Source organism: Rossellomorea sp. YZS02, from assembly GCF_033963925.1.
In the GTDB taxonomy this organism is placed as follows: domain Bacteria; phylum Bacillota; class Bacilli; order Bacillales; family Bacillaceae_B; genus Rossellomorea.
Window position 1 is genome coordinate 1 of record NZ_JAXBLY010000004.1, and the last position, 230,686, is coordinate 230,686.

Below are 230,686 nucleotides of genomic sequence, written 5' to 3' on the forward strand. Positions count from 1 at the left end.
GGAAATCAACAGCGGTGTAACACGTAATCTCATTGTTCGTCTTTAGAGTGTATAGATTTTGTTTTGTCCCTGCCTCTTTTTTCTATATCATTGAACAAGTGCACGGTCAAATTCAAACACTGTCGATTGACCGGAAGAAGGTTCGAAGTAGGCAAGTACATATTGCTCCTGACCACTTTTGGATTGAATTGTTTCGAGCAAAGTATGTTTATACAGCTCTTTTTCATTCAGGTTCAAGCTCTCGAATCCTTCACCGGCAATGACAGGAGAAGCTAACAGGCTTTGGTAAATGGTTGATCGTTCGTCCTTTGTCAGCTCATGTGTCCACCATGGTTTTCTAGGCTTATATTTCTGATTCTCCAGATAGTCCAGTTTCATCAGACTCTCAATGACTGGAATATGAAAGCTCGTTTCAGTGGATATAAATTCATGCAATCGTCTGAATAAATCCTCTAATTGATGACCGATTCGTGACCACCCTTTGTTTTCCCAGAATGATCCGAATTGCTGGAAGAAATCAAATGGTGTTTCAAAACATTCCGTAACCAAATACTCAATGGTGCGATCCATCCGATGATCGTTCCAATATTTTTCCAATACATCTTCCACTTGCTTGATCCGTACGATATCGTCGAAAGACAATACGTTATTCCCAAGGATCTCATAGGGAGAATGATCCATATACGTATATTGATGATCATTGGCCCGAATTCTTAATCCAGTCCCACGTAACATCTTCAAGAACCCTAATTGTAGCTCTTCAGGTCTCAATTCAAATACATCATTGAAGGTTTTCCTGAAAGAATGATAATCCTCTTCGGGCAGACCTGCGATCAAATCGAGGTGCTGATCAATTTTTCCTCCATCCTTCACCATGGTGACGGTTCTCGTCAGTTTTTTATAATTTTGTTTCCGCATGACAAGGTCATTTGTTTCATCATTTGTAGATTGAATGCCAATTTCAAAACGGAACAGTCCTTGTGGTGCATGTTCGTTCAGGAATTCAATTACTTCCGGCCGCATAATATCTGCCGTGATTTCAAATTGAAAGACAGTACCCGGCAAGTGCTCATCAATGAGAAATTGAAACATCTCCATTGCGTAGCTTCGGCTAATATTAAAGGTACGATCCACAAACTTGATGGTTTTTGCACCATGCTTCATCAAATAGCGGATATCTTCTTTTACCTTCTCACGATCAAAGTAGCGTACGCCCACTTCAATAGATGATAGGCAGAACTGACATCGGAAAGGGCATCCTCTGCTTGTCTCGATATAGGTCACGCGTTTGCCAAGCTGAGGCAAATCTTCCTGAAAACGAAAAGGAGAAGGGACGTCCCGTAAATCGATTTTATTTTGTTGGGGCTTGATGACTGGTTTTCCTTCAGATAAATATGCCACTCCATGTACTTTGGACCAATCCCGGTCACCATTAAGCTGATCCAATAATTGTTTAAAGGATTCTTCCCCTTCACCTATGACGATAAAGTCAACGTCTACGAGGCGCTCAAGCCAATAAGGAACATCATATGTCACCTCTGGACCTCCGAGGATGATCGTAACCTCAGGCATGATTTTCCGGAGAATCTTAATAACCCTAATGGTTTCTTCTATATTCCAAATGTAGCAGCTGAAACCTATGATGTCAGGCTTTTTTGAAAATAAGTCGGTAGCAATATTTAGAGTTGGATCTTTGATGGTGTATTCAGAGAGCTCTATTTCATGTTCGGGCTCTGCGTAAGCCTTTAAACAGCGAATGGCTAAATTTGTGTGAATATATTTTGCATTTAAAGTACTTAAGACGACTTTCTTCATTAATAATCTCCTCTATTCTAAATCAATCCGGCGCTCAGCCATATGAATTTCTTTTACTATATGGTAGATGACCAAAGATGTTCGTACATCATACTGATTATCATTTTATCGAAGCTTGCGAAAAAGCTCAATGTTTGTCTAAAATGAATTTAAATTTCTTGTAACTATTAGAAGGAATTTTAGGAAATTGTGCGAATAATATTAAGTAAATAATAGTTTTTTGAAAATTGTGTTAGATGGAAGCTAGTCTGCCTGATTTAAGAGAATAGTTTAACAAGAAAAGGGACTGACCCGTGCATACAATTGGGTCAGCCCTTTCTACTGAAGTTTATCTTGTTTTTATTTCCCTTTTGGAAAGCAGTTTCTGCAATTTTGTTGATTTAAACTCTATGATAGGCTGAGTGATGCTGGTAAAGAATTTCGTTGAAAAGAGCATCGTTAGCACGAAAGATACCCCGAGTAACAAAAGCAAGCTTGTAGTAGGGTCAATCGTGTCCTTAAGTTGGCTTTCACGGAATAAACGTATGAGAAAACCATGGAGCAAGTAAACATAGAGAGTATTTTTCCCCCATTTAGTGAAAAATTGTCTCTTTGTAGGCACGAATGTAAAAAAGCTGAAAATCATCACGATGTTTAGTAAGTAAACAGCTGCCCTGACTGCCATACTGAAAGTGTTATTCCATGCGAAGTCCCCATAAGGTTTGGAACCGAGCAACCACTTATCTGAGAATTCAGGGACAAAATACATTCCCAAAAATACGAGTACAAATAATGAACCTGCCACTAAACGGGCTTTATTCGTTTTAAAATATTCGAAGTGCTCCTTTTCCATATAATATCCCATAAGGAAAAGCGGGAAGAAGACAAATGTTCTGGAAAGGCTCAAATAATTTGAAATGACATCTGCAAATCCCACGATTAGTCCAAGGGAGAAAGCCACTGTCAGGCCGATTCCCGGCTTAAACTTAAACCACTTGATGAAAGCATAAAGCAAAGCGTTCCAACAGAATAGACTTATAAGGAACCATAATGACCAGTGTGGATTGAGCGGATCAACCTCGAATGTTGATTCCTTATAAAGAAAGTGATAATACACTGTGTAGATTAATTGAAACACAATGTAAGGGAGTATCAGCTTTTTTGCAAGTTTTTGGATATACCCCTTTTTATAGAACCCTTTTGCGAAAAATCCTGCCACAAGAATGAAAGCCGGCATATGAAAGGTGTATATTGTTTTATACAAAGAAAGGATAAATGGGTCACTTTCAATATAGGACCGGATAATATGTCCAAATACCACTAAAAAGATCAAAATGAATTTGGCATTGTCGAAGTAATAGTCGCGCTGTTTCATATCTTCACCATCTTTTAGAATAGTTTAATCCTCATTCATTCTTACCCTAGGATACAATGAGCAAAACATGAATTTCATTGTTAATTATCACCAAAAGTATGGGAAGCTATGCGAATTCTATAAAGAGTTAAGCCAATGGTCGTCTTTTAAAATAGTAGGGGGATGAAGAAATGACTAATAGCAGTAAATTAAAGAAAGAGCAAAACGAGGAACAATGTCATCCCATCGATAGGGAAATTTGCCTAGCTTCACCCATGCCGATGCTTGTCATCAATCATGAGTTGAAAATCGTTTATGCCAACCCCGAGGCATGTGACACCCTGCAAATAAGTGATGAAAATGCAGTCGGAAAGCTGTTCAGCATATTTTTCTCCTCTGTACCAGCTCCTATCGTGACCCATTATAAAGAAGTGATGGAAACAGGGAAAACATTAGAGGATGAAACTCTGATGAACGTCAATGACAATAAAATTATTCATGTTGAGTTATTGCTTAAAAAATCGACCATTTCTCCCAATGCATATTTATACTTCAAGGATGTAACGGAACTGAAGGAGAAGGAGCGCAAAGATCATTTGAACGTGCATTTATTATCTAACATTTTTCAAAATGCATCAGAAGGGATCGTCTTATTCGATATTGATGGTAATATCAATGATGTAAACCATGCCTTTAGTTTACAAGTAGGACTCGATAAGGAAGAGATCACCTCCAGGAATATCAGCTCTTTCATTCCGGAGAATGCTCACTATAAGATCGATAAGATTAAAGAATTGATATCTCAGAACAAAAAAGCCCGCGGTGAAATTCCGATCAAGAAATCTCAAAGCATTTCAATCGTGGAATTCACGACAAGTCCATATGTTCATCACAAACTTCACATGGCCATCCTTAGAGATGTCACGGAGAAAAGGCAGATGGAAATTCAACTCAAGCGAAATGAAGAGTTGTTCAAGGGGCTGTTTGAGGAAGCAATTGATGCCATTGTATTATGGGATCAAGACGGCAGGGTTCTTAAAGCGAACTCATCTGCCCTGAAGATATTCGAGTGTACCCTATCCGAACTCCTTTCAAAAAAAATCAGGGACTTCGTGTATCCTCTAGAAAGCCAAAAATTCGATTTGGTCATGGAACAATTGAACAGAAGCGGAGCAGTGCGGGATGAGGTATTGTTCCTCATGCCAAACAACCAGCTGAAGCATCTGGAATTCACATCCAAACTTCACTCCGTTGATGGATATAATATGACGATATTTCGTAATGTCAGTGAACGGTATCAAATGGAGAAGGAATTACGAGAAAGCGAAGAACGGTTCCGGAAAATTTTCGAAGGGTCTTTGGACGGATTGCTGCTGACGAATCATAATTATGTTGTTGTAGATGCAAATCCTGAAGTGAGTAAAATCATCAACATGGAAAAAGATCAGCTCATCGGTAAGGATGTTCGGGAAATATTGAATATAGAGCCTGGTGAAGAATCGTATGATGAATATTTGCAGCAGTTGAAAGAGGACGGTCAAGCGACGTTTTTAAAGACGTTAACTTCATATAGGGAAAGAGTTCAATATGTAGAGCTATCATCTAAATATAATTTACTTTCCAACCTGAATTTAACTATCATCCGTGACATTACAGATCAGATTGAAATGCAGGAACAATTAAGAAAATCAGATACATTAAGTGTTGTGGGGGAACTTGCTGCAGGGATCGCCCACGAGATCAGGAACCCGATGACCGCACTTAAAGGGTTCATTCAACTGCTGGAAAACAGCGTGGGCAAAGATCATGAAATGTACTTTAATGTTATCACTTCTGAATTTCAGCGAATTGAGTCGATCATTACGGAATTTCTGGTACTGGCAAAGCCTCAGGCAATCCAATTCCAGGAAACGGATTTAATCAAAATCATGAAGGATACGGTTGAATTATTAAGTGCCCAGGCAGTCATGCATAATGTTCAGTATGAGGAAAATTATCAGGTGAACCTGCCGTCTATCGTAGCTGAACCCAATCAGTTAAAGCAGGTATTCATCAATGTGATTAAGAATGCCATTGAAGTAATGTCAGGTGGCGGGGTCATTTCAATCAGCATCAAGGAAACAGCAGAAGAAATGATTCATATCGAAATCAAGGACCAGGGAGGCGGGATCTCAAAAGATAAAATAAAAAAGCTTGGTGAACCCTTTTATACAACAAAGGAACGAGGGACTGGACTTGGCCTGATGGTAAGCTTTAAAATTATTAAAGAGCATAAAGGAAGCGTCCAGGTTGAGAGCATGGTTGGAGAAGGGACCATCTTCCATATTTATTTGCCAAAATCATAAAGGAGTCCTTTAAAATGTCGTTTCATTCAATCACTATTGCTAGTCCCATCGGGAACCTTAAGCTTTCTGCAGATCAAAATCAATTGCTTTCTGTGCAGTTCGTTGAAGAAGAAGTATCCAATGAAGCGGATCATCCCATTCTTCTAAAGGCGAAGGAACAGCTGCATGAATTTTTTAATGGGGAAAGGAGAGTATTTGATCTTCCTCTGAAAATAGAAGGAACAGACTTTCAATTGGAAGTATGGAATGCCCTTCAAGACATCCCATATGGTGAAACCTGTTCGTATCAAGATTTAGCAGAAACCGTTCGTAGACCTAAAGCCGTGCGGGCAGTTGGACAGGCGAATAAAGCAAACCGGTTCCCCATCATCATCCCCTGTCACCGAGTCATCGGGAAGAATAAGAAACTCACAGGCTATGCAGGTACGCAAATCGATAAAAAAGAAATCTTATTGTCACTGGAAAGTTAAGGAAAACAGATATAATCCCCTGGGATTATATCTGTTTTTTTTTATGCATCTTGCACCAGTTACCACAGACTTGATGAATCTTTCTGAAAAAACAGATTGATTCTTTCACCTGTTTAGATTATCATCTAATTAGATGATAATCTAATTATAAAAAGGGGTGGCAACTTTTGCAGCTTAGTAAACAGGTGGCTTTTCATAAAACAATGGGGGATCCGACCCGTATTAAGATTGTCTACTTACTGGCAGAAGAAAACCTGCACGTAGGGGCCATTGCGGGGAAACTTGGGCTTACGGCACCCACAATCTCCCATCATTTGACGAAGCTTAAAGAATGCAATCTTGTCTATTCAAGACGGGAGAAAAACACGATTTACTATTTTCTGAATAAAAAAGTACTAAATCATCACGGGGATGTTCTTCACAGATTTGCTCATGAAGAGAAAGGGGAAAGAACGTTGACAGAACAACTAATGAAAGAGAAACAGAAAGTGAAAAATAATTTCCTGGAGAAAAATGGACGGATCAAGACCATTCCTTCACAACAAAAGAAAAAACTATTCATACTCGAACATATGGTGGAGGGACTCAAAGTGGGTGAAAAGTATGAGGAAAAAGAATTGAATGAATATATTCAACAATTCCATGAAGACTTTGCCACATTAAGGAGAGAATTCATCATCCATCAGTTCATGTACCGTGAAAATGGCATATACGAGGTGAATCCGAGGGAAATGTGGGCTTCTACCAAGCTGATATAACCGGATAGATAGGGGAAAAGAGAAGGTGAAGTCCCTTCTCTTCTTTAAATTACTCCAATGGCACGTCCTATGCTTTCTTCAAAGTCAGGATACAACACTCCTTTTTCTGTGATGATACCAGCAATCAACTCATTCGAGGTCACGTCAAAGGCGGGATTATAAACTGGGACATTTTCTGGGGCGATGATGGAGCCTGCCATCGTCGTGATTTCTTCACGTGCTCTTTCTTCTATGGGGATATCCTCACCTGTCTTAGAGTCCAGATCAAACGTGGAGGAGGGAGCAGCCACATAAAAAGGAATACTGTAATGGCTACATAGAATGGCAAGCATCGATGTTCCGATTTTATTTGCAGTATCCCCATTTGCAGCTATACGGTCAGCGCCGACTATCACCGCTTCCACTCCTTTCTCCTTGATAGTATGAGCGGCCATGCTGTCGGTAATAAGGGTCACGTCAACACCTGACTGCTGAAGTTCCCAAGCAGTCAGACGAGCACCCTGAAGCACTGGCCGAGTTTCACAGGCGAACACTTGAAACCCGATCCCTTTCTCCCTTCCTAAGTGAAAAGGGGAGAGTGCAGTTCCATATTTACTTGTGGCAATGCTTCCGGCATTGCAAATGGTCATAACCTTACGCTTATCATCCAATACTGTCAGGGCAAACTCCCCGATCATCCTGCATACCTCCTCATCCTCTGTATGAATCTGGATAGCTGTATGAATCAAATCGGTCTTTGCTTCATTTACGGTTTGTACATGTTCCAGTACTTTATCCAGGCGGTTCAATGCCCAGAATAAATTGACAGCAGTCGGCCTTGAATCTGCAAGGTATTTTTTATCACGTGTGAAAAGGCTCATGAACTCTTTCAGATTTTCTGTGTCATATTGACTTGCGGCTAGAGCGAGCCCGTATGCCGCAGTGATCCCGATTGCCGGTGCCCCCCTTACTTTGAGTGAGACAATCGCTTCATAATATTCATGCAGATTTCTAAGTTTAAGATATTCAACTACATTTGGCAGCTTTTGTTGATTAAGGATCAGTAAATGATCTTCATGCCACTCGAGTGAGGTTGGTATGGTAAGTGTTTGTGTCATGAGTATCTCCTTTTCATTCAGAATGTGACCGTACAATCGTCAGAAGTTCCTCGATCGATTGAATATCCATACGGTTTATAATGAGTCTTTTTCCAATGTTCAAACAGGCCCGTTTTGCTTTTAGCCTACGTTCCTTACAACTGATGCTCTCCAGGTCATCCACATGTGCAAGACCGATCGTCCTTCTGATACATTCACATCCTGCAAAGCCGATGCTGTCCCGGAAACTTTTCTCCAATACATATTCAAGATACCCATCGACTTTCGTATAGGCATCTCCACTCTCTTTCCAATGTCCCGCGAACGTTGAAGAGAAAACGTGCCAAGTATTTTTGATAGTATCAAGAATGGTTTCTTTTTCTTCAGGATTTGAGACTACTTGGAAAATGAGGTTGGCAATAAATTGACCTATATCGAAACCAATTGGTCCATAAAATGCAAATTCCGGGTCGATCACTTTCGTTTGGCAGGTATCGACAAATATACTGCCCGTATGAAGATCCCCGTGCAGCAGTGCTTCGCCTTCAGTCAAGAAGCTCTTCTTTAATTTTGCCACCTCGAGTTTCACCTTGAAATCATCCCATAATTGTTGAACATCCTCGGTTAGTTCTTCCTCATAGTCATTAGTTTCGCTATTAAAGAAAGGATCCGTGAAAACAAGGTCTTCGGTAATTTTACATAGTTCAGGATTTGAAAATTCCTTCACATATTCCTTTTTCTTAAAGGGATGTAAGGCATAATCCGATGTGAAATACAATGTATTCCCGAGAAATGTCCCTATATCCTCTGATAGCTTAGGATATTTGCTTCCTTGGATTAGGCCTGTGCGAGCAATTGTGAGTTTGCTTAGATCCTCCATCACGGTAATGGCTAGTGCTGGATCAGAATAATATACTTCCGGTACGAGGTCTCCAACAAATGACCTCTGAAGATTTAGGGCACTCGCTTCAATCCTTGCCCTCTCGATAGTCAGGGGCCAGCTTTCACCAACAACTTTTGCATAAGGAAGAGCTTGTTTGATGATGATCCCTTTATCTGTACTCCGTTCAACTACATGAAAGACCAGATTCAGGTTTCCATCTCCGATTTCTTCACAAGTTAATTGAGAAGCATCATCAAAAATTTTTAGACGTTTGGCCAACGCTATGGCAGATAGTTCAGTAAGTGGTTGATACGTATTGAGTTTGGTGAGTGCCATTGTATTTCCTCCTATTGATGCACCTTTTGGGGTGTGATGGAGGCTTTTCCGGGGCAATAGAAAAGCCTCTTCCATGTTTGAAAGAGGCTTGAAGATTCATCTTCGTCGCCTCTTATCTCTCAGAAAGACTATCTTTCTGTTGGAATTAGCACCGTGCCTTACTGGATTGATCAATCCGGCGCATAGAGCGCCCCGTTTTTCAACGGTATGATGGTCGGTTGCTGGGCTTCATAGGGCCAAATCCCTCAGCCAGCTCTTGATAAGAGTTGCGTACACTATTTAATTAATTTTCAGAATGTTTCATTTGAATTGAATAGTACCATTGAAGTATTTTCCATGTCAATGATTTTTTGAAATTAATAGAAATCCGGTCTCCGATCCTGGAAGATGGGAATTTTCCTACGGACTTCTTCTACCTCTTGCAGATCGATTGCGGCTGAAACCAGTTGTTCTGTGTGAGTACCTTGAGCAAGGATTTTGCCCCAAGGGTCAATGATGAGGGAGCACCCTCCAAACTCATTGTCAGGATCATGACCAACACGGTTGCAGGCGATAACAAAGCATTGATTTTCGATCGCACGTGCCCTTAAGAGTGTTTGCCAGTGATCGATTCTTGCTCGCGGCCACTCAGCAACCACATAAACAACCTTGGCTCCCAATAGTACATGCTTTCTGAACCATTCTGGAAAACGGATGTCGTAACAAATGAGTCCAGCCATTTTTGTATCATCAAGAGTAAACATTCCGTCCTCATGTCCTGGAAGTAAATAAAGATGTTCATCCATCAGTTTAAACAGGTGAAGTTTTGAATACTGTTTGACCAACTGTCCGTTAGAATCAACGGCTAAAAGTGTATTTTTTACCCCTTCTTTCGTTTTGTTCGCAACAGATCCACCTATGATATGTATTGAATATTTTTTTGAAAGGGAAGTAAGGTAGGAAGAGGAATCCTTTGCTTCTTCATCTGCAATTTCATCCATCCTTGTAAGGTCATAGCCTGTTGTCCACAGCTCGGGAAGAACGACTGTATGACAGCCATCATCTTTTGCTTTTTTGACCCAATGTTCTACTTTTCCTTTGTTTTCTTCTGGACGCCCATATGCGATGTCCATTTGGGCGAGTCCGATCTTTTGAATCATTATCTTCACCTCATGTACTTTTTTGAATATATTCCTTTACATTCTTTATTCTTCGTTATATCATTTGTGACTAGAATTTGAAAGTAATTAATTTTCAAAAAATAAGTAGGTGAGTGTATGAAAAACTTTAAAAAGGCAGCACGTTTGGAGTTACTGCCTCAACAATTTTTCGCATCACTGGCAGGAACAGTGAATGCTGCGATGAAAGAGGGGCATGACGTCATTAACTTAGGCCAGGGAAACCCGGATCAGCCGACGCCCCGGCATATCGTGGAAAAATTGACAGAAGCTGCAGCTTCTCCGATCAACCATAAATATCCTCCATTTCGAGGGTTAACGTCCTTTAAAGAGGCTATTTCTTCATTCTACTTCCGTGAATACGGGGTTAAGGTCGATCCGGAAACAGAAGTAGCCGTCCTGTTTGGGGGAAAAGCAGGGCTAGTTGAAATCCCCCAATGCTTATTGAATCCAGGTGACGGGGTATTAGTACCCGATCCAGGTTATCCGGATTATGTATCAGGTGTGGCTTTGGCGGAAGCTGAGATGATCAAGATGCCCCTGAAGGAAGAACATGGATTTCTACCTGATTATCGCATTCATTCCAGCGAGGAATTAGAAAAGACCAAATTGATGTTCCTCAACTATCCCAATAATCCTACTGGAGCAACCGCAACTGCATCATTTTTCGAAGGGACAGTGGAATTTGCGGCACAGCATGATATTTGTGTGGTCCACGACTTTGCCTATGGCGCGATTGGATTCGATGGCAAAAAGCCCATAAGTTTTCTGCAAACAGAAGGTGCCAAGGACGTAGGGATAGAGATTTATACGTTATCCAAAACGTATAATATGGCCGGTTGGAGAGTCGGTTTTGCCGTTGGGAATAAGAGTGTCATTGAAGCGATCAATCTCCTGCAGGATCATTTATACGTCAGTCTGTTCGGGGCGATTCAAGAAGCAGCCACAACGGCTTTATTAAGTTCACAGAATTGCGTGGCCGAACTGGTTGCAACATACGAAGATAGAAGGAATCTATTAATCTCCGGACTTCAGGAAATAGGCTGGGAAGTAAAAGCACCACAAGGTTCCTTCTTTGCATGGCTGAAGGTGCCTGAAGGATTCACATCCGTGGAGTTTTCCACCTATTTACTTGAAACTATACACGTTGCTGTGGCACCGGGTGTAGGATTTGGAGAATTCGGGGAAGGGTACGTCCGAGTTGGACTATTAACCTCACACGATCGTATTAAAGAAGCGATTTCCCGTATAGAAAATTTAGAATTATTTCACAAAGGGGATTGACAGCAACCGGAAATGGTGCAATAATCCAACTGAATTATTTAATAATGAAATTCTTATCAAGAGCAGGCGGAGGGACCAGCCCTATGAAGCCCGGCAACCGACTTTTTTAAGCACGGTGCTAATTCTTGCAGCCAATGAGCTGACAGATAAGAAAGAGTGATGATTGAAAACCTCTTCTTATCGGGAAGGGGTTTTTTTGTTGTAAGGGAGATTAAGGGCAAGCGTGGAGAATATCTGTAAGGAGGAAGAAATACATTGAGTGAAGTGATTGCAACATATGAAATAAAAGGGAAATCAGGTTCGTTTGAAAAAAAAGCTGAAGGAATCGCTCTTGGATTAACAGTCGGTTCATGGACGGACTTACCACTTCTGGAACAAGAACAATTACGCAAGTACAAGGGGAGGGTAGTTTCCGTCAGTGAGTCCGAAAGGGAAGATGGTACAAGTGGTTTGGTGCAGATTGGTTATCCGGGTCATAATTTTTCAAATGATCTACCGGCTGTCCTAACTACCGTTTTCGGGAAGCTGTCTCTGGATGGTGAAGTGAAATTAGTAGATTTAGAGTTTTCCGATGATCTTAAAAAGACTTACCCTGGACCGCGGTTTGGTATTGATGGCATCAGGGAGTTAACGGGTGTAAAGGAAAGGCCATTACTGATGAGCATTTTTAAAGGCGTCATCGGCAGGGATCTCTCATACTTGGAAAACCAACTAAAAGCACAGGCATTGGGTGGCGTCGACGTTGTAAAAGATGATGAAATTCTCTTTGACAATCCTCTCACACCATTTACTGAAAGAATCAAGACTGGGAAAAGAGTGTTACAGGAAGTGTTTGAGGAATTTGGTAAGAGAACACTATATGCCGTGAATCTTACAGGGCGAACTTCTGAATTAAGGGGAAAAGCTAAAAAGGCGCGAGAACTTGGGGCGGATGCCCTTCTATTCAATGTCTATTCCTACGGCCTTGATGTTCTCCAGGAATTGAGGGAGGATCCGGACATCTCCCTGCCGATCATGGCTCACCCTGCATTTGCCGGAGCAGTGGCTGCCTCGCCATCGTATGGTGTCAGTTATTCCTTATGGCTGGGCAAATTTCTTCGAATGACCGGTGCTGATTTTTCACTGTTTCCTTCTCCTTATGGGAGTGTCGCATTGAAGAAGGACCTGGTTCTATCCATTAGCAAAGAATTGACCAGGGAAGATCCTTTCTTCAAGAGAGTATTGCCTGTCCCTTCTGCCGGAATTCATCCGGCCCTTGTGCCGCTCTTGGTGAAAGATTTTGGTCTTGACTGTGTCATTAATGCAGGAGGCGGAATACATGGGCATCCGGATGGGGCAATCGGTGGCGGACAGGCATTCCTGCAAGCGATGGATGCCGTAATGGGAGGTGTGACTCTGCGGGAGGCTGCGGAAACTCATAGTGAGCTTCATAAAGCGCTATCCCTGTGGGGAGAAGAGGTGAAAGTATAATGACGCGTCCGATCATCTTTTGTGATTTTGATGGAACGATCACAGAAACCGATAATATCATCTCGTTAATGAAAACCTTTGCCCCACCGGAATGGGAGGCGATTAAAGATGACATCTTAGATCAGACCCTATCCATAAAAGAAGGAGTGAGCAGGTTATTCTCACTCATACCTTCATCAAAGAAAGAGGATATGGTTCAGTACTTAAGAGATTCAGCTGTCATACGTGAAGGTTTTGAGGAATTTGTGGATTATACGGCAAAGCACGGAATTCCTTTGTACATCGTAAGCGGCGGCCTCGATTTCTTTGTTCATCCCTTGCTGGAAGCATACGGTCCTTTTCATGGAGTCTATTGTAATGAAGCGAGCTTCAATGATTCAACCATTTCCATCCTTTGGCCCCATCCCTGTGATGAACAATGTGGAAGTGGGGGATGCGGTTGTTGTAAACCATCGATTCTTAGAACTTTGTCTTTATCCGAAGGTTCGAAGGTCTTCGTCATCGGGGATTCAGTCACAGATCTTGAGATGGCAAAACTGGGAGACACAGTGATGGCAAGGGACTTTCTTGCAGAAAAATGCATGGAAAATGGAATTCCCTTCATACACTTCGAAACCTTTCATGACTGTAAGGAAGCCCTTGAGAAAGAAGGAGTGGTAAGATGAAACATTATCACGAACAATGGGAAGAACTTGCTGAAATAAAAAGAGAATTAGCAGACAGGGACTGGTTTATGGGGACAAGCGGGAACCTTGCCATGCGAGTCGGTTCTGCTCCTGCCACTTTCCTCGTGACGGCAAGCGGTAAGGATAAAAGGAAGCATACAAAAGAAGACTTTCTCCTTGTAAATGCACGCGGTGAGGCGATGGAAGATACTCAATTGCGACCTTCAGCCGAAACGCTTCTGCACAGTCATGTCTTCACAGGAAGCTCAGCAGGCTGCAGCCTGCATGTACATACAGTCGCGAATAACGTGATCAGTGAATTGTATGGGGAGGCTGGTGTGATCACCATTAGAAACCAGGAACTGATTAAGGCGTGGGATAAATGGGGGGAACATGATTCCCTGGAGATACCAATCATTCAAAATCATGCACATATTCCAACTCTGGGAGATGAATTTCAACCTCATGTTAAAGAAGATAAAGGGGCAGTGCTCATTCGAAACCACGGCATTACGGTATGGGGACGAACCGGTTTTGAAGCTAAAAAACTATTAGAAGCTTGTGAGTTTTTGTTTCAATATAAACTCACTCTTTTATCTTTCGGCAGCAATCAATCCATTATTAAAGGAGGAGTCACATCATGACGACAATTAAAATCCAGGGAGAAAACCAAGTCATTGAAAATCAAGAAGAGGTAGTAAAGTATTTAAGTGAACAGGGAGTCATTTATGAACATTGGAACATCGGTAAACTGGATGAAAGCCTCCATGACAAATATGTATTGACGGAAAGTGATAAAGAACAAATATTGTCTGCATTTAAAGATGAAATAGAAGACATTTCAGGAAGAAGGGGATATCAGGCATGGGATATCATCTCCCTGTCGGAAGAGACACCCAATCTTGAAGAACTATTAAAGAATTTCCAACAGGAACATCATCATACAGATGATGAAGTCCGCTTCATCGTTAATGGGCATGGAGTATTTGTCATTCAAGGAAGTGACGGGGGTTTCTTTGAAGTACATCTGAATCCGGGTGACTTGATTTCCGTTCCTGAAAATATCCGCCACTACTTCACCTTAAACGATGATAAGAAAGTAGTCGCAGTCCGGATTTTCGTAACCAGTGAAGGATGGGTGCCAATCTATTAATCAACTATCATGATGATGCTTGGACAAAAAGGATTTTAGACAAAGTTATTGAGACTGGGACAAAAGGGTTTTAGATAAAGAAATATCCGAACGAGTAATCTGATAAAAATCTAACTCGTTCGGATTTTTAATTTTTAAAATCCATGTATTTAGCTGGTTCTAGCTGTTGATTGGAGTGCAAGACGAAGACTCCTGCGGGAAAAGCGGAATAGGTGAGACCCCGCAGGAGCGCAAGCTGTGAGGAGGCTCGCCTTCCGCCCGAGGAAAGCGAAGTCTTGCACGGAATCGGGCAGCGGTGTAACACGTAATCTCATTGTTCGTCTTTAGAGTGTATAGATTTAGTTATGTCCCAGCCTCTTTTTATCTTTAGTTATTAAGTTGTTTTCCTAAAGATTTTTAGATTTGGACAGGCTTAACTTTTGGCGAATAATGTCAAATAAAGAAACATTACTAGTTATTTTGTCTTGTTTTGCGAATCTATTTACTTTTCTGATAATACTTGCGATAATTCTCAAGTAACGATTTTACTTTATAAAGACTAGGAGATAAAAAGGAGTTTAGTAGAAAATGGGTCGCCTATTAAAACAAAAATGGTTATTAATGAGAATCAGTCAAAAACGCTCAGAAATGATTTCCCTTGGAGGTAGCCTCGGACTTTGTGCGGAGGAGACAATCAAATGCAGCCAGCAATTGGACCAGCTTTTAAACGATTATGAAAAGTGCAAACATAATGTTGTGCCATTCACATCTCAGGAATCATCAAGTGAATTCGGTCAGTACATTAAAAGTTTATTAAAACGCACTGCATCGTGACCACTCATCAAGATCTCCCCATCATTCAAGGTTTACAAGAGAGAGAACCTTCGAACATTCCCACTTTCACATCTGGACAAACATTCTAATTTGTCGTAATTTCAAAAACAGAAGGGACGGTGCGCACGCACCGTCCCTTCTGTTTTATCCATGATCGGATTCTGGAATTTGACAAAGAAAGCATTTATTTGTATAATATTTTGAAACTGAGATATTTATTTTTAAAGGAATGAATGCCATGAACCAAACTCAGGATTCAAAACAATCATTGAAGCTTTTCATAGTCCTGTCAAGAGCTTTTAAAGCCTTGAATGAAGAGATAAATAAGAATATTCAAGAGAATGGATTAAATCCCACTGAATTTGCCGTCCTGGAGCTCCTCTATCATAAGGGAGATCAGCCCCTGCAGCAAATAGGCGGAAAGATCCTGTTAGCATCCGGCAGTATTACCTATGTAGTCGATAAGCTGGAACAAAAAGGCTACCTTAAGCGTGTCGCGTGTCCTAAGGATCGTCGTGTGACCTATGCTCAGATCACTGAAAAGGGCAGAGAGTTAATCGATGATATATTCCCTAATCATGAAGAGCGGATTCACGAATTGATGTCTGCTTTATCTCCTGATGAAAAAGAAGAAACAATACAAATGCTCAAAAAGTTGGGACTATCCATTAAAGATCTGTCCTATTAAGCTCCATTAACCAACCTGCCCTGTCTATTCTAGATGGGGCTTTTTTTTTGCAATAACAAATGATCAATTCTGTCCATTAACAGGAGAATCGGAATGTGAAGTCGAATAACTATATTCGGGATAAATTTAAGAGGAGGCACAATTTATGAAGTTTGAAGATTTTACATATGAAAGACCAAACCTGGAAGAGATTAAACCGGTTTTCGAGGAGGTTCTCCAGAAATTCAAAGCTGCTTCGGATGTCTCTGGACAAGTGGAAGCCATTAAGGAAATCAATGAAATCCGGCATAACATCGATACGATGCAGAACATTTGCTACATCAGACATTCCATTGATACAAATGATGCCTTTTACAAAGAGGAGCAGGAGTACATCGATGATATGATGCCTGAAGTTTCAGGTATGGTGACGGAATATTACCGGGAGCTCGTGAATTCTCCATTTCGTCAAGAATTGGAAGATAAGTGGGGAAAGCAGTTGTTTTCTCTTGCAGAAAGTGAAATCAAGACGTTTTCCCCTGAAATCATCACATTGCTTCAAAAGGAAAATAAGCTGTCTTCCCAATATACAAAATTAATGGCGTCTGCGAAGATTCCATTTGAAGGAGAAGAGCGCACATTGGCTCAGATGGGACCCTTCACACAATCGGTGAACAGAGGTACAAGGAAAGATGCGGCCATGGCCACCATCTCTTTCTTCGAAGAAAACCAGGAAGAGTTAGATCGTATATTCGATGAATTGGTCAAACTCCGCCATAAGATAGCGACTACATTAGGATACAAAAACTTTGTGGAACTGGGTTACTATCGTATGACGAGAACGGATTATACACCTGATATGGTGAAGGTGTTCCGTGATCAGGTGAAGGAGCACATCGTACCTCTTTCTACAGAGCTGAAAGAAAGACAAGGAAAGCGGATCGGTATCGACTCCATGAAATTTTATGATGAAGGATTTAAATTCACATCGGGAAATGCAGCTCCTAAAGGCGACCCTCAGTGGATAATTGAAAACGGTAAGAAAATGTACGAAGAGTTATCACCTGAGACAAAGGAATTCTTTGATTTCATGATTGAGGCGAACCTTATGGATCTGGAAGCGAAGAAAGGGAAAGCGGGAGGAGGATATTGCACGTATATCGCCAATTATGAATCACCATACATCTTCTCGAACTTTAATGGGACGTCCGGGGATATCGATGTGTTGACCCATGAAGCCGGTCATGCCTTCCAAGTGTACTCAAGCCGAGGATTTGATATACCGGAATACATCTGGCCAACGTATGAGGCTTGTGAGATACATTCCATGAGTATGGAATTCTTCACTTGGCCGTGGATGAAATATTTCTTTAAAGAGGATACGGATAAGTATCAATTTTCTCATCTGAGTGAAGCACTGCAATTTCTTCCATACGGTGTTGCTGTCGATGAATTCCAACATTTTGTGTATGAAAATCCAGAGGCCACTCCTGCTGAACGCAATGCAGCATGGAGGAGGATCGAGAAAGAGTATTTGCCCCATAAGGACTATGACCATGTTTCATATTTGGAAAGTGGAGGGTTCTGGCAGCGTCAATCCCATATATACAATTCACCTTTCTACTATATTGACTATACATTGGCTCAAATTTGTGCTTTTCAGTTCTGGAAGAAAATGAATCTTGATCGAGAAGGAGCATGGGATGATTATGTCGCCTTATGTAAGCTGGGTGGCAGCCGTTCTTTCACGGAATTAGTGGAAGCAGCTGATTTAGACTCCCCATTCCGGGAGGGAACAGTCCAAAAAGTGATTGAACCGATCAGGCAATGGTTAAATGGGATAGATGATACATCCCTGTAAATGATATTTGGCAGCCGTACTTGTTGCGGCTGCTTTTCTTATGTCCTCACATTCTATACCGGCTGATTTCTAAGAGAATTATCTACTTTTGCTTCTGTTTTTCCCTGCTTGTACATAAGGTGAATTAGAAGGTGTCAGAGGTGATGGGATGAAAAAAATTGCTGGATCGTTTCAGATAGCAGCGGTATATGTAGGAACAGTCATAGGAGCCGGATTTGCCACGGGAAGGGAAATTGTCGAGTTTTTTACCCGATTTGGATTTGTCGGGTTTATTGCCATTTTACTGAGCGGGTACTTATTCATTACGATGGGAACCAAGATCATGCTTAAATCCCATGATATTAAAGCGAAGTCTTTCGAAGAATTTAACGAATACTTATTTGGAAAATGGTTTGCGAGAATCATGAATATCGTAATGATGATCATGCTGATCGGCGTTTCAGCCGTCATGCTTTCAGGGGCAGGAGCCGTTTTCCAGGAGCAGCTCCTATTATCGAAGCAATTGGGCATTCTGTTGACCATCGCTTTGGGTTTTTTCACGATGATGGTGGGCATTAAAGGATTATTTGCTGTAAATACGTTTGTCGTTCCCCTTATGATTGTCTTTAATCTGTTTCTGATGGTGTATTCGGTTCGCCATGCAGCATTTTTAGACGCATTTCTGATGATTCCTCATGCTGAAGATGGCTGGAAATCGGTCGTGGCCCCTTTTTCTTATGTAGCCTTCAATCTCGCCATGGCACAGGCTGTTCTCGTTCCTGTTGCCGGAGAAGTGAAGGATCGGGAAATCATTAAATATGGGGGATATCTTGGGGGATTTTTTCTGACGCTTATTTTAATATCCAGTCATATCACTCTTGTCTTGATTCCGAACGTAACCGATTACCAGATTCCAATGGCGGTCGTGATGAAATCATTTGTATCCGGCTTTTACTTTGTTTATATCCTCATTATTTATGGTGAGATTTTCACATCCGTCATTGGAGGCGTATTTGGTCTTGAGAAGCAATTGAGTAATTATTGGAAGGGCCCTTCGTTGTTGACTTTCACAGGTATTTTCTTGATGATTTATTCATTGAGCTTTTTCGAATACAGTGAACTTTTATCCTATCTGTATCCTCTGTTTGGGTACATGAGTTTGTTATTTATCATTCTTCTATGGATGAAACCGAATAAATAATCATTAAAAAGAGTAAAAAATGTGCCCGCTGCCCATGTTAATAGAGAATAAATATTGAAAAGGGGTGGCAATCATGACACAGTCCAAGCATGAAAAAGAAAGACAGTGGAATGTAAGGAAAGAAGAGCAGCATCCGCACGGAAAAGTTTCTTCGTTCAAGGAACTTTCAGAAGGAAAAAAAGAAAAACAATAATATAAAAACGGATGCTTGACGGCATCCGTTTTTTATTGGCTTAGATCTATGAACCATGATCATGATGATATGCGTCCTCCGTCTTGTACTTCTCGGGAAAATATTTATTTCGGACTTCGTCTTTATCCCAATCACCTTGCCCGCATCCCTTGGCTAGTTCGTCAAGGTGTCTCACGATGTACTGAATATCAAGGTTCTGGAGGCTGTCATAATCAATCCCTTCCAAAATATAATCCTTAAAGGTCCATACCATTTTCTGCGTTTCTTCGCTATTATTTTCACCGATCATTCTCAAGGAGCGGAGGATTTCTGCAATGATGGAAACATCCTGTTTCCCATAATGCCTCAATTGATAAAAGCTTTTGTATAGATGATCGACAAAGGTGGGTTGTTCTAATATGATTCGTACCTGATTTTCATCATCTGTCAAGTAAGAGCTGGGAAGTTTGTGTTTAGCGAGCTTCGATAGAATGATTCCGATCTCTTCGATACAGTTTTTCGCTGTATTGGGATCATTGATGGCGGGGGAAATGGCTCTTAAGGCTATTTCCACAAGCTTCCGGATTCCGAGCTCAATATCTTCCATAGGTTCTTTATCAGGGCCAAGTACAAGGTAGCTAAGATAATCTTCCCCATCTATATCATCTGTCGTAGTCCAGATGGTCATAACGGGGGTTCCTTCAAGTAAGTATTCCCCAGGTGTCTTCACCATACGGACGATACTCTTGTCCTTTCCCGCTTTCTTGATCATTCCTTCTATATCGATTTGTTGTAGATATCCAGATGCTTCACTGTACATCGTAACGGGCTCGGTTTCACTAAAGAAAGATTCATTGAAAGTCGATGGCTCATCTTGGATGGCATTTCTTCTGTATAAGTAACTATTATCAATTTTATTATTTGTCTTGATGGTAATGTTATGGATCAAATTACTAACCTTCACCCAATTAGACACATGATGGACGAAATAAACAAAGACAAATAGACAAATAACCGCAACGATTCCGGCAAATGCAGATGAAATGTATAATTCTTGACCTGATTCATCTTTAAGAAGAACCAGCAGAGTGATGCAGTACACCACACCCGAAACAAAAATGGCAAGCACACGTTGAGTAGGTCGGTCGTTGATGAAATTCTGTAAAGTCCTTGGTGAATACTGGGAAAGAAACGTTGTAAGGACAACCATGATGGTTGAAAAGGTAATGGTCGTCATGGTCATGATGGATGAAGCAATAGTGCTGATGATTGTCATCGATAGGTTGAAATTTGAGAACAACACCTTAGGGAATATCGGGTAGTCATGCTGACTCAACCACCAATCAAAATAAAAGGTGAGGAGAGAAAGCAATAAAGATATCATGGAGAATAAGAATGGGACAAACCAGAAACTTTTTTGGGCTTTATTAAAAATATGTATATTTATATTCATCTCGAGGGATCCACCTTATGAACAGTATGCTATAAGAATATCCTCAAAGCCGATGCATTAAACCTTTTCGCTTCAGTACTCAAATAATAATAGTGGAGGAAAGTCCTCCACCGAACATAAGCAGAGCTTATTTTCTATCAGGCCTTTACAATTTTATAGTTCTTGTGGTTCACTACGGTCTTTTCCTCCAACTCGAGCTCCCGATAATTTTTCATATAAGTTAAATCGACAATTACTGAATTTTCATTCACTTTTTCAACGATTCCTTTTAATCCTTCTTTAAATTCAATCACATTCCCTATTTCTGCTTTTTTCATCAAATGTCGCTCCTTTTTGCCAAAATTCTACAAACAATTACTAATATTTTGACGGAAAGTTTTGGAAAGGTAAAGAGTTTTCTAACAATTTCATTTAAAAATTATGGCTTGTGATGATCTACCTTTTGAAATTACAATAGTCATAGTAAGGATGGAGGTTTGTGTATGAGTGAAAAGGACATTCTTGAGCAACTGCAATTATTGCGTACAAGAGAAATTGATGAAATAAAGGTGTTGAAAGAAGATTTCCTCGCCTTTCGAGCAATACTTGTGAAACAGGAGGATTTTAAACATTTTCGGGGAATAGCCCAGCAAGGTGGAAATATCCTCTTTCATTATTTAGATACACAGAGAAGTTAAAAGAGTGGGGAACCCCCACTTTTTCTGTTTCGAAAGTGCTCTGTTCTTTCCTGGATTACGACCAGTATATGAGGCAACACCTGTATTTAGTATTGAAGCTTGAACGATCAGTGGTAACCTTTACCTGCTGAAATTCTCCTTATACATTGTTATCTTATTGGTGAGCGCTTATTAGGAGGTAGAAGTATGATTAAGAAAAGCTTTATAATAGGAATTGCTGCACTTTCTTTCGTGACATTCTCTTCTCAAACATTTGCTGCAGGGGAAGTGCACACGGTAGAAAAGGGTGAATCCCTCTGGGAAATTGGTAAGGAGAAATCCGTATCCGTCATTCAACTAAAGAAAGAAAATGATCTTAAATCAAATGAAATATATCAGGGTCAATCAATCGTTATTCCTGCCAGTGATGTAACCGCAGAAGATCGGGAGTTACTTGCGAAACTTGTTCATGCAGAAGCAAAAGGTGAACCTTATGCAGGTAAGGTAGCAGTCGCAACGGTTGTATTAAACAGGGTGGATTCTTCAGAATTCCCTGACTCTATTAAAAACGTGATCTATCAGGTTTCTAATGGACATTATGCATTTTCACCAGTACAAAACGGACAAATAAACCAGGCACCTTCACAAGAATCCAGAGATGCAGTTGATGAAGCCCTGGCTTTCAGAGGGCAGGGGAAAGGCTCTTTATTCTTCTATAATCCTGTAACATCTACAAGTGACTGGATTACAAGCAGGGAAACATTGTTGACGATAGGGAAGCATCGATTCGCTAAATAATGTATAGATATAATTGATATGAAAAACGTAAGTACTTTTCCTTTTCTCTAAGTAGAATTAATAGTAAAATAGAGAAAAGAAGCAGAGGTGATGTTGATGAACGGTACAATAGCCACACGAATTGAGGTCGTACGCTCGAAGATGATTCAGTCCGGGATTCGTTTTGGGTTGAAAAGCCCCACAACCATTCAACTGAGTGAAGAGCTGGATGCCTTGATCAATATTCATCAACGCAATGATACTAAAAAGACAAGTCAAAGAAAGATCATTCAATAAATAGAAGGTTAACCTATGAAATCGACCTATCCTACTTCAAGGGGGGATTTCAGCAGGTTAACCTTTTTCAATTTTATTCATGAGGATTGGTGAGCTTTTGGGTAGGGTATCCTTCTTATATAGGAAATGAAAATCAAGGGAGAGATGAAATTGAAAGGAAATATTGTGTGCATAACAGGTGGAGCCAACGGGATAGGGAGAACCCTCGTTGAAGAATTTTCAAAGCAAGGTGCCATTGTAGAATTCATGGATATGGATGATGCGAAGGGGAAGGAACTTTCCAGAACGCTCAATGCAGAAGGATATAGCACGCGCTTTCATGAAGTGAATGTAGGAGTACCCCAACAAGTGAAAGAAGCCTTCACGATCATTAAGAAAGAACACGGTGTGGTCGATGTTTTGATTAATAATGCAGGTGTTTCAAGATTCATGCCATTTTGGGAGATGGAACCTGAAGATTGGAACGAGATTTTAGCAGCTAATTTAAGCAGCGTATATTATTGCAGCCGTGAAGCAGCCGAGTTAATGAAGGGGCGTGGAGGCTCTATCATTAATATGGCTTCCACAAGAGCTTCAATGTCTGAACCGGATACAGAGGCGTACTCAGCGACGAAAGGCGGGATTATCAGTCTTACTCATTCACTTGCCATCACCCTCGGCGAGGTGGGGATTCGGGTCAATTCCATTAGTCCTGGTTGGATTCAAACAGAAGATTATACTTCCTTGAGGGACATAGATCATGAACAGCATCCGTCAGGAAGGGTAGGTAAGCCCGAAGACATAGCGAGGGCATGCTTATTCCTTGCGAACACTGATAATGATTTCATTACAGGAGAGAATCTCGTTGTGGATGGTGGAATGACACGAAAGATGATTTATAAGCATTGAATGCATGAAGGAAGCAGGGCAATGGAAACTACCCCCTTCTTAACACGACAATATTGATAAGTCCGATGCACAGTACAAATATTAAGCTGATAACCATTTATTTTTTACACTCCCATCTTTTTTTCTAGAATATGGGAAGGATGTATGGTCTGTTCAAGGAATAGAATAAAGATTTGTAAAGATTGATATTATGGAGAAAAGACCCGATCACGCACCGAGTCAACCCTTCGGTAGTAGCATCATGATTTGTATAAATAAAAGTAAAACTCGCCGTAGTTATTTTGGCGAGTTTCTTTATTAGCGATTAAATACTTGTGATACGTTTCAACGTCGTCTATTAAATAAGATGTCTTGCCCTATACAGAAGAGGCAGCAAAAGTAAAATAAGCGGAGTTTTTCCGGTTACATTCAAAATGGAACTTGTTATTAGGATAAATAAGCGGAGTTTTTCCGCTTATGCACAGAAAAATCAGCAAGTATTGAATTTTTTGAGTGGTTAGGCGGAATCTCTCCTTTTATTTCGCTCATCTCTCCTTTTAATGAAGAAATTAGCGGAATCTTTCCGTCTATTTTATCAGCTCTTGGGATTGACTTGATTTTCCATCCTATAAATGCCCAGATGCAGTAATCAGCAGACTAATCAATAAAATAGGTAATTAAAACGGCATTCCATATGATAAAAGTTTAGCCCCCTCTTTTTAGAGTAGTCGGTTTTATAAAAGAAAAGGGATAATTTAACAAAGAGTTATGGTAAAATAAGAAAATGATATTGTTAGAAAATTAAATTAAATCTTCGTATGAAAACTAGGGGGAAAAAGAATGAGTAGCTTGGCCTTAATTAAGAAAGAAATGAATAAAGTATTAGTGGGTAAAGACAAAGAGATAGACCTTTTGATGATTGCATTACTTCAAGAAGGACATGTTCTGTTGGAAAGTGTGCCGGGTACTGGTAAAACATTACTGGCCAAGACATTCAGTCACTGCATTGATGGAGCTTTCAAAAGGATTCAATTCACACCTGACGTGTTACCAAGTGATGTAACGGGTATACAGTTTTTTAATCCGAAAACCCAAGAATTTGAGTTAAGGACGGGACCCGTCGTCACAAACGTCTTATTGGCGGATGAAATCAACAGGGCCACTCCGAGAACCCAGGCAAGTCTACTGGAGGTAATGGAAGAAAAGCAGATTACGATAGATGGGGAGACCGTTCCATTATCTCCTCCCTTCATCGTGGTTGCCACGCAGAATCCCATTGAATCCCAGCAAGGGACATTCCCGCTGCCTGCAGCACAGTTGGACAGGTTTTTATTGAAGATACCATTTACTTATCCTGACTTTGAAGAGGAAAGAGGGATTTTGAACCGATTTAAATCATCGGAACCTTTGAGTACAGTAAATAAAGTAATGGGTCTTGAAGAACTTCAATCGTTGTCACGCCGTGTCAAAGAAGTCCACGTATCTGAGGATATCGAAACGTATATACTTCAAATTACGAGGGGGACAAGGGAGCACGAATGGGTGGAGGTAGGTGCAAGTCCGCGAGCCAGCCTGGCACTTCTAAAGGCTTCCCAGGCTAAAGCCTTTCTTGATGGCAGGGATTTTGTGAAGCCTCAGGATATTGTAGCGGTTGCTCCATATGTTCTTCAGCATCGTATTCAATTAACAATAGAGTCATCCCTGACCAGGACGCCAGAGGAAGTCATCGAGCAGATCGTAGAGATGGCCATTACCCCTGTTGAAGCGGGGCAGGCTCGGTGAAGTGGAAACGGGAGATAGTTGAAGATCCTTACATATCCATGACGCTAGTACTACTCGTCATTGTCGGTGCAGTAAGTTTTTATGTTCAATCTTATGTTGGGTTAGGTATTTTTCTATTGATGATTCTCTATTTCAGGGTTCATCAATGGTATATGGTGAAAGTCGGGGAAGGTATCAGTATTGGAAGAACCATAAAGAGATTGAGGCTCCACGCTGATGAGGAGCAGAAGTGGGAATTTCAGATCCAGAACAGAGGAATATCCATTTGGGGGGCGACTTTAAAGGTCACGTTTAAAGATATCGTCATTCCTAAGGGATACCCGTACACGACCGGCGTTGGGGACAATATAGAAGTGTCCATTCCCTTTTCCATCCGCAAAAATGATGAAGGAATCATCTCCATACCGATTATTGGAAAGAGGAGAGGATTATGCAGAATCACCAAGATGCAGTTGGAAATCCCTCATTTATTCGGAAGTGGAAAAGTCCTATTGGATTTACTTGATAATGTTCCATCCACCATTATCGTATTTCCTGTAAATTCACCTGTTAAAATGGCAGAACAAAAGCTTACCTGGAAGCAGGGAGACGTCCCAATTCAACATTCATTATTTCATGATGTCTTTCACCAAATCGGAACGAGGGACTACGTTCAGGGAGACCGGTTCCAAGACGTTCACTGGAAGGCAACGGCCAGGACCGGAAGCCTTCAAACAAAGATCTACGCGCCAGCAACCCAAAAAGAGTGGATGATCGCCATCAATATTTCCGATCGTTATGCAATTACCAATCAGTTGGAAGAAATAATAGAGTATACGTCTTATATGATGCAGCTTGCAGTAGAACAAAACATCACGTTCTCACTTGTACTAAATGTAAGGTCGCAGGGTCTGACCCCTTATTATTACCTCCCGCCGGGAATAGGAAGGGTTCACAGGCAAAGAGGCATGGAGCTCCTATCTACTCTTTCAACAGATGAGTTTACCGTTCCATTCCATATAGTTCTTAAATCTCTTTACCTGCGTCAATTAGTGCCTTCCATCTTCATCGTAGCGGGTGTCATGGAGAAACGGGAAGAATCTCTATTAACAAATATAGAGAAACAAAATATACAAGTTTTCAAGTTAAAAGTAGAACAAAAACAAGGAGTCGTCACTTTATGGAATCGTTCGCTGAAAGTACCTTCCTGACCAAATCAAAACAGATGGTTTTGATTAAATTGGGACTGTTAGTGGGGATAGATGTATTATTTACCCTATTGTTCATTACGTTCCTCTTTCCGAAAGAAGTAATTATTAACAGCTACGTCCCGGCTCTGTTTACTGTATTTATTTCCATTATGATAACAGTCGCTTTGAGTAAGCTGAATCAACCGATGACTAAACAATTGATTGCGGCCCTATTCATCGCTCTGTGTACTGGTATTTACTTCTTCTCTGCTTCATGGTTGATCATGTTGTGTGCCCTGTTATTTCTCCATTGGAGAATCTCAACTTATATCAACAATCATGATCACGCCATTGAAGTGAGCAGCGGTTCAATCCTTATCTTTTTAAGCGTGGCAGCGTTTTCCCTGTTGACGGGTTCAATGAGAGATCTGGAAAATACGTATATCGTATACTCCTTACTCTTAATTCTATTTTCAATCATTATCACGTTCACCCCGATCCAAAGGATGCTCAGTGGTATGAAACACGGTCAAGGAAAAATGCTCTTCAAACCAGTTGTTTTCTGGTTCTTAGTGCTAGTGGCAGGTGCTGTACTGGCAATGTTCAGCTCGTTGGTAAGTAAGGGGATCTATTGGGGAGCCGAAAAAGTATTTTGGGTAATCTCTTTCCTGGTGAATCCGATTTATGATCAACTATTAAAATTAAGAGACTTAATCATGAACATGTTTTCAAGCGATGCTGAAAAGGGTACAGGGAATGAACTCGAAAAACAGAATATTGATGAGACTCAAACTTACGAACTCAGCCAGGGATTATCATTTTCCTGGGTGGACGAGGCTCTGCTGATTCTATTAGTCATATTTGTCATCATTTATCTGATCAAGAAACGAAAGGAGTCTCTTCACGTTTCAGAAAGTGAAAGGGATTCTTACAGCATGACGACTCAACACATCATCACTCCTTTTGAAGAAAGCAGTAAAGAACCAATTTATTATTCAAAAGCAAGGGATTCTATCCGGCTATCGATGGAGAAGCTTGAAGAGGAAGCTTTAAGGAGCGGGGCAGGAAGATACCCGAATGAGAATGTTCAATTATGGTTCGACAGAATCGGACTTAGTGGAACGGATCGCTTTTTCACTGTGTACGAACAAGTAAGGTACGGACAATTCGTGCCTGGTCAGGATGAAATCGATTTCTTCACCAGTCAAATAGATGGACATATTGCACATTTGAACGATAAGAATGATCAATAGCAGAAGAAGCTAGTGCAGAGAAGGCGATTCTCCCTGCATTAGCTTTTTTTAATTATTTTCACATGGGGTATGATAAATATGAGGAGGGCTGCCCATGTTATTTGAAATAATAAATGTGCACTTTAAAGATATTTTACATATTAGGGAGATGGACATATCTGAGGGCAAGACTACTTGTCTGGTAGGGGAAAGTGGTGCAGGAAAATCGACTCTTTTGAAATTATTAAATAAAATGAATATACCAGACAGGGGACAGGTCCTTTATAAGGGAGATCCCTTAAAGAGTTTGGACGCTGTGAAGCATAGGAGAGAAGCTGTTATGATTTCTCAAACACCTCTCCTATTTGGAGAAACAGTAGAAGAGAATCTGCAGAGTGGCCTTATTTTTTCAGAAAAACCTCCGGCAGGTCGGGAGGAGCTCCTGAAGATACTCAACATTGTCAAATTGGATATGCCTTTAGACGCTCATGCAGCGCAGCTGTCAGGTGGGGAGAGACAGCGATTGTCACTCGGGAGGGTGTTATTAATGAAACCTGTCGTCTATTTATTGGATGAACCCACTTCTGCTCTTGACGAAGAAACCGAAATCCAAGTGATGAAAAGCTTTATTGAATGTGCAAATGGGCATGGGGGAACCGTTATTATGGTTACCCACTCTACCAATGTGGCTGAAGAATATGGCGAAGAAATCATTACGATTGAGAAATAGACGAAGGAGAGAATGACAGTGGAAAAAGGAATCATTGACATAGAATTATGGAGATTCATCGCAGCTTATGTGTTTGTGCTTCTATTATTATTCATCGTAAAGTGGAGGGGGGTTTCGAGGGAAAAGCAAATCTTACTCGCTTCTTTCAGGATGACGATTCAACTCATTATTGCTGGATACATACTTACTTATATTTTTGATCATCCAAGCCCCCTGCTTACATTGAGTATCATATTGATTATGGAGGCATTTGCCATCAGGAATATTTTTAAGCAGGTTAAATATGAGATGCATTTCAAACTGAAAGGGATGGCTGCCTTCTCATTATTCATTGGGACTCTTGTTTGCCTATTCTACTTCAATATGGTCGTCATCCACTTTTCACCATGGTATGAACCAAGATACTTTATTCCAATCGCCGGAATGATTGTGGGGAATTCGATGACGGGTATTACGCTTGGAATCAATACGCTACTCGGGGGATTGAAAGATCAGAGGGAGAAAGTAGAGGGGGCGTTGATGCTTGGGGCAACACCGAAAGCTGCCTCCAAGATCTATGTGGATAATGCGTTTGACTCCGCCATCCTTCCCACTCTTAATAATATGATTGGAATGGGAATCATTTTTTTGCCTGGAATGATGACAGGTCAGATTCTCTCTGGGATAAGTCCCCTGGTTGCCATCGAATATCAAATAGCCATTCTATTAGGCATTATTGGAAGTGTAGCACTCACCGTGATTCTTTTTATCATATTGGGGTATAAGCAATTATTTACAAAGGACGCCCAATTGAATATATAAGCTCTGTAGGGTGGAGTTTTTCCGTTCTAATCTAGTTTCCACGGCATATGCTAGAGAAAGAATGATAGGAAGGGGAAGATCCCATATGAAATATGAAATAGAACAGGCACTAAGGGTCAAAAGTCTTGCCATTGATGTAATGGAAGAATTGATGAAAAATGAAAGTAAGCATAGTATCCAAGAATTAAAACAGTTGTCAGAATTATTCTCTCGCTGCATTTGTGATTTGGTGAATGTGTATACAAACACATCTGAAGATCACGAAATGACACTGAAGGGAACCATAATCAAGGCAAAAATCGGTTATAATCTCATGAAGGCCAAGCCAAAAACCCATGTGGTAGAAAAAGAATAGTATGTCAATGAAAAAACTGACTCATACTAAAGACTCCACCACTTAATTAAAATGGTGGTTTCTAAAAGGGTTGGTTTTTTTTCGATTACAGAAATACATCAATTTTTACATAAATAGGTTCATAACAGTGGCAAATTTATGAAATACTAAAAAAATCAAGCTTTACAATTGTGTATCTCTTCATTGCATGCTATTCTTTTTTATTGAACAGCTTTATAGGAATAATGGATTAATCGCTAGAAATAGTTGACGTTTTCTTCATAATCCATTACTTTTATGAAGCAACCAAAAACAAGATATATGAAGGAGTCGATTTACATGGCACAAAAAACATTTACAGTTACAGCTGAAACAGGAATTCATGCTCGTCCGGCAACTCTACTAGTTCAAACGGCAAGCAAATTCGACAGCGATGTACATCTAGAATACAAAGAAAAGAAAGTAAACTTAAAATCAATCATGGGTGTTATGTCTTTAGGTGTTGGTAAAGGTGCAGAAATCACAATCATTACTGAAGGTAGTGACGAAGAAGAGGCGTTAAACAGCCTTCAAGAAACATTGAACAAAGAAGGTTTAGCTGAGTAATGTCAAGTCTTTTAAAAGGAATTGCGGCTTCGAATGGCATTGCCATAGCGAAAGCGTACCGTTTAGTTGAACCTGACTTAAGCTTTGAAAAGAAAAGCGTAGACAATGCTGAAGAAGAAGTAACACGCTTCGGGGAAGCCATTGCCACGTCAAAATCAGAGCTTGAAGCGATCCGTGATAAAGCAAGAGTTGATCTAGGTGAAGATAAAGCCCAAATCTTTGAAGCACACCTTCTTGTCTTAAGCGATCCAGAATTATTGACACCCATTGAAGACAAAATCAAATCAGAAAATGTAAACGCTGAATTCGCACTTAAAGAAACAGCGGATATGTTCGTTTCCATGTTTGAATCCATGGACAATGAATACATGAAAGAACGTGCGGCTGATATTCGTGACGTGACAAAACGTGTTCTTTCACACTTGCTGGGTGTGCAAATTGCGAACCCAAGCATGGTGACAGAAGAGGTTATTGTGATTGCAGAGGATTTGACTCCTTCTGACACGGCGCAACTGAACCGTGAATTTGTAAAAGGATTCACAACTGATATCGGTGGAAGAACATCCCACTCCGCAATTATGGCCCGTTCAATGGAGATTCCAGCTGTAGTGGGGACAAAATCCATTACTTCCTCTGTTGAAAATGGTGACATGATCATCGTAGACGGATTAAATGGAGAAGTACATATTAATCCGACTCCTGAAGTCATCGAAGAGTATAAGAAAGAGCATGCCCGTTATGAAGAACAAAAGGCTGAATGGGCTAAGCTTGTAAACGAGCCAACGGTTTCCAAGGATGGAGAGCATGTTGAACTTGCTGCAAACATCGGGACACCTAAGGATCTTGAAGGGGTTAAAAATCACGGCGGAGAAGGTGTAGGTCTGTACCGTACAGAATTCCTATACATGGGTCGCGACGAATTACCTTCTGAAGACGAACAATTTGAGGCATATAAGGCCGTATTAGAAGGGATGGAAGGGAAACCTGTAGTGGTTCGTACTCTTGACATCGGTGGAGATAAGGAACTTCCTTATTTGAACCTACCTAAAGAAATGAACCCGTTCCTAGGGTATCGTGCAATCCGTCTTTGTTTAGATGAGCAGGATATTTTCCGTACTCAGCTTAGAGCGCTATTAAAGGCAAGTACGTATGGAAACCTGAAAATCATGTTCCCGATGATTTCAAACCTTCAAGAGTTTAGAGAAGCGAAAGCCGTACTTGAAGAAGAGAAAAAAGCTCTTCTTGAAAACGGGACGAACGTAGCTGATCATATTGAAGTGGGGATCATGGTAGAAATCCCATCAACTGCTGTCATGGCAGATGTCTTTGCCAAAGAAGTCGATTTTTTCTCGATTGGCACAAATGATCTGATTCAGTACACTATGGCTGCAGACCGCATGAACGAGCGCGTTTCATACTTATATCAACCGTACAACCCTGCCATTTTACGCCTTGTGAAAATGGTGATTGACGCGGCTCATAAAGAAGGAAAATGGGCTGGTATGTGCGGGGAAATGGCTGGAGATGAGATTGCTGTACCGATCCTTCTGGGATTAGGATTGGATGAGTTCTCAATGAGTGCCACTTCCATTTTGCGTGCCCGTTCTCAAATCAAACAGCTAAACACTGCTGATATGAAAGAACTCGCAGAACAAGCATTGCAATTAGACACCAATGATGCGGTAATTTCTTTAGTGAAAAAAGCGACATCAATAGAGTAAATAAAGGTTTAAATGGTTGAAATGAGGGTACTGTATTTTTGAAGAATAAGGATAAGGCACACCCTTTGGGCCTTTTATTCTCATTTCCCCCTTTCTTGTGGATTGAAGGAACATAATGTTCTTTCAATCCCTTTTTTATTTTAGGGGATATAATTCTTTTTAAAAGGGTTTCTCCATTCCATCAACACACCGTAATGGCAGGATTCCTCATCTTCAATATAATCTTTGATCGCCTTTAGTGGGGTACGGCCAGCCTGTAATAAAAAGGTTATCACCGGATCTTTATATTCACCGCGCGTCAACATCTTCATATACTCTTCAATCCGGAGTGTGTCGGCCACTTTATGATAAGTGGGAATGCGGGCTCCGCCAAGTAAGCGTTCCAAATGTAAATGCACCACAATTTCATACATGGCCTCCATCATTACTTTCCCCAGCTTAAATCCCCTGTAGTCCGGTGCGATACAAAGATCCACTACGTACAATGTGTTTCCATTGGGTTTATGGTTTCTGATATATCCATTATCCGTTATTTCCTCCCACGTGTGTGGGGGATCCGAAGGAGTGAAATCTACAATCAGACTTGTCATGCTGCCAACTACTTTCCCGTCTATTTCCACACATATGGCACCTAAGGGGAAATGGGATAAATGCTGTGTAAGCTGATCTTTATTCCAGCAAAGATCTGATGGGAAAGGAGGTGGGAAAGCTTTTTGTTGGATCAAGATCAATGCATCGAAATCATTTTCCCTATAATTCCTGATAACGGCTTTATGTATATGATTATCCTTGAAGACATACTGTTCCTTACTATACATGACAGCACCTCATTTCTCGGAATTCCCTTGTTTATTATACTTTATGAAAGCGCTTTTTTAAAGTGTTTTACTAAAATAACTTTTCTGCCTTCAAGGCATAAAAAAATCTCTGTAATTTTCTTAAAAAAAGTTTTAAAGGAAGGTTTACCATATTTAAAAGCGGGTATTCTATAACTAAGCATGAAATTGGAGATTAATTTCTCACTAACACCCCCTTTTCCTTTTTTTTGAACCAGCTCTTTTATAGAGGCTGGTTCTTTTTTTCTTTCATAATTGTCAATTGTATAGTACGAATGCCTGAGATGAATAATAAGCATATGCTGACCCTTAAGGGAATCAGCACTACAATAGAAGGGGTGGATGAACGATGGCAAAGAGAACAAAAAAGAATGATCCACAACAAAAAAATAAAAAAGGCTTCGACTCTTCAAAAATCAATTCAGAATTTGCACATGAAATAGGCAGTGCGGCAACAAATAAAATCCACAATGACAAAGCCAAAAAAGAAAAAGCATCCAAAAATAATGGTGAATATAAAGGGTAATACAAAGAAAGGGGCGGACCTTGAAAAGGTCCGTCCCTCTTATCTTTGGATAAAGGCCTGAAGCCGGTTGAGTCCTTCTGTCAGTTGTTCCATGGAACACGCGTAAGAAAGTCGGAAATATCCTTCACCGAGCTTTGAAAAGGCATCTCCGGGTACGACGGCGACTTTTTTCTCCTTTGCGAGGGCCAGGGAGAAATCCAAGGAACTTAAACGTAATTCATCGGGGATCTTCACGAAAAAGTAAAAGGCTCCTTGTGGTTGAACTACACCTTCAAACCCCATCTGGACTAACCGCTCATATACGTAATCCCTTCGCTTCCTATATTCATCCTTCATCTCCATCGCATCATTCTTCCCTTTGGTCAAAGCCTCATATGCTGCCTTTTGCGATATGGAAGAAGCACAGGACACATTGTATTGGTGAACCTTCAGAAGATGGCTGGAAATGGTTTCTGGAGCAAAGACAAGACCGATCCGCCACCCGGTCATACTATGTGACTTTGATAAACCGTTGATAACGATTGTTTGCTCTCTTAAATATTCTGCAATGGAATGATGAGCACCGTCATAGGTAAGTTCACTGTAGATTTCATCAGCCAACACAAAGATTTCCCGGTTTCTAAGTAAATCGGCGATCTCTTTCAATTCTTCCTTTGATAAGCTCACCCCCGTTGGATTGGAAGGGTAAGGAATGATGATGCATTTGGTTGATGGGGTCAAGCTCTTTTCAATAAGAGCAGCATCTAATTTAAATTCATTTTGAGTAATATCAACATGGACCGGATTTGCCCCGCAAAGTTTAATGATGGGTTCATATCCTGGATAAACAGGTCCAGGGATAAGACAGTCATCTCCTTCGCAAAGAATCGTACGAAGAATCACATCGATTCCCTGGGAGGCACCATTTGTGACTATGACTTCGGCTCTCGGGTCATAATGTATATTGTATTTTTCTTTGACGAATGAAGCAGCAGCTTCACGCAATTCAAGGAATCCTGCATTATGGGTGTACGAAGTAAAATTATCATCTATGGCTTTTTTTCCGGCATCTTTAATATGCTGGGGGGTGGGGAAATCAGGTTGACCGATGGTAAGGGAAATCATGTCGTCGATCCCCTCAACCATGTTGAAAAATCTTCGTATCCCTGAAATTTGAATGTCCCTGACCAAGGGATTAATATGCTGTTCCAATATGTACACCTACTTTAATAATTTGATTCATATTCTACCATTAATTTGAGTTTTTACGTAGTGCTTTTGTTTGAATGGAGGAGAAAAAGGGAAAGGATAAAATGAAAAAAAGTCAGTTAGGGAGAGCCATATGATTCGAACGAATATAATCAAGGAGAATGGGGACATTCAGTGTGATGTACCTTTATCCAGAATAAAAGAAAAAGATGTAAAATGGTACTGGGTGGACTTTTCAGAGCCTACCAGCAAAGATATCAGGTTGCTTAAATTATATTTCAGGTTTCACCCCCTTGCGATCGAGGATTGTTTGGATGACTTCAGTCAGCGCCCAAAGCTCGATTTTTATGAACAGTATATATTTGTCCTTATGCACGGAATCAATCCTAAAACCCATGATTCCCATGAGGTGAATATGTTTGTGAATTCAAGCTTCATTGTGACCTTCCATAAACAGCGAGTCGACGAATTAAATCATTTATGGGAAAGAGTGAAGGAGGAAGGGGAACAGCTTAGTCCGTTTAAGATCATGCATGGAATCGTTGACCGATTGGTGGACGAATATTTCCCGCTTATCTATAAGATTGAAGATCGCCTCAATACCATTGAGGACAACACGAACGAAGAAGCGGATAGTGATTTGATGGATGAATTATTTGATATTCGCCATGATATGTCCAAGCTAAGACGAACTCTTGTGCCAATGAGGGATCTATTGTATCGAATCAGCAACTCAGGAAGATTAAACTCGTTGAAAGAAGAGCAGCTATACTTCAATGACGTGTATGACCATTTAATAAAGCTCGTGGAAATGCTTGAATCCTATCGTGAATTTTCATCGGATATTCGTGATAATTATCTTTCAATCAATTCGGATAAAATGAACAATATCATGATGACCTTGACTGTCATAACGACGATTTTCATGCCTCTTACATTTATAGCCGGTTTATATGGAATGAATTTTGTCTATATGCCTGAACTGAATGAGCGAAGTGGATACTTCATCGTTCTTGGGGTCATGGGACTTATCGCTCTGATCATGTTCGGTTTCTTTATGAAAATAGGGTGGCTCAAGTTCAGCACGAAAAAGCGAAGAAAGCGGAGAAGACTTCTTCGATTAAAATAATCAGTTCATACAAGGGGGGTTCCAGAAGGAATTCCCCTTGTTCATGCTTTTAGTCCTCAATAAGCCATCCTTTTTCAATGCCGATGTCGACCCATTCACATATCTGGGAATAAATTCGAGGGGAAATGTCTTTGATCCATTGATTTCGGTTTAACACTTGATGAGCATAAATTTTATGTTCCAACCATGATTTTCCTTCTGTCGAGACGTTCAGGAGAAGAGGCTGAATGTGGTCAATGATTGATGCATATAGGGCTTCATTTGTCTTTCCTTCCTCAAATTCCTCCCAAAGAGACTTATATTTGTTTCTTGTCCCTTCAGGCAGGAGCCCAAAGATTCTCTCGGCAGCCCGTACTTCTCTTTCACGCTTATCCTCATAGCCGCTGACATCAAAGGCATAAGTATCGCCTGCATCAATTTCCACGATATCATGTAGAAGGAGCATCTGAATGGAAGTGAAAAGGTCTGTTTTCTCCCTTTTTTCATACACTTCAAATAAGGTCATAGCCATCACACATACATGCCAGGAATGCTCACCACTATTTTCTCTTCTACTCCCATCGCTTACGTATGTTCGACGCTCGATTATTTTTAATTTGTCCACTTCTTTAATGAAATTCAACATGTCAGTAAACATGGCATACCCTCCAAAAAATTGTATTCCTTTTTCATTATGAGGAGGGATAAGGGATACTGCAACTGATCTCTGAATGAGTTAAGATAATTTGGTTTAAAAATGTAGATTTTTTTGTGGAAAAACGTTATATTAGTTGAGGACAATAGAAGAAGAATTGGGAAACTGATGATTCCCGAGAGGTTCTAGCACAACCCTCTATAAAAAACTAAGGAAAACGACATCCTTAGGTGTCGTTATTTTTTTGTTAGTGGCAATTTTTTGCCGATATTATAGAGTTTTACAGAATCTCTTTCTTCTTTTCATGGCAAAAGAGCCTGTAGAAGAGAAAGGAGAACCATATATGAACACAGAGAAAGCGTTAGTGGTATTCAGCGGAGGTCAAGATAGTACAACGTGTTTATTTTGGGCAAAGAAAGCATTTAAAGAAGTAGAAGCAGTGACATTTAACTATGGTCAGAGACATGTTGCGGAACTGGACTGTGCACGCGAGATTGCAGAGGACCTGAATGTGCCTCATCATGTATTGGATATGAGTTTATTGAACCAACTTGCACCAAGTGCATTGACAAGGGCAGATGAAGAAATCACACAGGCAGAAGGGGAATTGCCTTCTACCTTTGTGCCGGGAAGAAACCTAATATTCTTGTCATTTGCAGGGATTCTGGCAAAGCAGATTGGTGCGAAACATATCGTGACAGGTGTTTGCGAAACCGATTTTAGCGGCTATCCGGACTGCAGGGACATGTTTGTTAAATCGTTGAATGTATCTCTCAATCTGTCCATGGATGATCAATTTGTCATTCATACACCCCTTATGTGGATCAATAAAGCAGAAACGTGGGAAATGGCAGATGATCTAGGGGCTTTTAAATATATCCAGGAAAATACCCTTACGTGTTACAACGGGTTGAAGGGCAGCGGTTGTGGCGAATGTCCAGCATGTGAACTTAGACAAAAGGGATTAGAAGAGTATGTAAACGATAAAAAAGGGGGAGAGGGTCTATGATCCAACAGATTTATCCGACTCCCGATCATCCTTATGAATTTGAATTAAATAAAGATATGCATTTTGCAGCAGCGCACTTTATTCCGCATGCTGATGCTGGAAGTTGTCAGGAAGTGCATGGTCATACCTACTTCGCCAATATTACAATTGGAGGGGATCAACTCGATGATTCTGGATTCCTTATTAATTTCCAGCACATCAAAAAACTGATCCATAAACGATTTGATCATACCATCATCAATCAGGATGAAAGATTTTCTCCCGAGAGAGGTACTGAATTTCCTACAACTGAAGTAGTGGCAAAGGTTATGTGGGAAATCATCCAGGATCATTTGGACACACTTCCTCACCGTCCCCGATGTGTTCAGGTGTTTTTAAGAGAGACTCCTACCAGCTATGTCATTTACAGACCAAAGGGGAGACAGGAATGAAGAAGATACCGGTTCTAGAAGTGTTCGGTCCTACCATTCAAGGTGAAGGGATGGTCATCGGGCAAAAAACAATGTTCGTCCGGACTGCCGGCTGTGATTATAGCTGTGCCTGGTGTGATTCAGCCTTTACATGGGATGGATCTGCGAAAGAAGACATAGAGCTAATGACAGCTGAAGATGTGTGGGATAGACTGAGAGTTATTGGAGAAAATCGATTTTCTCATGTAACGATCTCAGGAGGGAATCCAGCTCTGTTGGCTAATCTTAAAGCGCTGATCGACATATTGAAGAAAAATGGAATTGAAACAGCTCTTGAAACCCAAGGGAGCCGCTGGCAGGATTGGTTTTATGATATTAGCGATCTTACCCTTTCCCCAAAGCCGCCAAGCTCCGGCATGAATACCGACTACGAAAAGCTTGACCTAATCATTCATCGGTTACAAGATCATGGTTCGCAATTCAGCTTGAAAGTGGTTGTCTTCGATGAAAAGGATTTGGAATATGCAACAGGTATACACCATCGCTATCCTTCCGTCCCATTTTATATTCAAACAGGAAACCCTTCGGTAACGGAAGGAGACACAGATAAACTGGTGTCCGAACTGCTCATGGATTATGAAACACTCATAGAAAAAGTATGTAGTAGAGAAGAATTAAATAATGTACGGGTACTTCCGCAACTTCATACTCTAATATGGGGAAATAAGCGCGGAGTATAGGGGAAAAAGCGATTGATAGTATTGAAATCAATCGCTTTTTTTTGTGGACATGCTAGGAACTTCTCCCATCTTTTCCCTGATTCCTGCTCATTTGCCCTTCAATATAAGAAAGTTCATCCTGTTCATCCTTGCCTTCTTCGTTCTTTCCAAGAGCGATAAGGGGAAGAGTGTTCTGAGCAGGCATTATGTGGTCGCTTATATCATCGAAATCAGGGTGACTTTTGCTATTGATATCCCTTCGGTCAGTCATATCAGCACCTCCTTTTCTTAGTATGTATTGGCCCGTCAATTCTACTCAGATTTTATAATGCGTTGTCCTGTAAGAGGGTGTGGCGACATTTTTTATTAGTGTATGTAAAAAAAGTCGGCTATTGTTCGATATAAGAAGAGAGGGCAATAATTATGGAAGGGCGAAGACAATTGAACCAATCAAACGGAATACTTCTTGAAAGTGGAACGAATGAACTCGAAATTGTTGAATTCGAAGTTCAAAACAATAAATTTGGTATTAATGTGATTAAAGTGAAGGAGATTATACAGCCGACGACGGTCATACCGATTCCCCATTCCCACCCGCACGTCAAGGGACTCGTCCAATTGAGAGGCGAGGTACTGCCGGTTGTTGATATGGCCAGGGTACTCGGTGTTGAAGAAGAGGAAACGGAGAAGTCCAAGTACATTGTTGCTGAGTTCAATCAGCAGAAGGTTATCTTTCATGTACATAATGTCACCCAGATTCATCGTATTTCCTGGAATCAGATTGAAAAACCTTCTGAAATGTATTCAGGGGGGCATTCAGGAATTATTGGTGTAATCAAGCGGAATGACTCGATGATTCTACTATTGGATTTTGAGAGTATTATGCTTGAAATAAATCCTGAGACAGGAATACGGGTTGACCAGGTAAAGAAATTAGGACGGCGGGAGAGAAGAAATAAGAAGATTGTTGCTGCGGAGGACTCACCCTTACTTCGAAAACTTTTGAATGACACATTAATGGAAGCAGGGTATGACGACGTAGAGTTCTTTGAAAATGGGGCGGATGCCTATCAATATCTGGAGTCACTTGGTGAGGAGTCCGTTGACGTCACAGATTCTGTACAACTTGTACTGACTGATATTGAAATGCCGCAGATGGATGGTCATCATTTGACGAAGCGCATCAAAGAGAATCCCAAGCTCCATGCACTCCCTGTCATCATATTCTCATCCCTTATTACAAAGGATTTAAGACATAAAGGAGAAATGGTCGGGGCTGAGGATCAAATCAGCAAACCTGAGATCGCAGAGCTAATTCTAAAGATCGATCATTATATCCTATGATTGTTTAAAACAAAAGAAGGGTTCTGACAATAGTCAAAACCCTTTAGAAGATATATGCGTTACAGTACTAAAATCAATGGGTATTAAAAGAAGCTATCTCCCAATTTTTTAAATACAGGCTTTTGATACTGGTTTTTTCCACTCTTCCGTATCTGATCACTCTGATCGGACATTCCTGTATATTGTTCGAGGATTCTTTTAGCCTGTTGTAAACCCATTTTGCATTTCGGATTTCTCAAGCTTTCATCGAGTGAACCCAGGTGTGGAAGTTCTTTGAAGTCTTCCTTTGTTGGTGGGAGATGAAAGGTGTATTCTCCGCAATCAACTAAGACATCAGATTGTTGCTGACTATTCCTTGGATTTTTAGAGAAGTGAAGCCCAACTTTCTTCGCCTTACCTTCCAGGATCATTTTCATTAAGGCACGTTTTTTTAATGAATATAAGTATTTTGGGTTTCCTGCTGTTTTCGCATGACGGTTGACAGTGAAAATAGCTTGAGAGAGGGTACTGACGGATGTGGAAGAAGGGGTGGGATTACTAGTGTTTCTCAAGATATCTGCTCCTTTCTAATATTCTCATTTCTATTATACCCTCTTTTCCTGGGATTGGAAAGGGGACGGGGTATCATTTTCGGATAATGACATGCATAAATGACTGTATGGGTTTATGTGATAGATGCGGTGGACTTTATAGAGAAGACGTCATTAAGGCTCTACCTAAATAATGTAAAAGTTACATTTTCAGGTGAGCCTTGTTGTTATTTTCCGGGGTATATATTGATATTCTCCGTAAGATTATACGGTGAGGATTGATAATTGTTAACACCATAGGGTTGTGGATATCCTCCAGGATAAGGGTATCCTCCGTATGGCGGATAAGGCGGGTAGCATGCAGGACCGTAGCATGGTCTATTGAACAGTAAAGGGCTTATGGCCAAACCTGCTAATCCACCTGCTAAAAATGGTAATCCAAAGAATGGGAAGAAACGCTGATCTCCTCCTCTATATGGTGGATAGCCTCTATATGGGTAATATGATTGTCGATACATAAATGAAAAAACCTCCTCTCTCTATATTTAGTCTATGGTTCATGTTCAATCTGTGCGCCTGTCTTAAATTTATTGGGCATGAGGAATGGATAGGGTATGCGGCATGTACTAGGAATCAGAAAAAAGCATTTATACACGAATGCAGGAAAATAATGTATGGACCCGTGAGTGGAATCAGTATGCAGGTTGCAGATAAATATATGAGTACAAAAGGATGAAGAATCCATGGAATGGACAGACAGTAACGTCATTATCAGTCAAGGTCATGACAGTGTGTTGATGGAAACTATTTTAGAGCATATACACGATATGATATTTATTATGAAGGTGGAAGAAGGAAAAGAATTCAGATATGTATACGTCAATGAATCAGCAAGGAGGTATACGTCAATCCAGCAGGAAGACATGGGGCTTTTTTTGGAGGAAGTGATAGCTGGAGAATTGGCATTGGAATTAAAGAAGAGATATTTGCAACTGGTCAAAACCGGAGAATGTATAAGCTATCAGGATTCCTTTAATGTGAATGGTGAAAAGGTAGTGAATGAATCCATCCTGACACCAATCATGGATGAAAGAGGGCAAGTGGGTTATGTCGTTGCGATTACAAGAGATATAACCCCTTCAATTGAAGAAAAGATGAAATTAGAGAAAGCGAAGGAGCGATACCAGTCCATCATCGAACATAATCTCGATGCCATCTTTATATTGGACTCGCATGGAATCATTAAGGGTTCAAATGCAGCCTGCTGCTCACTTTCCGGATATTCAAAGGAAAAGTTAATGAACATGAATATCTATGAGTTATTCAGCCCTCAGAATAGTAAAGTCTTGGGGGAATCCCTTTTTCAAGCATTATCTGGGGTTCCGTCTTCTATCGATTATTGTCTTCTGGTGAGTGAAGAGGGAGAAGAAAAGATCACCAGGTTAAAAATGGTCCCTATTGTCATTCAAGAAAAGTGTGACGGATGCTATATCATCGCAAAGGATATGACCACTCATCATGAACAAAGTAAAATCATCCATTATATGGCCCTTCATGATCAGCTAACAGGTATATGGAATAGAAAGGCACTTGATGATCACATCCCCCTCATCATTCACAATATGGAAGAAAGAGGAGTTGAGCTTTCTTTATTATACCTCGATTTAGACCGATTTAAATTTGTGAACGATACGCTGGGGCTGAAGGAGGGAGACAGGTTTCTTAAAAAGATCACCGAGCGTCTCTGCACCTTGACGAATGAAGAGTGCTTGTTGTACAGGCAAGGAGGAGATGAATTTATCTTCCTATTGAAAAATAGTAGTTTTGAAGATACAAAGACAAAGGCAGAAGAGATACTGGCATTGTTCTTCAATCCTTTTACAATAGAGAATCAGGAATTCTATATATCGCCTTCTATCGGAATCAGCCGTTACCCTACTGATGGTTACGACTCCAATTCCCTGATTCAAAAAGCGGCACAGGCTCTATTTGAGGTGAAGGAAAAAGGACGTGCCCACTATCGTTTTTATCAAACCCATATGAAGTCAAGTTTTCCTAATTATATTATTATGGAGTCGCACTTGAGAAAAGCGATAGAGAAAGGTGAGTTATACGTTCATTATCAGCCACAGGTCAATTTATCGACAGGTACCACTGACAGTTTCGAAGCGTTGATTCGGTGGAATAATCGTAAGTTTGGATTCGTGTCACCATCACAGTTTATCCCATTGGCAGAAGAAACGGGTTTGATTCATCAAATAGGCGAATGGGTTTTAGAGCAGGTGTGTATACAATTGTTGAAATGGAGAAACAAGGGGTATAGTTCGGTGAGAGTGGCAATCAACATTTCTCCAAAGCAATTCCTGCAAGAACATTTAGTAGAAACGATTGATTTTTATTTGAAAACGTATACTATACCTGCTTCCTGCATAGAAATTGAAATTACGGAGGGAGCAATGCAAGATACGCAACAAACATTAAAAATGCTGAAGAACCTTAAAGATCTTGGAGTGTTTATTTCAGTGGACGACTTTGGTACGGGTTACTCTTCACTTCACTATTTGAAACGTTTTCCCATTGATATCTTGAAAATCGACCAATCCTTCGTAAAAGAGATCGGGATGAACCAGAAGGATTCTGCCATTACAACGACCATCATACACCTTGCACATAGTCTGGGACTTGAAGTCATTGCCGAGGGAGTCGAGCAGGAGGTTCAGGTCGACTTCTTGAAGGAAGCAAAGTGCCAGAAGGCCCAAGGTTATTTCTTTAGTAAGCCGATAGGCGCAAAGGAAATCGAAGAAAAACAATTTGTCCTTATGTAATGAAACAGAAGCGATTTTCATGAACATTAAACCATATATGAACAACAGAGGTTCTTACTGAATGTTTGACAGAGTAATTCCTATGACTTATTTTAAAAAGAGGAGAGTAAAAGATTCATATAATATCGGAGTATGAGCTCTTTATATGAATCAAGGTTCCGAATGCTCTGCAAAGGAGAGGGATTATGAAAAAGAGAAAACGTATGGAAATCCTCTTTCTCCCTACCGAAAGAGGAACGGTTAAAGTGTATGTATTCGGCTTTAAATCTCCTCGATCTTTAGGTCAGGTAGTTGTTTCATATAATGATGTTTCTGTTGAAGCAAAAGGATATAAAAGAAATAAGACGATCATCAAAGCCTTAGCCCAGCTACATGATCTCATCGTGAATAATCCGGACAGTTAGCTTTTTGGACTGATTTTTAGAAGATGCCATTTTCTTAAAAATCAGTCTTTTTTTATGTAATGATGGTTGTAACACCTTTTTATATGATAATATATGAGTGAGTATTCATTCATTAATAAGGGGGATTACATATGGGAGAAGAGCAAGTAGTCATTGTAACAGGCGGATCAAATGGTATGGGGAAATATATGGCAAAACACTTCGTGGAATCGGGTGCAAGTGTTGTCGTCACAGGGAGGAATGAAGAACGGCTTCAGTCAGTGAAAGAAGAGTTTTCATCTCTTAAAGGAAATATCGAGGTCTTTCAAATGGATGTGAGGGAGCAGGAACATGTGAAGGCCATGGTCGAGTTCACGTCAGAAAAATTCGGTAAAATCGACGTGCTTATTAACAATGCTGCAGGAAACTTTATTTGTCCTGTAGAAAAGCTAACTCCTAATGGATGGAAGTCCGTCATAGACATCGTTCTAAATGGAACTTTCCTATGTTCACATGCCGTCGGTAACTATTGGATCGAAAATGATCAAAAGGGATCGATCATCAACATGGTTGCCACATATGCTTGGAATGCCGGGGCAGGTGTCGCTCATTCGGCAGCTGCCAAAGCAGGTGTTCTATCATTGACGAGGACTCTTGCCGTTGAATGGGGACATAAATACGGTATACGTACAAATGCGATTGCACCGGGACCTATTGAACGAACGGGAGGAGCAGAAAAACTTTGGATTTCAGACGAAGCAGCCAAAAGAACCATCGACAGTGTCCCTTTAAAACGTTTGGGGACACCTGAAGAAATCGCTGGTCTTGCCTTTTTCCTCGCCTCGGAAAAAGCAGCCTATATTAACGGTGAATGCATTACCATGGATGGAGGCCAATGGCTGAACCCCTTTCCCTTTTAATCATCAAATGTAAGAGTATTATGAGTTCAACTTGATAAAGCCTTCCCTTCTCATGTCTAAGCGGCAGAGCAGGGAAGGCTTTTTAAATTTTACAGGTCCCCTTAATAGATGTGTTATAATTATGCAAAAACATGAGTGATGGTGGGGGAGTGCGAATGGATGCATTAGAGATATTAACCAATATAGAAAAAGTGATTCCGTACTTTCAACCGATCTTCAGTGCGGATGAACATAAAATCATCGGATACGAAGTGCTGGGGAGAATGGATACAGGGAATGGTTCCGTTGAAAGTCTCGGCCCATTCTTTGGGGATGAAGAGATACCTGATGAATATAAGATTGAAGTGGATGAGCGTGTCACCCGTATGGCCCTGGAGAAATTTCTGGAAGAGGATCAGGAAGGTTACATATTTCTTAACCGCGATGCAAGATTACTTATGCATGACCACGGTGAGTCCTTCCTTGAGTTGCTCCTCGATTATGAAAAGAAAGGATTGGACTTGAATCGGACTGTCATTGAACTTTCCGAAAAATCCTTTGTAGGAGACTTTGATCAATTGGTTCATCTCCTCCTCTATTACAAAACATATGGAATCAAGATCGCAATCGATAATATAGGAGGTAACAGTGGTCAACTGGATAGGCTCTCCCACTATTCACCGGATATTCTAAAAGTGGATCTGTATCAATTACGCAATGATGCGGGGAACAGAGTGTATAAAGATATTTTATATAGTTTATCCATGCTTGCACGAAAGATTGGTGCATCCCTTTTATTCGAGAACATCGAAATCAACTATCAGCTTCAGTTTGCTTGGCTGAATGGGGGAAGATATTATCAGGGCTTTTATCTAAAGCATCCGTCTGACTCTTTCCTAGAACCGGATCTCTTAAAGGAAAAGCTCAAAGAAAAATGTCAGGACTATATCCGATATGAAAAGAAGCATCTAGAAGCAGGTTATGAATTTGCGGAAGTCCTCCATAAAGAAATCAGTCAAACATTGATGATCTTAAAGAAACAAACTGAAGTGTTCGATGAGCTTTTATTTGATCTGGCCATGCATTTTACTGATAAATGCTTTCGTTTGTATATATGCGATGAAAACGGGTTCCAGGTAACGAGTAATGTGGTGAAGATCGATCAAAAATGGATGGTCGAACCAAGGTACAAAGGCAAGAATTGGAGCTGGCGTCCATACTTTCTGGAAAATATCATTCGAATGAGGATCAATAAAAAAGGATTATTGTCTGATATTTACAGTGACATCGATTCAGGCGAATCGATCCGCACATATTCCTACCCATTTGGAAATGATCATTATCTTTTTATGGATCTCTCATATGACTTTTTATTTGAAGAGGACGGTTTGCTTTTTTAACATGGTTTCCCGGTGACTCATCTTACGCTTGACCTCTGATCAAGCCGCCAGCGCTTTTCGATTGTCCAGCTGCGGCGGCTAGAGGCTCGAGGTCATAAGCTAAATGGACCAAGAAGGCAAAGAACGCCTTCGGGGCCCATTCATCTTTTGATTGTCGCCCCAGTGCAAGCCCCTTCTGCTTTTCTTGTATAGCTCTGACTTGTTAGGACAAATTATCCTTAACTACATTTTGTAAGGAGGGCTATAATGAGTGTATTTATGATTGTGCTTGCCTTGATTGTGTTGGCACTAGCCGGTTATTCTCTTGTATATACCTATAGGTTGGCCGGTCAGGAGAAGAGGTTGAAAGGTGATTTTGACACAGATATTCCCGACGTTGTAAAGGAACACCCGTACATTCGCAATCCGGTGTTTTTGTCTATTCTTATAGGGACCATCCTGATCGCCTTATTCATTATTTATTGGTCTATTCGCTACTTAGCATAATATACCTGGGATGTTGCATGAAATTCATGCAACATTCTTTTTTTGGTTAAATGTTCCACAAAAAGGGTGTTTAACCGTCATGATCAGGGGGAAATTTACAACCAAACCAAAAAATATGTCAGTCATTGTAACAATTTAACGAGTGAATGGTACCCAATCGACATTTTTCCGTTGCTACAATAATTTCATCCAATGATTAAGGGAGGGGAAGCACGTGAAAAAGAAAAAGGTATGGTTATTATTATTAATAGTAGGTCTCATTACAGCGGCTTCTGGACAAGTCAGTCAGACAGAGGCATCAGAGTTCACAAAGAATAATGCAGTGAATCTTGTAAGAGACGCCTTTCATACACAAGTGTCATTAGGTGAACAACCCCAGTCGAAAAAGCAGATCGAAACAAAGCTGTCAAAATACCTTACAGAGGGACTTACAACAAGCTTTATGGATGAAAATCTATATGAGATAGACGGTGGCTTTATTACATTCGGATCTGATTTTGCCTCGCATTATATACCATTTTTTCAGTATGATGAATCTACCAGAGCTGAATACATAGATGGAAAATGGTATGTCTATGAAGAAAGAAAGAATCAGGGAGAAGGTCCTTATTCAACCAATAGTGGAATTGAAGCTGTAGTATTAAGTGAAGAAGAAGGCGCATGGAAGGTTTCATCTATCACTTATGATTTACCTGAAGGTGTTCAATCCAGATAACAAAGTAAAAGTTGGCCATTAGCCCTGATGCTATTAATCTCAGGGCTAATGGCCAACTTTTTTGTGGTAACTCCAGTTAATCAATGTTCAAAGCAGCTGTCAGTGCTTCCAAATCAAAGCCTGTAATGACCTCAGGACCGATGGTTATCGTAGGGGTGGAGTAGGACTTCAATTGGGTAATAAGATACTTTCTAGCTTGTTCGTCTTTCTTTATGTTAAGTTCTTTATATTTCACGTTATGTTCATTCAGAAACATTTTAACCACTTCACATGGTGGGCATTCTGGTTGTGAATACAGAGTGACTTCCTTCATGATGAATGATCTCCTTTATGTCGTTTGTTTAAATAATCCACGATCCCCATTGCCGAAACATTCATATCAAGCTGCAATAATCGGAAAACAGGGTTGTCGGGATCGATTCCTTTTTGAACCAATTCATTGCTTGTCAGTTCGAATAACAGAGTAGTGATCGTTCTTATATTCTCCTCCATTGTAACATGTGCGGAGTACTTGCCCTCACTTTTTTTCATAAATAGATCCAGCCACTTTTCTACTTCAGATAGAGCAAAAGATACTTCTTCCGTCACACCATAATGACCGAAATACAATCGGTCGAGGTTAAGGCTTCTATACATTGAGATAGAATTTCTCATCTGTTCAGGATCGAATTGATTCGGAGAGGTAGAAGGGAAATAAAAACGCTTCGAACCAATGGTATATTGTATTCCACATGTGTCACCTGTAAACATTCCATTTGAAGCGGAATCATATATGCTGATGTGATGATTGGCGTGTCCCGGAGTATGATAAAACGTCAACGTACATCTCTCAGAAAGACTTAGCTGCTCTTCATTTGCCATTACAATGATTCGATCTTCAGGTATTGGAACAATCGGATGGAATAGTTCTTCAAATTTATCTCCATAAACCGCTTTAGCGCCTGTTATCAAACGAGTAGGATCGATTAAATGACGCTTTCCTTTTGGGTGGACGATAATCCTTGCATTTGGGCATTCTTTCAGAAAAAGACCTGCACCTCCGGCATGATCCAAATGGATGTGAGTCAAAATTATGTATTGAATATCTTCAGGATTAATGTTTAACTTAGAGAGACCTTTTTTTAGATGAGGTATGGAAGGACTGGCGGATGTTTCGATAACGGTCAATGCCTCTTCGTTCAAAATATAACTACCTGTGCGTTCCTTTAATGATAAGTCCATGAGATCAACTAATGATATTTGGGAATCTATACGGTAAATACTCATCGAATCAATCCTTTCCCTGGAAGAGAATACTTGCACCCTTTCATTATAAAGGAAATTTGATTGAAAAAGGACAAAACATTAGATTTAACAGGATAGAATCTGGTACAATGCAAAAGCTATGACCAAGAATTAGATCAGGAAAGGAGAGAGTGATTATGTCTCAGCTTCTTGGAATTATACAAAGATTAAAATCATTGCAAGAACAAGGTGAACAAGGGGAAACTCAACAACGATTCTTCGAATACAATGGAAAAAAAATCTGTGAGGTAAAGTATTTACCCAAGCAGGATACATTTGAAATCGAAGTCATGAATGAAAAAGGAAACAGCTTTCCTTTCGATAACATAGACATTACAGCTATAGAGATATTTGAACTTCTTCAAGAAGCACAACAGGATTAATGCATGCAAAAGGTAACCAATCGGTTATCTTTTTTAGTCTTTGAACCGATCCTTAAAGCATACATTTTTCTTCCAATATGTTAAAATGTAGAGTGTCTACATCTTTGGAAGATACGGGGCGGTACAATTCTTATTTTTATAAATGAGGGGTTATACATGATTTCATTGAGTAGCAAGGAGTTATTAGAAACGAATATTAAGGATTTCATTATTCCTTCTGAGAAGGTAGCTCATGTGCAGGTAGGAAATTCCCTGGAACATGCGTTGCTATTACTTACAAAAAGTGGTTACTCAGCCATCCCTGTCCTCGATCCAACGTTTCGTTTTCAGGGCTTGATCAGTTCAAGTTTAATCACTGATTCAATACTTGGCCTCGAACGCTTTGAATTTGAGAAACTTGAAGCAAAAAAGGTAGAAGAAGTCATGACTGCAGATTTTCCGATTGTCTCCTTACAATCAGACTTCAAGAAGGCTTTGGAATTATTGGTCGATCACCCATTTTTATGCGTGGTGTCAGACGATGGCTATTTCGAGGGCATCATGACAAGGAGAGTAGTGTTAAAGCAGCTTCAACGACAGCTGTTTAAAAGGGACTAAACCCTTTAAAGCAGTTAAATAAGTTCACTAACTAAGAGGGTGACATCGTTGTCATCCTCTTTGCTTTTCTTACTCAGAAGAATATGTTCTTTCCGAGTTGAAGAATGAGGATGAAAGTCAAAACATTTAAAAGGATGTGTAAATGTTTCAAAGAGAGCCTTGATGCCAGTCTGACTGCCAATTGAGCCCCCAGCAGAGCTCCTAATGCAAATGGGATGGCGACGTTCCATTCTACATGACCATTATGAAAATAAACAGTGAATGCTGCGAAACAGCTGACAAAGGTTTGAAAACGGGTAAGTGCAACGGATTTCAAATAAGACAGACCATGAAGTAAATGAGTGTACATAAGCATGGTTGCCTGGCCAGGTCCGAATAAACCATCATACGTACTGATGACGTACAAATATCCGTATGCCTTATGGTAATTCTTGATATGTTCCTTAGGCTTCAAACCCTTGAAAAGACTTAATAACAAGGCAGTGAGAAGGAAGAAGAATGCCATCCATTCAAGCATGGATGGGGGAATCTTATCTGACAGAAAAGCCCCCGAAAGTCCCCCTGCCAGAGCAATAGGTAGAATCGGCAAACATTCCTTCCACGTTACTTTCCGGTCCTTTACTAAATACACAAAGCTCGAAAATGAACTGATGATATTTGAAAATTTGGCGGTCGCAATGGCCGTATGAATAGGCAATCCGATAATAAGCATGACCGGCATGCCTATCAGCCCACCACTTCCAGCCAGAGTACCTATAAGTGCAACAACCAAGCCAGTGAAAAATAAAATCACTTCCACAGATACTTCACCTCTTTTCCATCTACTCACAGTGTATTCCATTCCGACTAATAATGAAATTTTATATAAGTTAAGATATAATATAAGAAAAACTTATGGAGGTGAAGGATATGGCATTCTCGGAATACCAACTGCTCCACGTACTTGCACAGGAAATGAATATGAGGAAAGCAGCGGAACGGTTATTCGTATCTCAACCTGCTCTCTCCCAAAGACTGCAGACGATCGAAAAAGAGTGGGGGACAAAACTATTTCTCCGTTCACAAAAAGGTCTGTCCATGACCCCAGCAGGAGAACTTGTTGTGAAACTGGCAGATGAAATGCTTCAGAAGGAAGAGAGTGTAAAGGAGCGCATACAAGCTCTTGAATTTGAGGTGCACGGAACATTGAAGATTGCCTGCGCATCGATTGTGGGTCAAAATTGGCTTCCCAAGGTACTTAAACGCTTTGTTGAGACCTATCCTCACGCAAAGATCTCTTTAATGACGGGATGGAGCAGTGAAATTCTTAAAGCGATCTATGAAGATGAAGTCCATATAGGGATCATTAGGGGGACTCCGGATTGGAAGGGGCCGAAGCACCATTTATTCCAAGACACGCTGTACTTGGTGGATAGAGAGATTCAAACCATCGATGAGGTGATGAAAACAGACCGGCCGTTTATTCAATTCAAGAGTGACTCCAATTATTATCAGGAAATACAGGACTGGTGGCATCGTCAATTCCAGACAACCCCTAAACGGACGATCGTGGTGGATCAAATTGAAACATGTAAGCAGATGACGTTAAACGGAATCGGCTATGCCATCCTGCCTGCCATCACGTTAGATGGTATGGAAGAGGATATTTATAAGATTCCGCTGATCGATGAGCATGATTCACTTATCCATCGTGATACCTGGTTACTCGGATACGAATCTGCCTTTCAATTACGACAAGTGGAAGCCTTTGTAGAAGTTGTAAACGAATTCATACATGAAAACTCATAGGATTTGCGTTTATGGGTTGTCTTCCACCCTTTAATCTGATAAAGTAATTCAAGAAATGAATTCTGAATTTATACATAATTACGGAGGGAATTCTTATGAACATGATGGATGCAAACGAAATTATTTCTTTTATTCAAAATAGTACAAAATCAACTCCTGTGAAGGTTTATGTGAAAGGGAATCTGGACAGTATCGATTTCGGCTCATCCCAGACTTTCCTTCAAGGAACTTCGGGTGTGGTTTTTGGAGAATGGAGCGAGCTTTCAACTATCCTTGAAGAAAATAAAGATAAAATCGAAGACTACGTAGTAGAAAATGATCGTCGCAATTCTGCGATTCCTCTTCTTGATCTAAAAGGGGTGAAAGCACGTATTGAACCAGGTGCCATCATTCGTGACCAGGTGGAAATCGGTGACAATGCAGTCATCATGATGGGTGCGATGATCAATATCGGTTCAGTTGTAGGAGAAGGAACAATGATCGATATGAATGTAGTACTTGGGGGACGTGCAACAGTCGGAAAGAATTGCCACATTGGAGCGGGCGCTGTGCTTGCCGGAGTCATCGAACCGCCATCTGCGAAACCGGTTGTCATTGAGGATGATGTCGTCATTGGTGCCAATGCAGTAGTACTTGAAGGAGTAACGGTCGGAAAAGGGGCTGTCGTTGCAGCAGGTGCGATTGTCGTTGATGACGTGGCTCCTTACACGGTTGTTGCGGGAACTCCGGCAAAGAAACTGAAAGACATTGATGACAAGACCAAATCAAAAACGGAAATTAAACAAGAATTGCGTCAACTGTAATTCAACCATATCAAGATCAAAGAGGGAACGGGCGGCTGGCGTCTGTTCTTTTCTTGTAATCCCCTTTCTTCACAATCTAATTCATTATAGGAGGATACCCATGTCAACCGTTGATTTTAAGTCGATAAGGAGAGATCTCCACAGAATTCCGGAACTTGGATTCAAGGAATACAAGACACAGAAATACTTATTGGATTACGTATCCGGCCTCCCTGCTGACAGATTAGAGGTCAAACCCTGGAAAACAGGTCTTTTCATTAAGGTTCATGGCACCAATCCTTCAAAGTTGATCGGCTACAGAGGAGACATTGATGGTCTTCCGATCAAGGAAGAAACAGGGTTGGATTTTCCTTCAACACATGAAGGGAGGATGCATGCGTGCGGACATGACTTTCACATGAGTATTGAATTGGGGGTTCTGACCCATTTTGTAGATCATCCGATAGAAGATGATCTCCTTTTCATCTTCCAACCGGCAGAAGAAGGACCTGGAGGTGCGGAACCGATGCTTCAAAGTGATATCATGAAGGAATGGATGCCCGATTGCATATTTGCCTTACATATTGCCCCGGAATATGAAGTGGGGACAATTGCCGTCAAGGAGGGACTGCTCTTTGCCAATACATCTGAATTATTTATTGACTTTAAAGGAAAAGGCGGGCATGCTGCTTATCCCCATCAAACGAAGGATATGATTGTCGTGGCCTCATCCTTTGTCACGCAAATGCAGTCAATCGTCTCCCGCAACGTCGATCCCTTGGACAGTGCAGTCATCACTGTAGGAAAGATGGAAAGTGGCACAGTTCAGAATGTCATTGCAGAAACCGCAAGACTCGAAGGAACGATCCGTACGCTTTCCAAACAATCTATGGCAAGCGTGAAAAAGCGTTTAGAATCGTTGATCGAAGGAATGAAAATCAGCTATGACTGTGACATTGATGTGAATTATGGAAGCATGTATCATCAAGTTTACAACAATCCAGGCTGGACAAAACACTTTATGTCTTTTTTAAAGGAAACGAACAGAAACCTTGTCATTTGTAAAGAGGCTATGACTGGTGAAGACTTTGGTTACATGCTTGAAGAAATACCCGGTTTTATGTTCTGGCTGGGTGTCGACTCCCCTTATGGACTTCACCATAGCAAATTAAATCCCAAAGAAGAAGCAATCGACTTTGCCATCACACTACTGACGGATTATATCAGTACAGTATAATCTCAATGTGAACCACGTTAAGGGTGGGAACATTCTAACCACACAATTTGTTCATATTAAAAACAATAAAAAATCCGAACGAATTCGATTTTCATAAATGAATCTCGAATGATCGTTCGGATTTTTTTGTAAACATTTGTCCTACCTAATTCAACATAGTCAGTCGATCGTAGCGGAAATCAACCGACACTCGATTCGATCATAATCAAAAAAAATCATAAAAAGAACTCTAAAAATACTATTTATGTAAAAAAGCCCTTGAGATTATGTGTGGATAGTGTAATATTACACTTGAGAGAACTGGTCGAAAAAGGAAAAAGAAGATAGAAAAAAAGAAACTTTTTCCTATTTCATTTCGTCTATGTTCAAGAGAGATAGAGAAAGGGAGAGGGGAATGCATGTGACTAGGTTGGCAAAAGCAATATTTGTCACGTTCTTAGGCGTCTTGATGTTTCTGTTAATACAGGACACAACACTAGCCGAAGGACAAATGAAAATTTCAGTGGAAGAAGGAATTGACGGAAAAGTAAAAGAAGGTCGAGGCTTTCCTATTACAGTGAAGGTTGAAAATACAGGTTCCGATTTCAAAGGCGATCTATTATTTGATTATGCACCATCTTATCAAACCGGAGGAGCAAGGGCATTGTCCATAGACGTCCCTGCCGATTCAGAACGTACATACACATTTTCCATTCCCGGCTTTAACGATGAGATCAGACACAATTCAAATCTTCAGACCATTCATCTGTTTGAGGGATCATGGGAAAACGGAAAAGAAGTGAAATTTAAAGGAGATAAACGTTTAACACCTAATTTCATTTATAGCAACAATACGACAATCGGACTATTAAGTGAAAACCCCGATCGATTAAAAGGTATCAAAGGTTCTACCATGGGAGGAAATACGGTTGAGACATTGACTCTTACCAAAGAGACTTTCCCTGAAGAAAAGAACGGATTACAAATGCTTGATTATATTGTCATTGACCAGTTCAATCTGACTGAACTCAAGGGGACCCAGCAGAGGATTCTTATGAGCTGGGTTAAAAATGGAGGAGTATTAATGGTTGGTGCCTCGCCTCATCAGGAAGATACATTGGGTCCATTATCGGATATGGTCCCTCTTACATTGAATGAGGAAGGAACGCTTTCTGATACCTCTTCCTTTAATGTGAAGAAAAGCATTAACCCTTCTTTCAGTTCTTTACCCATTTTAAAAGGTAAGGTGAACCCAGATGCTGAAGTGATCGTTGAGCAGAATGATATCCCTTTAGTCGCAATGAATGCCAAAGGGTTGGGGGAAGTATGGCAAACATCCTTTTCACTGGGGGATCCCGTCTTGAACGGATGGGAACATTATGATGAATGGTTTGCAAACATGTTGTCAAAAACCGAACCGTACTTCCTGCTTGGGCAGCAAAATGGCGATCAAAGCTTTTTGGAAAGAATTTATTATGAAGTAGCGGATAGCAATGAACTCTTTCCATCGACAAACTTTAAAGTCAGTACTTTAGTTATTATTCTAATCATTTATTTGATTGTCATTGTGCCGCTGTTATATTTTGCATTAAGAAAATTAGATAAACGTGAACAGGCATGGTGGATCATCCCTGCCATTTCCATCCTTGTCTCTACAGGAATCTTCGTTACAGGAGCCAAAGACAGAATCTCTAAGCCGCATCTGAACCAAATGAACATATTAAAAGTAGAAGATGATCAAAGCGTTCACGGCATTTCAGCATTTACAGCCCTTTCGAATTCCGGTGGAGACTATGATTTTGTATCTGATAAGAACCAACTGGAGCTGACACCGGCTAGGATAAGGAATAACCCGGGTGGAGGGAGCCAATACCAGTTTGCTGTAGAAGAACTAAGTAATGATAAAAGAAAGATCACGTTCAGGGATGTAGAGTACTGGTCGACAAGGACAGTTCTTGGTACAAGTGAAAAGAATAAACTGGGAAGCTTTGTTCCTGAATTAGTATTAAAGGATAAAACGGTTACAGGGACCATTCTGAATGATTTCCCATACGACTTTACAGATGTATATATTTGGTCAGGCTCCCGCATCTATCGGGTGGGTGAAGTGAAGGCTGGGGAAAGCCTTAAAATCGATAAGAAGCTTTCAACCGATTATTTGTCTTCACCGATCGGAAATCCTAATATGGCGGCACCTTTCCCGAATCAACAAAGCATAAAACAACAAAAAAAGGAACGATTGGAAAACTTCGCAGCACAGATGATCTCATCCGATAATGAAAGTAATTCGCCGGTCATATTTGGATATACCGAAGCCAGCATCTTTGAGATGAGCATCAAGGATAAAGAATCAAAATCCGATAATTTCTCGCTACTTTATCAACACTTTCCTTCACTTGGGAATTATAAAGGCGCATTTACGCTTCGCAGTGAGCAACTTGATCTTGATGTTAAACCGCTGAGTGGGCAAATCATCGAGCATTATTCTCCTAATGGCGCTGATGAAATAGGAATCGAGGATGGTACATATGAAATGACCATTCAGCTCCCTAAACAGATCGATCTTACCAAGGTCAATCTACATTCCTTGAATATGACGCTTCATACCGGAGGGGTCCTTCAATTCTCACTTGTCGACCCGCAAACGGAAGAGAAGATAAACCTGGAAGAGACATCAGCGAACTCAATTGAAGTAAAGGAAAAAATGAAAGATTATTTGAATGACAATGGAGAAATCGTTTTCGAATTCGAAAAACGCTCACAAGGGGATCCATTTGTTCGCCTTCCTTCCATTGTGCTGAAAGGGGAGGTTCAACCATGATTGAAATTCAAAATTTATCGAAACGTTATGGGTCATTCCTTGCTTTGGATAATCTGAATTTATCCATCGAAAAAGGAACAGTATTCGGATTTGTCGGTCAGAATGGAGCAGGGAAATCTACGACGTTTTCTATACTTGCGACACTTCTTGCCCCCACAGCTGGAACCGCTACGGTGAATGGATTCAATATCAGCCATGAGCCTAAATTGGTCCGGAGACAAATTGGATATATGCCCGACTTCTTCGGTGTGTATGATCAATTGAAAGCAGAGGAATATCTTGATTTCTACGGTGCCAGCTACAAAATCCCTGCTGCCCAAAGAAAAAAGCTCATTCCGCAGCTATTGGAACTGGTCAATCTCTCTCATAAAAAAGATTCCTATGTGGACCTTTTATCAAGGGGGATGAAGCAGCGACTCTGTCTGGCAAGATGCCTTATCCATGATCCGGAGGTCCTAATCCTTGATGAACCGGCTTCGGGTCTTGATCCGAGGGCGAGGGTCGAGATGAGGGAAATCCTTAAGGAATTGAAAAAGATGGGGAAAACCATCCTGATTTCCTCCCATATCCTTCCCGAGCTTGCTGAAATGTGTGATGAAATAGGAGTCATCGATAATGGGAAACTTGTTGCACATGGTTCTGTATCGGACATTCAATTTCAACTTCAGGCAGATAAGCTGATTGTGGTGAAAGTGAGGGGGCTTGTTGAAAGTGCGGCTACATTTTTTGAAGACGATCCTTTTGTTTCCAAGATCGAAGTGAACGAAGAAAGCAAGACCCTTCAGTTCCTTTATAAGGGAGAAGAAACAGGGCAGATTGAATTACTGAAGAAAGCCATCTTAAATGACATTCCCATTCTGAGCTTCAAAGAAACAGAAACAAACTTGGAGGATGTCTTTATGGAGATAACGAAAGGAGTGACCCTTTCATGAGATCATTATTCATCAATCCCATGTTAAATAAAGAATTCAAGCTCCGGTTCCGTTCATTTAAAGCGTTCATCGGGATGCTGTGCTACTTGATTGCCGTAGGTATTGTCGTCATCGGGTTCATCTATATGCAAACCCGGTTTTCAAATACGGGCTATTTTCGACCTGAAGAGAGCAGGGTGATGTTTATGATTCTCTCATTCTTGCAGCTTGCGCTCGTACTATTCATTACCCCCGGTCTGACTGGTGGTGTCATCAGCGGTGAAAGGGAGAAACAAACGTTGAGTATGTTGTTAACGACAGAACAAAGTTCCATGAGCATAATTTTGAGTAAGCTCGTTTCGTCCGTTTCCTATTTACTCTTACTAGTCATATCAAGCTTGCCGCTTTATAGTTTTGTTTTCTTATTCGGGGGCGTATCCCCTTCAGATTTATTCACCGTGTTTGGGTACAGCTTATTTCTCGTGTTCACCTTTGGTTCAATGGGAGTGTTTTATTCAACTGTAATCCGTAAAACCATTGTATCCATGGTGACAACCTATGCAACGGTACTGTTTCTCGTAGGGGGGACGTTGTTTCTCTTCATGCTTTCTATGACAATGGGGAACGGACCATACCAGAATCAGACCACTCCTGTCCCTTACCTTATTGCGATGTTCAACCCTGCCATTGTCATCATGGGGCATTTTGAACCGATGGCAATTGAAGAAATCTATACACGAAGTGGAATCAAGTTTCCGCTTTGGATCTCATTCCTGAGTATATATACAGTATTTGCTGTAATATCTCTGTCCCTGAGCATTTTGAAGCTAAGACCGAGTATGAAGGTGAAGAGCACTAAATAGAGGGTGAGAAAATGGACTCGAATCAATTTTTTCAATTACTTAAGCAAATAAGGAAAAAGCTTTTGATCAACGAATGTTGGAATTCTCTCCAGCTCCTGCTTGTCTATGCAGGAGCCTTTGCTCTATTCGTCATCACTCTCGCATCGATCATCGCCATTCCGTATTGGGATAGAATCCTTTGGAGCGGGATCACCCTTATATTTATCGCCGGTGGAATGGTGACTTTCAATAGAAGGCCGACCTTAAAGGATAGCGCCTTGTTCTATGACCGGTTCATTGAAGATAATCGTGTGACTGCAGCTTTTAGCAGTCTTCAAAGTGATCATCCTTTATCACCATTGGTCACCCGGGATGCCCTGGAGAGAATGCTAAGGGCTTTTCCAGAAATCAAGGGATATCGGAAAAAGATTATGCGGCCGAAATGGCTGATGACTACGCTATCACTCGTTCTTTTATCCTTTCTGATTTACACTCAACGCGATGCCACTTTTCAACAAGCAAACCAAATGGAGCGGGAAAGGGAGATCATCGCTCAGTCAGACAAACGTATAACGGAACAGGCGAAAAAGAAAGGAAATGCCGCTATTAAAGAAAGACTGCTAAAGGAAAACGAAGAGTTGAAGGATAAGAAGAAGGCGGCAGAGAGATACAAAGAAATCAACAAAGTCGTAAAGGAACTGGATCTTAAGAAGAAAAAGGTGGAGAAACAAAATGCCAAGCTGCTCGAAGTGAAACATGATCTGGATCGTTTAAACTTACCCACTATAAAAAAGGCCCTAGAAGATGCTGACGGTAAACTGATGAAATCATTGAATAAGCTGTCAGAACAACAGAAAGATGAACTGATGAAAGCATTGAAAGATCAAGGTATTGACTCACCTGAAGAATTAGCAGACCTGTTGAATGAAACCAGGGGATCAGAGGGGATGAGTCAACTGGCTAAACTTCAAGAAGAGATGCAAAAAGAAGCAGAGCTTTTACAGAAAGCCATCGGGGAAAGTGGTACGACGACAGATCCCGGAACAGTGGCTCAAAAGCCTTCTTCGCATCAAAAAGGATCATCGTCTTCCAGTCAACCAAACACCGCTTCGACTACAAATCAAAAGCCATCTACTGCAAATGGGGGGCAGGGAAGCGGAACACAAAATTCTACGGGACAAAGTGGAAATGGATCCGGTGCCGGTGGAGGCAATGGCAGCGGGAAAGGAGCTGCAGGCAATGGGAATGGTGCGGGAAGTGGTCAGGGTTCCAGGGAAATGCTCTCAGTACCTGAAAAGATTTCTGGAAAGAATTCTGTAGAACTTGATTCAGGAGAATTAGGGAAAGGTGAACGGGGAGATCAGTTCGAGACCGATGGTCCGGTCCAAAAAGGTTCCTTGCGATCTTATGAAGAAGTCTATCAAGAGTACTATTCTTCATATCGGAATGGTGCAAGTCGAGCGACCATTCCAAAAGATTTAGAACATATTATAGAGTCCTATTTTAGTGAAATAGATCCGGGAGAGTGAAATGGATGAATATTGAAGATAAGGAACATCAGTTCAGAGATGCCTCTGAAAAAATGGAGGAAGTAAAAAGAGAGGTCCAGCGGTACATTGTCGGACAGGAGGATATTCTTGAAGGGGTTCTATGGACCATCCTGGCAGGTGGGCATTCTCTTCTGGAAGGGTTACCGGGTGTAGGAAAAACGATGCTTGTCCGTTCCATTTCGAATGTGATGGATCTCAGTTTCTCCCGGATCCAATTCACGCCTGACTTGATGCCTACAGATATTACCGGCACCATGGTCATGAAGCAAGTCAGGGATGATGAACACCCATTCGTTTTTCATGAAGGTCCTTTGTTTCACCAACTTGTATTGGCCGATGAAATCAACCGTTCAACCCCAAAAACCCAAAGTGCCCTGCTGGAAGCGATGGCCGAGCATACGGTGACAGTGGTAGGTGAAACCATGACGCTTGGAAAGCCTTTCTTTGTATTGGCCACTCAAAATCCCATTGATCTTGAAGGAACCTACCCACTCCCTGAAGCCCAGGTTGACCGTTTCATGAGTAAGATCATCGTTTCCTATCCATCTAAAGAAGAATTGAAACAAATTATCAAACGTACCACTGGAACCGATGAGGTTCATCTCGATAAGAAGATAAGTCAGATGGAGCTTTTGAGGATTCAGGAACTGGTTAAAGAAATTATGGTGACAGAAGAGATGATTGATTTTGCCATAGACCTCATTGACGGAACACATCCAGATGGCGAGAAGACGACAGAAAGTATCAAGCAATATGTTGAATATGGGAGCGGACCCAGAGGGCTTCAAAATGTCATACTGATGGCAAAGGCAAGGGCTCTGACAGAAGGCAGGTACCATATATCCATGGGAGATATTAAAAAGGTCGCCCCTCTCGTTCTAAGGCACCGTATCATCCTGAACTTTGAAGGGGAAGCGATGAATGTGAAGACCGATGAACTCATTCATGAGTTAATAAATTGGGTTCTAAAGGGTGAGTCCCGGTGAGATCCTTTTGGAACAGCCAGTTACTGGCACAGTTGAAAAGGCACAGAATCAGAGGGAATCGAATGAGAATGGGACTTCAGAAGGGTTCACGCATAGCAAACTATCAAGGCAGTTCCCTTGAATTCTCAGATTATCAAATGTATGAGCTTGGTGACGATGTCAGGCAAATCGATTGGAATGTTTATGCCAGAACGAATAAGATCTTTATTAAAAGATATTTGGATGAGAGGGAAATAAAGGTCCATATCTATCTTGACTGCACCAATTCTATGGTAAAAGAAGGTAGAAAGTGGAAGAGAGCGAGAGAATTGGCAGGTGCCATTTCATTCCTTGCCCTGGCGAATGATGACCATCTCACGTTGAATTGTGTCGGAACCCCTTCACAGAAGACTTTCACGAAGAAGGGTCCACGTGATGCAAAAGCCATTCTGTTTGATATACAGGGACTATCATCAAACATTACGGAAGGTGAGAGTCTTTCATTCTTTAAGGAAATGGAAAAGGGTGTCCGTAAGAAAAATCCGGTTTCTTTCATCATTTCGGATGGTTTGGAACCCATATCACTGATCAGGGATACTCTTAAAAGGCTGTCTGTAAAAAATGAAATGATCTATTTTATACAGTTACTCGATGAAGAAGAAATGTCCCCGACGTATCTGGGCGATGTGAAATTAATAGATAGTGAAAACCATAAGGAAGTAAATGTATCATTAAATCGGAATATAGTGATGAACTATCAGGAACGATTGCGGGTACACAATGACCATATTGAATCATTATGTAAAAGGTGGGGCTTTGGTTACCTCCTGACAAATAGCATGACCCCATTGAATGAAGTATTCTTAAAGCATTTCAAAGAAAATGGATGGATTCGCTGAGGTGATGGTATGGGAATAGGAAATCCACTCTTTTTTCTCTTTTCATTTTTTATAGCTGCAGTCATATTAATGTACTTCTTCAGGAAGCAGTATCGGGATCATACCGTACCTTCCAACCTATTATGGGAAGAGGTGATGAAGGAATGGCAGGCATCACCTTGGTTCCATCGATTACAGAAGAATCTTCTCCTTTTATTACAGGTACTGATCCTCCTCTTATTGATGCTTGCTTTGGTTAATCCATATACAGAGGGGCAGATGGCCCAAAAAGGTCATGTTATCGTCTTATTGGATACCTCTGCTTCCATGAATGCATCAGTGAATGGTCAGACACATCTTGAATTAGCCAAAGAAGAGATACGCTCTTTGATCAAAGATACCAAAGGGGATATCACCATTCTCGGCGTCGGTAGCTCAGTCTCTACCATTACTTCAAGAGAGAAGAACGATCAAGTGGCGGTGGACCATTTGCAACAGATGTCATTGACGAATGATCATGAAGATATGAAGAAGGCGCTGAGCCTTGGACAAGCGCTCGGAAAAGGACCCAAATCCATTATCCATGTCTACTCTGACTCGGTAACAAAGCGGGATTTTACAAAGGAGAAGGTGACGACTCCTATTCAGGTACATAACCTCCTGCCGGAAGCAAAGAATGTTTCTCTCGCAAGCTTCGGGGTGGAGAGAGTGGGGACTTTCTATCAGGGAGTCGCTGTCATTGAAAATCAGAGCAGGAACAAACAAATCGGGAAGATCACCATTTTCGATGATGAAAAGATGATCGCCTCAAAGGACATTGAAATTGAAGCAGGTAAAGAAGCGGTTGTCTCTCTGCCTGAATTGCCTGAAAGTCCCGTTTACAAAGCGGAAATTGCCTTCAAGGATGATTTCAAAATGGATAATGTTCTTGAAAGTATTCAGGCTATTTCCAAACCGCCGATTTCTGTGGTTGGGGAGTTAAACCCTTTTCTATTAAAGGGATTCCAATCACTCGGAGTGGATGTGAAAACCGTTGAAGAGGACCGGGTGAAGCTTGGTGACGGGATCATTGTTACAACGAACGAGCAGTGGGAAAGATTATCGCTTAAAAATCCTGCCATGATCATTCCACAATCTTCTGAGAAATCGAATAGCCTTTCATCAGAAGTCAACGTAAGGGGCGAAGATCCTCTTTTAAAGCATGTGGATTTAGAAAAAGTCTTTGTTGAAAAGGCAAGTTCCATTGATAGAAAAGGATTGGATACACTTGCAGAAAGTGATTCCGTACCCCTCTTACAGAAGGGAGAAGAGGAAGGCACCAGACTCGTTGTCCTGAACATGCATTTGAATGACACAGATTTTCCCCTGCATGCCGGGTTTCCGCTCTTCCTTCACAATGTTTATCAGTTTCTTTCAGAGGATCAAGGATTCATCGGATATTTCCAGCCTGGAGAAGAAAGGACCATTTCTCTATCCGGTGGCGAGTGGGATATCTATACAGCTGATGATGAGTTTATACAAGAATCGGAACTGGATGAACGATTTAAAGCTCCTTTGATCCCCGGTCTTTACAAGGCAGTTCAAGGAGAAGCGATTAAATACTTCAGTGTCAGACTGGACGAAAGGGAAAAACGTCTGGGAAGTGAGTCCTTTACACAGAACCCTTCAGAAGGAAATGGGGGAAAAGAGGAGGATGCCATCCCTGAAACCTTTTCTTCATTGCTTCTGATGTTAGCCGTTTTGGTGTTATTTATAGAGTGGGAGGTTTATAGACGTGGGAGTCGAATTTAATGAAGTGCTCTGGTTATGGTTCCTGATTCCCCTGGGATTCGTCCTCTTTCTTTATGCTAAAGGGCAGCCTTTGAGAAAAGATGGGAAAATCATTCTTGTTTTAAGGGGGAGTGCCATGTTTCTGTTGATCTTGGCCCTTGCCGATCCTTCCCTTGTATTCCCTGATAAGGCAAAATCGGTCATCTTTTTAGCCGATCGTTCAGCTTCTGTCTCAACTAAAGAGGATCAGATCCTTGAGTTGATCAGTCAAGCCTCCAACGATATGAAAGAACAAGATCGATATGGGGTTGTATCGTTTGGTGAAAATGCTGAAATAGAACGTACAGTTTCCGATTCGAAACAAGAAATGGATTCGTTCCGGGGGGAAGTGAATGCGGGTGATACAAATCTTCAGGAAGGACTCGAATACTCATCGAATCTTCTTCCTGATGGTGGTAGAATTGTCGCCTTAACGGACGGTAAGGAAACTTTGGGATCAGGTGAAGACATCATTCCAATATTGAATGGTAAAAAGATTGAGGTAGACTGGATCCCTGTTTCATCGGATAGGTCAGAAGATGTGGCGGTACAGAGTGTTTCTGTACCACCCATTCAATATGAAGGAGAAGAAACAAATATTAAGGTCAACACGTATAGCACTAATCAAAAAGAGGTTGAGATGCGCGTCTCATTGAATGATAAAACCATCATCAAGAAAAACCTCAAAGTACAGGAAGGCGAAAATGAGTTTACCTTCAAGCATGCCGTCGGAAGTAGCGGCTTGTTGGTATATAAAGCAGAAGTGTTCTCAGAAGGGGATGAGAATCCCGAAAACAATACGCTGTTCCAACTGGCCCGCTCAGAAGGTCCGGCCAAAGTCATGCTGGTGGAAAATTCATCCGACGAAAGTGCATTGACCCCGATTCTGAATTCAAAAGGAGTTACCGTCGATGTATACAAGCCGGAACAATTGCCCGGCAAGCTGACATCTTACCTGCAATATCAAAGTATACTGTTTGATAACGTACCTGCAACAAGTATACCCCAGGAAAAAATGCTTCTCATGGAAAAAAGCGTGAAAGAGTTCGGGAGAGGTTTCATTATGTTTGGGGGAAGTGACAGCTTTGCGCTAGGTGGATATTTTAAAACCCCGATTGAACGATTACTTCCTGTAGATATGGATGTTAAAGGTAAGAAGGAATTACCGTCCCTGGGACTTGTCATCGTACTGGACCGATCAGGCAGTATGAACGGCCATAAGATAGCCCTTGCCAAGGAAGCAGCCGCGAGAACGGTCTCTCTTCTAAGAGACAAGGATACCCTGGGAGTCATTGCATTCGATGACCGGCCATGGGAAATTGTTAAAACGAAACCTCTTACTGACCGTAAAAAAGTAGAAGAACAGATTCGCTCCATATCTTCCGGAGGTGGAACCGAAATCTTCACCTCCTTGCAGCAAGCATACGAGAGTCTTGAAAACCTCCCATTAAAGAGAAAGCATATCGTTCTATTGACAGACGGACAATCAGCCACAACAGGGAGCTACCAGAATCTTGTGGAAGAGGGACATGATAAACAGATCACCTTATCCACTGTTGCCATCGGTGAAGGGGCAGACAGGGCACTGCTGGACGACTTATCGCAGTGGGGGAAGGGAAGGTTCTATGATGTCGTGGATGCCAGTGTGATCCCCAGCATATTGACCAGGGAGACAGTGATTACGACCAGAACCTATATTGAAGATCAGCCGTTCTATCCCCGGATTGCATCGGCAGAATGGTCTACATTGTTTCAAGATGGTGTTCCGGAAATGAATGCTTATATCGCCACCTCGTTAAAAGGGACAGCCCAAATGGAAATGGAGAGCGGGAAAGAGGATCCCGTCTTGGCTACTTGGAGATACGGACTTGGAAGGTCATTTGCCTTTACCTCTGACACGAGTGGGAAATGGACGGGGGATTTTGCACGATGGAAAGGGTGGCCGGTGTTCGTAAATGATCTTGTTGACAGATCATTTCCAGACATAAGTTCGAACCCCTTCACCATTGATGTGAAAGAAGGAAAAGGAAATACCCAATTAAATCTATCATCCTCTGAAGGAAATGTATCGCCCCTTGAGGTGACTGTTTTATCAGAAGATGGAAAAACGATTCCTGCCACAACGAGAATAAAAGCACCGGGTGATTATGAAGTCTTATTTGAAGAACGATTAGCCCCCGGTCTTTACAATATGAATATATCAAATAAAGGAGAGAGTTCCGAAAGCTCTTACCAGACAGGTTTTTCAGTCCCTTATTCCAAAGAGTACAGCTTCAGGGGAGGGCACCGGGCGCTTGATACAATCGTAGAGAAGACAGCCGGAAAGAAGTCTGTTTCACTGAAGGATGCTTTCAGGGATCTTCATACCCGAGCCTACAAAAAACAATCGATTCAGTCCGCACTGATCATTGCGGGTTTTCTGTTGTTTTTCAGTGAGATATACGTAAGAAGATTCGGGCTTGGTCTCTTGATGACGTTATACAAGAGGGTCAAATCCGCCAAGACTTCAGATACAAGGATAAAAGAAAAAGGAAATGTCGAACAGCTTGGCAAAAAAGTGGCAAGAAATCGCCAACACGACCAAAACCCTCGATGGCAGAAAACGGACAGCAGTCCATCACTACAAGCGACAAGTGTTACAAATGAACCTGTAAAGAAAGTGAAGAGGGAGAAGAAAAAGTCAGAACCTATAATATCACATGATGACGAACGTCTTGAGCGTCTTCTGGAAGCTAAAAAGAGAAGGGGAAAATAAAAAGAGAAGGCGCTGCCTTCTCTTTTTTAGCATTTAGTTTTCTTTCTTTTCAATGTAAACCTGATGAGGGTAAGGAATTTCGATCCCATTTTGGTCGAGTGCTTCTTTCAACGCTTTACGAAGCTTCCGTTCCACTCCCCATTGCTCCATGTTCTTCGTTTTACATAACACACGGAGAACAACATCGGAGGCACCAAGTGTCTGAACACCCAGAACATTGGGACCATCGACAATATTATCATCTTCCTGTGCGATCGTATCGCATACCTGTTGAAGCACGATCATTGCTTTATCGATGTCGTCATCATATGATATCCCGATATCGACAAGTGCTCTCATGTTTCCGCGAGAATGATTGCTGACACTTGTAATTTCTCTGTTCGGCACATAGTGAAGGGTCCCATCGAATCCACGAATATGAGTCGTACGTAAACCAACCTCTTCCACTATCCCTGAGAAGCTGCCGGTCGTCACATAATCACCTACATCAACCTGCTTTTCAAGAAGAATGAAGAAACCTGTGACCACGTCACTGACCAATCCTTGTGCTCCAAAACCTACGGCAAGTCCGACAATCCCGGCACCGGCAAGGATCGCAGTCACCTGGATACCAAATATTTGCAGGATTGTAACAAAGAAAACAAAGATCAGAATATAGCCGACAATATTTTTAGAAAGCCCCTGTAACGTCTGGGCACGGCCTTCAGACACATCATTTCTCTTTCTATATTTATCAAAAATCCTTTCGATCACTTTGTTTGCTGCACCTTTTACAATGATAAAAGCGATCCATATCGCTAAGATTTGCAGTGCACCTATTCCAATCGTCACTAATAGACCGCCCCAATTGAAATTGGACAGTCGATCACTTAATGCATTAAGACCAAGTATGTATCCCAAACCAAAACATCCTTTCCTATTAAATAATGACCACTCTAGTATACACAAAACTACATAGGGTATGTCAAAGGAGAGGTGGTTGAAAAAGCAAAAAGCATATTGAATTATTCCCTGATTGAAAAAGGTTTAACGTTCATGTTGGAAATACAGGAAGGTTAGCTTGAAGAAAAAAACGATACAAAAGATGAAGAGTGAGATCAGTCATAAGGCTGATCTTTTTAGATGGCTGCACCTTTAAGATAAATATGAATAATGGGACTACAGTGATAATTCATAAAGTGTGAAAAATTCTAAAAAAAGGGTGGATAAATATTTCGAAACCCGATATATTTAGTAGTACGTTGTTTTTTTATGGAACATGGAGGGGAGAGGAATTATGGATACATTCAAAAAATTGAAAGCCTTTTATTGGCCTTATAAAAAGCATTTTATCATTTCAATGATCTTTTTGATTTTTGTTACGGGCATCACAGTGGTATATCCGATGATACTGCAGATAACAATCGATGATGTCATTTTACAGGGGGAATATGGGTGGATCCCATATTTGGCATTCGGATTCATCGCCATTATGGTAGTGAAAGGAATTGCTACCTTTATTCAACAATACAATGGAGATCTATTCGGCATCACATCTGTCTATCGTCTGAGGAACGAATTGTATGAGAAGCTTCAGTATCTCCCATTCAGCTATTATGATAATGCCAAAACAGGTGACTTGATGTCACGGTTGACTGCGGATGTCGAAGCCTTTCGCTTTTTCTTATCCTTCGGTTTCTCTGAATTGCTCCGCTTTTTCATGCTGGTGACGGTCAGCTTCGGGGTGATGTACTATTATTCTCCATCCTTGACATTTGTCACATTGATTTCCTTGCCGTTCCTTGCCATTGCTGTATACAAATTCGATAAGGCAGTCCATCCTGCCTTCAGGGGAATAAGAAAGTCATTCGGTAAACTGAACACGAATGTACAGGAAAATATTTCAGGTATCAATACCGTGAAATCACTGTCCCGTGAAGATTTTCAAATCAGCAAATTCAACCGATCCAACGGTGATTATAAAGATAAATATCTGTTCACCTCGGATATCTGGGCGAAATACTTTCCTTTGATGGAGTTTTTGGGCAATGTGAGTGTGGTGACACTACTTGCATACGGAGGGTATCTGGTGATGAATGGCAATCTTCAACCAGGAGAGCTTGTCGCGTTTTACAGCCTGGTCTGGTATATCATCTGGCCAATCATGAATCTTGGATTCACGATCAACCTATTCTCTCAATCAAAGGCATCAGGAGAAAGGTTACTGGAAATTCTCGAAGTGGATGAAAAGATTAAAGATCATAATGATGTCATTCATGTCGATCGAATGAAAGGCGAAGTGGAGTTCAAACATGTATCACTTAATTACACTGTGCATGACGAAGCTGCCCTAGAGGACATTTCATTTAAAGTGGAACCCGGTAAGGTCATCGGGCTGATCGGGGGCACAGGGTCAGGGAAGACAAGTATCACTCAGCTGATTACGCGTTTCTATGAACCGGAAGAAGGGGAGATCCTCATTGATGGAAGAGATGTAAAAGATTACTCACTGAAGTCACTCCGTCAAAATATCGGATTTGTTCTGCAGGAATCATTTTTATTCTCTTCCACTATCAGAGCCAATATCTCTTACGGTCGACCTGAAGCATCCATGGAGGAGATCATCGAAGCGGCCAAACGGGCAGAAGCCCATGATTTCATATCCGAATTACCTGATGGCTATGATACCAGGCTGGGAGAAAGAGGATTGGGTCTTTCGGGAGGTCAGAAACAGCGGATCGCCATCGCACGTGCAATCTGTACCGACCCGTCGATCCTGATACTGGATGATGCTACGAGTGCCGTAGACATGGAAACAGAATTCAGGATTCAAAAAGCGCTGAAAGAGGTCATGTCTGATCGAACGACCTTTATCATCGCGCACCGTATTTCTTCTCTGAAGCATGCGGATGAAATCCTTGTCCTAGAAAACGGAAAAGTGGTAGAAAGAGGGGTTCATGAGTTCTTATTGAAAAATAACGGACCATACCAGCGAATCTACGACATTCAATATAAAGACCAGAAAAAAATACTACAAACTCAGGAAGGGTAGGTGAGGACCATTGAGTAATAAAAATAAGCAAAATAAAAGAATACTGAGCCGCTTCCACTACTCCACAGACCAGGTGATAGACAAACCGTTTAACTGGGAGCAGCTTTATCGGTTATTGACATACTTAAAACCTTATTCGAAGAAACTGCTGCCGTTGTCCATTATTACCGTACTGATTACAACGGCTGTCCGGTTGATCATCCCGATCCTGATCGGGGTATATACCCTCGATAAAGCAATCAGGCAGAAAGATGGGGACCTCCTATTCACACTTGTAGGGATCATTGCCGGGCTGTACGTCCTGAATTATGTGGCCAACGTCCTTAGGATCAAGTGGATGAACCAACTCGGTCAGGGAGTGATATATGACCTGAGGAAACATCTATTCAGCCATGTTCAGTGGCTTTCCCATCGTTTCTTTGATCAGCGTTCCGCAGGTTCGATCCTTGTGCGGATCATGAATGACATAAACTCCCTTCAAGAGCTATTCACAAATGGAGTCATCAATCTTCTGATGGACATCATTCTGCTCATCGGAATCATCGTGATCCTCTTTACATTAAGCCCTGAATTGACACTTGCAGTCATGGTGATCTTACCGATCATGTTTTTCATCTCGACGAGCCTCAGAAAAAACATCCGCAGATCCTGGCAGATGGTTCGTCTTAAGCAGTCGAAGCTGAATTCTCATCTTAATGAAAGCATCCAGGGAATCCGGGTGACTCAATCGTTTACTCAGGAAAAAGAAAACATGGCGTTTTTTGATGGAGTCAATACTGAAAACTTCGATAGCTGGAGAACAGCGACAAAGAAGAATGCCATGTTCAGACCTCTCGTGGAATTGACAAACGCCATTGGGACAGCAGTACTTATCTGGTTCGGAACCCATTTGATTCAAAATGGTTCACTGGAACTTGGTGAATTCGTCTCATTCGCATTCTATCTTGGGATGTTCTGGGAGCCGATTTCCAGACTAGGTCAAGTTTACAATCAACTCTTGATCGGGATGGCTTCATCAGAGCGCATATTCGAATTTCTGGATGAACAGCCAATTGTTAATGAGAAAGCTAACGCCTTGAATCTGACGGACATCAAAGGGAGAATTCAATTTGAAAATGTAGAATTCTCATATGATGATAAACGAAAAGCGCTTCGGAATATCAATCTTGAAATGAAAGCTGGCCAAACCGTCGCACTAGTCGGGCATACAGGTTCAGGCAAGACGACGATTGCGAACCTGATCAGCAGGTTTTATGACCCGACTAACGGAATTGTCAAAATTGATGGAGTGAACCTTCGGGATGCATCGGTTTCAAGTTTACGAAGTCAAATCAGCATCGTCCTGCAAGATACATTCATCTTCTCCGGGACGATCATGGAAAATATCCGTTTCGGACGCCCTGGTGCATCCGATGAAGAGGTCATAAAGGCAGCTGAAGCAATCGGTGCCAATGAATTCATCGAAAAGCTGTCCAGTGGATATGAAACCGAAGTCGAGGAAAGGGGAAATGTGTTATCTGTAGGTGAAAGACAATTATTGTCCTTTGCACGTGCCCTGTTGGCGAATCCGCGCATCATCATTCTGGATGAAGCAACCGCATCCATAGACACCGAAACAGAAGTCAAGATTCAAAATGCCCTGAAGAAATTATTGAACGGAAGAACCGCGATCATCATCGCTCACCGTCTGTCCACAATCCGGGAATCCGATAATATCTTTGTCCTTGAAAACGGAAAGATCAAAGAGTCCGGAAACCACGATGAATTAATGGATCAGCAAGGAGATTATTTTGAACTTGTGAAGTCACAGTTCAGGATGCTGGAAGCGATGTGAGTTATGGTTTGAGGGACCCTGCACTGGTGTGTGGGGTTTTTTTTGTTGGATATTAGTTTTAAATAGTGAAACTTTGTGAAAAACGTCACAAAATATTCATGTTCAATACTTCACATACTCTATCCCAGGTTTTATAATGAACAATAAGTGATAAACAGTAAGAAAGAGCTGTTTACGTTAAAAAGTAATCCGGTAGGGGGAGTATAGAATGGTTTTGGATAGTGTGATTTTAAGTAGGATGCTCACATCGACAACCCTTGCGTTTCATATCATTTTTGCAACGATTGGGGTAGGGGTTCCGATCATGATTTCGATAGCCGAGTTTATGGGGATCAAGCGGAATGATCCTCATTATCTTTTGCTTGCACGAAGATGGGCTAGGGGATTTACCATTACGGTTGCCGTCGGGGTCGTGACCGGAACTGCTATTGGCTTGCAGTTGTCCCTTTTGTGGCCATCGTTTATGCAGGTAGCCGGACAGGTGATTGCCCTGCCGTTGTTCATGGAAACTTTTGCGTTTTTCTTTGAGGCCATCTTTTTGGGGATTTACCTTTATACGTGGGATCGATTTAAGAATAAGTGGATCCATTGGCTACTGACGATTCCGGTAATGATTGGTTCTTCTGCTTCCGCTTTATTCATTACGACGGTGAATGCGTTTATGAATACGCCGCAGGGATTTGAATTGAAAGATGGAAAGGCGATCAATATTGACCCGATCGCAGCGATGTTAAATCCGGCGACACCAACAAAAGTGTTTCATGTTTTGACGACTGCCTACTTAACATCAGCACTCATATTAGCTGCTATTACAGCATTTGCGATACTTCGGAAAAAGGGTGGGGACTATCATAAGAAAGCCCTACGTCTGACTATGGTATCAGCGTTGATCTTTGCTTTTGGCTCAGCATTGGCAGGGGACTTGTCGGCCAAATTCCTGGCAGAGTACCAGCCGGAAAAGCTGGCAGCGGCAGAGTGGCATTTTGAGTCGGAAAAGAATGCGGATTTGATTGTTTTTGGAACGCTTGATGAAAACAACGAAGTGCATAATGAGATTCGATTACCTGGTTTTCTCAGCTTCCTTGCTGGAAGTTCGTTTGATACAGAGGTCATTGGATTGAATGAATTTCCTGAAGATGAACGGCCCCCACTATGGGTTCATTATTTATTTGATCTTATGGTTTCCATCGGATTCTACAGTATTTTCATTGCAGGAATATTTATTCTGTTTTGGAAGTGGAAGAAACGAAATGAATGGAATAAGCCGTTATTGTGGGGAATCGTTGCGAGTGGACCTTTGGCGATGCTTGCCATCGAATTCGGCTGGATATATGCAGAAGTTGGCCGACAGCCATGGATCCTCCGTGGATATATGAAGGTGGCAGAGGCTGCGACAAAAGCGGATGGAGTAGGATTAACGTTCGCACTATTCGTGGGTCTCTATATACTACTTGGCATTTTATGTGTAGTTGTATTAATAAAAATGTTTAAAAACAAGCCTGCAGAAGCCGAGTTGGAACAACGCTTTCCTAAGAAAGTGAGTTAGTTGTTGAGTCAGGCACTTGACTTTGTTTTGAGGGAGGAATGGGTATGAGTTTGGAAATCATGGGGATTACTGTCTTATGGATTTTTCTATATGGGTATCTAATCGTGGCTTCGATCGATTTCGGGGCCGGATTCTTCGCCTTTTACGGCAGGATGAAAGGGAAGGAGCACACGCTGAATGTGCTGATCAGTCGATACCTTTCTCCTGTCTGGGAAGTGACGAACGTCTTTTTTGTTTTCTTTTTTGTCGGTTTGGTCGGATTTTTTCCTGACACTGCCTACTATTATGGAACGGCTTTATTGTTGCCGGGAAGTATTGCCATCATATTACTTGCCATAAGAGGAAGCTTCTATGCTTTCGGGAACTATGGTTCAAAAGATAATATCGTTTATTTGTTTCTATATGGAGCAACAGGGTTGTTGATTCCTGCCTCCTTGTCAACGGCTTTGACAATTTCAGAAGGCGGATTTTTGGAAGAGCAGGGGGATAAGGTGGTATTCCTTGCCAAGGAACTTTTTACCAGCCCCTATTCATGGAGCGTGGTCGTTCTGTCGATTGTATCGGTATTATTCATTAGTGCGACATTTCTGACCTATTATGCCAATCGGGCTGGAGATTTGGATTCAAGGGAGGAACTGAGGAAGTTTTCACTATTCTGGAGCCCACCGACCATATTAGCCAGTTTACTTGTGTTCGTATCCTTGAGAGAACATAATCTTGAGCATTTCACCAGTGCCATTGATATATGGTGGATGTTCGGATTATCTCTGCTATGCTTCCTTGGAGCGTCACTTTTCATTTATAGAAGAAAACATTTCGGTCTGGCGTTCACCCTTGTCATGCTTCAATTCTTCTTTGCTTTCTTTGGTTATGGAGCGTCCCATTTACCTTATATCTTGAAACCTTTTATCACGATTGAAACGAGTGTCACGAATCCAACCATGGGGATGGCTCTTGTTATCGTCTTCATTGCGGGCTTGTTGTTATTGATCCCGTCCCTGTATCTTTTAATGAGGCTGTTCTTATTTGATGCCGATTATGTAAAAGGGAACAAGTAGTCGGAGAAACACAAAAAGGAAAGGGAGAAATTTCATTTTCTCCTTTTTTTTGTGCTAAAATATAGTGTATAGAGACTGCGGGGGGATAATAGGTGAAAAAAGAGTTTGTAGTAATAGGATTGGGCCGGTTCGGAGGCAGTATTGTACGTTCTTTGACAGATCAGGGAATGGAAGTCATGGCCATCGACCAGGATGAAGATAAAGTGAATGAGTTCTCTTCCATTGCTTCACATGCGGTAGTCGCTGATTCTACGGATGAATCCGTCTTGAAGAGCCTCGGGATCCGTAATTTTGATCATGTGATTGTCGCAATTGGCGACGATATTCAGTCGAGTATCCTGACGACATTAATGTTAAAGGAAATCGGAGTGAAGAATATTACGGTAAAAGCACAGAACGATTATCATGAAAAGGTACTCCGGAAGATCGGGGCCAATCAAGTCGTTCATCCGGAGAGGGATATGGGAAGAAGGATTGCTCATAATATCATTTCTAATAATGTACTGGATTATCTGGAATTGTCCGACGAACATTCAATTGTGGAGATTGTCGCAAACGAAAATCTTAGTGGAAACTCCCTGATCGATTTAGATATCCGTGCACAGTTCGGAATCAACATCGTAGCGATAAAAAGAGAAAAAGATATCATTGTTTCCCCACAGGCGGATGAACAGATCCGTGTAGGGGACATCCTCATCGTTATCGGGGCAGATACGGATATTAACCGATTCGAGAAGAAGGTTCTATAATATGAAAGAAGAGGCTGACCGCTTTGGTCAGCCTCTTCCTATTATCACACTTCCATGATGATCGGTAAGATCATTGGGCGGCGCTTTGTTTTTTCATATAAGAATGGAGCCAGAGTATCTGTGATTTCATTCTTGATTTCTGACCATTGAGAGGTTCTTCTTTCAAGAACTTTGTTTAGATGTTTAGAAATAAGCGTCTGTGCTTCATTGATAAGATCACCTGATTCACGCATGTACACGAAACCTCTTGAAATAAGGTCCGGACCTGAAGCAATCTTGAAATCCTTCATATCGATGCTCACAACAACGATGACCAATCCTTCTTCTGAAAGGATACGGCGGTCACGAAGAACGATATTACCGATATCACCAATTCCGCTTCCATCGATATAGACGTTTCCAGAAGGGATTTTTCCTGCTACCTGTGCGGAATCATTGCTTAATGCAAGTACTTCGCCGTTATCCATGATAAAGCAATTTTCCTCCTGTACGCCACAATCTACACCGAGTTGAGCATGCATCTTCTGCATACGGAACTCACCATGAATCGGCATGAAGAAGGTTGGATTCATCAGGCGGAGCATCAGCTTCATCTCTTGTTGTCCACCGTGACCGGATGTATGAATATCACTTAATGGTCCGTGGATGACTTCTGCACCGGCACGATATAAAAGATTGATTGTACGGTTTACACTGATTGTATTCCCCGGGATTGGTGAAGAAGAGAATACAACGGTGTCACCAGGCTGAATTTGGATCTGACGGTGTGTGCCGTTTGCGATCCTTGATAATGCAGCCATCGGTTCACCTTGGGATCCGGTACAAAGTATAGCCACTTCATTCGCTGGAAGGCGATTGATCTGGTTATGTTCAATGAAAGTATCTTTAGGTGCATTGATGTAACCCAATTCTTGTCCAATCGTAATGGCCGCTTCCATACTTCTTCCGAAAACAGCGACCTTGCGATTATGGAAGACTGCCGCTTCGACCACTTGTTGCAGACGGTGGATATTTGAAGCGAATGTTGCAAATATCACACGACCGTCCACTTTACGGAAAATATCATTGATGCTTTCTCCGACTTTGCGTTCTGACATAGTGAAGTTTGGAACCTCAGCATTTGTGCTGTCAGACAGAAGACAAAGGACGCCTTCTTTTCCGATTTCAGCCATTTTGGTTAAGTTCGCAGGTTCACCGACCGGTGTGAAATCAAATTTAAAGTCACCCGTATGAACGACATTTCCAGGTGGTGTTTTGACAACGATTCCGTAAGAGTCAGGAATGCTGTGTGTTGTTCTGAAGAAAGTGACGGACGTTTTGCGGAATTTCACGATATCATCTTCCTGGATGACATTCAATTTCGCATTTCGTAACAGGCCGTGTTCCTCAAGCTTGTTCTTGATCAGTCCCAATGCGAGCTTTCCGCCGTATATCGGAATGTTTAACTCGCGCAGCAGGTATGGGATACCACCGATATGGTCTTCATGTCCGTGTGTCACGAAAAGACCTTTGATCTTATCGGCATTTTTCACGAGATACGTGTAATCAGGTATAACGTAATCGATACCGAGCAGCTCGTCCTCAGGGAATTTGATCCCTGCATCAATCAAAATGATTTCGTCTTGGAATTGTACGCCGTATGTGTTTTTACCGATTTCACCTAAACCGCCAAGGGCAAATACAGCGGTTTGGTCATTCTTTACAAATTTCATTGTATTATTGCTCCAACTCGAAAGAATGGTGGTTTTGTTCATACTCTAAAAAAGCGCCCTCAAGCTTTTGTACGAATTCGATATTATACGGTTTGTCTTTCAAATTTAGGCGTACTTCCCGTTCTGAATCTGCTTCCATGTAAAGGGATTGAGTGCATTCGCGTACAGGCACTTCTGCTTTACTTTCTTGATAAAATACTTTAAAAATCATTTTTCTCTCTCCTTATCCGTTTTCAAAAAATCTAACTTTCTTCTATGATAAAAAAGTTATCAACTACATAACATAAGCGGCACCCTCAAGTACCTGATGAAGCAAGGCTCCTATATTCAGGGATGTGTACCGTGTCCATCAGGGATGGGTGCTGGAGCTACGACATTAGCGGGCATAATAAATTCCCGGCTAATCGGTATAAATACCTGTGCGGTCCTGAACATGTCGATGTTCAGGTATGGCTCATTTACGCCCTGTGGTAAAAAAACGATAATGATCAAGGAATCATTTCCTTAACACAAGGCGAACGATATGATCGAAGGGCGGCAAAAACAGGTTTTGCAACAATGTTCAGATACCAGCAATCATTGCCCACGACTCTTATATTTTAGCCTGTCATTCAGACAAGGACGAATCATATAGTTTATGTATGTATTAAATTATAAAGGATTCTCCAGTGTAAATAAAGTTTTGAATAATCCTTAACTGAATCGTGACAAGATAGAAGAGGGACTAATACCAATGGAGACGAAAAGCTCACTAGTGGCGTCAGTCCCTTATTCATTGTCCAATTGTATGACAGTATATCCGAAATACGTGCATTTTAGTAGTCTTTCTCCATAAAGTCGATCAGGGAAAAAAGATTATGCAATCGTTTTTTTTCTAAGCAATTCTTTCCACTGTTTTAAAAGCTTTTTTCTCAGCTTCTTTAACATGGTGGATCACTCCTTATTAATAGTTTACCGAGATTTTCCTATGAAGTAAAGGAACAATAATACGGACGTCTCTGTTGTGTTACTTATATTGTACGGAATTTATGGATTCTCTTACATGGTTAAGTTTGGTAAATGGTTTCGTTTGGGCCTCTTCATTGACATTTCTACCGTAAAGGATTACTTTAAACAACGGGTAAAATAGATTAGCAATCGAATATTTTTGAAAAGGAGAACGATCATGTCTAAAATAGTTTTCTTTGATATAGACGGTACGTTGCTAGATCACGATAAGAAACTCCCTCAGGCAACCAAAGAAGCCATTCGCTCATTGCAGGCAAACGGAACTTATGTTGCCATCGCTACTGGAAGAGCGCCATTTATGTATGAAAATCTGAGAGAGGAATTGGGAATTGAATCGTTTGTTTCATTCAATGGGCAGTACGTGGTATTTGAAAATGAAGTGATTTACACCAACCCTTTAAAAGTTGAAACATTGGAAGAGTTATTAGAGGATACGTACACGAAGGAACACCCGGTTGTCCATTTGAATCATAAAACAATGAAATCGAACCATAAGCATCATGAATATATTGAAAAAAGTATGAACAGCCTGAAGTTTCCCCACCCGGGTTTTGATCCGGATTTCTATAAAGGAAGAGACATCTATCAATCCCTGTTATTCTGTTCAAAAGAGGAAGAGGCTTTTTACCGGGAGAAGTATACAGATTTCACATTTATCCGCTGGCATCAATACTCCATGGATATTCTGCCAAAAGGGGGATCGAAGGCTGAAGGAATCAAAAAGATGATTGCTAAGCTTGGGTTCAACATGGAGGATGTTTATGCATTCGGGGACGGTTTGAACGATATTGAGATGATCCAGTCAGTTGGAACTGGTGTTGCAATGGGGAATGCCGTTAAGGAAGTACAAAACCATGCCGATCTGATCACTAAACATGTGGATGATGATGGAATATTTCACGGCTTGAAGGAACTTAAATTAATTTAAAAAATGTAAAAGCCTCCTGAATCAGGAGGCTTTTTTAGGTTTATCGTTCAATTGCAATGGCATCAGGGATCGGCTCGAACGGATTGTTCGGGTTAATATGGTCATAGAACATGATCCCGTTCAGATGGTCGATTTCATGCTGAAACACAATGGCTGGAAGTCCTTTCAGTCGAAGCTTCACTTCATTGCCGTCTACGTCCCAGCCTCTAACGGTCACCCGGGCATACCGTGGGACAAAACCAGGAACATTTCTGTCGACTGATAAACATCCTTCTCCTGAAGTTAAATAGGCTTTTTCTATGGAATGACTGATGATTTTTGGATTGAATAGGGCATAGCTGTATAACTTCCCTTGATTGTCTGTGACATTGACAGCGAGCATTCGTTTTGACACATTGATCTGAGGTGCAGCGAGACCTATCCCGGGTCTCAATCCATATTTGTTTGCTGTTTCAGGGTTTTGACTATTTATTACATATTCTAATAAGCTTCTCAATGTTTCCTGGTCTTCTTGGGATGGTGGAATAGGTACTTCCTTCGCAACCGTGGTCAATGTAGGATGACCTTCACGGATAATGTCATTCATGGTAATCATGCTTTTTCCTCCTCACGTAAAGTAGAGAATGAAATGAAAGGATTTAAGATACCGGACACGGATACCCGGATGTTTCCTTTTCTACTTTACGTATTAAGATAATCTATTATGTATGATAATAGTCTACCATTATCCTTATGAAAAGTTAATGAAGGAGATTTGAATTTAGCAGGAATACTCCATCACTAAAATACATATTCATTTTAATAGGAATAATAGTCCAATCGACATTTTTTTCCACAGTTGTAAATCCCTATTGTCAAAAGTTGTAGACATAGATATAGTAGAAGGTGGTAAATAGTTAAGGGGGATCAAGTTGTGTCGAAATTTCGTTTTGCTTTCATTTTAGGAGCCGCTATCTTCTTACTTATGGGATGTGTCGGTGGTTCTACACCTGAGGAAGATTTGTACAAGGTTCTTGAAGAAACCGTAGCTAAAGAAAGTCAATATGTCGACGTTCAAAAGCCTCTTCAAGAGTCAGAAAAAAAAGAAAAAGAGTTATATTCTAAAATCATGGATCTTGGAATGAAAGAATTTGACCAAATTGTTAAACTTTCTGATGAAGCTCTGGAAAACATCGATAGACGAAAAGAGTATATTGAAAAAGAACGCAAATCCATGAATCAAGCTAAGGATGAGTTTGCGCGAGCAGAAGAATATATGACTGAACTGGATTCGGAAGAGTTGAAAAAAGAAGCGAAGAAGCTCAACGAGACTATGAAGGAACGGTATCAGATTCATGATGAACTTACATCTTCATATTTAGAGGCCCTTTCTCTTGATAAAGAACTTTATAATATGTTCAAAAAGAAAGACCTTAAAATGGAAGAACTTGAAAAGCAGATTACATCCATCAATGAACAATATGAAAAAATCGTGGAATTCAATAAGGACTACAATACAAAAACAGATGAATTCAATAAACTAAAACAAGATTTTTACTCAAAGGCAGAACTTGATGTCAAAGAGCCTGAGTAAATGTACATACAAGATGAAGGAGGGCAAAGATCCCACCTTCATCTTTTTTTGTCATATAGGTTCGTTACTCTATAACAGATGCGTCCATATGAAAAGTTTATATATAACAGCACTGTTGATAACAATGATACAGTTTTGAAAATAATTGGTAGCGGTTGATTAAGTAATCGTTAAGAAACATTAATTTATGATACTTTGTCGTTGACTAAGTGATTTTTAATATTGTAAACTAGGAAAGGTATTTAAGAATTGTATTAGTCAAGATGAAGTTCCGACTGATACAGATAGACTCGAATGTAATTTCGGGTTTTCTTTCTTGGTATTTGTGGAAAACTACCATTAGTGTGTGTATCCGCAAGTACTGTGGTAGGTCATACTGAATTTGGGTAATCTAAACTATGTATGTAAAAAAACCAAAATAAATGTATAAAGAAAGGATAGGTGACTTCGATGGCTTCTAAATCAAAGAAGGCACAATTCGATGCAGTTAAGACGCTCGAACAAATTGAAGACAAGTTTGAAATGTTCCAAATTTTGAACGAAGAAGGCGAAGTAGTAAACGAAGATGCAATGCCGGAGATCTCTGATGAGGATCTTCAGGAATTAATGCGCCGTATGGTTTATACTCGTATTCTTGATCAACGTTCAATCTCACTGAATCGTCAAGGACGCTTAGGTTTCTATGCACCAACAGCTGGACAGGAGGCGTCTCAGATCGCTTCTCACTTCGCACTTGAGAAGGAAGACTGGATCCTTCCTGGATATCGTGACGTTCCACAAATCATCTGGCACGGTCTTCCATTGACTAAAGCATTCTTATTCTCACGCGGACATTTCCAAGGTAATCAGGCTCCTGAAGGGGTAAATGTATTATCACCACAAATCATTATCGGTGCTCAATACATCCAAACTGCCGGAGTGGCTCTTGGTCTTAAGAAACGTGGTAAGAAAGCTGTTGCCATTACGTATACAGGAGACGGTGGATCTTCACAAGGTGATTTCTATGAAGGAATCAACTTCGCAGGTTCTTATGCAGCTCCTGCCATTTTCGTTGTTCAAAATAACCAATTCGCCATTTCTACTCCTCGTGATAAGCAAACTGCAGGACGTACGATTGCTCAAAAAGCGGTTGCTGCAGGTATCCCTGGTATCTTAGTAGATGGTATGGATCCATTAGCGGTATATTCTGCAACGTTAGAAGCCCGTAACCGTGCAGTAAATGGTGAAGGTCCTTCACTGATTGAAACACTTTGCTATCGTTATGGCCCACATACAATGGCTGGTGATGATCCAACTCGTTACCGTACATCAGAAATGGATACAGATTGGGAAAAGAAAGATCCATTGGTACGTTTCCGTAAATTCCTTGAAGGTAAAGGACTATGGAGTGAAGAGAAGGAAAACGAAGTGATCGAAGAAGCAAAAGAAGATATCAAAAAAGCAATCAAGGAAGCAGATTCAGCTCCTAAACAAAAAGTGACTGACTTCATCAATAACATGTATGAAGAACTTCCTTATAATCTAAAAGAACAATTAGAAATCTACAAAGAGAAGGAGTCGAAATAAGCCATGGCGCAAATGACAATGATTCAAGCGATCACTGATGCACTGCGCACAGAACTACGCAACAACGAAGACGTTTTAGTTTTTGGTGAGGACGTAGGTCTTAACGGTGGTGTATTCCGTGCAACGGAAGGGCTTCAGAAAGAATTCGGTGAAGACCGTGTATTCGATACTCCACTAGCAGAATCAGGAATCGGTGGTTTAGCAATCGGTTTAGCATTAGAAGGGTACCGTCCAGTACCTGAAATCCAATTCTTCGGTTTCGTATATGAAGTAATGGATTCAGTAAGTGGACAAATGGCGCGTATGCGTTACCGTTCAGGTGGTACGTATACTTCACCAATCACAATCCGTTCCCCATTCGGTGGTGGAGTACATACTCCAGAACTTCATGCGGACAGCTTAGAAGGTTTGATGGCTCAACAACCTGGTCTAAAAGTTGTGATTCCATCAACTCCATATGACGCTAAAGGACTTTTAATTTCATCCATCCGTGATAATGACCCAGTCATTTTCTTAGAGCATATGAAATTATACCGTTCATTCCGTCAAGAAGTTCCTGAAGAGGAATATACCATTGAAATCGGTAAGGCAGATGTGAAGCGTGAAGGTACAGACCTTACGATCATCTCTTATGGAGCAATGGTACACGAATCACTGAAAGCTGCAGATGAGCTTGAAAAAGAAGGTCACTCAGTTGAAGTAATCGATTTGCGTACTGTAAGTCCACTTGATATTGACACGATCATGGCATCTGTTGAAAAAACAAACCGTGCCATCGTGGTTCAAGAAGCTCAAAAACAAGCAGGTATTGCAGCGAATGTCGTTGCTGAAATCAATGACCGTGCAATTCTTAGCCTAGAAGCTCCGGTTCTTCGTGTAGCGGCGCCAGATACAGTATTCTCTTTCTCTCAAGCAGAGCCAATCTGGTTACCGAACCACAAAGATGTTATCGAGACGGCGAAAAAAGTACTAAACTTCTAATTAATAGGGTGGAATAAGCCCTGCCAAGATATTCAAATGAAAACAGAAGGGCATTCCACCCTTCTCTTTTCCAATTATAGATATTAGAACTAGAGACAGATAGAACCATTACATTCATCTATAAATCATTATTCAATACAGGAGGTCGAGTCCATGTCATTCGAATTCAAATTACCAGACATTGGTGAAGGTATTCATGAAGGTGAAATCGTCAAATGGTTTGTAAAACCGGGCGATAAAGTGGAAGAAGACGATGTACTATGTGAAGTGCAAAATGATAAAGCTGTTGTCGAGATTCCTTCTCCGGTTGCAGGAACCGTTGAAGAACTTCTTGTTGACGAAGGTACAGTAGCCGTTGTAGGAGATACTCTTATCAAGTTCGATGCACCTGGTTATGAGGATCTGCAGTTCAAAGGCGGAGAAGAAGAAAAGAAAGAAGCCAAAGCTGAAGAGAAAACAGAAGGACAGGTTCAAGCTACTGCTGAACAAGGTCAGGATGTAAAGAAAGATGCATCCCCTGAAGCTGCAGAAGAGAAATCTGATGCAGAAGTAGACCCTAATAAACGTGTAATCGCGATGCCTTCAGTACGTAAGTATGCAAGGGAAAACGGGGTTGAAATCCGTCAAGTGTCAGGTTCAGGTAAAAATGGACGTGTCGTGAAGGAAGATATCGATGCATTCCTAAGCGGAGACAGCAAGCCTGCTGCTACTCAGGAAGAAGTGAAAACAGAAGAAAATACTCCAGCAGCAGAATCTACACCGTCTGCACCTAAAGCTCCTGAAGGTGAATATCCTGAAACTCGTGAGAAAATGAGCGGAATGCGTAAAGCGATTGCGAAAGCGATGGTGAATTCTAAGCATACAGCTCCTCACGTAACATTGATGGACGAAATCGATGTGACGAAACTTTGGGCTCACCGCAAGAAGTTCAAAGAAGTTGCGGCTGATAAAGGTATTAAATTAACGTTCTTACCTTACATCGTAAAAGCATTGACAAGTGCACTACGCGAATATCCGGCTCTTAATACGTCAATTGACGATTCAACAAGTGAAATCGTGCAGAAACATTATTACAACATCGGTATCGCAGCTGATACTGACAAAGGTCTATTAGTACCGGTTGTGAAAAATGCAGACCGTAAGTCCATGTTCTCTATTTCAAATGAAATCAATGAATTGGCTGGAAAAGCACGTGACGGTAAACTTTCAGGTGATGAAATGAAAGGTGCATCATGCACAATCACGAATATCGGTTCTGCCGGCGGACAATGGTTCACTCCGGTAATCAATCACCCAGAAGTTGCTATCCTTGGTGTTGGACGCATAGCAGAAAAACCTGTGGTTAAAAATGGTGAAATTGTAGCGGCACCTGTGTTAGCATTATCATTGAGCTTCGATCACCGCATGATCGACGGAGCTACTGCTCAACATGCACTTAACCACATCAAGCGTTTGTTGAACGATCCAGAATTATTATTAATGGAGGCGTAATACAATGGTAGTAGGAGATTTCCCAATCGAAACAGATACAATCGTAGTCGGTTCAGGTCCCGGAGGATATGTAGCTGCAATCCGTGCAGCACAACTGGGGCAAAAAGTGACAATCATCGAAAAAGAAAACATGGGTGGAGTTTGCTTAAACGTTGGGTGTATCCCATCTAAAGCTCTAATCACAGCAGGTCACCGTTTCCATCAGGCACAACATTCTGATGATATGGGTATCGTTGCTGAAAATGTAAAAGTGAATTTCGATAAAGTTCAAGAGTGGAAAGCTGGCGTTGTTAAGAAATTAACCGGTGGTGTTGAAGGACTTCTTAAAGGGAATAAAGCTGAAATCGTTCGCGGTGAAGCTTACCTTGTAGATGCCAATACACTACGTGTAATGGATGACAACTCAGCTCAAACATACAAGTTCAACAACTTGATCCTTGCAACTGGTTCACGCCCGATTGAAATCCCAAGCTTCAAATTCTCTAAACGTGTGCTTGATTCTACAGGTGCCCTTGCTTTAGAAGAGATTCCAAGCAAGCTTGTTGTAATCGGTGGAGGTTACATCGGAACCGAACTTGGTACTGCCTATGCGAATCTTGGATCAGAAGTAACGATCTTAGAAGGTGCTGACGATATCCTTAGCGGATTCGAAAAGCAAATGACTTCGGTCGTGAAAAAAGAGCTTAAGAAAAAAGGCGTTGAAGTTGTAACGAAAGCAATGGCTAAAGGCGTTGAAGAAAGTGACAACGGAGTCGTTGTTAAATATGAAGTGAAGGGCGAAGAGAAATCGGTTGAAGCTGATTACGTTTTAGTAACGGTTGGCCGTCGTCCAAACACAGATGAAATCGGTCTTGAAGAAGTAGGAATCGAGATGACAGACCGCGGAGTTATCAAAATTGATAAACAATGCCGCACGAACATCCCGAACATCTTCGCTATCGGTGATATCGTTGATGGACCACCACTTGCTCACAAAGCTTCTTACGAAGGTAAAATCGCTGCTGAGGTCATCTCAGGTGAACCGGCAGAAATCGATTACCTTGGTATCCCGGCTGTCTGCTTCACAGATCCCGAACTGGCAACAGTTGGTTATTCTGAAGCGGAAGCGAAAGAAGAAGGCATTGAAGTAACAGCTGCTAAATTCCCATTCGCTGCGAATGGCCGTGCTTTAGCTCTTAATGCAAGTGATGGCTTCATGAAGCTTGTAACTCGTAAAGAAGACGGTTTGATTATTGGAGCTCAAATTGTAGGTTCTGGAGCATCAGACATGATCGCAGAATTAGGACTTGCAATTGAATCCGGAATGACTGCCGAAGATGTTGCGATGACGATTCATGCTCATCCAACGTTAGGTGAGATTTCAATGGAAGCAGCAGAAGTTGCAATGGGGAGCCCGATCCATATAATAAAATAATCGTTCATATAAAAGATGGTCCCCAGGTTCGGGGACCATCTTTTTTTTGATATAGTAAAATGGGACCGGAGCTAACTGAGCTCCGGTCCCATTTTACTATATCAATTGTTTGTTACCAGGATTTAATCGCCCTGGTGACAGGCTGGATAATATTTTCCTTAGAAGTGTGACCTTCCACCTTACATATGATCTGATTGTTTTCCACCACTACAATGGCTGGTGAGGTAGGTGGTGTATCGGCGATTTCAGTTGTGGCTTCACTGTTTAGGCTGACAACCTTCAGCTTTTTAAAGTGATCAGGATACCGACTTTTAAGTTCAATGATAGCATCGTAATAGGGTATTTCTTGTGAGACATTTCTTTCATCTGTAAAAAAGATTACCTGTTTTTCGATAAACTGATCCTGAGCTAAAGCCACTTTATTCTTAGAGATATCATCACACGAAGACAGAAGCAACATGGTGGAAGTAAGTATCACAAAAGTTAATATATGTTTCATACATCATCCTCTTTTCTTAAACGATGCTATGAACGAGTAGTTTCCAATCTGTACAATAGTGTTCTTTTAGTGATCTTACGTCACATTTTATCATAGGGGTAATTTAAAAAGAGTCGAGTCATTAAAATGTTACAAAATTGAAAAGACATACATAATGAAAGTAACGTCAAAAGAATATACTATGTTAATACGATGAATAGCAGATAACAATAAGTGAATAAGCTTTTCCAAAGGTTTTTATTTCGCAAAGCGGGTAAATAGATAATCAAGGCTTATGTAAATAAACTTTCTAAAGGGTGTTATGGACATGAAATCGTATCTTGCTTTTTTAGTTCAGATGATTTTATGGAGTGTGTTTTCGATTGCTGAGTGGATCTCTGATAAAGACCACCTGGAGTATAAATGGATAATGTTTGTCCTCTTTTTTTACCTTGCCTTTATGGCTGCCAAAAAAATTGTGGAGTCCAGACGACTTACATTATTTATTACTTCCTTCAGTCTCAGTTGCTTTTTTGTTTTTAAAATCGCATTTGAAAATATAATGGAAATATTTTAATTCTTTCCCAGATTCTTTTTGAAATATGTTAAAATATTCAAAGTGACTGCGGAAAGGTGAGAGACATGAAAAAGATTCTAGCATCGGGATTAACCCTTCTACTATTAACAGCTTGCGGAAGTGAACAAGCCGGCACCAGCCAGGCAGATAAGAAGTCTGACCAGACTGAAGTGAAAAATGAGGATCAAAAGCCGGAGGAAAGCGCAAAGACCGAAGAGAAAGAAACGGATAAGGAAGAGAAGGTGGAACCTTCGGAAGAAGTGATTCAGACGCAGGACTATAAGATTAATGAGAATAATTGGAGCATCGAGCCAATCGGTGAGGCCAATCCTAAAGTAGTGCTTCTGACCATTGATGATGCACCAGATCAGCATGCCCTTCAAATGGCAAATGACCTGAAAGCATTGAATGCACCTGCCATCTTCTTCGTAAATGGTCATTTCCTAGATACACCTGAGGAAAAAGAAACATTAAAAAAGATCTATGATATGGGATTTATGATCGGGAATCACACGTATAGTCATAGCAGCTTAAAAGATCTTTCACCCGAAGATCAAAAAGAGGAAATACTATCTGTCAGTGATGTAGTGGAATCCATAACTGGAGAAAGGCCAAAGTTCTTCAGAGCGCCATTTGGACAAAACACTGATTTCAGTCGCCAGCTTGCGAAAGAAGAAAAAATGTCATTGATGAATTGGACTTACGGCTATGATTGGGAAAAGCAATACCAAAGCAAAGCAGCCATAGCGGATATCATGATAAACAGTCCCTATCTCAATAATGGTGCCAACCTCCTCATGCACGATCGGACTTGGACCAGCGAAGCTTTGAGGGATATTGTTAAAGGCCTTCGTGCAAAGGGGTATGAAACGCTGGATCCGAATCGGATCAAAACAATTGAATAATGGAACCGCATAAATGAGTCGCTTCATTTATGCGGTTTTTTTATTAAACTTTTTCATATTTTAGAAAGCACTTACATAAAATCTTATGACAAATAGTGTGATTGATTGGAAGAATGGAAAGTTAAATATGTTATACAATTTAGGCTTGATATTTTAAATGTGTTATATTATTATAGAGACAGATAAGATAAAGCGTTTACAAAACAACCTGAAGGAGAGGAAAAAGAATGGGAACAATTGTATGTCAATCATGCCTTAGCACAATTGAGCATTACGAAGATGAGAAGGTTTCTGTTTTATTCTCTAACTGCTGTGACTGCAACGACGATAAAGAATTAGATGATTAATAACTGCTAGGGGAGCGGGAATTAACAGTTTCTTAAAGGGGTTCTTATAAATAAGAAAGGATGAAGAAGGGGAGCCCTTCTTCATCCTTTTTTTATCGTATGGCGCGATGTTCCTTAATGACCCTTAAGTGACGCAAATCATAATCTTCAGGTCCCTGAACAGGGAGCCCTGCTTCTATGTTGGTCTTGATATAATGAATGTTTTCCTGAGTGATGATCTCACCTGGAATAAAAATTGGAATACCTGGGGGATAGACCATGATAAATTCAGCGATTGTCCTACCCACGGAATCATCAATAGGGATCACCTCAGTATCTGCATAAAACGCATCCCTAGGTGTAATGGACAGCACAGGGATATCAGGAAGCATCACTTTAATAGGATCCATGTCCCCTTGTTTCTTAAGGCTTGTAACAAGCTCCTTTAGAGCAGAAACCAATTGATTTCCTTCGTTTTCAGTATCACCAGGTGTGATGATACAAAGGATATTATAAAGGTCAGACATTTCCACTTCAATATTATGAGCCTCTCTTAACCACTTTTCTGCATCGAATCCGCTAATTCCGAGGTCCTTCACTGAAACAATCAGTTTCGTTGGATCATATGCATAGGTGGCTTTCGTTCCAAGAATCTCTTCCCCCACACAATATAATCCATCCACTTCATTGATTCTTTTCCTGATATTTTGTGAGAGTTCAATCGTTTTAGATATGAGCTCCCGTCCTTCAGTCGCCAGCCGTTTCCTCGCAACATCAAGAGAGGCCAACAGTAAGTAGGATGTGGAAGTCGTCGTGAGCATACTTAGTATGGTTTGAACACGTTTGGCAGAAACGAGTCCTTCCTTCATGTTAAGGACGGAGCTTTGCGTCATGGATCCCCCAAGCTTATGAACGCTTGTAGCCGCTAAATCAGCACCTGCCTGCATGGCTGATAGGGGAAGGTCTTCATGGAAATGAATATGAACACCATGTGCTTCATCAACCAGAACTGGAACCTGATATGAATGAGCAATTTCCACAATTTTTTTCAGGTCTGCAGAAATCCCGAAATAGGTTGGATTGATGACGAGTACACCTTTTGCATCAGGATTTTGTTCCAATGCCTTTGCGACAGAATCTGTTGTGATTCCGTGAGAGATTCCAAGGTCCTCATCAATATCGGGATGAATAAAGATTGGAGTCGCTCCTGAGAATACGATTGCAGACATAACAGATTTATGAACGTTCCTAGGAACAATGATTTTATCCCCGGGACCACACACACTCATGACCATCGTCATGATCGCGCCGCTGGTTCCTTGAACAGAGAAGAATGTATGGTCGGCACCGAATGCCTCTGCAGCGAGATCCTGTGCTCTTTTAATCATTCCTTTAGGCTGGTGCAAATCATCCAAAGGACCAATATTAATCAAATCAATGGACAATGCATTATCTCCGATGAATTCTCTAAATTCAGGATCCATCCCTGCACCTTTCTTATGACCGGGAATATGAAACTGGACGGGATTTTTTTTACTATGTTCAATTAAGCCGGTAAACAACGGCGTTTCATTCTGAGACAATTCATTCAACACCTCTTTATATTCTTCATAACACGCTACTTGCTAAAGATATCATTATATAAGATTCTGACCACAATTTCATGCCATTTCCTGCGATATTTCCAACAAACAAAAGAATTATAGCACTTAAGAAAATCTTTGCATAGTGACATACGCCCATCTGGGGGGATATTTTTTCGTAGCACAAAAAAAAGTAGATATACCGATGATTTTTGGCTCATTTCCGTCCAGTGGGAGAGCAGCCGCCAGAACAAGCGAGCTTGTTCTGGCGGCTGCTCTCCCACTGGACGACCTTTCAGCATAGCTGAAAGGCGGGTGAAACGTACGTTTCACCCGAATGAGCCAAAAATCAACACTGCTCACCAATTCAACCATTATCTCTCTTACATGTAAGACTGACCGTATCTCAAATTATTATACAAACAAATGAAAAGGATTTTCCCCATCTCATCGAGAATAAATGAATATATGGAGGGATTCATATGAATTGGAAAACAAGGGTTACAGAGTTATTACATATTCAGTATCCAATCATTCAGGGAGGACTTGCTCACTTGGCATATGCTGAGCTTGCTGCGGCAGTATCGAATGCAGGAGGACTTGGCCAGATCACTGCCATGTCTCTGGATAATCCGGAAGAGCTTCGAAGAGAAATAGTGAAAGTTAGGTCTTTAACAGATAAACCATTCGGGGTGAACTTTGCCATCGGTCAACATGGGCGTCCTTTCAGGGAGTTTGTTGACATCGCCATTCAAGAAAACGTTCCGGTCGTTTCCGTGACGGGAGGAAACCCGACGCCACTGTTTCAACAGCTTGAGGGGAAGAATATCGTTAAACTAGTGCTGGTCTCGTCAAAAAGACAGGCAGAGAAAGCTGAAGAACTTGGCGCTGATGCTGTGATGGTCGTCGGGCAGGAAGGGGGAGGGCACCTGGGTAAAGATGATATCGGTACATTCGTCTTGATTCCAAGAGTAGTGGATGCCGTCAGAATCCCCGTCATCGCCTCAGGTGGTGTAGGAGACGGTCGTGGTCTAATGGCCGCCCTCAGCTTCGGAGCGGAGGGAGTGGAAATGGGAACGAGATTTATCGCGACAGAAGAGTGTATCCATGCGTCAGAAGTGTACAAGCGCGCCTTGATTGAAGGAGAAGAGAGTGGTACAGTAGTCATTAAACGATCTTTAGGGGCCCCTGCCAGAGCCATATCCAACGTATGGACCGATAAGATCCTGAATGCGGAACAGTCGAATCCTGGATATGAAGGATTAAAATCATACATAAGCGGTGAGTCAAATAAGCGATATATATACGATGGTGAAGCAGACAAAGGGTTTGCATGGGCAGGACAAGTGATGGGGTTGATCCAGGACATCCCTTCAGTTAAAGATCTCATTGAAAGAATGATCACTCAAGGTGAGGACATTCGGAAGAAATGGAATTAATGCAAAAGGAGTTGTTTTACAAAATGGAATATCAATACCCATTTGATATAGACTGGTCAACAGAAGAGGTCATTGACGTGATCGCCTTTTTTGAAGCGATTGAAAAAGCCTATGAAAAAGGCGTTTCCCGAGAAGACCTGATGAAGCGATATAAACGATTCAAAGAAATTGTCCCCGGGAAAGCAGAAGAGAAGAGGATCTGCAATGAATTTGAAGAATCCAGCGGATATTCCTCTTATCGTGTAGTGAAGAAAATGAAAGAGGATCAGGGTGCAGATAAAATATCCATGAATTAAAAAGAACGACCGCCAGTTTTGGCGGTCGTTCTTTCTGCATTATTCCCTACAGTCATATGGTTTAGTTCATTTTATAAAGGGGTAAAAGTGTTTCAAAGGCACTTTCAACCTCTTGGATTAATTCATTCCCATTAAGCTTAATGGCGGTGTCCCGATCTAAATGAAGACCGCATAGAAGTTCAGCTTTTTTTACTTTTTGAACTCTTTCACTTAGAGCAATGAATTCATCTTGTGACAGTGAAGAAAAAGGTACAGCGTCGGGTTTTGTGTGATCTCCAGACCAAACAAAATGACCAGGAATCATGGATCTGATCTTATCTGCATTATCTTCTACTTTTTTACCGAATTCAACTTTACCTGGAGCTTCGTAGATCATCGCAAACCAAATAAATACATGGGTTTCCCATAATCCAATTTGGAAATGAGGATGTTTTTTATAACCGCGTTTGTTATTCGCAAATGCAACCCAGGTATCATCTGGAGGGTTTACAGAGCGTCTGGCATGTTTTGCAACATGATAAAACATCTCATCACCGGTCCAAGTGCTAAGAGTGGGGGCTAAATGTTCACCAAGATAGTCCAGTTTAGGCCTAATCTGTTCCTGGATGCCGGTCATCCGGGCGTCGAGCCCTTCAATCTTAAATACGTTGAAGTCTTCTTCTGTGAAACCGTTAAACGTCATGTTGTAGCCTCCTTATTTCCAACAATATCTTACCATAAAGAGACCCAGGCTTGTAGTCAATTGATTTATCTATGGGTGTCTGCACATTTTAGTTACAAGATGAGTTGGTATTTCATAACATGTAGTAAATATTATCAGAACAATCAGATAAATTTAATACTCGGAAGGGGTGTATGGCCATGAAACAAGTAATGAATACTTCAAAAAAACGCGATGTCCAGCAACAAAGAATGAATGTATTGCGACTTGAAATGGATTATGAATTAGCCGTATTATTCGAGGCAATCCAAACGAAGAATACAGAAACCCAGACCAAGTCCAAACAGAAACTTATGAGTATCAGGGAAGAGCTAATGAAAATGAAGGCTTTATAAAGCTTCGAACGATCAAAGGGTTAAAATATGCTGATAACAAAATCTACTGTTGAACGCGAGCTCATAGTGTTGGAGAGTTCGCTTTTTTATGGGGTAAAACCATCTTCCAGACGAAGTCTCTTCACTTGAATGAATGGGGACTAAGGGTTAAGATTATCTGAATAGACCATATTAGTAAATGCTATATTCATTTCGTTATGCACATTGGAGGCTAATAACACATGACAAATTGGACTGAATTAGATCAAAATGTTAGAACGTGGATCCATGAAGCCGGCGAGAGAATTCGTCAGTCATTCAAATCAGAGTTGAACATAAAAACAAAATCCAACCGGAATGATCTGGTTACGGATATGGATGAAGCCACAGAGCGCTACTTTACGGAAAACATTCGAAATACATATCCCGATCACCAAATCCTGGGCGAAGAAGGATATGGAGATGACTTTAAAGAGTTATCCGGTATCACCTGGATTATCGACCCGATCGACGGTACGATGAATTTTGTTCATCAGCAACGGAACTTTGCCATTTCCATAGGGATATACAATGGGAATGAAGGGAAGTTAGGTTACATATATGATGTGGTTCATGATGAATTATATTTTGTGAATAAAGGAAAAGGAGTCTTTATGAACGACGTAGAGCTCCCGCAGCTTGAGAGTGTCCCTGTAGAAGACGCGATCGTCGCTTTAAATGCCCTATGGGTGACAAAGAACAAGCGTATTGATCCGACCATTCTTGCTCCCCTGGTACAGGATGTTCGAGGGACAAGGTCGTATGGATCTGCCGCAATGGAGCTCGCTTATGTCGCTTCCGGGAGGCTTGATGCCTATTTAACAATGCGGCTTGCCCCTTGGGACTTCGCTGCCGGTAAAATCATGATTGAAGAGCTTGGCGGTGTCGTGACAGACCTAGAGGGGAATCCGTTAAACCCTTTGAACAAGAGCTCGGTATTCGTAGGTAAGCCTGGTCTGCATAAAACGATCCTGACCGAATATCTTCACAAAAATGATTAAAAAAATGAAGGGGGAGCAATCAGTGCTCCCCCTTCATTATTAATTGCAGTTTATAATCTACCTTCTTCTCTGTATTTCTTCTTCGTCTTAAAACCAAATCCCATTACAATGAATAAACAAATGAAACTTGCGACTGCAAGCATCATACTTTGTAAGCTGATTGAAATCGCAATCCCCATCAGTGAAACTGCAGCTAAAATTGAAAAAAGAACAAAAATCCATTTTATATTTGCCATTCTAGTACCCCCAAAAAAATTGATTGCCTTAGCCAATGTTCAGTATGCTATTCTTATTGAATTTTACCTATCAATTCAATAATGTGCAATGGTTAACAGAGACAAAGAGGAAGAACGCAAAAAATGTTTATGGAAACTTTTAGTGGGAATGAATGGGTAGTGTGAAATATTTATTAGGGCTTTTGTCAATGCTGTGATATAATGGTCTAGTTGAACTGAAAAATAGTATCTTTAATATTATAAAGAAATCCAATATTCAGGAGTGGAAATATGAAATTAAGAAATGACCTTAGAAATATTGCTATTATTGCTCACGTTGACCATGGGAAAACGACATTAGTAGATGAGCTTTTAAAGCAATCCGGAATCTTCCGCGAAAATGAAACAGTTTCAGAACGTGCGATGGATTCAAATGATCTAGAAAGAGAACGCGGTATTACAATTCTGGCGAAAAATACGGCGATTCAATATAAAGACTCACGTATCAACATTCTTGATACACCAGGACATGCTGACTTTGGTGGAGAAGTAGAGCGTATCATGAAAATGGTAGATGGTGTTCTATTAGTAGTAGACGCTTATGAAGGATGTATGCCTCAGACTCGCTTCGTTCTTAAGAAGGCACTTGAGCAAAATCTTACACCTATCGTAGTTGTAAACAAAATTGACAAACCATCAGCACGTCCGGAAGAAGTAATCGATGAAGTATTGGAATTATTCATTGAACTTGATGCGAATGATGAACAGCTTGAATTCCCGGTTGTCTATGCTTCTGCTATCAATGGTACAGCAAGTACAGATCCGGATCCAGAGAAACAGGACGAAAACATGCAGTGTTTATATGATAGCATCATTGAGCACATTCCGGCACCAGTTGACAACTCTGAAGATCCCCTTCAATTCCAAGTTGCACTGCTTGATTACAATGATTACGTTGGGCGTATCGGAATCGGTCGTGTGTTCAGAGGAACAATGAAGGTTGGTCAGCAAGTTGCGTTGATGAAGCTCGATGGCTCTGTTAAACAATTCCGTGTAACGAAAATCTTCGGTTTCTTCGGATTGAAACGAGAAGAGATCCAAGAAGCGAAAGCAGGGGATCTAATCGCCGTTTCCGGAATGGAAGATATCAATGTTGGTGAAACGGTTTGTCCGGTTGAACATCAGGACCAACTTCCTGTTCTGCGCATTGATGAGCCTACACTTCAAATGACATTCCTTGTAAACAACAGTCCGTTTGCAGGTAGAGAAGGTAAATTCGTGACATCAAGAAAGATTGAAGAGCGTTTACTGGCTCAGCTGCAAACAGATGTAAGCTTACGCGTTGAACCAACTGATTCACCTGATGCATGGACAGTATCCGGCCGTGGAGAGCTTCATCTTTCTATCCTGATCGAAAATATGCGTCGTGAAGGTTATGAATTACAGGTATCAAAACCACAGGTTATCATCAGAGAAATCGATGGCGTGAAAAGTGAACCGGTAGAGCGTGTTCAAATCGATATTCCTGAAGAATATATGGGGGGAGTAATTGAATCCCTTGGTCAACGTAAAGGTGAAATGCTGGATATGGTGAACAACGGAAATGGTCAAGTTCGTTTAATGTTCATGGTTCCTGCACGTGGATTAATCGGTTATTCAACTGAGTTTATGACCCTTACCCGTGGGTATGGTATCATCAACCACACATTCGACAGCTATCAGCCTCTACAAAAAGGGCGCGTTGGTGGACGTCGTCAAGGTGTTCTTGTATCGATGGAAACAGGAAAAGCGTCTCAATATGGAATCATGCAAGTCGAAGACCGCGGTATTATCTTTGTTGAATCAGGTACAGAAATCTACGGTGGGATGATTGTAGGGGAACATACGAGGGAGAATGATATTACCGTTAATATCACTAAGCTGAAACAGGCGACTAACGTACGTTCTGCTAATAAGGATCAAACCGTGACGATCAAAAAAGCAAGAATCATGACATTAGAGGAATCCCTCGAGTATCTAAATGATGATGAGTATTGTGAAGTAACACCTGAGTCAATCCGTCTTCGTAAAAAGATCCTTGATAAAAATGAGCGTGAAAGAGCAGAAAAGAAAAATAAGGTTACTCAATAAACTAAGTGAAGGGGGAGTAGGAAATGGATGTAACAGAGCGTTTGTCCTTTTTCGCATCCCTTTACCGTGTTGATCAAAACGCGGAAATGGGTATGTGGTTGCTTTATATAACCATAGTTGGGCTCTCAATCTTAGTTTATAAGCTCGGTTTTGCGAAAAAGCTGCCAGTGATGAAATCCATTTTGATTTATACTTTTCTTATTCTGGGATGTACAGTCCTTACGTTTCTTGGCATCTTTTTGCCTGTAGCGGAGGGATTAGTGGTGGCGGCCCTGATTTTAATCATATATAAGATCCGCTTGACCAACGAAAAGAAAAAAGGCACGTTTTAAGCACAAAAAATCTGCAGTCCAGATAAGAAGGGACTGCAGATTTTTTTATTTTGATTTCGCCCTGGCCAGGGGTATGTAGAATGACGGCAGGCTTAAAGCATATAATAAATGGCCGACTGCCCAAATAAAAATGGCCGTACTGTCAAATAAGCCGGGAACATCCTTTATCGCTAAATAGGATAAAGGAAAGTAAAGGAACACTGTAGGGAATGATAATACAAGGGAAAGAATCCATGAACCCTTTCTTGTAACATCCCATTTTTCCAGTATGTAAACAAATAATATACCGATCATACAGGATATGGCCAAGTGAAATATGAATTCAAGCCATTCTGGCAGATGTTTTGAAGTGAATATCGGGATGAAATCGACATTTAGCAATAGTACATAAACCTTAATCCCGGTTACTGCCTGCATTCCTTTAAGGAATAAACCCAATAAAGTACCGGAAATAAGTCCGATGACAAATCCTTTGTTGATTTGTTTAAAAGTCATCTTCTACTTTCGGGGAACGATAAAATTTAAAATTTCCAGTCGAGACACGTTCTTCCGTCTTCTCTTTGATCCGTTCGTGGCATTTATCACACATATAGGTGTGAATAGGTCTGTTCCGCAGCTTTTTTGCCTGTAAGGAATAATCATCAATATTTTCAATTACTTCACATAAAGCGCATTTTACTCTCATCACGTACACCTCTATTTATTCTTATCATAAGTCTAGTCTCATTAGTATATCATGTAGTATAGTCAAACGCTTTATTAAACTTTCCCGTATGCTTTTAAGTTTGGCATTTGATATAGTATAATCAGGATGACCACTTTTAGAAACGAAAACGTTCAGAATACGTCTCAGGGGGGATTTTATGGCTAATAGAGTCGAGCCGGGGTTGATTCCTGCATTGTTTGAAGAACTGCAATCGGAGCGGTTTGTCACAGTCTCTACGGTTGACTATGAAACGAATGGACCCAATGTCAGTGCGATCTCTTGGATTCTTGCCAAAGACGAACAGACGCTATTATTCGCTGTCGACCAACTTTCAAGAATCGTGAAGAACATAAAGGATAATCCGCTTGTGGTCGTCAATTTAATCGCTAATGAATCAACATATTCGATTGCCGGGAAAGCCGGCGTTTCTCTGGAAAGCCTTTCAGGAGTGCCTTTAAAGCTTGCCCTTATTCAACTTGCCATTCATGAAGTCAGGGATGTCATGTTTTATGGTTCGAAAATCTCCACCGAGCCTGCCTATGAGAAGACATATGATAAAACGGCCGCTGACCGGTTGGACCGCCAAGTAATAGAAGCCATGAAGAAAGCTTAGATATCTAGGCTTTTTCATGGCTTTTTCTATTTTTAGTTTCATGCTTTTTTAATCGATTTTATTGTATGTTTGATCTTCTTGTTTCTTTCTAAGTTCTTTTTCTTTCGCGTTATTCATTTTTTTCTTTGGTTCATTCGGGGCATTTTCAGGATCTGTTTGCTTTAATGATTTAGGGATTTCAGGCATCAATCTTCCAGATATATCGGATAACTCATTCATGATGCCCTGAACAGGCTCCCCTCTTTGAATGTCTTTACTGATTTCTTTCAGGCGGGCATAAAGGTCAGGGTCAGCAATGACCATGGCTTCAGCACCGTAAGGATCATTTTGGAGTGCTTCTGCGACAGAGTATTTGATTGAACCGACTTGTGAACGTTCAACATCGGAATCGATGTCAATTCCTACAAATGCATACTTGCCGATCACGACAGCCGTTGCATCCTTCACATCCGGTACGCTGGTCGTCAAGTCTACCAGGTGCTTGGAAATTTGTTGACCCGATTTTCGTTCAACCTTTTGAATATTACTGTCCTGAACTGTAATGGGTTTATTGTTTTTGCTGTTTGCATCATTTTTATACCCGACCTCATTTTTATTGGCGCAAGCTCCAAGGATGATGGTTACCATTAGAAGAGAGATGAGCTTAGACATGTGAATACCTCCCGATTTAGAATCAATATCTTTTCTTATTGTGTAATTTTCTTCTATCTTTATACGTTTATTCATATATTTTAAGAAACGGGCCGTCCTATTTGAGTAGCTGGGAATAACCGGAACATCATTGGCTACATACAATAGTAATAAGAAATCAGGAGCAGGAGGCATCGATTTGAATAAAATTTATGTATTAGATACCAATGTCTTATTACAAGATCCACAAGCCATCTTTTCTTTCCAGGATAATGAGGTGGTTATACCTGCAGTCGTTTTAGAAGAAGTGGACTCCAAAAAGCGTTATATGGATGAAATCGGAAGAAACGCAAGACATGTATCGAAGCTGATAGATAATTTACGGCAAGAAGGAAAGCTCCATGAAAAAATCCCTCTTTATACAGGAGGTTCATTAAGAATTGAACTGAATCACCGCTCCTTTCAGCAACTCCAGGATATATTTGTAGAGAAAACAAACGATAATCGGATTATAGCAGTAGCTAAAAACCTTTCACTGGAGGAAGAGGCAAAGAAGGATGGGAAATTGGTCATCCTCGTCAGTAAAGATACCCTTGTCCGGGTTAAAGCAGATGCTCTCGGGTTACAAGCGGAGGATTTCCTTAGTGACAGAGTCGTCGAAGTGAATGATATTTACACGGGGTTCGTTGAACTATACACGGAAAGAGAGTTCCTTGATAAATTTTATGATAAAGGGGAATTGACCCTTACTGATATAACGAAACAGCGATTTTATTCCCATCAGTTCCTCATCATGAAAGATGCTCTTGGAAGCTCGGCATCAGCTCTTGGAATGGTGGATTCAAGTGGACTAAAAGTGAAAAAGCTGGTATATGATCAAGAACATATGTGGGGAATCAAAGCGCGTAATGTACAGCAGACAATGGCAACCGAGTTATTATTGAGAGATGATATATCCCTGGTGACCATGATAGGGAAGGCAGGTACAGGTAAGACGCTTTTGGCGCTTGCAGCCGGTCTTCTGCAGACCGAGGATTTCAATAAATTCAATAAATTACTCGTTGCGCGGCCAATCGTTCCTGTAGGGAAAGATATCGGTTACCTTCCAGGAGAAAAGCAAGAAAAATTAAGACCTTGGATGCAGCCGATTTATGACAACCTCGAATACTTGTTCAATACAAAGAAACCAGGCGAGCTTGATGATATTCTTGCTGGTATGGGATCGATCGAGGTTGAAGCATTGACCTATATCCGAGGCAGAAGCATACCGGATCAATATATCATCATTGATGAAGCACAGAACTTGACGAAGCATGAGGTGAAAACGATTCTGACCCGCGTAGGGGAACGGAGTAAAATTGTTTTAATGGGCGATCCGGCTCAAATAGATCACCCTTACCTGGATGAATATAATAACGGATTGACGTATGTTGTAGAAAGGTTCAAAGATCAAAAGTTAGCCGGCCATGTGAAGTTGATGAAGGGTGAGAGATCGGGCTTAGCTCAACTTGCTGCGGATATATTGTAAATAATAGGGATCTGAAACACAATTATAAGGTATGAAAAAACCGGTTCGGGTGTTCCTGAACCGGTTTTTTCTCATTTGTCATTCCACGCGAAATGCCCTGACATCCGTGATGGGATTCTCTCTATTCGAACCATCCATATAAAAAATATGAACAGGACCGTTTTCCCTTAGTGGCTTACCGTCTTTTGAGAATCCGATCAATAACTGATCTGCCTGAATTAAATCCAGAGTATGATCCCCGTTTTCCGTTTCTATCACGATCGCAGCTGCCTCTGGATAGGGCTCCGCGTTCTTAAGGAATGGAGATAACGGAATGGCGAACGTTCCGTTAAGAATCTTCTCCTTCTCATATTTCTTCTCGGTCTTCAAAGTAGGCGGATAGGTTGCACCTTCTTGAATCTCCCTTGACCAATGCTTGGAAACTGCTTTTGTATATTCTTCTAATTCATCCACTTTTTCTGCTGTATCATCAAAATATGTAGTCAAATCCACTTTTCGATCATCGAATATCCAAACTCCCGAATCCAATGTAATCGGATATTTCACTTTCCCTTTTATCGGTATGATGCTTTCCACTTCAGATTCCTCCTCTCGCTGATAATAACAGTATATATGTTCTAACAAGGTTTGTCACATTAGATGAAAGCATTTTCAGCGTTTTCAATACACGGAAATAGGGAAACTATAAGTAGGACAAAAGGAGATGTTGGACAAATGATAAAAACTCAGGAATGGTTGGAAGAATTGGTAGAAAAAGCAAGACCCGCTGCATCTGAAGGGAAGGTAGCGGAGTACATACCGGCATTGAAGGATCAAAATCCCAATGACCTGGCAATCAGTATTTACACCTTGGATAATCATTCCTGTTATGCAGGAGATCATTTAAAGAAATTCACACTTCAAAGCATTTCCAAAGTCATTACCCTTGCACTTGTATTAATGGATTATGGAGAAGAATATGTATTTTCCAGAGTTGGGATGGAGCCAACGGGCGATCCGTTCAATTCCATAGCGAAACTGGAAACCCATAAGCCATCAAAACCACTTAATCCAATGATCAATGCTGGTGCACTCGCTGTGACAAACATGATTAAAGGTAACACCGAAATGGAAAAGTGGCAGCGACTTATTGAATTCATCAATCATATGACGGGTGAAACGGTCTCTTATAATGAAGACGTGGCCTACTCAGAATTGCAGACGGCCAACCTTAACAGATCGCTCTGTTACTTCATGAAGCAGCATGGTGTGATTACAGGGAATGTTGAAGATCTGCTCGTTCTCTATACAAAGCAATGTGCCGTCGAAATGAGCTGTGTTGACCTTGCAAAAATGGGTGCGGTTTTTGCAAATGATGGAATTGATCCGGAAAGCGGTCGTGAAGTGATTACCCGTGATGTGGCTAGAGTGTGTAAAACATTTATGGTGACATGCGGCATGTATAATACTTCCGGCGAGTTCGCCATTAAAGTAGGGATTCCTGCCAAAAGTGGAGTATCAGGCGGCATCATGGGATCGGTACCTGGTAAGTGCGGGATCGGAATTTTTGGACCTGCATTGGATGATGTCGGTAATAGCAGTGCAGGATTAAAACTGCTACAGATGCTCAGTGATGAATATTCATGGAGTATTTTTTAGCATCAGTTTAGGGAATAAGGAACCCTACTTGAAAATCACATCCTTATGGCATAGTGCCCATTGATTTCATTAAAATAATCGTTCGAAATTTTGTCATTGAATCCCGGGGAAAACACTTATTTTTCTTGCAATTTCTCGGGTTTAACGATAAAATTTTAAGACAGGAAGGTTATTTGTTCGGAATGGGGGGATCACTGTGGCGTCAGAAATGACAATTAATCATCGAGAAAAAGCCTATGAGCTATTAAAGGCAGACGCAGAAAAGATTTTACAATTAATTAAAGTTCAAATGGATAATTTAACGATGCCCCAATGCCCTCTCTATGAGGAAGTATTGGATACCCAGATGTTCGGATTATCCCGTGAAATAGAATTTGCCGTCCGGCTGGGACTAGTGGATGATCAAGATGGAAAAGAACTGATTGATTCTTTGGAAAGACAACTTTCTGCCCTTCATGAAGCATCTACAAAAAAGTAAAATAGTCATGACAACTCAAACAATACATAGAACTGTTGTTTGAGTTTTTTTGTTAAATACGGTCAATGTCACAGAAAGAAGAAAAAGATATAAGAAAAAAAGGATTGAAATGTCATGATTAAAAAAATAGCAAAGTCCTATGATTACTCATTAATCGCTGTCTATGTTTTTTTATGTTTATTTGGCCTTGTCATGATCTATAGTGCCAGTATGGTCATGGCCGTAGAACGTTTTGGCTGGGATAGCGATCATTTTTATAAGCGGCAGATGGTCAATATCATTATAGGTTTCATTGCCTTTACCGTAGCAGCATGGTTTCCGTACAAAGCCTTTCAGGTCGGTAAGATCATCAAGAGTCTGATGGTCATCATCATTGGATTGTTACTTGCCGTCCATGTTTTCGGGTATGAAGTGAACAATGCAAAGAGCTGGATCAACTTAGGCTTCATGCCTATTCAGCCATCGGAATTTGCCAAGCTTGCCGTTATTATTTATTTAGGTTCCGTATACTCAAAGAAACAGGCATACATAGATGATTTTAATAAAGGACTTGCACCGCCTCTATTGTTTTTGGGCTTTATTTGCTTTTTGGTATTTTTAGAACCTGACTTCGGAACGGCAGCAATCATATTCGCCATCGGAGCGATCGTCATTTCCTGTTCTGGAATAAGCTATAAGACATTTTTTAAGCTTGCCGGCCTCGGAATCGGTTTTTTGATCGTATTGTCTCCTGTCATTTATCTCGCAAGGGGCTTCATTTTCACTAAAGAAAGGCTAAGCAGGATCGAAGCCTATCTGTCCCCGTTCAAATATGCCCAGGGCGAGGGGTACCATCTGGTGAATTCATACCTTGCCATCGGATCCGGCGGAGTGAAAGGCCTTGGTTTAGGGCAGAGTGTCCAAAAGCTGGGTTATTTACCCGAACCCCAAACAGATTTTATCATGGCCATCATTGCCGAAGAGCTCGGGGTATTCGGGGTAAGCTTTGTCATCCTCGGACTTTCCTATATTGTGCTCCGGGGAATCTATACCGGTGTGAAGTGTCAGGACCCCTTTGGAACGATGCTTGCCATCGGGATCTCCTGTATGATAGGAATCCAGGCTTTCATCAATCTGGGAGGGGTTTCCGGATTGATCCCGATCACAGGGGTTCCACTTCCGTTCATCAGTTACGGTGGTTCTTCCCTATTGGTGCTATCTTTGTCGATGGGTGTCCTTGTGAATGTGTCGATGTTTGTAAAATATGAAGAAAAATATAAAATAAAGAAGGAAAATGACTATCCTTCGGAGAATATGGATAATAGCAAAAAAATATATGGTGTAAAAATGTAGGTCACTTTGATAGAGTATCTAACACTCTAAGTCTAGGGTCTGCCCCCTAAGATACTTTTTAAATATCTTTCGGGACAGCCCTTTTTTAATAGACTGCATTATTGGAAAATTCAATCATGAACAGCCAAAAGGAGAGAGAGTATTGAAGAAAATTAAAAAAGTACTGGTAGCAAATCGCGGAGAAATTGCCATCCGTGTGTTCAGGGCATGTACTGAACTTAATATTCGAACCGTGGCGATATACAGCAAGGAAGACTCTGGGGCATATCACCGTTACAAAGCTGATGAAGCATACTTAGTAGGCGAAGGGAAAAAGCCTATTGATGCTTATTTAGACATAGAAGGAATCATTCGAATTGCAAAAAATGCGGGTGTCGATGCCATCCATCCCGGATATGGCTTCCTGTCCGAGAATATACATTTTGCCAGACGTTGTGAAGAAGAAGGAATCAATTTCGTTGGCCCTCATTCTGAGCATCTAAATATGTTCGGTGACAAAGTTAAGGCCCGCCATCAGGCACAAATGGCTAATATACCTGTTATACCAGGTACAGATGGACCTGTAGAGACATTGGAGGAAGTCATATCATTTGGGAAGGAACACGGTTTCCCGATCATCATTAAGGCTTCCCTAGGCGGCGGTGGACGTGGGATGCGTATCGTCCGCAATCTGGAAAGCTTAAAGGAAGCATATGAGCGAGCCAAATCAGAAGCCAAAGCGGCGTTTGGAAATGATGAGATTTACGTTGAGAAATTTGTGGAAAATCCTAAACATATTGAAGTTCAGATCCTTGGTGATCAGGATGGTAATATCGTTCACTTATACGAGCGTGATTGTTCCATTCAAAGGCGCCATCAGAAGGTAGTGGAAATTGCACCTTCTGTATCTTTAAGTGATCAACTGAGAGAGGATATCTGCGAAGCGGCAGTCCGCCTGATGGACAATGTGAAATACGTGAATGCCGGTACCGTTGAGTTCCTTGTGGCTAATAATCAGTTCTACTTCATTGAAGTTAATCCCCGTGTACAAGTGGAACATACCATTACGGAAATGGTAACAGGAGTAGACATTGTTCAATCACAATTGATGATAGCAGAAGGTCACTCTCTGCATAGTGATAAACTTGGCATTCCCCTTCAGGATGATATCAGAACGAATGGATTTGCCATTCAGTCACGCGTTACAACGGAGGATCCTTTAAATAACTTTATGCCAGATACAGGAAAAATCATGGCTTACCGGTCAGGGGGAGGGTTCGGAGTCCGTCTTGATGCAGGTAATGGGTTCCAGGGAGCGGTAATTACGCCGTATTACGATTCCCTTCTTGTCAAGCTTTCGACATGGGCACTGACATTTGAACAGGCTGCATCCAAAATGGTCAGAAACCTTCAAGAATTTAGGATCCGGGGGATCAAGACGAATATCCCATTCCTCGAGAATGTTGTGAAACATGAAAATTTCATATCCGGTCAATATGACACATCATTTATCGACACGACTCCTGAACTGTTCATATTCCCTAAACGTAAGGACAGGGGAACGAAGATGCTGTCTTATATCGGGAATGTAACCGTAAATGGTTTCCCGGGGGTAGAGAAGAAGAAAAAGCCGGTTTTTTCAAAGCCGCGAATCCCGGCCCTGGACATTAATCAGGATGTTAAGCACGGCACAAAACAAATCCTTGACCAGCACGGTGCAGATGGTCTTGTGAAATGGGTCAAAGAGCAGAACAATGTATTACTGACGGATACAACGTTCCGGGATGCTCATCAATCATTACTTGCTACGCGGGTGAGGACTAACGACCTTAAACAGATCGCGGAGCCTACATCCCAACTGCTGCCTGATATGTTCTCTTATGAAATGTGGGGCGGAGCGACTTTCGATGTAGCCTATCGGTTCCTGAAGGAAGATCCATGGAATCGATTATTGACTCTAAGAGAGCGAATTCCAAATGTATTATTCCAGATGCTTCTGAGGGCCTCCAATGCCGTAGGGTATAAAAATTATCCTGATAATGTAATCCGGGAATTCGTTGAAAAATCAGCTTTCGCAGGTATTGACGTTTTCAGGATCTTTGACAGCTTAAACTGGGTTAAAGGGATGGAAGTGGCAATTGACGCCGTAAGGCAAAGCGGAAAAATCGCCGAGGCAGCCATTTGCTATACCGGTGATATCGATGATCCGACCCGTACAAAATATAGTATTGACTATTATAAAGATCTTGCAAAAGAATTAGAAGCAAGCGGTGCCCATATCCTTGCCATTAAAGATATGGCGGGACTCTTAAAGCCACAGTCAGCATACCGGTTGATTTCGGAATTAAAAGACACAATCAGCCTGCCAATTCACCTGCACACTCATGACACCAGTGGTAATGGGATCTACACATACGCAAGAGCAGTAGAAGCGGGTGTAGACATTGTTGATACGGCCCTCGGCACTATGTCTGGTTTAACCTCTCAGCCAAGTGCCAGTACGCTGTATTATGCATTAAAAGGAACCGAAAGAGAACCGGATGTGAACATTGATTCACTGGAAACCCTGTCTCACTACTGGGAAGACGTACGTAAGTATTATACTGACTTTGAAAGTGGCATGATGTCCCCTCATTCTGAGGTATACAAGCATGAAATGCCTGGCGGTCAATACAGCAATCTTCAACAGCAGGCTAAAGCCGTTGGACTCGGTAACCGTTGGGAAGAGGTAAAAGAAATGTACGCCAGGGTGAATCACATGTTTGGCGATATCGTCAAGGTGACACCTTCCTCTAAAGTCGTGGGGGACATGGCTTTATTCATGGTTCAGAATGATTTATCCGAAGCGGATGTAATCGAAAAAGGTGAGAAGATCGATTTCCCGGATTCTGTTGTGGAATTATTCGAAGGGTATTTGGGACAACCGCATGGCGGTTTCCCGGAAGATTTACAGAAGGTGATCCTGAAAGGACGAAATCCCCTCACCGTACGTCCGGGAGAGCTGTTGGATGATGTAGACTTCACTGCCTTGAAAGAGAAGCTCTTCGAGGATCTTGAACGCCCTGTAACCAGCTTTGACGCCCTGGGATATGCCTTATATCCTAAAGTGTTCATGGAATATGCAAACACTATGGACCAATTCGGGGATATTTCCGTTCTGGATACTCCGACATTCCTATTCGGAATGAGACTCGGTGAAGAAATAGAAGTGGAAATCGAAACGGGCAAAACCCTCATTGTGAAACTGGTTTCCATAGGTCAGGCACAGGCGGATGGTACGCGGATTGTTTACTTTGAATTGAATGGACAGGCGCGTGAAGTTGTCATCAAGGATGAAAGCATCAAGTCTACTGTGGCTGCAAAGATGAAGGCAGATATGAAAAATGAAAACCATATCGGAGCTTCCATGCCAGGGACCGTCATAAGGGTCATTGCAGAAAAAGGGGAAACGGTTGAAAAGGGAGATCATCTCATGATCACAGAAGCCATGAAAATGGAAACGACCGTTCAAGCGCCTTTCGCAGGAGTGGTTAAGGACATCTATGTTCAGAATGGTGATGCCATTAGTCCAGGAGATTTATTGATTGAAGTGAATAAAGCATAAAAAAAAAGGATTCCGGGGATGACCCCTGGAATCCTTTTTTTTTATGCTTTCCGCTTGCTCCTTGAAGCAAGTAGGTTGAAGTAACATAATAACCCAAACAGACAAGCGATTATCAAGGCGTGCATTAACGCAATCGCCAGATTCAATCTTGTGAACACTACGAGTGCGCCACTCATCACTTGCAGACAAACGAGGGTGAATGCTATGATCCAGCCCCAGTAAATCACTTTCTGATGCTTATGCTCTTTGATGGCAATATAGGTAATGTATGCAATCCACAAGAAAATAAAACCTGCTGCAGCCCTATGCCCCATCTGGATCCATTCATACATATTCGTTGGCAGACCGGGGGAAGAGTTGACACATAGTGGCCAGTCCTTACACACCAAACTCGATTCAGTATGTCGTACGAGAGCTCCCGTATAAACAACAAGATAACTATAAATCGTCACACCAACCGTATGGAATCTCATTCTTTTGTCGATAACCAATGAATTTGCATCGAACTTCTGATCGACTTCAAATATCAGAAGCGTCAATAATAATATGGAAGCAAAGGAAATAAGGGAAATACCGAAATGCAGAGCAAGGACGAAATCAGATTGTCCCCATAGTACAGCTGCAGCTCCGATCAAGCCTTGTAATACCAAGAAAAAGAATGATAGTGCCGCAAGGAATTTTGTTTCACGCTTATATCCAATCGCTTTCCAGGACCATATTGATAATGCGAGAACTAATAATCCCACACCGCCGGATACAACGCGATGTGCTAACTCTATAACAAGTTCAAATGTAATATCACTTGGAATTAACTGTCCGTTACAAAGGGGCCAAGATCGCCCGCAGCCCATGCCGGATTCTGTTTTCGTTACCAGGGCACCGCCTAATAGAACAAATAACATACCCAATGTAGTTAAAACGGCAAGCCACTTTAATCCTTTGTGAACACCTTTATGCAATCTATTCACCTTCTTAATTAATAGACTCTACACACTTTCTATAAATAAATATAGTAGAAAAATATATATGCCTCTACGATATTACATAAAAGGGTTGAAAAACTCAACCGATAAAATGTTACAGAATTATGAGCATTTATCTAGGGAGAATAGAGAATAGTAATAGTAGGGAAGGACTAATTTACGTAAAAACAAAATCTGTAAGCGCTTTGACATGATTTGTGGTATGATGGGATTAAAATGTTTGTAGAAATTTGAAGAAACCTGTGTGTGTTTCTTTCTTCACAATTTCTTCACATAATTGTCTAATTCTCCCCCAAAAAGGAAAAAATATATGGTTTAATATAATATTGATAGCATATATACTATTTCTTATCTGTGAATGAATTTACAGAGGAATATAGAAATAGTTAATCATTTCCTATATAGTATAGAGGTGGAAGCAAACCTCTTTGCTTTTTATAGAGAGGAGAGAGAAAATGTCTAATAGTCGAATCATGACAGACGTTGAGAAAGCAGATGTGACAGCTTCAACTGCTTGGAAAGATTTTTTGGCACTCATTAAAATTGGGATCGTTAATTCAAATTTAATTACAACCTTTACAGGTATGTGGTTAGCTTTTTATTTTACGAATACACACTTTCTGAATTCCCTGGATATCATGTTTCTTACGTTGATAGGTTCTTCCCTTATTATTGCGGGGTCCTGCTCCATCAATAATGTGTATGATCGGGATATCGATCACTTGATGGAACGAACGAAAGAAAGACCTACCGTAACAGGTAAGATCAATGGACCAAAAGCATTGACCCTTGGGTTATTCATGATTGCAGTCGGTCTCATCATGTTATTCATGACGACCATCACTGCAGGAGTCATTGGGCTGATCGGGGTATTTAGTTATGTTGTATTATATACAATGTGGTCAAAGAGAAAATATGTGAGTAACACGATTGTAGGAAGTATCTCAGGTGCGGTTCCGCCATTAATCGGTTGGGCTGCTGTTGATGCAAACCTCGATGTGATTGCTTGGGTATTATTCCTGATGATGTTCATCTGGCAGCCTCCCCATTTCTATGCTTTGGCGATGAAGAGAGTGGAGGAATACAGGGCAGCGAATATTCCTATGCTTCCAGTAGTGAAGGGGTTCGCCACTACGAAGCATCATATCGTAGCCTGGGTTGCGGCACTATTACCACTCCCGTTCTTCTTGATGGACCTCGGGATGTTTTTCTTTGTCCTTGCAACAGCCTTTAATATTGGCTGGCTGGCACTTGGATTGGCAGGTTATAAGATGAAAGATGATATTAAGTGGTCCAAGCTTATGTTCGTTTATTCATTAAACTACTTGACTATCTTGTTCGTAGCGATGGTCATCGTTACGGTACTTTAAGATTAGTGGGAATTCTTTCTGATAAGAAATCCAAATAGATATTTTTATGGGTCCTTGTTTTATTCCAAAGTACATTACATGAAAGAGGGGTTTGATTAAGCTATGAAAGCAAGGCTATCTAAGTGGCGCTTATTCTCAATTCTAGCAATGTTAGCGCTGGTTCTTTCTGGCTGTGGAGAGCCATTTCTCTCCACATTGCAGCCAGCCGGTGAAGTTGCACAGACACAATATGATTTGATGATACTTGCAACATTAATTATGGTATTGGTCATCATTGTAGTCATCGCTGTCTATATGGTTGCGATTGTTCGTTTCCGTAGAAAGAAAGGGGATACAAAAATCCCTAAGCAAGTAGAAGGAAGTCACACACTTGAAATCGTGTGGACCGTTATTCCGATCATTCTTCTTATTATCCTGGCCGTCCCTACTGTTACAGCAACATTCGAGTTAGCGGATACAAAGGCAATGGATAAAAAGGATGCAGACGGCAATCGTGATGCATTAGTCGTGAATGTACGTGCCAACCTTTACTGGTGGGAATTCGAATATCCTGATGAAAAGATTATCACATCTCAAGATTTAGTTGTCCCAACAGATCAGAAAGTATATTTCAATGTGACAGCTTCAGATGTAAAACACTCATTCTGGATTCCTGCTGCAGGAGGAAAGATTGATACAAACGTTGATGGTGTGAATACATTCTTCCTTGAGTTTGACGGGGATAAGTCTAAAGAGGCAGGCGGATTATTCTATGGTAAATGTGCGGAGCTTTGCGGTCCTTCACATGCTTTAATGGACTTTAAAGTTAAAGCGCTTCCTAAAGAAGAATTCACAGCATGGGTTGAAGATATGAAAAATGCAGGGGAGCCGAAACCGACTTCTGATGTAGCACAACAAGGACAAGAAATCTTCAACAAAAAATGCTTAAGCTGCCATGCAGTATCACCACAGGATGGAAGACCTGAATCAGCTCGACTGGCACCAAACTTATCTAACTTCGGTGAGCGTTCCCGTATTGCCGGAATATTAGATCATAACGAAGAAGAGTTGAAAAATTGGATTTCCGACCCTGAGCAGTACAAACCAGGCAATAAGATGACAGGTACATATGGAAACCTGCAGGAAGATGAAATTGATGCACTTGCAGAGTATTTAATGGGCTTAAAGGTTCAAGATTAATTGGGGATTAGTAAAAGGGAGGTTTAATCGTGAGTAGCTATGCACAGAAAAAAGGCTTCGGCGCGACTGTATGGGACTACATGACAACAGTGGACCATAAAAAGATCGCCATCCTTTACCTAATGGCAGGAGGATTCTTCTTCCTTGTCGGTGGTTTGGAAGCTCTTATCATTCGTATACAACTTGCAGTTCCTAACAATGATTTTGTTAGTGCGGGTTTATACAACGAACTATTAACCATGCACGGTACAACGATGATATTCTTGGCTGCAATGCCACTAATATTTGCGTTCATGAATGCAGTCGTACCATTGCAGATCGGCGCTCGTGACGTTGCGTTTCCTTTCGTGAACTCATTAGGGTTCTGGTTATTCTTCTTAGGAGGGGTATTCCTGAATCTTTCATGGTTCATGGGAGGAGCACCAGATGCAGGATGGACTTCATATGCATCTCTATCCATGGCATCACCCGGTCACGGAATCGACTTCTATGTACTCGGGTTACAGATAGCCGGTGCAGGTACGCTGATAGGTGGTATCAACTTCCTTGTTACCATCATTAATATGCGTGCTCCAGGAATGACATATATGCGTATGCCATTATTCACTTGGACAGTGTTTGTTACATCTGCACTTATTCTTTTCGCGTTTCCGGCATTAACGGTAGGACTTTTCCTAATGTTATTTGATCGTATGTTCGGAGCGAATTTCTTCGATGTAGCGAATGGAGGGAATACAATTATCTGGGAGCACTTCTTCTGGATCTTTGGTCACCCTGAGGTATACATCCTAGTATTACCGGCATTCGGAATTTTCTCTGAGATCATTCCACATTTCTCTAGAAAACGCTTATTTGGTTACTCATCCATGGTATTTGCGACCGTATTGATCGGTTTCTTAGGATTCATGGTATGGGCTCACCATATGTTCACAGTAGGATTAGGACCAATCGCGAATGCTATTTTCGCTGTAGCGACTATGGCCATCGCCGTCCCAACAGGTATAAAGATCTTTAACTGGGTCCTTACCATGTGGGGAGGAAGTTTAACATTCACGACTCCGATGCTTTATGCTGTAGCTTTCATTCCTACATTCGTAGCGGGTGGGGTAACAGGAATCATGCTGGCTTCTGCAGCGGCAGATTATCAGTTCCATGATACGTATTTTGTAGTAGCCCATTTCCATTACGTTATCGTAGGTGGAGTAGTATTTGCCCTATTGGCAGGTACACACTATTACTGGCCTAAAATGTTTGGAACGATGTTAAATGACTTCTTAGGGAAGATTGCTTTCTGGTTGTTCTTTATCGGATTCCATTTGACTTTCTTCATTCAGCATTTCCTTGGACTTATGGGAATGCCTCGCCGTGTTTGGACGTTCTTGCCTGGTCAAGGATTCGAAACGGCAAACTTAGTAAGTTCCATCGGTGCCGGATTCATGGGCGTAGCCGTCATCGTTTATGTGATTAATATTATTGTCACTCAAGTTAAAGGAGTGAAGGTAGCCAATGACCCTTGGGGAGATGGACGTACCATCGAATGGGCGATCCCGTCACCACCACCATTCTACAACTTTAAGCAAACTCCGCTTATCCGTGGTCTGGACGCTTATTGGTTAGAGAAAATGGAAGGCAACAAAGGATTAACTCCTGCTGAGCCTATCGGTGATATCCATATGCCGAATAACTCCATTCTTCCTTTCTTCATCTCACTTGGATTGTTCATTGCAGCATTCGGTGCAATGTACCACGTTGATGATAAAGCATGGGCACTGCCGGTACTAGTCATCGGTATGTTGATTACATTGGGATCCATGTTCCTGCGTTCTGTATTGGACGATCATGGGTATCATGTACACAAAGAAGATTTAATGGATGACGATAAAGGGGGTAAGGCATAATGCACGCTGAAGAAAAGTTCACGCCAAAGACCTGGCCGGCCTCCCCTGAAAAGGCTACCCTTGAGGGGAAAAATAAATTTATGGGCTTCTGGTTTTTCCTTGGTGGAGAAACAGTACTTTTCGGATCTCTATTCGCAACGTACTTAGCTCTTAAAAATAAAGTTCCAAGTGACAGTCATGCACTTACAACGGATTTATTTGATTTACCGCTATCGTTTTTAGCAACGATGCTTCTTTTAACAAGCTCACTGACAAGTGTGTATGCGATGTATCATATGAAGAACTATAATTTCCAACGGATGCAGGCCTGGTTATTGATTACTGTTCTCCTCGGTGCCGGATTCCTTGGATTGGAGATTTACGAGTTTAATCATTACGTACATGAATACGGGCATACTTTTACTAGTAGTGCATTTGGTTCAGCCTTTTACACTCTTGTAGGTTTCCACGGGGGACACGTTGCTTTCGGTCTTCTATGGATTGTAAGCTTGATGCTTCGTAATGCAAAACGTGGTTTAAATCTATACAATGCTCCGAAGTTCTATTTAGCTTCACTATATTGGCACTTTATCGACGTTGTATGGGTATTTATCTTTACAGTAGTATACTTAATGGGAATGGTGGGATAAACTGATGGCGAATCAACAATCAACTTCAGGTAACCCAAGTGTAGATTACGAATACCGTCGTAAGAAGAATGCAGAAGACATGAGAATGCAGTTAACATCATTCATGTTAATGATTTTCTTAACATTGGTGGCCTTTATTGCAGTGGCAGGGGATTTTGATAAGTACTTCGTGGTACCATTCATTCTCTTACTTGCCGTCGTTCAACTGGTTTTTCAACTTTATTACTTCATGCACATGAGTCATAAAGGTCATGAAGCACCATCATTGTTCCTGTATTCCGGTGCACTTGTTGCATTTATCACAGTGTTAACATTTTTAACAATTGTATGGATCTAAAGAAAAAGTCAGCCTTTTGGCTGGCTTTTTTTCGTGCTTGTCGGGCCAACCCAGTCGGCTTCGCTTTTCATTGTCCAGCTCCGGCGGCTAGTCCCTCGAGGTCATAAGTCAAATCAACCAAAATGGCAAAGAGCGCCATTCCGGTTGATTCGACTTATGCTTGTCGGGCCTGCCCAAGCCGCCTTCGCTTTTCTAATTGTTCATGAACTTGTCATTACCTTAGATTGAAGTGGGGGAGGGTTGTCAGTATAATGGGGGTAGGTGTTAATTGTGAAATGAGGTGAGAAGATGCATTTGGCTATTTTTGGGTTTATGGCGTTATGGAGCCCTTTTTTTCTCATGACGTTGGTGTTTTTGACTGTACTCTACTTTTTGATCACGATCAAGTGGAGGGACAGTTTTAAGGATAATAGAAAATTGACGGGAAAAGAAGCGGCATTTTTTATAGTATCGATGGTTTTGCTTTATGCGATTAAAGGCTCTCCTGTAGAGGTACTTAGTGGGATATTGTTTTCTGCTCATATGACACAGATGGCATTTTTATATCTAGTCTTCACGCCATTATTGATTTTGGGTATACCAACTTGGGTTTGGAAAGCCACGATTGAACTGCCGGTTGTCAAGTCGGTATTCAGCTTTATGACAAAGCCGCTGATCTCCTTATTGTCATTCAACTTGGTTTTTTCCATCTATCATATCCCGTTAGTCTTTGATAACGTACGAACGGATGTGACTCTCCATGGATTGACCACTTTCATATTATTCCTTCTAGCGGTATTTATGTGGTGGCCATTGATCAATCCAGTGGATGAAGATATTGAATTAAGTGGATTAAAACGCATTGGTTATATATTGGGTAGTGCCGTATTATTGACACCGGCATGCGGGTTAATCATTTTTGCGGAAAATCCGATGTATGCAACGTACTATGATCCAAATGAATGGCTTAAAGCGTTGTCTCTTTGTGTACCGGTGAATACACTTGAAGGCCTGACACTGACAGGACCGGAATTATTTACTTCCATGTCAACACTTAATGATCAACAGCTTGGTGGAGTGTTGATGAAAATTGTTCAGGAAATCGTGTTTGGTGTGGTTCTTTTCAATTTATTCTTCCAGTGGTACAAAAAGGACCAGGAGCAGCAGGAGAAGCATTCCTATGAACCTGTAGCAGATTCACCCTTACAGGAGCAATGAAATGATACAGGTGTAGCCCAGGTGAAGTTATGCCTGTACATACATAGCGTTCAACTATCCGGGTTTTAAAATTAACTCATGCTAGCATTTTTTAGAAAAGAGAGGAAAAGAGATGGATTTACCTATATTACCTACAATAAGCACGAGCTTTATCGTGTTAAGTGCTGTCACTGTGGCGATAGGATGGTGGCAGATTAAACAGAGAAAGATTGAACAACATCAGAAAACGATGACACTCGCGGGAATCTTTGCCCTTATCTTTTTCGTTATTTATCTGAGCAGGACGATTTTTGTCGGAAACACATCGTTCGGTGGTCCTGACGACATAAAGCTTTATTATACGGTCTTCCTGGTCTTTCATATTACATTGGCCACGGTTGGCGCCGTATTTGGTATCCTGAGCCTATGGACAGGGTATAAAGACCAGCTTAAAAAGCATCGTAAGCTTGGCCCGATTACAAGCTTCATCTGGTTCTTCACGGCCATCACGGGTGTCGCGGTCTATATGCTTCTTTATGTTTTTTACAAGGGCGGAGAGACGACATCAGTCATCAGAGCCATTCTCGGTTATTAAACCAAAACCTATTATGTGGTTGCACATAGTAGGTTTTTTATTAGGGATATTTGCGTTCGAAGACAGATTCTCCAAGAAGATATAAAAAGGACAAATCCCAGAACCCCGGGATTTGTCCTTTTATAATTTAAAGTTGGTTTTGATGATACCTGCTTCTTTCGCTGAGTTAAACACAATGAGTAATAATGGACCTATGATGAATCCTAATACCCCAAAGAGTTTCAGGCCGAGATACATGGCGATCAGTGTAGCAAGTGGGGATAGTCCGATATGGCTTCCCATCACCTTTGGCTCGACGGTTCTCCTGATGATCAGAAGGATGGCGGCCAAAACGGCCAATTGAGTTCCGAGAGCGATGTTTCCCGTCAACAGATGGAAGATTGCCCAAGGACCCAACACGACGATTGATCCGATCAGTGGGATGAAATCAATTATCCAAATAATGATCGACATGACGATTGCCACGTCAGGAGAAATGAAAAGAAGTCCGATCAAGGATACGATAAAGATGATGATGCTTACCAGAAATTGCGCTTTAAAGAATCCGAAAATGACGTATGTAAGTCTTGACGTCATAAAGGTAACTTTTTCAGCAGTTCGTTCTGTCAAATGACCATAAATGGATCTCTTGATCCGGGGTAAGTCCAGCATGAATAGAAATAGAGCGATCAAATAGACGAGAAAGCTTACAAGATAATTCGGGATATACGATAAAAAAAGGCTGATTCTTTCAATATTGAAAGAATTAAGGATTTTCGTTTTCCCGCTGTTTAGAAAGCTTTGGACGTCTTCACTAAAGCTCTTGACGAGTTCATCGGGAAGATCTTCTGTTGCATTCAGCAATCGGTCTTCATAATCGAGCCATATATCGCTTAATTGATTAACGTATTTGGGTGCATCTTCGATAAGCTTGATTCCTTCTCCAACCACTTTAGTGGTGACGAAAAATGAGGAAACGCTAATGAGGAGCAAAAATAGAATAAAAACGGAAAGAACCGCGAACCTCCGTTTAGTTGAAAATCGTCTTTGAATAAAGCCCACAGCAGGCTCGAGAAATAGTGCGGTGATGATCGCAGTAATCAAAGTTACGGAAACCGGAAGTATAAAAAAGGCGATTAATGCTATCAGTAAGATGATCAAGGTGATCATTAATACTTTTTTAGTGAAAAACTTGGACAATTGTGTACCCCTTTCTAACAGGAACCTCTTACTTATCATTATATTAGAGTCAGAGAAGAATGAACAGTGGGAAGAAAGTGAAATTTTGAAGGTTTTGTAACCATTCTTCAAGTTTGATGGATGGTTGAGGAACATGATAAAGAGAAGACAATAAAGAAAAGACTGTCTGCAGGACAGACAGTCTAAAGCAAATTACCATGCGAAGTTCGTTGCATCTTTCTTAACATCTGCTAATAGCTTTTCACATGTAGTGACAAGATGTTTAGGGAATTCTTCACCTTCACCATATTCCACTCCATGTGGGTAGTAATGTTTACCAAGCAGAGGTGTCATTAATTGAATAACGGCGTCATGCTTCCCCACATCGCCTTCCACTGCCAGTCCCTGGATGCGTAAATAAAAGATGCCTTCTCTTATTTCGAATTTGCGATCATAAGTCACGCGCTCATAGTCCCACTGTCCTGCACGGACCAATCCATGAGATTCCATGATTTCATCTAATCGGTTTAAATCGACTTTTAAGCTTTCAAATTCAGTTGCTTCAAAACGCATAATCTTTTCCTCCTATATTGGCTTGCATGAAGAATCCTCCTCATGCTTTCCGTATGGTAGAAGCATTTATATCGGTGTATGTACATTGATACTAAATGCAGTATTTCTCATTCTTTATAATAGTGGAAAAATCTTTATCTTGCAATGTCTTGAATCATTTGAATAGGGTGATTTTTTTTAAGGTGAATATCTTCTTACAGAAAGTATAAAAATAGAAGAGCAAATGTTCATGTGTAGGAGGATGATGAATTTGAGTAAAATCAAGGATATAATGACCAAAGAAGTTGAAACCTGTACGTTACTCGATAATGTGTTTGAAGTTGCTCTTAAAATGAAAGAACACAATATTGGATCCATTCCCATCGTGGATGGAGAGAAAATCGTGGGAGTGATGACCGACAGGGATATCGTCCTCAGGTGCATTGCAGAAAAGCATCCGGCTTCCTCAAAGGTGGAAGATAATATGAGCACACATTTAATTGTTGCAGGACCTGAGACATCAGCAGATGAAGCTGCACACATCATGGCTGAAAATCAGATCAGGAGGCTTCCCGTCGTTGAAGGGGAACGATTAGTGGGAATGATTTCTCTTGGTGATCTGGCCATTAGGGAATCGTTAGGGAAACAGGCATATGTGGCATTAGAGAATATTTCTGAGTCCAACTTCAGGAATAAGCCATTTTAACTGCGGGGGTGGTCATGTTATAAACATGGTCATCCCTTTAATCGTTTACAAGAAAGGATTGAAGAGTGCGCAGTTTTAGAACGATGGGAAATATGCTATTCTTGATTGTAGATATTTCGAACTTCAACTTTAATGGTATACTGTTCCTAGGAGCGACAGCATATAACGTAAAGAGAAAGTAGAGAGGAGGGAAAATTCTGAGAACGGTTTTACGTATTTTGATCATTCTTGTCATTATTTTAATTATTGGTATTTATCAGGGTCAAAAGCAGGAAAACGAACCATTAAAAGGTCCAGAAACCCAAACTCTAAAGGAAAACAAAGACAATCAGCTGAATCAAACGATCGAGACACCAGGGGAAAGACCATCATCAGGCTTATCTGTATGGATAGGCAAGGACACGAAAAAAGTAAAAGAAGCATTCGGTGAACCTGAAAGAGTAGAGCCGAGTTCCTATGGGTATGAATGGTGGGTGTATCCGATTTCAAATAAACAATACATACAAATGGGCGTTGTCAATCATAAAGTAGTCACCCTCTATGCAATCGGAAACCAGGTAGATGTTGCCCCCTACAAGCTTGGTCAGCGTTTGGAGGACATCTACCGTTTTACAATCGTCGATTCTGAAATCGTGGTGAACGATGAGTCAGGTTCCTATCAATTTGAATTGAACGAAGAAGACCTGAACACACGTCTGCTCGTCCCACTTGGAAATATTTATGCTCAGCTTTATCTGGATAAATTCACTGGCAGGCTGACGAGCATCCGCTTTCTGGACAGTCCGACATTGATTGAGATGCATCCTTATGAAATGATGTATCGTGGTGAACTGGCGGAGGAAATGGAACCGAGTGAAGATGAATGGGATAAAGTTAACGCTGCCAGTGAACAGCAGATTTTTGAAATTACAAATGTTATCAGGAATCAGTTTGAACAAGGTACCCTTCTGTGGGATGAGGAAACGGCCAAGGTAGCGAGAGGACACAGCAAAGAGATGTATGACGAAGATTATTTCTCACATGATTCACCCACCCTGGGTGATCTGACGCATCGCCTGGAAGAGAAAGATGTGCGGTTTAAGGCAGCAGGAGAAAATATTGCCTCGCAATATACTGATGCCCCTGAAGCTGTGCACGGATGGCTCAATTCAGAAGGCCACCGTAAAATCTTGTTGGAGCAAAATTTTACGCATCTAGGTGTAGGAGTATACAAAAGGTTTTATACCCAGAATTTTATTGAGAAAGTCGAAGACGAAGATTAAAATAGGTGGGTTCCCAAGTTTGACATGGGAACCCACCTATTCTTTTTTTTATACTTTTTCCTGCTGCTTTTTAAAGATAAAAAAGGAACCAGTCGAGTGTGCCACGATTTTTCCTTCTGAACTGACAACTTTTCCGTCCACTACAATGGTTTTGCTTCCTTGATGAACGATTGTCGCATGGGCAGATAGTCGTTCTCCTACACCAGGTGCCAGGTAATGCACGTTTAAGTTCGTTGTGACAGCACCATATCCTTCAGGAAGCATCATATTCGCCAAGGTTCCCATAGCCGTATCAACTAAAGTGGCCGTCACACCTCCATGAACAATCTCCAATGAATTATATGTAACCGGTGTGATCGGGATGCTTATCTCGAGGTTTCCGGCTTCCATTTCCCTATCCATAGCGAAAATCCCGCCGATGATTGATTCATTTTCGTTATTTTGTTTTCGTTGCACGCCTTCTAGGAGCTGTTTAATGATTAGGAGATCTTCATCAGAAGCTCTTAAAAGGCATTCATTGAATAAATTTTCTACTTGTTCTTTCATGATCATACATCCTTTTTAAGTATTCACGGGGCAATGGTGACTGTTAAGTAAATAAATGCCCAATATACATGTAAATATTACTACAAAAAGGAATGTATCACCATTCTTTTCATTTCTTCATAAAGTGTAATAGGTAGATGCCTGTAATGGAGGTGTTCATAGATGGGTAAATCATTACACCCTAAAGTCAAAGAATTTAAAGGATTTGTGAAAAGGCACCCGAAAATCGTTAAAGATGTCCGGAACGGCGATGCTAATTGGCAAGATCTATTTGAAGACTGGTATTTGCTTGGGGAAGATGACACAAGATGGGATAAGTATAAGAGTGAAGCGGAAAAAGAAAATGAAAGGCCATCTACAAATGCGGAAAGCAAAGGGGGATGGATGGACCAAGTGGGAGAAATGGTGAAGAAAATGGACGCCAATCAGCTGCAGCAACATATTAACAGCTTGAGTGAAGCACTTGGGACGGTTCAGGGTGTGCTCAGTCAATTCCAATCAAGTAACAGCAGGGGATCAGGAACAGCGACTAAATCAGAAGCCCCCGCCAAACCTTCACACCCATTCTCCTTCAGAAAAGATTAGGAGGTAAACGAAGATGAGGCCTGACATCATTGAATATATTTATGCTAAAGAAGATCTGAAGTTATTCTTGAGGGATCAACCCATGTGGTACCGCACACTTTCCCGAAATCCAAATGAATTAGAGAAGTTCGAGATTGCGTCTATTAATCATTTCCAAAAAACGATTCCACACCGCGTTCAAAAATTCTCTAATGGAGTCCAAATGGCTTCCATGATGATCAGTATGTTTCAATCAATGAATAGTGCCGATGCTTAAGGTACTATTTTTTTTGCCGTAAAGCAGTAAAAGCGGACCTTTCATTATTTTGAGTAAAAAAGGAAGCGGTTGGGCAAGGCTAAAGGTAAGGAGTGGTGTAGACAATGAAAAAAATCATTTTTACCGTCGGATTGGTAATTATATTAAGCGGCTGTAAGGAAAAAATGCCTGAACCGGAAAGTTTCTCTTTCACACAGAAAGTTGAAGCTGCCAATCCTGAGCAAAAGGCCCTGTCCGTTAAACATATGGTCCAAGGAAATCAGGTGTATATAGAATGTATCGTGCCGGGTGTTACCTTTACTGCAGATAAAAAAGGTGCAAAAAAAGGGAAAATTGTCGTCCGTTCTACTGCGGGGAATTTGTATAAAGAATACCATACGGCTGCCTTTGTCGTTAAAGGGTTACCAAAAGGTGTGCATCTTCTCAATATTGAAATTGTAGGAAAGAATAACAAATCATTGGGAATGAAAGAGCAGTTCTATGTAACGATTCAATAAAATGCGTATTTCCTCAAATTCCTGGGTACAGGCAAATGGGGTAGGAAATAAAAAAATGAGTAAGCCTATTCGCTTCCATCCGTTAAACATGTTAAAATACTGTTACGGAGGTGGGCATTATGCTTGCTACTATAGAAAGAATGGAAATATTGGATTCAGCTGACGAATTATCTCAGTGGATATTAGAGTCTGATGTGGCAGAAAATTATCGTAAGTCTTTATATAAACTGCGTAATAACTCTGAAACTCAACGGAAGGTACAAACCTTTTCCCGCATGAAAGAGAGTTACGAAGAAGTCCAGAGATTTGGCCGTTATCATCCTGATTACAAATCGATCATGAAAGAAATCAGGGAAGTAAAAAGAGAAATGGATCTTGATGATAATGTGGCGGAATTCCGCAGAGCTGAAAATGAGTTACAAGATCTCCTTGATCAAGTAAGCTTGTTAATTGGCCATTCTGTATCTAAAAATGTAAAGGTCCCTTCAGGTAATCCTTTCTTCAGCGGAGGAGGATCTTGTGGGGGAGGATGCGGTTCAGGCGGAAGCTGTGGCTGTTCAGCGTAAACCATATAAAAAGAGCGGACATGCGTGTCTGCTCTTTTTCATGTTTTAGCATGAAGAAACTACTGCTTTAATCGAACACAATCCACGCAGAGATTTCCGCAGCAGAACATTTTTTCCTGGGGAACATAGAATCGGTGCCGATAGACATATAATGATTCTTTTTCTCTGAAGAAAATGGTATCAGAATGCAGTCTCTTTCCCCTCATGGCCTTAGCCGACCATTTTTTAATGGAGTACTCAATATCACTTTTCCCTTTATTGGAATGGACATAGATGAAGGGGATTCCAGCGCTCCGTTTAACATAAGCCCCATCAATCCCGTCCTCCTCATTCAGGTGTTCAATGAAAAAGTCCCATATCACATTCAAGTCCATGGTGGCCCTCCGTTCTTTACTTCATTAGGTAGTATTCACTGTAAGCTCTATTTAATGAAAGTTCATACCATTACGTATTGCTTACCCCTGCATGATTATGCTAGACTTATAAAAAAGTGATTCCTAGAGGGGAAACTATATGTTAACAGAAAGACAAGGTTTAGTGGTTTGGTTACATAGTTTGAAGCATGCCAAGTCCCTAAGGCGATTCGGAAATGTCCACTATGTATCCAAGAAAATGAAATATGTTGTGCTGTATTGTAATCAGGATGAAATTGACTCTGTGATGGAGAGAATATCTACGTATTCTTATGTGAAAAAAGTAGATCCTTCCTTTAAGCCATTTATCAAGTCCGTTTTTGAAAATTCCCGACCGGATAAAGCGAAGGAATATGATTACAAAATGGGATTTTAGTGATTGCTGCCAAAGACAAATGTTTGGCAGCTTTTTTCATTGGTGAAGGGCAATTCACATCTACTGTAACGGCAGGATATAATGATTTAATCGCAGAATCGCAATAAGGTGTTGATAATACAATACGTTTTCCGGAAAAAGAGTCGAGGGCTTCACATCCATCTGGATAATAACTTTATCAAGCGAAGCGGCGGTTTCCTCGAATAAAGAGTAGCGCTGGTTTGGTTTAATATGAGGGTTTGGTATCCCTTCTCTACATATATAAATCGCTTGGAATTTCCCTTCCTCTGTAGGTTTCATCGCAAGAGCGATAGAGGTTACCTCACGGTTATTCACAACGGTATGGAAAGCGAGCATATGCTGTAAACGCTCTTTATTCGCTTTTGCAAGCTCCAAAAGCTCATAAATATCTGAATAGCCTTCTCCTAATTCAATAAATCGTTGAATCATTATCTCATTCCCCTTTTCTTCCCTGGTTAATCAATTTCTTATTATTTCAGACATCCAGTCATAAGTAAAGATGTGTATTTCACTTATAGAATTCATAAATTTGTAGCACCATTTTCCATTCATATCTGCTATTCTTTAAGTAGCTTACACGGTAAGGGGTAGAGTATGAAGCGGTTTTTAATTACATTGTGTTCCATCATGATTCTGACTAGTTCAGGGATTTTCTTCTTTCAATGGATGGGCTTTAGTACTGAAAGTGCCGGAGATTCCGGTATTGTAAAAGTCAATCAATCTTACTCCATTATTCATAATGAAGGCAAATTTGAGATAACCCAAACCATTCATTTTCCGCCGGGAATATCTGATCCCATTCCGATATTATGGCCGGAGAGGGCAGGGAATTTCACGTGCAAAGATACAGAAGGAAAGAATTGTCTGACGAAAGAAAACGGAGTATTTCAATTAAGGGTACCTAAACAGGTTCCACAGGAAATCATCATTACGTATTCTATAAACCAATCCCCCGATGCGGGTTATCTATTATTAGGGAACTGGTTTCCTGTACTTTCTGATGTTTCGACTTCCAGTACCTCAATTCAGTTATCCGAAAAGAGCCTTAGAACTGGAAAATGGGTAGCAGGGTATTCATCTGCAAACGTTAAAAAAATGAATTATATCGATTATTATTCCTTCAGTGGTAAAGGTGGTCCCTCAGCCTTACTGTGGACAAAAGAAGCCTGGAAAGCAAAAGACTATTCATCTGTAAGGGTGTTGGGGAAGGACATTGACCGATCCGGCTTAACCGATCAACTGGCTTCTTTCGACTCCGATAATGGTTTTGTCACCGTCATCTTATCGAAGAATATCAAACCCTTTTTCTCTTCTAACCTGATCATCATGGATGATGCATCTGGAGGAGAAGCCGTGAGAAATATCAGGAGAAGTTTGTTATATCAAACATTAAATGCGGGAGACGACATGATTTGGTTAAGGGAATTGGTAGTAGGCCTTCTTCTAAACGAGGTTCCCCCCGCTGGTGAATCTGCCTGGGCATATAAACAGTTAAAAGACGGTTTAAGTCTGTCTGAATGGAATGATCTCAGGCGAATGGTCAAAAATCAAACAGTTGAACCTTCAATCCTGGATAATGCCCTCAGCAGAGTGACAGGGCTTACGACCACATTTTTTGAAGAAAATGTGAACAGAGATGAGAAGCAACCTTTCTTCCTGAAAGGAAATAAAACGATCTTGATGAATCAGGAACCGAAACAACTCTCGTATGTAGCATATAAACAAAAAGAGTTCATTCAGTTCACCGAAACCATTAACGATTTAGGAATCGAGTTGAAAGAAGTGGAGCCCGGTGAGTATTTCACATCATTAAGTGGAAATACATTAAGGTTCTATGTGAATGAAGACTTTTTCATATACAATGAAGAAATCTACGGTGCTCACGAGAATCCGGTTCAAAAGATAGGGAGTTCAGTTTATATAGATATCGATTGGTTGGAGAAGTTGTTCAAGGTGAATGTGTCGGAAGAAAAGAATGTTATCAACATTTCGAATGGAACATAAAAAAAGCCCTGCAGAATATTCTGCAGGGTCCTTCTATATCCATCACTGGAAAGAAGGCAAAGGGAGAGGAGAAACCGGAGGAAGAACTTATGGGGAATCGTAAGTCTTCTCCGCGGTTGGCAACAACATCAGTTAGGATGCTGTTACTTTCATTATCACCTATCAAAATGATTTTATACATTTTTCAAGCAAATTTAGAATGTGGCGATATGTGTCGAGATATGATAGGATAGTGAAGAAAAAATACATATATGGTGGATGATTATGAGAGTCATATCAGGTACGTTAAAGGGCAGACCGCTGAAGGCTGTACCAGGAAGTGGGACAAGGCCCACAACAGATAAGGTAAAAGAGTCAATATTTAATATGTTAGGACCCTATTTCGATGGAGGGACCGGACTGGATTTGTTTGCTGGTAGCGGTGGACTGGGAATCGAGGCGTTAAGTCGAGGACTTGATTCCGTTATCTTTGTGGACCGTGATGCAAAAGCATTTCAAACCATCAAGGCCAATCTTGAGGATTGCCAATTATTGGATCAGAGTGAACTGTATCGTAACGAGGCAACAAGAGCGTTAAAGGCAATCGTAAAAAGAGAAATTGTCTTTGATTATATATTTCTGGATCCTCCATACAAACAGCAAAAGCTTCAACAACTCCTCGAATTCATCGATGAACACAACCTTCTAAATGAAAGCGGTTACGTCATGTGTGAGCATGGCTCTGAAATTACTCTGGATGAAAGTACGGGCAGGTTGAGAAAGGTGAGGGAAGAAACGTATGGGATCATACGGATCTCTATTTTTTCAAGAGGAATGAATGAAGAAAGTCATTAATAGACAGGAGGCAGTGATATGCCAAGCATAGCAGTTTGTCCGGGGAGCTTCGATCCTATTACGTACGGACATTTAGATATTATTACAAGAGGAGCTAAGGTCTTCGATCAAATCTATGTAGTAGTATTGAATAATTCTTCAAAAAAACCACTATTTTCTGTTGAGGAAAGAATTGAGTTAATTAGGGAAGTCACCAGGGACATCCCTAATGTGGTAGTCGATTCATTTCAAGGATTATTGGTAGACTACGCTAAGAATGTAAACGCCAAAGCAATCATCAGAGGGTTACGGGCGGTTTCGGACTTTGAATACGAAATGCAGATTACGTCTATGAACCGGGTCCTTGATGATGAAATCGAGACGTTCTTTATTATGACAAATAACCAGTATTCTTTCTTAAGCTCAAGTATTGTGAAAGAAGTGGCCAAATACGGTGGCGATATCTCTGAACTGGTACCTAAACGAGTGGAAGAATCATTAAAGAAGAAATATGAGAGCAAATAATCAACCAGGGTTGTTTCCCGCTATGGACCTCGAACTTCCACACAAGGTGGCAAGATGGTGGGTCAATGTGGAACAACCCTATTTTCTTTAGGTACTTCTTGTCTTTAGACAAAGGATGATATATACAATTAAGCTTAGGATGGTAATGACAGGACCGACTGACTTCAACCAGTAAAGCATGTCGGTCCAAAATGCGTCATTATGTCTGGCGAAAACCGGTATGGCATTGGAAAGCTGGTCATCTGAGAACCTGCCATAAATCGGCTTCCATAGGAGGATGGTAGCCATCGATGCCGCGAGCCCGTGAATAAATCTTGCGTAGAAGAACGGCTTGAACCGTATATCCGTCTCTGCCAGGATGCTTGCCACCTGAGCCTGGACACTAAATCCTGAGAACCCCAAAATGAAACTCGTTATAATCGCCTGTTGTAGCAGAGTTGCCTCTGTAATTCCACTGGTGAGCTTGGATCCCAAAGTGATTTCAAATAGTCCTGAGATAAAAGGTATGCTTAACAGTTCAGGTAATTGCAGCAGGATAAATAAAGCCGATAACCCTTCTGCAAAAAAGGTCGTGATGTGAAGGTGATACAGCATTTTATTAATAACCGAGAATAAGATGATAAAACCGCCTATCATCAATAAAGTTTGGATGGATGAAGTGACAGAATCACCGAGGAGTTTCCCGATTGGCCGTTTATCCTCAATCCTGGTTTGATGAAGTGCCGAGAATGCTTCCTTGATGATGAATCCTTTTTTCTTCGTTTTGCTCCTTATCATCTCTTGGTCCTCTTTCCTTCCATAGAACCTCATGACGACCCCGACGCATATATTCCCAATATAATGAGCAGCGGCTAACACAATTCCAAGGGTTGCATTTTGAAAGAATCCAACAGAAACAGCACCGAATATAAATAGCGGATTGGAAGAGTTCGTGAAGGAAACGAGTCTTTCCCCTTCAAGTTTTGTAATCTGATCCTCTTGACGCAAACGGGCAGTCAATTTAGCCCCTGCGGGAAAGCCTGATGCCATTCCCATCGCCCACACAAATCCGCCCACTCCCGGGACCCGGAAGATTGGCCTCATCAAGGGTTCGAGCATGACTCCTATAAATCGGACAACACCAAACCCGATTAACATCTCCGATACAATGAAAAACGGTAATAGAGAGGGAAAGACGATCTCCCACCACATATCAAGACCCCTGATGGATGCCTCGAGAGATTCCCCGGGCATCAAGATGAGAGAAGCTGCAAATATCGTCACACCTATGGATAAAGCCAAGGTTTTCATTTTAGATTTGTACAACCGGACTTCCTCCCCTAAGAATATAGTTCCTTCTATTTCAATCCCTTGTGAAACAGGAAAAGAATGATAAAATGAGATTAATTCAACTTGTCCTCATATTATTCAATATACTCATACATAATTGAAATAGACCATATGATGACTATACCGATAGCTCGGGAAAAGGGGGAAGGGCATGGATAGACCAAAAATCGGATTGGCCCTTGGCTCGGGTGGAGCAAGGGGATTTGCTCATTTAGGTGTTTTAAAGGCATTTGATGATGCGAAAATACCGATCGATATGATTGCAGGAAGCAGCATGGGGGCTCTTGTTGGCTGCTTCTATGGGGTGGGGCATAAGATGGAGGATCTATACAAGCTTTCCACCACCTTCAGAAGGAAGTATTATATAGACTTTACCGTGCCCAAGATGGGGTTTATTTCAGGGAAAAGAATAAAAGAATTCATTCAACTATTTACTCATAATAAAAATATTGAAGATTTGAATATTCCGGTCAGCGTGGTGGCAACGGATATAACAAACGGTGAGAAGGTTGTGTTCACAACAGGCCCCATTTCAAGTGCTGTCAGGGCGAGCATTGCCATACCTGGAATCTTTGTACCTGAAAAGATAAATGGCCGTTTATTGGTGGACGGAGGCGTCATCGATCGGGTTCCGGTCTCGGTTGTAAAAGAAATGGGAGCGGATATCGTCATAGGGGTGGATGTATCACACGTAAAACGAAATGCAGAAATCACCACCATTTATGACGTCATCATGCAAAGCATTGATATCCTACAATTAGAAATCGTCGCCCACCGGGAATTTGCTTCTGATTTCATGATCAGACCCCATGTCGAAATGTATAGCACCAGGGCTTTTAAAAACATTGAGGAAATCATCGATATGGGAGAAGAAGAAGCAAAGAAGGTTATTCCTTCAATTCAGGAAGCTTTAGACAATTGGAAGGAGTAAAGAGTATGAAAACGAAAACGTTAATAAGAACACTCGTCATCATGACCATTATCATGGTTGCCAGTTCCTTTTACTATCTCCCTTATTATGTGACAAAACCCGGCAGTGCTCATGAACTTGATCCAATTGTTCATGTGGAGAATGGGTATCAGGATGACGGAGAATTGATGCTGACAACAGTGCGGATGGGAAGAGCGAATATTTATGCTTATTTGATGGCCAGCATAAGAAAATATGAATATATCTTTCCTGTCGACGAGATCAGAAGTCCTCATGAAAGCGATGAGGAATATAATTTACGTCAACTGCAACTCATGAACAACTCGCAAAGCCATGCGATTGAAGTAGCATATAAAAAAGCCGGGAAACCTTATAAATATAACTATAAAGGGATTTATGTATTGAACATATACCCATCCATGCCTGCTGAAGATGTCCTGAAACCAGGGGACCGTATCACGGCCATCGATGGTCAAACGTTTCAGTCATCTCAGGAATTCATCGACTACGTAAGCGGTAAGGCGAAAGGGGATAAGGTGGAAATCACATACGTTCGGAATAAGAACAAAAAGGTTGAAACGATCCCATTGGAAGCATTTCCCGATATACCTGATAAGGTGGGTCTCGGCATCACGTTAAGCGATGATAAAGAAATTGTGACAGACCCCCCTGTAAAGCTGGAGACTGAGGAAATAGGAGGACCCTCTGCCGGTTTGATGTTCAGTTTGGAAATTTATGACCAGCTAACGGAGGATGATCTGCCTAAAGGTCATAGAATCGCAGGCACCGGGACTATTTCTGAGGATGGGAAGGTCGGGCGCATCGGCGGCATCGAACAAAAAATAATCGCCGCTGACAAAGCTGGAGCGGAATATTTCCTTGCCCCCGATGAAACGATCACAAAAGAAATGAAGGAAAAGTACCCTGATCTTGAGTCGAACTATGTTGCAGCTATAAGGACCGCTGAAGATATTGGAACAGATATGAAAGTGGTTCCGGTTAGGTCATTTGAGGAGGCCCTGGCCTTCCTGCAAACAATCGATAAATAATGAAAGAGACTGCCCTTCCGGGGGCAGTCTCTTTCGCAATTATAAGATGGTCGTCTAAATCATGATTGGTGGTTGTGACCACTCCTGATGGAGGAGTTTTTTTCTAGCGGACGAATTCTGTAGCCCCAATGAATAAATTTCTGCTGCCTTGACGTCCAAACTTATGGCTTGTTGATCGGCGCTTGAAAGTTTACTGATCAGTGGAAGAGACAAACTCTTTTTCTGTTGGTGGATGAATTCCCTGCCTTTCTTATTCATCCCCAAGAGGCGGATATACTCCGGGGTGGCGTGCCTATTCCTCATATTCTCTTTATGTGTATCGGTCAATATGTGAAGAAGCATTCTTTGCAGACGTGTCCATGTATAGCGCTTCGTCTTTAGATTAGACATGAAGTCTTCAAAGTACATAGAGGATTTGGCGTATTCTACCATTCGATTCTCGATCCCTTCTTCTACTTCATATATATCCTGAAGCTCGGCTTTTGAAGAAGAAAGAATTTTGTATTGGAGAAGGGTCCAGTAATTCTCCCACCTGTGAAAACTCCCGTACTCTTCTTTATAGCTATAGAGTTCTTGGACGGAACTGTCAGGTAGATAAGAATTGATTGCGTGATTTTCGCCGTCGCCGAATATACTTTTTCGGATGCTGGTCGCACTGGCGATTGAAGGTGATGCGAAATGTTCATCATGGTACCCGGCCGATTCACGTGTAATGGTATATGCCTTCAAGGATGAAGAGAGTCGATTTCTCGCCTCAACATAATGGAATCCCAGAATATTATTAGGCTTACTTAGATCGATCAGGGATCCCTCCTTCTCTAATTTTTGATATGCGCCTGCAAGGGCAGAAGGGTAGCTCATCCCTTCCTGAATAAAGTCCCGTATGTACTTATCATATTGCTCTTGATTGGTATGGATAAATTGAATCGTATTGTCAAAGGCGTGAATATCCCCATCTTCGCTACCAAAACAAAAGCTCTCACACCCAATCCTGTCAAGGAGCGTAATGGCTCCTTTTGAAAATATTTCAGCATGCTGTGTGGCAAAGCTGTATGGAAGCTCGATCACCACGTCCACCCCGGCCTCCAAAGCCATTTTGGTGCGGGACCATTTCGAAACGAGTGCCGGTTCTCCACGTTGGAGGAAGTGACCGCTCATCACTGCCACTACAATATCAGCCCCCGTTGCTATACGAGTCTCCCTTAAATGATGTAAATGCCCGTTATGAAAGGGATTGTATTCTACAACCACACCTGTCGCTTTCATAATTCTCCCACATCCTTTCTAATCTTCATACGTGCCTCTGATGTTCATTATATAAGGAAATGATCCAAATACTCCGCTTTTTTGGAAGAATCATAACGAATTTAATAAAATATTTGAAAGACCTTATATTTAAACGTTATAATTACTACACTATGGTTGTAAAGAGTGTAAAGAAAAAATATTGACAAACGGTATTATGAAAGCTATAATTACTTTTGTTGCCTTGAGGTGATGACATTGAAATGGTCAATAATACAATTACAAAAATTTAGAGACAAGGGACTTTCCATAGACGAAACGATTAATTTGGATGAACTTAAAGAAGTAGATCCCCAAATTATAGAAGTCTCTCCTATCCGAGTGTCTGGAAAGGCAGATATCGGTTCAAACCGTGTCACTTTCCATCTTCATATAGAAGGGAAGTTAGTATTACCTTGCTCAAGAACCCTTGTGGATGTTGATTTACCAGTTGACATTCATACGATTGAGACGTATCTTCTAAATGAGGCTGATTATGATCAGTATGAGGAAGAGGAAGTACATCGTATACAAGGTGATGTTATTGATTTAAAACCAGCTATCAGAGAATTGCTGTTACTTGAGATTCCGATGCAAGTGATCAGTGATGAAGCGAGAGAACAAGATGAGATGCCTTCTGGTAAGAACTGGGAAGTGATGACAGAGGAACAAGCTTATCAAGTCGAAGAAGAGGAAGAGAAGAAAGTAGACCCTCGACTCGCTGACTTAGCAAAACTTCTTGATCAAAACAAGAACTCTTAAAAGCGAAGTACCAGTCCGACTGGCTTCATAATGAGTATGAATCTCTTTTAAGGAGGTGGGAAGAATGGCAGTACCTTTTAGAAGAACTTCTAAAACAGCAAAAAGACAACGTCGTACACACTTCAAACTACGTGTACCTGGTATGGTAGCATGCCCAAACTGTGGTGAAATGAAATTGGCACACCGTGTTTGTAAAGAGTGCGGAACGTATAAAGGAAAAGAAGTTGTAAACAAATAATCGTTTACACCGCATAAAAGCGTGAAGAGACCATGGCTCTTCACGCTTTTTTTGATCGTTTTGGAAGAAAGGCCTGTTCATCCCGATCAGAACACCATACACTATAAGTAAGATAATAGGGGGGGTTCTTTTGGGAGAATATTTAATACATATGAATGAAGAAGGAATATTGACATTTACCATCAATCGACCTGAAAAACGAAATGCAATAAGCTATGAAGTGATGAATGGGCTGGAGGTGGCCATGGAAGAGAGCGCTCACAATAACCAGGTGAAAGCTTTGGTTATAACTGGGAGTGGGGATTCTGCTTTTTGTTCCGGCGGGGATTTATCACAGTTCCATAACCTTAAAACAGAAAGTGAAAGTTATGGGATGCTAAGTCGTATGGGTGGCATCCTTACAAGGCTCGCCTTTTTACCGAAGCCTACAATTGCTTTCATCAATGGCACTGCGATTGGAGGAGGATGTGAGATCGCCACCGCATGTGACTTCAGAGTGGCGAAGAGAACCGCTAGGATGGGGTTCGTTCAAGGGAATCTTGCCATTACCACCGGGTGGGGAGGAGGCACATTGCTCCTTGAGAGACTTCCTGCGTCCCTTGCCCTTTCGCTCTTGATGACTGCAAGGCTGGAAACAGCGGAGGCCTTATATGTAAGTGGTTTTATTGACGAAGTAGTGGATGATAGTGTGCCTTTGCAGGATATTCAGCTCATCAATATGATCTCATCGAAATCTGGGGGAGTATTAGAAGCTTATAAGCATCAACTTCTAGCCAAGTGGGATAAAGAAAGAATAAAAGACAATATTTTAGAGGAAATAAAAAGATGCTCGGTACTATGGGCGCGTGATGAGCACCATGAAGCAGTAGACAAGTTTTTTAACAAGGAATAGAATATGGCAAGAGGGAACAGGCAGAAGCCTGTTCTTTTTTTTGTGGATTTAAAATAGTGATGATGATTCTATCTTCTCTAGTAAGAGCATATGTATGGAGAAACTGATTAAACAGGGGGGATTCAAATGTCTTCAAATAGACAGGATGCCTGGAGCCAGGATGAAGATGTATTGTTAGCCGAAGTGGTACTGCGTCATATCCGTGAAGGGGGCACACAGCTGCAGGCGTTTGATGAAGTAGGAAAAAAACTATCGAGGACTTCCGCGGCATGTGGCTTTAGATGGAACTCGTTTGTACGTAAACAGTATAAGTCAGGTATCGAACTCGCCAAAAAACAAAGAAAGCATTCCAAGAAGCACTCAGCATTATCTAAGACGCTTGAAGGAAAGCCGGAAACCCCCAAGGCAGTGAGCACGGAGGATGCCCCTGAAGCATTCTCAATGGGGAGTATGATCCAATATCTCCAAAAAGCGGAAGAAGCCGTTAGGAATGAAGAGAGAGTCAGGAATGAAAACAGTCAGCTTACTGAACAAATCTCACAGCTTCAGGATAAACTTCAAGGAGCAGAAGAAGAGTTAAGAGAATATGAAGAGAAGTACACCCTCCTCGAAGAAGATCATAAATCTTTATTGGCGATCTTTGAGAAAGCGAGAAAAATGGCTCTCCTCCAAGGAAATGAAGATAAGGTGAAGTTTCAAATGGATAAGAATGGGAATCTGCAAAGGCTGAATAAATGAAGAGAAAAAAGGCTGACTCAAAAATTTGAGCAAGCCTTTTTTGTGTTAACTGATTTTCTGTTCTTTGACACCTGCAGGGAACCAGACATAAGGATTTTCTCCTAGATCTCTTTCCACCTCGTATGTTACAGCTTCAAAGCCCATTTTCTCCCAGAAACCCTGTGATTTGATACGGGAGTTTGTCTTGATCGGTAAGCCAAACTCCTTGGCGAACTCCACCAATGCTTTTCCGTAGCTTTTGTTCTGGTATTTTGGCAATACTTCAAGTTTCCACAACTCCAAATAATTTTGTGGAGGATCGAAATATTGATCAAAACGGGCATTCCGTTGATATAAGCTCATTCTAGCAATTAGGGTATCACCGAAGTAAATTCCATAAAAAGGAGATTCACTATCGTTTTCGATTATATTTGCCTGTAAGTCTTCGAGCATGGAAAGTTCCTGAACACCATATTCTTTAAATTTCTTAAACTCTTCCAGAGTTTTATAATTTACTTTTAGTTTTTCTACTTTAACTGCCATAGTATAACCTCCTATAATGCTTAAAAAATCTGCGGATACGTGACATATCATGTATCCGTTTGCAATGACTCTAAACGTAGAGCACATATTTATTATTATTATATAACAAAAATACAAAAAATTCTGCACTTATTTTAGAAAACGTTTACAATGGAGAAGAAGGAATTCGACGATTTTTGTAGAATTCGTATATTGAACAGATGTGTTCTGTGAAGAAAGGGGAGAGATTGTGCAGAAGATACTAATTGCAAACAGGGGAGAAATCGCTTCGAGGATCATCAAAACATGTAAACAATTAAATATTCAAACAGTCGCGGTTTATTCAGATGCAGATCAGGATATGCCCTTTGTAAAAGACGCGGATGTTGCATACCGCATAGGTGAATCACAAGTGAATCGTTCATACTTGGTAGTGGACAATATACTGGAAATCGCAAAGAAGGAAAAGGTGGATGGCATTCATCCCGGATATGGTCTCTTGTCTGAAAACGCGGACTTTGCCCGTAGGGTGACTGAAGAAGGGATCACCTTTATTGGTCCCGCTCACGACATCATTGACAAGATGGGAGATAAGGTCGAGGCGAGGAAGGTGATGCAGGAAGCATCTGTTCCGGTAGTACCGGGAAGTGCCGGTGGAGTGGAAACGATTGATGCAGCCAAAGCCGTTGCGCTCGAAATAGGCTATCCTGTCATGTTGAAAGCGAGTGGTGGAGGCGGTGGAATCGGTATGATTCGCTGTGAAAATGAGCAAGCGCTCGTTCAAAGCTTTGACTCTACTAAAAACCGTGCTAAAGCTTATTTCGGAAAAGAGGAAGTCTTCCTTGAAAAATGTATTGAGAATGGGAGACACGTAGAGGTGCAAATCTTCGGAGATCACCATGGGAATCTGGTTCATCTTTACGAGCGTAACTGTTCCGTTCAGCGAAGAAATCAGAAAGTGATTGAAGAGTCACCTTCTCCTTCATTATCTCAAGAAACCAAGGAGAAAATGTTTGCATCAGCCGTACAAGCCGGTAAGGCAGTTGGATATACCAATGCAGGAACGGTGGAGTTTATCGTTGACGAAGACGAGAATTTTTATTTCCTTGAAATGAATACACGTCTCCAGGTGGAACATCCCGTCACTGAATCGGTCACCGGACTGGATCTTGTGAAATGGCAGCTGCTCGTGGCGGAAGGGAAACCTCTCCCGTTATGCAAACAGGAGGAAATCCAGAACAACGGCCATGCCATTGAGTTTAGAGTATATGCAGAGGACCCGAAAACCTTCTATCCTTCCCCAGGCCAATTAACAACACTGCAATGGGCAGAGGGTGAGGGGATCCGTATCGACAGCGGATATGAAGAGGGCAACAAGGTTACCCCGTTCTATGATCCGATGATCTCCAAATGTATCATTATGGGTAATGACCGATCGGATGCATTGAATAAAGCAAAGATCTTCTTTGATGGCGTAAAGATTGAAGGGGTCAAGACGAATGTCAGCCTATTCAAGGATATTATTGAAGACAAAGGATTTATTGAAGGATCTTATACCACAAAATGGTTGCAGGACTTTTTAACAGCCAACCACACATAATGAGGGGCGAAATGCTCCATAATCAATTCATACTTAAGAGGAAAACTGGAGGAATCAATCATGAAAGAAATCACATCAACAATGGCCGGAACTGTATTAAATGTATTAGTGGAACAAGGTGGGGAAGTGTCAACCGGTGATACTGTTCTTATGCTTGAATCGATGAAAATGGAGATTCCCGTTGAAGCCGAAGCGGCAGGGAAAGTAACCGAAATAAAAGTGAATATCGGTGACTTTGTTAACGAAGGCGATGTATTACTCGTTATCGAAGGATAAGCGTTTCAACAAGTCAGAAGATCTATTGATCCTCTGACTTTATCGATTTTTATACATTTACATAAAACGACGGAGGGGATATTATGTCGACATCCAAAACGATCATCAATACTCTTGAAGAAACTAGAGACAGAATTGCGTCTGGCGGTCAGCCTAAATATCATGAGAAATTAAAAGAACAGAACAAAATGTTTGTTCGTGATCGTCTTCAACAATTGTTTGATAATGGGGATTATCAAGAAGATGGGATGTTTGCCAACAATAAGGCGGAAGATTTACCTGCCGATGGGGTTGTCACCGCCATCGGGAAAGTGGGAGGGCAGACTGTTTGCGTCATGGCCAATGATTCCACTGTAAAGGCTGGTTCCTGGGGTGCGAGAACGGTAGAGAAAATCATACGGATCCAAGAGACTGCTCTTAACTTAAAGGTACCTATCTTCTATTTGGTGGACTCTGCGGGGGCGCGTATCACCGATCAATTGGATATGTTCCCGAATCGACGCGGTGCAGGAAAAATATTTCATAATCAAGTTAAGATGTCCGGAATGGTTCCACAAATCTGTGTCCTGTTCGGACCATCTGCTGCCGGTGGGGCGTACATTCCTGCTTTCTGTGATATCGTCATCATGGTGGATGGCAATGCGTCCATGTATCTTGGATCCCCGCGGATGGCAGAAAAAGTAATCGGTGAGAAAGTGACACTCGAAGAAATGGGTGGTGCAAGAATGCATTGTACCGTCAGTGGTTGCGGGGACCTTCTTGCAGCGTCCGAAGAAGAAGCGATCGAGGAAGCGAAGAGATACTTAAGTTATTTCCCGGCGAATTATCAGCACAAGCCACAGGTGGTAGATGGAGTTGCTCCTAAACATGAAAAACTGTTGGAAGATATCATCCCGGAACATCAAAATGCGCCATTCAACATGTATGATTGCATCGACACTTTGATTGATGAAGGAAGCTTCTTTGAGATGAAGAAACTCTTCGCTCCCGAACTGATCACAGGTTTCGGACGAATGGACGGGAAGGTAGTAGGGATCATTGCCAACCAACCGAAAGTGAAAGGTGGGGTCCTTTTCCATGACTCGGCCGACAAGGGCGCTAAATTCATCCAATTATGTGACGCGTTCCATATACCGTTACTATTCCTCGCTGATGTGCCCGGGTTCATGATCGGGACAAAAGTGGAAAGAGCGGGGATTATCAGACATGGTGCCAAGCTGATAGCCGCCATGAGCTCCGCAACCGTTACGAAAATTTCTGTCATTGTCAGAAAGGCTTATGGAGCCGGTTTATATGCCATGGCTGGCCCGGCATTCGACCCTGACGTGTGCATCGCCCTCCCGACTGCACAAATCGCTGTAATGGGACCTGAAGCAGCGGTGAATGCTGTTTACTCCAATAAGATTCAGGCCATTGAAGATCCTAAGGAAAGAATTCAGTATGTCCAGGAGAAACAGAAAGAATATAAAGAGCATATAGACATATACAAGTTGGCATCTGAATTAATAGTAGATGAAATTACAGCTCCGAATGAATTACGTTCTGTATTGATTCAGCGTTATAAACTTTATGAATCAAAGGATGTACGTTTCAGTGAAAGGAAACATCCTGTATATCCTGTCTAATGTAGTGAAAGAAAGGGTCCGTTCTTTTTGGAACGGGCCCTTTTTATAAAGGTGATTGATTCTTTTAGCCTATACGTTTTCTTCATGAGGGAAATTTGGTAAAATGTTCATAAATGAAGCAGGAGAAGGGGTCTTTATGAGAATAGGAATCTTAGGAGGAGGAGCGGTTGGTCTTTTGATTGCCGGGTATTTGGGCCAATCATTCGATGTCACCCTTATTGTGAGGAGAGAATCACAGGCTCGCTCGCTGAATCATAACGGAGTAACTATACTTAAAAATGGATCTACCATCAATACCAGGGTCACTTCGGTCAATCAGATCGAGTCAGTTCAGGAATTTGACCTTGGGATTGTAGCTGTTAAGGGGTATGATCTCTTCTCACTTAGAGAGACTCTCTTCAAATTTAGTGCAGAACGTCCCCTTATGTTTGTCCAAAATGGGATAGGACATATCGAGTGGGTGAAATCATTACCCCATCATCATTTGATAGCGGGTTCGGTCGAGCATGGGGCAATGAAAGAAAATGATGTCACTGTACATCATTTAGGGGAAGCAGGGATTAATATTGCATTAATTAGAGGGAATTGGGGTGTGATGCAAGAAGTAGTATCACAGAGTGTCCATTCATTTCCCTTTTCAATCCAACCTGACTTCGAAAAAATGCTCCTGACCAAATTATTCGTCAATGTATGTATCAATCCATTGACAGCCCTGACCGGTGTAACGAACGGTAAACTGGTCGAAAATTCATTTTTTCAGCATTTACAAAGGGATGTATTCAAAGAGTTGATGCTCTTGTTCCCTCAAATGGACGAAGTCATATCGTTTAATAAAGTAGTCGATATCTGCAGGAATACATATTTGAATAAATCTTCCATGTTGAAGGATATTGAGTCGGGAAGAGAAACGGAAATCGAATCGATCTTAGGCGTACTTCTGGATAAAGCAGAAGAAGAACACCATTTTGTACCCAACATGAATGTACTTTACAGATTAGTTAAAGGAATAGAAAGAGAAGGTCTGGGGGGATAAAATGGCGTCCGTTTTTTCTACAATCATAGCCATTTTCGTTATGATTCCATTTTTGGGATATTTCATTAGTTTTATTCTTGCAAAGGAGATCATGAAGAGTCATCGGAAAGCGGTGCATATCGCCATCGATATAACCACCTTTCTATTAATTGTCTCTGTTCACTTTATTGTCATAGCCATTTGGCAGACATCGTACCTGTGGCTCATTTTTATAGTGGTTTGTTCCATCGGGGTACTGTTTGCCCTTATGTATTGGAAGGCAAAAGGTGAGATACATTATCCCAAAGTATTGAGAGGCTTCTGGAGAGTCAACTTCCTCTTGTTTTTCACTGCGTATATCACATTGATGATCACCGGCCTCATCCTTAGAATTCTTGAATTGAATTAAAATTAACAGGCAGGATTTTTCCTTTTCCTTATGTGGAATGATATACTCATCGTTAGGATATAAAGAGCTAGAAAAGGAGTCAATCACATGGATTTGGAAAGCTTAAACATTCCTGCAATCAATCTGTTTGCATCTAAATATTTAAACCAAGAAGAGCCTGTCACTTCTTTTTTTCACTATAATATCAACATGCCCTCAGTTTACCAGGACCGTATGAAAGACCTTCAATCGCGACAATTCCCTAGAGAAGGACTGACAACCTGTATTTCCTCTTATATGGAAGGGTTGCCTACGTCCGATAAAGTGGAAGAATCCCTTGGGAAATTGAGGGATGATGCAGTTACCGTCGTAGCCGGGCAACAGGCTGGCCTTATGAGCGGTCCCCTCTACACGATACATAAAATCATTTCAGTCATTCAATTAGCGAGGCAGCAGGAAGCAGAATTAAAACATCCGGTTGTCCCGGTTTTTTGGATTGCCGGAGAAGATCACGATTATCAAGAAGTGAATCATATATTCGTTGAAAAAGGAACGAAGCTTGAGAAGGTTGGGTATCCTGAAAGGGTACTGGAAAAAAAGATGACCTCTCACATCACGTATACAAAGTCGGTGATGAAGGATTGGGCTGGTGACATCATGACCGTTCTAGGTGAGACGGAGTATTCAAAAGAAATGCTGAAAGAACTCAATAAGATGATAGACGAGGAACAAACGATCGTTCGCTTTTTTGCGCATTTTGTCATGAGTTTATTTAAAGATTTCGGACTGCTGGTCATTGATTCGTCTTATCCTCCCCTCAGAAGACTTGAAGGGTCGCATTTTCATCATTTGATTGAAAGCAGTAAGTCAATAACAGATGCTGTACTGGAACAACAAAGAGTCATTCAGGAGAGTGGATTCGGCACTCAATTGGAAATATCCCCTGATGCCGCCAATCTTTTTCTACAGATTCAGAACGAAAGGGCGCTGCTGGATAGAGATGGTGAAGTGTTCATTGAGAAAAGTAGCAATAAGATATTTTCTTCAGCCGAGTTGCTGACCATTCTAGAGAATAATCCTGAATCATTTAGTAATAATGTCGTTACAAGGCCATTGATGCAGGAGTGGTTATTCCCGAGTCTCGCATTTATTGCAGGTCCGGGCGAAATTGCATACTGGGGGGAATTGAAGAAGGCATTTGAACATGTGGATTTAAAGATGCCTCCTGTTGTGCCCCGATTAAACATCACGATAGTGGAAAGGGACATCCAAAAAAGGATGCAGGAACTCCAGTTGACGCTTGAAGGAGTCCTTACAGAAGGAGTAACGACTGCCAGGGATGCTTTTTGGAAGACTCTTGAACGTCCGGGACTTGAGAAGGAAATGAACGAAATCCAGGAGGAACTCACTCGTAAATATGAGGAAATCTTGAAACAATCCATTTCGATTGATCAAGGGCTGGCCCCCATTATCGAAAAGAATCTGGAGTTCCATCATAATCAGTTCAATTATTTACGCAAAAAGATAGAGAAAGCGCTGAAAGATAAGCACTCATTAACGTTCTCTCAATTTATGAAAGTAGAAAACAGTATCAGGCCCAATGAAGGACCTCAGGAAAGAACCTGGAATATCCTCTATTTCTTAAATAAGTACGGCCCAGATTTCGTGAAAGATCTGACTCTTCAAGATTTTACGTTTGATGGAGCGCATAAAGTGATATATATATGATCCATTAATATAAAAAAGGACCCAATTCGTTGTAAAGTGCGAATTAGGTCCTTTTTCTGTTGGATATTGACAAATTATTCAACCGGAAAATTGTCTGGAAAAGCAGGAAAAAGACTAATGAAAAAAAGAGGGAATATTATGCAAGAAAAGAATATAGAAAAGAGTGGAGAAAAGTGGGGGGATGTGGTACATTTGTGTTAGAAAGTGGGGGCAGTGCATATGTTCATGGGCGAATATCAACATAACATTGATAATAAAGGCCGTTTAATTGTACCTGCCAAGTTCCGTGAACACCTCGGTGATTCATTTGTCATCACCAGGGGGCTTGACCAGTGCTTGTTTGGTTACCCTATGGATGAATGGCGTTCATTAGAGGAAAAGCTTAAAGCCCTGCCACTGACTAAGAAAGATGCCCGTGCCTTCACCAGATTTTTCTTCTCGGGAGCAACAGAGAGTGAACTGGATAAAACGGGCAGGGTGAATATTCCTGCTACACTTGTGAATTATGCACATTTGGATAAAGAATGCATTATTTTAGGAGTTTCCAATCGAATTGAGATTTGGAGTAAATCATTATGGGAAGACTATTTCACACAATCTGAAGATTCATTCGCTGAACTTGCAGAGAATATGGTAGGGTTCGATATTTAGCCCGCCACAAAACGTTCGATTGGAAAGGTGAATTCAACATGTTTAAACATACAACTGTATTATTGAAAGAGACCGTAGACGGTCTGGATATTAAAAAAGATGGAGTATATGTAGATTGTACGCTAGGCGGTGCAGGGCACAGTGAATATCTTGTCAGTCAGCTATCGCCAGAAGGTCGTCTGTATTGCTTTGATCAGGATGAAACAGCCATCAACCATGCGAAAGAAAAACTTTCTGCTTATCAGGACAGAGTGACATTCGTCCAATCAAATTTCAGGCATATCAAAGAAGAACTTGAACAACTCGGAGTACATAGTGTGGATGGGATTTTATACGATCTTGGTGTTTCATCACCTCAACTGGATACTCCAGAAAGAGGGTTTAGTTATCACCATGATGCGCCTCTTGACATGAGGATGGATTTACAAGGGGAAGTAACGGCCTTTGATGTGGTTAATCATTGGTCCTTTGAGGATTTGGTCCGGATCTTTTATCGATATGGAGAAGAAAAGTTCTCGAAGCAAATCGCCAGAAAGATCGAAGCGGCCCGTGAAGTGAAAGCGATTGAAACCACTGGGGAACTTGTGGAATTGATCAAGGATGGGATTCCGGCACCCGCTAGGCGAAAGGGTGGCCATCCAGCCAAGAGAGTGTTTCAAGCAATCCGTATTGCCGTGAATGATGAGCTTGGAGCTTTCGAAGATTCCTTGGAGCAGGCAATAGGGCTTCTGCATAAGGGTGGAAGGGTGAGTGTCATTACGTTCCATTCCCTGGAAGACAGGATTTGTAAGACGATGTTCAAGGAGAAAGCGTCAGGACCTGACCTGCCTCCAGGTTTACCTATTATTCCTGAGGGTTATGAAGCGGAACTTAAACTGATTACGAGAAAACCGATCCTGCCTGGCGAAGAAGAATTAGAAGAAAATAATCGTGCCAGGTCAGCTAAATTGAGAATCGCAGAAAAAAATATATAAAAAGAAGGAAACAGGAGGGAGAATTTTGAGTAACTTAGCCAGAAATTACGAGCAGCAAAAAGTGGAGAAATCTTATCAGTCCGTTCAAGCCAAACCACAAAGACTGAATGAGGGAAGAAGGTCCGTTGTCACACCGGGTGAAAAAATCCTTGTGGCCATATTCGCCATGGTGTTTTGTTTCTTGGCCGTTCAAATCGTATCGACACAGGCCGCCATCTATGATGTCAACAAAGAGGTTCAGCACGTTGAAACCACCATTGAAAAACAGGAAAAGGCCAACAATGACCTGAAACTTCAAGTGAGTGAATTGAGTACGTATGAACGTATTCTTGAAAAGGCGAAGGAACTTGGACTTAACTTGAAAGAAAAGAATGTTAAGGTTGTTGAACAATAATGAAAAAGAGACCAAGTATGAACATAGGGGCAGCCATCCTTTTCGGGATTTTCGGCTTGCTCTTTTTTGTATTAATGGTCCGCTTTGTCACCATTCAGGTCACTGGGGAAGCGGAAGGAAAAGTCCTGGCATCACAGGCGGCAAAAAAATATATTAAAAGTCATATTCTAGAAGCGCATAGAGGAACAATCTTTGACGGTAAAGGGGAGGTCATTGCAGAGGATACATCTGCGTATACCCTGGTTGCTATACTTGACCCAAGCATCACGAGTGATCCGAAAAAACCGAAGCACGTGACCGACCCGGAAAAAACGGCCAAAGTTCTCGCTGAATATCTTGATATGAAGGAGAGCGAGATTTATGACCGTTTAAATAAAAAAGGACCTTATCAAGTAGAATTCGGTGCTCCCGGGAGAGACCTATCACATCAGAAAATGCTTGAAATCAAGGAAGAAGATCTTCCAGGTGTAACGTTCAGGAAGGAAGCGAAACGATTTTATCCTAACGGCTCTTTTGCTTCACATCTGATCGGATTCGCACAAAAAACGACGGACGATGACGGTGATTCCACAACAATTGGGAAAATGGGAGTCGAAGCAAGCTTCAATGATGTGTTAAAAGGGAAAGATGGTTCTGTTGCATATAAGAGTGATGTATGGGGATATCTCCTGCCGAATGCAGATGAACATGTGACTCCACCCGAGGATGGGGATGACCTTTATCTGACCATCGATAAGAAGATTCAAACATTTCTTGAAGAGGCAATGAATGAAGTCCAAAAAAAATATAAGCCGAAGAAAATGTTTGCGATCGTATCCGACCCGAAGACGGGAAAGATTCTCGCTATGTCACAAAGACCTACTTTTCACCCGGACACAAGAGAGGGACTCTTGGATAACTGGACCAATATCATCGTTGAAGACACCTATGAGCCCGGGTCGACGATGAAATCCTTCTCTCTGGCTGCAGCGGTGAATGAAGGAAAGTTCAATCCCAATGAAACCTATGAATCTGGTAAGTTCTATGTGGAAAATGTTCCAAATCCAATCCGGGATCACAATGGCGGAGAAGGGTGGGGGACAATTTCGTACTTGGAAGGCGTCCAAAGGTCCTCCAATGTTGCATTTGCGAATCTCCTTGATAAAATCGGCTTTAAAAAATATGAGGATTACCTACATGATTTTGGATTCGGTGAGGCGACGGATGTAGGGTTACCAAACGAAGCTTCAGGTTCTATCCTTTATCATTATCCGATTGAAAAATACACGACCATCTTTGGTCAGGGAACAACTGTGACACCTCTTCAAATGGTACAGGCTGAGTCAGCGATTGCGAATAATGGGAAAATGATGAAACCTTATGTCATTTCCAAAATCGTGGATCCCAATACGAAAAAAGTGATCAAAGAAACAAAGCCCGAAGTTTCCGGAAGTCCCATTTCGAAAGAAACAGCGATCAAGACGAGGGAATACCTGGAGACGACTGTCACATCTGAACATGGTACAGGGCAAAAGTTTGCGATAGAAGGATATCGAGTTGGTGGAAAATCGGGATCAGGACAAATCCCTGATCCCGCAAATGGCAGGTATATGGTGGGTAAAGAAAATTATCTCTTCTCCTTTATGGGGATGGCTCCCATCGATGATCCTCAGTTAATTGTTTACGTAGGGGTACAGCAGCCTGAGTTGGAGCCGACTGAAATCGGCTCTGATCCGGTATCGGCGGTTTTCAATCCTGTCATGCAAAACAGCTTAAAGTACCTGAATATCAAACCTCAGGAAAAAGTGAGCCTGAAAAAACAGTCACTGCCTGATACGAGGGAAATGAGCCTGGAAGAAGCGAAAAAAGATCTTGAAAAAGCAGGGGTCACTCCTATCGTAGTCGGGAATGGTTCCCAGGTGGTCAAACAGCTGCCTCAAGGTGGAAACGCCATCCTTGAAGGCGAAAGGGTCGTCATTAAAACAGACGGCGACATGACCATTCCGGATATGAAAGGGTGGTCTGTGAGAGATGTCTTCAAGGTAGCCAATATCGCCGGTTTAAAGATGAATATGGTCGGAAATGGTTTTGCTGTCAGTCAAAACATTCAGCCTGGGGCAAAGGTTAAGAAAAATGAGCCCCTTGTCATCAACTTCAAGACTCCTGAAGAAGAATCTGCCCAGGTAGCGGATGATGAACAGCCAGTAAACGAATAATGAAGGGATGACTAATGCATGAGACATCCCCCACCTTAGCTGCGTGCATAATTGAGGCTAGGGATATGGGGGTTGCTCATCAAAGTCACCCTTTTATTTTTTCTTCTCTCCCCGCAAGTAGAACTGCCTACACCATCACGAGTCTTTCATTGATTTCAAACATACCCCAATAAGTCCAAGCATATAATGGAACGAGCCATAGAAGGGGAGGTTCCATTTGTGAAAAGAGTATCCAATGTAACGGTAAGGAAAAGGTTGGCTGCAGCGCTTATAGTAGGAGTCCTTGTTTTCTCCATCATAGATATAAGGCTTGGGTATGTTCAGTTTTTTAAAGGGGACTGGCTTACCGGCTTAGCGAAAGACTCTTGGAGTCGAAATATCCCATTTCAACCTGAACGGGGAAAAATAGTAGACCGTAATGGAGTTGAGCTTGCCGGGAATCAAAGTGCACCGACGATCTTTGTCGTTCCACGGCAGATCACAGACCCACAAGGGACAGCAGATAAACTGGCGGCCGTCCTTAATATTTCAGTAGAATCTGCATATAAATATGTAACACAGAAAGCCAATATGGTGTTGATTAAGGAAGCCAGAAAGATTTCATATGATAAAGCAAAAGAAGTAAGGGACCTCAATCTAAAGGGAGTCTATTTAGGAGAGGATTCTAAGCGTTATTATCCTTACGGAAGCTATTTATCCCATGTCCTTGGATTCGCAGGGATTGATAATCAGGGACTGATGGGACTTGAACTTTCATACGATGAAGAGCTTAGTGGAGATAAAGGGTATGTTAAATTTTTCTCAGACGCAAAAGGAAAGAGAATGCCAGATATGGCGGATGACTTTGAAAAACCTGAAAATGGATTGGATCTGAAATTAACGATTGATACCAAAGTGCAAACCATCGTGGAGCGGGAATTGGACATCGCCGAGGCGACTTATAATCCCGATGGCATCATCGCCATCGCCATGAATCCAAACAATGGTGAAATACTGGCCATGTCGAGCAGGCCGACGTTTGACCCGGCTAACTTTCGAAATGTCCCCCAAGAGATTTATAACCGGAATCTGCCGATTTGGAGTACCTATGAGCCGGGCTCCACGTTCAAGATCATTACTCTGGCAGCGGCGCTGGAAGAGAAGAAGGTCGACCTCTATAAAGAAACGTTCCATGATCCTGGTCACATTGAAGTGGCTGGATCGACCCTTCACTGCTGGAAGCGCGGTGGGCACGGCACGCAAACATTTCTGGAAGTCGTACAGAATTCATGTAACCCGGGATTTGTCGAACTGGGACAGAGGCTAGGGAAAGAGAAACTCTTCGAATATATCCATAATTTTGGATTTGGTGAAAAGACGGGCATCGATCTTCAAGGAGAGGGAAAGGGTATTCTGTTCAATCTTGATCGGGTGGGACCAGTAGAGCAAGCGACGACAGCATTTGGTCAAGGTGTGGCTGTTACCCCGATTCAGCAAGTAGCAGCGGTATCTGCAGCTGTAAACGGAGGCGTATTGTATCAGCCTTACATTGCAAAAGAGCTAATTGATCCTGCAACGGGAGAAGTTGTGATGAGAAAGACACCGCAAATCAAGGATAGGGTCATTTCAGAAGAGACTTCCAAGCAGATCCGCGAAGCGCTGGAAAGTGTCGTTGCCAAAGGCAGCGGTAAGAAAGCATATGTAGATGGTTACCGGGTAGGGGGAAAGACAGGAACAGCCCAGAAAGCCAAAGATGGTAAATATCTTGAAAATAATCACATCGTTTCCTTTATGGGAGTAGCACCTATGGATGATCCAGAAATTGTCGTGTACGTAGCAGTGGATAATCCGAAGGGGACGATTCAATTCGGTGGTGTCGTCGCCGCCCCGATTGGTGGAAGTATCATTGGTGATAGTCTGGAAGCAATGGGAGTACCGAAACGAAAAGGTCAAATTGAAAAAGAAATGACGTGGACGGACACTCCTCTGATTGAAACACCTGATTTGGTGGGGTTGACGAAAAATGAACTTCAGGAGCAACTCGTTAACCTTGACCTGGATGTAAGCGGAAACGGGGAAAAAGTGGTAAGTCAGTCTCCCGATCCCGGGGTGAAAATCAAACAAGGATCCAAAGTGAGGGTTTATCTTTCAGAATAGTCATGCGGAAAATCTACATGTGCTACCCTTGTCATCTATCCCGGGGATTTGATTTGAAAATGTCCCCGGGAACTTATAAGGCAAGTACGTAAATCAATAAAGTTATCGAACTAAGTTAAAAGGTTGATAGCTTTCATACGTATTTTTTTGTAAAATATAAAAAGGTTGCTTTCTACCTGTGAGGAGTTGAAAAGATGAGATTGCACACTTTGCTGGAAGTACTACCGTTTTTCTCAGTACAGGGTGAAGGGAATCCAGCTATTTCAAACATCGCGAACCACCATAAAAAAGTGAAGAATGGTGATTTATTTATCTGTATCAATGGATTAGAGGTTGATAGCCACTCGCTTTCCGGGGTGGCCGAAAAAAATGGTGCAGCAGCCATCCTTGCAGAGAGGACACTTGATGCAGACATTCCCGTCATTATTGTTCCTGATACGAAGAAAGCGATGGCCATATTAGCAGACTATTTCTATAAACAACCCTCCCACCAGCTTCTCTTGGTCGGGGTGACAGGAACAAACGGAAAAACCACGACCACCCATCTAATTGATCAGGTTTTCACCCAGAGCGGGATGAAGACCGGTTTAATCGGAACCATGCATATTAAAGTGGGTGATGAGTTGGAAGTCAGCCATAACACGACTCCTGACAGTTTAACCCTTCAACGGACATTTAGGCGATTTTGTGATAAAGGGGTGCGATCCGCCATCATGGAGGTTTCTTCCCATGCACTGGATCAAGGGCGTGTACACGGCTGCGACTATGATATCGCAGTGTTTACAAACCTCTCCCAGGATCACCTGGATTATCACAAGTCCATGGATGATTATCGGAACGCGAAAGGCTTATTGTTTTCCCAATTAGGGAATACTTATTTTAAGAAATCCCCTAAATACGCCATTATTAATAAGGATGACGAAGCAGCAGATTACTTTATCCGGTCCACAGCCGCCCACGTACTTACATATGGTCTCCATTCTTCGGCTGACTTTTTTGCTAAGGATTTGGTGCTCGGGGCAACCGAGTCCGTATTCACACTTGTGTCCCCATTCGGGGAATGGGAGATGGTTTTAAAGTATGCTGGGAAATTCAATGTTTACAATGCACTTGCTGCCTTAGCTACAGCGTTCGCTGCGGGCATACCGATCGAAGATAGTATAAGGAGCCTTGAGAAGGCAAAAGGGGTCAGGGGGCGATTTGAAACGGTTTCTGAGGGTCAGCCTTTTTCAGTCATCATTGATTATGCACATACCCCGGATGGATTGAAAAACGTACTCGAAACCACCCGGACGATCACAAACGGCAAAGTGATAGTAGTCGTCGGTTGTGGAGGGGACAGGGATAGGATCAAAAGGCCTATTATGGCGGAAATCGCGTGTGATTACGGAGATTATGCGATTTTCACCTCTGATAATCCCAGGACAGAGGATCCCGTGAGTATATTAAAAGATATGGAATCGGGAGTGTTCGGTAAACAATACCAATTGATCATTGATCGTAAAGAAGCGATCAAGGAAGCGTTGAATCTTGCACAACCTGGAGATGTGGTGTTGATTGCCGGGAAGGGTCATGAAACGTATCAGATCATAGGAAACGATGTGTTCGATTTTGATGATCGGGAAGTTGCGAGAAACTTCATCAAGGGGATGTGAAAATGCTTTTTTATGATGAAGTGAAGAGATTGTTTCCAGATACCAAAGGAATTCACTTGCCGGGATTTACGTTTTTAATAGTTTCTAATTCAACTAGTATGACGATGGAGAAGGGACTTTATGTCCCTTTTAGTGATGAAATCGATCTTTTAAAGAGTATTGAAATGGGTGCGATCGCTTCCCTATGGCGGAAAGATGATCCCATTCCATCTTATGTTCCGAATCACTTTCCATTATTTATGGTTGATGATGTATACCTGGCTTATGTACACTTACTAGAGAATTACAAACAAAATTACAATCAAGAAAAGTGGGAAATTATGACGAAGTTTATATTTACTAATGAATCTAATTATCAAGCAGTGGATTTATCCTTGAACGAATCCTCTCATGAGCTGGATACGACAAAAGAAAAAGGAGGGGAATAGCCATGATGGAACAAGTGATACTTTTTACGATAATCATGTCATTTTTAATAACCGTACTGCTTGCCCCTGTGTTTATTCCTTTCCTCAGAAGATTGAAGTTTGGACAAAGCATCCGGGATGAAGGTCCGCAGTCACACCAGAAAAAGACCGGAACACCGACGATGGGCGGGATCGCGTTCCTGGTTTCGATTGTCATTACAACATTTGTCATGACTGGGAAATACTCTGATCCTGGCCCCGAGACATATTTAATGATCATGGTCACCGTAGGTTTCGGATTATTGGGATTTTTGGACGACTTTATTAAAGTCGTGATGAAACGGAATTTGGGATTGACTTCCAAGCAGAAACTGCTCGGTCAAATTATTATTTCGGTTATTTTTTATCTCATCTTTAAGCAGAATGACTTTCCGACCACGGTGTCGATTCCATTAACGGATTTTTCCATTGAATTAGGATGGTTTTACTGTGTATTTATCATCTTTTGGCTGGTCGGATTCTCAAACGCTGTCAACTTGACGGATGGTCTGGACGGACTCGTATCCGGAACGAGTGCGATTGCCTTTGGAGCACTGGCCGTGCTTGCATGGAGCCAATCGCAATATGATGTTGCCATCTTCGGTGTGGCGGTTGTGGGAGCGGTCCTGGGCTTTCTCGTATTTAATGCCCATCCTGCCAAAGTATTCATGGGGGATACTGGATCTCTTGCACTGGGTGGGGCGATCGCAGCGATTGCCATCCTGACCAAGCTTGAAATCATTCTAATCCTTATTGGAGGGGTTTTCGTAATCGAAACTCTTTCCGTGATCTTACAGGTCGCATCCTTTAAAACAACAGGAAAGCGGATCTTCAAGATGAGCCCTTTGCATCATCATTATGAATTGGTCGGATGGAGTGAGTGGCGTGTCGTCGTTACTTTTTGGACGGTGGGATTGCTGTTTGCCGTATTGGGAATCTATATCGAGGTGTGGTTATAAATGAAAAATACAACGAAATTCAAACATAAAAAAGTATTGGTATTAGGATTGGCAAAAAGTGGGGTAAGTGCTGCCTCTCTCCTACATAAGTTAGAAGCATTTGTAACGGTGAATGACCAAAAGCCTTTGTCAGAGAACCCTGAGGCGCAGGGACTCCTGCAGGAAGGGATCAAAGTCATATGTGGAAGTCACCCCATAGAGCTGATGGATGAGGGGTTTCAATATGTAATCAAGAATCCTGGAATCCCATACCATAATCCATTGATAAAAAAAGCAATGGAAAAGAATATTCCTATCTTAACCGAGGTGGAACTCGCTTATTTGATTTCTGAAGCAGAAATGATCGGGATCACGGGGACAAATGGAAAAACGACAACGACCACTCTCCTATTCGAAATGTTGAGGGAGGATAACCAAAAGCCACTAATAGCAGGGAATATTGGTACCGTCGCTTCTGAGGTTGCACAGAAAGCAAAAAAAGACGAGAAAATGGTAGTTGAACTTTCTTCCTTCCAACTGATGGGGATAGAGGAATTCGCTCCTCATATTGCGATTATTACAAATCTCTATGATGCTCATCTTGATTATCATGGGGACTTGACAGAATATTGGAAAGCGAAATCCAATATTACAAAAAATCAAACCGAAAATGATTATCTGATCATCAATGGGGACCAGGAGCATGTACATAAAGCGATAAGCTTTACAAAAGCTCAGGTGATACTCTTCTCAACACAAAAAGTAGTACAAGGAGGAGCCTATATTAAAGATCGGGCGATTTATTTCAAGGAGGAACGTGTCGTTGAACTGGACTCAATCGTCCTGCCTGGCGCTCATAACCTTGAAAATATCCTTTGTGCCGTTGTGGCTTGTAAAATCTATGGTGTATCCAATGACAGTATCAAGAAGGTACTGAGTACGTTTGGAGGAGTGAAACACCGCACCCAATTCGTCAAGGAAGTAAAGGGGATTAAATTCTATAATGATTCTAAAGCAACGAACAGCCTGGCGACGAAAAGCGCCCTTGATGCATTTAACTCTCCTACCATATTGCTGGCGGGAGGGTTGGACCGGGGGAATGAATTCGATGACCTGATACCTTACCTGTCCAATGTTAAAACGTTGATCACCTTTGGGGAAACGTCAGCTAAGCTCGTGAAGACAGGAGAAGCAGCAGGGATACAAACCATCATTCCTGTCGATAATGTTGAAAAGGCAGTTCCGGTTGCTTATGAGCACGCAAAGGAAGGGGATATCGTATTGTTATCCCCGGCATGTGCGAGTTGGGATCAATATCGTACTTTTGAACAACGTGGTGACATTTTTATCGAGGCCGTGCATAAGCTTTAAAGAGGGCTTGTCTATATAGAGCATCGATACTTAACCATTTTAGACATCAGGATTAGATTTCATTGCTCGAACGGCTCTAAATTTGTCAATTCGAGGTGTTTACGCTTGCCTTTAAAAAAATCGACTCCCGATTTTATTCTCATTATGGTTACACTCACTTTACTTGCCATTGGTTTGATCATGGTGTACAGTGCCAGCGCCGTTTGGGCCGATTACAAATTCGATGATTCCTTTTTCTTTGCAAAAAGGCAGGTGCTCTTTGCTGGTGTGGGATTAGTTGCCATGTTCTTCATCATGAACGTAGAGTACTGGACATGGAGAAAATGGTCAAAAGTCATTATTATCGTTTGTTTCGTTCTTCTTGTCCTGGTATTAATACCCGGTATAGGCGTATTGAGGAATGGTTCAAGAAGCTGGATAGGGGTCGGTGCCTTTTCAATTCAGCCTTCCGAGTTCATGAAACTGGCCATGATTGCTTTCCTGTCAAAGTATTTATCTGAGAATCAAAAGTACATTACTTCTTTTAGAAAAGGAGTCCTGCCTGCACTGTTGCTCGTCTTTACAGCTTTTGGAATGATTATGCTGCAGCCGGATTTAGGAACAGGTACTGTAATGGTCGGGACTTCCGTTGTAATGATTTTTATATCAGGGGCAAGGATAAAACATTTCGTAGGCCTTGGAATGATCGGTTTGTTGGGGTTTGTGGGGCTCGTCATTTCTGCACCCTACAGGATTAAACGGATAACCTCCTTCTTGGACCCCTGGCAGGACCCGTTAAACAGTGGATTCCAAATTATTCAATCCTTATATGCAATAGGGCCGGGAGGTTTATTCGGCTTAGGACTGGGTCAGAGCAGACAGAAGTTTTTCTACTTACCGGAACCACAAAATGACTTTATATTTGCCATTCTGGCAGAGGAACTCGGATTTATTGGGGGAACTTTGGTACTGATCCTATTTTCATTAATCTTATGGAGGGGTATCAGGATCGCGTTGGGTGCACCCGACTTGTTTGGAAGCTTTCTCGCTTTAGGAATCGTATCCATGATTGCCATACAGGTGATGATCAATGTAGGGGTAGTAACAGGGCTGATGCCCGTGACGGGAATCACATTGCCATTCCTTAGCTACGGGGGATCATCTTTGACGCTTATGCTCATGGCTGTTGGAGTCCTGTTAAATATCAGCCGCTACACGAGGAATTAACGTTTCATAATAGAGATTGACGAGAGAAACAGAATGGTAGAAGTGGAGAGCGATCCATAAAGATCGTTTTCTTGCTCCTCCCGTTGTACTCGTCGGTCTCTATTTTTCTGATTGTGAAATAAAACAAATAAATTCCAAGTATTTAAAGAAATAACGATAGGATATTCAAAGAAGGGATGTTACAATAAATTACATATACGTAATTCATAATAATCATACCTTTTCAAAATAAAGGAGAGTTTGTTACTTTTGTTAACCAAAACTTTTACAATTCAATGACATGCATTCATAATGCTTCAATTGTTGTTTAAAATAGGGTCCAAGAGTGAATTACATAAGGTGGCCATCTTTTTAGAAAGTGAATGAACGTACATATGCTAAAAGTGGTATGAACAATCCATCTTAGCGAATCCTGTCATCAGAGGATAAGAAGACTTGTTGTCACCGGGTAACACTTATTAACAATTATTCTGTTTCAAACAAAGGTTTATGGCAGAAAACGTTCTGTTCCTCTTTCAACAAGTGATGCCTTCGTATAAAATAGGGGGTATCCCAATATAAAGAGTACTTTCATTATAAGACGAGATGAGTATATCTTATCCATGACATAATGAATCAAAAGTGAAATTGAGGAGAACGAAATGAAAAAAGAAAATGTTGTTTCCATTGAAGATCGAATTCCTAAATTAAAACAACACCGAAAAAAGAAGGCAAATCGCAGACTTATGTTATTACTTTCTTTATTCTTCCTGATGATTTTGTCGGTTGTTTATTTTCAATCGCCCCTTAGTCATGTGAAGACGGTGGATGTTAATGGGAATGAACTGATTTCTAATAAGAAAGTTCTTCAAGAAAGTGGAATTGACAGTGGCATGAATGTTTGGAGTGTAAACAAAGATAAGACCGTGGAACAATTAAAGAAGCTGCCCGAAGTGAAGGATGCGAAGGTTGAACTGACATTCCCGAATTCTTACGAAATAACCATTCATGAATATGATAAGAAAGCGTACCTCTCTAAGGGGAACAAATTCTTTGTCATATTATCGAATGGAAAGGTCCTGGATAAAGGGACCGGGGCGGTACCCGTCGATGCTCCCCTATTAAGGGGATTCGAAGAAGATAAAGTCCTGGTCAAAATGGTGAAGGAATTAGGCGAGCTACCAGATGAAGTTCAACATCTCATTTCAGAGATCAATCTCGTCCCTAAGAAAACAGATCAATATCATTTGACTCTATTTATGAACGATGGGTTCGAAGTGAGTGCAACCATTCGAAGTTTCTCTGAGAAAATGGTGCATTATCCTTCGATTGTCAGTCAATTAGATCCTGAAGTTAAAGGGGTCATTGATTTAGAGGTTGGTTCTTATTTCAGAGCATACGAAACGGAAGGTGAACAAAGCAATGAAGAGGATGAGGGTGAGAGGTAAGCACGTGATCCTCTCTCTTGTGTGTCTGGTTTTGGGTTTCATCCTTGCTTTTTCATTCAGTCTGGCAAACACAGAACAAGCAGAACTTGGGAATCGGACGAATGGTCAATGGAAACAGGAAGAAGCATTAAGAGATCAAATCCTGGAGTATCAGCAGAAGAACAATCAGCTGCAGGAAAAGCTTTATGAGAAACAGGAGAAGATCGGGAATATGGAGAAAGAATTTTCTAAAGAGAAACAAATTTATTTTAATTTGGCAGAAGATGCCGAGAAGTATCGAATGTACCTGGGCAAGACGAAAGTGAAAGGTCCGGGTGTAACCGTTACTTTATCAGATGCCCAGTATGATCCTGAAGAAGAGAACGCCAATAATTATATTGTGCATGAACACCATGTATTCAAGGTCATTAACGAATTATATATAGCAGGGGCTTCTGTGGTTGCCATTAATGGGCAAAGGCTGAAGCATGATTCATACATACTTTGTAATGGTCCAGTCATACAGATTGATGGGATCGATTACCCTGCTCCGTTCAAAATCACGGCAATCGGTGATCCGGACGTACTATCCTCTGCCATGAATATCAATGGCGGAGTGAAAGATCAGCTAGTGAATGATAATATCATCTTTGAAATGAAAAAAGAGAATACGGTCATCCTGGAACCTACGATTGGTGAATCGTAATCCTGCTTGCATAGAAGCGGATGATAGACTTTATTCAGGATGAGGGTCAGTTTTGAAAGTAAGGTGCACTAAATGGATAACAAACTGAAAATCAGCTTTACAGTCATTACGGTGATAATCGGATTTATGGTCGCCATTCAGTTTCAGACTGTAAAAGAGCCGGTGGTCCGGGATACACGGGATATTTGGGAGCTGAGGGAAGCTCTTTTGAAAGAGAAGGAAGTTAACTCCAATTTATTGTCTGAAACGCGTTCCGTAGAAGCAAAGCTTGAACAATACAAGACAGAGCAACAATCAAGTCCCGAACAGGCACTGAAGCAGACGCTGGAGGAATTAAAGACTGAAATGGGACTGACTGAAAAGACTGGCCCCGGACTCATCCTGACCATTGAGCCTTCAATGGAGGAAATCCTTCTCGGAGAAAAGGTTCAGAACGTTTCCCCGGAACTTTTGGAAAGGCTTGTAAATGAACTGAATCAGTATGATGCTGTTGATATTGCGATTGATGGTCATCGATTGATCAACACTTCAGTCATAAGGGATATTAACGGAGATACGAAGGTAGATGGCAATACGATAAAAAAAATCCCGTTCGAGGTACGAGTGCTGACCAAAGATGTAAAAGCAGCCAAGGATTTGTATAACCGCATGCAGGTTTCCAGGTCAGTGGAAGATTTCTTTATCGATAACCTTCGGGTGAACATTTCAAAACCTTTAGAAAAGCTGGTGCTTCCGGAATATAAGGATACAATCCGGGTCCGTTTCATGGAACCGGTTAAGGAAAGAGGAGGGAACGAGTAATATGTGGCTTCCCGTTTTAGGGTTGCTAGTAGGGGTCTTCCTTGGGCTTCTCACAGATATTAGGATTCCAGAAGAATATTCCAATTATTTATCGATTGCGGTTTTGGCAGCCTTGGATACATTATTTGGCGGTATTCGTGCCCACCTCCAAAATATTTATGATGATAAGGTCTTTGTTTCTGGATTCTTTTTTAATATTTTACTAGCAGCAAGTTTAGCTTTTCTGGGGGTACATCTTGGTGTAGACTTATATTTGGCGGCTGTTTTTGCTTTTGGAGTAAGATTATTCCAGAACATAGCAGTGATTAGACGAATAATGATTAGCAATTGGTCAAATAATCAAGAAAAAAGAGAAAAAAATTAGAATTTTAAAAGGGAATCGTTTTTGTTACGACGAATATCATATTAAGATATACTTAGAATCATGTTTTTCTAGGATTGTTGTTCCAAATAAACATTCTTTAAGGAGGTGCCATAGAGTGAACAGCAATGAAATTTACGTTAGCCTAGACATCGGTACATCCACAGTGAAAGTAATCATTGGTGAAATGACGAATGATTCCTTAAACATAATCGGTGTAGGAAATGTGAACTCAGAAGGAATCAGAAAAGGTTCCATCGTAGATATAGACGAAACTGTTCATACAATCAAGAAGGCAGTTGAACAAGCTGAAAGGATGGTCGGTTTATCAATAAGTCAGGTCATCGTAGGCATTACAGGAAATCATGTTTCACTTCAATCCTGTCATGGAGTTGTGGCAGTATCGAGTGACAACAGGGAGATTGGCGATGAAGACGTTCTGAGAGTGATGGATGCAGCCCAGGTTGTTTCGATACCTCCAGAAAGGGAAATCATCAATGTGATCCCAAGACAATTCATTGTTGATGGGTTGGATGAGATTACAGATCCACGTGGAATGATCGGTGTTCGGCTGGAAATGGAAGGGACCATCATTACTGGATCTAAGACGATTTTACATAATACTCTCAGGTGTGTAGAGAAGGCTGGACTTGAAATTGTCGATATCGTCCTTCAGCCACTAGCTGCAGGTACGGTTGCTTTATCCAAGGATGAAAAGAACCTTGGGGCTGCCTTGATCGATATCGGTGGCGGTTCTACAACCATCGCTGTTTTTGAACAGGGGCACCTGAAGGCTACGACTGTGCTTCCCGTTGGCGGAGAGCATATCACAAAAGATTTGTCGATCGGTTTACGGACATCGACGGACGATGCGGAAAAAATCAAAACGAAATATGGACATGCTTTTTATGACCACGCGTCAGAAGATGAAGTGTTCAGTGTGCCAATTATTGGCAGTGATCAACATCAGCAATTTAATCAATTAGAAATTTCTGATATCATAGAAGCAAGGCTGGAAGAGATCCTGGACCTCATAAGCCATGAGTTGAAGCGATTGGGAATCAGGGATCTGCCAGGTGGATATGTACTGACTGGTGGTGTAGCAAATCTTCCAGGTGTGTTAGAATTAGCACAAATCGTTTTCCAAAATCGTGTACGCGTGGCAATTCCTGATTATATCGGAGTAAGGGAACCCCAGTATACGACAGCAGTTGGATTGATCAAATATGCTCAGAAGAATGCTAGATTGCAAGGAAGATCTGTAAGCGCAGAACCGGTGCCCGTAGAGGCCGCCGAGAAGCGTCAATCAAAACCCGCTAATAAAAAGCCAAAGCCTGCAAAGGTAAAAGAAGAAGAACATGAAGATGAAAAGGCCATGTCAAAAGTGAAAAAGTTCTTTGGATACTTCTTTGAATAAATAAAGGAATCCATAGATTCGACGAGTTAGGAGGATTTGTCATGTTGGAGTTTGATACAAATTTAGATTCATTAGCGACAATAAAAGTTATTGGTGTCGGTGGCGGAGGAAACAACGCCGTAAACCGCATGATCGAACATGGTGTTCAAGGTGTTGAATTTATCGCAGTCAATACGGATGCACAGGCTTTGAATCTATCTAAAGCTGAAATAAAGATGCAAATCGGTGGCAAATTAACCAGGGGATTAGGTGCAGGTGCCAATCCTGAAGTTGGTAAAAAGGCTGCTGAAGAAAGTAAAGAGCAGATCGAAGAGGCCCTTAGAGGGGCGGACATGGTCTTTGTTACGGCCGGAATGGGCGGAGGAACAGGTACTGGTGCAGCACCGGTAATCGCTCAAATCGCCCGTGAAATTGGCGCGTTAACAGTCGGTGTCGTGACACGACCATTTACATTTGAAGGCAGAAAGCGTTCAAACCAAGCAAGCGGTGGTATCGCGGCCATGAAGGAAGGCGTAGATACCCTTATCGTCATTCCAAACGATCGCCTGCTAGAAATCGTGGACAAGAGCACTCCAATGCTTGAAGCTTTCCGTGAAGCTGATAATGTTTTACGTCAGGGTGTGCAAGGTATCTCGGATCTCATCGCTACACCTGGTCTGATCAACCTGGATTTTGCAGATGTTAAGACGATCATGTCTAACAAAGGATCAGCGCTAATGGGTATCGGAGCAGCATCAGGTGAAAACCGTGCCACTGAAGCAGCGAAAAAAGCAGTCTCAAGTCCATTGCTTGAGACATCCATCGACGGTGCTCAAGGTGTCCTGATGAACATTACAGGAGGAACGTCATTGAGCCTATACGAAGTTCAGGAGGCGGCTGACATCGTAGCATCTGCTTCAGATCAAGAAGTAAACATGATCTTCGGTTCAGTCATCAATGAAGATTTAAAAGATGATATTGTCGTTACCGTCATCGCAACAGGTTTCAATGAAGAGGTCATCCAGCCTCCAAAACAAACACGACCAACATTTGGTGGAATGAAACCAAATCAAAGTCCAAACCCAAGCCCATCGGTTAAAAGGGAACAGCCTAAACGGGAAGAGCAGCCTCAACAACAAGAGCCTGTGAGAACTTCTTCCAATCAAGGTGCTGAAGAAACATTGGACATCCCAACATTCCTTCGCAACCGTAACCGTCGGAGATAATTACCGATTATAAACAAAAACCCCCAAGGTATATTACCTTGGGGGTTTTTGCTTTCGCTTTCATTATTCCCCTCTAAAATCATAGCGAGAATCCCCTTATATTTAATGACATTTTTCGTTTATATCTCCGAAAAGTTTTCCTTCTAAGCATACAAAAAATGACAACCTTTAAAAGGTATGTACGATATACTTCTGATAAGTCATTCCTCTGGTGACTTTTAGCTGCTGGGTGAAATGTGAAAAGGAGGGTAGAGATTGACTTTATATTTGGATGTCATCTGGTTGTTGAATCTGTTAGTAGACTTTTTCCTTCTATGGTTAACAGGGATCATCTTAAAGAGACAATATGCCCTCTGGAGAATCGGGGTCGGCAGTTTGATAGGCTCTATCATTATTCTCCTGGCTTTTTCACCATTTGCTCATTTTACTGGGAACCCTTTTGTAAAATTATTATTTTCCGTTGTCATGGTATTTTCAGCTTTTGGTTATAGAAGATTGCGCTATTACTTATCTAATCTTTTTATGTTCTATTTCGTCACCTTCTTTACCGGTGGAATTTTAATAGGGACTCATTATTTTATAAGCTTTGATCCAAGCAGGGAATCATCCATGCTGCTTGCAAGCATACGCGGATTTGGTGACCCGATAAGCTGGGTATTTGTAATGCTCGCACTGCCGCTTGCCTGGTATTTTTCAAAAGGCAGGGTGGAGAGCATTGAGCATGTGAAGCTTCAATATGATCAGCTCCTGGAAGTGAGTATTAAGATTGCAGATTTTCATTGTACGGTCTCAGGACTTGTAGACAGCGGAAACCAGCTTCAGGACCCAATCTCCAAAAACCCTGTCATGATCTTATCCATTGCAGGAATCGAGGGTGATATCCCTCATGATATGCGAGCACTTTGCCATGAAGTTGAAGAGATTTTTTCTGGTGAGAAAGAAATCGGCGCCTGCTGGTCTGACAGGATGCGTATAATACCGGCACAATCGGTAGGAAGGAAAAGTCAGCTTCTCGCTGCCATAAAGCCTGATTCATTAGTATTGAAAGATCATGAATCTGAATGGGCCATACCCAATGGATTGATTGCCTTTAGGGAAGAGCCTCTTTCAGCAGACGGGAATTTTCAAGCGATCGTCCATCCGAAAATGGCTTCACGGAAACCGGTACTCAATGTTTCTTGATTCAATTATTACTACTATACTCACAATTTAAAGAAATAGAAGGGGGAGCAACAATGAAAAAATTCAAATTCAAATTTTTATACTACTGGTACAAACTGTTAATCAAACTTGGACTGAAAACAGATGAAATTTACTACATAGGTGGTAGCGAAGCGCTTCCTCCTCCATTGTCGAAAGAAGAGGAAGAGGTACTACTCAATAAATTGCCCAATGGAGATAAGGCAGCAAGATCATTATTAATTGAACGAAACTTAAGATTAGTCGTTTATATTGCCCGGAAATTTGAGAATACCGGGATAAACATTGAGGACCTGATCAGTATCGGTACTATCGGCCTCATAAAAGCGGTGAATACCTTTAATCCAGAGAAAAAAATCAAGTTGGCGACTTATGCATCAAGATGCATCGAGAATGAGATTCTGATGTATTTAAGACGGAACAATAAGATAAGGTCTGAAGTTTCATTTGATGAACCCCTTAATATCGACTGGGATGGAAATGAATTACTATTATCCGATGTACTTGGTACGGATGAGGATATCATCACCAAAGACCTTGAAGCTACCGTTGATAAAAAGTTGCTTTTCAATGCCCTTCATCAGCTTTCGGAACGGGAAAAACAAATCATGGAGCTTCGTTTCGGCTTGATGGGAGAAGAAGAAAAAACCCAGAAAGACGTTGCGGATATGCTCGGTATTTCGCAATCCTATATATCCCGCTTAGAAAAAAGAATCATTAAGCGCTTAAAGAAAGAATTTAATAAAATGGTTTAACGTTTAAAGCCGAACTTTTCCATGGAAAAGTTCGGCTTTTCTTGTTCCATTGATTCTTAAAAAAATGGCTGCTTTCGCAAAGATTGTTGCTAACCGCATACGTTGCTCTTCCATTTAAGATCTGGTGCAGGAGGGTGAAGGGAACAGTCCCGCTTTCCACGGACGTTCGGCCGAGCCTCCTCAGCAAAAACCGCTTCCGGGGTCTCGGCACGCCCGTTTTCCGTAGGAGTCTACGCAGTTGCCTTCACCCTCTTACGTAGTAAGTTGCTGACAGAGCAAAATGGTTTGTGACCATCCGTTTAAAAAGAATAAAGGACTATAAAATAATAAAGCCACTGCAATGCATGAGATAGCAGTGGCATAAGCAATCTCCACATTTCCTTTGTGTTTGTTAAACACTTCTTCTGGATAGTTGATTGTTCCGGAAGGTGCTCAACTCACGCCCCGCGGAAAGCGAGCACCTGTAGCGGAAATCAACCGCCACTCGCCACATCCAAAAGCAACAATATTTACGAAAACAGCCAAAAAAATTTACCACTCATTTAACCAGATGGCAGAAGGGATTCGGAATATGTCGACCACAGCTTGTCAGATTGAAATGCATATTTTTCCTCTTCAAGGAAATACTGAATTTTGTACAGCAGCTCCTACAAGGAGGGGAAAGAATGACACGTAATAAAGTCGAGATTTGTGGTGTGGATACATCCAAATTGCCAGTACTCAAAAATGATGAAATGAGAATACTTTTTAAAGAAATGCAGGCGGGGGACATCTCCGCACGTGAAAAACTGGTCAATGGTAATCTGCGCCTCGTCTTAAGTGTAATTCAACGCTTTAATAACCGTGGTGAATATGTTGATGATTTATTTCAAGTAGGGTGCATTGGATTGATGAAGTCCATCGATAATTTTGATTTAGGTCAAAACGTCCGATTCTCTACATACGCGGTTCCAATGATTATTGGTGAAATCCGTCGGTATTTGAGGGACAATAATCCAATAAGAGTGTCCCGTTCACTACGAGATATTGCGTACAAGGCTCTACAAGTAAGAGAGAAATTAATGGGGGAGACATCCAGGGAACCGACTGCAGAAGAAATTGCAAAAGTGTTGGATGTATCACACGAGGAGATCGTCTTTGCACTCGATGCCATTCAAGATCCTGTTTCACTGTTCGAACCGATCTACAATGATGGTGGAGACCCTATCTTTGTAATGGATCAATTAAGCGATGAAAAGAACCGTGATTTTCACTGGATTGAAGAAATTGCCCTTCAAGAAGGGATGAGACGTTTAAATGATCGTGAAAAACTCATCATCAGCAAACGCTTCTTCCAAGGAAAAACCCAAATGGAAGTCGCAGACGAAATCGGCATCTCACAAGCCCAAGTATCAAGACTCGAAAAAGCAGCAATCAAACAAATGAACAAAAATATTCAATGAAATAAGAAAAGCGGAGGCGGCTCGTTCAGCCCCGACAAGCACAATGAAAAATCCCCAAAAGGCGCTCTTTGCCTTATGGGGAATTTTCATTGTGACCTCGAGCCTCTAATCCCTGGAGCTGGAGAATAGAAAAGAAAGGCAGATATCCTTCGGGAAGGTCTGCCTTTCTTTTTGCTGCATACACTATAAATAACTAATATAAATAGGTGGAATGGTGTCTTAATGCCTTTTCACCATTATCAACCCATATGGATCAACTTGAAAAGAGGGTGAAGAAAGATGGTACGTATATCTGAGTTTCAGGTAAAAGATGTGGTGAGCATTTCAGACGGGCGGAAGTTAGGGAATATTGGAGATATTGAAATCAACCTGGATACAGGAAGGATCGAGGCTATTGTAATTGGCAGCGGTGGGAAACTATTAGGCTTTTTTGGCAAGGATGAAGATATTGTGATCCCCTGGAGCAGTATTGTGAAAATCGGCGAAGATGTGATACTGGTCAGATACAAAGACAGCCACTATATTCAAGGACAACTACAGGAACCGAAACAATCCCCCGAAACATGACGAATCTTCAAAGACTATGGTACACTTAATTAAAAAAGAAGGAGATTCAACGTGTTGAAAGAGCCTTTTGTATATGAATCAGAAGCTTATTACTCCATCGGTGAATGGACGGAAGGAAACCCAAAACTAATTGCAGGTATTACCACAAGAAGAGGCGGGGTAAGTTCCGAACCATTCGATACATTGAATATGGGGCTTCATGTAGGTGATGAGGAAACATCTGTCATTCACAATCGCCAACGGCTGGCAACAGATCTTGATATGCCTCTCTTTAGCTGGGTAGCGGCGGAACAAACACATGGGAACAACATTTATTCTCCATGTTTAAAGGACGCGGGGCAAGGTGCAACAGATTATAAGAGCAGCATTAAAGATACCGACGGATTCTTGACAGGGGAAAGGGATATTCTGTTAACCATGTGTTATGCAGACTGTGTTCCCCTTTATTTCCTGGACAGGGAAACAGGGATGGTCGGATTGGCTCATGCAGGATGGAAAGGGACGGTTCTTGGAATTGGTCCGAAAATGGTCAATGAATTCGTCAAGAAAGGGTCCTCCATTTCTTCATTGGAGGTCGTGATCGGTCCCTCGATATGCAGTGATTGCTACGTAGTGGACGATTATGTAATCGATAAAGTGAAAAAAACACTAGAAGATGAAAACAACTTACCCTATAATTTAAAGGAAGAGGGACAGTATAACCTCGACCTTAAAAAGCTTAATCAAAAGCTCTTGATTCATGGCGGGTTAAATCCTGATCAAATCCGTACTTCCAGTTTTTGTTCGTCCTGTCACGAAGAATTTTTCTCTTATCGTAGAGATGGTGGTAAAACGGGGAGAATAATGAGTTTTATTGGCTGGAAGGAGAAATAGAATGAAGGTAACAGAAAATCTTAAGGCTATCAAGGGACATATTCAAAGTGCCTGTGAACGAAGCGGAAGAACCTCAGAAGACATAACAATTGTCGCAGTCACCAAATACGTATCGATTGAACGGGCAGAAGAGGCGGTCGAAGCAGGTATCCTCCACTTAGGGGAAAATCGCGATGATGGACTGAGCTCCAAGTGGGAAGCACTTTCGGACAAGCCCTATTGGCATTTCATCGGTTCCCTGCAATCAAGGAAAGTCAAAAACATCATTGATAAAGTATCATACATACATTCCCTGGATCGTTTGTCATTGGCGAAAGAAATTCATAAAAGGGCTGAAAAGCCTGTCTCTTGTTTCGTTCAAGTGAATGTATCCGGAGAAGGCTCCAAACATGGTATTCTACCCCATGAAGTAAAGGGATTTATTGATAGTTTAAAAAACTATTCCAATATTAAAGTGGTAGGATTAATGACGATGGCTCCACATACAGATGATGAAGCATTTTTGCGCTCTTGTTTCAGGCAGCTGAAGACAATTCAAGATGACGTGCAATCACTGAAGCTTCCTTACGCCCCTTGTACAGAATTATCCATGGGGATGAGCAATGATTACAGGATTGCAATCGAAGAAGGTGCCACGTTTATTCGTATTGGAACTGCATTAGTTGGAAATGACTGAGAGGGGATGAATAAAAATGGGTATTAAGTCAAAGTTCAAGACATTCTTTTTGCTGGATGAAGATGAATATGAATATGAAGAAGAAAAGTACGAAGAAGAATACGAGGAGAAAAAGCCTATGAAGTCGCAGCTGTCTAATTCAAAACAAAATGTTGTGAGCCTTCAAAGTGTACAGAAATCTTCAAAAATGATTCTTGTTGAACCAAGAGTTTATGCGGAGGCCCAGGAAATAGCAGACCATTTGAAGAATCGCAGGTCTGTACTCGTTAATCTTCAGCGGATACAACATGATCAGGCAAAGCGGATCGTCGATTTTCTCAGTGGCACAGTTTATGCCATCGGAGGCGACATTCAGCGTGTAGGCGATAATATTTTTCTGTGTACACCAGACAATGTAGAAGTAAGCGGTAATATTTCTGAGTTCTTGAAAGAGGAAGACCTATCAGATTCGAGGTGGTAATGTAAATTATGTTGTGGGTTTATCAAATTTTAATTAATTTAATTCAAATTTACTCATGGGCGTTGATCATATATATTTTAATGTCCTGGTTCCCGAATGCAAGAGAGACAGCGATTGGGCAATTCCTTGCTAGAATCTGTGAACCGTACCTGGAACCATTCAGACGGATTGTTCCATCGATCGGGATGATTGATATTTCACCAATTGTGGCATTCATTGTATTAAACCTGGCGCAATCAGGTTTAACGCAATTATTTAGATGGCTTATTTAATTGGAGCTGTAACCCATAAAGGACTGAAACCGGTCAATCCGTTTCAGTCCTTTTATTTTGGGTAAAACAAGGAGGGGATGAACTCATGTCTTCAATTTATCAACACTTTAGACCTGATGAAAAAGAGTTTGTAGATGCTGTCTTAGAGTGGAAGGATTCTGTAGAACACCAATATGCACCGAAACGGACGGACTTTTTGGATCCAAGACAGCAGCATATTGTCGAGTCGATTATAGGAAACAACGATGAAATCCGGCTTTCTTTCTTTCCGGAAGATACGGAACGGAAACGAGCATTAATATATCCCTCCTATTTTCAGCCGCAGGAAGAAGATTTTGGTATAAAGGTATTTGAAATACAGTATCCATCGAAGTTTGTTACAATAGAACATAGGCAGGTATTAGGGACCCTTATGTCTCTTGGATTAAAACGTGATAAATTCGGGGATATTGTGACCGGTGAAGAGGCCATCCATTTGTTGCTTGCAGATGAAATCTCAGATTACGTTCGCATGGAACTCACTCAAATTGGAAAAGCCAAGGCATCTTTAAAGGAAATACCATTGCATGAAAAAATGGAGAGTCAACAAGAGTGGCAGGAGAAAACAACGACTGTCAGTTCATTAAGGCTTGATGTCGTACTCGCTGCAATTTACAATGATTCACGTCAAAAGGCTCAAACATTGATTAAGAGCGGTCATGTGAAAGTGAATTGGAAAACCGTTGAAAATCCATCTTTCGAAGTTGAAGCTTCAGATGTACTATCCGCAAGAGGATACGGAAGAAGTAAGTTACTGTCCTTAGAAGGAAGAACAAAACGGGATAAATGGCGAATTTCTGTTGGAATACTGAAATAATTTCAGAAAAATAAAGGAATTCCCCCACATACTGTCGAAATTTTAGTTATAATAAATATGTAATTCACCAAGTACTGGAGGTGGCTCCCATGCCTTTAACGCCATTAGACATACATAATAAAGAATTTAGTCGTGGCTTTCGTGGTTATGATGAGGATGAGGTTAATGAATTTTTAGATCAAATTATTAAAGATTATGAAATTCTGATCCGTGAGAAGAAAGAAACGGAAGAACGTTTAAACTCATTGAATGAACGTTTAGGTCATTTTACCAACATTGAGGAAACGTTGAACAAATCAATCGTCATTGCTCAAGAAGCAGGGGAAGAAGTCAAGAGAAATGCAATGAAAGAGTCAAAGCTCATCATTAAAGAAGCAGAGAAGAATGCTGATCGAATCGTGAACGAATCATTGTCAAAGGCCCGTAAGATTGCCATTGAGATTGAGGAGCTCAAAAAACAGTCAAAAGTGTTCAGGACCCGATTCAAAATGCTTATCGAAGCACAGCTTGATCTCCTAGATACAAATGATTGGGATCAATTGATGGAATTTGATCTGGATGCTACGGATTTAAAAACATTAAAAGAAGAAGAGACATTGTCTTGACGAAAAGCGCAATATTTTCATATAATTGAACAACACATTCTTAATTGTCATAGGTTAAGACAGGGACAGTACGTTCTTTTAAATAAATCCTTTCTAGCGAGTCGGGGACGGTGTGAGCCCGACAAGGAAAAGAGAGCGGAATATCACCCTCGAGCCCTACTCATGAAATTCGGATAGAAGAGTAATGACTAGCGATTTATTCACGTTACGAATCTTAACAAGTGAAGATCATTTACGATCTTTATGAGGGTGGTACCGCGGGAAAGCTTTCTCGTCCCTTTATCAGGGATGAGAAAGCTTTTTTTATTTTAATATAAATGAGTAAAGTACACCTGTTCTGATTAAGACGCGAAGGATTTAGAAATGATGGCAATAAAGATTAACGATTTAGGAGGAAGAGTTTCATGGAATATAAAGATACTTTATTAATGCCAAAAACGGAATTCCCGATGAGAGGGAATTTACCGAAACGCGAGCCGGATACACAGAAGAAATGGGAAGAAATGAACATTTACCAACAGGTTCAGGAAAGAACAAGTGATCGTCCTTTATTCATCCTTCATGACGGACCTCCATATGCGAATGGTAATATTCATATGGGTCATGCGTTGAATAAGGTCCTCAAGGACTTCATCGTGCGATATAAATCCATGAGCGGATATCACGCACCGTATGTTCCGGGTTGGGATACCCATGGGTTGCCGATCGAGCAGGCCTTAACAAATAAAGGCGTAAAACGCAAAGAAATGACGATCGCAGAATTCCGTAAATTATGTGAGGAATATGCATATGAGCAGGTGGATAACCAACGTAAACAATTCAAACAATTAGGCGTACGAGGCGATTGGGATAATCCTTACATTACACTGAAGCCTGAATATGAAGCCCAGCAGATCAAAGTGTTCGGCGATATGGCGAAAAAAGGATACATCTATAAAGGGAAAAAGCCAGTCTATTGGTCACCATCAAGTGAATCAGCACTTGCTGAAGCAGAGATCGAATATCAGGATAAGCGTTCCCCATCCATTTATGTTGGATTTGCCGTTACAGATGGAAAGGGTGTCCTGGAGGAAGGAACCCAGCTCGTCATCTGGACGACAACTCCTTGGACGATTCCTGCCAATCTTGGAATCGCAGTTCATGCTGATCTTAGCTATGTCGTTGTCAATGTGAAGGGAAACAGCTATGTAGTAGCTGAAGATTTACTTGAAGAAGTAGCAAAGAATCTTGAGTGGGAAGACTATTCTGTATCCAAGAAGGTAATTGGTGCTGAGCTTGAGCGTATCGTTGCAAAACACCCGCTTTACGAGCGAGAGTCACTTGTCGTCCTTGGAGAGCATGTTACGACTGATTCTGGTACAGGTTGTGTTCATACAGCTCCAGGGCATGGTGAGGATGATTTCCTTGTAGGGAAAAAATATGGCCTTGAAGTGTTATGTCCTGTAGACGATAAAGGGGTTATGACATCGGAAGCTCCTGGCTTTGAAGGGTTATTCTATGACAAAGCCAATAAGCCGATTACTGATAAGCTTCAGGAAGTGGGTGCGTTACTCAAGTTAAACTTCATTACTCACTCCTATCCACATGATTGGCGTACGAAGAAGCCGGTTATTTTCAGAGCGACCGCTCAGTGGTTTGCATCTATCGATAAATTCCGTAAAGAGTTATTAGAAGCGGTAAATGAAACGAAATGGGTTCCGGCATGGGGAGAAACACGCCTCTACAATATGGTCAGAGATCGTGGGGACTGGTGTATTTCCCGTCAACGTGCATGGGGTGTGCCAATACCGGTATTCTATGCTGAAAATGGTCAGGAAATCATTACAGATGAAACGATTGATCATGTGTCTAAGCTCTTCCGTGAACACGGGTCGAATATTTGGTTTGAGAAAGAAGCGAAAGACCTTCTACCTGAAGGATTCACTCATGAAGGAAGCCCGAATGGGACGTTCACAAAAGAACAGGATATCATGGATGTCTGGTTTGACTCAGGTTCTTCGCATCAGGCAGTCCTTGAGGAACGAGAGGATCTACAACGTCCGGCAGATCTTTATTTAGAAGGCTCTGACCAATATCGCGGGTGGTTCAACTCATCTTTAACGACGAGTGTAGCCGTTTCTGGAAAAGCTCCATATAAAGGCGTATTGAGTCATGGATTCGCCCTGGATGGTGACGGAAGGAAAATGAGTAAGTCACTGGGCAATGTCATGGTTCCTGAGAAAGTCATGAAACAGCTCGGTGCCGACATTCTGCGCCTCTGGGTCGCATCTGTTGATTATCAAGCGGATGTACGCGTATCAGATCCTATTCTAAAGCAGGTAGCTGAAGTTTACCGAAAGATTCGTAATACCTTCCGTTTCTTATTGGGGAATCTTTCTGACTTTGATCCTAAATCCAATGCTGTATCGTTCGATCAGCTAAGAGAAGTCGATCAATTCATGCTTGTAAAGCTGAATGACCTCGTGAAAAATGTGAAAAACTCATACGATAAGTATGAATTTGCGAGCATCTATCATGCAGTGAATAATTTCTGTACATTGGATTTAAGTTCATTCTACTTGGATTTTGCCAAGGATGTTCTTTATATCGAGTCAGAAAATCATGACGAGCGTCGTGCGATTCAGACTGTCTTATATGAATGTCTTGTGTCCCTGACAAAACTGATGTCGCCAATCCTTTCTCATACAGCAGATGAGGTTTGGGCATATATACCGGGAGCAGAGGGAGAAAGCGTGCAACTGACGGATATGCCTGAAGTGCAAACATTCGCCAATGCTGATGAATTGAAGAAAAAATGGAATGCATTCCTTGAATTGAGAGATGATGTACTAAAGGCTCTTGAGGAAGCACGTAACCAGAAGATTATCGGGAAATCGTTGACGGCTAAAGTGACTCTTTTCGTGAATGATGAAACGAAAGGCTTACTACATTCCATCAAAGAAGACTTAAAGCAATTATTTATCGTATCTGCCTTTGAAATAGGTGGAGCGGTAAATGAAGCCCCTGAGCATGCCTTAAGTCTTGGTGAAAACAATATCGTTGTCGAAAAAGCTGATGGTGAAACATGTGATCGCTGCTGGATTGTGACTCCAACAGTTGGCGAGGATAAAGATCATCCAACCCTATGCACACGATGTGCGTCTGTTGTGAAAGAAAGCTATTCTCACCTGGCGTAATGAAAAGGTGACCTGCCGATCGGCGGGTCACCTTTTTTCTGTCTTTATACGCCCGCATTCAAATTCCATAATTGCTATATCTTGCAACACAATATTCATGACTATTTCCTCCATACTATAAGTGGAGGGATCAAGATGACATATGACCGATACACATCCATTGTAGAAGAGCTGATGACATCCTTACAGGAGCTTGAGGCAAGTCAATCTCAACATCCTTTAATACAGAAATATATTGACGAAGAAATTACCGAGGTGAAACAAGCTTTGGTTCGTATCCAGGATAATCAATTCGGATACTGTGAAATGAGCGGGGAAGAAATTCCTTTTGATTACATGATGATGAATCCAACCTGTACATCGATTGAGAATGCCTTAGACTGGAGAAGGTTTGGGAAGATTTCATCCTACTCCTGAATTTCTCTTGTGTTTCCATCAATCTCCTCTAGTTTCAGTGTCTTTATTTCCCCTTTTATGCTAAAATGCAAAGGTAATCAATTAACGATGTTCGGAGGTTGCCTTTGTGTATTATTATTTATTGGCTTTGATTGTTATTGGATTGGATCAATTAACAAAATGGTTGGTTGTGAGACGAATGACCGAGGGAGAAAGCATTTCGATTATCGATAATGTCTTTTATCTTACTTCTCATCGGAATCAAGGTGCAGCATGGGGAATCCTCCAAGGACAAATGTGGTTTTTTTATGTTATTACATTAGTTGTGATTGTAGGTATCGTGTATTATATGCAAGTCCATGCAAAAGGGCATTCTTTGTTTAGTCTTAGTCTCGCTTTTATGCTTGGTGGAGCAATTGGAAACTTTATTGATCGTGTCTTTAGAAAAGAAGTGGTCGATTTCTTAAATACATACATTTTTTCCTATGATTTTCCGATTTTTAATATTGCCGATGCAGCATTAACCATTGGAGTGGCATTGTTACTCATTTACATGTATTTAGACGAACGAAAAGCAAAGAAGGAGAACAAAAATGGAAGTAATTCAGCACAACATACTTGAAGAAGAACAGGGAGAACGTATTGACAAGGTTGTAAGTCAATTGAATAAAGAATGGTCCCGTTCCCAGGTCCAGCAATGGATTAAAGAAGGTCATATCAAAGTCAATGATGAAAATGTTAAACCAAACTTAAAATGTCCTTTGAACGCTGTGATTACGGTTTCGATCCCTGAACCGGAAGAATTGGATGTGGAACCGGAGAACTTACATCTGGATATCGCCTATGAAGATGGCGATGTCATCGTCGTGAATAAGCCAAAGGGGATGGTCGTCCATCCAGCTCCTGGACATTATTCAGGAACGATGGTGAATGGATTGATGTATCATTGTAAAGATCTTTCAGGCATCAACGGAGTTCTAAGACCGGGGATTGTCCATAGAATTGACAAGGATACATCCGGTTTACTCATGGTAGCCAAGAATGATATGGCCCATGAACATCTTGTAAACCAGTTAGTAGAGAAGTCTGTAACCAGGAAATATACGGCCATTGTACATGGCTTGATCCCACACGAATACGGGACGATAGATGCTCCGATCGGAAGGGACCCAAAAGATCGCCAGAGTATGGCTGTCGTAGATAATGGAAAACAAGCGGTCACCCATTTCAAGGTATTGGACCGATATAAAGATTTCACTCTCGTAGAATGTGAATTGGAAACAGGAAGAACCCATCAAATCCGGGTGCATATGAAGTACATCGGCTTTCCTCTGGCGGGAGATCCGAAATATGGTCCTCGTAAAACGTTGAGTATTGAAGGACAGGCCCTTCATGCCGGAGTGCTTGGCTTTGTTCATCCAAGAACGGAAGAATATATGGAGTTCCATGCAAAGTTACCTGAAGAATTCACAAAGTTGATTAACCATCTTGAAAATAACCGTTGACAAATTTCGACGTAAGCTTTATGATGTAATTAATTGAATACGTAACCTTTAATACGGTCCCGTGAGGCTGAGAAGGAGCAATATACGACCAATTATATTGGCGTGCAATCGATTATAACGATAAGTCTGCCCTCTCATCTTTAACGGTGAGAGGGATTTTTTATGCGAATAATTAAAAAGCGAGGTGGCTGTAAATGACTAAGAAAGCAACGGTGTTGGATCAACCCGCCATTCGAAGAGCACTTACAAGGATCGCTCATGAAATCATTGAACGAAACAAAGGGATTGAAGATTGCATTCTTGTAGGAATCAAAACAAGAGGCATTTACATCGCCAACAGATTAGCCGAACGGATTCATGCGATTGAAGGGGAAGAAATTCCCGTCGGCGAAATAGACATCACGCTTTACCGAGATGATTTAACAAAGAAAACAGACGATCACGAACCAGAGGTGAAAGGTTCTGACCTGCCGGTTGATATTACAAACAAGAAAGTCATTCTGGTAGATGATGTATTATTCACTGGGAGAACGGTCCGAGCGGGCTTGGATGCCTTAATGGACCTTGGCCGGCCAAGTCAGATCCAACTTGCGGTCCTTGTCGATCGGGGACATAGGGAGTTGCCGATTCGGGCGGATTTCGTCGGGAAAAACATTCCGACCTCAAGCTCTGAGAAAATCATGGTTGCTTTAACCGAAGTAGATCAGGAAGACGCAGTCACAATATACGAAAAAGAATAACGGAAGTCCTTTTAAGAGCGGTCCAGTGAGGCTGACAAAGGATGGGATTTGAAGGTGGAAACAGGCCTTCTTGTACCCTCTTTGTGCCCTCTTTAGGACAAAGAGGGTTTTTTAATGGGGAAATATGGGTATCAGAGGAGGAAACAGATATGAATCAAAAACAAGATATCGTATTAGATGTAGAAGAAATACCGAATATAGGGAAATGGGTCACACTAAGTATACAACACTTATTCGCCATGTTTGGAGCGACAGTACTGGTTCCATTCCTGGTGGGTTTAAGTCCGGGAGTCGCCTTGATATCAAGTGGGTTGGGAACACTTGCTTACCTCCTGATTACTAAAGGACGAATACCTGCTTATCTGGGATCATCATTCGCATTCATTGCGCCCATCCTTGCTGCTAAGAGTCTTGGGGGTCCCGAGGCTGCCATGATGGGAAGCTTCCTCGCAGGTATTGTATACGGAATCGTAGCATTACTCATCTCGAAACTTGGCTTAAAATGGCTGATTAGAATCCTGCCTCCGGTTGTTGTAGGGCCGGTTATCATGGTCATCGGGTTGGGTCTTGCCGGAACGGCTGTGAATATGGCCATGTATGAAAATCCTGGAGCAGAGCAATTGGTTTACAGCAACACGCACTTCATGGTGGCACTTGCGACATTGGCCATCACGGTCATCTGCTCGATTTACTTCAAAGGTTTTCTTGGAATGGTGCCGATCCTTGCAGGGATCATTGGCGGATATGTCATCGCGGTTTTCGCAGGGCTAGTAGACTTCCAACAAGTGATCGATGCACCCTTCTTCCAGATGCCGGACTTCTTTGTCCCGTTTATAGATTACACTCCGAGCTTCTCATGGGAAATCGTATCCATCATGGTCCCTGTTGCACTGGTGACCCTGGCAGAGCATACGGGGGATCAGATGGTATTAAGTAAGGTCGTAGGACGGAATTTTATTGAAAAGCCTGGCCTTCACCGCTCCATTCTCGGTGACGGGGTAGCGACGATGATTGCATCCTTCCTGGGTGGACCTCCGAATACAACGTATGGTGAGAACATTGGGGTCCTTGCCATTACACGGGTGTTCAGCGTTTTCGTCATCGGTGGGGCAGCAGTGTTAGCCATCATGTTCGGATTCATCGGGAAAATAACGGCATTGATCGGCTCGATTCCATCAGCTGTCATGGGTGGTGTATCGATCCTACTGTTCGGAATCATCGCTTCAAGCGGACTCCGTATGCTGATCGATAATAAAGTTGACCTGGGTAACAAGCGGAATTTAGTCATCTCAAGTGTCATCCTTGTAATCGGGGTGGGAGGAGCATTTGTGAAAATCAATGAGAATGTATCCTTGTCGGGTATGGCCCTTGCCGCGATCGTAGGAGTGTTCCTGAACCTGGTATTACCGGGAAGGAAGGAAAGTGAAGGAGAAAACAACTTATTCCAAGAAGAAAATGCTAAGCAAGATGTTGCATAGAACCACCTTTTAACATGGTCCAGAGAGTCTAGGAAGGGTGAATTTGAACAAGACATGCGGGATCTCCGCACTGTCCCGGTTGGTATGTTCAAAAACACCCTGTCAGAAAAATGGCAGGGTGTTTTTTTGAAAATAAAAGGTAAGATAGGGGTGCTCATGGTGAAAAATTTGTTGACGATGAAAGACTTATCCAAAGAGGAAATACTTCGGATATTGGATGAGGCCGAGCGCTTTAAAGAAGGAGAAACATGGAGGGATGGTTCAAGTAAATATGTGGCCAACCTTTTCTTCGAGGCAAGTACAAGGACAAAATGCAGCTTTGAAATGGCTGAAAGGAAGCTTGGACTTGAAGTCATTCCCTTTGAAGCACAAACATCGAGCGTCCAGAAAGGTGAAAGCTTGTATGACACGGTGAAAACGTTGGAAAGCATCGGAGTCGAGGCGGTCGTCATCCGTCATTCTCTTGAACGATACTTTGATGAACTGGCACCTCTCAACATAAGTGTGATCAATGGTGGAGATGGATGTGGGAATCACCCTACTCAATGTCTGTTAGACCTGCTGACTATACGTCAGGAATTCGGGGGATTTGAAGGACTCAGGGTTTCCATCATCGGGGATATAGCCCATAGCAGGGTAGCCAGGTCCAATGCAGAAGCCCTCACTAAACTAGGTGCGGAAGTCTTTTTCTCAGGGCCGAAAGAATGGTTCCCTTCAGAAGATCGACATCAATATATGCCTATAGATGAATGTATAACAGATTCTGATGTCATCATGCTTCTGCGTATCCAGCACGAGCGCCACGAAAGTACATCCAGTCTGTCAAGAGAGGAATATCATGAATCGTTCGGATTAACAGAAAGTAGAAGAGCCCGAATGAAACCAACTGGCATCATCATGCATCCGGCGCCGGTCAATCGGGGAGTGGAAATTGCAGATTCATTGGTTGAATGTGAACAATCAAGGATTTTCAAACAGATGGAAAATGGAGTATTCGTAAGAATGGCTATTTTAAAAAGAGCGCTTGAAAACAACTAACCAGGGGGAATTGAGATGAAATGGATAATCCGAAATGCACGTGTTCTAACAAAAAACGGTGACTTAGAGAATGTGGATGTCAAGGTGGAGAATACGAAAATCATCGAGATGGGTCCAGGATTGAAGGGGACAGATCACCAGGAATTCCAAGCAGAAGGGTTATTGCTTTCCCCGGGATTTGTCGATTTGCATGTCCATTTAAGAGAACCGGGCGGCGAACATAAAGAAACGATTGAAACAGGTACAAAAGCAGCTGCAAAGGGTGGATTCACAACCATTGCCGCTATGCCGAATACCAGACCGGTTCCAGATACAGTTGAAAACCTCGAGGCTCTAAACAATAAAATCATGGAAACAGGTACTGTCAGGGTCTTACCGTATGCCGCCATTACGGAACGTCAAATTGGAAAAACCATGAATGACTTACCTGCCTTAAAGAAAATGGGGGCATTTGCCTTCACCGATGATGGAGTGGGGGTACAATCTGCCGGCATGATGTTTGAAGCGATGAAAACTGCAGCAAGTATCAATGCCGCCATCGTCGCCCACTGTGAAGAAAATACATTGATTTATGGTGGAGCGGTTCACGAAGGTGAATTCTCAAAGAAGCATGACCTGCCTGGGATCCCCTCCATATGTGAAGCCGTACATATCGCAAGGGATGTGCTTCTGGCAGAGGCAACAGGAGTGCATTATCACGTATGTCATATCTCAACAAAAGAATCAGTAAGGGTGGTCCGGGACGCGAAGAAAGCTGGCATCAATGTGACAGCTGAGGTAACTCCCCATCATCTTCTGTTATGTGAAGATGATATCCCGGGACTTGACCCCAACTTCAAGATGAATCCGCCTCTTCGAAGTAAAGAGGATCAACAAGCGCTCATAGAAGGTTTACTGGATGGAACAATCGATTTTATCGCTACCGACCATGCACCACATACAGAAACAGAAAAGTCAGAAGGGATAGAGCTCGCTCCATTCGGTATCGTGGGATTGGAAACAGCCTTTCCGTTGCTTTATACACACTTTGTGGAAAAAGAAATCTTTACTCTGAAGCAATTGATTGACTGGATGACGATTAAACCGAGCTCTCTGTTCAATCTTCCGTTTGGACTACTTGAAGTAGGAGGAGGAGCCGATTTTACTCTTATAGATTTAAATGAACAAAAAATGATCGACCCGGCTGAATTTATATCAAAAGGTAAAAACACTCCATTTAAAGAGTGGGAGTGCAAAGGATGGCCGAAAGCAACTTTTTATCAGGGATCTCTTGTATGGAATGAAGGAGGAAACGAACAATGAAAAGACAACTCATTTTAGACGATGGAACAGTTTTCGTGGGAGAAGGATTTGGAGCAAATGAAGATAGTATTGGTGAAGTTGTATTCAATACGAGTATGACTGGCTACCAGGAGATTCTATCCGATCCATCCTACTGCGGACAGCTTGTAACCCTGACCTATCCGCTTATAGGGAACTATGGAATCAACCGGGACGATTTTGAATCGATCTCTCCAGCCATAAAAGCGTTCATTGTCAGAGAAGTGGCTGATTTTCCTTCAAACTGGAGAAATGAATCAACGTTGGACGAATTATTAAAAATAAAAGGTATTCCAGGAATTTCAGATATCGACACCAGAAAGTTAACAAGGATCATCAGAAAGCATGGAGCCATGAAAGGCATCATTTGTTCTGCTGAATATAATCCACAAGACATGCTAAATAAATTGAAGGATACTACCCTTAGGACTGACCAGGTAAAACAGGTTTCCACGAAGACAGCTTATGCTAGCCCCGGGAGAGGTTATCGCGTGGTGTTGATGGATTTTGGGATGAAGCACGGTATCTTACGGGAATTGAATAAACGTGATTGTGACGTAATAGTGGTGCCTTATGATACTTCCGCGGAAGAAATCAGACGCCTGCAGCCTGACGGAATCATGTTATCAAATGGACCGGGGGATCCGAAAGATGTACCGGAAGCGATAGAAACAATCAAAGAACTTCTGGGTGAAATTCCACTCTTCGGCATCTGCTTAGGTCATCAATTATTCGCTCTCGCCTGTGGTGGCGACTCTTTCAAGATGAAGTTCGGCCACCGTGGAGGCAACCATCCGGTTAAAGATTTGAAAACAGGTAAAGTTGCGCTGACCTCTCAGAACCATGGATATGCAGTAGATGAAAAATCCTTAGCAGGTTCGAGATTACAGGTGACACATACTGCAATAAACGATGGATCAGTAGAAGGATTGAAGCACTTGGACTTCCCGGCATTTACGGTTCAATATCACCCTGAAGCATCTCCGGGACCTGAAGATTCAAACTACTTATTCGATGATTTCTTACAACTTATGAAAGAAGAGAAAAGAAAGGAGCTTCAACATGCCTAAACGTACAGACATCAAAACCATCTTAGTTATCGGAAGTGGACCTATCATCATTGGACAGGCGGCAGAATTCGACTATGCCGGAACACAAGCATGCATCGCCCTAAAAGAGGAAGGCTACCGGGTAATCCTGGTGAACTCGAATCCTGCAACTATCATGACGGATGCCGAAATGGCTGATAAAGTGTATATCGAACCGTTGACATTGGAGTTTGTCAGCAGGATTATCCGCAAAGAACGACCGGATGCCCTGCTGCCTACATTAGGTGGTCAAACAGGATTGAACATGGCTGTTGAGCTCGCTCAATCAGGGGTTCTGGAAGAGTGCGGAGTGGAAATTCTCGGGACGAAGCTTTCTGCCATCGAGAAAGCGGAAGACCGTGACTTATTCAGGAATTTGATGAATGAAATGGGTGAGCCCGTACCGGAAAGTGAAATCATTCATTCATTGGATGAAGCCTATCAATTTGTGAACGAAATTGGATATCCAGTCATCGTCCGCCCTGCTTATACTCTTGGTGGAACCGGCGGTGGAATCTGTCATAACGAAGATGAATTGATCGAGATTGTCAGCTCAGGATTGAAGTACAGCCCGGTAACCCAGTGTCTCTTGGAGAAGAGCATTGCTGGCTTCAAGGAAATAGAATATGAGGTTATGAGAGATGCAGCAGATAATGCGATCGTGGTGTGTAATATGGAAAACATCGACCCGGTTGGTATCCATACGGGAGATTCGATTGTAGTAGCACCTAGTCAGACCTTAAGTGACCGTGAGTATCAGATGTTGAGGAATACAAGTTTGAATATCATCCGGGAGTTGGGAATAGAAGGGGGCTGTAACGTTCAGCTTGCCCTTGATCCGGACAGCTTCCAGTACTACATCATTGAGGTGAATCCGAGGGTGAGCAGGTCTTCTGCACTTGCTTCTAAAGCTACTGGATATCCAATCGCGAAGCTTGCTGCCAAAATAGCAGTCGGTCTTACCCTGGATGAAATGATGAATCCTGTTACTGGCAAAACATATGCATCATTCGAACCTGCACTTGATTATGTGGTGACCAAGATTCCAAGATGGCCATTTGATAAATTCGAAGCGGCAAAGCGTAACCTGGGTACCCAAATGAAAGCAACAGGAGAGGTAATGGCGATCGGCAGAACCTTCGAAGAGTCACTCCTGAAAGCGATCCGCTCCCTTGAAAGCAACACATATCACATGGAACTGAGTGATGCACAGCAATTGACGGACGAGTGGATCGAGAAAAGGATTCGAAAGGCCGGGGATGAACGCCTATTCTACATCGGCGAAGCCCTTAGAAGAGGGGTAACGATTGAAACCATACATGAATGGAGTAAAATCGATCTTTTCTTCTTATATAAAATGAATAGAATCGTAGAGTTTGAAAAGGAATTATCTCAGAATCATTTCCACTTTGAACTCGGTCAAAAAGCTAAGCGCATGGGCTTTTCAGATATCACCGTGGCCAAGCTATGGGATAGTACAGAAGCAGAAGTGTATAACTGGAGAAAAGAACATGACCTGACGCCTGTCTATAAAATGGTCGATACTTGCGCAGCAGAGTTTGAATCAGAGACGCCTTACTTCTACGGCACCTATGAAGATGAGAATGAATCCAGGGTCACTGAACGTGAGAGCGTCATCGTCCTTGGTTCGGGTCCGATCAGGATCGGACAGGGAGTGGAGTTTGATTATGCAACGGTTCACTCAGTATGGGCGATTAAAGAAGCAGGTTATGAAGCGATCATTGTGAATAACAACCCGGAAACGGTTTCGACTGACTTCAGTATTTCGGATAAATTATACTTCGAACCACTGACGGTAGAAGATGTCATGCATATCATTGATCTTGAAAAGCCTAAGGGCGTCGTAGTGCAGTTTGGCGGACAGACGGCAATCAATCTGGCAGACGAGTTGGTCAGAAGGGGAGTCACGATTCTCGGTACCACCCTTGAGGATCTCGACCGGGCAGAGAACCGGGATAAATTTGAACATACTCTGAATGAACTGGGGATTCCACAACCGGAGGGGAAAACGGCAGTATCTGTGGAAGGTGCCCTGTCTATAGCTGGAAACATCGGTTATCCGGTCCTAGTCAGACCATCATACGTTCTCGGCGGAAGGGCAATGGAAATCGTTTACAGGGAAGAAGAGCTTCTTATGTACATGAAGAATGCCGTAAAGGTAAATCCTCAGCACCCTGTATTAATCGACCGCTATCTGATCGGAAAAGAAATTGAAGTGGATGCCATTTCGGATGGAACAGACGTCGTCATCCCTGGAATCATGGAGCATATCGAGCGGGCCGGGGTCCACTCAGGTGACTCCATTGCTGTGTATCCTCCACAACAGCTGACGCCAGAACAAAAGCAAACCATTGTCGATTACACGACGAAACTCGCTAAAGGCTTGAATATTGTGGGCCTCTTGAATATTCAATATGTCATCTCAAAAGGTGAGGTCTTTGTCCTGGAAGTGAACCCGCGATCCAGTCGCACAGTGCCATTCATCAGTAAAATCACAAATGTACCGATGGCAAATATTGCGACCAAATCGATTCTTGGAATTTCCCTTAAGGACCAAGGATATGAGTCGGGGCTAATCCCTGAAAAGCATGGAGTGTACGTTAAAGTGCCTGTCTTCTCCTTTGCCAAATTAAGACGGGTGGACATCACTCTCGGGCCTGAAATGAAATCTACAGGTGAAGTAATGGGGAAAGATTTCACATTGGAAAAAGCTCTCTACAAAGGAATGGTTGCAGCGGGAATGCAGATGAAGGAATATGGATCGGTGCTCATGACTGTTGCAGATAAAGACAAAGACGAAGCCGTGATTCTGGCTCAACGCTTCATCGATATTGGTTATCAAATCCTTGCAACAAAGGGTACTGCAGAGCATCTGACAAAAGCAGGTATTGCTGTTCGTGAAGTAGATAAAATCGGGTCAAGCGGCCCTACATTATTAGATATCATCCAGAGTGGTGAAACACAGCTTGTCATCAATACATTGACCAAAGGGAAACAACCTGCCCGGGATGGGTTCAGAATTCGAAGGGAATCAGTGGAAAATGGCATCCCTTGCCTAACTTCACTGGATACTGCCGAAGCCATCCTGAGAGTGATTGAATCGATGACATTCTCTGCCGAGGCACTGCAAGCACATTCGAAAGCGAAAGAGGCGGTGTTTCAATGATCGTAAACGAAAAGATGGTCGTGCTTTCTCATGAAAGGATTGCTGAAAACATCTTCGAGATCGTACTTCAAGGAGATTTAGTGGAGGAAATAAAGGCTCCAGGCCAATTTGTTCACGTGAAAGTCGGGACTGGAATCGACCCCTTATTAAGGAGGCCGATATCCATCGCATCCCATGACCTTCATGAGAAGACCATGACATTGATCTACCGCGCCGAAGGGAAAGGCACGATGCTCCTTTCCAAAGTTGGAACGAGAGAAAGGGTCGACGTATTAGGCCCACTTGGAAATGGATTCTCCGTAGAACGTGGAAATAAGACCGCACTTTTAGTAGGTGGAGGAATTGGAGTTCCTCCCCTCTACGGTCTTTCTAAAAAGCTGGTTGACAGCGGTTGGAAAGTGAACCATATCCTCGGTTTTCAAAATGAAGCTGTCAGCTTTTACGAAAATGAATTCCGGGAACTCGGAGACACATATATTGCAACTGTAGATGGATCCCTTGGTACTGCAGGCTTTGTAACGGATGTTATCAAGGAAGAAAAGCCAGCCTTTGATGTATTTTATTCTTGTGGTCCTACACCCATGCTGAAAGCGCTGGAATCTCAATTGGATGACAAACGTGGTTTCATCTCATTGGAAGAAAGGATGGGCTGTGGAATCGGGGCTTGTTTCGCCTGTGTCTGTCATAAACAGGATGATCCTGAAGGGGCGAGTTATGTGAAGGTTTGCAGTGACGGCCCGGTATTTCCTGCAGGGGAGGTGCTTCTATGAAGTCATTACAAATCGAATTACCCGGATTATCTCTAAAAAACCCGGTCATGCCTGCTTCAGGTTGTTTTGGATTCGGACGGGAATATAGTCAGTTCTATGATTTAAGCGAGCTTGGAGCAATCATGATCAAAGCGACGACGGAAGAGGCGCGCTTTGGTAATCCGACTCCCCGGGTTGCTGAAACGAATGGCGGTATGCTCAATGCAATTGGTTTACAAAATCCCGGACTCACCGGTGTGATGGAAAAGGAACTTCCTTGGCTTTCACAATATGATGTACCGATCATCGCAAACGTGGCAGGCTCTCAGGTCGAGGATTATGTTGAAGTGGCAAGAGTCATCTCTTCCGCTCAAAACGTGAGAGCCCTGGAGCTTAATATCTCCTGTCCTAATGTTAAAACAGGAGGAATTGCTTTTGGGACTATCCCTGAAGTAGCGAAAGAATTGACCGAGAAGGTAAAAGAAGTCTCTCAGGTTCCCCTGTATGTAAAGCTGTCACCGAACGTAGCCAATATTGTGGAAATGGCAAAGGCCGTTGAAGCAGGTGGGGCGGATGGTTTGACAATGATCAATACACTCCTCGGAATGCGATTGGATATGAAGACAGGGAAGCCGATTTTGGCAAACAAAACCGGCGGCCTATCAGGACCTGCGATTAAACCCGTTGCCATCCGGATGATTTATGAAGTGAGTCAACAAGTAGACCTGCCAATCATCGGAATGGGTGGAATCCAGTCGGCTGAAGACGTCATCGAATACTTCTATGCAGGAGCAAGCGCGATTGCAGTCGGGACAGCAAACTTCGTTGATCCATTCGTATGCAAAACAATCATAAACGATCTACCGCCATTACTCGATGAACTTGGAGTCGATCATATTTCGCAATTAACCGGAAGGAGCTGGGGGAAGAATGACTCAAAAGCCGTTTATAGCTCTTGATTTCCCTTCTTGGGAGATGACATCAAACTTTTTGGATCAATTTTCGGAAAGTTTACATGTAAAGGTAGGTATGGAGCTCTATCTTCAAAATGGCCCTGTCATACTTGAGAAGCTTTTAAATAAAAATCATAGGATATTCCTGGACCTGAAACTTCATGATATTCCCAACACAGTCTACGGAGCCATGAAGGGGCTAGCGAGCTTTGACCTGGAGCTTATCAATGTGCATGCAGCAGGTGGCAGCATAATGATGGAAAAGGCGTTGGAAGGTTTATACGCAGGTACACCGGCCAACCATGAACGCGCTTCTCTAATTGCAGTTACACAGCTGACATCGACATCAGAAGAACAAATGCGAATAGAGCAATTGATCCCTAAAACCATCGATGAATCTGTCTTACACTATGCAACCCTTGCGAAACAAGCAGGGCTTGATGGAGTGGTTTGTTCTCCACGTGAAGCATCTATGATTAAAGAATATTGTGGGAATGACTTTTTACGTGTCACTCCTGGAATTCGCTTAGCTGAAGATGATGCAGGAGATCAAAAAAGGGTCACAACTCCACATTTGGCAAGAGAATTAGGCTCTTCCTACATAGTCGTCGGAAGAAGCATCACGGGTGCAGATCAACCGCTACACGCTTATGAACGGATCGTAAAGGAATGGGAGGGCAAAGCATGAAACAAGAAATAGCAAAGAAATTATTAGACATCGAAGCTGTATATTTAAATCCGGAAGAGCCGTTTACGTGGTCATCGGGAATAAAGTCACCCATCTATTGTGATAATCGTCTGACACTATCTTATCCTTCTGTACGGAATAGCATCGCAGAGGGACTGTCAGAGATGATCCGGCAGCACTTTCCTGATGCAGAGGTCATTGCAGGTACGGCAACGGCGGGAATTCCCCATGCTGCGTGGGTTAGCGAGAAGTTAAACCTCCCTATGTGTTATGTCAGGTCAAAGGCCAAAGCCCACGGAAAAGGAAAGCAGATTGAAGGAATTGCGGCTGCTGGGCAAAAGGTGGTAGTGGTGGAAGACCTAATTTCAACGGGAGGAAGCTGTATAACAGCGGTTGACGCCTTAAGAGAAGCAGGATGTGACGTATTAGGGGTAGTCGCTATATTCACATATGAACTGGATAAAGGGAAAAGGATGCTTAAAGAACAAGATATTAAATCATTTGCACTCTCGGATTATTCAAGTTTATTGGAAGTAGCGGTCCAGAGTGGAATCATCCGAGAAGATGATTTAGCACAATTGAAGCGTTGGAAAGAAGACCCGGAGAATTGGGGAAGTTAAGTGGGAAAGCAACTCGTATGTGAGTTGCTTTTTTTATTATTGCGAGGGGAAGGACCATCATATCTATTATCTGCCTTTTTTTGACATGCAAAAAGTTCAATATGTCTGCTGTTCGAGAGAATCCTCAATATTCCCATAAAAAGCTCAAAACAAAAAAACTCCCACTCCAGTCCAAAATATGACGGAGTGAAAGTGCTTCCTCTCAATATTAATCCCTCAGCGCTCGAACCAGATCCAAATCTGGTGTTACATACACGGTTTGTTGTCCGTCATAAATGACAAAACCCGGCTTTGCGCCTTTTGGTTTCTTTACCTGTTTGACTTCGGTGAAATCTACCGGAACCGAACTTGATTCACGTGCCTTACTGAAGTAGGCAGCGATATTGGCCGCTTCCTTGATGGTTTGTTCAGAAGGGTTGGGATTCTTGATGACAACATGAGAGCCAGGTATATCCTTCGTATGAAGCCAAATCTCTTCTCTTCCAGCGACCCTGCTGGTTAAGTAGTCGTTTTGCTTGTTGTTTTTCCCAACCAGGATTTGAGTACCGTCACTTGAAGTGTACTGTTCAAGTACAGGCTTGGAATTGAGCTTTCTCTTTTTCGTTTGCTTACGAGCCCTAAGGTAACCTTCTTCCTCCAGCTCTTCCCTGATTTCTTCAACATCTTTTGTAGAAGCGGATTCTAATTGCTGCAGCAGTTGCTCTAGGTACACAATCTCTTCCTGAGCTTTTTCGATTTGTTCATGAACGATCGTAATGGCATTCTTCGCTTTTTGATAACGGGAGAAATAATTCTGTGCGTTATCAGAAGGAGATTTTTGAGGATTAAGCGGAATCGTTATACTTTCCCCATTTTCATCATAGTAATTAACCACGCTGACCTCCGTCATGCCACGTTCCACGGCATACAGATTCGACGTAAGGAGTTCCCCGAGTAATTGATAGCGGTCAGCCTGTTGGGCGTCATCTAAAGTCTTCTTTAACTTCTCGATTTTATTGATGTTTTTATCCCGTTCATTTCGGATGAACCGCTCCAAGTCGTTCCCTTGTTGCTTGACGCGGTCCCGTGCAGCTTTTTGATAGAAGAATCGGTCCAGCAATTCACTTAAGGAAGAAAAGGTATGTTTTTCACCCTTGAGATGCTCAAGATCCATCCAGTAGAATGTTTCTTTCTCACCAGTGATAAGGGTCGGATTCTTGTCAAAGGTTTTTGCATGATGAATCAATGATAAGAATGATTCAGCGATGGTTGACTGGTTTCCGATCCCTGCCCGGTGAATGACTTCTTTCGCATAAAGCGGAGATATTCCTGCGAAGGATTGAACGATCTGTTTATCGAGCTTTCCGGCATTGAAATCAAGGGCTCTCAGGACATCATCCTTCGTAGCTTCGAGCGGATCTTTCTTGTCCTGCTGGGGCGGCAGTACATACGTGTGGCCTGGTAATACTGTACGATGTGTATTCATGCTAGGTGAAATATGCTTGATGCTATCAAGGATCATATTTCTTCCTTTATCCACCAGGATGATATTACTATGCCGTCCCATGATTTCAATGATTAATTGTTTGTAAGAAATATCTCCAATTTCGTTTCTTCCTTTAACTTCGAAAATGATCATCCGATCCAATTCCACCTGATTGATGCCTTCAATGATGTATCCTTCAAGGTGTTTTCGTAACAGCATGCAGAACATCGGTGGGACAGAAGGATTTTCATAATTTTCGTTGGTTATTTGGACACGTGAATAACTTGGGTGAGCCGACAAGAGCACTTTGTGGTTTTTCCCGTTTGCCCTGATGATCATGATGATTTCGTTTTTATATGGTTGGTGTATTTTATTAATGCGTCCATGCAATAAGCTTTCATTCAATTCTTTCGTCATATTTCTTGTGAATAATCCATCAAATGACATATATAACATCCTCTGCTTTAATCAATTTCAGTGTAATTACATTTTATCCGTTTTACCTGCTGTCTAAAATGTAACGAAGGTAACCGATTTTTCCTCTATCCTTGGTAAAATGCAAAACCTATATAAATCATATCATTTTTTAGGACGAGTCTGAATAAGAATGCTATGAGAAGGATAACTTTTCGTATCGTAGGAGGAGAGTGACATGGTTGCATGAAATTTCATGAGATGAGACAAGAGGACATAGAGCAGTCATTAAATACTAATTACCAAGAGGGGCTATCAACAGATCATGTAGCAGAAAGACGGAAACAGTTTGGGTACAATCAATTGGAAGAAGCTGAAAGGCAGTCTGCTTTGTTATTGTTTTTCAGTCAATTCAAGGATTTTATGGTTCTCGTGTTATTGGCAGCCACTCTCATTTCGGGATTGCTTGGGGAATACATCGATGCGATTGCCATCATTGCCATTGTACTTATAAACGGTTTTTTAGGGTTTTTCCAAGAACGAAAAGCGGAAAGATCCCTGCAGGCATTAAAGGAGCTTTCTGCACCGCAAGTCTCGGTATTGAGAGATGGAAAGTGGGTGAAGATTGTCTCAAGAGAGGTCATTATCGGGGATGTTATTCGATTTGGCAGCGGAGACAGAATCGGTGCTGATGTACGCCTTATCGAAGCGAATAACCTGGAGATAGAGGAATCTGCACTTACTGGTGAATCAGTTCCAGTTGCAAAATCCACTCAACCTGTCAATGGTGAGAATATGAGTCTTGGAGATTTGGAAAACATGGCGTTTATGGGAACGATGGTCACACGAGGAAACGGGATTGGTGTCGTGACCTCGATTGGCATGAAGACAGCCATGGGACAGATTGCGGATATGATTCAAAAGGCTGAAACCATGACGACCCCCCTTCAGAGAAGACTTGAAGAATTAGGGAAAATCCTCATTACGGTTGCACTTGTACTGACGGCGCTGGTGGTGGGAATCGGTGTGATTCAGGGCCATGATATGTATACAATGTTTTTGGCAGGGGTTTCATTAGCTGTTGCAGCCATTCCTGAAGGGTTACCGGCCATTGTAACAGTGGCTCTTTCCCTGGGCGTTCAGCGGATGATTAAAAAGAAGGCAATCGTTCGAAAACTTCCGGCTGTTGAAACGTTAGGCTGTGCTTCGGTTATTTGTTCGGATAAGACAGGTACCCTTACTCAAAATAAAATGACGGTCACCCATCTGTGGAGCGGCGGGAAAACGTGGACGGTAACTGGAACAGGATACGAGCCCGACGGCCAATTCTATAACGGGGAACGACGTGTGACTCCTCATAGTGAGAATGCCTTACAGCAATTATTGACGTTTGGAATGCTCTGTAACCATGCAGAACTCGTAACCCGTGAAGGAAGCTTTATTGTCGATGGAGATCCTACTGAAGGAGCACTGCTTGTTGCAGGATTGAAAGCGGGACTCTCAAGAGAGTCATTACAGAAGAAATTTACGATTGTGAAAGAGTTCCCATTCGATTCCACCAGGAAGATGATGAGTATCATCGCAGTTGATCAAAATGGAAAGTACTTCTCTGTAACCAAAGGTGCCCCGGATGTTTTGGTCGGGAAGAGCGAGTCGGTCCTTTGGGAAGGAAGGCTCCAAAGGAAATCCTCAGAAATCACGGGAGAAGTAGAGGGTGCCATCCATGACATGTCTTCTAACGCTTTGCGAAACATTGCCATTGCATATAAACCGATCAAGGATAGGGCCTGGGAGTCATTAACGGAGTCAGACATCGAAGAAGGTGTCACTTTCATCGGCTTGCAGGGAATGATTGATCCCCCAAGACCGGAAGTAAAGCAAGCGGTAAAAGAGTGTCGGGCAGCCGGCATCAAGACGGTCATGATCACCGGGGATCATGTGCTGACGGCCAAAGCCATTGCGAAACAGCTGGGAATATTGAAAAATAAAGATCGCGTCCTCGACGGTAAGGCTTTAAATCAGATGGAAGTACATGAACTGGAAGAAATTGTGGATGAAGTATCGGTGTTTGCAAGGGTGTCTCCAGAACATAAATTGAAGATTGTCAAAGCATTGCAAAATAGGGGGCATGTAGTAGCGATGACCGGGGACGGGGTAAATGATGCCCCGGCCATTAAATCTTCTGATATTGGAGTGGCTATGGGGATAACCGGTACAGACGTTGCAAAGGAATCTTCCTCGTTGGTTCTCTTGGATGATAACTTTGCTACGATCAAATCAGCGATCCAGGAAGGCAGGAACATCTATGAAAATATCCGGAAATTTATTCGGTACCTTCTCGCGTCGAACGTCGGTGAAATACTCGTCATGCTATTTGCCATGATTCTTGCCCTTCCACTGCCGTTGGTCCCGATTCAGATTTTATGGGTGAATCTTGTGACAGATGGCCTTCCTGCCATGGCATTAGGTCTGGATAAGCCGGAAGATGATGTTATGAAGAGGAAACCGAGGCATCCGAAAGAAGGTGTGTTTGCACGGGGACTCGGCTGGAAAGTCGTGTCAAGGGGATTCCTGATCGGAGGGGCGACTTTACTTGCGTTCATGTTATCCTACAAGACACACCCTGATCATCTGGCTTATGCCCAAACCGTCGCGTTCGCTACATTGGTCATGGCACAGCTGATCCATGTGTTTGATTGCCGTAGTGAAGTTTCGGTGTTTTCAAGAAATCCTTTTGGGAACATGTATCTTGTCTGGGCCGTATTATCTTCGCTTGTTTTAATGCTGATCGTCATCTATGTACCATCATTGCAGCCAATCTTCCATACGGTGCCGATCGTGTTAAAGGACTGGCTCTTAATCATCGGTTTAAGCTCAGTTCCGACGTTTTTACTTGCAGGGTCATTTTTTGCAAGAAAAAAACAGTGAAATGTGGTATAATCCAAAAGGTAATAGAGAAAATCCTCTATTACCTTTTTTATATAAATAGTGATGTATCGATTATAAGGGATTGTTCCCTTCGCTGAATGAACAGTACAAGATAGGGAGATCAGCGTTGTTCTACATACGTAAACCGTCAAAGGATTGGATGTGATCGTAATGGTTGTCAGTATGACAGGCTTTGGCAGAAGCAAAGTAGAGTCTGAACAACATTCTGTAACGGTAGAAATGAAATCCGTTAATCACAGATTCAGTGAGTGTTATATAAGGATGCCGCGTCAATTATTGAAGCTCGAGGATAAAATAAAGAAACAAGTTTCCCAAAGCGTCAAAAGAGGGAAAGTGGATATTTTCATCACGATCAGCGGTGAAGGCCTAGTACATAAAAACCTGCATATTGACTGGAAGCTCATTCAAGATTATTATCAGTTAGTAAATAAGGTGAAAAAAACCTTCTCATTACATGATGAAGTGCAACTATCCCATCTGTTAGACAGAGAAGAATTTGTGATGGTTGAAGAAATGGAAGAAGAAAATGAAGAGCTTGAGCACTTGGTATTAAAAGCTGTTGATGAAGCCGTGTTGGATCTCAGAAGGATGCGGGAGAAAGAAGGTGAGCTCCTTAAGAATGACTTTCTCACACATCTCCAAAAATTTGAGCTGAGCGTAGGGGAGCTGACCCAACATGCCCCTGAAGTGGTCAATCTATATAGGGAACGATTAAGAAAAAGAATTGTAGAATACAATGAAAATTCTTTTGACGAAAGTCGTATCCTTACGGAAGTGGCCATCTTTGCGGATAAATCAGATATCACAGAGGAATTGACAAGGCTTAAAAGTCACATTCAGTATTTTCATTCCACATTGATGAATGAAGGCCCTGTAGGCAGGAAATTGGATTTCATGATCCAGGAAATGAACAGGGAAGTCAATACAATTGGTTCAAAAGCAAATGATTCCTTCATTGCCACCATTGTGGTAGAACTGAAATCAACACTTGAGAAGCTGAGAGAACAAGTGCAAAATGTAGAATAAGAAGTTTAGTTTTCCGGCATTCCGGCGAAACTAAACTATTGATTAGGAGGAGCATTATGTCGATCAAGCTCATCAATATAGGATTTGGAAATATCGTTTCAGCTAACCGGATAATTTCAATTGTAAGTCCGGAATCAGCCCCGATCAAGCGCCTGATACAAGATGCAAGGGATCGTGGAACACTCGTTGATGCTACATACGGAAGAAGAACAAGAGCGGTCATTATTACGGACAGCGATCACGTCATTCTTTCAGCTGTTCAACCCGAAACCGTTGCTCATCGTTTGACAGATAAAGAGGATTTAGTAGAAGAAGGGCAGGGTAAATAAATGAAAGAAAAAGGATTGCTGATCGTTCTTTCCGGACCATCAGGTGTAGGGAAAGGAACAGTTCGTAAAGCGATTTTTTCCCAGGAAGATACAAAGTTTGAATATTCCATTTCGATGACCACACGGAAACCCCGTGAAGGAGAAGTGGATGGTGTAGATTATTTCTTCAAATCAAGAGAAGACTTCGAAGCGCTCATCACCCAGGGCAAGTTGTTGGAGTATGCAGAGTTCGTTGGGAACTATTACGGGACTCCTGTGGACTATGTACGTGAAACACTGGATGCAGGAAAAGATGTTTTTCTTGAAATCGAGGTACAAGGTGCACAGCAGGTAAGAGATAAATTTCCTGAAGGACTGTTTATCTTTCTGGCACCCCCAAGTCTATCCGAACTTCAAAACCGCCTCGTCACTAGAGGAACTGAAACGGACGATTTGATCCAAGGTAGAATGAATACAGCAAGAAAAGAAATTGAAATGATGAATTTATATGATTACATTGTTGAAAATGATCAGATTGAACATGCAGTAGACAAAATTAAATCCATCGTTCAGGCAGAACACTGCAAGCGGGAACGCGTGCAACAACGATACTTAAATATGCTGGAGGCTGAGTAAATGTTAAACCCATCCATTGATTCATTAATGAAAAAGATCGATTCTAAATATTCGCTGGTAAGTATTGCTGCTAAGCGTGCAAGGAACCTTCAAGACACGGGTGATTATCGTTTGAACCGTTATGATTCTCATAAGTTCGTAGGGAAAGCTCTTGAAGAAATCCATGCAGGTCAATTGTCTATGAAAGAAAGAGATGCCAAAGCAGTCTATTCTGATGAATAAACGGCAGTGTGCTTATTGAATAACTCCAGGGGTTGACTCGAAAGATTTCATCATCTTTCGGGACAACCCTATTTTCTTTTTCTATTAATATCCTTCATAATATAAAGAGGATAAAGAGTAATGGGGGAAAGTAGAATGATGCAGGGGAAAAAAATACTATTATGTGTTTCTGGTGGAATCGCTGTATATAAAGCAGCGGCATTGACGAGCAAGCTTGTTCAAGAGGGTGCACAAGTGAAAGTGATCATGACAGAGTCAGCACGAAATTTCGTTGCCCCCCTCACGTTTCAGGCATTATCACGTCAAGATGTATACTGGGATACTTTCGATGAAAAGGATTCATCTAAAATCGCTCATATTGATTTAGCGGATTGGGCCGATCTGGTACTGGTGGCACCTGCAACGGCCAATATAATTGGAAAACTTGCAAACGGCATTGCGGACGATATGATCACCACAACCATCTTAGCGACGACGGCGAAAGTGTGGATCGCCCCGGCCATGAATGTACATATGTATGATCACCCGGCAGTACAACGCAATATTGATATACTATTTGAGTTTGGCTACCAATTTGTCGAACCAAGTGAAGGGTATCTGGCATGTGGATATGTAGGGAAGGGAAGACTCGAAGAACCGGAGAAGGTAGTCGAATTGATCAGTGATTATTTTTCAAATGGTGACAAAGAAACTATGCTTTTACGAGGAAAGAAAGTAGTGATAACAGCAGGTCCTACAAGGGAAATGGTCGATCCTGTACGTTTCTTCTCTAATCGCTCTACCGGGAAAATGGGATTCTCCCTTGCAGAAGCGGCGGTTTCCCTTGGGGCAGAGGTGTTGCTGATTTCCGGTCCTTCTGAATTACCCGTTCCAAAGGGTGTTGAATATGTTTCCGTCACGAGTGCAGAAGACATGTACAATACCGTCCACGAAGCTTTCCCGGCTGCTGATATCGTTGTGAAGAGCGCTGCGGTTGCTGATTATCGCCCTAAAGAAATTCTGGGGGACAAGTTAAAGAAAAAAGATGGAAATCTCGTGATTGAATTCGAGCGGACAAAGGATATCTTAATGAGTCTTGGTGAGAGAAAGACCCATCAATACCTGATCGGATTTGCAGCAGAGACGACAAACGTCATAGAGTATGCCAGAGCTAAGCTTGAGAAAAAGAGGGCGGATATGATTGTCGCGAATAATGTGAAGGAGTCGGGATCCGGTTTCGGAACAGATACGAACAAAGTAATCATTGTGACAAATCGAGGTAAAGATCGTGAGTTACCATTACTATCAAAAGTAGAGGTAGCTAAAGAAATCTTCAAAGAAGCGATTGCTCAAATGGAGAAGGGTACCGCACATGAACGTAGCTAGTGTCATAGTAGATGTTCCTGCCATGCAGACGGATCGGACGTATGATTATATCATCCCAGATGAGTGGATGGACAGCATCGTTCCCGGCATGAGAGTCATCGTTCCATTTGGTCCAAGGAAGATTCAGGGCTTTGTCATTGAATTAAAGGAAAAAGGGGAAGTCTCGAAGCTGAAATCGATCATCGAGCCGATGGACCTTGTACCGGTTTTGAATAAGGAGCTACTCACACTGGGGAACTGGCTTACAGAGAAGACGCTCTGCTTTAAAATATCAGCATTTCAAGCGATGCTGCCGGCTGCGATGAAAGCAAAATATGAAAAATACTTTCGGCTGGAAGAAAACAGGAGTAAACGCGAACTTCATCTCTCCCTGCAGCGGTTCTTTCAGAATGGAAAAGACGTCGCCTGGAAAGTGATCGAAGAAAGCGGCCTTCTCCCGCTTGTACATAAAGAGGTAAAACGAGGTAACCTAGAAGTCCTTTACAGAGTGAAAGCAAAAGGCAATAAGAAAACCGTTCGTAAGCTTTATCTTAATGTACAGGCTGATAAAGCGGATGAAGTGAAAAACAGTCTGCCTCCCCAGGCAAGTAAACAAAAACAAATTATTGAATATATGATCGATTCTTCGCCTGGTGGAGATGGTATCCTCCAGTCCACACTCTTGGATGACATGTCTACGACTTCAAGTACAATCAAATCGTTGGTTAATAAGGGGATCCTCATTGAGAAGAACGTTGAAATGTACCGGGATCCATTTCAAAATAGAGTATTTGAGAATACTTCACCTCTTACGTTGACCCCACAGCAAGATCAGGCGATTCGTCCGATACTGAGTACCATCGATCAAGAAGAGCATCACACATTTCTCTTGTATGGTGTAACGGGTAGTGGGAAAACAGAAATTTATTTACAATCGATCCAGCGTGTCTTACAGGAAGGGAAGGAAGCCATCGTACTGGTTCCTGAAATATCCCTTACACCACAAATGGTCCACCGTTTTAAAGGACGCTTCGGCGACGATGTTGCCGTCCTTCACAGCGGATTGTCAGTAGGTGAAAAATATGATGAATGGAGAAAGATCCAACGCAAAGAAGTGAAAGTGGTGGTAGGTGCACGCTCTGCCGTTTTTGCCCCCTTCGAAAATTTAGGGATCATCATCATCGACGAGGAGCATGAAACGAGTTACAAGCAAGAAGAAAATCCTCGTTATCATGCGAGGGAAGTGGCGATCTATCGAGGCGAAATCCATGGTTGTCCAGTGATTTTAGGCAGTGCGACCCCATCTTTGGAAACATTCGCCCGGGCTACTAAAGGTGTATATGAGCTCTTGACACTGGATAAACGTATGAATGACGGCCCGCTCCCATCTGTCGATATCGTGGACATGCGGGAGGAATTAAGGAATGGTAACCGTTCCATGTTTTCAACCACCCTGTTTGAAAAGCTTCAATCCCGGATCGAAAAAGGAGAGCAAACCGTGCTATTCCTTAATCGCAGAGGACACTCCTCCTTCATCATGTGCAGGGATTGCGGCTTTGTCCTGCAATGTCCTAACTGCGACATTTCCTTGACGTATCATCGATTTTCCAACGGGATGAAATGTCATTACTGCGGTCATGAAGAAAGTGTACCTACCACTTGTCCGGAATGCATGAGTGAGCATATCCGTTACTTTGGAACGGGCACTCAGAAGGTGGAGGAAGAATTGACGAAGCTCCTCCCGGATGCAAGGATCATTCGCATGGATGTCGATACCACATCCCGAAAAGGATCCCATGAAAAGCTGTTAACGGCTTTCGGGGAAGGAAAGGCGGATATCCTTCTTGGTACCCAAATGATCGCCAAAGGTCTCGATTTTCCGAATATCACGTTAGTCGGAGTTCTTAGTGCAGACACCATGCTGCATCTACCGGATTTCCGTGCTGCTGAGAAAACGTTTCAGTTATTGACACAAGTGAGCGGGCGGGCTGGCAGGCACACATTACCAGGTGAAGTCGTCATTCAAACCTACACACCTGAGCACTACTCGATCGAGTTGGCGTCTGATCATGATTATAATCGGTTTTATCAGCAGGAAATGATGATGAGGAAAATGGGCTCATACCCTCCTTTTTACTACATAACACTGATCACATTAAGTCATGAGGATGTCATGAAGGTAGTGGATATTTCGGAAAAGATGACATCTTACGTCCGTTCCAAGCTATCTGATACGACAATCATTCTCGGGCCTGTGGCGTCACCGATTCCCAGGATCAAGAATAGATATCGATACCAATGTTTGATAAAATACAAACGGGAACCAAATCTTGGCATCACATTGAAAACAGTACTTGATCAGTTCCAAAAACAATATACATCACAGGGGCTAACCATCTCCATTGATGTGAATCCTTATGTGATGATGTAATCAATTAGAAAAATGGAGGACAGTTATGGCAATACTTCCAATTGTAATGCATCCAAATGCCATTCTCGAAAAAGAGTGTGAGAAGGTAACGGATTTTGATAAAAAACTAAAGAAATTACTTGCAAATATGTATGACACAATGCTTGAGGCTGATGGAGTGGGACTTGCTGCCCCCCAGGTGGGAATCGACCTGCAAGTAGCCGTCGTCGACATCGGGGATGATTCAGGAACAATCGAATTGATCAACCCGGAAATCATAGAGTCGAACGGATCTCAAACGGACCTGGAAGGATGTCTCAGTTTCCCTGGTCTATATGGTGAAGTGACCCGTCCATACTCCATCAAGGTGCGTACACAAGATCGAAAAGGAAGAACGGTTGAATTTCAAGCCGAAGGCTTTATGGCAAGGGCGATTCAACATGAAATCGATCACCTTCACGGCATTTTATTTACATCCAAAGTAGAGAAATATATCACAGAAGAAGAATTAGAAGGGTATGAAGCTTAATGACAAAAGTGATTTTTATGGGAACACCGGATTTCTCGGTTCCTGTTCTTCAATCATTAATAGATGAAAAATATGACGTGATCGCGGTTGTGACTCAACCCGACCGCCCTGTGGGAAGAAAGAGGATCCTCACCCCGCCGCCTGTTAAAGTGGCAGCTGAAAAGCATGGTATCCCGGTTTATCAGCCCGAAAAGATTAAGAATGAAGATGAGTTAAACCAGGTGCTTGCTTTAAAGCCTGATCTTATAGTGACCGCTGCGTTCGGGCAAATCCTTCCCAATGCACTCCTTGAGGCACCGAAATATGGTTGCATCAATGTACATGCCTCACTTCTTCCGGAATTGAGAGGCGGTGCACCTATTCATTATTCAATCCTACAAGGTAAAGAGAAGACGGGAATCACCATCATGTATATGGTGGAAAAACTGGATGCAGGAGACATCATCAGTCAAGTGGAAGTAGTTATTGATGAACGGGATCATGTGGGGACCTTGCATGACAAATTAAGCGTTGCGGGTGCCAAACTGTTGATTGATACGATTCCGCCATTGTTGGAAGGGAAAATATCCCCAGTGAAACAAGATGATTCTAAAGCCACTTTTGCACGCAATATCAAACGCGAACAAGAGAAAATAGATTGGAAGAATGACGGAGAGCAAATCTACAACCATATCAGGGGTCTTCACCCTTGGCCGGTTGCTTACACCACTTTGGAAGGATCGGTCATGAAAATATGGTGGGGAGAGAAAGTAAGCGGGGTCACTTCTTCACCTGGCGAAATCATCAGGGTGGAAGAGGATGGTTTCATCATTTCAACCGGGAATTCAACGGGCATCAAAATTACCGATTTACAGCCTTCAGGTAAGAAAAGAATGAGTGCAAAGGACTACCTCCGAGGAGCAGGAGCTCATTTAAAAACCGGCATGATGTTAGGAGATAACGATGAGTAAACGAAATAAAACCGTTCGCGAAGCAGCGCTAGATGTTATCATAGCGGTTGATAAAAATCAATCGTATAGTAATTTGCTGCTTCATTCCGTCATTGAAAAAAATGAACTGCCACAGAAGGATATTGGTTTATTGACGGAGCTGACATATGGAACCATTCAACGAAAAATGACCCTTGATTTCTATTTGGCCCCATTCATTAAAGGGAAGCTCGATGATTGGGTGCGTCAATTGTTACGATTATCCCTCTACCAACTTGTGTATCTTGACAGAATACCGGATCGTGCCGTCTTCTATGAAGCGGTGGAAATCGCCAAAAAGAGAGGGCATAAAGGAATCTCAGGATTAGTAAATGGGGTGCTGAGATCCGTGCAGCGAAAAGGTCTACCCTCTCTTGATTCCATAAAGGATCCAGTTGAACGAGTGGCAATCGAGACGAGTCATCCATATTGGCTTGTGAAGAGATGGGAAGAACAATTCGGTTTGGAGAAAACGAAAGAAATGTGCGAAACCAATTTAATCGCACCAAACCAAACGGCACGTGTGAATACGACTAAAATCAGTCGTGAAGAGCTCGTACAGCAGCTGTTGGAAAACGGGACTGAAGTGAAAGAAAGTCCGATCGTACCTGAAGGGATTCAATCAATCAGAGGGAATCTTGCAAAAACAGAAAGCTATCTCAATGGTCAATGCAGTATACAGGATGAAAGTTCGATGCTCGTTTCGTATGCATTAAAGCTTGAAAAAGGGATGAAGGTATTAGATGCATGCGCAGCCCCAGGCGGGAAAACAACTCATATTGCAGAGAAGCTTTCAGGGACGGGTGAAGTGCACGCACTAGATCTGCATAAGCATAAAGTGAAATTGATCGACGACAATGCATCGAGGCTTGGATTAACCAACGTGATAACGGCAGCCCTTGATAGTCGGAAAGCTGGAGAGAAGTTTGATCATGATAGCTTCGACCGGATTTTAGTCGATGCACCATGCTCGGGACTTGGTGTGCTTAGAAGAAAACCAGATATCAAATACGTCAAAAGAGAATCGGACCTCCACTCTCTACAAAAGATTCAACTGGACATCCTTTCTGCAGTAGCCCCATTACTGAAAAAAGATGGGTTATTAGTCTATAGCACATGTACCGTGGATCGAAATGAGAATGAAGGCACTGTGTCGTCATTCCTTAGCGATCATCCTGAGTTTGAGCCACATCCCTTGGATCAGCTCCCAGAGCCGATAACACCATTCATTGAAGGGAACCAGCTCCAGGTTTTCCCTCAAGATTTCGGCGGGGACGGATTTTTTATTTCCTGTTTCAGGAAAAAGGATTGAGTCGGATTACATCAAAGATTGAAAGTAAAGCAGGAAAATCCACTATTAAAGTCGTAAAAGTACAACAGACCTTAAAAAATCGAATCCTTGAATTCCCGTTACCACTATTACGGGGATCAAGTCGTTCTTATGTGAAGGATGCTCCATCTGTAATAAACAGAAGGGCATAAGAAGAGAAGAGGTGACCTAAGTGAAGACGGTTTATTTTACGGACAAAGGGAAAGTGCGCCAGTTAAATGAAGATAGTGCCGGCGTATTCGTGAATCATCATGGAGATCATTTAGCTGTTGTAGCAGATGGGATGGGCGGCCACAGAGCGGGTGACGTTGCAAGCGAGCTGACCATATCCATCCTGAAGGACTTATGGGAGAAAACTGAGAAATTTCACACCGCTGATGAAGCTGAAAATTGGTTAAAATCAACTATTAACGAAGTAAACAAAGAAGTATATACTTATTCACAATCCAATTCTGAGTGCGAGGGGATGGGGACGACACTCGTCGGAGCCATTTGCACCTCTTTATTCGCGTCAATCGTGAATATTGGTGACAGCAGAGGCTATATCCTGAACGAAAATGGATTTCACCAACTGACAGAAGATCATACCCTTGTGAATGAATTAGTCAGAAGTGGAGAAATCTCGAAGGAAGATGCAGAGCATCATCCAAGAAAAAATGTGATACTTAGAGCGATCGGAACGGAAGCTTCGATTACGATGGATATTAAAACGATTATGTTTGAAGAGGAAGATGTCATTCTTCTATGCTCGGATGGTCTATCTAATAAAGTCTCTGAAAAAGAAATGAAAGAAGTATTAGAGCAGGATCGCTCTCTTCAAAATAAAGGGGAGTCGCTCGTTCATTTAGCCAATGAATATGGCGGTGAAGATAATATTACCGTAGTAATTGTCGAGTTTGCCGCTGAAACGGAAAGCGGGTGATAACATGATGGAAGGTAAGCGCATCAGTGGGCGTTACAGAATTATTAAACTGATCGGTGGCGGTGGGATGGCCAACGTCTATTTAGCACACGATGTGATTCTAGATCGTGAAGTGGCCATCAAAATGCTCCGGATCGACTTTGCCAATGAAGAGGAATTCATTAAACGTTTCCAACGGGAGGCCCAATCTGCTACCAGCCTTGCTCACCCGAATATTGTGAGCATCTATGATGTAGGCGAAGAGGACGACCTTTATTATATCGTCATGGAATATGTTCATGGCATGACGTTAAAGCAATACATACAGCAGTATTCACCGGTTCATGTCGACAAGGCGATCGATATCATGAAGCAGCTGACATTAGCCATGTCCCATGCACATCTTAACCATATTGTTCACCGGGATATCAAGCCACATAATATCCTGTTAGATGAAGATGGAAATGTGAAGATCACGGACTTTGGGATTGCAATGGCCCTCAGTGCAACGAGTATCACTCAAACCAATTCGGTTCTTGGATCCGTCCATTATCTTTCTCCCGAGCAGGCAAGGGGGGGAATGGCGACAAAAAAATCGGATATCTATTCACTAGGTATCGTCATGTTTGAATTGTTGACGGGCAGGCTGCCATTCTCTGGTGAATCGGCCGTCTCGATTGCCTTAAAGCATTTGCAATCTGAAACACCATCTTTAAAAAGATGGAATCCCGATATCCCTCAAAGTGTAGAGAATATTGTGTTGAAAGCCACTGCCAAGGACCCGTTCAGACGATATGAAAGCCTGGAGGAAATGGACGAGGACCTGACATCAGCACTCGATCCCGATCGAATGGATGAACCCAAATTCGCAGTGCCGCTTGATGATGAAGCGACAAAAGCGATTCCGGTCATCACGGATCAAAAGGCATATTCTAATCTGGATGATACGATCGTCCATCAAACCAATACCGATATCGTGCAAACCAAGCCAACGGTCCCGGTAAAGGAAGATAAGAAAAAAGCAAAGAAGAAAGATAAAGGCAAAAAAGCAAAGAAGGACAAACGTAAAAGAAAATGGCCGATCATCATCATCAGCTTGTTCTTTTTACTGATTGTGTTGGGTGTTGCCGCATTTACGTTGGTGCCTGGATTATTGGGGCCGAAAGAGATTGAGGTTCCCGATGTGGCGGGTAAAAACACAACTGAAGCCGTTTCAATGATTGTTTCAGAAGGGTTTGTTGTCGGTGAAACTAAGGAGCAGTCAAGCGACACTGTAGACGAAGGTAAAGTAATCAAGACAAATCCTAAAGCCGGCAGAATGGCGAATGAAGGGTCGGAAATTGATATCTATGTCAGTACAGGAAAAGAAAAGGTGGAAGTAGAGGATTATGTCGGCAAGAATTTTGATGAAATTGCATCAGAACTTGAGGATAAAGGTTTTACGATAGAAAAGGAAGAGGAATTTAACGATGATGAACCATCTGGAACCATTACCGATCAAGATCCTTCCCCTGGAGATGAAGTCGTACCTGAAGAGACGACAATAACCTTTACAGTGAGTAAGGGCTCCAAGCCGTTTGATATGGAGAATTTAGAGGGATATTCAAAAGCAGAGCTTAATCAATATGCAGACCTAAAAGGTTTAAAGATTGAACAAAGACCGGAGGAATTCTCCGATACTATTGAAGCTGGGAAAGTAAAATCTCATGATCCATCACCAGGTACCCCAACTTTCCAAGGGGAAACAGTTTATGTAACAATGTCAAAAGGCCCGGAACCACCAAAGGAAGAGGAATTACCTCCTAAAGAAGTCACATTAAAAATTATGGTTCCATATACAAAAGAAGACGGAACTCCGCAGCCAGTTGAAATTTATATTGAAGACAAAGATAGTACCTATGAGGAACCTGATCAACTTGATGGCATTACTAAAGACACCGAGTTTACTCTCTCATTTCAGTTAGAAGATGGTAAGGACGGTAAGTATAAAATATTGAGAGATGGTCAGGAAATTGACTCTGGGACTGCCAAATATCCTAAAGAAGAATAATTTTCACTTTCCAAAGGGCTGTACCCGGGTTTTTCATGAACCTACGGGACAGTCTTCTTAATTTCATTTATAATGGTTATGATACATAATGGAGATAGCTAAATAATTCAGATAAACGCTTTTGAATAGGAGGTTTCGAATGCCTGAAGGAAAAATTGTTAAAGCATTGAGTGGATTTTACTATGTCCTTTCAGAAGGCAGCGTTACGCAATGTCGGGGAAGAGGCAATTTCCGCAAAAATAAAATCACTCCGCTTGTGGGTGATTATGTTGAATTTCAAGCCGAAAATAAAACCGATGGGTATATCTTGAAAGTACATGATCGAAAGAATGAATTGGTACGCCCTCCGATTGCCAACGTCGATCAAGCTATATTGGTCTTTTCAGCAAGTGAACCGGATTTCAGTCCGGCGCTCCTGGACCGTTTCCTTGTGCTGGTGGAGAGCAAGGAAATCGAACCGCTTATCTGCGTGACCAAAATGGACTTGGTGACATCTGCAGAAGCTGAAAAAATTGAACAATATGTGAGCGAGTACCGCTCTTTTGGATATGAAGTTTTGATGACGTCTTCCAAAACAGAGCATGGTCTTGAGGAGCTGACTCCGTATTTAAAAGATAAAATTTCGGTGTTTGCCGGTCAGTCCGGAGTGGGGAAATCGTCTCTTTTGAACGCGTTAAAACCTGAATTGGAACTGAAGACGGCAATGATTTCTTCGCATCTCGGGCGGGGGAAACATACAACACGACACGTGGAACTCATCGATATCGAAGATGGATTAGTGGCGGATACGCCCGGTTTCAGTTCATTGGAGTTTTCAGAGCTTGAAATAGAAGAACTGCCAAGGTGCTTCCCGGAAATGGTGGAAGTATCCGAAGAGTGTAAATTCAGGGGATGCCTTCACATCAATGAGCCTAAATGTGCTGTGAAAGCGGCTGTTGAAGCGGAAGAAATTCCAACATATCGTTACGATCACTATTTAACTTTTCATAAAGAAATCAAAGAAAGAAAGCCGAGGTACTAAATATGAAAATCGCACCATCCATTCTTTCTGCCAATTTTGCAGAGCTGGGCAATGAAATTAAAGATGTGGAAAAAGGGGGAGCGGACTATATTCATGTAGACGTCATGGATGGTCACTTCGTTCCGAACATTACACTTGGACCGATGATCGTGAGTGCAATCAGACCGCTGACGACTTTACCTCTGGATGTTCATTTGATGATCGAAAACCCAAGTCAGTACATTGAAGCGTTTGCCGATGCGGGGGCTGATTATATCACCGTCCATGTAGAAGCAGATCCCCATCTGCACAGGACGATCCAAATGATCAAAAGCAAGGGCGTTAAAGCGGGTGTCGTCCTGAATCCCGGAACCTCTGCAGAATTGATTAAACCGATCCTGCAGGATGTCGATATGGTCCTCTTGATGACCGTCAACCCTGGATTTGGCGGGCAATCGTTCATTCCATCCGTTGTACCAAAGATTAAGCAAATCCGCGAGTGGGCGAAAGAAGTAAATCCGTCTCTTGAAATTGAAGTGGACGGGGGCATCAACCCTGAAACGGCAGCTATTTGTGCAGAGGCGGGTGCAGATGTGTTTGTTGCGGGATCTGCCATCTATAATAAGCCCGATCGCAGGGCAGCAATTGAAGAATTGAAGAAAGCACTCGTTTAAATGGCATCAGGCTGACCCTAATGGGGTCAGTCTATTTTTATAAAAAAGGGGAGTGTAGGATATGGAAATCAATCTTGTTGCAGGCGGACCCGGGAGATATATACCTGATTTGAGTGCCTATTCAAGTGAAAATACTAAATGGATTGGTGTGGATCGGGGCGTTTACTATTTAATGGAACAACATATCAATCCATGGGTCGCATTTGGGGATTTTGATTCCGTAAGCTCTACGGAATTGGAGGAAATCAGGGAAACAGTGCAGGAGGTCAATCGATTCCAGCCTGAGAAGGACGAAACGGATCTGGAACTTGCACTCAACTGGACAATTGAACAAAGGCCGGAGAAAATCAACATTTTTGGTGCTACTGGCGGACGCCTGGACCACTTTATGGGTAACCTTCAATTATTGATGATGCCAAGCCTTTTAGAAACGGGCATCCCTGTGGAAATCATAGACGTCCAAAATCGATTATACCTTGCGAAATCTGGGGAACATTCCGTCCTGGAAATCCCGGAATACCAATACATTTCCTTTGTTCCTGTTACCGAAAACGTTGAAGGAATCACCCTCTCAGGCTTTAAATATCCATTAAAAAATCGGAATATTTCAAGAGGATCCACACTATGTATTAGTAATGAACTTATACAATCATCTGGTACTTTTTCCTTTTCAAATGGCATATTAATGGTGATAAGAAGCAGTGATTAATGCTTCTATCGACCAGACAGAAAAGAAGATGTACTTAACTGAAACTGCTTGAATAGACTGAACTGTTGTCAAGCGAAACATTACGTTCTTTAGATTGTGGGGAGGGACTAAAAATGCGCTTTTATACAATTAAATTACCGAAATTCCTGGGTGGACTTGTGAGGGCGATGTTGGGAACGTTTAAAAAAGAATAAATGGTTTGTTGGAGATGGCTTGATGCCATCTTCTTTTTTTGACTTTTGATACTGTTCATGTTTATCTTTCAATAAGATGTCCCGCCCAGAAGATCCAGCAAAAAATAAGCGGAGTTTTTCCGGTTATATACAGAGTAAACCTTGAATTAGGGATATTAAGCGGAGTTTTTCCGCTTATAATAGGAAGATCATTCATTTTTGTGCTTATTTGAATTAATAGGCGGAATTTTTCCTTCTATTTCATCTTTTTTAAACAGTAATTTCAAAATAACCGGAATTTTTCCGGCTATTTATTAGCTCTGATGATTAACATGATCTCCCAATCGAGAAGTAGTGCCCCTCTTGAACTTGTCGGGCAAACCCAAGCCTACCCGGCTTTTCAATATGTCCAGCTCCGGCAGCTAGACCCTCGAGGTCATAAGTCAAATCAACCAAAATGGCAAAGAGCGCCATTCCGGTTGATTCGCCTTAAGCTTGTCGGGTCTGACCAAGCCGCCTCCGCTTTTCGATATGTCCAGTTTCAGGGGCTTGAGGCTCGAGGTCATTTCTGAAAAATCCCCAAAGGCAAAAAGCGCCTTCAGGGATTATCCAGAAATGCTTGTCGCCTCAGGGCGAGCCCCTTCTGCTTTTCTGCGATGTCCAGCTCCGGCGGCTAGACCCTCGAGGTCATAAGTCAAAACAACCAAAATGGCAAAGAACGCCATTCCGGTTGATTCGCCTTAAGCTTGTCGGGTCTGACCAAGCCGCCTCCGCTTTTCAATATGTCCAGCTCCAGGAGCTTGAGGCTCGAGGTCATTTCTGAAAAATCCCCAAAGGCAAAAAGCGCCTTCAGGGATTTTCCAGAAATGCTTGTCGCCTCAGGGCGAGCCCCTTCCGCTTTTATGTCTGTAAAGTATTTTTTCTTGAAAGGTTTAAATTGTAGTATTGCATTATAGAAAGTTGTGTGATAAATTATTAAAGTATCTTTATGATAATAAGCGAAATGTGGAACTGAAATTAACTTCAGCTTCTTGTTAGTGAGGAGGGAATATATTATGGCAAAACAATGCGTAGTAACAGGCCGTAAAGCAAGCTCAGGTAACGCTCGCTCTCACGCAATGAATGCGAACAAGCGTACTTGGGGTGCAAACCTGCAAAAAGTTCGAATTCTTGTAGACGGAAAGCCTAAGAAAGTATGGGTTTCTGCAAGAGCGTTGAAATCTGGTAAAGTAGAACGCGTATAATACTTAAAATGGAAAGGCGCCTGATTCAGGCGTCTTTTTTCATTCTCCCATGATCAAATCAGTCATACGGAAGACATATACTCTTGGAATGAGAATGATTAATCTTTGAATAATAAGGAAAAAATAGAGGGTAAACCCAACAAATGAAGCTTGAGATAATAGTTTAGCTTTCAAAAACAGCATACTTATAGTAAAATGTTTTTAGCCAAGCATGTAATTAAAGGGGGAAAACATTCCATGTCCATCGAATTAAAAACGCAGTACGGACAAATTGATATTACGAATGATGTCATTGCAATGATTGCTGGAGGTGCAGCGGTGGATTGCTACGGAATTGTTGGAATGGCTTCAAAGAACCAAATTAAAGACGGTTTCACAGATATCTTACGTAAAGAAAATTTCACTCGCGGAGTGATTGTTCGTCAAGATGAAGAGGAAGTACATATTGATATGTATATTATTGTGAGTTATGGTACAAAAATTTCTGAGATTGCCCATAATGTACAATCCAAGGTTAAATATACTCTTGATAAGACCGTCGGCTTGGCGGTAGATTCAGTAAATATTTTTGTGCAGGGGGTTCGTGTCACGAACCCGTAGTGAGGAGGAAGATTCGTGTCGATTACATCTTTGGAAGGAAAACGTTTTGCCCAAATGGTGATACAAGGTGCCACTCAATTATCTGCTAACGCGCAGCTGGTTGACGCGCTTAACGTTTTTCCTGTTCCTGATGGTGATACTGGAACAAATATGAATTTATCAATGACTTCTGGAGCGAAGGAAGTCCAGAACCATATTCAAGATCATATCGGAAATGTGGCTACTGCCCTTTCGAAAGGGTTATTAATGGGGGCAAGAGGTAACTCAGGTGTTATCTTATCCCAATTGTTCAGAGGCTTTGGTAAAGCGATTGAAGGGAAAGAATCCTTATCGAGTGCAGAGTTTGCCAACGCACTTCAAACAGGTGTAGAAACGGCTTATAAAGCTGTGATGAAACCTGTAGAAGGAACGATTCTAACGGTTGCGAAAGATGCTGCACGAAAAGGTGTGACGGCAGCTGAAACAGAAACTGATTTCGTTAAGTTGATGCAGGCAATCGTCGATGAAGCACAGGCTTCATTGAATCGTACACCTGATTTACTTCCTGTATTAAAGGAAGTGGGAGTAGTCGATAGTGGTGGACAGGGGCTTCTATTTGTTTACGAAGGTTTCCTAGCAGAGCTCAAAGGTGAAAAAGTATCCAATCAGTCATCACTTCCGTCCATGAATGACCTTGTCAGCGCTGAGCATCACAAAGCTGCCCAGGATTTCATGAGCACTGAAGATATTGAGTTTGGTTATTGCACGGAATTCATGGTCCGATTCGAAGAGGATAAACAATCCTTTGTAGATGAAGACTTTCGTCAGGATTTGAGTGAATTCGGTGATTCGCTGCTCGTAATAAGTGATGAAGAGTTGGCTAAAGTACATATCCATTCTGAACAACCTGGTGATGTATTAACATATGGTCATCGATATGGAAGTCTCATCAATATCAAGATTGAAAACATGAGACAGCAGCATAGCAGTATTGTAGGGGAGTCTAAACCGGTCAAAGCTCCGGCAAAGACCCAGGAAGTCGACTTTGCCATTGTTACCGTATCAATGGGTGAAGGCATTGCCGAGTTATACAAGAGTATCGGTGCCACTGCTGTAATTGAAGGCGGACAAACGATGAATCCAAGTACGGAGGATATCGTGAAAGCCGTTGAAGAAGTGAATGCCAAGAAAGTGATCATCATGCCGAATAACAAGAATATCATCATGGCTGCTGAGCAAGCGGCTGAAGTTCTTGAAATGGAAGTAGCTGTCGTTCCGACGAAGACAGTTCCTCAAGGCATGGCGGCATTGCTAGCTTTCAATCCATCTGCTACGGTTGAAGATAACAAGCAGTTGATGACGGAAGCTTCAAAGCAGGTCAAGACTGGTCAAATCACATTTGCTGTCAGAGACACAACGATTGACGGTGTTGCGATTTCAAAGGATGACTTCATGGGAATCTCAGAAGGCAAGATTGTCGTTTCCGATTCTGACCGTCAAAAGTCTTCTAAAAGCTTATTGGAAAAGATGCTGGATGAAGATTCCGAGATCTTAACCATTCTCTATGGTGAGGGTGTAACGGAAAAAGAGGTTGAGTCACTCAGAGATTATGTTGAAGAGCATTATGAAGACGTTGAAGTGGAAGTTCATAATGGTAAACAGCCACTTTACTCCTATATATTCTCAGTTGAATAAGGAATGAAGCGAGGGGGCAGCTCTATAAGAGTTTGTCCCCTTCATCTATGTTAGAATGGTAGTATAGATTGGATGTATAGTTAGGGGGAAAAGCGATGAAATATAAAAGTGTATTTGACATTATAGGGCCTGTTATGATTGGTCCATCCAGTTCTCACACGGCCGGTGCCGCAAGAATTGGGAGAGTGGCAAGGAATTTGTTTCGGCGGGAACCGAAATGGGCGACGATCTCCTTTTACGGTTCGTTTGCCAAAACGTACAAAGGCCATGGAACTGACGTTGCCATCGTAGGTGGGATTCTTGACTATGATACATTTGATGAGCGAATCATCGAATCGATAAAAGTAGCTAAGGAAAAAGGGATTAAAATTAAATTTCAAGAAGAAGAGGCCATCACGGATCATCCGAATACGGCTAGGATCCGCATGGGGGATGAGCAGGGTGAAATAGAGCTTGTCGGTATTTCCATTGGTGGCGGGAAAGTTGAAATCATCGAATTGAACGGCTTTGAGCTTAAACTTTCAGGGCATCATCCAGCGATACTTGTTGTGCATGATGACCGGTTCGGTGCGATAGCATCTGTATCCAACATCATTGCCAAGCATCAATTGAACATTGGTCACATGGATGTATCCCGGAAAGAGAAAGGCCAAATGGCCTTGATGACCATTGAGGTCGATCAGCCGATTGATGAGGCTGTTATCAAGGAATTGAGCTCTTTGCCGAACATTACCCAGGTAACACGGATTTCCGATTAAACAATTACTATAATGACAGCGTTTACATGAGGCGAGGAGGTTATTGGAATGTTTCGAAATGTAGCAGAGTTGGTTGAACTTGCTGAAAGTCAGAATAAGAAAATATCTGATATTATGATCGAACAGGAAATGGAGTTTACAGGTAAAACATTTGAACAAATTTACAGTCAGATGGAGAAGAACCTGGAAGTAATGGAGCAGGCAGTAGCGAGAGGTCTTGAAGGTGTTAAATCCCATTCAGGATTGACTGGCGGTGATGCAGTATTACTGCAGAAATATATTGATTCAGGACGTTCATTGTGCGGTGATACGATATTGGATGCGGTCAGTAAAGCGGTAGCAACGAACGAAGTGAATGCAGCGATGGGGACCATTTGTGCAACACCTACTGCGGGATCTGCGGGGGTAGTGCCGGGAACCTTGTTTGCTGTGAAAAACAAGCTGAATCCTACAAAGGATGAAATGATCCGCTTTTTATTTGCGTCTGGTGCCTTTGGCTTTGTTGTGGCAAATAACGCATCGATCTCAGGTGCAGCTGGAGGCTGTCAGGCAGAGGTGGGGTCTGCAAGTGGAATGGCTGCTGCCGCCATCGTTGAAATGGCAGGAGGTACGCCTAGTCAATCAGCAGAAGCCATGGCGATCACTTTGAAGAATATGCTGGGTCTCGTTTGTGATCCCGTTGCGGGTCTCGTAGAAGTTCCATGCGTGAAACGCAATGCGATGGGTGCTGCCAATGCGATGGTTGCGGCAGATATGGCTCTCGCAGGCATTACTAGTCGGATTCCTTGTGACGAAGTGATTGATGCCATGTATAAAATCGGTCAAACAATGCCGGTGGCACTGCGTGAAACGGCTCAAGGGGGTCTGGCGGCTACACCGACCGGAAGAGAGCTTGAAGCAAAAATCTTTGGGGTTTCCCTGAGTAAACGTGAAGACTCGTAATGGAGAACTGACGATCCAGAACATCAAGGGGATTGGTGAAGAAACAGCTTCACAGCTGAATGATATGGGGATATTTTTTGTTCTGGATCTGTTGGAATATTTACCCTATCGCTACGAGGATTACAGGCTAAGGGATTTGGAAGAAGTTGCACACGATGAGCGGGTCACAGTTGAAGGGAAAGTTCATTCTGAACCTGCACTGATGTTTTATGGCAGAAAGAAATCACGATTGACCGTGAGGATACTGGTGGGCAGGAATTTAGTGCAAGCTGTGTTTTTTAATCAGCCATACTTGAAGAAGAAAATAAATCTTCATGATACGGTGACTGTGACAGGTAAATGGGATAAAAACAGACAAATCATAACGGTCCAGTATTTTCACTCTGGACCTCAGGACAAGCAGGGTGATTTTGAGCCGGTTTACTCATTGAAGGGCACAATGAAAAACAATACTCTCAGGAAATTCATCAAAAAGGGCTTCAGTGAATATAGCGATATGATCACCGAGAATCTACCCTCTCATTTGATGGAAAAATATAAGCTTTCTAGTCGGAAAGATGCCTTGTATCATCTTCATTTTCCAGATTCCACCGAAGATATGAAACAGGCGAGAAGGAGATTCGTGTATGAGGAATTTCTGCTGTTTCAATTGAAGATGCAGGCCCTGAGAAAATTCGAAAGGGAACATTCTTCCGGTATACAACAACTTTACGATTTGGATAAGGTTAAAGCATTCATTGAATCTTTGCCGTTTCCATTGACAGATGCCCAAAAAAGGGTAGTGAATGAGATATCAGCAGATATGAAATCTCCTTATCGGATGAATCGTCTCCTACAAGGGGATGTGGGGTCCGGTAAGACGGTTGTATCTGCCATTGCCCTTTTTTCCAGTGTGACAGCAGGATATCAGGGGGCCTTGATGGTCCCAACGGAAATTCTGGCAGAGCAGCATGCGAACTCCCTCAGTGAACTGCTTTCTCCCAGGGGACTTTCCGTCGCCCTTCTAACAAGTTCTGTAAAAGGAAAGAAACGACGTCTATTACTGGACAAGCTGAAAGAGGGAGAAATCGATATTCTCATTGGAACCCATGCACTGATCCAGGAAGATGTTGAATTCAAACACCTTGGTCTCGTTGTCACCGACGAACAACACCGTTTTGGTGTCAATCAAAGGCGGGTCCTTAGAGAAAAAGGAGAGAGCCCTGATGTATTGTTCATGACTGCGACCCCGATTCCAAGGACACTTGCCATCACGGTATTCGGTGAGATGGATGTCAGTATCATCGATCAGATGCCTGCAGGACGAAAGGCGATTGAAACCTATTGGGCGAAAGCGGATATGTTACCCAGGGTGCTTTCGTTCATGGATAAAGAATTAGATCAGGGGCGTCAGGCTTATGTGATATGTCCGCTGATCGAAGAGTCAGACAAGCTGGATGTGCAGAATGCCATAGACGTTTATAATCAACTGGTCCACTATTTCGAAGGTCGATACAAAGTCGGACTCATGCACGGAAGACTTCATCCTGAAGATAAAGATGGAGTCATGCGGGAGTTTAGTGCGAATCATCTTCAAGTGCTTGTTTCCACTACCGTTGTAGAGGTCGGTGTGAATGTTCCGAATGCGACATTTATGCTCATCTATGATGCAGAACGATTTGGCTTGAGTCAGCTTCACCAGCTGAGAGGACGGGTAGGACGGGGAGAACATCAATCATATTGTATTCTCCTTGCTGAACCGAAGACCGAAGTCGGGAAAGAACGGATGAAGATCATGACCGAAACAAATGATGGATTTGTTCTTAGTGAGAAAGACCTTGAGCTGAGGGGGCCGGGTGATTTCTTCGGCCGAAAGCAGAGTGGTATGCCGGAGTTCAAAGTGGCCGATATGGTGCATGATTACCGGGCATTGGAAGTCGCTAGGGATGATGCTGCTACTTTGATTCAATCAGACCATTTTTGGCATGATCCCGAGTTCGAACCGCTCAGGGAGTATTTGGCCAGGTCAGGAATATTAGAAGGGGAAAAGCTGGACTAGAAAGGCAGATTGTGAGATTATTTCTTGCAATCTGCTTTTTTAGATTATATACTACTATTAGTACCTAGTACTAATACTGGACGGTGTTAATATTGAGACTTTCGAAAAAAGAAAGACAGGGAAACCTGACAGACACGATTAAAGAAAATCCTTTCATTACTGATGAAGAATTAGCGGAACGGTTTCGGGTGAGTGTTCAGACAATCCGTTTGGATCGTATGGAATTATCCATACCTGAGCTTCGTGAACGAATTAAGTATGTGGCTGAGAAATCGTTTGAAGACGAAGTAAAGTCATTGCCTATCGAAGAAATTATTGGAGAAATTATTGATATAGAATTAGACCAAAGTGCTATTTCCATTTTTGACGTGAAGCAGGAGCATGTTTTTGTCAGAAATGGAATTGCAAGGGGACATCACTTGTTCGCTCAAGCAAATTCACTTGCAGTAGCCGTCATAAATGATGACCTGGCCTTGACCGCCAAGTCAACGATCCGTTTTACCAGACCTGTAAAAGAAGGGGAGCGGGTAGTAGCGAAAGCAAAAGTGATACATATGAAGGATCAAAAGGACCGAACAACGGTAGAAGTTCAAAGTGCAGTCGGTGGTGAGCTCGTTTTTACAGGTGAATTTGAAATGTATCGCTCTAAAAAATCTGTAAAGGATGAAGAGTAGATGAAATTAGCCGTTGATGCAATGGGCGGAGATCATGCCCCGAAAGAGATCGTACTCGGTGTGAAGCGAGCATTGAATGAATTTAATGATATTGAAGTGCTATTATATGGTGATGAAGAACAGATCAAACAATACATCACTCCTTCAGACAGGCTGACAATTGTACACACAAATGAAGTGATTGAGGGGACCGACGAGCCTGTCAGAGCTGTAAAGCGTAAAAAGAACGCGTCCATGGTACTGATGGCTCAGGCGGTCAAAAACGGGGAAGCCGATGCGTGTATTTCTGCCGGGAACACAGGTGCTCTGATGACGGCTGGACTATTTATCGTCGGGAGAATCGAAGGCATCGAACGCCCAGCCCTTGCTCCAACTTTACCTACCCTGGACGGAAATGGATTCCTTATGCTTGATTTGGGTGCAAATGTTGATGCGAAGCCTGAGCATCTTGCGCAATATGCCCTCATGGGGAGCATTTACGCCGAAAATGTGAGAGGAATTAAAAATCCACGCGTAGGGTTATTGAATATTGGGACAGAAGACAAAAAAGGAAATGAATTAACGAAACGGTCATTCCAGTTACTGAAGGACCTGCCAATAAATTTCGTCGGAAATGTAGAGTCCAGGGACTTGCTGGATGGACCGGCCGATGTAGTCGTAACAGATGGTTTCACTGGTAATATGGTGTTGAAGACCATCGAAGGAACGGCACTTTCTGTCTTCTCCATGCTTAAAAAGACCTTTACGGCGTCAACGAAAAATAAAATTGCTGCAGGATTGGTGAAGAATGACCTTAAAGGATTAAAAAATATGCTTGATTATACTGAGTATGGCGGAGCAGGATTGTTTGGGCTAAAGGCCCCGGTAATCAAAGCCCATGGCTCATCGAATGAAGTGGCGCTATATAATGCCATGAGACAGGCAAGGGAAATGGTGAAGCACGACGTTTCCAATACTATTAAAGATGCTATTAAGGGGAGTGTGGAATAATATGAGTAAAATTGCGTTCATCTTTCCTGGACAAGGTTCCCAAACGGTGGGAATGGGAAAGGATTTAGCTGATCAATACCCTGAGGTACAGTCGTATTTCATGAAAGCAGATGAAAGATTGGGTACAAATCTTTCTTCAGTCATATTTGAAGGTCCACAGGAGGAGCTTACGCAGACTACAAATGCACAGCCTGCGTTATTAACGACCAGTATGGCTATCCTCGATCGTTTAAAAGCTGAAGGAATTACGGCGGACTATACAGCCGGACACAGCTTAGGTGAATATTCTGCCCTGGTTGCTTCAGGTGCCATGAAATTTGAAGATGGTGTGTATGCTGTCCGTAAAAGAGGGGAATTCATGGAAGAAGCAGTTCCGGATGGAGAAGGCACGATGGCGGCTGTTCTTGGTATGGATAGAGATTCCCTTAAGGAAGTTACCGACCTAGTAACGGAAGAGGGTCATATCGTCGGGCTCGCAAATTTAAATTGTCCTGGACAGATCGTCATTTCAGGTACGGTGAAGGGTGTGGAGCTTGCATCGGCAAAAGCGAAAGAAGCTGGAGCAAAGAGGGTCATCCCCCTTCAAGTCAGTGGGCCCTTCCATTCTCAATTGATGAAGCCTGCTGCGGATCAATTTGTATCGATTCTGGATTCGATTGTGATTGAAGATGCCTCTGTACCAGTCATAGCAAACGTAACTGCCAAACCTGTGACCGAACGTGAAGAGATCAAGCGTTTATTAATTGAACAATTATTCTCCCCTGTTCAATGGGAAGATACAGTTGAGAAGCTTCTTGATTTGGGTGTGGATACATTTGTCGAAGTAGGACCGGGTAAAGTCCTTTCAGGATTAGTGAAAAAAGTAAACAGACGAGTGAAGACTTATTCCGTTCAAGATGAAGCATCCTTGGAACAAACCATTCAGGCCTTGAAGGAGGAAGCATAAATGAATTTAGAAGGTAAAGTGGCACTTGTTACGGGAGCATCCCGTGGAATCGGAAGAGAGATTGCTCTTGAACTTGCCCGTGAAGGTTGTAATGTTGCAGTGAATTTTGCGGGAAGCGAAGCGAAAGCAAACGAAGTGGTAGATGAAATCAAGAGCTTAGGCAGAGAAGCAATCGCTGTCCAGTGTAATGTATCGGATGGTGAAGCGGTTCAGGCCATGGTGAAGGAAACGATCGGTCAATTTGGTTCTATCGATATCCTTGTGAATAATGCCGGCATCACGAAAGATAATTTGTTGATGAGGATGAAAGAAACGGAATGGGATGATGTCATCAACATCAATCTTAAAGGTGTCTTCCTTTGTACGAAAGCCGTTACGCGTCAAATGATGAAGCAGAGAAGTGGAAGAATCATCAATATCTCTTCCATAGTCGGAGTAAGCGGGAATCCGGGACAGGCAAACTATGTAGCAGCCAAATCCGGTGTAATCGGATTGACGAAAACTACGGCCAAAGAATTAGCAGCACGCGGCATCACGGTGAATGCGATTGCTCCTGGATTCATTTCCACGGATATGACAGATAAGCTTCCTGAAGATGTCCGCAATGAAATGTTGAAGCAAATCCCTCTCAGCCGTTTTGGGGACCCGAAAGATATCGCAAAGACAGTAACATTTGTTGCTTCTGATTCAGCTGCGTATATGACGGGACAAACTCTCCACATCGATGGCGGAATGGTCATGTAAAGGTAAGGAAATAATAAAATATTCATCGTTTTCATGTATACTCTTTTCATTAGAGGTCAAAATGCTCTATAATACTTGAGGGGAGGTGACAAAAATGGCAGAAGTATTAGATCGTGTAACAAAAATTATCGTTGATCGTCTAGGTGTAGATGAATCTCAAGTAACTCTTGAAGCTTCTTTCAAAGAAGATCTAGGAGCTGACTCCCTTGATGTAGTTGAGCTGGTTATGGAACTTGAAGATGAATTCGACATGGAAATCTCTGACGATGATGCTGAAAAAATCGGCACAGTAGGTGATGCTGTGAACTACATACAAGCAAAGGCTTAATCGTTAGATTGAATTGACAGATGGCACCTGTCATCTTATATTCAAACCATTTAAAACTTGGTAGGGGCTTCATCTCTACCAAGTTTATTTGTGTTCTAACCTCACACGCAAGAATTTTTTGCGTAAATCATTTTTTTAGAATAAACTTGATTAGTATACATTGAGAACATATTAGCAAGGTGGAGTGCCTTATGCGAAAGCAAAGCAGAAACGGATTATCTAAACATAAAAATGATTTGAAATTCAAGACATTTCAAAATCAAATGGGAATTCAATTTAAAGACGAAAAACTCCTTAAACAAGCTTTTACTCATTCATCCTATGTGAATGAGCATCGTCGAAAGCCTTATGAAGACAATGAACGCTTAGAATTTCTCGGTGACGCCGTCCTGGAATTGACGGTATCTCAATTTCTCTTCAAGAAGTATCCCATGATGAGCGAGGGTGAACTTACGAAATTAAGGGCGGCCATCGTTTGTGAGCCATCCTTGGTGAAGTTTTCAATCGAATTGAACTTCGGTGAACTCATTCTCCTGGGAAAAGGGGAAGAAATGACCGGGGGACGTGAGAGACCGGCTCTGCTTGCCGATGTCTTCGAAGCTTTTATCGGGGCGGTATATTTGGATCAAGGGTTAGAGACGGTCGTTTCAATCCTTGAAAAAGTTGTCTATCCAAAGATTAATGTCGGTGCTTTTTCTCATGTGATGGATTACAAGAGTCAGTTACAAGAGCTGGTTCAAAGAGGCAGCGCAGGTATGATCGAATATAGTATCTTGGAAGAAAGCGGTCCGGCCCATAATCGCCAATTCATTTCCAGAGTGAGTTTAAATGATGAAGAACTGGGAATTGGTAAGGGCCGATCTAAGAAAGAGGCTGAACAACAAGCCGCACAAAAGGCTCTGGAAAAGTTAAAACAGAAGCTAGACGCTAAATAGGGGGAAAGAAGATGTTCCTCAAACAACTAGAAGTAATGGGGTTTAAATCTTTTGCAGAAAGAATATCCGTGGAGTTTGTCCCGGGTGTCACGGCAGTCGTTGGTCCAAACGGAAGTGGAAAAAGCAATATTATAGACGCAATCAGGTGGGTACTTGGTGAACAATCTGCCAAAAGCCTGCGCGGTTCTAAAATGGAAGATGTCATCTTTGCCGGCAGTGATTCCAGAAAAGCACTCAATATAGCGGAAGTGACACTTGTTCTTGATAACGAGGACGGTGCACTTCCTATCGACTATAGTGAGGTGAGTGTCACAAGAAGGGTCTACAGATCGGGAGATAGTGAGTATTTGCTAAATAAACAGCCGTGCAGGCTGAAGGACATCATTGAGCTTTTCATGGATTCAGGTCTGGGGAAAGAGGCATTTTCCATCATCAGTCAGGGAAAAGTAGAAGAAATCCTGAATAGTAAGCCTGAAGAAAGAAGAACGATCTTTGAAGAGGCTGCAGGGGTATTAAAGTATAAATCACGTAAGAAAAAGGCTGAGAATAAGTTATTTGAAACACAGGAAAATCTTAATCGTGTAAATGACATCCTTCACGAATTGGAAGGGCAGGTAGAACCCCTGAAGATTCAAGCTTCTATGGCCAGGGATTATCTGGAGAAAAAAGAAGAACTTGAGAAGTTTGAAGTTGCCTTAACCGTTTATGACATTGAAGATTTACATAAGCAGTGGGAACGTCTTAGTGATGAATTCGAGAAACATGGGAAAGAGGAGCAGTCCCTTTCTGCATCGATCCACAAAAAAGAAGCAATCCTGACTCGAACGCGGGATAAAATAGCCGCTCTCGATGAGTCCATCTCAAACCTGCAGGAAGTTCTCCTTGCTACCAGTGAGGAATTAGAGAAACTTGAAGGTAGAAAACAGGTTTTGGTGGAACGAAAGAAAAATTCTTCCACAAACGAATCTCAGTTGAAGCAATCCATTGAGGAAGCAAAAACACAAATCGATCTTTTAGCTACTGAAAAAGAGAAAGCAGAGCTTGACTTTGAAAGAATCAATTCTGAAGTATCCGGGCTAAAGGAACTCCTTGTAACGAAACAGAATCAATTCAAGCATTACAATGAAAACATTGAAGATGTCATTGAATCTTATAAAAGTGATTACATCGAAAAACTAAATCAACAAGCATCGGCGAAAAATGAAATTCAATACCTGAAGCAACAGTTGGAACAGCAATCGAGCCGTAATGGCCGATTGGAGGCAGAAAACGAAAGATATGTCACGCAGCGTGACGAATTACATTTGCGCCACAAGGAAAAGTCGAAAGAACTTCAAGAGCAAAAAGAACATATCGAAGAGCATATCTTCCTGTACCGGGAAGAACAGAAAAAGCTTGAAACTGTGAAAGCCAAATATGAAAAACAGGAAAAAACCCTATATCAGGCTTTTCAATACCTTCAACAAGCAAAATCCCGGAAAGAAATGCTGGAAGAAATGGAAGAAGACTATTCAGGATTTTTCCAAGGGGTGAAAGAAGTCCTTAAGGAGCGTGAAGGCCGGTTAACAGGCATCCAGGGGGCTGTTGCTGAACTTATTACTGTTCCAAAATCGTATGAAACGGCAATGGAGACGGCTCTTGCTGCTTCGATGCAACATATTGTGGTGAATACCGAAGAGGATGGCCGAAAAGCGATTGCCTTTTTGAAGAAGAACCAATATGGGCGCGCCACTTTCTTGCCGATGAATGTGATTAAAGGAAAATCGATTCCGGAAAGTCAGAGAAATATGCTGAAAGGGCACCCTTCTTTTGTTGGGGTTGGAGCGGATCTCCTGAAATTTGAAGATCGCTATACAATGATTATTTCCAACCTGGTCGGTAATGTCATCATCACAGATAATTTAAAAGGCGCTAACGAAATAGCCAAGCTTGTTCAATATCGCTATCGGATCGTTACGTTGGATGGAGATGTGGTCAATCCCGGCGGATCGATGTCTGGTGGTACCGTAAAGCAGAAGAAAAATTCACTCCTATCCAGAAAAGGTGAACTTGAAGAGATGAAAGAAAAGCTTTCTGCTATGGAAAGTCAGACAGGCGAGCTTCAATCTCTAGTGAAGTCACTCAAGGAAGAGAGCGTTTTCCGCGAGAAGAAGCTGGAAGAAATGAGAGTGAAAGGAGAGAACTTGCGTCTTAAAGAGCAGGAACTTCTTTCGCAGCTCCGTGAAATCGAATTGTCCAAGCAAAACCTTGACGACAGGCTTTCCTTATATGACGTGGAGAAAAGAGATTTTACATCGATTAAGGAAAAACATGATTCCAGAACAAAGGAATTGGAAGAGTCTCTCGAAAAAATAGGTGAAGAGGTTTCCGATCTTGATCAAAAGATTAGTGAGTTGACGCGTCAGAAAAACAGTGAACGTACCTCGAAAGATGCTTTGCTGAATGAAATCAGTGATATTAAGGCAGAACTTGCTGCGAGGAATGAGCAGCTCGTTAACAGCCGCCATCAATTGAAAAGAGTTCAAAATACAATACTGGAAACAAACAAGCGAAAAGCAACTTTAGAGGATGACCTTGAATGGCTGCAGACCGAAATGAAGGATAACTTCTCCGGGGAAGAACAGATCGGCAAAAAAGCTGAAGAGTGTGCAGTTCAAAAGGAAGAAACTTCTGGATTGATTGCTGTGCGCCGGGACGAGCGCTCAGCCCTTCAGCAAAAAGTAGAAGATGAAGAGCTCGAGCTTAAAGAGTTGAAGCGTCAGCATAAAGGACTGGTCGGAGCATTAAGAGACGAGGAAGTGAAAATCAATCGTCTTGATGTTGAGCTGGAGAACCGCCTTGATCATCTAAGAGATGAGTATATGCTATCATTTGAAGCGGCGAAGGCAGATTACCCCCTTACGATAGAAGTCGATGAAGCAAGGAAGAAAGTTAAACTAGTGAAACTGGCACTGGAAGAACTCGGGACTGTCAATCTGGGTGCGATTGATGAATATGAACGTGTCAAGGAAAGGTACGAATTCTTAGTTGATCAAAAAAATGATCTGTCAGAAGCGAAGGACACCCTCTATCTAGTCATCAATGAAATGGACACGGAAATGATTAAACGATTTGATCAAACCTTCACGAGTATTCAGGAGGAATTTGAAGGAGTGTTCAAAGCATTGTTTGGCGGGGGGAGAGCTCAGTTAAAGCTGACGGATCCGTCTGATCTACTTCATACCGGTGTGGATATAGTAGCCCAGCCTCCGGGTAAGAAGCTTCAGAACCTTGGGCTGATGTCCGGTGGGGAAAGGGCGCTGACCGCCATTGCCCTGCTATTTTCAATATTAAAGATCCGTCCGGTACCATTCTGTATACTCGATGAAGTGGAGGCAGCACTGGATGAGGCAAATGTACAGAGATTCAGCCAATATTTAAAGAAATTCAGTGACGAGACACAATTTATCGTCATCACTCATCGGAAAGGTACCATGGAAGAAGCGCACGTACTATACGGAGTTACGATGCAGGAATCCGGTGTGTCTAAATTAGTATCTGTCAGATTACAGGAAACAAAGGAACTACTTGAAACTTAAAAAGGGTGTGGGAAAGTGAGTTTTTTTAAGAAGCTTAAAGATAAATTTACACAGTCGAGTGATAATGTAACAGAGAAATTTAAAGATGGCTTAAGTAAAACGAGAAACAACTTCACATCTAAAGTGAATGACCTGGTCGCGAGATACCGCAAAGTCGATGAGGAGTTCTTTGAGGAGCTGGAAGAGATCCTCATCGGAGCGGATGTCGGCTTTGATACCGTCATGGAGTTGATCGATGAACTTAAGCTTGAAGTGAAGCGGAAAAATATTCAAGACACGGAAGATGTGCAATCTGTCATCTCAGAAAAGCTCGTTGAGATCTACCAGGGGGACCGTGAAGAGGACAGTACCCTGAACATTCAGGAAGACCAACTGACGGTTTTACTGTTTGTCGGAGTAAATGGGGTAGGGAAAACGACAACCATCGGAAAAATGGCTCATATGTTCAAAGAACAGGGTAAGAATGTTGTTCTTGCAGCAGGTGACACATTCCGTGCGGGAGCCATCGAACAGCTTGAAGTATGGGGTGAGCGCGTCGGGGTACCGGTCATTAAGCAGGCAGCGGGAAGCGATCCTGCGGCAGTGATGTTTGATGCCGTTCAATCTGCAAAAGCGAAAAAAGCAGACATTCTTATTTGCGATACAGCAGGTAGATTGCAAAATAAAGTAAACCTAATGAAAGAGCTGGAAAAAGTCAAGCGGGTGATTGAAAGAGAAATTCCTGGAGCACCTCACGAAGTATTGCTCGTTCTTGATGCAACCACAGGTCAAAATGCCATGGTACAGGCAAAAACCTTTAAAGAAGCAACAAACGTCTCAGGAATTGTCCTGACGAAGTTGGATGGTACAGCAAAAGGTGGGATTGTACTTGCAATCAGAAACGAACTCGAAATCCCTGTTAAATATGTAGGACTGGGAGAAAAAATGGATGATCTTCAGCCGTTCGACGCTGAAAAGTACGTATATGGATTGTTTTCAACCCTCGTAGATCAACAAGAAGAATAAATCATACTTGATAGGGCAGCCTGATGAGAGACTCTGAAGATGTAGTCTTGCAGGCTGCTCTTTTTTTCATAGAGTACGGAATGGGTTTCACCTATGAAAAATCAATAAGTATCCTTGACAAACACCCATAAACACTGTATTCTTCATATGTAAAGGTTTTTCACTTAACAAGGAGGGATATCCGTGCTGGAGAAAACGACCAGAATGAATTATCTCTACGATTTTTATCAGTCTTTGTTAACTCCAAAGCAAAGAAGCTACATGTCCCTCTATTATCTGGACGATTTCTCATTGGGTGAAATCGCCGAGGAATATAATGTTAGCCGGCAAGCAGTGTACGATAACATTAAGCGGACAGAGGCCATGATTGAGGAGTACGAAGAAAAGCTTTTATTATTTAATAAATTTCAAGAACGCAACGAGATTCTTGATCAATTAAGACAAAAAATAGAAGAGCCATCAATCGATTCTTCTCTTTGTTTAAAACTCATTGATGATCTTGAAATATTGGATTAGGAGGCGGCATGAATGGCATTTGAAGGATTAGCCGACCGACTGCAAGGTACAATTCAAAAAATCCGTGGAAAAGGAAAGATCTCTGAAGCGGATGTTAAAGAAATGATGCGTGAAGTTCGTCTTGCTCTTTTAGAAGCTGACGTTAATTTTAAAGTGGTGAAGCAATTCGTCAAGAAGGTAAGTGAACGGGCTGTCGGACAGGAAGTCATGAAGAGTCTGACACCAGGACAACAGGTCATTAAAGTTGTTCAAGAGGAGCTTACGAACTTGATGGGTGGCGAACAAAGTCAGATTGCCGTTGCAAAACGTCCTCCAACCGTCATCATGATGGTTGGTTTACAAGGAGCCGGTAAAACGACGACCACTGGTAAGCTTGCGAACCTGCTTCGAAAGAAACACAATCGCAAACCGCTTTTAGTGGCTGCCGATATATACCGTCCCGCTGCGATCAAGCAGCTTGAAACCATCGGAAAGCAATTGAGCCTTCCCGTGTTTTCAATGGGAGATCAGGTAAGTCCGGTGGAAATTGCGAGAAAAGCCATTGAACAGGCAAAAGAAGAACATCACGATTATGTTCTCATTGACACGGCAGGTCGACTTCACATCGATGAAAACCTGATGGGAGAGTTAAAAGAAATAAAAGAACTCTCGAACCCGGATGAAATCTTCCTCGTTGTAGATGCCATGACTGGTCAAGACGCAGTTAACGTCGCCCAAAGCTTTAATGAAGCTCTTGGTATATCCGGTGTTGTGCTGACCAAACTTGATGGTGATACTCGAGGCGGAGCAGCATTATCCATCCGTTCCGTCACTGAAAAACCAATTAAATTTGTTGGGATGGGCGAGAAGATGGATGCCTTGGAAGCATTCCACCCTGAGCGCATGGCTTCAAGGATTCTAGGTATGGGGGATGTATTGTCCCTCATTGAGAAGGCCCAGGCTAATGTGGATGAAGAGAAGGCGAAAGAACTGGAACAAAAAATGCGTACCATGTCTTTCACATTTGATGATTTCCTTGATCAATTAGGTCAGGTGCGGCAAATGGGCCCACTTGATGAACTGCTCAAAATGATGCCGGGAGCTAACAAAATGAAGGGTCTGGATAAGATTCAAGTCGATGACAAGCAGATCAGTCACGTTGAGGCGATTATCCAATCCATGACGGGTGATGAGAAGATTCACCCCGAAACCATTAATGCGTCCCGTCGTAAACGGATTGCCAAAGGAAGCGGTACGTCCATCCAAGAGGTGAACCGCCTTCTGAAACAATTCGAGGACATGAAGAAAATGATGAAACAGATGAGCGGCATGCAAGGAAAAGGTAAGAAAAAAGGGATGAAATTCCCATTTATGTAAGCAATTCGTTCAACTTTTTAAAAGAAAAATTGAACTGTTAAGAAAAAACACTTTACAAACAAAATACACATTTGATATTATACTAACTTGTGTGAAACTATTCGGAGGTGCTTTAATTATGGCAGTAAAAATCAGATTAAAACGTATGGGAGCAAAAAAATCTCCTTTCTATCGTATCGTAGTTGCAGATTCTCGTTCACCACGTGATGGACGTCAAATCGAAACAGTTGGAACTTACAACCCAGTTGCTAAGCCGGCTGAAGTGAAAATTGATGAAGAGTTAGCTCTTAAGTGGTTATCTAATGGTGCGAAACCATCTGACACAGTTCGTAACTTATTCTCAAAACAAGGCATTATGGAAAAATTCCACAATGCTAAAAACAGCAAGTAATCGATTAGATCGATGAAAGATCTTATTCTAACGATTGTGAAACCCTTGGTGGACCATCCTGAAGCTGTCCGCGTCGATTTGGATGAAGGAACGAACGGCTTAACCTATAGGTTATCCGTTCATCCCGAGGATATGGGAAAGGTCATTGGGAAACAAGGGAGAGTAGCTAAATCGATTCGAACTGTGGTATACGCTGCAGCAGGATCTTCACAACAGAAGAAAATCTTTTTAGAGATAGTGGAGTGAGGATGCTTTCATAAGCTCCTGACACCATCTATAGGAATTAGGGGACTGACCCATAAAGGTTACTTATTAGCCTTAAGCCGTCAGTCCCCTTTTTCATAGGGAATATTGCTAATCAATGGTATGATAGTAAAAGAGGGTTATGAGGCCCTCATACAAGCCGCCACTCCCCTAAGAACACCCTTAAGGATCTCAACTTCAGTGAGGGGTGAATAGAAGGAGGAGGAAGAACGTTTGAAAGTGATACATACAATTACAGTTAAACAGGTTCTGACTGAAAAGAGTAAAGACCTGCTGATGAGACGATATGAAAACCAGAAGTTTCATTTGAAAAAGGAAAGTGACCAGCTGCAATTCGAAATGAAAAAAATTGAGAGGGGAAAGAAATACCCGTCAACTAAATTAAATCAGCATTTTGAAAGAGAATTAAATGAGCGTGCCGAGAAAATCAAACTTTTGGATTTTCAGATGGAACAGCTGGACATCCTGCCAATTGGAAGCGAGCTGAAGGAAAAGGAGGTCCAAGGTATGATGGACATCCAAGTTGGTGACAATTGGGAGGAAGAAACCCTTTCAAAGACGATAGTAATAGAAGATGGTATCGTGAAAGAAATACGCTAATGCAAGAGGTGAATGCGATGGAAAAGTGGTTTAATGTAGGGAAGATTGTCAATACCCATGGTGTCAAAGGGGAGGTAAAGGTCGTTTCCACAACCGATTTCCCTGAAGAACGTTATCAAAAAGGAAATACCCTTTATTTGTTCCAAAATAAAGGACAAAACCCAATCGAACTTGTGATCAAATCTCACAGAAATCATAAAAGCTTTGACTTACTTACCTTCGAAGGCTTTGAAAATATCAATGAGGTTGAGAAGTTCAAAGAAGGAATTCTGAAGGTTCAGGAAGACCAGCTGCAGGAACTCGGCGAAGGGGAATACTATCTCCACGAGATTGTAGGCTGTAAGGTCGTGACGACCGGAGGAGAAGATCTGGGTACCGTCAAAGAGATCCTGAGTCCGGGGGCGAACGATGTATGGGTAGTAAAGGGAGAGAGGGGAAAAGAGTACCTTATCCCTTACATAGAGGATATTGTGATCAGTGTCGATATCGAGGAGCAGCTCATAACCATTGAACCGATGGAAGGTCTATTATCATGATGAGAATTGATGTCCTGTCCCTATTCCCAGGAATGTTTGAAGGTATCTTCGGTGACTCAATTTTAAAAAAAGCTACTGAAAAAGAAGCCGTTTCATATAATGTGATTAACTTCCGTGAGTACGCGGATAACAAACACAATCAGGTAGATGATTATCCCTACGGCGGGGGAGCCGGTATGGTCTTGAAGCCTCAGCCGATATTTGATGCAGTTGAGGCGTTGAAGAAAGAAGAAAAATCAAAGCCAAGAGTCATCCTCATGTGCCCACAGGGAGAACGCTATACCCAGAAAAAGGCAGAGGAGCTTGCGAAAGAAGATCACCTCGTGTTTATTTGTGGTCATTATGAAGGCTATGATGAACGAATCAGGGAGCATGTTGTGACAGACGAAATATCAATCGGAGATTATGTACTCACGGGTGGGGAGCTTGGGGCCATGGTGGTCATCGACAGCGTTGTACGGCTTCTTCCAGGGGTTCTGGGGAACGAGGATTCCCCTATACTGGATTCATTCTCGTCAGGGCTACTGGAGCACCCTCATTACACCCGTCCAGCCGATTTCAGAGGAATGAAGGTACCAGGCGAATTGATTTCCGGAAACCATCGCCTGATAGAGGAATGGAGAGAGAAAGAAAGCCTGAGGAGAACCTTCGAGAGAAGACCCGATTTATTGGAGAGTTATACACTTTCAGATCAGCAGAAGGCATGGATTGAAGAATGGAGAAAGTCTAAATAGACTCTTGCATCCTGCATGCCCATATGATATTATATTCTTTGTGGCTTGAGGAGTTAGCTCCCAGAGTCATTGATCCCGATGTTCCGCTGCAATCTATCGCTTTTGTAAGAGCATCTGTTGGAAGGAGTTGAAAAAGATGCACAAATTAATCGAAGATATTACGAAAGAACAACTTCGCTCTGATCTACCATCTTTCCGTCCTGGTGATACAGTACGTGTACACGTTAACATCGTTGAGGGTACTCGTGAACGTATTCAGGTATACGAAGGAGTAGTAATCAAACGCCGCGGTGGCGGTATCAGCGAAACATTTACGGTTCGTAAAATTTCTTACGGTGTTGGTGTTGAGCGTACTTTCCCAGTACACACACCAAAGATCGCTAAGTTAGAAGTTATTCGTCGCGGTAAAGTCCGTCGTGCGAAACTTTACTACCTACGTAACCTACGTGGTAAAGCGGCTCGTATTAAAGAAATTCGATAAGAACGTAAGAAAAGGAGCTTGGAGACAAGCTCCTTTTCCTTTTCCTAAAACCTTTCGTCATATTGGGCTTAAGGGAGAATCAAGACTAATTTAGGGAAACCACCTTTTTTTAATGAGAATTAGAAGGATTTCTAGTAGAATAGAAAAAGATAGAAAATATTTTGGGTGGTGGAGATGTGGTTAAGGAGAAAAACGAGTGGTGGGAGTGGATGAAGGCACTGTTGATTGCAGTAGGTTTGGCTGCTATTATCAGATTCTTCTTATTTGCACCTATAGTGGTTGATGGATTATCTATGATGCCTACTTTACATAATGGTGATCGAATGATTGTAAGTAAACTTGGCGAGCCCGAGAGATTCGATATCGTTGTATTCCATGCGCCTGAACACAAGGACTATATCAAGCGTGTCATTGGATTGCCGGGAGATAAGGTAGAATATAAAAATGATACACTATATATTAATGGAAAAGCTTATGCTGAACCATATTTACAAGAATACAAAGACCAATTGAACGGTGGTGTCTTAACCGAAAATTTCACGTTGAAGGATATTACCGGTGAAGAAACGGTTCCGGATGGGGAAATCTTTGTGATGGGTGATAATCGTCGATTCAGTAAGGATAGTCGCCATATCGGAACGGTTTCGACGGATGAAGTGATCGGGGACACAAAAGTGATCTATTGGCCTGTTAAAGATTTCGGTTTGGTGAAATAATAGAAAAAAGTCGTTTGGAGGTGGTCATATGACAATACAATGGTTTCCAGGGCATATGGCTAAAGCTCGTAGGCAAGTTACTGAGAAATTAAAGCTTGTAGACATTGTAATTGAATTAGTAGACGCAAGAATTCCATTATCATCAAGAAATCCGATGATTGAAGAAATTATCGGTCAAAAGCCGCGACTCGTCTTATTAAACAAAGCGGATATGGCTGACCCTAAGAGGACGAAAGAGTGGATTGCCTACTTCAATGAACAGGGTGTCACTGCCCTTTCGGTAAACGCACAGGCAGGCAAAGGCCTTCAAGTCATCGTGCAGGCAGCTAAAGAAATCCTGAAAGATAAATTCGACCGCATGAAGTCGAGGGGGATGAGACCACGTGCCATCAGGGCGATGATAGTGGGGATTCCTAATGTAGGGAAATCTACATTAATCAACAGGTTGGCGAAGAAAAATATTGCGAAAACCGGAAATACCCCAGGAGTTACAAAAGCCCAGCAATGGATCAAAGTCGGTAAAGAGCTGGAATTGCTTGACACTCCGGGGATACTGTGGCCGAAGTTTGAAGATCCAAAGGTTGGTTATAAACTGGCGTTAACAGGTGCAATCAAGGATACGATCCTGAACTTACAGGATATAGCTGTATATGGTTTGCGCTTTCTTGCAGAACACTATCCTGAGCGACTGGAAGAGCGTTACGGCCTCGATGGGATATCGGAAGAGGTTGTGGATAGCTTCGATAAGATCGGGGCAAAACGGGGCTGTCTGATGGCAGGCGGAGAAGTGAATTATGACAAGACGTCTGAAATCATCGTCAGGGATATCCGGAATGTACAATTAGGACCCATGACGTTTGATTTCATTGGTGAAACTGAGCAGCATGATGAATAACGAAAAGAGGCTGGATAAAGGGACGAATCTCTTTTACACAGCCTCTTTATTTTTGCAGGGATTATCCGATATATACGAGGAGGAAGAAACGTGACGAAAGTACATAGAACGATCAAAGAGGTAAAAGAATTGATCGGGACACTGTCTGATTCTGATCCGATTTTGGAGGAATTGAAACAGGATGATAGAAAAGGGGTTCAGAAACTTCTGATGCAGCTAGATCGGGAACGGATGAAGCAGGAAAAGGAGAAAGAAGAATTCGATATTCTCACACGGTACGAAACGGAGCTTCGCCAACAGGGCTTTACCCATATCGCAGGTATAGACGAGGTGGGGAGGGGACCGCTTGCAGGGCCGGTCGTCACGGCAGCCGTCATCCTGCCATCTAACTTCTATTTGGCGGGGTTGAATGATAGCAAGAAGCTCTCAGAGGCGAAAAGAGAAGAGTATTATGAATATATCCAAAAGCACGCCATATCAATTGGCATAGGTATGGTTCATGCTGAAGAGATTGATTCCATCAATATTTATCAAGCGACGAAAAAGGCGATGAATGAAGCAATCGTGGAGCTGCCGGTTGAGCCTGATTATTTATTGATTGATGCAATGAAAATTCAATCACCATATCCGAGTCAGTCAATCATTAAAGGAGACGCGAAAAGCATTTCCATTGCTGCAGCTTCGATTATCGCCAAAGTAACAAGGGACCGGATGATGAAGGAATATGCTCTGAAATATCCCGGCTATGCTTTCGAGAAAAATGCAGGCTATGGAACAAAAGACCATTTAATCGGATTGGAGCAATTAGGTGTGACACCTCTTCATCGAAAAAGCTTTGCACCAGTAAAAGAGATTCTTCACTCCGGTCATTAAGTGACAAAATGGAAATACAAAGCGTATTTCGTAGAGATGATCCGTTTGAAAACAGAATCTCGCTAAGCTCTGTCACCCAGCGCTTTTAAACAGCCAAATATAAAAGGATGAGTTCCAGTATTACGACTAAATCATGGGACAGGGGGATAGAAAGATGACCCACATTCATGGTCCTGCAGGCAGTCAGCCACTCCCCACTGCGGGCGGGAAACCATTTTCATTACAAGAAGGAAAGGTATTAAATATAAAAGTACATAAGCTATTGGGTAATGATTCTGCAGAAGTATCTGCTAATGGTCAGCGTTTTGTGGCAAAACTCGAAGCTCCTTTGAAAGAAGGAGAGCGGTACTGGGTGGAGGTGAAGCAAACGGAGAGTGGGATAAGCCTCAAGTTGATACCATCTCAAAATGAAGATGGGGAGAGTATTGCATCCAAACTCTTACATCACCTATCCATTTCGACCAAAGAGAAAGAAATGACTTCATTAGTGATGGAGCTTGTGAAGAATAAGATACCCATTAATAAAGAAATGCTTCTATTTGCAGAGAAGTATGTCAATGGCAAAGAGGCATCTCTTAACATCAAGATAATTGTTGAAATGGCAAAAAGGAATTTACCGTTTACAGACAGGGTATTTTCTTCAATGAAATCCGGAGAAAAGGGTGATTTTATTTCCCTGTTGGACACACTCTCTTCAAAGTTGAGGGAAACAGGGAGGGATGCAGGCACTCTTCATTTGCTTCAAAAGCTTCAGAAACCTATAAGGATGATCATATCCGAAAACCTTGTCATCAAAGCCTTGACTGGGTTAGCAGATTCTTCCCAAACCTTTTCAAACCGATTGGGCCATTTTGATTTATTGAAGACCCTTGGATTCTTTTCGAATGAAACATTCATGCATCAATGGAAGGAAGGGTTAACAGGGATGATTCTGGAAGGGAAAACTTCAGAAGGAAAGCGAGATGGAGAGCTTTTACAAGGCACTTCACCCCAAAATCGTTCAACTGAGAATCTTCGGAATGAACTGAATCAGATTTCAGCGAAGATTGGCAGCAGGCCGGAATCCCAAAAAGCAGCTGACTCCCTTGTTGAAAAATGGTTGAACACACTGACGGGAAACAAAGATGGTGCTTCCGAATCAGCGGCAAAACAGCTTGTCAAATTGGCGGGAAAGGAGAATCTGTTGGAGAAGAATCTTACCAGACTTGAAGAAATGTGGGGAGGGCGTGTCCCTTCGTCCAATCAGGAGAAGATCTTTCAACAGCTTCATCACCAAACGGTATTAGAACTCACTCAACAACTCAAGGGAGAAGAATTGGCTAAAGTATTGAAAAGGGTGATTGGTGATTTCGGGATCAACTATGAAGCTCAGTTTCATAAAGGATATGAGATCCAGGGTCAGACACTCAAGGAGCATCTCATTGGGCTAAGCCTGCATCACTCTGCACCAGACATCCGCCAATTAGCAGATGACATTGTTCTGAAAATGAACCATCAGGTGCTTCAATCCCAGGACCAATCTCCGTTTCTGACAATCGTGCAACAATTTCCACTGTATCTGTTTGGGCGAAACACGGATATCACATTACAGTGGACAGGAAAAGAAAAAGAGAAGGGGGTAATAGATGGGGACTACTGCCGTGTATTATTCTATTTGAACCTGGAGGGAATCAATGAAACATTGATCGATATGCAGGTTCAAAATCGTGTGATTTCCCTAACTATTTGGAATGACCACCCTGGGATCGAAGCTTTGTCACAATCATTCATTCCAGAGTTGAAGGAAGGACTGGATAAGCTTGACTATCAGTTTTCGACCCTAAAGGTGAAGGCCCCTGATAAACATGCAAATCTATCAGATAAAATCTTAAGTGATGAGTCTAATCGAACATTTTCCGGAGTTGATGTGAAAATATGAAAAGCCGGCACGAGCGGAGAGAAGCAATCGCATTAGGGTATAACCAGCATCATGGGTCTGCTCCAAAAGTCGTAGCAAAAGGAAAAGGCATGATTGCTGACAACATTCTTTCAAAAGCGGCTGAGCATGGTGTACCTGTACAAGAAGATAAGAGCCTTCTGTCCCTGCTCGGGAACCTGGATATCGGTGAATCGATCCCGGAGGAATTATACGGGGCAGTGGCAGAAGTCTTTGCATTCATCTATCGTTTGGACAGAGGTATATCCAAAAAGGAATAAATAATGGTTTTTCCCTGTATTTAATATATGAATTCAATAGTTCGAAATGTAAAATATATTTTTTGAGTATAATAATTTATGGGCGTTACCCTCAAGAAACATGGCGTGATGAGGACGAATACTATCAAAATATGTTCAGAATTTTTAAATTAATATAATATTTTTAGCATAATGGTAGACATATATACTGTCATTTTATACAATGAAAGCGCAGTCTATTTTTTGAAGAGTTTGATAGGAGGATGGAAAATGAATATCCATGAATATCAAGGTAAAGAAATCCTCAGAAATTACGGGGTGTCCGTACCAAATGGTAAAGTGGCTTTTACAGCTGAAGAAGCAGTAGAAGCGGCGAAGACGTTAGATTCCAGCGTGTATGTAGTTAAAGCCCAAATCCATGCAGGTGGTCGAGGTAAAGCTGGCGGAGTTAAAATCGCTAAAAGCCTTGACGAAGTGCGTACATATGCAGATGAGTTAATCGGTAAAACTTTAGTAACTCACCAAACTGGTCCTGAAGGTAAGGAAGTAAAGCGCTTACTTATCGAAGAAGGCTGTGATATCAAGAAAGAATATTATGTAGGTCTGGTACTCGATCGTGCGACTTCCCAGGTTGTCCTTATGGCTTCAGAAGAAGGCGGTACAGAAATCGAAGAAGTAGCAGAAGAAACACCTGAAAAAATCTTTAAAGAGTACATTGATCCAGTAGTTGGATTAACAGGTTTCCAAGCGAGACGCATTGCTTTCAATATCAATATTCCTCAAAAACTTGTTGGGAAAGCAGCAAAGTTCATGATGGGTCTTTATAATGTTTACATCCAAAAGGATGCTTCGATTGTTGAGATCAATCCATTAGTTGTAACGGGTGACGGAGACGTAATGGCACTAGATGCGAAGTTCAACTTCGATTCAAATGCATTATACCGTCAAAAAGATGTTATTGAATTACGCGATCTTGAAGAAGAAGATGCAAAAGAAATCGAAGCATCTAAATATGACCTGAGCTATATTTCCCTCGACGGTAATATCGGCTGTATGGTTAATGGTGCAGGTCTTGCCATGGCTACGATGGACATCGTGAAGCATTATGGCGGAGATCCCGCTAACTTCCTTGATGTTGGGGGCGGTGCCACAGCAGAAAAGGTAACGGAAGCATTCAAAATCATCCTTTCTGATGAAAACGTTAAAGGTATTTTCGTGAATATCTTCGGTGGAATCATGAAATGTGACGTGATTGCAACAGGTGTAGTAGAAGCAGCTAAGCAAATCGGGCTTCAAGTACCTCTTGTCGTACGTCTTGAAGGTACGAATGTCGATTTAGGAAAAGAAATCCTGAATCAATCAGGATTGAATATTATTGCAGCTGAATCCATGGCAGACGGCGCACAAAAAATCGTTGAGCAAGTAGGCTGAGAAAGGCGGGGGACTAATGAGCGTATTTATTAATAAAGATACCAAGGTTGTTGTACAAGGAATTACAGGATCAACAGCTCTTTTCCACACAAAGCAAATGCTTGAATACGGTACACAGATCGTGGCAGGTGTTACACCTGGAAAAGGCGGAACAGAGGTTGAAGGCGTACCTGTCTTCAATACTGTTGAAGAAGCAAAAAAAGCAACTGGCGTAAATGCTTCCGTCATTTATGTTCCTGCACCATTTGCAGCAGATGCAATCATGGAAGCGGTAGATGCCGAGCTTGATTTGGCTATTTGTATCACAGAGCATATCCCAGTACTGGATATGGTAAAGGTTAAACGTTATATGGAAGGTAAGAAAACACGCCTTGTCGGGCCGAACTGTCCCGGAGTCATCACTCCTGACGAGTGTAAGATCGGGATTATGCCTGGCTACATCCATACAAAAGGTCACGTTGGGGTTGTTTCCCGTTCTGGTACACTGACGTATGAAGCCGTACACCAACTTTCACAAGCTGGAATCGGACAGTCTACGGCAGTAGGTATCGGTGGAGATCCTGTAAATGGAACAGACTTTATCGATGTATTGAAAGCTTTCAATGAAGACGAAGATACGTATGCGGTCATCATGATTGGTGAAATCGGCGGTACAGCTGAAGAAGAAGCAGCTGAGTGGATCAAAGCCAATATGACCAAGCCTGTAGTAGGATTCATCGGTGGACGTACGGCACCTCCAGGGAAGCGTATGGGCCATGCCGGTGCGATTATTTCAGGAGGTAAAGGAACGGCTGATGAGAAAATCCGTGTGATGAATGAATGTGGAATCCAAGTGGCTCCGACACCATCAGATATGGGAGAAACATTGATCAAGGTACTGAAAGAAGAGGGTATCCTCGATAAATGTAAAACCCACTAATCCAGTTCTGAGACTGATAGCAATGCTATCAGTCTCAGTTTTATCTTTGATAAATATAAGTACAGGAGGTTGTAAATGAAAGATAATCGTCGAATGCTCTTTCATATTCATCATTGCAGGGGCATAGGTATAAAAGGAATCAAACGACTGATGGAAAGCTATCGTCATCTTCACTCTATATTTAATCTATCCCCAACCAAGCTCCAACAAATAACCACTGCAAGCTCTATGAATATAGAACTCTTCTATAAAGACCTTCATTCCTTTCCTTCCCATCGTTATATGAAACTCTATGAGGAAAATGATATAGAGTGGATCACCCTGTTCGATGATGATTATCCTGAATTATTGAAAAACGTATATGATCCACCCTTCCTGCTCTTTTTAAAAGGGGACAGGAGACTGCTTCAAGGCTCAACTAAATTGGCAGTGATCGGCTCGAGAAATGCCACCCTCTATACTGAAAAAATTCTTCATAATATGATTCCTCAATTGACCGAAAGAGAAGTGGTCATCGTAAGCGGACTCGCTAAGGGTGCAGATACGATCGCTCATAAAGAAGCGATAAGATCAGGGGGGAAAACGATTGGTGTACTGGGTGGAGGTTTCCAGCATATTTATCCAAGACAGAATGTTGACCTTGCCGGGTATATGATGAATCATCACTTGCTTATTTCAGAATATCCACCGTATACAAAACCCGAAAAATGGCATTTTCCATTTAGAAACCGGATCATCAGTGGTCTTAGTGACGCTGTCCTGGTTACAGAAGCCAGAAAAAAGAGCGGTACCTTCATAACGGCAGATTATGCATTGAATGAAGGAAGGGAAGTGCTCTGTATACCCGGCTCGATCTATGACCCTTTGGCAGAAGGGACAAACACACTCATTCAAGAAGGAGCAAAAATGGTCTTATCAATAGAAGATATTTTTTCGGAACTTCATGTTTAAACGGAAAAAATGAAGAAAAAATGGTAGATCAAGACCGTTTTTCACACGTGAAGAATTGAATAAATACAAGTTATTTATACAAAATGGTTGCAATTATGGTAAAACTGTTATACATTTTGCAACAGGTATCAAAACTGTATTTAAGAGAAAAAAATAGTTAAGTGCAATACTATTCTACACTGAAATCAATTTCATACCTATGTGAATATAAGTGTAAACGTTTCCGTTTGCTCTTGAATATTCCAAGGTACTATAAACAGTGATTATTTTCCTCTTTAAGGAGGCTTATTGGATGGCAGATTATTTAGTAATAGTGGAATCGCCGGCTAAGGCGAAAACAATTGAACGTTATTTAGGGAAAAAATATAAGGTAAGGGCTTCAATGGGTCACGTCATCGACTTGCCGAAGAGTCAGATGGGTGTGGACGTTGAAAACGAATTCGAACCGAAGTATATTACGATACGCGGCAAGGGACCTGTATTAAAAGAACTGAAAACGGCAGCGAAAAAAGTAAAGAAAATCTTTCTCGCGGCCGACCCCGACAGAGAAGGGGAAGCGATTGCGTGGCATCTTGCACACAGTCTGGATATGGACACATCTTCTGCATGCCGTGTGGTATTCAACGAAATCACAAAGGATGCAATCAAAGAATCTTTTAAACATCCCCGCGCAATCAACATGGACCTGGTCGATGCACAACAAGCCAGAAGGGTTCTGGATCGATTGGTAGGATACAATATTAGCCCGTTACTATGGAAAAAGGTCAAAAAGGGGCTCAGTGCCGGCAGGGTGCAATCCGTTGCCGTCCGCTTAATTATTGACAGAGAAAATGAAATCAAAGACTTCACCCCTGAAGAGTACTGGTCCATAGAAGCTGAATTCACGAAAGGGAACGATACGTTCCAAGCATCATTTTATGGAATCGACGGGAAGAAGGTTGAATTGAAGACCGAAGATGATGTAAAAGAAGTGCTCGGAAAAGTAAAAGGAAAATCCTTTGAAGTGAATAAAGTGACGAAGAAGGAAAGAAAAAGGAATCCGGCTCCTCCGTTTACCACTTCTTCCCTACAGCAGGAAGCAGCCAGGAAATTAAATTTCCGGGCTAAAAAGACGATGATGCTGGCTCAACAATTGTACGAAGGAATTGAGATGGGAAAACAAGGAACCGTTGGATTTATCACCTATATGAGAACGGACTCCACCCGTATTTCTGAAGTAGCTCAAAAAGAAGCAAATGAATACATCGTGAATAAATATGGTCAGGAATTTATGAAGCAGTCTGACCGCAAAGAGAAAAAACAGCAAAAAGCCCAGGATGCCCACGAAGCAGTTCGACCAACCAGCACTTTAAGGGATCCATCTTCGGTGAAAGAGTTTCTCTCAAGAGATCAGTACCGGCTCTATAAATTGATCTGGGAACGATTCGTTGCCAGTGAGATGGCTCCTGCCATCATGGACACCATGAGTGTAGATCTTGTGAACAATTCGGTCATGTTCAGGGCGACTGGTTCGAAAGTGAAGTTTCCAGGATTCATGAAGGTATATGTAGAAGGGTCTGACGATCAAAAAGAAGAAAAAGATAATTTTCTTCCAGCATTGGAAGAAAGTGATAAGGTGAAAAGTGAAAACATTGACCCGATTCAACATTTCACCCAGCCGCCACCAAGGTATACCGAAGCAAGATTGGTTAAGACCTTAGAGGAACTCGGTATCGGAAGACCTTCCACCTACGCGCCGACTCTCGA

General features: G+C 41.9%; 230 protein-coding genes, 3 riboswitches and 1 other annotated feature (1 of these 234 cut by a window edge). Of the genes, 191 read left to right on the plus strand and 39 right to left on the minus strand.

Translation table 11 applies throughout. The features are described from left to right. Window positions 1-87: 87 nt before the first annotated feature. Together SLH55_RS05230 and SLH55_RS05235 are read right to left on the minus strand one after the other, a co-directional pair. On the minus strand, window positions 88-1,815 hold the full coding sequence (locus SLH55_RS05230) for a B12-binding domain-containing radical SAM protein (RefSeq protein WP_219169271.1): 1,728 nt from the start codon (window positions 1,813-1,815) through the stop codon (window positions 88-90). A 328-nt stretch (window positions 1,816-2,143) separates the two neighbouring features. Further along, entirely contained in the window at window positions 2,144-3,169 is a 1,026-nt protein-coding gene (locus SLH55_RS05235) for an acyltransferase family protein (RefSeq protein WP_219169270.1), read from the minus strand. A 170-nt stretch (window positions 3,170-3,339) separates the two neighbouring features. On the opposite strand from SLH55_RS05235, the gene SLH55_RS05240 reads away from it, so the two are divergent. The 3 genes from SLH55_RS05240 (at window position 3,340) to SLH55_RS05250 (ending at window position 6,721) form a co-directional block, all read left to right on the plus strand. After that, window positions 3,340-5,493, plus strand: coding sequence for a PAS domain S-box protein (locus SLH55_RS05240; RefSeq protein ID WP_320322878.1), 2,154 nt, complete (start codon window positions 3,340-3,342; stop codon window positions 5,491-5,493). A gap of 14 nt (window positions 5,494-5,507) precedes the next feature. Then, window positions 5,508-5,963: a methylated-DNA--[protein]-cysteine S-methyltransferase gene (locus SLH55_RS05245; RefSeq protein WP_219169268.1), complete on the plus strand. Its 456-nt coding sequence runs from the start codon at window positions 5,508-5,510 to the stop codon at window positions 5,961-5,963. A 167-nt stretch (window positions 5,964-6,130) separates the two neighbouring features. Next, window positions 6,131-6,721: a metalloregulator ArsR/SmtB family transcription factor gene (locus SLH55_RS05250; RefSeq protein ID WP_219169267.1), complete on the plus strand. Its 591-nt coding sequence runs from the start codon at window positions 6,131-6,133 to the stop codon at window positions 6,719-6,721. A gap of 44 nt (window positions 6,722-6,765) precedes the next feature. Here SLH55_RS05250 and mtnA read toward each other — a convergent pair whose 3' ends face one another. The 3 genes from mtnA to SLH55_RS05265 form a co-directional block, all read right to left on the minus strand. Continuing rightward, window positions 6,766-7,818, minus strand: coding sequence for an S-methyl-5-thioribose-1-phosphate isomerase (gene mtnA, locus SLH55_RS05255; protein ID WP_219169266.1), 1,053 nt, complete (start codon window positions 7,816-7,818; stop codon window positions 6,766-6,768). Window positions 7,819-7,831: 13 nt separating this feature from the next. Further along, on the minus strand, window positions 7,832-9,016 hold the full coding sequence (gene mtnK, locus SLH55_RS05260) for an S-methyl-5-thioribose kinase (RefSeq protein WP_320322879.1): 1,185 nt from the start codon (window positions 9,014-9,016) through the stop codon (window positions 7,832-7,834). A gap of 109 nt (window positions 9,017-9,125) precedes the next feature. Beyond that, a riboswitch (SAM riboswitch) is annotated at window positions 9,126-9,282 on the minus strand. Window positions 9,283-9,372: 90 nt separating this feature from the next. Continuing rightward, on the minus strand, window positions 9,373-10,155 hold the full coding sequence (locus tag SLH55_RS05265; RefSeq protein WP_320322880.1) for a carbon-nitrogen family hydrolase: 783 nt from the start codon (window positions 10,153-10,155) through the stop codon (window positions 9,373-9,375). Window positions 10,156-10,272: 117 nt separating this feature from the next. Between SLH55_RS05265 and SLH55_RS05270 the strand changes: the two genes are divergently transcribed. The 10 genes from SLH55_RS05270 to SLH55_RS05315 all read left to right on the plus strand — a co-directional run bounded on the left by SLH55_RS05270 (window position 10,273) and on the right by SLH55_RS05315 (window position 19,459). After that, window positions 10,273-11,457 (plus strand): pyridoxal phosphate-dependent aminotransferase, encoded by a 1,185-nt coding sequence (locus tag SLH55_RS05270; RefSeq protein WP_320322881.1) that lies wholly within the window; start codon window positions 10,273-10,275, stop codon window positions 11,455-11,457. Between the two features lie 50 nt (window positions 11,458-11,507). Then, window positions 11,508-11,610, plus strand: a riboswitch (SAM riboswitch). Window positions 11,611-11,712: 102 nt separating this feature from the next. Then, complete coding sequence (locus tag SLH55_RS05275) at window positions 11,713-12,927, plus strand: 2,3-diketo-5-methylthiopentyl-1-phosphate enolase (RefSeq protein ID WP_320322882.1); 1,215 nt, start codon at window positions 11,713-11,715, stop codon at window positions 12,925-12,927. Beyond that, window positions 12,927-13,592: a 2-hydroxy-3-keto-5-methylthiopentenyl-1-phosphate phosphatase gene (locus tag SLH55_RS05280; protein ID WP_320322883.1), complete on the plus strand. Its 666-nt coding sequence runs from the start codon at window positions 12,927-12,929 to the stop codon at window positions 13,590-13,592. The genes SLH55_RS05275 and SLH55_RS05280 overlap by 1 nt, the downstream gene beginning before the upstream one ends. Continuing rightward, entirely contained in the window at window positions 13,589-14,236 is a 648-nt protein-coding gene (locus SLH55_RS05285; RefSeq protein ID WP_320322884.1) for a methylthioribulose 1-phosphate dehydratase, read from the plus strand. Before SLH55_RS05280 ends, SLH55_RS05285 begins: the two co-directional genes overlap by 4 nt. Continuing rightward, window positions 14,233-14,745: a 1,2-dihydroxy-3-keto-5-methylthiopentene dioxygenase gene (locus tag SLH55_RS05290; protein ID WP_219169256.1), complete on the plus strand. Its 513-nt coding sequence runs from the start codon at window positions 14,233-14,235 to the stop codon at window positions 14,743-14,745. Before SLH55_RS05285 ends, SLH55_RS05290 begins: the two co-directional genes overlap by 4 nt. A 567-nt stretch (window positions 14,746-15,312) precedes the next feature. After that, window positions 15,313-15,558: an aspartyl-phosphate phosphatase Spo0E family protein gene (locus SLH55_RS05295; protein ID WP_320322885.1), complete on the plus strand. Its 246-nt coding sequence runs from the start codon at window positions 15,313-15,315 to the stop codon at window positions 15,556-15,558. A gap of 238 nt (window positions 15,559-15,796) precedes the next feature. Continuing rightward, complete coding sequence (locus tag SLH55_RS05300; protein WP_219169254.1) at window positions 15,797-16,246, plus strand: MarR family winged helix-turn-helix transcriptional regulator; 450 nt, start codon at window positions 15,797-15,799, stop codon at window positions 16,244-16,246. Window positions 16,247-16,391: 145 nt separating this feature from the next. Next, window positions 16,392-18,086, plus strand: coding sequence for a M3 family oligoendopeptidase (locus SLH55_RS05305; protein WP_320322886.1), 1,695 nt, complete (start codon window positions 16,392-16,394; stop codon window positions 18,084-18,086). 148 nt (window positions 18,087-18,234) lie between these two features. After that, entirely contained in the window at window positions 18,235-19,266 is a 1,032-nt protein-coding gene (locus tag SLH55_RS05310; RefSeq protein WP_226674484.1) for a hypothetical protein, read from the plus strand. Between the two features lie 73 nt (window positions 19,267-19,339). Continuing rightward, window positions 19,340-19,459: a DUF6254 family protein gene (locus SLH55_RS05315; protein WP_219169248.1), complete on the plus strand. Its 120-nt coding sequence runs from the start codon at window positions 19,340-19,342 to the stop codon at window positions 19,457-19,459. 46 nt (window positions 19,460-19,505) lie between these two features. On the opposite strand, the gene SLH55_RS05320 is transcribed toward SLH55_RS05315, so the two are convergent. Next, a complete protein-coding gene (locus SLH55_RS05320) occupies window positions 19,506-20,891 on the minus strand; it encodes a DUF2254 domain-containing protein (RefSeq protein ID WP_320322887.1) in 1,386 nt (461 codons plus the stop codon). A gap of 137 nt (window positions 20,892-21,028) precedes the next feature. Continuing rightward, complete coding sequence (locus tag SLH55_RS05325; protein ID WP_206851117.1) at window positions 21,029-21,208, minus strand: YkvS family protein; 180 nt, start codon at window positions 21,206-21,208, stop codon at window positions 21,029-21,031. Window positions 21,209-21,373: 165 nt separating this feature from the next. Here SLH55_RS05325 and SLH55_RS05330 point away from each other — a divergent pair, with 165 nt between their 5' ends. From SLH55_RS05330 to ptsP, 12 genes are all read left to right on the plus strand, one after another. Continuing rightward, entirely contained in the window at window positions 21,374-21,568 is a 195-nt protein-coding gene (locus SLH55_RS05330; protein WP_219169244.1) for a hypothetical protein, read from the plus strand. A 186-nt stretch (window positions 21,569-21,754) separates the two neighbouring features. After that, window positions 21,755-22,345, plus strand: coding sequence for a cell wall hydrolase (locus SLH55_RS05335; RefSeq protein WP_320322888.1), 591 nt, complete (start codon window positions 21,755-21,757; stop codon window positions 22,343-22,345). A 96-nt stretch (window positions 22,346-22,441) separates the two neighbouring features. Continuing rightward, window positions 22,442-22,621, plus strand: a complete 180-nt coding sequence (locus tag SLH55_RS05340) for an aspartyl-phosphate phosphatase Spo0E family protein (RefSeq protein WP_257475130.1) — start codon at window positions 22,442-22,444, stop codon at window positions 22,619-22,621. A 144-nt stretch (window positions 22,622-22,765) separates the two neighbouring features. Further along, window positions 22,766-23,509 (plus strand): SDR family NAD(P)-dependent oxidoreductase, encoded by a 744-nt coding sequence (locus SLH55_RS05345; protein ID WP_219169238.1) that lies wholly within the window; start codon window positions 22,766-22,768, stop codon window positions 23,507-23,509. Between the two features lie 819 nt (window positions 23,510-24,328). Beyond that, window positions 24,329-25,270, plus strand: a complete 942-nt coding sequence (locus SLH55_RS05350; protein ID WP_219169236.1) for an AAA family ATPase — start codon at window positions 24,329-24,331, stop codon at window positions 25,268-25,270. After that, window positions 25,267-26,460 carry a DUF58 domain-containing protein gene (locus SLH55_RS05355; RefSeq protein WP_320322889.1) on the plus strand — a complete coding sequence of 398 codons (1,194 nt, stop codon included), beginning with the start codon at window positions 25,267-25,269 and terminating at the stop codon, window positions 26,458-26,460. Before SLH55_RS05350 ends, SLH55_RS05355 begins: the two co-directional genes overlap by 4 nt. Further along, the gene (locus SLH55_RS05360; protein WP_320322890.1) at window positions 26,430-27,692 is read left to right on the plus strand and encodes a hypothetical protein; all 1,263 of its coding nucleotides are present in this window, start codon (window positions 26,430-26,432) and stop codon (window positions 27,690-27,692) included. Before SLH55_RS05355 ends, SLH55_RS05360 begins: the two co-directional genes overlap by 31 nt. 94 nt (window positions 27,693-27,786) lie before the next feature. After that, complete coding sequence (locus SLH55_RS05365) at window positions 27,787-28,401, plus strand: ATP-binding cassette domain-containing protein (RefSeq protein WP_320322891.1); 615 nt, start codon at window positions 27,787-27,789, stop codon at window positions 28,399-28,401. A gap of 12 nt (window positions 28,402-28,413) precedes the next feature. After that, window positions 28,414-29,202, plus strand: coding sequence for an ABC transporter permease (locus tag SLH55_RS05370; RefSeq protein ID WP_219169228.1), 789 nt, complete (start codon window positions 28,414-28,416; stop codon window positions 29,200-29,202). Between the two features lie 85 nt (window positions 29,203-29,287). Further along, window positions 29,288-29,557 carry a hypothetical protein gene (locus SLH55_RS05375; RefSeq protein ID WP_219169226.1) on the plus strand — a complete coding sequence of 90 codons (270 nt, stop codon included), beginning with the start codon at window positions 29,288-29,290 and terminating at the stop codon, window positions 29,555-29,557. A gap of 318 nt (window positions 29,558-29,875) precedes the next feature. Next, complete coding sequence (locus SLH55_RS05380; protein WP_034756145.1) at window positions 29,876-30,142, plus strand: phosphocarrier protein HPr; 267 nt, start codon at window positions 29,876-29,878, stop codon at window positions 30,140-30,142. After that, on the plus strand, window positions 30,142-31,863 hold the full coding sequence (ptsP, locus tag SLH55_RS05385; protein WP_219169224.1) for a phosphoenolpyruvate--protein phosphotransferase: 1,722 nt from the start codon (window positions 30,142-30,144) through the stop codon (window positions 31,861-31,863). The genes SLH55_RS05380 and ptsP overlap by 1 nt, the downstream gene beginning before the upstream one ends. 140 nt (window positions 31,864-32,003) lie before the next feature. On the opposite strand, the gene SLH55_RS05390 is transcribed toward ptsP, so the two are convergent. Both SLH55_RS05390 and SLH55_RS05395 read right to left on the minus strand, forming a co-directional pair. Next, a complete protein-coding gene (locus SLH55_RS05390) occupies window positions 32,004-32,681 on the minus strand; it encodes a GNAT family N-acetyltransferase (RefSeq protein WP_219169222.1) in 678 nt (225 codons plus the stop codon). A 41-nt stretch (window positions 32,682-32,722) separates the two neighbouring features. Further along, window positions 32,723-32,998: a hypothetical protein gene (locus SLH55_RS05395; protein WP_320322892.1), complete on the minus strand. Its 276-nt coding sequence runs from the start codon at window positions 32,996-32,998 to the stop codon at window positions 32,723-32,725. A gap of 50 nt (window positions 32,999-33,048) precedes the next feature. Between SLH55_RS05395 and SLH55_RS05400 the strand changes: the two genes are divergently transcribed. Beyond that, window positions 33,049-33,225 carry a hypothetical protein gene (locus SLH55_RS05400; protein WP_219169219.1) on the plus strand — a complete coding sequence of 59 codons (177 nt, stop codon included), beginning with the start codon at window positions 33,049-33,051 and terminating at the stop codon, window positions 33,223-33,225. A 39-nt stretch (window positions 33,226-33,264) separates the two neighbouring features. On the opposite strand, the gene SLH55_RS05405 is transcribed toward SLH55_RS05400, so the two are convergent. After that, on the minus strand, window positions 33,265-34,416 hold the full coding sequence (locus tag SLH55_RS05405; RefSeq protein WP_219169217.1) for an aminotransferase A: 1,152 nt from the start codon (window positions 34,414-34,416) through the stop codon (window positions 33,265-33,267). Between the two features lie 130 nt (window positions 34,417-34,546). On the opposite strand from SLH55_RS05405, the gene corA reads away from it, so the two are divergent. Then, window positions 34,547-35,542 (plus strand): magnesium/cobalt transporter CorA, encoded by a 996-nt coding sequence (gene corA / locus SLH55_RS05410; protein WP_219169215.1) that lies wholly within the window; start codon window positions 34,547-34,549, stop codon window positions 35,540-35,542. A 49-nt stretch (window positions 35,543-35,591) separates the two neighbouring features. Here the strand turns inward: corA and SLH55_RS05415 are convergent, their stop codons facing one another. Continuing rightward, window positions 35,592-36,179 (minus strand): HD domain-containing protein, encoded by a 588-nt coding sequence (locus SLH55_RS05415; protein ID WP_257475129.1) that lies wholly within the window; start codon window positions 36,177-36,179, stop codon window positions 35,592-35,594. Window positions 36,180-36,349: 170 nt separating this feature from the next. Further along, window positions 36,350-36,394, plus strand: a riboswitch (PreQ1 riboswitch). 125 nt (window positions 36,395-36,519) lie between these two features. Between SLH55_RS05415 and queC the strand changes: the two genes are divergently transcribed. From queC to queE, 3 genes are read left to right on the plus strand one after another with little or no spacing between them, the layout of a single operon-like run. Continuing rightward, window positions 36,520-37,185: a 7-cyano-7-deazaguanine synthase QueC gene (queC, locus tag SLH55_RS05420; protein ID WP_219169213.1), complete on the plus strand. Its 666-nt coding sequence runs from the start codon at window positions 36,520-36,522 to the stop codon at window positions 37,183-37,185. Beyond that, window positions 37,182-37,616, plus strand: coding sequence for a 6-carboxytetrahydropterin synthase QueD (gene queD, locus SLH55_RS05425; protein ID WP_219169211.1), 435 nt, complete (start codon window positions 37,182-37,184; stop codon window positions 37,614-37,616). The genes queC and queD overlap by 4 nt, the downstream gene beginning before the upstream one ends. Beyond that, window positions 37,613-38,335 (plus strand): 7-carboxy-7-deazaguanine synthase QueE, encoded by a 723-nt coding sequence (gene queE / locus SLH55_RS05430; protein WP_219169210.1) that lies wholly within the window; start codon window positions 37,613-37,615, stop codon window positions 38,333-38,335. Before queD ends, queE begins: the two co-directional genes overlap by 4 nt. 52 nt (window positions 38,336-38,387) lie before the next feature. Here queE and SLH55_RS05435 read toward each other — a convergent pair whose 3' ends face one another. After that, window positions 38,388-38,585, minus strand: coding sequence for a hypothetical protein (locus SLH55_RS05435; protein ID WP_219169208.1), 198 nt, complete (start codon window positions 38,583-38,585; stop codon window positions 38,388-38,390). 152 nt (window positions 38,586-38,737) lie between these two features. On the opposite strand from SLH55_RS05435, the gene SLH55_RS05440 reads away from it, so the two are divergent. After that, window positions 38,738-39,658 (plus strand): chemotaxis protein, encoded by a 921-nt coding sequence (locus SLH55_RS05440; protein ID WP_320322893.1) that lies wholly within the window; start codon window positions 38,738-38,740, stop codon window positions 39,656-39,658. Window positions 39,659-39,741: 83 nt separating this feature from the next. Here SLH55_RS05440 and SLH55_RS05445 read toward each other — a convergent pair whose 3' ends face one another. Together SLH55_RS05445 and SLH55_RS05450 are read right to left on the minus strand one after the other, a co-directional pair. Next, window positions 39,742-40,209 carry a YkyB family protein gene (locus tag SLH55_RS05445; RefSeq protein WP_219169204.1) on the minus strand — a complete coding sequence of 156 codons (468 nt, stop codon included), beginning with the start codon at window positions 40,207-40,209 and terminating at the stop codon, window positions 39,742-39,744. A 206-nt stretch (window positions 40,210-40,415) separates the two neighbouring features. Continuing rightward, window positions 40,416-40,706, minus strand: a complete 291-nt coding sequence (locus SLH55_RS05450) for a hypothetical protein (protein ID WP_219169202.1) — start codon at window positions 40,704-40,706, stop codon at window positions 40,416-40,418. Between the two features lie 225 nt (window positions 40,707-40,931). Between SLH55_RS05450 and SLH55_RS05455 the strand changes: the two genes are divergently transcribed. The 6 genes from SLH55_RS05455 to SLH55_RS05480 all read left to right on the plus strand — a co-directional run bounded on the left by SLH55_RS05455 (window position 40,932) and on the right by SLH55_RS05480 (window position 46,896). Further along, window positions 40,932-43,013: an EAL domain-containing protein gene (locus SLH55_RS05455; RefSeq protein ID WP_219169199.1), complete on the plus strand. Its 2,082-nt coding sequence runs from the start codon at window positions 40,932-40,934 to the stop codon at window positions 43,011-43,013. Between the two features lie 185 nt (window positions 43,014-43,198). Continuing rightward, window positions 43,199-43,417, plus strand: coding sequence for a hypothetical protein (locus SLH55_RS05460; protein ID WP_219169196.1), 219 nt, complete (start codon window positions 43,199-43,201; stop codon window positions 43,415-43,417). 131 nt (window positions 43,418-43,548) lie between these two features. Further along, window positions 43,549-44,316, plus strand: a complete 768-nt coding sequence (gene fadH / locus SLH55_RS05465) for a 2,4-dienoyl-CoA reductase (protein WP_219169194.1) — start codon at window positions 43,549-43,551, stop codon at window positions 44,314-44,316. A gap of 155 nt (window positions 44,317-44,471) precedes the next feature. Further along, complete coding sequence (locus SLH55_RS05470) at window positions 44,472-45,695, plus strand: EAL domain-containing protein (protein WP_219169192.1); 1,224 nt, start codon at window positions 44,472-44,474, stop codon at window positions 45,693-45,695. A 246-nt stretch (window positions 45,696-45,941) separates the two neighbouring features. Continuing rightward, complete coding sequence (locus SLH55_RS05475; protein WP_257475128.1) at window positions 45,942-46,181, plus strand: hypothetical protein; 240 nt, start codon at window positions 45,942-45,944, stop codon at window positions 46,179-46,181. A 214-nt stretch (window positions 46,182-46,395) separates the two neighbouring features. After that, a complete protein-coding gene (locus SLH55_RS05480) occupies window positions 46,396-46,896 on the plus strand; it encodes a DUF3993 domain-containing protein (protein ID WP_219169190.1) in 501 nt (166 codons plus the stop codon). Between the two features lie 76 nt (window positions 46,897-46,972). On the opposite strand, the gene SLH55_RS05485 is transcribed toward SLH55_RS05480, so the two are convergent. Continuing rightward, window positions 46,973-47,209, minus strand: a complete 237-nt coding sequence (locus SLH55_RS05485; protein ID WP_219169188.1) for a glutaredoxin domain-containing protein — start codon at window positions 47,207-47,209, stop codon at window positions 46,973-46,975. Next, complete coding sequence (locus SLH55_RS05490; RefSeq protein WP_219169186.1) at window positions 47,206-48,162, minus strand: MBL fold metallo-hydrolase; 957 nt, start codon at window positions 48,160-48,162, stop codon at window positions 47,206-47,208. Before SLH55_RS05490 ends, SLH55_RS05485 begins: the two co-directional genes overlap by 4 nt. 155 nt (window positions 48,163-48,317) lie before the next feature. On the opposite strand from SLH55_RS05490, the gene SLH55_RS05495 reads away from it, so the two are divergent. Next, the gene (locus SLH55_RS05495) at window positions 48,318-48,563 is read left to right on the plus strand and encodes a YkuJ family protein (RefSeq protein WP_034756109.1); all 246 of its coding nucleotides are present in this window, start codon (window positions 48,318-48,320) and stop codon (window positions 48,561-48,563) included. Window positions 48,564-48,719: 156 nt separating this feature from the next. Beyond that, window positions 48,720-49,160 (plus strand): cyclic-di-AMP-binding protein CbpB, encoded by a 441-nt coding sequence (gene cbpB / locus SLH55_RS05500; protein ID WP_219169184.1) that lies wholly within the window; start codon window positions 48,720-48,722, stop codon window positions 49,158-49,160. Between the two features lie 73 nt (window positions 49,161-49,233). On the opposite strand, the gene SLH55_RS05505 is transcribed toward cbpB, so the two are convergent. Further along, on the minus strand, window positions 49,234-49,959 hold the full coding sequence (locus tag SLH55_RS05505; protein WP_308807576.1) for a sulfite exporter TauE/SafE family protein: 726 nt from the start codon (window positions 49,957-49,959) through the stop codon (window positions 49,234-49,236). A 110-nt stretch (window positions 49,960-50,069) separates the two neighbouring features. Between SLH55_RS05505 and SLH55_RS05510 the strand changes: the two genes are divergently transcribed. The 11 genes from SLH55_RS05510 to SLH55_RS05560 all read left to right on the plus strand — a co-directional run bounded on the left by SLH55_RS05510 (window position 50,070) and on the right by SLH55_RS05560 (window position 65,477). Further along, on the plus strand, window positions 50,070-50,948 hold the full coding sequence (locus SLH55_RS05510; RefSeq protein ID WP_219169180.1) for a LysR family transcriptional regulator: 879 nt from the start codon (window positions 50,070-50,072) through the stop codon (window positions 50,946-50,948). A gap of 95 nt (window positions 50,949-51,043) precedes the next feature. Further along, window positions 51,044-51,751, plus strand: coding sequence for a 2,3,4,5-tetrahydropyridine-2,6-dicarboxylate N-acetyltransferase (gene dapD, locus SLH55_RS05515; RefSeq protein ID WP_219169178.1), 708 nt, complete (start codon window positions 51,044-51,046; stop codon window positions 51,749-51,751). A 100-nt stretch (window positions 51,752-51,851) separates the two neighbouring features. Then, a complete protein-coding gene (locus tag SLH55_RS05520; protein ID WP_320322894.1) occupies window positions 51,852-52,967 on the plus strand; it encodes an N-acetyldiaminopimelate deacetylase in 1,116 nt (371 codons plus the stop codon). 400 nt (window positions 52,968-53,367) lie between these two features. Beyond that, window positions 53,368-55,767, plus strand: a complete 2,400-nt coding sequence (locus SLH55_RS05525; RefSeq protein WP_320322895.1) for a hypothetical protein — start codon at window positions 53,368-53,370, stop codon at window positions 55,765-55,767. After that, entirely contained in the window at window positions 55,764-56,699 is a 936-nt protein-coding gene (locus SLH55_RS05530) for an ABC transporter ATP-binding protein (RefSeq protein WP_320322896.1), read from the plus strand. Before SLH55_RS05525 ends, SLH55_RS05530 begins: the two co-directional genes overlap by 4 nt. Beyond that, window positions 56,696-57,541 carry an ABC transporter permease gene (locus tag SLH55_RS05535; RefSeq protein ID WP_320322897.1) on the plus strand — a complete coding sequence of 282 codons (846 nt, stop codon included), beginning with the start codon at window positions 56,696-56,698 and terminating at the stop codon, window positions 57,539-57,541. The genes SLH55_RS05530 and SLH55_RS05535 overlap by 4 nt, the downstream gene beginning before the upstream one ends. Before the next feature lie 11 nt (window positions 57,542-57,552). Then, a complete protein-coding gene (locus tag SLH55_RS05540; protein ID WP_219169168.1) occupies window positions 57,553-59,049 on the plus strand; it encodes a hypothetical protein in 1,497 nt (498 codons plus the stop codon). 5 nt (window positions 59,050-59,054) lie between these two features. Next, on the plus strand, window positions 59,055-60,056 hold the full coding sequence (locus SLH55_RS05545) for a MoxR family ATPase (RefSeq protein WP_320322898.1): 1,002 nt from the start codon (window positions 59,055-59,057) through the stop codon (window positions 60,054-60,056). After that, window positions 60,053-60,934: a DUF58 domain-containing protein gene (locus SLH55_RS05550; RefSeq protein WP_320322899.1), complete on the plus strand. Its 882-nt coding sequence runs from the start codon at window positions 60,053-60,055 to the stop codon at window positions 60,932-60,934. The genes SLH55_RS05545 and SLH55_RS05550 overlap by 4 nt, the downstream gene beginning before the upstream one ends. Window positions 60,935-60,943: 9 nt before the next feature. Further along, a complete protein-coding gene (locus SLH55_RS05555; RefSeq protein ID WP_320322900.1) occupies window positions 60,944-62,704 on the plus strand; it encodes a VWA domain-containing protein in 1,761 nt (586 codons plus the stop codon). Then, entirely contained in the window at window positions 62,688-65,477 is a 2,790-nt protein-coding gene (locus SLH55_RS05560) for a VWA domain-containing protein (RefSeq protein WP_320322901.1), read from the plus strand. The genes SLH55_RS05555 and SLH55_RS05560 overlap by 17 nt, the downstream gene beginning before the upstream one ends. Window positions 65,478-65,510: 33 nt before the next feature. Here SLH55_RS05560 and SLH55_RS05565 read toward each other — a convergent pair whose 3' ends face one another. Beyond that, window positions 65,511-66,377: a mechanosensitive ion channel family protein gene (locus tag SLH55_RS05565; RefSeq protein ID WP_320322902.1), complete on the minus strand. Its 867-nt coding sequence runs from the start codon at window positions 66,375-66,377 to the stop codon at window positions 65,511-65,513. A 376-nt stretch (window positions 66,378-66,753) separates the two neighbouring features. Between SLH55_RS05565 and SLH55_RS05570 the strand changes: the two genes are divergently transcribed. From SLH55_RS05570 to SLH55_RS05590, 5 genes are all read left to right on the plus strand, one after another. Continuing rightward, window positions 66,754-68,508 carry an ABC transporter ATP-binding protein gene (locus SLH55_RS05570; protein WP_219169156.1) on the plus strand — a complete coding sequence of 585 codons (1,755 nt, stop codon included), beginning with the start codon at window positions 66,754-66,756 and terminating at the stop codon, window positions 68,506-68,508. A gap of 10 nt (window positions 68,509-68,518) precedes the next feature. Continuing rightward, a complete protein-coding gene (locus tag SLH55_RS05575) occupies window positions 68,519-70,342 on the plus strand; it encodes an ABC transporter ATP-binding protein (RefSeq protein ID WP_320322903.1) in 1,824 nt (607 codons plus the stop codon). A gap of 208 nt (window positions 70,343-70,550) precedes the next feature. Then, entirely contained in the window at window positions 70,551-71,888 is a 1,338-nt protein-coding gene (locus tag SLH55_RS05580; RefSeq protein ID WP_219169152.1) for a cytochrome ubiquinol oxidase subunit I, read from the plus strand. A gap of 44 nt (window positions 71,889-71,932) precedes the next feature. Next, window positions 71,933-72,946, plus strand: a complete 1,014-nt coding sequence (locus tag SLH55_RS05585) for a cytochrome d ubiquinol oxidase subunit II (protein WP_219169150.1) — start codon at window positions 71,933-71,935, stop codon at window positions 72,944-72,946. 92 nt (window positions 72,947-73,038) lie between these two features. Further along, a complete protein-coding gene (locus tag SLH55_RS05590; RefSeq protein WP_219169148.1) occupies window positions 73,039-73,695 on the plus strand; it encodes a potassium channel family protein in 657 nt (218 codons plus the stop codon). A gap of 44 nt (window positions 73,696-73,739) precedes the next feature. Here the strand turns inward: SLH55_RS05590 and rnjA are convergent, their stop codons facing one another. Both rnjA and SLH55_RS05600 read right to left on the minus strand, forming a co-directional pair. Further along, window positions 73,740-75,407 (minus strand): ribonuclease J1, encoded by a 1,668-nt coding sequence (rnjA, locus tag SLH55_RS05595; RefSeq protein WP_219169146.1) that lies wholly within the window; start codon window positions 75,405-75,407, stop codon window positions 73,740-73,742. A gap of 4 nt (window positions 75,408-75,411) precedes the next feature. Next, a complete protein-coding gene (locus SLH55_RS05600; RefSeq protein ID WP_064092389.1) occupies window positions 75,412-75,618 on the minus strand; it encodes a DNA-dependent RNA polymerase subunit epsilon in 207 nt (68 codons plus the stop codon). Between the two features lie 954 nt (window positions 75,619-76,572). On the opposite strand from SLH55_RS05600, the gene SLH55_RS05605 reads away from it, so the two are divergent. Beyond that, window positions 76,573-77,343, plus strand: a complete 771-nt coding sequence (locus SLH55_RS05605) for a Cof-type HAD-IIB family hydrolase (RefSeq protein WP_219169144.1) — start codon at window positions 76,573-76,575, stop codon at window positions 77,341-77,343. A gap of 40 nt (window positions 77,344-77,383) precedes the next feature. Here the strand turns inward: SLH55_RS05605 and def (SLH55_RS05610) are convergent, their stop codons facing one another. Next, the gene (gene def / locus SLH55_RS05610) at window positions 77,384-77,938 is read right to left on the minus strand and encodes a peptide deformylase (RefSeq protein WP_219169142.1); all 555 of its coding nucleotides are present in this window, start codon (window positions 77,936-77,938) and stop codon (window positions 77,384-77,386) included. Window positions 77,939-78,256: 318 nt separating this feature from the next. On the opposite strand from def (SLH55_RS05610), the gene SLH55_RS05615 reads away from it, so the two are divergent. The 5 genes from SLH55_RS05615 to lpdA all read left to right on the plus strand — a co-directional run bounded on the left by SLH55_RS05615 (window position 78,257) and on the right by lpdA (window position 84,368). Then, window positions 78,257-78,916, plus strand: coding sequence for a YkyA family protein (locus SLH55_RS05615; protein ID WP_308807575.1), 660 nt, complete (start codon window positions 78,257-78,259; stop codon window positions 78,914-78,916). A gap of 450 nt (window positions 78,917-79,366) precedes the next feature. Continuing rightward, on the plus strand, window positions 79,367-80,482 hold the full coding sequence (pdhA, locus tag SLH55_RS05620) for a pyruvate dehydrogenase (acetyl-transferring) E1 component subunit alpha (protein WP_219169140.1): 1,116 nt from the start codon (window positions 79,367-79,369) through the stop codon (window positions 80,480-80,482). A gap of 3 nt (window positions 80,483-80,485) precedes the next feature. Continuing rightward, window positions 80,486-81,463, plus strand: a complete 978-nt coding sequence (locus SLH55_RS05625) for an alpha-ketoacid dehydrogenase subunit beta (RefSeq protein WP_098350878.1) — start codon at window positions 80,486-80,488, stop codon at window positions 81,461-81,463. A gap of 153 nt (window positions 81,464-81,616) precedes the next feature. Next, window positions 81,617-82,954 (plus strand): dihydrolipoamide acetyltransferase family protein, encoded by a 1,338-nt coding sequence (locus SLH55_RS05630; RefSeq protein WP_320322904.1) that lies wholly within the window; start codon window positions 81,617-81,619, stop codon window positions 82,952-82,954. Window positions 82,955-82,958: 4 nt separating this feature from the next. Continuing rightward, complete coding sequence (lpdA, locus tag SLH55_RS05635; RefSeq protein WP_219169136.1) at window positions 82,959-84,368, plus strand: dihydrolipoyl dehydrogenase; 1,410 nt, start codon at window positions 82,959-82,961, stop codon at window positions 84,366-84,368. Window positions 84,369-84,480: 112 nt separating this feature from the next. Here the strand turns inward: lpdA and SLH55_RS05640 are convergent, their stop codons facing one another. Then, a complete protein-coding gene (locus tag SLH55_RS05640; protein ID WP_219169134.1) occupies window positions 84,481-84,867 on the minus strand; it encodes a small peptidoglycan-associated lipoprotein in 387 nt (128 codons plus the stop codon). 621 nt (window positions 84,868-85,488) lie between these two features. On the opposite strand from SLH55_RS05640, the gene SLH55_RS05645 reads away from it, so the two are divergent. Together SLH55_RS05645 and SLH55_RS05650 are read left to right on the plus strand one after the other, a co-directional pair. Continuing rightward, complete coding sequence (locus SLH55_RS05645) at window positions 85,489-86,328, plus strand: polysaccharide deacetylase family protein (protein ID WP_320322905.1); 840 nt, start codon at window positions 85,489-85,491, stop codon at window positions 86,326-86,328. Between the two features lie 227 nt (window positions 86,329-86,555). After that, window positions 86,556-86,675 carry a GapA-binding peptide SR1P gene (locus tag SLH55_RS05650; RefSeq protein ID WP_079531615.1) on the plus strand — a complete coding sequence of 40 codons (120 nt, stop codon included), beginning with the start codon at window positions 86,556-86,558 and terminating at the stop codon, window positions 86,673-86,675. Window positions 86,676-86,767: 92 nt separating this feature from the next. Here SLH55_RS05650 and SLH55_RS05655 read toward each other — a convergent pair whose 3' ends face one another. After that, window positions 86,768-88,237: an aminotransferase class I/II-fold pyridoxal phosphate-dependent enzyme gene (locus tag SLH55_RS05655; protein WP_219169130.1), complete on the minus strand. Its 1,470-nt coding sequence runs from the start codon at window positions 88,235-88,237 to the stop codon at window positions 86,768-86,770. A gap of 482 nt (window positions 88,238-88,719) precedes the next feature. On the opposite strand from SLH55_RS05655, the gene SLH55_RS05660 reads away from it, so the two are divergent. Further along, window positions 88,720-89,676 carry an NAD(P)H-dependent flavin oxidoreductase gene (locus SLH55_RS05660; protein WP_219169128.1) on the plus strand — a complete coding sequence of 319 codons (957 nt, stop codon included), beginning with the start codon at window positions 88,720-88,722 and terminating at the stop codon, window positions 89,674-89,676. A gap of 23 nt (window positions 89,677-89,699) precedes the next feature. Further along, window positions 89,700-89,972: a UPF0223 family protein gene (locus SLH55_RS05665; RefSeq protein ID WP_219169126.1), complete on the plus strand. Its 273-nt coding sequence runs from the start codon at window positions 89,700-89,702 to the stop codon at window positions 89,970-89,972. A gap of 61 nt (window positions 89,973-90,033) precedes the next feature. Here the strand turns inward: SLH55_RS05665 and SLH55_RS05670 are convergent, their stop codons facing one another. After that, window positions 90,034-90,654: a YktB family protein gene (locus SLH55_RS05670; protein WP_219169124.1), complete on the minus strand. Its 621-nt coding sequence runs from the start codon at window positions 90,652-90,654 to the stop codon at window positions 90,034-90,036. 179 nt (window positions 90,655-90,833) lie between these two features. Between SLH55_RS05670 and SLH55_RS05675 the strand changes: the two genes are divergently transcribed. Continuing rightward, window positions 90,834-91,028 carry a hypothetical protein gene (locus tag SLH55_RS05675; protein ID WP_034756016.1) on the plus strand — a complete coding sequence of 65 codons (195 nt, stop codon included), beginning with the start codon at window positions 90,834-90,836 and terminating at the stop codon, window positions 91,026-91,028. A gap of 221 nt (window positions 91,029-91,249) precedes the next feature. After that, on the plus strand, window positions 91,250-92,047 hold the full coding sequence (locus tag SLH55_RS05680; protein WP_219169122.1) for an inositol monophosphatase family protein: 798 nt from the start codon (window positions 91,250-91,252) through the stop codon (window positions 92,045-92,047). 50 nt (window positions 92,048-92,097) lie between these two features. Here the strand turns inward: SLH55_RS05680 and SLH55_RS05685 are convergent, their stop codons facing one another. Beyond that, window positions 92,098-92,283 carry a YlaF family protein gene (locus tag SLH55_RS05685; protein ID WP_219169120.1) on the minus strand — a complete coding sequence of 62 codons (186 nt, stop codon included), beginning with the start codon at window positions 92,281-92,283 and terminating at the stop codon, window positions 92,098-92,100. A gap of 270 nt (window positions 92,284-92,553) precedes the next feature. Here SLH55_RS05685 and typA point away from each other — a divergent pair, with 270 nt between their 5' ends. Next, window positions 92,554-94,392, plus strand: a complete 1,839-nt coding sequence (gene typA, locus SLH55_RS05690) for a translational GTPase TypA (RefSeq protein ID WP_219169118.1) — start codon at window positions 92,554-92,556, stop codon at window positions 94,390-94,392. Window positions 94,393-94,415: 23 nt separating this feature from the next. After that, complete coding sequence (locus tag SLH55_RS05695; RefSeq protein ID WP_206851063.1) at window positions 94,416-94,724, plus strand: YlaH-like family protein; 309 nt, start codon at window positions 94,416-94,418, stop codon at window positions 94,722-94,724. 45 nt (window positions 94,725-94,769) lie between these two features. Here the strand turns inward: SLH55_RS05695 and SLH55_RS05700 are convergent, their stop codons facing one another. Beyond that, a complete protein-coding gene (locus tag SLH55_RS05700; protein WP_219169117.1) occupies window positions 94,770-95,219 on the minus strand; it encodes a hypothetical protein in 450 nt (149 codons plus the stop codon). Continuing rightward, complete coding sequence (locus SLH55_RS05705; RefSeq protein WP_219169115.1) at window positions 95,209-95,409, minus strand: YlaI family protein; 201 nt, start codon at window positions 95,407-95,409, stop codon at window positions 95,209-95,211. Before SLH55_RS05705 ends, SLH55_RS05700 begins: the two co-directional genes overlap by 11 nt. A 178-nt stretch (window positions 95,410-95,587) precedes the next feature. Between SLH55_RS05705 and SLH55_RS05710 the strand changes: the two genes are divergently transcribed. Then, window positions 95,588-96,043 carry a pyridoxamine 5'-phosphate oxidase family protein gene (locus tag SLH55_RS05710; RefSeq protein WP_320322906.1) on the plus strand — a complete coding sequence of 152 codons (456 nt, stop codon included), beginning with the start codon at window positions 95,588-95,590 and terminating at the stop codon, window positions 96,041-96,043. 48 nt (window positions 96,044-96,091) lie between these two features. Here the strand turns inward: SLH55_RS05710 and SLH55_RS05715 are convergent, their stop codons facing one another. Next, the gene (locus SLH55_RS05715) at window positions 96,092-96,694 is read right to left on the minus strand and encodes a YhcN/YlaJ family sporulation lipoprotein (protein ID WP_219169111.1); all 603 of its coding nucleotides are present in this window, start codon (window positions 96,692-96,694) and stop codon (window positions 96,092-96,094) included. Between the two features lie 178 nt (window positions 96,695-96,872). Here SLH55_RS05715 and SLH55_RS05720 point away from each other — a divergent pair, with 178 nt between their 5' ends. Next, window positions 96,873-98,201: a PhoH family protein gene (locus SLH55_RS05720; RefSeq protein WP_219169109.1), complete on the plus strand. Its 1,329-nt coding sequence runs from the start codon at window positions 96,873-96,875 to the stop codon at window positions 98,199-98,201. 78 nt (window positions 98,202-98,279) lie between these two features. Here the strand turns inward: SLH55_RS05720 and SLH55_RS05725 are convergent, their stop codons facing one another. Continuing rightward, entirely contained in the window at window positions 98,280-98,777 is a 498-nt protein-coding gene (locus SLH55_RS05725) for a peptidyl-prolyl cis-trans isomerase (RefSeq protein WP_219169107.1), read from the minus strand. Between the two features lie 138 nt (window positions 98,778-98,915). Here SLH55_RS05725 and glsA point away from each other — a divergent pair, with 138 nt between their 5' ends. From glsA to pyc, 4 genes are all read left to right on the plus strand, one after another. Next, window positions 98,916-99,839, plus strand: a complete 924-nt coding sequence (glsA, locus tag SLH55_RS05730) for a glutaminase A (RefSeq protein WP_219169105.1) — start codon at window positions 98,916-98,918, stop codon at window positions 99,837-99,839. Window positions 99,840-100,035: 196 nt separating this feature from the next. Continuing rightward, complete coding sequence (locus tag SLH55_RS05735; protein ID WP_113968349.1) at window positions 100,036-100,317, plus strand: YlaN family protein; 282 nt, start codon at window positions 100,036-100,038, stop codon at window positions 100,315-100,317. A 114-nt stretch (window positions 100,318-100,431) separates the two neighbouring features. Further along, window positions 100,432-101,649: an FtsW/RodA/SpoVE family cell cycle protein gene (locus tag SLH55_RS05740; RefSeq protein WP_219169103.1), complete on the plus strand. Its 1,218-nt coding sequence runs from the start codon at window positions 100,432-100,434 to the stop codon at window positions 101,647-101,649. A 142-nt stretch (window positions 101,650-101,791) separates the two neighbouring features. Beyond that, window positions 101,792-105,232, plus strand: coding sequence for a pyruvate carboxylase (pyc, locus tag SLH55_RS05745; RefSeq protein ID WP_320322907.1), 3,441 nt, complete (start codon window positions 101,792-101,794; stop codon window positions 105,230-105,232). Between the two features lie 41 nt (window positions 105,233-105,273). On the opposite strand, the gene SLH55_RS05750 is transcribed toward pyc, so the two are convergent. Beyond that, window positions 105,274-106,191, minus strand: a complete 918-nt coding sequence (locus SLH55_RS05750) for a COX15/CtaA family protein (protein ID WP_374939777.1) — start codon at window positions 106,189-106,191, stop codon at window positions 105,274-105,276. Between the two features lie 479 nt (window positions 106,192-106,670). On the opposite strand from SLH55_RS05750, the gene cyoE reads away from it, so the two are divergent. From cyoE to SLH55_RS05785, 7 genes are all read left to right on the plus strand, one after another. Further along, window positions 106,671-107,585: a heme o synthase gene (gene cyoE / locus SLH55_RS05755; protein ID WP_320322908.1), complete on the plus strand. Its 915-nt coding sequence runs from the start codon at window positions 106,671-106,673 to the stop codon at window positions 107,583-107,585. A gap of 102 nt (window positions 107,586-107,687) precedes the next feature. Further along, a complete protein-coding gene (gene coxB, locus SLH55_RS05760) occupies window positions 107,688-108,764 on the plus strand; it encodes a cytochrome c oxidase subunit II (RefSeq protein WP_219169097.1) in 1,077 nt (358 codons plus the stop codon). Between the two features lie 29 nt (window positions 108,765-108,793). Continuing rightward, on the plus strand, window positions 108,794-110,662 hold the full coding sequence (gene ctaD, locus SLH55_RS05765) for a cytochrome c oxidase subunit I (RefSeq protein ID WP_226674365.1): 1,869 nt from the start codon (window positions 108,794-108,796) through the stop codon (window positions 110,660-110,662). Beyond that, entirely contained in the window at window positions 110,662-111,291 is a 630-nt protein-coding gene (locus tag SLH55_RS05770) for a cytochrome (ubi)quinol oxidase subunit III (protein WP_219169095.1), read from the plus strand. Before ctaD ends, SLH55_RS05770 begins: the two co-directional genes overlap by 1 nt. 4 nt (window positions 111,292-111,295) lie before the next feature. After that, window positions 111,296-111,628 (plus strand): cytochrome c oxidase subunit IVB, encoded by a 333-nt coding sequence (gene ctaF / locus SLH55_RS05775; RefSeq protein ID WP_159361829.1) that lies wholly within the window; start codon window positions 111,296-111,298, stop codon window positions 111,626-111,628. 288 nt (window positions 111,629-111,916) lie between these two features. Then, complete coding sequence (ctaG, locus tag SLH55_RS05780; protein ID WP_219169093.1) at window positions 111,917-112,825, plus strand: cytochrome c oxidase assembly factor CtaG; 909 nt, start codon at window positions 111,917-111,919, stop codon at window positions 112,823-112,825. A gap of 112 nt (window positions 112,826-112,937) precedes the next feature. Then, window positions 112,938-113,399, plus strand: a complete 462-nt coding sequence (locus tag SLH55_RS05785) for a DUF420 domain-containing protein (RefSeq protein WP_219169091.1) — start codon at window positions 112,938-112,940, stop codon at window positions 113,397-113,399. Between the two features lie 120 nt (window positions 113,400-113,519). On the opposite strand, the gene ytvI is transcribed toward SLH55_RS05785, so the two are convergent. Both ytvI and SLH55_RS05795 read right to left on the minus strand, forming a co-directional pair. Next, a complete protein-coding gene (gene ytvI, locus SLH55_RS05790) occupies window positions 113,520-114,578 on the minus strand; it encodes a sporulation integral membrane protein YtvI (protein ID WP_219169089.1) in 1,059 nt (352 codons plus the stop codon). A gap of 192 nt (window positions 114,579-114,770) precedes the next feature. Continuing rightward, window positions 114,771-115,130 (minus strand): YugN family protein, encoded by a 360-nt coding sequence (locus SLH55_RS05795; RefSeq protein WP_219169088.1) that lies wholly within the window; start codon window positions 115,128-115,130, stop codon window positions 114,771-114,773. 250 nt (window positions 115,131-115,380) lie between these two features. Between SLH55_RS05795 and SLH55_RS05800 the strand changes: the two genes are divergently transcribed. Continuing rightward, window positions 115,381-115,815 carry a CBS domain-containing protein gene (locus SLH55_RS05800; RefSeq protein WP_320322909.1) on the plus strand — a complete coding sequence of 145 codons (435 nt, stop codon included), beginning with the start codon at window positions 115,381-115,383 and terminating at the stop codon, window positions 115,813-115,815. 218 nt (window positions 115,816-116,033) lie between these two features. Then, a complete protein-coding gene (locus tag SLH55_RS05805; RefSeq protein ID WP_257475126.1) occupies window positions 116,034-117,077 on the plus strand; it encodes a CAP domain-containing protein in 1,044 nt (347 codons plus the stop codon). 48 nt (window positions 117,078-117,125) lie between these two features. On the opposite strand, the gene SLH55_RS05810 is transcribed toward SLH55_RS05805, so the two are convergent. Beyond that, complete coding sequence (locus SLH55_RS05810) at window positions 117,126-117,623, minus strand: PaaI family thioesterase (RefSeq protein WP_219169083.1); 498 nt, start codon at window positions 117,621-117,623, stop codon at window positions 117,126-117,128. Between the two features lie 162 nt (window positions 117,624-117,785). Here SLH55_RS05810 and SLH55_RS05815 point away from each other — a divergent pair, with 162 nt between their 5' ends. The 4 genes from SLH55_RS05815 (at window position 117,786) to SLH55_RS05830 (ending at window position 119,527) form a co-directional block, all read left to right on the plus strand. Further along, complete coding sequence (locus tag SLH55_RS05815; RefSeq protein ID WP_219169081.1) at window positions 117,786-118,208, plus strand: YlbD family protein; 423 nt, start codon at window positions 117,786-117,788, stop codon at window positions 118,206-118,208. Window positions 118,209-118,221: 13 nt separating this feature from the next. Continuing rightward, window positions 118,222-118,464: a YlbE-like family protein gene (locus SLH55_RS05820; RefSeq protein WP_219169079.1), complete on the plus strand. Its 243-nt coding sequence runs from the start codon at window positions 118,222-118,224 to the stop codon at window positions 118,462-118,464. Window positions 118,465-118,568: 104 nt separating this feature from the next. Then, complete coding sequence (locus SLH55_RS05825; RefSeq protein WP_219169078.1) at window positions 118,569-118,961, plus strand: lipoprotein; 393 nt, start codon at window positions 118,569-118,571, stop codon at window positions 118,959-118,961. A gap of 119 nt (window positions 118,962-119,080) precedes the next feature. Next, window positions 119,081-119,527, plus strand: a complete 447-nt coding sequence (locus tag SLH55_RS05830) for a YlbF family regulator (RefSeq protein ID WP_219169077.1) — start codon at window positions 119,081-119,083, stop codon at window positions 119,525-119,527. 59 nt (window positions 119,528-119,586) lie between these two features. Here the strand turns inward: SLH55_RS05830 and SLH55_RS05835 are convergent, their stop codons facing one another. Beyond that, the gene (locus SLH55_RS05835; protein WP_219169075.1) at window positions 119,587-119,901 is read right to left on the minus strand and encodes a hypothetical protein; all 315 of its coding nucleotides are present in this window, start codon (window positions 119,899-119,901) and stop codon (window positions 119,587-119,589) included. Between the two features lie 139 nt (window positions 119,902-120,040). On the opposite strand from SLH55_RS05835, the gene SLH55_RS05840 reads away from it, so the two are divergent. Next, window positions 120,041-120,316 carry a YlbG family protein gene (locus SLH55_RS05840; protein ID WP_044337505.1) on the plus strand — a complete coding sequence of 92 codons (276 nt, stop codon included), beginning with the start codon at window positions 120,041-120,043 and terminating at the stop codon, window positions 120,314-120,316. A gap of 60 nt (window positions 120,317-120,376) precedes the next feature. Here the strand turns inward: SLH55_RS05840 and SLH55_RS05845 are convergent, their stop codons facing one another. Continuing rightward, window positions 120,377-120,766, minus strand: a complete 390-nt coding sequence (locus SLH55_RS05845; RefSeq protein ID WP_219169073.1) for a methylthioribose kinase — start codon at window positions 120,764-120,766, stop codon at window positions 120,377-120,379. A gap of 165 nt (window positions 120,767-120,931) precedes the next feature. Between SLH55_RS05845 and SLH55_RS05850 the strand changes: the two genes are divergently transcribed. The 3 genes from SLH55_RS05850 (at window position 120,932) to coaD (ending at window position 123,679) form a co-directional block, all read left to right on the plus strand. Next, window positions 120,932-122,341: a hypothetical protein gene (locus tag SLH55_RS05850; RefSeq protein WP_320322910.1), complete on the plus strand. Its 1,410-nt coding sequence runs from the start codon at window positions 120,932-120,934 to the stop codon at window positions 122,339-122,341. A 264-nt stretch (window positions 122,342-122,605) separates the two neighbouring features. Further along, the gene (gene rsmD, locus SLH55_RS05855; RefSeq protein ID WP_219169069.1) at window positions 122,606-123,175 is read left to right on the plus strand and encodes a 16S rRNA (guanine(966)-N(2))-methyltransferase RsmD; all 570 of its coding nucleotides are present in this window, start codon (window positions 122,606-122,608) and stop codon (window positions 123,173-123,175) included. An 18-nt stretch (window positions 123,176-123,193) separates the two neighbouring features. Beyond that, window positions 123,194-123,679 carry a pantetheine-phosphate adenylyltransferase gene (coaD, locus tag SLH55_RS05860; RefSeq protein ID WP_219169067.1) on the plus strand — a complete coding sequence of 162 codons (486 nt, stop codon included), beginning with the start codon at window positions 123,194-123,196 and terminating at the stop codon, window positions 123,677-123,679. A gap of 87 nt (window positions 123,680-123,766) precedes the next feature. On the opposite strand, the gene ylbJ is transcribed toward coaD, so the two are convergent. Beyond that, window positions 123,767-124,984, minus strand: a complete 1,218-nt coding sequence (gene ylbJ, locus SLH55_RS05865) for a sporulation integral membrane protein YlbJ (protein WP_307514104.1) — start codon at window positions 124,982-124,984, stop codon at window positions 123,767-123,769. A gap of 175 nt (window positions 124,985-125,159) precedes the next feature. Here ylbJ and SLH55_RS05870 point away from each other — a divergent pair, with 175 nt between their 5' ends. Together SLH55_RS05870 and SLH55_RS05875 are read left to right on the plus strand one after the other, a co-directional pair. Continuing rightward, the gene (locus SLH55_RS05870) at window positions 125,160-125,939 is read left to right on the plus strand and encodes a patatin-like phospholipase family protein (RefSeq protein ID WP_219169065.1); all 780 of its coding nucleotides are present in this window, start codon (window positions 125,160-125,162) and stop codon (window positions 125,937-125,939) included. 5 nt (window positions 125,940-125,944) lie between these two features. Further along, a complete protein-coding gene (locus tag SLH55_RS05875; protein WP_320322911.1) occupies window positions 125,945-126,988 on the plus strand; it encodes a SepM family pheromone-processing serine protease in 1,044 nt (347 codons plus the stop codon). 54 nt (window positions 126,989-127,042) lie between these two features. Here SLH55_RS05875 and SLH55_RS05880 read toward each other — a convergent pair whose 3' ends face one another. Next, entirely contained in the window at window positions 127,043-128,254 is a 1,212-nt protein-coding gene (locus SLH55_RS05880; protein ID WP_320322912.1) for a nucleotidyltransferase, read from the minus strand. 237 nt (window positions 128,255-128,491) lie between these two features. Here SLH55_RS05880 and SLH55_RS05885 point away from each other — a divergent pair, with 237 nt between their 5' ends. The 4 genes from SLH55_RS05885 (at window position 128,492) to SLH55_RS05900 (ending at window position 130,902) form a co-directional block, all read left to right on the plus strand. Further along, a complete protein-coding gene (locus tag SLH55_RS05885) occupies window positions 128,492-129,034 on the plus strand; it encodes a YceD family protein (protein ID WP_206851033.1) in 543 nt (180 codons plus the stop codon). Between the two features lie 64 nt (window positions 129,035-129,098). Continuing rightward, window positions 129,099-129,272: a 50S ribosomal protein L32 gene (gene rpmF / locus SLH55_RS05890; protein ID WP_044337494.1), complete on the plus strand. Its 174-nt coding sequence runs from the start codon at window positions 129,099-129,101 to the stop codon at window positions 129,270-129,272. A gap of 130 nt (window positions 129,273-129,402) precedes the next feature. Then, the gene (locus SLH55_RS05895) at window positions 129,403-130,164 is read left to right on the plus strand and encodes an enoyl-CoA hydratase/isomerase family protein (RefSeq protein ID WP_219169057.1); all 762 of its coding nucleotides are present in this window, start codon (window positions 129,403-129,405) and stop codon (window positions 130,162-130,164) included. A 126-nt stretch (window positions 130,165-130,290) separates the two neighbouring features. After that, entirely contained in the window at window positions 130,291-130,902 is a 612-nt protein-coding gene (locus tag SLH55_RS05900) for an RsfA family transcriptional regulator (RefSeq protein ID WP_320322913.1), read from the plus strand. A 45-nt stretch (window positions 130,903-130,947) separates the two neighbouring features. Here SLH55_RS05900 and SLH55_RS05905 read toward each other — a convergent pair whose 3' ends face one another. After that, on the minus strand, window positions 130,948-131,424 hold the full coding sequence (locus tag SLH55_RS05905) for an N-acetyltransferase (protein ID WP_219169053.1): 477 nt from the start codon (window positions 131,422-131,424) through the stop codon (window positions 130,948-130,950). A gap of 229 nt (window positions 131,425-131,653) precedes the next feature. Between SLH55_RS05905 and SLH55_RS05910 the strand changes: the two genes are divergently transcribed. The 46 genes from SLH55_RS05910 (at window position 131,654) to pyrE (ending at window position 180,538) form a co-directional block, all read left to right on the plus strand. Next, a complete protein-coding gene (locus tag SLH55_RS05910; RefSeq protein WP_219169052.1) occupies window positions 131,654-133,003 on the plus strand; it encodes an acetyl/propionyl/methylcrotonyl-CoA carboxylase subunit alpha in 1,350 nt (449 codons plus the stop codon). Window positions 133,004-133,063: 60 nt separating this feature from the next. Further along, complete coding sequence (locus SLH55_RS05915) at window positions 133,064-133,279, plus strand: biotin/lipoyl-binding carrier protein (RefSeq protein ID WP_219169050.1); 216 nt, start codon at window positions 133,064-133,066, stop codon at window positions 133,277-133,279. A gap of 83 nt (window positions 133,280-133,362) precedes the next feature. After that, a complete protein-coding gene (locus SLH55_RS05920; RefSeq protein ID WP_219169048.1) occupies window positions 133,363-134,904 on the plus strand; it encodes an acyl-CoA carboxylase subunit beta in 1,542 nt (513 codons plus the stop codon). A 136-nt stretch (window positions 134,905-135,040) separates the two neighbouring features. Then, window positions 135,041-135,937, plus strand: coding sequence for a 2-dehydropantoate 2-reductase (locus SLH55_RS05925; protein ID WP_219169046.1), 897 nt, complete (start codon window positions 135,041-135,043; stop codon window positions 135,935-135,937). Between the two features lies 1 nt (window position 135,938). Beyond that, window positions 135,939-136,325: a DUF3397 domain-containing protein gene (locus tag SLH55_RS05930; RefSeq protein WP_219169044.1), complete on the plus strand. Its 387-nt coding sequence runs from the start codon at window positions 135,939-135,941 to the stop codon at window positions 136,323-136,325. An 87-nt stretch (window positions 136,326-136,412) separates the two neighbouring features. Beyond that, complete coding sequence (gene bshC, locus SLH55_RS05935) at window positions 136,413-138,032, plus strand: bacillithiol biosynthesis cysteine-adding enzyme BshC (RefSeq protein ID WP_219169042.1); 1,620 nt, start codon at window positions 136,413-136,415, stop codon at window positions 138,030-138,032. Between the two features lie 219 nt (window positions 138,033-138,251). Further along, entirely contained in the window at window positions 138,252-138,683 is a 432-nt protein-coding gene (gene mraZ / locus SLH55_RS05940) for a division/cell wall cluster transcriptional repressor MraZ (protein WP_219169041.1), read from the plus strand. A gap of 38 nt (window positions 138,684-138,721) precedes the next feature. Beyond that, on the plus strand, window positions 138,722-139,657 hold the full coding sequence (gene rsmH / locus SLH55_RS05945; RefSeq protein ID WP_219169040.1) for a 16S rRNA (cytosine(1402)-N(4))-methyltransferase RsmH: 936 nt from the start codon (window positions 138,722-138,724) through the stop codon (window positions 139,655-139,657). Between the two features lie 25 nt (window positions 139,658-139,682). Next, window positions 139,683-140,051 carry a cell division protein FtsL gene (gene ftsL, locus SLH55_RS05950; RefSeq protein ID WP_219169039.1) on the plus strand — a complete coding sequence of 123 codons (369 nt, stop codon included), beginning with the start codon at window positions 139,683-139,685 and terminating at the stop codon, window positions 140,049-140,051. After that, window positions 140,051-142,246, plus strand: a complete 2,196-nt coding sequence (locus SLH55_RS05955) for a penicillin-binding protein (RefSeq protein WP_219169038.1) — start codon at window positions 140,051-140,053, stop codon at window positions 142,244-142,246. Before ftsL ends, SLH55_RS05955 begins: the two co-directional genes overlap by 1 nt. 219 nt (window positions 142,247-142,465) lie before the next feature. Further along, complete coding sequence (locus SLH55_RS05960; RefSeq protein ID WP_308807574.1) at window positions 142,466-144,382, plus strand: stage V sporulation protein D; 1,917 nt, start codon at window positions 142,466-142,468, stop codon at window positions 144,380-144,382. Window positions 144,383-144,576: 194 nt separating this feature from the next. Then, window positions 144,577-146,037: a UDP-N-acetylmuramoyl-L-alanyl-D-glutamate--2,6-diaminopimelate ligase gene (locus SLH55_RS05965; protein WP_219169034.1), complete on the plus strand. Its 1,461-nt coding sequence runs from the start codon at window positions 144,577-144,579 to the stop codon at window positions 146,035-146,037. Window positions 146,038-146,039: 2 nt separating this feature from the next. Beyond that, window positions 146,040-146,465 (plus strand): hypothetical protein, encoded by a 426-nt coding sequence (locus SLH55_RS05970; RefSeq protein WP_219169032.1) that lies wholly within the window; start codon window positions 146,040-146,042, stop codon window positions 146,463-146,465. A 2-nt stretch (window positions 146,466-146,467) separates the two neighbouring features. Further along, complete coding sequence (gene mraY / locus SLH55_RS05975; RefSeq protein WP_219169030.1) at window positions 146,468-147,442, plus strand: phospho-N-acetylmuramoyl-pentapeptide-transferase; 975 nt, start codon at window positions 146,468-146,470, stop codon at window positions 147,440-147,442. Next, complete coding sequence (gene murD, locus SLH55_RS05980) at window positions 147,443-148,792, plus strand: UDP-N-acetylmuramoyl-L-alanine--D-glutamate ligase (RefSeq protein ID WP_219169028.1); 1,350 nt, start codon at window positions 147,443-147,445, stop codon at window positions 148,790-148,792. It begins immediately after the preceding gene. Window positions 148,793-148,897: 105 nt separating this feature from the next. Then, window positions 148,898-149,998 carry a stage V sporulation protein E gene (spoVE, locus tag SLH55_RS05985; RefSeq protein ID WP_219169026.1) on the plus strand — a complete coding sequence of 367 codons (1,101 nt, stop codon included), beginning with the start codon at window positions 148,898-148,900 and terminating at the stop codon, window positions 149,996-149,998. Window positions 149,999-150,639: 641 nt separating this feature from the next. Then, a complete protein-coding gene (locus SLH55_RS05990) occupies window positions 150,640-151,425 on the plus strand; it encodes a cell division protein FtsQ/DivIB (protein ID WP_219169024.1) in 786 nt (261 codons plus the stop codon). Next, window positions 151,409-152,110 carry a DUF881 domain-containing protein gene (locus SLH55_RS05995; RefSeq protein ID WP_257475147.1) on the plus strand — a complete coding sequence of 234 codons (702 nt, stop codon included), beginning with the start codon at window positions 151,409-151,411 and terminating at the stop codon, window positions 152,108-152,110. The genes SLH55_RS05990 and SLH55_RS05995 overlap by 17 nt, the downstream gene beginning before the upstream one ends. Window positions 152,111-152,182: 72 nt before the next feature. Further along, on the plus strand, window positions 152,183-152,911 hold the full coding sequence (locus SLH55_RS06000; protein WP_219169020.1) for a DUF881 domain-containing protein: 729 nt from the start codon (window positions 152,183-152,185) through the stop codon (window positions 152,909-152,911). Between the two features lies 1 nt (window position 152,912). Then, complete coding sequence (locus tag SLH55_RS06005) at window positions 152,913-153,275, plus strand: small basic family protein (protein WP_206851012.1); 363 nt, start codon at window positions 152,913-152,915, stop codon at window positions 153,273-153,275. A 115-nt stretch (window positions 153,276-153,390) separates the two neighbouring features. After that, on the plus strand, window positions 153,391-154,689 hold the full coding sequence (ftsA, locus tag SLH55_RS06010; RefSeq protein WP_219169018.1) for a cell division protein FtsA: 1,299 nt from the start codon (window positions 153,391-153,393) through the stop codon (window positions 154,687-154,689). 41 nt (window positions 154,690-154,730) lie between these two features. After that, window positions 154,731-155,894 carry a cell division protein FtsZ gene (gene ftsZ, locus SLH55_RS06015; RefSeq protein ID WP_219169016.1) on the plus strand — a complete coding sequence of 388 codons (1,164 nt, stop codon included), beginning with the start codon at window positions 154,731-154,733 and terminating at the stop codon, window positions 155,892-155,894. Between the two features lie 255 nt (window positions 155,895-156,149). Further along, window positions 156,150-157,076, plus strand: coding sequence for a sigma-E processing peptidase SpoIIGA (gene spoIIGA, locus SLH55_RS06020; protein WP_320322914.1), 927 nt, complete (start codon window positions 156,150-156,152; stop codon window positions 157,074-157,076). 53 nt (window positions 157,077-157,129) lie between these two features. Further along, window positions 157,130-157,849: an RNA polymerase sporulation sigma factor SigE gene (gene sigE, locus SLH55_RS06025; RefSeq protein WP_219169012.1), complete on the plus strand. Its 720-nt coding sequence runs from the start codon at window positions 157,130-157,132 to the stop codon at window positions 157,847-157,849. Window positions 157,850-158,514: 665 nt separating this feature from the next. After that, complete coding sequence (gene sigG, locus SLH55_RS06030) at window positions 158,515-159,291, plus strand: RNA polymerase sporulation sigma factor SigG (RefSeq protein WP_219169010.1); 777 nt, start codon at window positions 158,515-158,517, stop codon at window positions 159,289-159,291. 279 nt (window positions 159,292-159,570) lie between these two features. Continuing rightward, complete coding sequence (locus SLH55_RS06035) at window positions 159,571-159,858, plus strand: YlmC/YmxH family sporulation protein (RefSeq protein ID WP_219169009.1); 288 nt, start codon at window positions 159,571-159,573, stop codon at window positions 159,856-159,858. Window positions 159,859-159,909: 51 nt separating this feature from the next. Further along, on the plus strand, window positions 159,910-160,731 hold the full coding sequence (gene pgeF, locus SLH55_RS06040; protein WP_320322915.1) for a peptidoglycan editing factor PgeF: 822 nt from the start codon (window positions 159,910-159,912) through the stop codon (window positions 160,729-160,731). 1 nt (window position 160,732) lies between these two features. Then, window positions 160,733-161,407: a YggS family pyridoxal phosphate-dependent enzyme gene (locus tag SLH55_RS06045; RefSeq protein WP_320322916.1), complete on the plus strand. Its 675-nt coding sequence runs from the start codon at window positions 160,733-160,735 to the stop codon at window positions 161,405-161,407. 16 nt (window positions 161,408-161,423) lie between these two features. Beyond that, complete coding sequence (locus SLH55_RS06050; RefSeq protein WP_060669857.1) at window positions 161,424-161,867, plus strand: cell division protein SepF; 444 nt, start codon at window positions 161,424-161,426, stop codon at window positions 161,865-161,867. 8 nt (window positions 161,868-161,875) lie between these two features. Next, window positions 161,876-162,139 carry a YggT family protein gene (locus SLH55_RS06055; protein ID WP_219169005.1) on the plus strand — a complete coding sequence of 88 codons (264 nt, stop codon included), beginning with the start codon at window positions 161,876-161,878 and terminating at the stop codon, window positions 162,137-162,139. 85 nt (window positions 162,140-162,224) lie between these two features. Continuing rightward, a complete protein-coding gene (locus SLH55_RS06060) occupies window positions 162,225-162,995 on the plus strand; it encodes an RNA-binding protein (protein ID WP_320322917.1) in 771 nt (256 codons plus the stop codon). 89 nt (window positions 162,996-163,084) lie between these two features. Continuing rightward, the gene (locus tag SLH55_RS06065) at window positions 163,085-163,600 is read left to right on the plus strand and encodes a DivIVA domain-containing protein (RefSeq protein WP_098350955.1); all 516 of its coding nucleotides are present in this window, start codon (window positions 163,085-163,087) and stop codon (window positions 163,598-163,600) included. 47 nt (window positions 163,601-163,647) lie between these two features. Next, window positions 163,648-163,882, plus strand: a binding site (T-box leader). A gap of 122 nt (window positions 163,883-164,004) precedes the next feature. Further along, window positions 164,005-166,776, plus strand: coding sequence for an isoleucine--tRNA ligase (gene ileS / locus SLH55_RS06070; protein ID WP_320322918.1), 2,772 nt, complete (start codon window positions 164,005-164,007; stop codon window positions 166,774-166,776). Window positions 166,777-166,911: 135 nt separating this feature from the next. Continuing rightward, a complete protein-coding gene (locus tag SLH55_RS06075) occupies window positions 166,912-167,193 on the plus strand; it encodes a hypothetical protein (RefSeq protein ID WP_219168999.1) in 282 nt (93 codons plus the stop codon). A 106-nt stretch (window positions 167,194-167,299) separates the two neighbouring features. Continuing rightward, entirely contained in the window at window positions 167,300-167,794 is a 495-nt protein-coding gene (gene lspA / locus SLH55_RS06080) for a signal peptidase II (RefSeq protein WP_219168998.1), read from the plus strand. Continuing rightward, complete coding sequence (locus SLH55_RS06085) at window positions 167,766-168,677, plus strand: RluA family pseudouridine synthase (protein ID WP_219168996.1); 912 nt, start codon at window positions 167,766-167,768, stop codon at window positions 168,675-168,677. The genes lspA and SLH55_RS06085 overlap by 29 nt, the downstream gene beginning before the upstream one ends. 194 nt (window positions 168,678-168,871) lie before the next feature. Further along, window positions 168,872-169,417: a bifunctional pyr operon transcriptional regulator/uracil phosphoribosyltransferase PyrR gene (gene pyrR, locus SLH55_RS06090; protein WP_219168994.1), complete on the plus strand. Its 546-nt coding sequence runs from the start codon at window positions 168,872-168,874 to the stop codon at window positions 169,415-169,417. Window positions 169,418-169,566: 149 nt separating this feature from the next. After that, complete coding sequence (locus SLH55_RS06095; RefSeq protein ID WP_219168992.1) at window positions 169,567-170,895, plus strand: uracil-xanthine permease family protein; 1,329 nt, start codon at window positions 169,567-169,569, stop codon at window positions 170,893-170,895. A gap of 159 nt (window positions 170,896-171,054) precedes the next feature. Beyond that, on the plus strand, window positions 171,055-171,933 hold the full coding sequence (locus SLH55_RS06100) for an aspartate carbamoyltransferase catalytic subunit (RefSeq protein ID WP_219169361.1): 879 nt from the start codon (window positions 171,055-171,057) through the stop codon (window positions 171,931-171,933). 15 nt (window positions 171,934-171,948) lie between these two features. Then, window positions 171,949-173,235 (plus strand): dihydroorotase, encoded by a 1,287-nt coding sequence (locus SLH55_RS06105; protein WP_219168990.1) that lies wholly within the window; start codon window positions 171,949-171,951, stop codon window positions 173,233-173,235. After that, window positions 173,232-174,323, plus strand: coding sequence for a carbamoyl phosphate synthase small subunit (locus tag SLH55_RS06110; protein WP_219168988.1), 1,092 nt, complete (start codon window positions 173,232-173,234; stop codon window positions 174,321-174,323). Before SLH55_RS06105 ends, SLH55_RS06110 begins: the two co-directional genes overlap by 4 nt. Next, window positions 174,316-177,528, plus strand: a complete 3,213-nt coding sequence (gene carB / locus SLH55_RS06115; protein WP_219168986.1) for a carbamoyl-phosphate synthase large subunit — start codon at window positions 174,316-174,318, stop codon at window positions 177,526-177,528. The genes SLH55_RS06110 and carB overlap by 8 nt, the downstream gene beginning before the upstream one ends. Continuing rightward, a complete protein-coding gene (locus tag SLH55_RS06120; protein WP_219168984.1) occupies window positions 177,525-178,298 on the plus strand; it encodes a dihydroorotate dehydrogenase electron transfer subunit in 774 nt (257 codons plus the stop codon). The genes carB and SLH55_RS06120 overlap by 4 nt, the downstream gene beginning before the upstream one ends. After that, window positions 178,295-179,236 (plus strand): dihydroorotate dehydrogenase, encoded by a 942-nt coding sequence (locus tag SLH55_RS06125; protein WP_219168982.1) that lies wholly within the window; start codon window positions 178,295-178,297, stop codon window positions 179,234-179,236. The genes SLH55_RS06120 and SLH55_RS06125 overlap by 4 nt, the downstream gene beginning before the upstream one ends. Further along, complete coding sequence (gene pyrF, locus SLH55_RS06130; protein WP_219168980.1) at window positions 179,208-179,918, plus strand: orotidine-5'-phosphate decarboxylase; 711 nt, start codon at window positions 179,208-179,210, stop codon at window positions 179,916-179,918. Before SLH55_RS06125 ends, pyrF begins: the two co-directional genes overlap by 29 nt. Continuing rightward, window positions 179,915-180,538, plus strand: a complete 624-nt coding sequence (gene pyrE, locus SLH55_RS06135; protein WP_219168977.1) for an orotate phosphoribosyltransferase — start codon at window positions 179,915-179,917, stop codon at window positions 180,536-180,538. The genes pyrF and pyrE overlap by 4 nt, the downstream gene beginning before the upstream one ends. Window positions 180,539-180,746: 208 nt before the next feature. Here the strand turns inward: pyrE and SLH55_RS06140 are convergent, their stop codons facing one another. Further along, window positions 180,747-182,450 (minus strand): NFACT family protein, encoded by a 1,704-nt coding sequence (locus SLH55_RS06140; RefSeq protein WP_320322919.1) that lies wholly within the window; start codon window positions 182,448-182,450, stop codon window positions 180,747-180,749. Between the two features lie 213 nt (window positions 182,451-182,663). On the opposite strand from SLH55_RS06140, the gene SLH55_RS06145 reads away from it, so the two are divergent. The 47 genes from SLH55_RS06145 to topA form a co-directional block, all read left to right on the plus strand. Then, window positions 182,664-185,345, plus strand: a complete 2,682-nt coding sequence (locus tag SLH55_RS06145; RefSeq protein WP_320322920.1) for a cation-translocating P-type ATPase — start codon at window positions 182,664-182,666, stop codon at window positions 185,343-185,345. 171 nt (window positions 185,346-185,516) lie between these two features. Then, window positions 185,517-186,392 (plus strand): YicC/YloC family endoribonuclease, encoded by an 876-nt coding sequence (locus SLH55_RS06150; RefSeq protein ID WP_219168971.1) that lies wholly within the window; start codon window positions 185,517-185,519, stop codon window positions 186,390-186,392. A 56-nt stretch (window positions 186,393-186,448) separates the two neighbouring features. Then, a complete protein-coding gene (gene remA, locus SLH55_RS06155; RefSeq protein ID WP_034755776.1) occupies window positions 186,449-186,721 on the plus strand; it encodes an extracellular matrix/biofilm regulator RemA in 273 nt (90 codons plus the stop codon). Next, window positions 186,722-187,336, plus strand: a complete 615-nt coding sequence (gmk, locus tag SLH55_RS06160; RefSeq protein WP_320322921.1) for a guanylate kinase — start codon at window positions 186,722-186,724, stop codon at window positions 187,334-187,336. It abuts the gene before it with no gap. Then, window positions 187,337-187,558, plus strand: a complete 222-nt coding sequence (gene rpoZ / locus SLH55_RS06165; protein WP_034755771.1) for a DNA-directed RNA polymerase subunit omega — start codon at window positions 187,337-187,339, stop codon at window positions 187,556-187,558. A gap of 135 nt (window positions 187,559-187,693) precedes the next feature. Next, window positions 187,694-188,923, plus strand: a complete 1,230-nt coding sequence (coaBC, locus tag SLH55_RS06170) for a bifunctional phosphopantothenoylcysteine decarboxylase/phosphopantothenate--cysteine ligase CoaBC (protein ID WP_320322922.1) — start codon at window positions 187,694-187,696, stop codon at window positions 188,921-188,923. Next, window positions 188,910-191,333 carry a primosomal protein N' gene (gene priA, locus SLH55_RS06175; RefSeq protein WP_320322923.1) on the plus strand — a complete coding sequence of 808 codons (2,424 nt, stop codon included), beginning with the start codon at window positions 188,910-188,912 and terminating at the stop codon, window positions 191,331-191,333. The genes coaBC and priA overlap by 14 nt, the downstream gene beginning before the upstream one ends. 25 nt (window positions 191,334-191,358) lie before the next feature. After that, the gene (gene def, locus SLH55_RS06180) at window positions 191,359-191,841 is read left to right on the plus strand and encodes a peptide deformylase (protein WP_320322924.1); all 483 of its coding nucleotides are present in this window, start codon (window positions 191,359-191,361) and stop codon (window positions 191,839-191,841) included. Next, window positions 191,841-192,791 carry a methionyl-tRNA formyltransferase gene (gene fmt / locus SLH55_RS06185; protein ID WP_320322925.1) on the plus strand — a complete coding sequence of 317 codons (951 nt, stop codon included), beginning with the start codon at window positions 191,841-191,843 and terminating at the stop codon, window positions 192,789-192,791. The genes def (SLH55_RS06180) and fmt overlap by 1 nt, the downstream gene beginning before the upstream one ends. Beyond that, window positions 192,784-194,121, plus strand: a complete 1,338-nt coding sequence (gene rsmB, locus SLH55_RS06190; protein ID WP_219168959.1) for a 16S rRNA (cytosine(967)-C(5))-methyltransferase RsmB — start codon at window positions 192,784-192,786, stop codon at window positions 194,119-194,121. Before fmt ends, rsmB begins: the two co-directional genes overlap by 8 nt. 190 nt (window positions 194,122-194,311) lie before the next feature. Next, window positions 194,312-195,061: a Stp1/IreP family PP2C-type Ser/Thr phosphatase gene (locus tag SLH55_RS06195; protein ID WP_219168957.1), complete on the plus strand. Its 750-nt coding sequence runs from the start codon at window positions 194,312-194,314 to the stop codon at window positions 195,059-195,061. Window positions 195,062-195,065: 4 nt separating this feature from the next. Beyond that, window positions 195,066-197,090: a Stk1 family PASTA domain-containing Ser/Thr kinase gene (gene pknB / locus SLH55_RS06200; protein ID WP_219168955.1), complete on the plus strand. Its 2,025-nt coding sequence runs from the start codon at window positions 195,066-195,068 to the stop codon at window positions 197,088-197,090. A gap of 139 nt (window positions 197,091-197,229) precedes the next feature. Further along, window positions 197,230-198,111, plus strand: a complete 882-nt coding sequence (gene rsgA, locus SLH55_RS06205) for a ribosome small subunit-dependent GTPase A (RefSeq protein WP_219168953.1) — start codon at window positions 197,230-197,232, stop codon at window positions 198,109-198,111. Between the two features lie 2 nt (window positions 198,112-198,113). Further along, window positions 198,114-198,764 (plus strand): ribulose-phosphate 3-epimerase, encoded by a 651-nt coding sequence (gene rpe / locus SLH55_RS06210; RefSeq protein ID WP_219168952.1) that lies wholly within the window; start codon window positions 198,114-198,116, stop codon window positions 198,762-198,764. 61 nt (window positions 198,765-198,825) lie between these two features. Continuing rightward, window positions 198,826-199,473 (plus strand): thiamine diphosphokinase, encoded by a 648-nt coding sequence (locus SLH55_RS06215; protein ID WP_320322926.1) that lies wholly within the window; start codon window positions 198,826-198,828, stop codon window positions 199,471-199,473. A gap of 113 nt (window positions 199,474-199,586) precedes the next feature. After that, window positions 199,587-199,667: a stage V sporulation protein SpoVM gene (spoVM, locus tag SLH55_RS06220; RefSeq protein WP_032088878.1), complete on the plus strand. Its 81-nt coding sequence runs from the start codon at window positions 199,587-199,589 to the stop codon at window positions 199,665-199,667. 1,034 nt (window positions 199,668-200,701) lie between these two features. Beyond that, window positions 200,702-200,890: a 50S ribosomal protein L28 gene (rpmB, locus tag SLH55_RS06225; RefSeq protein WP_034755741.1), complete on the plus strand. Its 189-nt coding sequence runs from the start codon at window positions 200,702-200,704 to the stop codon at window positions 200,888-200,890. Window positions 200,891-201,127: 237 nt separating this feature from the next. Further along, entirely contained in the window at window positions 201,128-201,490 is a 363-nt protein-coding gene (locus tag SLH55_RS06230) for an Asp23/Gls24 family envelope stress response protein (RefSeq protein WP_034755738.1), read from the plus strand. Window positions 201,491-201,505: 15 nt separating this feature from the next. Continuing rightward, a complete protein-coding gene (locus SLH55_RS06235; protein ID WP_320322927.1) occupies window positions 201,506-203,164 on the plus strand; it encodes a DAK2 domain-containing protein in 1,659 nt (552 codons plus the stop codon). A gap of 95 nt (window positions 203,165-203,259) precedes the next feature. Beyond that, on the plus strand, window positions 203,260-203,922 hold the full coding sequence (gene sdaAB / locus SLH55_RS06240) for an L-serine ammonia-lyase, iron-sulfur-dependent subunit beta (RefSeq protein WP_219168947.1): 663 nt from the start codon (window positions 203,260-203,262) through the stop codon (window positions 203,920-203,922). A 48-nt stretch (window positions 203,923-203,970) separates the two neighbouring features. Beyond that, window positions 203,971-204,864: an L-serine ammonia-lyase, iron-sulfur-dependent, subunit alpha gene (gene sdaAA, locus SLH55_RS06245; protein WP_219168945.1), complete on the plus strand. Its 894-nt coding sequence runs from the start codon at window positions 203,971-203,973 to the stop codon at window positions 204,862-204,864. Continuing rightward, a complete protein-coding gene (recG, locus tag SLH55_RS06250; RefSeq protein ID WP_219168943.1) occupies window positions 204,851-206,902 on the plus strand; it encodes an ATP-dependent DNA helicase RecG in 2,052 nt (683 codons plus the stop codon). Before sdaAA ends, recG begins: the two co-directional genes overlap by 14 nt. A 92-nt stretch (window positions 206,903-206,994) precedes the next feature. Next, a complete protein-coding gene (gene fapR, locus SLH55_RS06255; RefSeq protein WP_219168941.1) occupies window positions 206,995-207,576 on the plus strand; it encodes a transcription factor FapR in 582 nt (193 codons plus the stop codon). Continuing rightward, window positions 207,577-208,566 carry a phosphate acyltransferase PlsX gene (gene plsX / locus SLH55_RS06260; protein ID WP_320322928.1) on the plus strand — a complete coding sequence of 330 codons (990 nt, stop codon included), beginning with the start codon at window positions 207,577-207,579 and terminating at the stop codon, window positions 208,564-208,566. 1 nt (window position 208,567) lies between these two features. Further along, window positions 208,568-209,512, plus strand: coding sequence for an ACP S-malonyltransferase (gene fabD / locus SLH55_RS06265; RefSeq protein WP_320322929.1), 945 nt, complete (start codon window positions 208,568-208,570; stop codon window positions 209,510-209,512). After that, window positions 209,513-210,256, plus strand: a complete 744-nt coding sequence (gene fabG, locus SLH55_RS06270) for a 3-oxoacyl-[acyl-carrier-protein] reductase (RefSeq protein ID WP_219168935.1) — start codon at window positions 209,513-209,515, stop codon at window positions 210,254-210,256. It begins immediately after the preceding gene. Window positions 210,257-210,350: 94 nt separating this feature from the next. Then, complete coding sequence (acpP, locus tag SLH55_RS06275; protein WP_034755712.1) at window positions 210,351-210,584, plus strand: acyl carrier protein; 234 nt, start codon at window positions 210,351-210,353, stop codon at window positions 210,582-210,584. Window positions 210,585-210,775: 191 nt separating this feature from the next. Continuing rightward, a complete protein-coding gene (gene rnc, locus SLH55_RS06280) occupies window positions 210,776-211,519 on the plus strand; it encodes a ribonuclease III (protein WP_219168933.1) in 744 nt (247 codons plus the stop codon). A gap of 11 nt (window positions 211,520-211,530) precedes the next feature. Beyond that, window positions 211,531-215,097, plus strand: a complete 3,567-nt coding sequence (smc, locus tag SLH55_RS06285; protein ID WP_320322930.1) for a chromosome segregation protein SMC — start codon at window positions 211,531-211,533, stop codon at window positions 215,095-215,097. A 15-nt stretch (window positions 215,098-215,112) separates the two neighbouring features. After that, window positions 215,113-216,102 carry a signal recognition particle-docking protein FtsY gene (gene ftsY / locus SLH55_RS06290; RefSeq protein ID WP_219168929.1) on the plus strand — a complete coding sequence of 330 codons (990 nt, stop codon included), beginning with the start codon at window positions 215,113-215,115 and terminating at the stop codon, window positions 216,100-216,102. A gap of 183 nt (window positions 216,103-216,285) precedes the next feature. After that, window positions 216,286-216,618 (plus strand): putative DNA-binding protein, encoded by a 333-nt coding sequence (locus SLH55_RS06295; protein ID WP_219168926.1) that lies wholly within the window; start codon window positions 216,286-216,288, stop codon window positions 216,616-216,618. A 12-nt stretch (window positions 216,619-216,630) separates the two neighbouring features. Then, window positions 216,631-217,974, plus strand: a complete 1,344-nt coding sequence (gene ffh, locus SLH55_RS06300) for a signal recognition particle protein (RefSeq protein WP_219168924.1) — start codon at window positions 216,631-216,633, stop codon at window positions 217,972-217,974. A gap of 118 nt (window positions 217,975-218,092) precedes the next feature. Then, the gene (rpsP, locus tag SLH55_RS06305) at window positions 218,093-218,365 is read left to right on the plus strand and encodes a 30S ribosomal protein S16 (RefSeq protein ID WP_032088859.1); all 273 of its coding nucleotides are present in this window, start codon (window positions 218,093-218,095) and stop codon (window positions 218,363-218,365) included. 12 nt (window positions 218,366-218,377) lie between these two features. Beyond that, a complete protein-coding gene (locus tag SLH55_RS06310) occupies window positions 218,378-218,611 on the plus strand; it encodes a KH domain-containing protein (protein WP_219168918.1) in 234 nt (77 codons plus the stop codon). Between the two features lie 231 nt (window positions 218,612-218,842). Further along, complete coding sequence (locus SLH55_RS06315) at window positions 218,843-219,229, plus strand: YlqD family protein (protein WP_219168916.1); 387 nt, start codon at window positions 218,843-218,845, stop codon at window positions 219,227-219,229. A gap of 17 nt (window positions 219,230-219,246) precedes the next feature. Next, on the plus strand, window positions 219,247-219,765 hold the full coding sequence (rimM, locus tag SLH55_RS06320) for a ribosome maturation factor RimM (RefSeq protein ID WP_219168914.1): 519 nt from the start codon (window positions 219,247-219,249) through the stop codon (window positions 219,763-219,765). Then, window positions 219,765-220,499, plus strand: coding sequence for a tRNA (guanosine(37)-N1)-methyltransferase TrmD (gene trmD / locus SLH55_RS06325; protein WP_320322936.1), 735 nt, complete (start codon window positions 219,765-219,767; stop codon window positions 220,497-220,499). The genes rimM and trmD overlap by 1 nt, the downstream gene beginning before the upstream one ends. Before the next feature lie 136 nt (window positions 220,500-220,635). Beyond that, complete coding sequence (rplS, locus tag SLH55_RS06330) at window positions 220,636-220,980, plus strand: 50S ribosomal protein L19 (protein WP_032088854.1); 345 nt, start codon at window positions 220,636-220,638, stop codon at window positions 220,978-220,980. Between the two features lie 176 nt (window positions 220,981-221,156). After that, window positions 221,157-221,696, plus strand: a complete 540-nt coding sequence (gene lepB, locus SLH55_RS06335; RefSeq protein ID WP_320322931.1) for a signal peptidase I — start codon at window positions 221,157-221,159, stop codon at window positions 221,694-221,696. A gap of 28 nt (window positions 221,697-221,724) precedes the next feature. Beyond that, window positions 221,725-222,591 (plus strand): ribosome biogenesis GTPase YlqF, encoded by an 867-nt coding sequence (gene ylqF, locus SLH55_RS06340; protein WP_219168912.1) that lies wholly within the window; start codon window positions 221,725-221,727, stop codon window positions 222,589-222,591. A gap of 90 nt (window positions 222,592-222,681) precedes the next feature. Further along, window positions 222,682-223,464, plus strand: a complete 783-nt coding sequence (locus SLH55_RS06345) for a ribonuclease HII (protein ID WP_219168910.1) — start codon at window positions 222,682-222,684, stop codon at window positions 223,462-223,464. A gap of 154 nt (window positions 223,465-223,618) precedes the next feature. Further along, window positions 223,619-225,382 carry a hypothetical protein gene (locus SLH55_RS06350; protein WP_320322932.1) on the plus strand — a complete coding sequence of 588 codons (1,764 nt, stop codon included), beginning with the start codon at window positions 223,619-223,621 and terminating at the stop codon, window positions 225,380-225,382. After that, complete coding sequence (locus SLH55_RS06355) at window positions 225,379-225,660, plus strand: EscU/YscU/HrcU family type III secretion system export apparatus switch protein (protein WP_219168906.1); 282 nt, start codon at window positions 225,379-225,381, stop codon at window positions 225,658-225,660. The genes SLH55_RS06350 and SLH55_RS06355 overlap by 4 nt, the downstream gene beginning before the upstream one ends. Window positions 225,661-225,909: 249 nt before the next feature. Beyond that, window positions 225,910-227,070, plus strand: coding sequence for an ADP-forming succinate--CoA ligase subunit beta (gene sucC / locus SLH55_RS06360; protein WP_219168904.1), 1,161 nt, complete (start codon window positions 225,910-225,912; stop codon window positions 227,068-227,070). Window positions 227,071-227,086: 16 nt separating this feature from the next. Beyond that, entirely contained in the window at window positions 227,087-227,989 is a 903-nt protein-coding gene (gene sucD / locus SLH55_RS06365) for a succinate--CoA ligase subunit alpha (protein WP_098351794.1), read from the plus strand. A gap of 75 nt (window positions 227,990-228,064) precedes the next feature. Continuing rightward, on the plus strand, window positions 228,065-228,940 hold the full coding sequence (gene dprA, locus SLH55_RS06370) for a DNA-processing protein DprA (RefSeq protein WP_320322933.1): 876 nt from the start codon (window positions 228,065-228,067) through the stop codon (window positions 228,938-228,940). A 292-nt stretch (window positions 228,941-229,232) separates the two neighbouring features. Beyond that, a protein-coding gene (topA, locus tag SLH55_RS06375) for a type I DNA topoisomerase (RefSeq protein WP_320322934.1) crosses the window boundary here: on the plus strand, window positions 229,233-230,686 show its 5' portion. Its footprint extends 622 nt past the window's final position; 1,454 of the gene's 2,076 nt are visible here — the first part of the coding sequence; its start codon is at window positions 229,233-229,235; its stop codon lies beyond the right edge, outside the window.

Excerpts from the sequence above, each read along its gene's own strand:
- SLH55_RS05665 (WP_219169126.1), top strand. The coding sequence starts at position 89,700 with ATGGAATATCAATACCCATTTGATATAGACTGGTCAACAGAAGAGGTC.
- SLH55_RS05785 (WP_219169091.1), top strand. The coding sequence starts at position 112,938 with ATGGATTTACCTATATTACCTACAATAAGCACGAGCTTTATCGTGTTA.
- SLH55_RS05700 (WP_219169117.1), bottom strand. The coding sequence starts at position 95,219 with ATGACTTTTAAACAAATCAACAAAGGATTTGTCATCGGACTTATTTCC.
- SLH55_RS05840 (WP_044337505.1), top strand. The coding sequence starts at position 120,041 with ATGTTAACAGAAAGACAAGGTTTAGTGGTTTGGTTACATAGTTTGAAG.
- SLH55_RS05360 (WP_320322890.1), top strand. The coding sequence starts at position 26,430 with ATGGAATCGTTCGCTGAAAGTACCTTCCTGACCAAATCAAAACAGATG.
- SLH55_RS05400 (WP_219169219.1), top strand. The coding sequence starts at position 33,049 with ATGGCAAAGAGAACAAAAAAGAATGATCCACAACAAAAAAATAAAAAA.
- spoVM (WP_032088878.1), top strand. The coding sequence starts at position 199,587 with ATGCGCTTTTATACAATTAAATTACCGAAATTCCTGGGTGGACTTGTG.
- pyrR (WP_219168994.1), top strand. The coding sequence starts at position 168,872 with ATGACTAAGAAAGCAACGGTGTTGGATCAACCCGCCATTCGAAGAGCA.
- SLH55_RS05495 (WP_034756109.1), top strand. The coding sequence starts at position 48,318 with ATGTCTCAGCTTCTTGGAATTATACAAAGATTAAAATCATTGCAAGAA.
- pyrE (WP_219168977.1), top strand. The coding sequence starts at position 179,915 with ATGAAACAAGAAATAGCAAAGAAATTATTAGACATCGAAGCTGTATAT.
- SLH55_RS05650 (WP_079531615.1), top strand. The coding sequence starts at position 86,556 with ATGGGAACAATTGTATGTCAATCATGCCTTAGCACAATTGAGCATTAC.
- remA (WP_034755776.1), top strand. The coding sequence starts at position 186,449 with ATGTCGATCAAGCTCATCAATATAGGATTTGGAAATATCGTTTCAGCT.
- SLH55_RS06075 (WP_219168999.1), top strand. The coding sequence starts at position 166,912 with ATGACATATGACCGATACACATCCATTGTAGAAGAGCTGATGACATCC.
- SLH55_RS05380 (WP_034756145.1), top strand. The coding sequence starts at position 29,876 with ATGGCACAAAAAACATTTACAGTTACAGCTGAAACAGGAATTCATGCT.
- SLH55_RS05995 (WP_257475147.1), top strand. The coding sequence starts at position 151,409 with ATGAGGGTGAGAGGTAAGCACGTGATCCTCTCTCTTGTGTGTCTGGTT.
- SLH55_RS05815 (WP_219169081.1), top strand. The coding sequence starts at position 117,786 with ATGGGTAAATCATTACACCCTAAAGTCAAAGAATTTAAAGGATTTGTG.
- def (WP_320322924.1), top strand. The coding sequence starts at position 191,359 with ATGGCAATACTTCCAATTGTAATGCATCCAAATGCCATTCTCGAAAAA.
- gmk (WP_320322921.1), top strand. The coding sequence starts at position 186,722 with ATGAAAGAAAAAGGATTGCTGATCGTTCTTTCCGGACCATCAGGTGTA.
- SLH55_RS05970 (WP_219169032.1), top strand. The coding sequence starts at position 146,040 with ATGCTTTTTTATGATGAAGTGAAGAGATTGTTTCCAGATACCAAAGGA.
- SLH55_RS06120 (WP_219168984.1), top strand. The coding sequence starts at position 177,525 with ATGATCGTAAACGAAAAGATGGTCGTGCTTTCTCATGAAAGGATTGCT.
- SLH55_RS05490 (WP_219169186.1), bottom strand. The coding sequence starts at position 48,162 with ATGAGTATTTACCGTATAGATTCCCAAATATCATTAGTTGATCTCATG.
- SLH55_RS05555 (WP_320322900.1), top strand. The coding sequence starts at position 60,944 with ATGGGAATAGGAAATCCACTCTTTTTTCTCTTTTCATTTTTTATAGCT.
- SLH55_RS05310 (WP_226674484.1), top strand. The coding sequence starts at position 18,235 with ATGAAAAAAATTGCTGGATCGTTTCAGATAGCAGCGGTATATGTAGGA.
- SLH55_RS05330 (WP_219169244.1), top strand. The coding sequence starts at position 21,374 with ATGAGTGAAAAGGACATTCTTGAGCAACTGCAATTATTGCGTACAAGA.
- SLH55_RS05245 (WP_219169268.1), top strand. The coding sequence starts at position 5,508 with ATGTCGTTTCATTCAATCACTATTGCTAGTCCCATCGGGAACCTTAAG.
- queE (WP_219169210.1), top strand. The coding sequence starts at position 37,613 with ATGAAGAAGATACCGGTTCTAGAAGTGTTCGGTCCTACCATTCAAGGT.
- SLH55_RS05795 (WP_219169088.1), bottom strand. The coding sequence starts at position 115,130 with ATGCGTTTTGAAGCAACTGAATTTGAAAGCTTAAAAGTCGATTTAAAC.
- SLH55_RS05920 (WP_219169048.1), top strand. The coding sequence starts at position 133,363 with ATGTCGACATCCAAAACGATCATCAATACTCTTGAAGAAACTAGAGAC.
- SLH55_RS06125 (WP_219168982.1), top strand. The coding sequence starts at position 178,295 with ATGAAGTCATTACAAATCGAATTACCCGGATTATCTCTAAAAAACCCG.
- rsgA (WP_219168953.1), top strand. The coding sequence starts at position 197,230 with ATGCCTGAAGGAAAAATTGTTAAAGCATTGAGTGGATTTTACTATGTC.
- fabD (WP_320322929.1), top strand. The coding sequence starts at position 208,568 with ATGAGTAAAATTGCGTTCATCTTTCCTGGACAAGGTTCCCAAACGGTG.
- SLH55_RS05645 (WP_320322905.1), top strand. The coding sequence starts at position 85,489 with ATGAAAAAGATTCTAGCATCGGGATTAACCCTTCTACTATTAACAGCT.
- SLH55_RS06105 (WP_219168990.1), top strand. The coding sequence starts at position 171,949 with ATGAAATGGATAATCCGAAATGCACGTGTTCTAACAAAAAACGGTGAC.
- SLH55_RS05240 (WP_320322878.1), top strand. The coding sequence starts at position 3,340 with ATGACTAATAGCAGTAAATTAAAGAAAGAGCAAAACGAGGAACAATGT.
- SLH55_RS05915 (WP_219169050.1), top strand. The coding sequence starts at position 133,064 with ATGAAAGAAATCACATCAACAATGGCCGGAACTGTATTAAATGTATTA.
- coaBC (WP_320322922.1), top strand. The coding sequence starts at position 187,694 with ATGATGCAGGGGAAAAAAATACTATTATGTGTTTCTGGTGGAATCGCT.
- rnjA (WP_219169146.1), bottom strand. The coding sequence starts at position 75,407 with ATGAAATTTGTAAAGAATGACCAAACCGCTGTATTTGCCCTTGGCGGT.
- SLH55_RS06095 (WP_219168992.1), top strand. The coding sequence starts at position 169,567 with ATGAATCAAAAACAAGATATCGTATTAGATGTAGAAGAAATACCGAAT.
- SLH55_RS05265 (WP_320322880.1), bottom strand. The coding sequence starts at position 10,155 with ATGATTCAAAAGATCGGACTCGCCCAAATGGACATCGCATATGGGCGT.
- def (WP_219169142.1), bottom strand. The coding sequence starts at position 77,938 with ATGATTACCATGAATGACATTATCCGTGAAGGTCATCCTACATTGACC.
- rplS (WP_032088854.1), top strand. The coding sequence starts at position 220,636 with ATGCACAAATTAATCGAAGATATTACGAAAGAACAACTTCGCTCTGAT.
- sdaAB (WP_219168947.1), top strand. The coding sequence starts at position 203,260 with ATGAAATATAAAAGTGTATTTGACATTATAGGGCCTGTTATGATTGGT.
- rpe (WP_219168952.1), top strand. The coding sequence starts at position 198,114 with ATGAAAATCGCACCATCCATTCTTTCTGCCAATTTTGCAGAGCTGGGC.
- ylqF (WP_219168912.1), top strand. The coding sequence starts at position 221,725 with ATGACAATACAATGGTTTCCAGGGCATATGGCTAAAGCTCGTAGGCAA.
- sucC (WP_219168904.1), top strand. The coding sequence starts at position 225,910 with ATGAATATCCATGAATATCAAGGTAAAGAAATCCTCAGAAATTACGGG.
- SLH55_RS06350 (WP_320322932.1), top strand. The coding sequence starts at position 223,619 with ATGACCCACATTCATGGTCCTGCAGGCAGTCAGCCACTCCCCACTGCG.
- typA (WP_219169118.1), top strand. The coding sequence starts at position 92,554 with ATGAAATTAAGAAATGACCTTAGAAATATTGCTATTATTGCTCACGTT.
- corA (WP_219169215.1), top strand. The coding sequence starts at position 34,547 with ATGATTCGAACGAATATAATCAAGGAGAATGGGGACATTCAGTGTGAT.
- SLH55_RS05715 (WP_219169111.1), bottom strand. The coding sequence starts at position 96,694 with ATGTCTAAGCTCATCTCTCTTCTAATGGTAACCATCATCCTTGGAGCT.
- SLH55_RS05825 (WP_219169078.1), top strand. The coding sequence starts at position 118,569 with ATGAAAAAAATCATTTTTACCGTCGGATTGGTAATTATATTAAGCGGC.
- SLH55_RS06215 (WP_320322926.1), top strand. The coding sequence starts at position 198,826 with ATGGAAATCAATCTTGTTGCAGGCGGACCCGGGAGATATATACCTGAT.
- SLH55_RS06085 (WP_219168996.1), top strand. The coding sequence starts at position 167,766 with ATGGAAGTAATTCAGCACAACATACTTGAAGAAGAACAGGGAGAACGT.
- SLH55_RS05705 (WP_219169115.1), bottom strand. The coding sequence starts at position 95,409 with ATGAGAGTAAAATGCGCTTTATGTGAAGTAATTGAAAATATTGATGAT.
- smc (WP_320322930.1), top strand. The coding sequence starts at position 211,531 with ATGTTCCTCAAACAACTAGAAGTAATGGGGTTTAAATCTTTTGCAGAA.
- SLH55_RS05460 (WP_219169196.1), top strand. The coding sequence starts at position 43,199 with ATGAAAAAGAGAAAACGTATGGAAATCCTCTTTCTCCCTACCGAAAGA.
- SLH55_RS05630 (WP_320322904.1), top strand. The coding sequence starts at position 81,617 with ATGTCATTCGAATTCAAATTACCAGACATTGGTGAAGGTATTCATGAA.
- SLH55_RS05375 (WP_219169226.1), top strand. The coding sequence starts at position 29,288 with ATGAAATATGAAATAGAACAGGCACTAAGGGTCAAAAGTCTTGCCATT.
- SLH55_RS05345 (WP_219169238.1), top strand. The coding sequence starts at position 22,766 with ATGAAATTGAAAGGAAATATTGTGTGCATAACAGGTGGAGCCAACGGG.
- SLH55_RS05315 (WP_219169248.1), top strand. The coding sequence starts at position 19,340 with ATGACACAGTCCAAGCATGAAAAAGAAAGACAGTGGAATGTAAGGAAA.
- SLH55_RS05685 (WP_219169120.1), bottom strand. The coding sequence starts at position 92,283 with ATGGCAAATATAAAATGGATTTTTGTTCTTTTTTCAATTTTAGCTGCA.
- ctaG (WP_219169093.1), top strand. The coding sequence starts at position 111,917 with ATGCATTTGGCTATTTTTGGGTTTATGGCGTTATGGAGCCCTTTTTTT.
- SLH55_RS05300 (WP_219169254.1), top strand. The coding sequence starts at position 15,797 with ATGAACCAAACTCAGGATTCAAAACAATCATTGAAGCTTTTCATAGTC.
- SLH55_RS05370 (WP_219169228.1), top strand. The coding sequence starts at position 28,414 with ATGACAGTGGAAAAAGGAATCATTGACATAGAATTATGGAGATTCATC.
- SLH55_RS06150 (WP_219168971.1), top strand. The coding sequence starts at position 185,517 with ATGGTTGTCAGTATGACAGGCTTTGGCAGAAGCAAAGTAGAGTCTGAA.
- SLH55_RS05740 (WP_219169103.1), top strand. The coding sequence starts at position 100,432 with ATGATTAAAAAAATAGCAAAGTCCTATGATTACTCATTAATCGCTGTC.
- sigE (WP_219169012.1), top strand. The coding sequence starts at position 157,130 with ATGAAAAAATTCAAATTCAAATTTTTATACTACTGGTACAAACTGTTA.
- SLH55_RS05695 (WP_206851063.1), top strand. The coding sequence starts at position 94,416 with ATGGATGTAACAGAGCGTTTGTCCTTTTTCGCATCCCTTTACCGTGTT.
- SLH55_RS05415 (WP_257475129.1), bottom strand. The coding sequence starts at position 36,179 with ATGTTTACTGACATGTTGAATTTCATTAAAGAAGTGGACAAATTAAAA.
- SLH55_RS05285 (WP_320322884.1), top strand. The coding sequence starts at position 13,589 with ATGAAACATTATCACGAACAATGGGAAGAACTTGCTGAAATAAAAAGA.
- SLH55_RS05680 (WP_219169122.1), top strand. The coding sequence starts at position 91,250 with ATGACAAATTGGACTGAATTAGATCAAAATGTTAGAACGTGGATCCAT.
- SLH55_RS06110 (WP_219168988.1), top strand. The coding sequence starts at position 173,232 with ATGAAAAGACAACTCATTTTAGACGATGGAACAGTTTTCGTGGGAGAA.
- SLH55_RS05660 (WP_219169128.1), top strand. The coding sequence starts at position 88,720 with ATGAATTGGAAAACAAGGGTTACAGAGTTATTACATATTCAGTATCCA.
- SLH55_RS05270 (WP_320322881.1), top strand. The coding sequence starts at position 10,273 with ATGAAAAACTTTAAAAAGGCAGCACGTTTGGAGTTACTGCCTCAACAA.
- SLH55_RS05395 (WP_320322892.1), bottom strand. The coding sequence starts at position 32,998 with ATGCTTATTATTCATCTCAGGCATTCGTACTATACAATTGACAATTAT.
- coxB (WP_219169097.1), top strand. The coding sequence starts at position 107,688 with ATGAAAGCAAGGCTATCTAAGTGGCGCTTATTCTCAATTCTAGCAATG.
- SLH55_RS05770 (WP_219169095.1), top strand. The coding sequence starts at position 110,662 with ATGCACGCTGAAGAAAAGTTCACGCCAAAGACCTGGCCGGCCTCCCCT.
- glsA (WP_219169105.1), top strand. The coding sequence starts at position 98,916 with ATGATAAAAACTCAGGAATGGTTGGAAGAATTGGTAGAAAAAGCAAGA.
- SLH55_RS06060 (WP_320322917.1), top strand. The coding sequence starts at position 162,225 with ATGTCTTCAATTTATCAACACTTTAGACCTGATGAAAAAGAGTTTGTA.
- priA (WP_320322923.1), top strand. The coding sequence starts at position 188,910 with ATGAACGTAGCTAGTGTCATAGTAGATGTTCCTGCCATGCAGACGGAT.
- trmD (WP_320322936.1), top strand. The coding sequence starts at position 219,765 with ATGAGAATTGATGTCCTGTCCCTATTCCCAGGAATGTTTGAAGGTATC.
- SLH55_RS06035 (WP_219169009.1), top strand. The coding sequence starts at position 159,571 with ATGGTACGTATATCTGAGTTTCAGGTAAAAGATGTGGTGAGCATTTCA.
- SLH55_RS05340 (WP_257475130.1), top strand. The coding sequence starts at position 22,442 with ATGAACGGTACAATAGCCACACGAATTGAGGTCGTACGCTCGAAGATG.
- SLH55_RS05625 (WP_098350878.1), top strand. The coding sequence starts at position 80,486 with ATGGCGCAAATGACAATGATTCAAGCGATCACTGATGCACTGCGCACA.
- SLH55_RS05470 (WP_219169192.1), top strand. The coding sequence starts at position 44,472 with ATGGATGCATTAGAGATATTAACCAATATAGAAAAAGTGATTCCGTAC.
- SLH55_RS05350 (WP_219169236.1), top strand. The coding sequence starts at position 24,329 with ATGAGTAGCTTGGCCTTAATTAAGAAAGAAATGAATAAAGTATTAGTG.
- SLH55_RS06310 (WP_219168918.1), top strand. The coding sequence starts at position 218,378 with ATGAAAGATCTTATTCTAACGATTGTGAAACCCTTGGTGGACCATCCT.
- SLH55_RS06055 (WP_219169005.1), top strand. The coding sequence starts at position 161,876 with ATGTTGTGGGTTTATCAAATTTTAATTAATTTAATTCAAATTTACTCA.
- SLH55_RS05675 (WP_034756016.1), top strand. The coding sequence starts at position 90,834 with ATGAAACAAGTAATGAATACTTCAAAAAAACGCGATGTCCAGCAACAA.
- rsmB (WP_219168959.1), top strand. The coding sequence starts at position 192,784 with ATGAGTAAACGAAATAAAACCGTTCGCGAAGCAGCGCTAGATGTTATC.
- rnc (WP_219168933.1), top strand. The coding sequence starts at position 210,776 with ATGCGAAAGCAAAGCAGAAACGGATTATCTAAACATAAAAATGATTTG.
- rpmB (WP_034755741.1), top strand. The coding sequence starts at position 200,702 with ATGGCAAAACAATGCGTAGTAACAGGCCGTAAAGCAAGCTCAGGTAAC.
- SLH55_RS05580 (WP_219169152.1), top strand. The coding sequence starts at position 70,551 with ATGGTTTTGGATAGTGTGATTTTAAGTAGGATGCTCACATCGACAACC.
- SLH55_RS06145 (WP_320322920.1), top strand. The coding sequence starts at position 182,664 with ATGAAATTTCATGAGATGAGACAAGAGGACATAGAGCAGTCATTAAAT.
- SLH55_RS05545 (WP_320322898.1), top strand. The coding sequence starts at position 59,055 with ATGAATATTGAAGATAAGGAACATCAGTTCAGAGATGCCTCTGAAAAA.
- queC (WP_219169213.1), top strand. The coding sequence starts at position 36,520 with ATGAACACAGAGAAAGCGTTAGTGGTATTCAGCGGAGGTCAAGATAGT.
- SLH55_RS05435 (WP_219169208.1), bottom strand. The coding sequence starts at position 38,585 with ATGACTGACCGAAGGGATATCAATAGCAAAAGTCACCCTGATTTCGAT.
- SLH55_RS05440 (WP_320322893.1), top strand. The coding sequence starts at position 38,738 with ATGGAAGGGCGAAGACAATTGAACCAATCAAACGGAATACTTCTTGAA.
- SLH55_RS05290 (WP_219169256.1), top strand. The coding sequence starts at position 14,233 with ATGACGACAATTAAAATCCAGGGAGAAAACCAAGTCATTGAAAATCAA.
- SLH55_RS05955 (WP_219169038.1), top strand. The coding sequence starts at position 140,051 with ATGAAAAAGAGACCAAGTATGAACATAGGGGCAGCCATCCTTTTCGGG.
- pyrF (WP_219168980.1), top strand. The coding sequence starts at position 179,208 with ATGACTCAAAAGCCGTTTATAGCTCTTGATTTCCCTTCTTGGGAGATG.
- mraZ (WP_219169041.1), top strand. The coding sequence starts at position 138,252 with ATGTTCATGGGCGAATATCAACATAACATTGATAATAAAGGCCGTTTA.
- SLH55_RS05845 (WP_219169073.1), bottom strand. The coding sequence starts at position 120,766 with ATGATTCAACGATTTATTGAATTAGGAGAAGGCTATTCAGATATTTAT.
- SLH55_RS05925 (WP_219169046.1), top strand. The coding sequence starts at position 135,041 with ATGAGAATAGGAATCTTAGGAGGAGGAGCGGTTGGTCTTTTGATTGCC.
- SLH55_RS05485 (WP_219169188.1), bottom strand. The coding sequence starts at position 47,209 with ATGAAGGAAGTCACTCTGTATTCACAACCAGAATGCCCACCATGTGAA.
- ptsP (WP_219169224.1), top strand. The coding sequence starts at position 30,142 with ATGTCAAGTCTTTTAAAAGGAATTGCGGCTTCGAATGGCATTGCCATA.
- plsX (WP_320322928.1), top strand. The coding sequence starts at position 207,577 with ATGAAATTAGCCGTTGATGCAATGGGCGGAGATCATGCCCCGAAAGAG.
- pknB (WP_219168955.1), top strand. The coding sequence starts at position 195,066 with ATGATGGAAGGTAAGCGCATCAGTGGGCGTTACAGAATTATTAAACTG.
- fmt (WP_320322925.1), top strand. The coding sequence starts at position 191,841 with ATGACAAAAGTGATTTTTATGGGAACACCGGATTTCTCGGTTCCTGTT.
- murD (WP_219169028.1), top strand. The coding sequence starts at position 147,443 with ATGAAAAATACAACGAAATTCAAACATAAAAAAGTATTGGTATTAGGA.
- rsmD (WP_219169069.1), top strand. The coding sequence starts at position 122,606 with ATGAGAGTCATATCAGGTACGTTAAAGGGCAGACCGCTGAAGGCTGTA.
- bshC (WP_219169042.1), top strand. The coding sequence starts at position 136,413 with ATGGATTTGGAAAGCTTAAACATTCCTGCAATCAATCTGTTTGCATCT.
- mtnA (WP_219169266.1), bottom strand. The coding sequence starts at position 7,818 with ATGACACAAACACTTACCATACCAACCTCACTCGAGTGGCATGAAGAT.
- SLH55_RS05530 (WP_320322896.1), top strand. The coding sequence starts at position 55,764 with ATGATTGAAATTCAAAATTTATCGAAACGTTATGGGTCATTCCTTGCT.
- SLH55_RS05585 (WP_219169150.1), top strand. The coding sequence starts at position 71,933 with ATGAGTTTGGAAATCATGGGGATTACTGTCTTATGGATTTTTCTATAT.
- SLH55_RS06005 (WP_206851012.1), top strand. The coding sequence starts at position 152,913 with ATGTGGCTTCCCGTTTTAGGGTTGCTAGTAGGGGTCTTCCTTGGGCTT.
- rpsP (WP_032088859.1), top strand. The coding sequence starts at position 218,093 with ATGGCAGTAAAAATCAGATTAAAACGTATGGGAGCAAAAAAATCTCCT.
- SLH55_RS05905 (WP_219169053.1), bottom strand. The coding sequence starts at position 131,424 with ATGGCAGTTAAAGTAGAAAAACTAAAAGTAAATTATAAAACTCTGGAA.
- SLH55_RS05900 (WP_320322913.1), top strand. The coding sequence starts at position 130,291 with ATGTCTTCAAATAGACAGGATGCCTGGAGCCAGGATGAAGATGTATTG.
- SLH55_RS05820 (WP_219169079.1), top strand. The coding sequence starts at position 118,222 with ATGAGGCCTGACATCATTGAATATATTTATGCTAAAGAAGATCTGAAG.
- SLH55_RS05835 (WP_219169075.1), bottom strand. The coding sequence starts at position 119,901 with ATGGACTTGAATGTGATATGGGACTTTTTCATTGAACACCTGAATGAG.
- rpmF (WP_044337494.1), top strand. The coding sequence starts at position 129,099 with ATGGCAGTACCTTTTAGAAGAACTTCTAAAACAGCAAAAAGACAACGT.
- SLH55_RS06045 (WP_320322916.1), top strand. The coding sequence starts at position 160,733 with ATGAAGGTAACAGAAAATCTTAAGGCTATCAAGGGACATATTCAAAGT.
- SLH55_RS05670 (WP_219169124.1), bottom strand. The coding sequence starts at position 90,654 with ATGACGTTTAACGGTTTCACAGAAGAAGACTTCAACGTATTTAAGATT.
- SLH55_RS05455 (WP_219169199.1), top strand. The coding sequence starts at position 40,932 with ATGGAATGGACAGACAGTAACGTCATTATCAGTCAAGGTCATGACAGT.
- ctaF (WP_159361829.1), top strand. The coding sequence starts at position 111,296 with ATGGCGAATCAACAATCAACTTCAGGTAACCCAAGTGTAGATTACGAA.
- SLH55_RS05390 (WP_219169222.1), bottom strand. The coding sequence starts at position 32,681 with ATGTATAGTAAGGAACAGTATGTCTTCAAGGATAATCATATACATAAA.
- SLH55_RS06000 (WP_219169020.1), top strand. The coding sequence starts at position 152,183 with ATGGATAACAAACTGAAAATCAGCTTTACAGTCATTACGGTGATAATC.
- coaD (WP_219169067.1), top strand. The coding sequence starts at position 123,194 with ATGCCAAGCATAGCAGTTTGTCCGGGGAGCTTCGATCCTATTACGTAC.
- dprA (WP_320322933.1), top strand. The coding sequence starts at position 228,065 with ATGAAAGATAATCGTCGAATGCTCTTTCATATTCATCATTGCAGGGGC.
- cbpB (WP_219169184.1), top strand. The coding sequence starts at position 48,720 with ATGATTTCATTGAGTAGCAAGGAGTTATTAGAAACGAATATTAAGGAT.
- SLH55_RS05365 (WP_320322891.1), top strand. The coding sequence starts at position 27,787 with ATGTTATTTGAAATAATAAATGTGCACTTTAAAGATATTTTACATATT.
- mtnK (WP_320322879.1), bottom strand. The coding sequence starts at position 9,016 with ATGGCACTCACCAAACTCAATACGTATCAACCACTTACTGAACTATCT.
- SLH55_RS05930 (WP_219169044.1), top strand. The coding sequence starts at position 135,939 with ATGGCGTCCGTTTTTTCTACAATCATAGCCATTTTCGTTATGATTCCA.
- sucD (WP_098351794.1), top strand. The coding sequence starts at position 227,087 with ATGAGCGTATTTATTAATAAAGATACCAAGGTTGTTGTACAAGGAATT.
- SLH55_RS05235 (WP_219169270.1), bottom strand. The coding sequence starts at position 3,169 with ATGAAACAGCGCGACTATTACTTCGACAATGCCAAATTCATTTTGATC.
- fadH (WP_219169194.1), top strand. The coding sequence starts at position 43,549 with ATGGGAGAAGAGCAAGTAGTCATTGTAACAGGCGGATCAAATGGTATG.
- sdaAA (WP_219168945.1), top strand. The coding sequence starts at position 203,971 with ATGTTTCGAAATGTAGCAGAGTTGGTTGAACTTGCTGAAAGTCAGAAT.
- SLH55_RS05875 (WP_320322911.1), top strand. The coding sequence starts at position 125,945 with ATGAAAACGAAAACGTTAATAAGAACACTCGTCATCATGACCATTATC.
- ftsZ (WP_219169016.1), top strand. The coding sequence starts at position 154,731 with ATGTTGGAGTTTGATACAAATTTAGATTCATTAGCGACAATAAAAGTT.
- SLH55_RS05230 (WP_219169271.1), bottom strand. The coding sequence starts at position 1,815 with ATGAAGAAAGTCGTCTTAAGTACTTTAAATGCAAAATATATTCACACA.
- SLH55_RS05295 (WP_320322885.1), top strand. The coding sequence starts at position 15,313 with ATGGGTCGCCTATTAAAACAAAAATGGTTATTAATGAGAATCAGTCAA.
- SLH55_RS05965 (WP_219169034.1), top strand. The coding sequence starts at position 144,577 with ATGAGATTGCACACTTTGCTGGAAGTACTACCGTTTTTCTCAGTACAG.
- SLH55_RS05475 (WP_257475128.1), top strand. The coding sequence starts at position 45,942 with ATGAGTGTATTTATGATTGTGCTTGCCTTGATTGTGTTGGCACTAGCC.
- SLH55_RS05280 (WP_320322883.1), top strand. The coding sequence starts at position 12,927 with ATGACGCGTCCGATCATCTTTTGTGATTTTGATGGAACGATCACAGAA.
- SLH55_RS05320 (WP_320322887.1), bottom strand. The coding sequence starts at position 20,891 with ATGAATATAAATATACATATTTTTAATAAAGCCCAAAAAAGTTTCTGG.
- SLH55_RS05880 (WP_320322912.1), bottom strand. The coding sequence starts at position 128,254 with ATGAAAGCGACAGGTGTGGTTGTAGAATACAATCCCTTTCATAACGGG.
- cyoE (WP_320322908.1), top strand. The coding sequence starts at position 106,671 with ATGTCTAATAGTCGAATCATGACAGACGTTGAGAAAGCAGATGTGACA.
- SLH55_RS05850 (WP_320322910.1), top strand. The coding sequence starts at position 120,932 with ATGAAGCGGTTTTTAATTACATTGTGTTCCATCATGATTCTGACTAGT.
- rimM (WP_219168914.1), top strand. The coding sequence starts at position 219,247 with ATGGAAAAGTGGTTTAATGTAGGGAAGATTGTCAATACCCATGGTGTC.
- rsmH (WP_219169040.1), top strand. The coding sequence starts at position 138,722 with ATGTTTAAACATACAACTGTATTATTGAAAGAGACCGTAGACGGTCTG.
- SLH55_RS05570 (WP_219169156.1), top strand. The coding sequence starts at position 66,754 with ATGGATACATTCAAAAAATTGAAAGCCTTTTATTGGCCTTATAAAAAG.
- SLH55_RS05870 (WP_219169065.1), top strand. The coding sequence starts at position 125,160 with ATGGATAGACCAAAAATCGGATTGGCCCTTGGCTCGGGTGGAGCAAGG.
- carB (WP_219168986.1), top strand. The coding sequence starts at position 174,316 with ATGCCTAAACGTACAGACATCAAAACCATCTTAGTTATCGGAAGTGGA.
- SLH55_RS05600 (WP_064092389.1), bottom strand. The coding sequence starts at position 75,618 with ATGATTTTTAAAGTATTTTATCAAGAAAGTAAAGCAGAAGTGCCTGTA.
- SLH55_RS05450 (WP_219169202.1), bottom strand. The coding sequence starts at position 40,706 with ATGTATCGACAATCATATTACCCATATAGAGGCTATCCACCATATAGA.
- SLH55_RS05710 (WP_320322906.1), top strand. The coding sequence starts at position 95,588 with ATGGCTAATAGAGTCGAGCCGGGGTTGATTCCTGCATTGTTTGAAGAA.
- mraY (WP_219169030.1), top strand. The coding sequence starts at position 146,468 with ATGATGGAACAAGTGATACTTTTTACGATAATCATGTCATTTTTAATA.
- SLH55_RS05510 (WP_219169180.1), top strand. The coding sequence starts at position 50,070 with ATGGCATTCTCGGAATACCAACTGCTCCACGTACTTGCACAGGAAATG.
- queD (WP_219169211.1), top strand. The coding sequence starts at position 37,182 with ATGATCCAACAGATTTATCCGACTCCCGATCATCCTTATGAATTTGAA.
- SLH55_RS06355 (WP_219168906.1), top strand. The coding sequence starts at position 225,379 with ATGAAAAGCCGGCACGAGCGGAGAGAAGCAATCGCATTAGGGTATAAC.
- dapD (WP_219169178.1), top strand. The coding sequence starts at position 51,044 with ATGAACATGATGGATGCAAACGAAATTATTTCTTTTATTCAAAATAGT.
- SLH55_RS06050 (WP_060669857.1), top strand. The coding sequence starts at position 161,424 with ATGGGTATTAAGTCAAAGTTCAAGACATTCTTTTTGCTGGATGAAGAT.
- rpoZ (WP_034755771.1), top strand. The coding sequence starts at position 187,337 with ATGTTAAACCCATCCATTGATTCATTAATGAAAAAGATCGATTCTAAA.
- SLH55_RS05305 (WP_320322886.1), top strand. The coding sequence starts at position 16,392 with ATGAAGTTTGAAGATTTTACATATGAAAGACCAAACCTGGAAGAGATT.
- ffh (WP_219168924.1), top strand. The coding sequence starts at position 216,631 with ATGGCATTTGAAGGATTAGCCGACCGACTGCAAGGTACAATTCAAAAA.
- lpdA (WP_219169136.1), top strand. The coding sequence starts at position 82,959 with ATGGTAGTAGGAGATTTCCCAATCGAAACAGATACAATCGTAGTCGGT.
- ileS (WP_320322918.1), top strand. The coding sequence starts at position 164,005 with ATGGAATATAAAGATACTTTATTAATGCCAAAAACGGAATTCCCGATG.
- SLH55_RS05810 (WP_219169083.1), bottom strand. The coding sequence starts at position 117,623 with ATGAAAGAACAAGTAGAAAATTTATTCAATGAATGCCTTTTAAGAGCT.
- SLH55_RS06230 (WP_034755738.1), top strand. The coding sequence starts at position 201,128 with ATGTCCATCGAATTAAAAACGCAGTACGGACAAATTGATATTACGAAT.
- SLH55_RS06140 (WP_320322919.1), bottom strand. The coding sequence starts at position 182,450 with ATGTCATTTGATGGATTATTCACAAGAAATATGACGAAAGAATTGAAT.
- SLH55_RS05540 (WP_219169168.1), top strand. The coding sequence starts at position 57,553 with ATGGACTCGAATCAATTTTTTCAATTACTTAAGCAAATAAGGAAAAAG.
- SLH55_RS05520 (WP_320322894.1), top strand. The coding sequence starts at position 51,852 with ATGTCAACCGTTGATTTTAAGTCGATAAGGAGAGATCTCCACAGAATT.
- SLH55_RS05335 (WP_320322888.1), top strand. The coding sequence starts at position 21,755 with ATGATTAAGAAAAGCTTTATAATAGGAATTGCTGCACTTTCTTTCGTG.
- SLH55_RS05605 (WP_219169144.1), top strand. The coding sequence starts at position 76,573 with ATGTCTAAAATAGTTTTCTTTGATATAGACGGTACGTTGCTAGATCAC.
- SLH55_RS06065 (WP_098350955.1), top strand. The coding sequence starts at position 163,085 with ATGCCTTTAACGCCATTAGACATACATAATAAAGAATTTAGTCGTGGC.
- SLH55_RS05640 (WP_219169134.1), bottom strand. The coding sequence starts at position 84,867 with ATGAAACATATATTAACTTTTGTGATACTTACTTCCACCATGTTGCTT.
- acpP (WP_034755712.1), top strand. The coding sequence starts at position 210,351 with ATGGCAGAAGTATTAGATCGTGTAACAAAAATTATCGTTGATCGTCTA.
- SLH55_RS05535 (WP_320322897.1), top strand. The coding sequence starts at position 56,696 with ATGAGATCATTATTCATCAATCCCATGTTAAATAAAGAATTCAAGCTC.
- pdhA (WP_219169140.1), top strand. The coding sequence starts at position 79,367 with ATGGCTTCTAAATCAAAGAAGGCACAATTCGATGCAGTTAAGACGCTC.
- SLH55_RS05990 (WP_219169024.1), top strand. The coding sequence starts at position 150,640 with ATGAAAAAAGAAAATGTTGTTTCCATTGAAGATCGAATTCCTAAATTA.
- SLH55_RS05325 (WP_206851117.1), bottom strand. The coding sequence starts at position 21,208 with ATGAAAAAAGCAGAAATAGGGAATGTGATTGAATTTAAAGAAGGATTA.
- sigG (WP_219169010.1), top strand. The coding sequence starts at position 158,515 with ATGACACGTAATAAAGTCGAGATTTGTGGTGTGGATACATCCAAATTG.
- fabG (WP_219168935.1), top strand. The coding sequence starts at position 209,513 with ATGAATTTAGAAGGTAAAGTGGCACTTGTTACGGGAGCATCCCGTGGA.
- SLH55_RS05830 (WP_219169077.1), top strand. The coding sequence starts at position 119,081 with ATGCTTGCTACTATAGAAAGAATGGAAATATTGGATTCAGCTGACGAA.